This window comes from Microbacterium faecale (genome assembly GCF_014640975.1).
GTDB classification, from domain to species: Bacteria; Actinomycetota; Actinomycetes; order Actinomycetales; family Microbacteriaceae; genus Microbacterium; species Microbacterium faecale.
This window is the reverse complement of the sequence record NZ_BMHO01000001.1, coordinates 1,112,459-1,332,236: the sequence shown is the minus strand read 5'-3', so window position 1 is coordinate 1,332,236 and position 219,778 is coordinate 1,112,459. Positions and strand designations below refer to the sequence as shown.

253 protein-coding genes, 7 tRNA genes, 1 pseudogene and 2 riboswitches (2 of these 263 cut by a window edge) are annotated in these 219,778 nt (G+C 67.5%); of the genes and pseudogenes, 108 read left to right on the top strand and 153 right to left on the bottom strand.

Annotation, left to right across the window (positions count from 1 at the left end; translation table 11 throughout):
• Positions 1-911 carry the 3' portion of an FAD-binding oxidoreductase gene (locus IEW87_RS06305; protein ID WP_188711418.1) on the top strand. 418 nt of this gene lie to the left of the window's left edge, so the window shows 911 of its 1,329 coding nt (coding positions 419-1,329); the start codon falls outside the window, past its left edge; its stop codon occupies positions 909-911.
• A gap of 22 nt (positions 912-933) precedes the next feature.
• Here IEW87_RS06305 and IEW87_RS06300 read toward each other — a convergent pair whose 3' ends face one another.
• On the bottom strand, positions 934-1,599 hold the full coding sequence (locus tag IEW87_RS06300) for a response regulator (protein WP_188711417.1): 666 nt from the start codon (positions 1,597-1,599) through the stop codon (positions 934-936).
• On the bottom strand, positions 1,596-2,741 hold the full coding sequence (locus IEW87_RS06295; protein WP_188711416.1) for a sensor histidine kinase: 1,146 nt from the start codon (positions 2,739-2,741) through the stop codon (positions 1,596-1,598). The genes IEW87_RS06300 and IEW87_RS06295 overlap by 4 nt, the downstream gene beginning before the upstream one ends.
• Positions 2,742-2,852: 111 nt before the next feature.
• Here IEW87_RS06295 and IEW87_RS06290 point away from each other — a divergent pair, with 111 nt between their 5' ends.
• Entirely contained in the window at positions 2,853-3,587 is a 735-nt protein-coding gene (locus IEW87_RS06290; protein WP_188711415.1) for an ABC transporter ATP-binding protein, read from the top strand.
• Positions 3,584-4,372 carry an ABC transporter permease gene (locus IEW87_RS06285; RefSeq protein WP_188711414.1) on the top strand — a complete coding sequence of 263 codons (789 nt, stop codon included), beginning with the start codon at positions 3,584-3,586 and terminating at the stop codon, positions 4,370-4,372. The genes IEW87_RS06290 and IEW87_RS06285 overlap by 4 nt, the downstream gene beginning before the upstream one ends.
• A 37-nt stretch (positions 4,373-4,409) precedes the next feature.
• Here the strand turns inward: IEW87_RS06285 and IEW87_RS06280 are convergent, their stop codons facing one another.
• The 3 genes from IEW87_RS06280 to IEW87_RS06270 all read right to left on the bottom strand — a co-directional run bounded on the left by IEW87_RS06280 (position 4,410) and on the right by IEW87_RS06270 (position 7,415).
• Entirely contained in the window at positions 4,410-4,967 is a 558-nt protein-coding gene (locus IEW87_RS06280; RefSeq protein WP_188711413.1) for a TetR/AcrR family transcriptional regulator, read from the bottom strand.
• A 1-nt stretch (position 4,968) separates the two neighbouring features.
• Positions 4,969-6,450: an MFS transporter gene (locus tag IEW87_RS06275; protein ID WP_188711412.1), complete on the bottom strand. Its 1,482-nt coding sequence runs from the start codon at positions 6,448-6,450 to the stop codon at positions 4,969-4,971.
• Between the two features lie 83 nt (positions 6,451-6,533).
• Positions 6,534-7,415: a LysR family transcriptional regulator gene (locus IEW87_RS06270; protein ID WP_188711411.1), complete on the bottom strand. Its 882-nt coding sequence runs from the start codon at positions 7,413-7,415 to the stop codon at positions 6,534-6,536.
• Positions 7,416-7,507: 92 nt separating this feature from the next.
• Here IEW87_RS06270 and IEW87_RS06265 point away from each other — a divergent pair, with 92 nt between their 5' ends.
• The gene (locus tag IEW87_RS06265) at positions 7,508-8,233 is read left to right on the top strand and encodes an SDR family oxidoreductase (RefSeq protein ID WP_229730984.1); all 726 of its coding nucleotides are present in this window, start codon (positions 7,508-7,510) and stop codon (positions 8,231-8,233) included.
• A 39-nt stretch (positions 8,234-8,272) separates the two neighbouring features.
• Here the strand turns inward: IEW87_RS06265 and IEW87_RS06260 are convergent, their stop codons facing one another.
• The 3 genes from IEW87_RS06260 to IEW87_RS06250 all read right to left on the bottom strand — a co-directional run bounded on the left by IEW87_RS06260 (position 8,273) and on the right by IEW87_RS06250 (position 10,319).
• Positions 8,273-8,971 carry a hypothetical protein gene (locus IEW87_RS06260; protein WP_188711409.1) on the bottom strand — a complete coding sequence of 233 codons (699 nt, stop codon included), beginning with the start codon at positions 8,969-8,971 and terminating at the stop codon, positions 8,273-8,275.
• Positions 8,959-9,369 (bottom strand): DoxX family protein, encoded by a 411-nt coding sequence (locus IEW87_RS06255; protein WP_188711408.1) that lies wholly within the window; start codon positions 9,367-9,369, stop codon positions 8,959-8,961. Before IEW87_RS06255 ends, IEW87_RS06260 begins: the two co-directional genes overlap by 13 nt.
• A 122-nt stretch (positions 9,370-9,491) precedes the next feature.
• The gene (locus IEW87_RS06250) at positions 9,492-10,319 is read right to left on the bottom strand and encodes a helix-turn-helix transcriptional regulator (protein WP_188711407.1); all 828 of its coding nucleotides are present in this window, start codon (positions 10,317-10,319) and stop codon (positions 9,492-9,494) included.
• A 153-nt stretch (positions 10,320-10,472) separates the two neighbouring features.
• Here IEW87_RS06250 and IEW87_RS06245 point away from each other — a divergent pair, with 153 nt between their 5' ends.
• Positions 10,473-11,222 (top strand): SDR family oxidoreductase, encoded by a 750-nt coding sequence (locus IEW87_RS06245; protein ID WP_188711406.1) that lies wholly within the window; start codon positions 10,473-10,475, stop codon positions 11,220-11,222.
• A 54-nt stretch (positions 11,223-11,276) separates the two neighbouring features.
• On the opposite strand, the gene IEW87_RS06240 is transcribed toward IEW87_RS06245, so the two are convergent.
• The 6 genes from IEW87_RS06240 to IEW87_RS06215 form a co-directional block, all read right to left on the bottom strand.
• Positions 11,277-12,542, bottom strand: a complete 1,266-nt coding sequence (locus tag IEW87_RS06240) for a glutaminase (protein WP_188711405.1) — start codon at positions 12,540-12,542, stop codon at positions 11,277-11,279.
• A 58-nt stretch (positions 12,543-12,600) separates the two neighbouring features.
• On the bottom strand, positions 12,601-13,275 hold the full coding sequence (locus IEW87_RS06235) for a response regulator (RefSeq protein ID WP_188711404.1): 675 nt from the start codon (positions 13,273-13,275) through the stop codon (positions 12,601-12,603).
• Positions 13,268-14,413 carry a sensor histidine kinase gene (locus tag IEW87_RS06230; protein WP_188711403.1) on the bottom strand — a complete coding sequence of 382 codons (1,146 nt, stop codon included), beginning with the start codon at positions 14,411-14,413 and terminating at the stop codon, positions 13,268-13,270. The genes IEW87_RS06235 and IEW87_RS06230 overlap by 8 nt, the downstream gene beginning before the upstream one ends.
• Positions 14,410-15,279: a CPBP family intramembrane glutamic endopeptidase gene (locus tag IEW87_RS06225; RefSeq protein ID WP_188711402.1), complete on the bottom strand. Its 870-nt coding sequence runs from the start codon at positions 15,277-15,279 to the stop codon at positions 14,410-14,412. Before IEW87_RS06225 ends, IEW87_RS06230 begins: the two co-directional genes overlap by 4 nt.
• Positions 15,280-15,418: 139 nt before the next feature.
• Positions 15,419-16,720, bottom strand: coding sequence for an MFS transporter (locus tag IEW87_RS06220; RefSeq protein ID WP_229730983.1), 1,302 nt, complete (start codon positions 16,718-16,720; stop codon positions 15,419-15,421).
• Positions 16,721-16,797: 77 nt separating this feature from the next.
• On the bottom strand, positions 16,798-17,727 hold the full coding sequence (locus tag IEW87_RS06215) for an NADP-dependent oxidoreductase (RefSeq protein ID WP_229730982.1): 930 nt from the start codon (positions 17,725-17,727) through the stop codon (positions 16,798-16,800).
• A gap of 150 nt (positions 17,728-17,877) precedes the next feature.
• Here IEW87_RS06215 and soxR point away from each other — a divergent pair, with 150 nt between their 5' ends.
• Positions 17,878-18,327, top strand: coding sequence for a redox-sensitive transcriptional activator SoxR (gene soxR, locus IEW87_RS06210; protein WP_188711400.1), 450 nt, complete (start codon positions 17,878-17,880; stop codon positions 18,325-18,327).
• Positions 18,328-18,485: 158 nt separating this feature from the next.
• Here soxR and IEW87_RS06205 read toward each other — a convergent pair.
• From IEW87_RS06205 to galU, 5 genes are all read right to left on the bottom strand, one after another.
• Positions 18,486-18,558 (bottom strand) — tRNA-Ala (locus tag IEW87_RS06205).
• 50 nt (positions 18,559-18,608) lie between these two features.
• Entirely contained in the window at positions 18,609-19,544 is a 936-nt protein-coding gene (locus tag IEW87_RS06200) for a large exoprotein (RefSeq protein ID WP_188711399.1), read from the bottom strand.
• Positions 19,545-19,595: 51 nt separating this feature from the next.
• Positions 19,596-21,311, bottom strand: coding sequence for a ubiquinone-dependent pyruvate dehydrogenase (poxB, locus tag IEW87_RS06195; RefSeq protein ID WP_188711398.1), 1,716 nt, complete (start codon positions 21,309-21,311; stop codon positions 19,596-19,598).
• Between the two features lie 95 nt (positions 21,312-21,406).
• On the bottom strand, positions 21,407-22,036 hold the full coding sequence (locus IEW87_RS06190) for a GNAT family N-acetyltransferase (RefSeq protein WP_188711397.1): 630 nt from the start codon (positions 22,034-22,036) through the stop codon (positions 21,407-21,409).
• 48 nt (positions 22,037-22,084) lie between these two features.
• Positions 22,085-22,972: a UTP--glucose-1-phosphate uridylyltransferase GalU gene (galU, locus tag IEW87_RS06185; RefSeq protein ID WP_188711396.1), complete on the bottom strand. Its 888-nt coding sequence runs from the start codon at positions 22,970-22,972 to the stop codon at positions 22,085-22,087.
• 57 nt (positions 22,973-23,029) lie between these two features.
• Here galU and IEW87_RS06180 point away from each other — a divergent pair, with 57 nt between their 5' ends.
• The 3 genes from IEW87_RS06180 to mscL are packed head-to-tail and all read left to right on the top strand — an operon-like array spanning position 23,030 to position 24,401.
• Positions 23,030-23,611 (top strand): 5-formyltetrahydrofolate cyclo-ligase, encoded by a 582-nt coding sequence (locus IEW87_RS06180; RefSeq protein WP_188711395.1) that lies wholly within the window; start codon positions 23,030-23,032, stop codon positions 23,609-23,611.
• Positions 23,612-23,656: 45 nt separating this feature from the next.
• Complete coding sequence (locus IEW87_RS06175) at positions 23,657-23,947, top strand: FmdB family zinc ribbon protein (RefSeq protein WP_188711394.1); 291 nt, start codon at positions 23,657-23,659, stop codon at positions 23,945-23,947.
• A gap of 55 nt (positions 23,948-24,002) precedes the next feature.
• Positions 24,003-24,401, top strand: coding sequence for a large conductance mechanosensitive channel protein MscL (gene mscL / locus IEW87_RS06170; RefSeq protein WP_188711393.1), 399 nt, complete (start codon positions 24,003-24,005; stop codon positions 24,399-24,401).
• Positions 24,402-24,437: 36 nt separating this feature from the next.
• Here mscL and IEW87_RS06165 read toward each other — a convergent pair whose 3' ends face one another.
• Together IEW87_RS06165 and IEW87_RS06160 are read right to left on the bottom strand one after the other, a co-directional pair.
• A complete protein-coding gene (locus IEW87_RS06165) occupies positions 24,438-24,620 on the bottom strand; it encodes a hypothetical protein (RefSeq protein ID WP_188711392.1) in 183 nt (60 codons plus the stop codon).
• 5 nt (positions 24,621-24,625) lie between these two features.
• Positions 24,626-28,270, bottom strand: a complete 3,645-nt coding sequence (locus IEW87_RS06160; RefSeq protein ID WP_229730981.1) for an AAA family ATPase — start codon at positions 28,268-28,270, stop codon at positions 24,626-24,628.
• Between the two features lie 237 nt (positions 28,271-28,507).
• On the opposite strand from IEW87_RS06160, the gene IEW87_RS06155 reads away from it, so the two are divergent.
• Complete coding sequence (locus IEW87_RS06155; protein WP_188711391.1) at positions 28,508-29,104, top strand: DNA-3-methyladenine glycosylase I; 597 nt, start codon at positions 28,508-28,510, stop codon at positions 29,102-29,104.
• Here IEW87_RS06155 and IEW87_RS06150 read toward each other — a convergent pair.
• The 3 genes from IEW87_RS06150 to IEW87_RS06140 are packed head-to-tail and all read right to left on the bottom strand — an operon-like array spanning position 29,061 to position 31,461.
• A complete protein-coding gene (locus IEW87_RS06150) occupies positions 29,061-30,527 on the bottom strand; it encodes a recombinase family protein (RefSeq protein ID WP_188711390.1) in 1,467 nt (488 codons plus the stop codon). The two genes, IEW87_RS06155 and IEW87_RS06150, sit on opposite strands and share 44 nt — an antisense overlap.
• Before the next feature lie 11 nt (positions 30,528-30,538).
• On the bottom strand, positions 30,539-30,997 hold the full coding sequence (locus IEW87_RS06145; RefSeq protein ID WP_188711389.1) for an ImmA/IrrE family metallo-endopeptidase: 459 nt from the start codon (positions 30,995-30,997) through the stop codon (positions 30,539-30,541).
• A gap of 8 nt (positions 30,998-31,005) precedes the next feature.
• Positions 31,006-31,461 (bottom strand): helix-turn-helix transcriptional regulator, encoded by a 456-nt coding sequence (locus tag IEW87_RS06140; protein WP_188711388.1) that lies wholly within the window; start codon positions 31,459-31,461, stop codon positions 31,006-31,008.
• Positions 31,462-31,590: 129 nt separating this feature from the next.
• Here IEW87_RS06140 and IEW87_RS06135 point away from each other — a divergent pair, with 129 nt between their 5' ends.
• The 21 genes from IEW87_RS06135 (at position 31,591) to IEW87_RS06045 (ending at position 43,394) form a co-directional block, all read left to right on the top strand.
• Positions 31,591-31,812: a helix-turn-helix domain-containing protein gene (locus tag IEW87_RS06135; protein ID WP_188711387.1), complete on the top strand. Its 222-nt coding sequence runs from the start codon at positions 31,591-31,593 to the stop codon at positions 31,810-31,812.
• 166 nt (positions 31,813-31,978) lie between these two features.
• Positions 31,979-32,278, top strand: coding sequence for a hypothetical protein (locus tag IEW87_RS06130; RefSeq protein ID WP_188711386.1), 300 nt, complete (start codon positions 31,979-31,981; stop codon positions 32,276-32,278).
• Positions 32,271-32,606: a hypothetical protein gene (locus IEW87_RS06125; protein WP_188711385.1), complete on the top strand. Its 336-nt coding sequence runs from the start codon at positions 32,271-32,273 to the stop codon at positions 32,604-32,606. The genes IEW87_RS06130 and IEW87_RS06125 overlap by 8 nt, the downstream gene beginning before the upstream one ends.
• Positions 32,607-32,643: 37 nt before the next feature.
• Positions 32,644-32,775, top strand: coding sequence for a hypothetical protein (locus tag IEW87_RS15140; RefSeq protein WP_268234593.1), 132 nt, complete (start codon positions 32,644-32,646; stop codon positions 32,773-32,775).
• A gap of 162 nt (positions 32,776-32,937) precedes the next feature.
• Positions 32,938-33,111 (top strand): hypothetical protein, encoded by a 174-nt coding sequence (locus IEW87_RS06120; RefSeq protein ID WP_188711384.1) that lies wholly within the window; start codon positions 32,938-32,940, stop codon positions 33,109-33,111.
• A complete protein-coding gene (locus IEW87_RS06115; RefSeq protein WP_188711383.1) occupies positions 33,108-33,953 on the top strand; it encodes a YqaJ viral recombinase family protein in 846 nt (281 codons plus the stop codon). Before IEW87_RS06120 ends, IEW87_RS06115 begins: the two co-directional genes overlap by 4 nt.
• Before the next feature lie 2 nt (positions 33,954-33,955).
• Positions 33,956-34,516 (top strand): ERF family protein, encoded by a 561-nt coding sequence (locus IEW87_RS06110; protein WP_188711382.1) that lies wholly within the window; start codon positions 33,956-33,958, stop codon positions 34,514-34,516.
• Complete coding sequence (locus IEW87_RS06105; RefSeq protein WP_188711381.1) at positions 34,513-34,881, top strand: hypothetical protein; 369 nt, start codon at positions 34,513-34,515, stop codon at positions 34,879-34,881. The genes IEW87_RS06110 and IEW87_RS06105 overlap by 4 nt, the downstream gene beginning before the upstream one ends.
• A gap of 80 nt (positions 34,882-34,961) precedes the next feature.
• Positions 34,962-35,345, top strand: a complete 384-nt coding sequence (locus IEW87_RS06100; protein WP_188711380.1) for a hypothetical protein — start codon at positions 34,962-34,964, stop codon at positions 35,343-35,345.
• Positions 35,342-37,927, top strand: coding sequence for a DNA methyltransferase (locus tag IEW87_RS06095; RefSeq protein WP_229730979.1), 2,586 nt, complete (start codon positions 35,342-35,344; stop codon positions 37,925-37,927). Before IEW87_RS06100 ends, IEW87_RS06095 begins: the two co-directional genes overlap by 4 nt.
• 130 nt (positions 37,928-38,057) lie before the next feature.
• Positions 38,058-38,504 (top strand): hypothetical protein, encoded by a 447-nt coding sequence (locus IEW87_RS06090; RefSeq protein ID WP_188711379.1) that lies wholly within the window; start codon positions 38,058-38,060, stop codon positions 38,502-38,504.
• Complete coding sequence (locus IEW87_RS06085; protein WP_188711378.1) at positions 38,504-39,271, top strand: hypothetical protein; 768 nt, start codon at positions 38,504-38,506, stop codon at positions 39,269-39,271. Before IEW87_RS06090 ends, IEW87_RS06085 begins: the two co-directional genes overlap by 1 nt.
• A complete protein-coding gene (locus IEW87_RS06080) occupies positions 39,268-39,594 on the top strand; it encodes a hypothetical protein (RefSeq protein WP_188711377.1) in 327 nt (108 codons plus the stop codon). Before IEW87_RS06085 ends, IEW87_RS06080 begins: the two co-directional genes overlap by 4 nt.
• Positions 39,591-39,923, top strand: a complete 333-nt coding sequence (locus IEW87_RS06075) for a hypothetical protein (protein ID WP_188711376.1) — start codon at positions 39,591-39,593, stop codon at positions 39,921-39,923. Before IEW87_RS06080 ends, IEW87_RS06075 begins: the two co-directional genes overlap by 4 nt.
• A 2-nt stretch (positions 39,924-39,925) precedes the next feature.
• Positions 39,926-40,438: a single-stranded DNA-binding protein gene (locus IEW87_RS06070; protein WP_188711375.1), complete on the top strand. Its 513-nt coding sequence runs from the start codon at positions 39,926-39,928 to the stop codon at positions 40,436-40,438.
• Positions 40,439-40,440: 2 nt separating this feature from the next.
• Positions 40,441-40,677, top strand: a complete 237-nt coding sequence (locus IEW87_RS06065; RefSeq protein WP_188711374.1) for a hypothetical protein — start codon at positions 40,441-40,443, stop codon at positions 40,675-40,677.
• Positions 40,674-41,471, top strand: a complete 798-nt coding sequence (locus IEW87_RS06060; RefSeq protein ID WP_188711373.1) for a hypothetical protein — start codon at positions 40,674-40,676, stop codon at positions 41,469-41,471. Before IEW87_RS06065 ends, IEW87_RS06060 begins: the two co-directional genes overlap by 4 nt.
• Positions 41,472-41,588: 117 nt before the next feature.
• The gene (locus IEW87_RS06055) at positions 41,589-42,302 is read left to right on the top strand and encodes a hypothetical protein (RefSeq protein ID WP_188711372.1); all 714 of its coding nucleotides are present in this window, start codon (positions 41,589-41,591) and stop codon (positions 42,300-42,302) included.
• Positions 42,299-42,619, top strand: coding sequence for a hypothetical protein (locus IEW87_RS06050; RefSeq protein WP_188711371.1), 321 nt, complete (start codon positions 42,299-42,301; stop codon positions 42,617-42,619). The genes IEW87_RS06055 and IEW87_RS06050 overlap by 4 nt, the downstream gene beginning before the upstream one ends.
• A complete protein-coding gene (locus IEW87_RS15210) occupies positions 42,550-42,816 on the top strand; it encodes a helix-turn-helix domain-containing protein (RefSeq protein WP_373285094.1) in 267 nt (88 codons plus the stop codon). The genes IEW87_RS06050 and IEW87_RS15210 overlap by 70 nt, the downstream gene beginning before the upstream one ends.
• A gap of 20 nt (positions 42,817-42,836) precedes the next feature.
• Positions 42,837-43,394, top strand: coding sequence for a hypothetical protein (locus IEW87_RS06045; protein ID WP_188711370.1), 558 nt, complete (start codon positions 42,837-42,839; stop codon positions 43,392-43,394).
• Between the two features lie 141 nt (positions 43,395-43,535).
• Here IEW87_RS06045 and IEW87_RS06040 read toward each other — a convergent pair whose 3' ends face one another.
• Positions 43,536-44,216: a hypothetical protein gene (locus IEW87_RS06040; RefSeq protein WP_188711369.1), complete on the bottom strand. Its 681-nt coding sequence runs from the start codon at positions 44,214-44,216 to the stop codon at positions 43,536-43,538.
• A gap of 106 nt (positions 44,217-44,322) precedes the next feature.
• On the opposite strand from IEW87_RS06040, the gene IEW87_RS06035 reads away from it, so the two are divergent.
• From IEW87_RS06035 to IEW87_RS05950, 18 genes are all read left to right on the top strand, one after another.
• Positions 44,323-44,847, top strand: coding sequence for a helix-turn-helix domain-containing protein (locus IEW87_RS06035; protein ID WP_188711368.1), 525 nt, complete (start codon positions 44,323-44,325; stop codon positions 44,845-44,847).
• Positions 44,828-46,123, top strand: coding sequence for a PBSX family phage terminase large subunit (locus tag IEW87_RS06030; RefSeq protein WP_188711367.1), 1,296 nt, complete (start codon positions 44,828-44,830; stop codon positions 46,121-46,123). The genes IEW87_RS06035 and IEW87_RS06030 overlap by 20 nt, the downstream gene beginning before the upstream one ends.
• An 18-nt stretch (positions 46,124-46,141) precedes the next feature.
• Complete coding sequence (locus IEW87_RS06025) at positions 46,142-47,671, top strand: phage portal protein (RefSeq protein WP_188711366.1); 1,530 nt, start codon at positions 46,142-46,144, stop codon at positions 47,669-47,671.
• 12 nt (positions 47,672-47,683) lie between these two features.
• On the top strand, positions 47,684-48,877 hold the full coding sequence (locus IEW87_RS06020) for a phage minor capsid protein (protein ID WP_188711365.1): 1,194 nt from the start codon (positions 47,684-47,686) through the stop codon (positions 48,875-48,877).
• Between the two features lie 178 nt (positions 48,878-49,055).
• A complete protein-coding gene (locus IEW87_RS06015; protein WP_188711364.1) occupies positions 49,056-49,715 on the top strand; it encodes a hypothetical protein in 660 nt (219 codons plus the stop codon).
• Between the two features lie 18 nt (positions 49,716-49,733).
• Positions 49,734-50,720, top strand: coding sequence for a major capsid protein (locus IEW87_RS06010; RefSeq protein WP_188711363.1), 987 nt, complete (start codon positions 49,734-49,736; stop codon positions 50,718-50,720).
• 2 nt (positions 50,721-50,722) lie between these two features.
• Entirely contained in the window at positions 50,723-51,055 is a 333-nt protein-coding gene (locus IEW87_RS06005; RefSeq protein ID WP_188711362.1) for a phage tail fiber repeat family protein, read from the top strand.
• A gap of 8 nt (positions 51,056-51,063) precedes the next feature.
• A complete protein-coding gene (locus IEW87_RS06000) occupies positions 51,064-51,372 on the top strand; it encodes a hypothetical protein (RefSeq protein ID WP_188711361.1) in 309 nt (102 codons plus the stop codon).
• A gap of 6 nt (positions 51,373-51,378) precedes the next feature.
• Positions 51,379-51,867 carry a hypothetical protein gene (locus IEW87_RS05995; RefSeq protein WP_188711360.1) on the top strand — a complete coding sequence of 163 codons (489 nt, stop codon included), beginning with the start codon at positions 51,379-51,381 and terminating at the stop codon, positions 51,865-51,867.
• Between the two features lie 8 nt (positions 51,868-51,875).
• Positions 51,876-52,220, top strand: coding sequence for a hypothetical protein (locus tag IEW87_RS05990; RefSeq protein WP_188711359.1), 345 nt, complete (start codon positions 51,876-51,878; stop codon positions 52,218-52,220).
• Positions 52,221-52,229: 9 nt separating this feature from the next.
• Complete coding sequence (locus tag IEW87_RS05985) at positions 52,230-52,595, top strand: hypothetical protein (RefSeq protein WP_188711358.1); 366 nt, start codon at positions 52,230-52,232, stop codon at positions 52,593-52,595.
• The gene (locus IEW87_RS05980) at positions 52,588-52,998 is read left to right on the top strand and encodes a hypothetical protein (RefSeq protein WP_188711357.1); all 411 of its coding nucleotides are present in this window, start codon (positions 52,588-52,590) and stop codon (positions 52,996-52,998) included. Before IEW87_RS05985 ends, IEW87_RS05980 begins: the two co-directional genes overlap by 8 nt.
• A gap of 79 nt (positions 52,999-53,077) precedes the next feature.
• Positions 53,078-53,623 carry a hypothetical protein gene (locus IEW87_RS05975; RefSeq protein ID WP_188711356.1) on the top strand — a complete coding sequence of 182 codons (546 nt, stop codon included), beginning with the start codon at positions 53,078-53,080 and terminating at the stop codon, positions 53,621-53,623.
• Positions 53,624-53,643: 20 nt separating this feature from the next.
• Positions 53,644-54,168 carry a hypothetical protein gene (locus IEW87_RS05970; protein ID WP_188711355.1) on the top strand — a complete coding sequence of 175 codons (525 nt, stop codon included), beginning with the start codon at positions 53,644-53,646 and terminating at the stop codon, positions 54,166-54,168.
• Positions 54,169-54,399: 231 nt separating this feature from the next.
• A complete protein-coding gene (locus IEW87_RS05965; RefSeq protein WP_188711354.1) occupies positions 54,400-57,330 on the top strand; it encodes a phage tail tape measure protein in 2,931 nt (976 codons plus the stop codon).
• Positions 57,327-58,094: a hypothetical protein gene (locus IEW87_RS05960; RefSeq protein ID WP_188711353.1), complete on the top strand. Its 768-nt coding sequence runs from the start codon at positions 57,327-57,329 to the stop codon at positions 58,092-58,094. The genes IEW87_RS05965 and IEW87_RS05960 overlap by 4 nt, the downstream gene beginning before the upstream one ends.
• A 9-nt stretch (positions 58,095-58,103) precedes the next feature.
• Positions 58,104-59,162: a hypothetical protein gene (locus IEW87_RS05955; RefSeq protein ID WP_188711352.1), complete on the top strand. Its 1,059-nt coding sequence runs from the start codon at positions 58,104-58,106 to the stop codon at positions 59,160-59,162.
• Positions 59,152-60,396 carry a peptidoglycan DD-metalloendopeptidase family protein gene (locus tag IEW87_RS05950; RefSeq protein ID WP_188711351.1) on the top strand — a complete coding sequence of 415 codons (1,245 nt, stop codon included), beginning with the start codon at positions 59,152-59,154 and terminating at the stop codon, positions 60,394-60,396. Before IEW87_RS05955 ends, IEW87_RS05950 begins: the two co-directional genes overlap by 11 nt.
• Here the strand turns inward: IEW87_RS05950 and IEW87_RS05945 are convergent, their stop codons facing one another.
• A complete protein-coding gene (locus IEW87_RS05945) occupies positions 60,397-60,816 on the bottom strand; it encodes a hypothetical protein (RefSeq protein ID WP_188711350.1) in 420 nt (139 codons plus the stop codon).
• 184 nt (positions 60,817-61,000) lie between these two features.
• Positions 61,001-61,594, bottom strand: a complete 594-nt coding sequence (locus IEW87_RS05940) for a hypothetical protein (protein ID WP_188711349.1) — start codon at positions 61,592-61,594, stop codon at positions 61,001-61,003.
• A 51-nt stretch (positions 61,595-61,645) separates the two neighbouring features.
• Here IEW87_RS05940 and IEW87_RS05935 point away from each other — a divergent pair, with 51 nt between their 5' ends.
• The 8 genes from IEW87_RS05935 (at position 61,646) to IEW87_RS05900 (ending at position 67,794) form a co-directional block, all read left to right on the top strand.
• Positions 61,646-62,113 (top strand): hypothetical protein, encoded by a 468-nt coding sequence (locus IEW87_RS05935; RefSeq protein WP_188711348.1) that lies wholly within the window; start codon positions 61,646-61,648, stop codon positions 62,111-62,113.
• Complete coding sequence (locus tag IEW87_RS05930; protein WP_188711347.1) at positions 62,110-64,323, top strand: hypothetical protein; 2,214 nt, start codon at positions 62,110-62,112, stop codon at positions 64,321-64,323. The genes IEW87_RS05935 and IEW87_RS05930 overlap by 4 nt, the downstream gene beginning before the upstream one ends.
• Positions 64,324-64,381: 58 nt before the next feature.
• Positions 64,382-65,101 carry a M23 family metallopeptidase gene (locus tag IEW87_RS05925; RefSeq protein WP_188711346.1) on the top strand — a complete coding sequence of 240 codons (720 nt, stop codon included), beginning with the start codon at positions 64,382-64,384 and terminating at the stop codon, positions 65,099-65,101.
• A gap of 3 nt (positions 65,102-65,104) precedes the next feature.
• The gene (locus IEW87_RS05920; protein ID WP_188711345.1) at positions 65,105-65,542 is read left to right on the top strand and encodes a hypothetical protein; all 438 of its coding nucleotides are present in this window, start codon (positions 65,105-65,107) and stop codon (positions 65,540-65,542) included.
• 3 nt (positions 65,543-65,545) lie between these two features.
• On the top strand, positions 65,546-65,845 hold the full coding sequence (locus IEW87_RS05915; protein ID WP_188711344.1) for a hypothetical protein: 300 nt from the start codon (positions 65,546-65,548) through the stop codon (positions 65,843-65,845).
• Positions 65,845-66,171: a hypothetical protein gene (locus IEW87_RS05910; RefSeq protein WP_188711343.1), complete on the top strand. Its 327-nt coding sequence runs from the start codon at positions 65,845-65,847 to the stop codon at positions 66,169-66,171. The genes IEW87_RS05915 and IEW87_RS05910 overlap by 1 nt, the downstream gene beginning before the upstream one ends.
• Positions 66,172-66,293: 122 nt before the next feature.
• A complete protein-coding gene (locus IEW87_RS05905; protein WP_229730977.1) occupies positions 66,294-66,857 on the top strand; it encodes a DUF6932 family protein in 564 nt (187 codons plus the stop codon).
• Positions 66,858-67,053: 196 nt separating this feature from the next.
• Positions 67,054-67,794 (top strand): hypothetical protein, encoded by a 741-nt coding sequence (locus IEW87_RS05900; RefSeq protein WP_188711342.1) that lies wholly within the window; start codon positions 67,054-67,056, stop codon positions 67,792-67,794.
• A gap of 109 nt (positions 67,795-67,903) precedes the next feature.
• Here the strand turns inward: IEW87_RS05900 and IEW87_RS05895 are convergent, their stop codons facing one another.
• From IEW87_RS05895 to IEW87_RS05870, 6 genes are read right to left on the bottom strand one after another with little or no spacing between them, the layout of a single operon-like run.
• A complete protein-coding gene (locus tag IEW87_RS05895; protein WP_188711341.1) occupies positions 67,904-68,611 on the bottom strand; it encodes an SOS response-associated peptidase in 708 nt (235 codons plus the stop codon).
• Between the two features lie 32 nt (positions 68,612-68,643).
• Positions 68,644-68,781, bottom strand: coding sequence for a hypothetical protein (locus IEW87_RS05890; protein WP_188711340.1), 138 nt, complete (start codon positions 68,779-68,781; stop codon positions 68,644-68,646).
• 45 nt (positions 68,782-68,826) lie between these two features.
• Entirely contained in the window at positions 68,827-69,096 is a 270-nt protein-coding gene (locus tag IEW87_RS05885; RefSeq protein ID WP_188711339.1) for a hypothetical protein, read from the bottom strand.
• 58 nt (positions 69,097-69,154) lie between these two features.
• On the bottom strand, positions 69,155-69,313 hold the full coding sequence (locus tag IEW87_RS05880; protein WP_188711338.1) for a hypothetical protein: 159 nt from the start codon (positions 69,311-69,313) through the stop codon (positions 69,155-69,157).
• A gap of 41 nt (positions 69,314-69,354) precedes the next feature.
• Positions 69,355-69,657, bottom strand: a complete 303-nt coding sequence (locus IEW87_RS05875; RefSeq protein WP_188711337.1) for a hypothetical protein — start codon at positions 69,655-69,657, stop codon at positions 69,355-69,357.
• A gap of 27 nt (positions 69,658-69,684) precedes the next feature.
• Positions 69,685-69,843, bottom strand: a complete 159-nt coding sequence (locus IEW87_RS05870) for a hypothetical protein (protein ID WP_188711336.1) — start codon at positions 69,841-69,843, stop codon at positions 69,685-69,687.
• Between the two features lie 78 nt (positions 69,844-69,921).
• Between IEW87_RS05870 and IEW87_RS05865 the strand changes: the two genes are divergently transcribed.
• Positions 69,922-70,230 carry a DUF732 domain-containing protein gene (locus IEW87_RS05865; RefSeq protein ID WP_188711335.1) on the top strand — a complete coding sequence of 103 codons (309 nt, stop codon included), beginning with the start codon at positions 69,922-69,924 and terminating at the stop codon, positions 70,228-70,230.
• Positions 70,231-70,376: 146 nt separating this feature from the next.
• Here IEW87_RS05865 and IEW87_RS05860 read toward each other — a convergent pair whose 3' ends face one another.
• Both IEW87_RS05860 and IEW87_RS05855 read right to left on the bottom strand, forming a co-directional pair.
• Complete coding sequence (locus IEW87_RS05860) at positions 70,377-72,002, bottom strand: monocarboxylic acid transporter (RefSeq protein WP_188711334.1); 1,626 nt, start codon at positions 72,000-72,002, stop codon at positions 70,377-70,379.
• On the bottom strand, positions 71,999-72,349 hold the full coding sequence (locus IEW87_RS05855; protein WP_188711333.1) for a DUF485 domain-containing protein: 351 nt from the start codon (positions 72,347-72,349) through the stop codon (positions 71,999-72,001). Before IEW87_RS05855 ends, IEW87_RS05860 begins: the two co-directional genes overlap by 4 nt.
• A gap of 166 nt (positions 72,350-72,515) precedes the next feature.
• On the opposite strand from IEW87_RS05855, the gene IEW87_RS05850 reads away from it, so the two are divergent.
• Together IEW87_RS05850 and IEW87_RS05845 are read left to right on the top strand one after the other, a co-directional pair.
• Positions 72,516-73,364: a LuxR C-terminal-related transcriptional regulator gene (locus tag IEW87_RS05850; RefSeq protein WP_188711332.1), complete on the top strand. Its 849-nt coding sequence runs from the start codon at positions 72,516-72,518 to the stop codon at positions 73,362-73,364.
• A gap of 54 nt (positions 73,365-73,418) precedes the next feature.
• Complete coding sequence (locus IEW87_RS05845) at positions 73,419-74,543, top strand: MFS transporter (protein ID WP_188711331.1); 1,125 nt, start codon at positions 73,419-73,421, stop codon at positions 74,541-74,543.
• Positions 74,544-74,570: 27 nt separating this feature from the next.
• On the opposite strand, the gene IEW87_RS05840 is transcribed toward IEW87_RS05845, so the two are convergent.
• The 12 genes and pseudogenes from IEW87_RS05840 to IEW87_RS05780 all read right to left on the bottom strand — a co-directional run bounded on the left by IEW87_RS05840 (position 74,571) and on the right by IEW87_RS05780 (position 82,809).
• Positions 74,571-75,392 (bottom strand): NAD(P)H-dependent oxidoreductase, encoded by an 822-nt coding sequence (locus IEW87_RS05840; RefSeq protein WP_188711330.1) that lies wholly within the window; start codon positions 75,390-75,392, stop codon positions 74,571-74,573.
• Positions 75,393-75,579: 187 nt separating this feature from the next.
• Positions 75,580-76,266, bottom strand: coding sequence for an HAD-IA family hydrolase (locus IEW87_RS05835; protein ID WP_188711329.1), 687 nt, complete (start codon positions 76,264-76,266; stop codon positions 75,580-75,582).
• Between the two features lie 124 nt (positions 76,267-76,390).
• Positions 76,391-76,549: pseudogene (locus IEW87_RS05830) on the bottom strand (VOC family protein); the annotation flags it as partial.
• Positions 76,550-76,579: 30 nt separating this feature from the next.
• On the bottom strand, positions 76,580-77,380 hold the full coding sequence (locus IEW87_RS05825; RefSeq protein WP_268234607.1) for an ArsR/SmtB family transcription factor: 801 nt from the start codon (positions 77,378-77,380) through the stop codon (positions 76,580-76,582).
• A 210-nt stretch (positions 77,381-77,590) separates the two neighbouring features.
• Positions 77,591-77,663: transfer RNA gene (locus IEW87_RS05815), tRNA-Arg, on the bottom strand.
• Between the two features lie 60 nt (positions 77,664-77,723).
• Complete coding sequence (locus tag IEW87_RS05810) at positions 77,724-78,065, bottom strand: histone-like nucleoid-structuring protein Lsr2 (protein ID WP_188711327.1); 342 nt, start codon at positions 78,063-78,065, stop codon at positions 77,724-77,726.
• A gap of 67 nt (positions 78,066-78,132) precedes the next feature.
• The gene (locus IEW87_RS05805) at positions 78,133-78,630 is read right to left on the bottom strand and encodes an HNH endonuclease (protein WP_188711326.1); all 498 of its coding nucleotides are present in this window, start codon (positions 78,628-78,630) and stop codon (positions 78,133-78,135) included.
• Between the two features lie 355 nt (positions 78,631-78,985).
• Complete coding sequence (locus IEW87_RS05800) at positions 78,986-79,882, bottom strand: M23 family metallopeptidase (protein WP_188711325.1); 897 nt, start codon at positions 79,880-79,882, stop codon at positions 78,986-78,988.
• 116 nt (positions 79,883-79,998) lie between these two features.
• The gene (locus IEW87_RS05795) at positions 79,999-80,697 is read right to left on the bottom strand and encodes an iron-dependent transcriptional repressor DtxR (RefSeq protein ID WP_188711324.1); all 699 of its coding nucleotides are present in this window, start codon (positions 80,695-80,697) and stop codon (positions 79,999-80,001) included.
• On the bottom strand, positions 80,694-81,812 hold the full coding sequence (gene serC, locus IEW87_RS05790) for a phosphoserine transaminase (protein WP_188711323.1): 1,119 nt from the start codon (positions 81,810-81,812) through the stop codon (positions 80,694-80,696). The genes IEW87_RS05795 and serC overlap by 4 nt, the downstream gene beginning before the upstream one ends.
• 42 nt (positions 81,813-81,854) lie before the next feature.
• Entirely contained in the window at positions 81,855-82,445 is a 591-nt protein-coding gene (locus IEW87_RS05785) for a DUF3027 domain-containing protein (protein WP_188711322.1), read from the bottom strand.
• Positions 82,429-82,809: a cold-shock protein gene (locus tag IEW87_RS05780; protein WP_188711321.1), complete on the bottom strand. Its 381-nt coding sequence runs from the start codon at positions 82,807-82,809 to the stop codon at positions 82,429-82,431. Before IEW87_RS05780 ends, IEW87_RS05785 begins: the two co-directional genes overlap by 17 nt.
• Positions 82,810-82,935: 126 nt before the next feature.
• Here IEW87_RS05780 and IEW87_RS05775 point away from each other — a divergent pair, with 126 nt between their 5' ends.
• From IEW87_RS05775 to IEW87_RS05765, 3 genes are read left to right on the top strand one after another with little or no spacing between them, the layout of a single operon-like run.
• Positions 82,936-83,196 carry a multidrug ABC transporter ATPase gene (locus tag IEW87_RS05775; RefSeq protein ID WP_188711320.1) on the top strand — a complete coding sequence of 87 codons (261 nt, stop codon included), beginning with the start codon at positions 82,936-82,938 and terminating at the stop codon, positions 83,194-83,196.
• Positions 83,193-84,881: a helicase-associated domain-containing protein gene (locus IEW87_RS05770; RefSeq protein ID WP_229730976.1), complete on the top strand. Its 1,689-nt coding sequence runs from the start codon at positions 83,193-83,195 to the stop codon at positions 84,879-84,881. Before IEW87_RS05775 ends, IEW87_RS05770 begins: the two co-directional genes overlap by 4 nt.
• A gap of 11 nt (positions 84,882-84,892) precedes the next feature.
• A complete protein-coding gene (locus IEW87_RS05765; protein ID WP_188711319.1) occupies positions 84,893-86,530 on the top strand; it encodes a DNA repair helicase XPB in 1,638 nt (545 codons plus the stop codon).
• Between the two features lie 8 nt (positions 86,531-86,538).
• Here the strand turns inward: IEW87_RS05765 and IEW87_RS05760 are convergent, their stop codons facing one another.
• A complete protein-coding gene (locus IEW87_RS05760; RefSeq protein WP_188711318.1) occupies positions 86,539-87,315 on the bottom strand; it encodes an IclR family transcriptional regulator in 777 nt (258 codons plus the stop codon).
• 107 nt (positions 87,316-87,422) lie between these two features.
• Here IEW87_RS05760 and IEW87_RS05755 point away from each other — a divergent pair, with 107 nt between their 5' ends.
• Genes IEW87_RS05755 through IEW87_RS05745 form a run of 3 tightly spaced genes read left to right on the top strand, consistent with a single transcriptional unit; the run spans position 87,423 to position 90,003 of the window.
• Positions 87,423-88,181, top strand: a complete 759-nt coding sequence (locus IEW87_RS05755) for a CoA transferase subunit A (RefSeq protein ID WP_188711317.1) — start codon at positions 87,423-87,425, stop codon at positions 88,179-88,181.
• Between the two features lie 2 nt (positions 88,182-88,183).
• Positions 88,184-88,828, top strand: a complete 645-nt coding sequence (locus IEW87_RS05750) for a 3-oxoacid CoA-transferase subunit B (protein ID WP_188711316.1) — start codon at positions 88,184-88,186, stop codon at positions 88,826-88,828.
• A complete protein-coding gene (locus tag IEW87_RS05745; protein WP_188711315.1) occupies positions 88,825-90,003 on the top strand; it encodes an acetyl-CoA C-acetyltransferase in 1,179 nt (392 codons plus the stop codon). The genes IEW87_RS05750 and IEW87_RS05745 overlap by 4 nt, the downstream gene beginning before the upstream one ends.
• Here the strand turns inward: IEW87_RS05745 and IEW87_RS05740 are convergent.
• From IEW87_RS05740 to IEW87_RS05715, 6 genes are read right to left on the bottom strand one after another with little or no spacing between them, the layout of a single operon-like run.
• Positions 89,993-90,328, bottom strand: coding sequence for an ArsR/SmtB family transcription factor (locus IEW87_RS05740; RefSeq protein WP_188711314.1), 336 nt, complete (start codon positions 90,326-90,328; stop codon positions 89,993-89,995). The two genes, IEW87_RS05745 and IEW87_RS05740, sit on opposite strands and share 11 nt — an antisense overlap.
• 20 nt (positions 90,329-90,348) lie before the next feature.
• A complete protein-coding gene (locus IEW87_RS05735) occupies positions 90,349-91,530 on the bottom strand; it encodes a thiolase family protein (RefSeq protein WP_188711313.1) in 1,182 nt (393 codons plus the stop codon).
• Positions 91,530-92,714: a bifunctional 2-methylcitrate synthase/citrate synthase gene (locus IEW87_RS05730; RefSeq protein ID WP_188711312.1), complete on the bottom strand. Its 1,185-nt coding sequence runs from the start codon at positions 92,712-92,714 to the stop codon at positions 91,530-91,532. Before IEW87_RS05730 ends, IEW87_RS05735 begins: the two co-directional genes overlap by 1 nt.
• Positions 92,715-92,716: 2 nt before the next feature.
• Positions 92,717-93,619 (bottom strand): methylisocitrate lyase, encoded by a 903-nt coding sequence (gene prpB, locus IEW87_RS05725; protein ID WP_188711311.1) that lies wholly within the window; start codon positions 93,617-93,619, stop codon positions 92,717-92,719.
• Positions 93,619-95,145, bottom strand: coding sequence for an MmgE/PrpD family protein (locus IEW87_RS05720; protein ID WP_188711310.1), 1,527 nt, complete (start codon positions 95,143-95,145; stop codon positions 93,619-93,621). The genes prpB and IEW87_RS05720 overlap by 1 nt, the downstream gene beginning before the upstream one ends.
• Positions 95,142-95,807 (bottom strand): GntR family transcriptional regulator, encoded by a 666-nt coding sequence (locus IEW87_RS05715; RefSeq protein ID WP_188711309.1) that lies wholly within the window; start codon positions 95,805-95,807, stop codon positions 95,142-95,144. Before IEW87_RS05715 ends, IEW87_RS05720 begins: the two co-directional genes overlap by 4 nt.
• Before the next feature lie 188 nt (positions 95,808-95,995).
• Between IEW87_RS05715 and IEW87_RS05710 the strand changes: the two genes are divergently transcribed.
• Both IEW87_RS05710 and IEW87_RS05705 read left to right on the top strand, forming a co-directional pair.
• A complete protein-coding gene (locus IEW87_RS05710) occupies positions 95,996-96,688 on the top strand; it encodes a response regulator transcription factor (protein WP_188711308.1) in 693 nt (230 codons plus the stop codon).
• A gap of 174 nt (positions 96,689-96,862) precedes the next feature.
• Positions 96,863-98,434, top strand: coding sequence for a sensor histidine kinase (locus tag IEW87_RS05705; protein WP_188711307.1), 1,572 nt, complete (start codon positions 96,863-96,865; stop codon positions 98,432-98,434).
• A gap of 31 nt (positions 98,435-98,465) precedes the next feature.
• On the opposite strand, the gene IEW87_RS05700 is transcribed toward IEW87_RS05705, so the two are convergent.
• From IEW87_RS05700 to IEW87_RS05690, 3 genes are read right to left on the bottom strand one after another with little or no spacing between them, the layout of a single operon-like run.
• Positions 98,466-100,040 carry a tripartite tricarboxylate transporter permease gene (locus IEW87_RS05700; protein WP_188711306.1) on the bottom strand — a complete coding sequence of 525 codons (1,575 nt, stop codon included), beginning with the start codon at positions 100,038-100,040 and terminating at the stop codon, positions 98,466-98,468.
• A complete protein-coding gene (locus IEW87_RS05695; protein ID WP_188711305.1) occupies positions 100,033-100,572 on the bottom strand; it encodes a tripartite tricarboxylate transporter TctB family protein in 540 nt (179 codons plus the stop codon). The genes IEW87_RS05700 and IEW87_RS05695 overlap by 8 nt, the downstream gene beginning before the upstream one ends.
• Entirely contained in the window at positions 100,569-101,579 is a 1,011-nt protein-coding gene (locus tag IEW87_RS05690; RefSeq protein WP_188711304.1) for a Bug family tripartite tricarboxylate transporter substrate binding protein, read from the bottom strand. Before IEW87_RS05690 ends, IEW87_RS05695 begins: the two co-directional genes overlap by 4 nt.
• A gap of 167 nt (positions 101,580-101,746) precedes the next feature.
• Between IEW87_RS05690 and IEW87_RS05685 the strand changes: the two genes are divergently transcribed.
• From IEW87_RS05685 to IEW87_RS05670, 4 genes are all read left to right on the top strand, one after another.
• Complete coding sequence (locus IEW87_RS05685) at positions 101,747-103,336, top strand: sensor histidine kinase (RefSeq protein WP_229730974.1); 1,590 nt, start codon at positions 101,747-101,749, stop codon at positions 103,334-103,336.
• Positions 103,333-104,016, top strand: coding sequence for a response regulator (locus IEW87_RS05680; protein ID WP_188711303.1), 684 nt, complete (start codon positions 103,333-103,335; stop codon positions 104,014-104,016). The genes IEW87_RS05685 and IEW87_RS05680 overlap by 4 nt, the downstream gene beginning before the upstream one ends.
• A gap of 148 nt (positions 104,017-104,164) precedes the next feature.
• The gene (locus IEW87_RS15255) at positions 104,165-105,529 is read left to right on the top strand and encodes an HNH endonuclease family protein (protein ID WP_444543205.1); all 1,365 of its coding nucleotides are present in this window, start codon (positions 104,165-104,167) and stop codon (positions 105,527-105,529) included.
• Between the two features lie 75 nt (positions 105,530-105,604).
• Positions 105,605-105,892 (top strand): WXG100 family type VII secretion target, encoded by a 288-nt coding sequence (locus IEW87_RS05670; RefSeq protein ID WP_188711302.1) that lies wholly within the window; start codon positions 105,605-105,607, stop codon positions 105,890-105,892.
• Positions 105,893-105,956: 64 nt separating this feature from the next.
• Here IEW87_RS05670 and groL read toward each other — a convergent pair whose 3' ends face one another.
• The 4 genes from groL to IEW87_RS05650 form a co-directional block, all read right to left on the bottom strand.
• Positions 105,957-107,576, bottom strand: a complete 1,620-nt coding sequence (gene groL, locus IEW87_RS05665) for a chaperonin GroEL (RefSeq protein WP_188711301.1) — start codon at positions 107,574-107,576, stop codon at positions 105,957-105,959.
• A 109-nt stretch (positions 107,577-107,685) separates the two neighbouring features.
• Positions 107,686-108,234 carry a LytR C-terminal domain-containing protein gene (locus IEW87_RS05660; protein WP_188711300.1) on the bottom strand — a complete coding sequence of 183 codons (549 nt, stop codon included), beginning with the start codon at positions 108,232-108,234 and terminating at the stop codon, positions 107,686-107,688.
• Positions 108,235-108,264: 30 nt separating this feature from the next.
• The gene (locus IEW87_RS05655; protein ID WP_188711299.1) at positions 108,265-108,537 is read right to left on the bottom strand and encodes a DUF3263 domain-containing protein; all 273 of its coding nucleotides are present in this window, start codon (positions 108,535-108,537) and stop codon (positions 108,265-108,267) included.
• Positions 108,538-108,647: 110 nt separating this feature from the next.
• Positions 108,648-109,613: a DUF2332 domain-containing protein gene (locus IEW87_RS05650; protein ID WP_188711298.1), complete on the bottom strand. Its 966-nt coding sequence runs from the start codon at positions 109,611-109,613 to the stop codon at positions 108,648-108,650.
• Between the two features lie 152 nt (positions 109,614-109,765).
• Here IEW87_RS05650 and msrB point away from each other — a divergent pair, with 152 nt between their 5' ends.
• On the top strand, positions 109,766-110,170 hold the full coding sequence (msrB, locus tag IEW87_RS05645) for a peptide-methionine (R)-S-oxide reductase MsrB (protein WP_188711297.1): 405 nt from the start codon (positions 109,766-109,768) through the stop codon (positions 110,168-110,170).
• A gap of 59 nt (positions 110,171-110,229) precedes the next feature.
• Here the strand turns inward: msrB and IEW87_RS05640 are convergent, their stop codons facing one another.
• The 7 genes from IEW87_RS05640 to IEW87_RS05610 all read right to left on the bottom strand — a co-directional run bounded on the left by IEW87_RS05640 (position 110,230) and on the right by IEW87_RS05610 (position 118,246).
• Positions 110,230-110,976 (bottom strand): phosphoadenylyl-sulfate reductase, encoded by a 747-nt coding sequence (locus IEW87_RS05640; RefSeq protein WP_188711296.1) that lies wholly within the window; start codon positions 110,974-110,976, stop codon positions 110,230-110,232.
• Positions 110,973-112,694 carry a nitrite/sulfite reductase gene (locus tag IEW87_RS05635; RefSeq protein WP_188711295.1) on the bottom strand — a complete coding sequence of 574 codons (1,722 nt, stop codon included), beginning with the start codon at positions 112,692-112,694 and terminating at the stop codon, positions 110,973-110,975. The genes IEW87_RS05640 and IEW87_RS05635 overlap by 4 nt, the downstream gene beginning before the upstream one ends.
• A 112-nt stretch (positions 112,695-112,806) precedes the next feature.
• Positions 112,807-114,258: an inositol monophosphatase family protein gene (locus IEW87_RS05630; RefSeq protein ID WP_188711294.1), complete on the bottom strand. Its 1,452-nt coding sequence runs from the start codon at positions 114,256-114,258 to the stop codon at positions 112,807-112,809.
• The gene (locus IEW87_RS05625) at positions 114,255-115,292 is read right to left on the bottom strand and encodes an ABC transporter ATP-binding protein (RefSeq protein ID WP_188711293.1); all 1,038 of its coding nucleotides are present in this window, start codon (positions 115,290-115,292) and stop codon (positions 114,255-114,257) included. The genes IEW87_RS05630 and IEW87_RS05625 overlap by 4 nt, the downstream gene beginning before the upstream one ends.
• 7 nt (positions 115,293-115,299) lie before the next feature.
• Complete coding sequence (locus tag IEW87_RS05620; protein WP_188711292.1) at positions 115,300-116,121, bottom strand: ABC transporter permease; 822 nt, start codon at positions 116,119-116,121, stop codon at positions 115,300-115,302.
• Positions 116,121-117,092 carry an ABC transporter permease gene (locus IEW87_RS05615; RefSeq protein WP_229730972.1) on the bottom strand — a complete coding sequence of 324 codons (972 nt, stop codon included), beginning with the start codon at positions 117,090-117,092 and terminating at the stop codon, positions 116,121-116,123. Before IEW87_RS05615 ends, IEW87_RS05620 begins: the two co-directional genes overlap by 1 nt.
• Positions 117,089-118,246: an extracellular solute-binding protein gene (locus tag IEW87_RS05610; RefSeq protein ID WP_188711291.1), complete on the bottom strand. Its 1,158-nt coding sequence runs from the start codon at positions 118,244-118,246 to the stop codon at positions 117,089-117,091. Before IEW87_RS05610 ends, IEW87_RS05615 begins: the two co-directional genes overlap by 4 nt.
• A 157-nt stretch (positions 118,247-118,403) precedes the next feature.
• Between IEW87_RS05610 and IEW87_RS05605 the strand changes: the two genes are divergently transcribed.
• A complete protein-coding gene (locus IEW87_RS05605) occupies positions 118,404-119,510 on the top strand; it encodes a LacI family DNA-binding transcriptional regulator (protein WP_188711290.1) in 1,107 nt (368 codons plus the stop codon).
• Positions 119,511-119,569: 59 nt separating this feature from the next.
• Here the strand turns inward: IEW87_RS05605 and IEW87_RS05600 are convergent.
• Together IEW87_RS05600 and IEW87_RS05595 are read right to left on the bottom strand one after the other, a co-directional pair.
• Positions 119,570-119,642, bottom strand: a tRNA-Thr gene (locus tag IEW87_RS05600).
• A gap of 27 nt (positions 119,643-119,669) precedes the next feature.
• Complete coding sequence (locus IEW87_RS05595) at positions 119,670-120,512, bottom strand: DsbA family protein (protein WP_188711289.1); 843 nt, start codon at positions 120,510-120,512, stop codon at positions 119,670-119,672.
• Positions 120,513-120,738: 226 nt separating this feature from the next.
• Here IEW87_RS05595 and IEW87_RS05590 point away from each other — a divergent pair, with 226 nt between their 5' ends.
• Positions 120,739-121,845, top strand: a complete 1,107-nt coding sequence (locus tag IEW87_RS05590) for an ABC transporter ATP-binding protein (protein ID WP_188711288.1) — start codon at positions 120,739-120,741, stop codon at positions 121,843-121,845.
• 147 nt (positions 121,846-121,992) lie between these two features.
• Here the strand turns inward: IEW87_RS05590 and rlmB are convergent, their stop codons facing one another.
• From rlmB to IEW87_RS05570, 4 genes are read right to left on the bottom strand one after another with little or no spacing between them, the layout of a single operon-like run.
• Positions 121,993-122,949, bottom strand: coding sequence for a 23S rRNA (guanosine(2251)-2'-O)-methyltransferase RlmB (gene rlmB / locus IEW87_RS05585; protein ID WP_188711287.1), 957 nt, complete (start codon positions 122,947-122,949; stop codon positions 121,993-121,995).
• Complete coding sequence (cysS, locus tag IEW87_RS05580; protein WP_188711286.1) at positions 122,942-124,324, bottom strand: cysteine--tRNA ligase; 1,383 nt, start codon at positions 124,322-124,324, stop codon at positions 122,942-122,944. Before cysS ends, rlmB begins: the two co-directional genes overlap by 8 nt.
• A 10-nt stretch (positions 124,325-124,334) precedes the next feature.
• Complete coding sequence (gene ispF / locus IEW87_RS05575; RefSeq protein ID WP_188711285.1) at positions 124,335-125,666, bottom strand: 2-C-methyl-D-erythritol 2,4-cyclodiphosphate synthase; 1,332 nt, start codon at positions 125,664-125,666, stop codon at positions 124,335-124,337.
• A 54-nt stretch (positions 125,667-125,720) separates the two neighbouring features.
• On the bottom strand, positions 125,721-126,206 hold the full coding sequence (locus IEW87_RS05570; RefSeq protein WP_188711284.1) for a CarD family transcriptional regulator: 486 nt from the start codon (positions 126,204-126,206) through the stop codon (positions 125,721-125,723).
• A 162-nt stretch (positions 126,207-126,368) separates the two neighbouring features.
• On the opposite strand from IEW87_RS05570, the gene IEW87_RS05565 reads away from it, so the two are divergent.
• The gene (locus IEW87_RS05565) at positions 126,369-126,890 is read left to right on the top strand and encodes a DNA modification methylase (RefSeq protein WP_188711283.1); all 522 of its coding nucleotides are present in this window, start codon (positions 126,369-126,371) and stop codon (positions 126,888-126,890) included.
• A gap of 59 nt (positions 126,891-126,949) precedes the next feature.
• On the opposite strand, the gene IEW87_RS05560 is transcribed toward IEW87_RS05565, so the two are convergent.
• Both IEW87_RS05560 and IEW87_RS05555 read right to left on the bottom strand, forming a co-directional pair.
• A complete protein-coding gene (locus tag IEW87_RS05560; RefSeq protein WP_188711282.1) occupies positions 126,950-127,633 on the bottom strand; it encodes a response regulator in 684 nt (227 codons plus the stop codon).
• The gene (locus IEW87_RS05555) at positions 127,630-128,820 is read right to left on the bottom strand and encodes a sensor histidine kinase (protein WP_188711281.1); all 1,191 of its coding nucleotides are present in this window, start codon (positions 128,818-128,820) and stop codon (positions 127,630-127,632) included. Before IEW87_RS05555 ends, IEW87_RS05560 begins: the two co-directional genes overlap by 4 nt.
• 190 nt (positions 128,821-129,010) lie before the next feature.
• Here IEW87_RS05555 and phoU point away from each other — a divergent pair, with 190 nt between their 5' ends.
• Entirely contained in the window at positions 129,011-129,682 is a 672-nt protein-coding gene (gene phoU, locus IEW87_RS05550) for a phosphate signaling complex protein PhoU (RefSeq protein ID WP_188711280.1), read from the top strand.
• 63 nt (positions 129,683-129,745) lie between these two features.
• On the opposite strand, the gene IEW87_RS05545 is transcribed toward phoU, so the two are convergent.
• The 5 genes from IEW87_RS05545 to IEW87_RS05530 form a co-directional block, all read right to left on the bottom strand.
• Entirely contained in the window at positions 129,746-130,486 is a 741-nt protein-coding gene (locus IEW87_RS05545; RefSeq protein ID WP_188711279.1) for a phosphoglyceromutase, read from the bottom strand.
• A gap of 9 nt (positions 130,487-130,495) precedes the next feature.
• Positions 130,496-131,596, bottom strand: a complete 1,101-nt coding sequence (gene ygfZ, locus IEW87_RS05540) for a CAF17-like 4Fe-4S cluster assembly/insertion protein YgfZ (RefSeq protein WP_188711278.1) — start codon at positions 131,594-131,596, stop codon at positions 130,496-130,498.
• Entirely contained in the window at positions 131,596-132,204 is a 609-nt protein-coding gene (locus IEW87_RS05535) for a heme-binding beta-barrel domain-containing protein (RefSeq protein WP_188711277.1), read from the bottom strand. Before IEW87_RS05535 ends, ygfZ begins: the two co-directional genes overlap by 1 nt.
• A gap of 66 nt (positions 132,205-132,270) precedes the next feature.
• Positions 132,271-132,405, bottom strand: coding sequence for a hypothetical protein (locus IEW87_RS15135; protein ID WP_268234592.1), 135 nt, complete (start codon positions 132,403-132,405; stop codon positions 132,271-132,273).
• Positions 132,406-132,427: 22 nt separating this feature from the next.
• Positions 132,428-132,775, bottom strand: coding sequence for a hypothetical protein (locus IEW87_RS05530; RefSeq protein WP_188711276.1), 348 nt, complete (start codon positions 132,773-132,775; stop codon positions 132,428-132,430).
• Between the two features lie 134 nt (positions 132,776-132,909).
• Between IEW87_RS05530 and IEW87_RS05525 the strand changes: the two genes are divergently transcribed.
• From IEW87_RS05525 to IEW87_RS05470, 12 genes are all read left to right on the top strand, one after another.
• Complete coding sequence (locus IEW87_RS05525) at positions 132,910-133,590, top strand: response regulator transcription factor (RefSeq protein WP_188711275.1); 681 nt, start codon at positions 132,910-132,912, stop codon at positions 133,588-133,590.
• Between the two features lie 45 nt (positions 133,591-133,635).
• Positions 133,636-135,840 carry an RNA degradosome polyphosphate kinase gene (locus IEW87_RS05520; RefSeq protein WP_188711274.1) on the top strand — a complete coding sequence of 735 codons (2,205 nt, stop codon included), beginning with the start codon at positions 133,636-133,638 and terminating at the stop codon, positions 135,838-135,840.
• A 2-nt stretch (positions 135,841-135,842) separates the two neighbouring features.
• Positions 135,843-136,772 carry an NUDIX hydrolase gene (locus IEW87_RS05515; protein WP_188711273.1) on the top strand — a complete coding sequence of 310 codons (930 nt, stop codon included), beginning with the start codon at positions 135,843-135,845 and terminating at the stop codon, positions 136,770-136,772.
• 30 nt (positions 136,773-136,802) lie between these two features.
• Positions 136,803-137,804, top strand: coding sequence for a tryptophan--tRNA ligase (gene trpS / locus IEW87_RS05510; protein ID WP_188711272.1), 1,002 nt, complete (start codon positions 136,803-136,805; stop codon positions 137,802-137,804).
• On the top strand, positions 137,797-138,363 hold the full coding sequence (locus IEW87_RS05505; RefSeq protein WP_188711271.1) for a GNAT family N-acetyltransferase: 567 nt from the start codon (positions 137,797-137,799) through the stop codon (positions 138,361-138,363). Before trpS ends, IEW87_RS05505 begins: the two co-directional genes overlap by 8 nt.
• Before the next feature lie 103 nt (positions 138,364-138,466).
• A riboswitch (FMN riboswitch) is annotated at positions 138,467-138,604 on the top strand.
• Between the two features lie 58 nt (positions 138,605-138,662).
• On the top strand, positions 138,663-139,712 hold the full coding sequence (gene ribD, locus IEW87_RS05500; protein WP_188711270.1) for a bifunctional diaminohydroxyphosphoribosylaminopyrimidine deaminase/5-amino-6-(5-phosphoribosylamino)uracil reductase RibD: 1,050 nt from the start codon (positions 138,663-138,665) through the stop codon (positions 139,710-139,712).
• Positions 139,712-140,338, top strand: coding sequence for a riboflavin synthase (locus IEW87_RS05495; protein ID WP_188711269.1), 627 nt, complete (start codon positions 139,712-139,714; stop codon positions 140,336-140,338). Before ribD ends, IEW87_RS05495 begins: the two co-directional genes overlap by 1 nt.
• Entirely contained in the window at positions 140,335-141,615 is a 1,281-nt protein-coding gene (gene ribA, locus IEW87_RS05490) for a GTP cyclohydrolase II (protein WP_188711268.1), read from the top strand. The genes IEW87_RS05495 and ribA overlap by 4 nt, the downstream gene beginning before the upstream one ends.
• Entirely contained in the window at positions 141,612-142,085 is a 474-nt protein-coding gene (gene ribH / locus IEW87_RS05485; RefSeq protein ID WP_188711267.1) for a 6,7-dimethyl-8-ribityllumazine synthase, read from the top strand. The genes ribA and ribH overlap by 4 nt, the downstream gene beginning before the upstream one ends.
• Before the next feature lie 19 nt (positions 142,086-142,104).
• The gene (locus tag IEW87_RS05480; RefSeq protein WP_188711266.1) at positions 142,105-142,452 is read left to right on the top strand and encodes a Fe-S protein; all 348 of its coding nucleotides are present in this window, start codon (positions 142,105-142,107) and stop codon (positions 142,450-142,452) included.
• 44 nt (positions 142,453-142,496) lie between these two features.
• Positions 142,497-142,700 carry an AsnC family protein gene (locus IEW87_RS05475; RefSeq protein WP_188711265.1) on the top strand — a complete coding sequence of 68 codons (204 nt, stop codon included), beginning with the start codon at positions 142,497-142,499 and terminating at the stop codon, positions 142,698-142,700.
• 8 nt (positions 142,701-142,708) lie between these two features.
• Positions 142,709-144,646 (top strand): ABC transporter ATP-binding protein, encoded by a 1,938-nt coding sequence (locus tag IEW87_RS05470; RefSeq protein ID WP_188711264.1) that lies wholly within the window; start codon positions 142,709-142,711, stop codon positions 144,644-144,646.
• 190 nt (positions 144,647-144,836) lie between these two features.
• On the opposite strand, the gene IEW87_RS05465 is transcribed toward IEW87_RS05470, so the two are convergent.
• Positions 144,837-146,690 carry a phosphoenolpyruvate carboxykinase (GTP) gene (locus IEW87_RS05465; RefSeq protein WP_188711263.1) on the bottom strand — a complete coding sequence of 618 codons (1,854 nt, stop codon included), beginning with the start codon at positions 146,688-146,690 and terminating at the stop codon, positions 144,837-144,839.
• Positions 146,691-146,818: 128 nt separating this feature from the next.
• Between IEW87_RS05465 and IEW87_RS05460 the strand changes: the two genes are divergently transcribed.
• Complete coding sequence (locus tag IEW87_RS05460; protein ID WP_188711262.1) at positions 146,819-148,282, top strand: helix-turn-helix domain-containing protein; 1,464 nt, start codon at positions 146,819-146,821, stop codon at positions 148,280-148,282.
• A 57-nt stretch (positions 148,283-148,339) separates the two neighbouring features.
• Here the strand turns inward: IEW87_RS05460 and IEW87_RS05455 are convergent, their stop codons facing one another.
• The 3 genes from IEW87_RS05455 to IEW87_RS05445 form a co-directional block, all read right to left on the bottom strand.
• On the bottom strand, positions 148,340-149,221 hold the full coding sequence (locus IEW87_RS05455) for a bifunctional methylenetetrahydrofolate dehydrogenase/methenyltetrahydrofolate cyclohydrolase (protein ID WP_188711261.1): 882 nt from the start codon (positions 149,219-149,221) through the stop codon (positions 148,340-148,342).
• A gap of 31 nt (positions 149,222-149,252) precedes the next feature.
• Positions 149,253-150,548 carry a serine hydroxymethyltransferase gene (glyA, locus tag IEW87_RS05450; protein ID WP_188711260.1) on the bottom strand — a complete coding sequence of 432 codons (1,296 nt, stop codon included), beginning with the start codon at positions 150,546-150,548 and terminating at the stop codon, positions 149,253-149,255.
• A 37-nt stretch (positions 150,549-150,585) separates the two neighbouring features.
• Positions 150,586-150,673, bottom strand: a riboswitch (ZMP/ZTP riboswitch).
• Positions 150,674-150,773: 100 nt separating this feature from the next.
• Positions 150,774-152,879, bottom strand: coding sequence for a S1 family peptidase (locus tag IEW87_RS05445; RefSeq protein WP_188711259.1), 2,106 nt, complete (start codon positions 152,877-152,879; stop codon positions 150,774-150,776).
• 185 nt (positions 152,880-153,064) lie between these two features.
• On the opposite strand from IEW87_RS05445, the gene IEW87_RS05440 reads away from it, so the two are divergent.
• Positions 153,065-153,457 carry an META domain-containing protein gene (locus IEW87_RS05440; RefSeq protein ID WP_229730970.1) on the top strand — a complete coding sequence of 131 codons (393 nt, stop codon included), beginning with the start codon at positions 153,065-153,067 and terminating at the stop codon, positions 153,455-153,457.
• Positions 153,458-153,740: 283 nt separating this feature from the next.
• Positions 153,741-156,866 carry a sigma-70 family RNA polymerase sigma factor gene (locus tag IEW87_RS05435; protein WP_188711257.1) on the top strand — a complete coding sequence of 1,042 codons (3,126 nt, stop codon included), beginning with the start codon at positions 153,741-153,743 and terminating at the stop codon, positions 156,864-156,866.
• 223 nt (positions 156,867-157,089) lie between these two features.
• Here IEW87_RS05435 and rplL read toward each other — a convergent pair whose 3' ends face one another.
• The 3 genes from rplL to IEW87_RS05420 form a co-directional block, all read right to left on the bottom strand.
• The gene (gene rplL, locus IEW87_RS05430; RefSeq protein ID WP_188711256.1) at positions 157,090-157,479 is read right to left on the bottom strand and encodes a 50S ribosomal protein L7/L12; all 390 of its coding nucleotides are present in this window, start codon (positions 157,477-157,479) and stop codon (positions 157,090-157,092) included.
• A 54-nt stretch (positions 157,480-157,533) separates the two neighbouring features.
• Positions 157,534-158,049: a 50S ribosomal protein L10 gene (rplJ, locus tag IEW87_RS05425; protein ID WP_188711255.1), complete on the bottom strand. Its 516-nt coding sequence runs from the start codon at positions 158,047-158,049 to the stop codon at positions 157,534-157,536.
• Between the two features lie 269 nt (positions 158,050-158,318).
• Positions 158,319-158,999, bottom strand: coding sequence for a YqaJ viral recombinase family protein (locus IEW87_RS05420; protein ID WP_188711254.1), 681 nt, complete (start codon positions 158,997-158,999; stop codon positions 158,319-158,321).
• A 158-nt stretch (positions 159,000-159,157) separates the two neighbouring features.
• On the opposite strand from IEW87_RS05420, the gene IEW87_RS05415 reads away from it, so the two are divergent.
• The 3 genes from IEW87_RS05415 (at position 159,158) to IEW87_RS05405 (ending at position 161,878) form a co-directional block, all read left to right on the top strand.
• Complete coding sequence (locus IEW87_RS05415; RefSeq protein ID WP_188711253.1) at positions 159,158-160,834, top strand: DHA2 family efflux MFS transporter permease subunit; 1,677 nt, start codon at positions 159,158-159,160, stop codon at positions 160,832-160,834.
• 2 nt (positions 160,835-160,836) lie between these two features.
• Positions 160,837-161,289 (top strand): MarR family winged helix-turn-helix transcriptional regulator, encoded by a 453-nt coding sequence (locus IEW87_RS05410; RefSeq protein ID WP_188711252.1) that lies wholly within the window; start codon positions 160,837-160,839, stop codon positions 161,287-161,289.
• A 310-nt stretch (positions 161,290-161,599) separates the two neighbouring features.
• Complete coding sequence (locus IEW87_RS05405) at positions 161,600-161,878, top strand: acylphosphatase (protein WP_188711251.1); 279 nt, start codon at positions 161,600-161,602, stop codon at positions 161,876-161,878.
• Between the two features lie 79 nt (positions 161,879-161,957).
• Here IEW87_RS05405 and IEW87_RS05400 read toward each other — a convergent pair whose 3' ends face one another.
• The 7 genes from IEW87_RS05400 to IEW87_RS05370 all read right to left on the bottom strand — a co-directional run bounded on the left by IEW87_RS05400 (position 161,958) and on the right by IEW87_RS05370 (position 166,747).
• Positions 161,958-162,491, bottom strand: coding sequence for a hypothetical protein (locus IEW87_RS05400; protein ID WP_188711250.1), 534 nt, complete (start codon positions 162,489-162,491; stop codon positions 161,958-161,960).
• A complete protein-coding gene (locus IEW87_RS05395) occupies positions 162,488-163,117 on the bottom strand; it encodes a hypothetical protein (protein ID WP_188711249.1) in 630 nt (209 codons plus the stop codon). Before IEW87_RS05395 ends, IEW87_RS05400 begins: the two co-directional genes overlap by 4 nt.
• A complete protein-coding gene (locus IEW87_RS05390) occupies positions 163,117-163,695 on the bottom strand; it encodes a signal peptidase I (protein ID WP_188711248.1) in 579 nt (192 codons plus the stop codon). The genes IEW87_RS05395 and IEW87_RS05390 overlap by 1 nt, the downstream gene beginning before the upstream one ends.
• Before the next feature lie 60 nt (positions 163,696-163,755).
• The gene (locus IEW87_RS05385) at positions 163,756-164,304 is read right to left on the bottom strand and encodes a SipW-dependent-type signal peptide-containing protein (RefSeq protein WP_188711247.1); all 549 of its coding nucleotides are present in this window, start codon (positions 164,302-164,304) and stop codon (positions 163,756-163,758) included.
• A 201-nt stretch (positions 164,305-164,505) separates the two neighbouring features.
• Positions 164,506-165,204, bottom strand: a complete 699-nt coding sequence (gene rplA / locus IEW87_RS05380; protein WP_188712669.1) for a 50S ribosomal protein L1 — start codon at positions 165,202-165,204, stop codon at positions 164,506-164,508.
• 11 nt (positions 165,205-165,215) lie between these two features.
• The gene (gene rplK / locus IEW87_RS05375) at positions 165,216-165,647 is read right to left on the bottom strand and encodes a 50S ribosomal protein L11 (RefSeq protein ID WP_188711246.1); all 432 of its coding nucleotides are present in this window, start codon (positions 165,645-165,647) and stop codon (positions 165,216-165,218) included.
• A gap of 128 nt (positions 165,648-165,775) precedes the next feature.
• Positions 165,776-166,747: a helix-turn-helix transcriptional regulator gene (locus IEW87_RS05370; RefSeq protein ID WP_268234606.1), complete on the bottom strand. Its 972-nt coding sequence runs from the start codon at positions 166,745-166,747 to the stop codon at positions 165,776-165,778.
• A 102-nt stretch (positions 166,748-166,849) separates the two neighbouring features.
• Between IEW87_RS05370 and IEW87_RS05365 the strand changes: the two genes are divergently transcribed.
• Positions 166,850-167,248 (top strand): VOC family protein, encoded by a 399-nt coding sequence (locus IEW87_RS05365; protein ID WP_188711244.1) that lies wholly within the window; start codon positions 166,850-166,852, stop codon positions 167,246-167,248.
• 70 nt (positions 167,249-167,318) lie between these two features.
• Here the strand turns inward: IEW87_RS05365 and nusG are convergent, their stop codons facing one another.
• From nusG to IEW87_RS05350, 3 genes are all read right to left on the bottom strand, one after another.
• Complete coding sequence (gene nusG, locus IEW87_RS05360) at positions 167,319-168,329, bottom strand: transcription termination/antitermination protein NusG (RefSeq protein ID WP_188711243.1); 1,011 nt, start codon at positions 168,327-168,329, stop codon at positions 167,319-167,321.
• 19 nt (positions 168,330-168,348) lie between these two features.
• Positions 168,349-168,612, bottom strand: coding sequence for a preprotein translocase subunit SecE (secE, locus tag IEW87_RS05355; RefSeq protein WP_188711242.1), 264 nt, complete (start codon positions 168,610-168,612; stop codon positions 168,349-168,351).
• Between the two features lie 37 nt (positions 168,613-168,649).
• Positions 168,650-168,722 (bottom strand) — tRNA-Trp (locus tag IEW87_RS05350).
• 172 nt (positions 168,723-168,894) lie between these two features.
• On the opposite strand from IEW87_RS05350, the gene IEW87_RS05345 reads away from it, so the two are divergent.
• Positions 168,895-170,094: a pyridoxal phosphate-dependent aminotransferase gene (locus IEW87_RS05345; RefSeq protein WP_188711241.1), complete on the top strand. Its 1,200-nt coding sequence runs from the start codon at positions 168,895-168,897 to the stop codon at positions 170,092-170,094.
• A gap of 295 nt (positions 170,095-170,389) precedes the next feature.
• A complete protein-coding gene (locus IEW87_RS05340) occupies positions 170,390-171,274 on the top strand; it encodes an endonuclease domain-containing protein (RefSeq protein WP_188711240.1) in 885 nt (294 codons plus the stop codon).
• A gap of 241 nt (positions 171,275-171,515) precedes the next feature.
• On the opposite strand, the gene IEW87_RS05335 is transcribed toward IEW87_RS05340, so the two are convergent.
• The 18 genes from IEW87_RS05335 to IEW87_RS05250 all read right to left on the bottom strand — a co-directional run bounded on the left by IEW87_RS05335 (position 171,516) and on the right by IEW87_RS05250 (position 188,956).
• Positions 171,516-172,682 carry a UDP-N-acetylmuramate dehydrogenase gene (locus IEW87_RS05335; RefSeq protein WP_188711239.1) on the bottom strand — a complete coding sequence of 389 codons (1,167 nt, stop codon included), beginning with the start codon at positions 172,680-172,682 and terminating at the stop codon, positions 171,516-171,518.
• 64 nt (positions 172,683-172,746) lie between these two features.
• Complete coding sequence (locus IEW87_RS05330) at positions 172,747-173,160, bottom strand: MaoC/PaaZ C-terminal domain-containing protein (RefSeq protein ID WP_188711238.1); 414 nt, start codon at positions 173,158-173,160, stop codon at positions 172,747-172,749.
• Positions 173,160-173,609 (bottom strand): FAS1-like dehydratase domain-containing protein, encoded by a 450-nt coding sequence (locus tag IEW87_RS05325; RefSeq protein ID WP_188711237.1) that lies wholly within the window; start codon positions 173,607-173,609, stop codon positions 173,160-173,162. The genes IEW87_RS05330 and IEW87_RS05325 overlap by 1 nt, the downstream gene beginning before the upstream one ends.
• 171 nt (positions 173,610-173,780) lie before the next feature.
• On the bottom strand, positions 173,781-174,569 hold the full coding sequence (locus IEW87_RS05320) for a sulfite exporter TauE/SafE family protein (protein ID WP_188711236.1): 789 nt from the start codon (positions 174,567-174,569) through the stop codon (positions 173,781-173,783).
• A 159-nt stretch (positions 174,570-174,728) separates the two neighbouring features.
• Complete coding sequence (locus IEW87_RS05315; protein WP_188711235.1) at positions 174,729-175,544, bottom strand: DUF4097 family beta strand repeat-containing protein; 816 nt, start codon at positions 175,542-175,544, stop codon at positions 174,729-174,731.
• On the bottom strand, positions 175,541-176,239 hold the full coding sequence (locus IEW87_RS05310; RefSeq protein WP_188711234.1) for a response regulator transcription factor: 699 nt from the start codon (positions 176,237-176,239) through the stop codon (positions 175,541-175,543). The genes IEW87_RS05315 and IEW87_RS05310 overlap by 4 nt, the downstream gene beginning before the upstream one ends.
• Positions 176,227-177,498, bottom strand: a complete 1,272-nt coding sequence (locus IEW87_RS05305) for a sensor histidine kinase (RefSeq protein ID WP_188711233.1) — start codon at positions 177,496-177,498, stop codon at positions 176,227-176,229. Before IEW87_RS05305 ends, IEW87_RS05310 begins: the two co-directional genes overlap by 13 nt.
• Before the next feature lie 129 nt (positions 177,499-177,627).
• On the bottom strand, positions 177,628-178,638 hold the full coding sequence (locus IEW87_RS05300) for an alcohol dehydrogenase catalytic domain-containing protein (RefSeq protein ID WP_188711232.1): 1,011 nt from the start codon (positions 178,636-178,638) through the stop codon (positions 177,628-177,630).
• Between the two features lie 35 nt (positions 178,639-178,673).
• The gene (locus IEW87_RS05295) at positions 178,674-179,324 is read right to left on the bottom strand and encodes a GntR family transcriptional regulator (protein WP_188711231.1); all 651 of its coding nucleotides are present in this window, start codon (positions 179,322-179,324) and stop codon (positions 178,674-178,676) included.
• Between the two features lie 19 nt (positions 179,325-179,343).
• Positions 179,344-180,243, bottom strand: a complete 900-nt coding sequence (locus IEW87_RS05290) for a 2-deoxy-5-keto-D-gluconate 6-phosphate aldolase domain-containing protein (protein ID WP_188711230.1) — start codon at positions 180,241-180,243, stop codon at positions 179,344-179,346.
• Positions 180,240-181,244 (bottom strand): alcohol dehydrogenase catalytic domain-containing protein, encoded by a 1,005-nt coding sequence (locus IEW87_RS05285; protein WP_188711229.1) that lies wholly within the window; start codon positions 181,242-181,244, stop codon positions 180,240-180,242. The genes IEW87_RS05290 and IEW87_RS05285 overlap by 4 nt, the downstream gene beginning before the upstream one ends.
• Entirely contained in the window at positions 181,241-182,077 is an 837-nt protein-coding gene (locus IEW87_RS05280) for a carbohydrate ABC transporter permease (RefSeq protein ID WP_188711228.1), read from the bottom strand. The genes IEW87_RS05285 and IEW87_RS05280 overlap by 4 nt, the downstream gene beginning before the upstream one ends.
• Positions 182,067-183,002, bottom strand: a complete 936-nt coding sequence (locus IEW87_RS05275) for a carbohydrate ABC transporter permease (protein WP_188711227.1) — start codon at positions 183,000-183,002, stop codon at positions 182,067-182,069. Before IEW87_RS05275 ends, IEW87_RS05280 begins: the two co-directional genes overlap by 11 nt.
• Before the next feature lie 5 nt (positions 183,003-183,007).
• Entirely contained in the window at positions 183,008-184,306 is a 1,299-nt protein-coding gene (locus IEW87_RS05270; RefSeq protein ID WP_188711226.1) for an ABC transporter substrate-binding protein, read from the bottom strand.
• Positions 184,307-184,358: 52 nt separating this feature from the next.
• The gene (locus tag IEW87_RS05265; protein WP_188711225.1) at positions 184,359-185,450 is read right to left on the bottom strand and encodes a 6-phosphofructokinase; all 1,092 of its coding nucleotides are present in this window, start codon (positions 185,448-185,450) and stop codon (positions 184,359-184,361) included.
• On the bottom strand, positions 185,447-186,889 hold the full coding sequence (locus tag IEW87_RS05260; RefSeq protein ID WP_188711224.1) for an aldehyde dehydrogenase family protein: 1,443 nt from the start codon (positions 186,887-186,889) through the stop codon (positions 185,447-185,449). The genes IEW87_RS05265 and IEW87_RS05260 overlap by 4 nt, the downstream gene beginning before the upstream one ends.
• Positions 186,890-186,894: 5 nt before the next feature.
• Positions 186,895-188,076 carry a mandelate racemase/muconate lactonizing enzyme family protein gene (locus IEW87_RS05255; RefSeq protein WP_188711223.1) on the bottom strand — a complete coding sequence of 394 codons (1,182 nt, stop codon included), beginning with the start codon at positions 188,074-188,076 and terminating at the stop codon, positions 186,895-186,897.
• Between the two features lie 52 nt (positions 188,077-188,128).
• Positions 188,129-188,956, bottom strand: coding sequence for a DeoR/GlpR family DNA-binding transcription regulator (locus IEW87_RS05250; RefSeq protein ID WP_268234591.1), 828 nt, complete (start codon positions 188,954-188,956; stop codon positions 188,129-188,131).
• A 38-nt stretch (positions 188,957-188,994) separates the two neighbouring features.
• Here IEW87_RS05250 and IEW87_RS05245 point away from each other — a divergent pair, with 38 nt between their 5' ends.
• The 3 genes from IEW87_RS05245 (at position 188,995) to IEW87_RS05235 (ending at position 191,949) form a co-directional block, all read left to right on the top strand.
• Complete coding sequence (locus tag IEW87_RS05245; protein WP_188711221.1) at positions 188,995-189,858, top strand: aldolase; 864 nt, start codon at positions 188,995-188,997, stop codon at positions 189,856-189,858.
• Positions 189,859-189,873: 15 nt separating this feature from the next.
• Entirely contained in the window at positions 189,874-190,596 is a 723-nt protein-coding gene (locus IEW87_RS05240) for a sulfite exporter TauE/SafE family protein (RefSeq protein WP_188711220.1), read from the top strand.
• A 171-nt stretch (positions 190,597-190,767) separates the two neighbouring features.
• Positions 190,768-191,949 carry an N-acetyltransferase DgcN family protein gene (locus IEW87_RS05235; protein ID WP_188711219.1) on the top strand — a complete coding sequence of 394 codons (1,182 nt, stop codon included), beginning with the start codon at positions 190,768-190,770 and terminating at the stop codon, positions 191,947-191,949.
• 22 nt (positions 191,950-191,971) lie between these two features.
• Here the strand turns inward: IEW87_RS05235 and IEW87_RS05230 are convergent.
• The 5 genes from IEW87_RS05230 to IEW87_RS05210 form a co-directional block, all read right to left on the bottom strand.
• Positions 191,972-192,045 (bottom strand) — tRNA-Met (locus tag IEW87_RS05230).
• 23 nt (positions 192,046-192,068) lie between these two features.
• A tRNA-Thr gene (locus IEW87_RS05225) sits at positions 192,069-192,140 on the bottom strand.
• 84 nt (positions 192,141-192,224) lie between these two features.
• On the bottom strand, positions 192,225-193,277 hold the full coding sequence (locus IEW87_RS05220; protein ID WP_188711218.1) for a M23 family metallopeptidase: 1,053 nt from the start codon (positions 193,275-193,277) through the stop codon (positions 192,225-192,227).
• A gap of 217 nt (positions 193,278-193,494) precedes the next feature.
• Entirely contained in the window at positions 193,495-194,292 is a 798-nt protein-coding gene (locus tag IEW87_RS05215) for an inositol monophosphatase family protein (RefSeq protein ID WP_188711217.1), read from the bottom strand.
• 79 nt (positions 194,293-194,371) lie between these two features.
• Complete coding sequence (locus IEW87_RS05210) at positions 194,372-195,433, bottom strand: hypothetical protein (RefSeq protein ID WP_188711216.1); 1,062 nt, start codon at positions 195,431-195,433, stop codon at positions 194,372-194,374.
• Positions 195,434-195,609: 176 nt separating this feature from the next.
• Here IEW87_RS05210 and IEW87_RS05205 point away from each other — a divergent pair.
• From IEW87_RS05205 to IEW87_RS05195, 3 genes are all read left to right on the top strand, one after another.
• Positions 195,610-195,694 (top strand) — tRNA-Tyr (locus IEW87_RS05205).
• A 236-nt stretch (positions 195,695-195,930) separates the two neighbouring features.
• Positions 195,931-197,241 (top strand): ISL3 family transposase, encoded by a 1,311-nt coding sequence (locus tag IEW87_RS05200; RefSeq protein WP_188711215.1) that lies wholly within the window; start codon positions 195,931-195,933, stop codon positions 197,239-197,241.
• Positions 197,242-197,348: 107 nt separating this feature from the next.
• Complete coding sequence (locus IEW87_RS05195; protein WP_188711214.1) at positions 197,349-198,323, top strand: putative endonuclease domain-containing protein; 975 nt, start codon at positions 197,349-197,351, stop codon at positions 198,321-198,323.
• Positions 198,324-198,496: 173 nt separating this feature from the next.
• On the opposite strand, the gene rplQ is transcribed toward IEW87_RS05195, so the two are convergent.
• The 30 genes from rplQ to rpsJ all read right to left on the bottom strand — a co-directional run bounded on the left by rplQ (position 198,497) and on the right by rpsJ (position 214,911).
• Positions 198,497-199,222, bottom strand: a complete 726-nt coding sequence (gene rplQ / locus IEW87_RS05190; RefSeq protein ID WP_188711213.1) for a 50S ribosomal protein L17, sunset domain variant — start codon at positions 199,220-199,222, stop codon at positions 198,497-198,499.
• A 36-nt stretch (positions 199,223-199,258) separates the two neighbouring features.
• Positions 199,259-200,251, bottom strand: coding sequence for a DNA-directed RNA polymerase subunit alpha (locus IEW87_RS05185; protein WP_188711212.1), 993 nt, complete (start codon positions 200,249-200,251; stop codon positions 199,259-199,261).
• Between the two features lie 138 nt (positions 200,252-200,389).
• A complete protein-coding gene (gene rpsK / locus IEW87_RS05180; RefSeq protein WP_188711211.1) occupies positions 200,390-200,788 on the bottom strand; it encodes a 30S ribosomal protein S11 in 399 nt (132 codons plus the stop codon).
• Positions 200,789-200,815: 27 nt separating this feature from the next.
• Positions 200,816-201,190 (bottom strand): 30S ribosomal protein S13, encoded by a 375-nt coding sequence (rpsM, locus tag IEW87_RS05175; RefSeq protein ID WP_188711210.1) that lies wholly within the window; start codon positions 201,188-201,190, stop codon positions 200,816-200,818.
• Positions 201,191-201,318: 128 nt separating this feature from the next.
• Entirely contained in the window at positions 201,319-201,435 is a 117-nt protein-coding gene (gene rpmJ, locus IEW87_RS05170; protein ID WP_188711209.1) for a 50S ribosomal protein L36, read from the bottom strand.
• A gap of 63 nt (positions 201,436-201,498) precedes the next feature.
• Positions 201,499-201,717, bottom strand: coding sequence for a translation initiation factor IF-1 (infA, locus tag IEW87_RS05165; protein WP_087054895.1), 219 nt, complete (start codon positions 201,715-201,717; stop codon positions 201,499-201,501).
• A gap of 151 nt (positions 201,718-201,868) precedes the next feature.
• Complete coding sequence (locus IEW87_RS05160) at positions 201,869-202,552, bottom strand: DsbA family protein (protein ID WP_188711208.1); 684 nt, start codon at positions 202,550-202,552, stop codon at positions 201,869-201,871.
• A 14-nt stretch (positions 202,553-202,566) separates the two neighbouring features.
• On the bottom strand, positions 202,567-203,418 hold the full coding sequence (map, locus tag IEW87_RS05155) for a type I methionyl aminopeptidase (RefSeq protein WP_188711207.1): 852 nt from the start codon (positions 203,416-203,418) through the stop codon (positions 202,567-202,569).
• A gap of 13 nt (positions 203,419-203,431) precedes the next feature.
• Entirely contained in the window at positions 203,432-204,022 is a 591-nt protein-coding gene (locus IEW87_RS05150) for an adenylate kinase (protein WP_188711206.1), read from the bottom strand.
• Positions 204,019-205,341: a preprotein translocase subunit SecY gene (gene secY, locus IEW87_RS05145; protein ID WP_188711205.1), complete on the bottom strand. Its 1,323-nt coding sequence runs from the start codon at positions 205,339-205,341 to the stop codon at positions 204,019-204,021. The genes IEW87_RS05150 and secY overlap by 4 nt, the downstream gene beginning before the upstream one ends.
• A 122-nt stretch (positions 205,342-205,463) precedes the next feature.
• The gene (rplO, locus tag IEW87_RS05140) at positions 205,464-205,925 is read right to left on the bottom strand and encodes a 50S ribosomal protein L15 (protein ID WP_373285127.1); all 462 of its coding nucleotides are present in this window, start codon (positions 205,923-205,925) and stop codon (positions 205,464-205,466) included.
• Positions 205,922-206,107: a 50S ribosomal protein L30 gene (rpmD, locus tag IEW87_RS05135; RefSeq protein WP_114118767.1), complete on the bottom strand. Its 186-nt coding sequence runs from the start codon at positions 206,105-206,107 to the stop codon at positions 205,922-205,924. Before rpmD ends, rplO begins: the two co-directional genes overlap by 4 nt.
• Positions 206,107-206,808, bottom strand: a complete 702-nt coding sequence (gene rpsE / locus IEW87_RS05130) for a 30S ribosomal protein S5 (protein ID WP_188711203.1) — start codon at positions 206,806-206,808, stop codon at positions 206,107-206,109. Before rpsE ends, rpmD begins: the two co-directional genes overlap by 1 nt.
• Positions 206,805-207,164: a 50S ribosomal protein L18 gene (rplR, locus tag IEW87_RS05125; protein ID WP_188711202.1), complete on the bottom strand. Its 360-nt coding sequence runs from the start codon at positions 207,162-207,164 to the stop codon at positions 206,805-206,807. The genes rpsE and rplR overlap by 4 nt, the downstream gene beginning before the upstream one ends.
• A gap of 2 nt (positions 207,165-207,166) precedes the next feature.
• Positions 207,167-207,703, bottom strand: a complete 537-nt coding sequence (gene rplF, locus IEW87_RS05120; RefSeq protein ID WP_188711201.1) for a 50S ribosomal protein L6 — start codon at positions 207,701-207,703, stop codon at positions 207,167-207,169.
• A gap of 6 nt (positions 207,704-207,709) precedes the next feature.
• Positions 207,710-208,108: a 30S ribosomal protein S8 gene (gene rpsH / locus IEW87_RS05115; RefSeq protein WP_188711200.1), complete on the bottom strand. Its 399-nt coding sequence runs from the start codon at positions 208,106-208,108 to the stop codon at positions 207,710-207,712.
• Positions 208,109-208,260: 152 nt separating this feature from the next.
• Positions 208,261-208,842 carry a 50S ribosomal protein L5 gene (gene rplE / locus IEW87_RS05110; protein WP_188711199.1) on the bottom strand — a complete coding sequence of 194 codons (582 nt, stop codon included), beginning with the start codon at positions 208,840-208,842 and terminating at the stop codon, positions 208,261-208,263.
• 10 nt (positions 208,843-208,852) lie between these two features.
• Positions 208,853-209,224 (bottom strand): 50S ribosomal protein L24, encoded by a 372-nt coding sequence (rplX, locus tag IEW87_RS05105; protein WP_188711198.1) that lies wholly within the window; start codon positions 209,222-209,224, stop codon positions 208,853-208,855.
• Between the two features lie 3 nt (positions 209,225-209,227).
• Positions 209,228-209,596 (bottom strand): 50S ribosomal protein L14, encoded by a 369-nt coding sequence (gene rplN / locus IEW87_RS05100; RefSeq protein ID WP_188711197.1) that lies wholly within the window; start codon positions 209,594-209,596, stop codon positions 209,228-209,230.
• 29 nt (positions 209,597-209,625) lie between these two features.
• Positions 209,626-209,910, bottom strand: coding sequence for a 30S ribosomal protein S17 (gene rpsQ, locus IEW87_RS05095; protein ID WP_188711196.1), 285 nt, complete (start codon positions 209,908-209,910; stop codon positions 209,626-209,628).
• Complete coding sequence (gene rpmC, locus IEW87_RS15025) at positions 209,910-210,215, bottom strand: 50S ribosomal protein L29 (protein ID WP_188711195.1); 306 nt, start codon at positions 210,213-210,215, stop codon at positions 209,910-209,912. The genes rpsQ and rpmC overlap by 1 nt, the downstream gene beginning before the upstream one ends.
• On the bottom strand, positions 210,215-210,634 hold the full coding sequence (gene rplP / locus IEW87_RS05085) for a 50S ribosomal protein L16 (RefSeq protein WP_188711194.1): 420 nt from the start codon (positions 210,632-210,634) through the stop codon (positions 210,215-210,217). The genes rpmC and rplP overlap by 1 nt, the downstream gene beginning before the upstream one ends.
• Positions 210,634-211,395: a 30S ribosomal protein S3 gene (gene rpsC, locus IEW87_RS05080; protein WP_188711193.1), complete on the bottom strand. Its 762-nt coding sequence runs from the start codon at positions 211,393-211,395 to the stop codon at positions 210,634-210,636. The genes rplP and rpsC overlap by 1 nt, the downstream gene beginning before the upstream one ends.
• Positions 211,395-211,790: a 50S ribosomal protein L22 gene (rplV, locus tag IEW87_RS05075; protein WP_188711192.1), complete on the bottom strand. Its 396-nt coding sequence runs from the start codon at positions 211,788-211,790 to the stop codon at positions 211,395-211,397. The genes rpsC and rplV overlap by 1 nt, the downstream gene beginning before the upstream one ends.
• 25 nt (positions 211,791-211,815) lie before the next feature.
• On the bottom strand, positions 211,816-212,097 hold the full coding sequence (gene rpsS, locus IEW87_RS05070; protein ID WP_166319892.1) for a 30S ribosomal protein S19: 282 nt from the start codon (positions 212,095-212,097) through the stop codon (positions 211,816-211,818).
• Positions 212,098-212,109: 12 nt separating this feature from the next.
• Positions 212,110-212,949 (bottom strand): 50S ribosomal protein L2, encoded by an 840-nt coding sequence (gene rplB / locus IEW87_RS05065; protein WP_188711191.1) that lies wholly within the window; start codon positions 212,947-212,949, stop codon positions 212,110-212,112.
• Between the two features lie 27 nt (positions 212,950-212,976).
• Positions 212,977-213,276 carry a 50S ribosomal protein L23 gene (rplW, locus tag IEW87_RS05060; RefSeq protein WP_188711190.1) on the bottom strand — a complete coding sequence of 100 codons (300 nt, stop codon included), beginning with the start codon at positions 213,274-213,276 and terminating at the stop codon, positions 212,977-212,979.
• Complete coding sequence (gene rplD, locus IEW87_RS05055; protein WP_188711189.1) at positions 213,273-213,929, bottom strand: 50S ribosomal protein L4; 657 nt, start codon at positions 213,927-213,929, stop codon at positions 213,273-213,275. The genes rplW and rplD overlap by 4 nt, the downstream gene beginning before the upstream one ends.
• 5 nt (positions 213,930-213,934) lie before the next feature.
• Positions 213,935-214,594 carry a 50S ribosomal protein L3 gene (rplC, locus tag IEW87_RS05050; RefSeq protein ID WP_188711188.1) on the bottom strand — a complete coding sequence of 220 codons (660 nt, stop codon included), beginning with the start codon at positions 214,592-214,594 and terminating at the stop codon, positions 213,935-213,937.
• Positions 214,595-214,602: 8 nt separating this feature from the next.
• Complete coding sequence (gene rpsJ / locus IEW87_RS05045) at positions 214,603-214,911, bottom strand: 30S ribosomal protein S10 (RefSeq protein WP_188711187.1); 309 nt, start codon at positions 214,909-214,911, stop codon at positions 214,603-214,605.
• Between the two features lie 489 nt (positions 214,912-215,400).
• On the opposite strand from rpsJ, the gene IEW87_RS05040 reads away from it, so the two are divergent.
• Genes IEW87_RS05040 through IEW87_RS05030 form a run of 3 tightly spaced genes read left to right on the top strand, consistent with a single transcriptional unit; the run spans position 215,401 to position 217,660 of the window.
• Complete coding sequence (locus IEW87_RS05040) at positions 215,401-215,892, top strand: GtrA family protein (RefSeq protein WP_188711186.1); 492 nt, start codon at positions 215,401-215,403, stop codon at positions 215,890-215,892.
• Positions 215,889-216,716, top strand: a complete 828-nt coding sequence (locus IEW87_RS05035; RefSeq protein WP_188711185.1) for a glycosyltransferase family 2 protein — start codon at positions 215,889-215,891, stop codon at positions 216,714-216,716. The genes IEW87_RS05040 and IEW87_RS05035 overlap by 4 nt, the downstream gene beginning before the upstream one ends.
• Positions 216,713-217,660, top strand: coding sequence for a glycosyltransferase family 2 protein (locus IEW87_RS05030; RefSeq protein ID WP_188711184.1), 948 nt, complete (start codon positions 216,713-216,715; stop codon positions 217,658-217,660). The genes IEW87_RS05035 and IEW87_RS05030 overlap by 4 nt, the downstream gene beginning before the upstream one ends.
• 19 nt (positions 217,661-217,679) lie before the next feature.
• Here IEW87_RS05030 and IEW87_RS05025 read toward each other — a convergent pair whose 3' ends face one another.
• Positions 217,680-218,615, bottom strand: coding sequence for a LysR family transcriptional regulator (locus IEW87_RS05025; protein WP_188711183.1), 936 nt, complete (start codon positions 218,613-218,615; stop codon positions 217,680-217,682).
• A 97-nt stretch (positions 218,616-218,712) separates the two neighbouring features.
• Between IEW87_RS05025 and IEW87_RS05020 the strand changes: the two genes are divergently transcribed.
• Positions 218,713-219,723, top strand: a complete 1,011-nt coding sequence (locus IEW87_RS05020; protein ID WP_188711182.1) for a YeiH family protein — start codon at positions 218,713-218,715, stop codon at positions 219,721-219,723.
• A 28-nt stretch (positions 219,724-219,751) separates the two neighbouring features.
• Here IEW87_RS05020 and IEW87_RS05015 read toward each other — a convergent pair whose 3' ends face one another.
• Positions 219,752-219,778: the 3' portion of an MFS transporter gene (locus IEW87_RS05015; protein WP_188711181.1), read on the bottom strand. Its footprint extends 1,137 nt past the window's final position; the window shows 27 of its 1,164 coding nt (coding positions 1,138-1,164); its start codon lies off the right edge, out of view; the stop codon is at positions 219,752-219,754.

Genomic DNA, 219,778 nt, shown 5'->3' with positions numbered 1-219,778 from the left:
CCGCTCTCGGCGGCGGCCTGAGCTGGTTCGGGCGCGCCTTCGGGTGGATCGCGGACAGCATCCTCGCCGCCGACGTCGTGATGGCCGACGGCACCGCGCGGCACGTCAGCGCGGAGTCGGATCCCGAGATGCTGTGGGCGTTGCGCGGAGGCGGAGGCGACCTCGTCATCGTGACCTCCCTCCAGCTCCGCCTTCGCCCCGCGCCGGCGCTCTTCGGTGGACGTCAGCTCTGGTCCGCGTCGCACGCCACCCAGGTCGCGCAGGCGTATCGCACGATGACGGCGACCGCTCCCGAGTCACTGACGCTCTGGCTCGAGCTGCTCCATTTCCCCGGAGGCGAACCGATGATCGCCATCGATTCGACCTATCTGGGCGACGCCGGCGAGGCCCGCGATCTCATGAGCGCGACCGACGCTCTCCCGGCACCACTCTCGGATACGCGCGCCGCCATGAGCGTGGCTGAGATCGGCACGATCACCGCGGAGCCGACCGATCCGGGGCCCGGCCAGTCGCGCGGCGAGCTGCTCACCCGCCTGGACGAGTCGGACCTCGCTGCGCTCCTCTCCGATCCGATCGCCCCGCTGATGACGGTGCAGATTCGCCATCTCGGCGGTGCGCTCGCGAGCCCGAGCGACAGCCCGCACGGGGCGCTCGGCGAGCCCTACGCCGTGTACCTGTTCGGCGTGCCAGCCACCGCGCAGCTCGTCGACCAGATCGCCGCGAAGCAGGCGAGCGTGGCCGGCGCCCTCCCCACGAGCGGTCGGAAGCCGATGACCTTCCTGAATCCCTCTGAGACACTGTCCGATGCGCTCGCACCGGGGGCCATCGGGCGGCTCGCGCGTCTCAAGGACGCCGTGGACCCCGACGGGCGGATCCGGGGGAACCTCGGGATCCGAGACGCGGCGGTGTGACTGCGCGGTCAGCAGCTCGCGGTCACGCGGATCCCTCGCCGATCAGGCCGCGCTGCAGGGCGCGCAGCACCGCCTGCGTGCGGTCGCGGGCACCGAGCTTGACCAGGAGATTCGAGACATAGTTCTTCACCGTGCCCTCGGCCAGGTGCAGCATCTCGGCGATCTCGCGATTGCTGTACCCACCGGCGACGAGGCGCAGCACGTCGGTTTCGCGCGTCGTCAAAGCAGCGCCGACCGCGGCGCCGGAATCGAACGAACTCGACGACAGCGATGACGTGGACAGGCGCGCGGTGAGCGCGGGCTGCAGCACCGTGTTTCCCGCCACGAGCGCGTGGATCCCTTGGACGAGCTCGTCCAGGGTGACATCCTTCAACAGATACCCGCGAGCTCCCGCGCGCATAGCGCCGAGCACAAGCTCAGCGTCATCGAACGTCGTCAGCACGAGGGCCGGCACATCGATGCCGCGCCTCGACATCTCCTCCAGGGTGCTGATCCCGTCGCGGCGCGGCATGCGCAGGTCGAGGAGCATCACGTCCGCGGCGCAGCTCTCGACCATCGCGAGCGCCTCGTCGCCATCGGCCGCTTCGCCGACGACCGTGACGGAACTGCTCAGCTCGAGCAGCCCGCGGATCCCCTGACGCACCAGGTTCTGGTCGTCGACGATGAGCACACGTACGGTGTCGGTCATGTCGCCGGCACCGTCATCCGCACACGGAAGCCGCCGTCTTCTCCTCGGGAGAACTCGGCGCGGCCGCCGAGCTGCTCGGCCCGCTCCCGCAGTCCCCTGAGCCCGTTCCCGAGCGCGAAGTCGCGCCGTGCCCACCCGTCGTCGTTCGCTTCGAAGGTGAGCAGGTCGTGCGCGTGGTCCCGTGACACGTCGATCCGCAGCGATCGCGCTCCGCCGGAATGCCGGATCGCGTTGGTGACGACCTCCTGCGCCGCGCGCACGATCGCCGTTCGGCGATCCGCGTCGACCACGAGATCGTCGTCGACAACGACCTCCACAGTGGGGCGGGCGATGTCTCCGATCGCACTCTGCAGGGCGTCCTGCAGGGATCCGTCGTCGTCGCGCAACTGTGAGACGGTCGCGCGCACGTCATCCAGCAGATCCTTCGCGATCGACCTCGCGCGCAACACGTGCTCTTCGGCCGCTCCCTGCGCGTGGTGGGTGGCGATCTCGAGCTCCAGCGCGAGCGCGGTCAGCTGGTGGCCGGCCACGTCGTGGAGGTCTCGCGAGATGCGCAGGCGCTCTTCGGAACGCGTCGAATGCTCGAGCAGCGCCGCCGTCGCCGCGAGTTCGATGTGCGTCTCGGCCAGCGCGCGCCGCGACCGCTCGTTCACGATCCAAGCGATGACGGTCAGGACGCTCACCGCCTGAACGCCGAGGTAGAACACCGCATTGATCGCCTGTTCCGCCAAGCCGGATGTGGTGATGATGACGACGACCGTATTGACCACCACCAGCGCGGCCGTCGCCCATCGCGGGAGCACATAGCAGCTCAGCGCGGCGCTGAACACGAGGATGATGTTGACGAAGTTCAGACCGCTGTGGATCAGCAACACGCTCGCGATCGCGAAGACGGCCTGTGCCAGGAAACAGGCCACCGTCAGTCGGGGCCGTGGGCCGTCCGTCAGCAGGGACGTCGCGAGGTACGACGCGATGTAGGCCGCGTACACCGTTGTCCACAGCCATGGCGGACCGTGGGTGACGTCGTGTCCCTGAAGGTGGAGCACAATCGCGGGCGCCCCCACCGCGATGCTGAGCAGACCGAACAGCCCGACCACGATCAGGTCCGGGTCGAAAAGCCATGGCCGCGCGCGGTCTCCCATGCGTCCACCGTAGCGACCCCGCGCCGCCTGAGAGACGTGCCAGAAGTCATGGTCCGAGGTCGTGACGGATGGCACGCGCGACGGCGCAAGCGGCTCCGTAGCGTCGATGATATGACGAATTCAGCAGTGGCGGTCACAGCTCTGACCCGCCGGTACAAGCGCAAGACCGCTCTCGACGGAGTGGATCTCGACGTCGGGGCCGGCGAGACGATCGGGATCCTCGGAGCGAACGGCGCCGGCAAGTCGACGCTCGTGGAGACGATCGCCGGGCTGCGGCGCCCATCCAGCGGATCGGTCCGAGTTCTCGGCCTGGATCCGTTGCGCGATCGGGCGCGTGTGCGCGGCGTTCTCGGCGTGCAGCTGCAGGAGGCCGAGCTGCACGACGACCTCACCGTGGCCGAGAACCTCCGCCTGTATCGCTCGTTCTACCGGGACGGCGAGGATCCGCGCGAGCTCATGACGCTCTTGGGACTCGAGGACTCGGCGAAGACGAGGGCGCAACGACTGTCCGGGGGGCAACGGCAGCGCCTGTCGGTCGCGGTCGCCCTCGTCGGTCGTCCTCGCGTCGTGATTCTCGATGAGCTCACGACCGGACTCGATCCCGAGGGGCGGCGCGAGATCTGGAGCCTCGTCGAGAAGCTTCAACAGCGCGGCGTCACGATCCTGCTCGTGAGCCATTCCATGGACGAGGTCGAACGCCTGTGCGACCGCGTCGTCATGTTGGATCACGGGCGCATCGTGACCGAGGGCACGCCCGCGGAGCTGCGAGCGGAGACGGGTGCCGAGAACCTGGATGACGCGTTCCTGCGCGTTCGGGAGCTCGCATCGGAAAGGAAGGCATCATGACCGTTTCCGGATACGACATCCCTCGGGCGGCACGGCCCGGGGCGCGCGCATGGGGCCAGTTGATCCTCGCGGAGACGAAGAGTGTGATCCGCGACACCGCGGGGCTCATCATCCCGATCGGCATGCCGAGCCTGCTGATCGTCGCTCAGGGCGCGGGCGCGTCGCAGGAGATCCTGCCCGACGCAGGAGGACGCAGCGTCTTCGAGCTCTACGTCCTTCCGCTCATGCTCGTCATGGTCGTCGCGTTGGTCGGCGTCGTCAACATGCCGTCCTTTCTCGCGACCTACCGTCGCGGCGGTCTGCTCAAGCGACTCGCCGCGACGCCCGCACACCCGTCGATGGTGCTCGTGGCGCAGGTGATCACATCGCTCGTCCAGACCCTGGTCGGCGTCGCGATCGCGCTCGGCCTCTCGGCGGCCATGTTCGGCGTCATCGGGCCAGAGAATCTCCTGGCGACCATCGGTGTCTTCGCTCTCGTGTGCGCCGCGATGTACGCGCTGGGGATGATCGTGGCCGCGATCTCGCCGACCCCGAACGCCTCCGTCGCGATCGGTCTCGTCCTCTTCTTCGGTATCGCGGCCGTGGGCGGACTGTTCGGCGGTCCGCAGAACCTCCCGGATCCGGTCGCCGAGATCGGCCGCTGGCTGCCCTACGGTGCAGGATTCGAAGCGATGCAGCACGCGTGGGTCGGGGAGACGGTGCCGTGGCAACCCCTCGTCGCCCTCAGCGCCGCGACCGTCCTCGGCACGGCGTGCGCGGTCCGGCTGTTCCGGTGGAGTCGCTGAGGGTCCCACCCGTCGACGTCACGACGGACGTGGCCTCTCAGCCGACTCGGGTCCTTTCGAGCAACTCGCTCTCGAGGGCGCGCTGATCGGCGGCGTCGAGGACCGCCCCCCAGAGCGGGGCGGACGAGACGCCGTCGGTGGCAGCGACGATGAGCCGCACGGTCGATTCGGGCAGGCCGTCGGCGGTGAGCTCGTCGCGCCAACGGCGGCCATCAGCGGCTGACATTTCTTGGACCGTCGGCTCACTCATGAGCTGCGCGGCGACGGCGATGATCTCGCGCACGCCCTCGTCGGCCACGTCAGCGAAGCTGACGCGGATGTAGGCGCGGTTGAGGCGCCCGGGCTCGCCGTCGGGTTCGCGCTGTGCCTGGTCGTAAACACGCGACCGGAAGGTCTCGAACAGGTCGCGAGCGCCAGCGCGCAGCAGGTCATCCTTGGTCGAGAAGTGATAGAGCAGGCCGCCCTTCGACACGCCCGCGGCCGCCGCAATGTCGGCGATGGACACTCCGGATCCGCGACGCGCGACCAGCGTCATCGCCGCATCGAGGATGTTCCGCTGCGTGTCGTCGGCCGCGCGCCCTGCCGTTCTGCCCATGTCAGCTCACCTTAGCGGCGGCGGCCCGATCCGACGCCCGAGCGCTCGGGATGAGGAAGAACGCCACTGCCGCTCCCGCGAGCATGACGGCGGCCGCGATGAGGGTCGTGGCCTGCATCGCGGCGACGAATGCCTCACGCGCGGCATCGAGGGCGGATCCCTCGGGCAGCGCCGAGACCGCGGTCGCGAGCGAATCGCGCGCGGTCTCGGGGGAGCCGCCGGGCAGTGCGAATCGGTAGATCGCGGTGACGACGGATCCGAGTACCGCGATGCCCATCGCGACCCCGAGTTCGTAGGCAGTCTCCGAGATCGACGAGGCGGCACCCGCTTTCTCGGCCGGCACCGCCGAGACGACGGCGTCGACGCTCAACGTCTCGGAGATGCCGATCCCGAATCCCAGCGGAACCATCGCGACGAGCACCCACACGAGGTGTTCGGATCCCTCGACGAGTCCGACGGCGAGCAGGCCCGTGGCACCGATCGCGAGGGCAAGCGCGATCGCCCTGCCGCGCCCGAGCCTCGCCAGCAGGAACCCGACGGCTGTCACGGCGATCATCGACGCGACGGCGGCGGGCAGCTGCGCGAGGCCGGCATCGAGTGCACCGAGGCCGCGCGCGAGCTGAAGGTACTGCGAGAAGAAGAACAGCACGCCGCTCATCGCGAACACAGAGATGAAGTTCACCGCAACCGCGCCCGAGAAGGAGCGGTTGCGGAAGAGATCGATGTCGATCATCGGGTCGGCGCTGCGGCGTTGGCGACGAACGAATCCGACCCCGCCCACGACGCTCAACGCGAGCGCGACGACCGTGGGGAGGCCGAAGGCTCCGCCGGCGACCTGTTTGATCGCGTAGACGACCGGGATGATCGCGAGCAGCGACAGGCCGCTCGAAACGAAATCGAGGCGGTGCAACGACGGGTTCTTCGACTCGGGCAGGACCCACCATCCGAGCGCGATGACCGCGACGATGACGGGGACGTTGACGAGGAAGACGGATCCCCACCAGAAGTGCTCGAGCAGGGTGCCGCCGACGAGCGGGCCGAGAGCGATACCGCTCGCCGCAGCCGCCGACCACACGGCGATCGCGCGAGTGCGCTCGCGCGGGTCGGTGAAGATGTTGCGGATCAGAGACAGCGTCGACGGCATGATCGTCGCGCCCGCGACCCCGAGCGCCAGGCGTGCGGCGATGAGCATCTCGGCGGTCGGCGCGAAGGCCGCAAGGATCGAGGCGATGCCGAACGCAGCCGCGCCGAGCATCAGCAGCTTCTTGCGTCCGGTGCGGTCGGCGAGGTTGCCCATCGTGACGAGCAGGCCGGCGATGGCGAACGAATAGATGTCGCCGATCCACAACACCTGTGTGGCGGTCGGGTCGAGGTCACGGGCGAGTGCCGGCACCGCGAGGTGCAGCACCGTGGCGTCGATTGTGAGCAGGAGCACTGCGCCGATGAGGACGGCGAGGCTGAGGTAGCGGCGCACCGCGGACATGTCTCGCTCCCCCCCTCCTACTTAACCGTCTGGTCGGTATAGTTTTACAGGGAGAGTTGTGCACTGCCTGGGTACGGCAGTGGTCACCGAAGGGGGCACTGACGGCGCTCATCGCCTCCGAGCTGAGCCGCGGTGCGAACGAACGCGGCGAGCTCGCGGAACCTGCTGCTCGGCGGCCACGCGAGCACGGTGGTGACCAGCGGTGCGTCGACGAGGGGAACGGCGACATGCTCAGGCCATTGCCACGCCCTACTGGACGCCGGGATCACGAGCAGAGCCTTCCCGAGAGCCACCAGCTGCGCGAGCTGCGACTGCGTGTGGACCTCCGGCCCAGGACCGGCAGGGTAGGTCCCGTCCAGGCGCGGCCAACGGGCGATCGGGAGGTCGTCGACGTTCTGAACCTCGGCGAGAGTGAGCTGGGCGCGGGCGGCGAGAGGGTGCTCCGCCGGGAAGATGGCCACCTGCCCCTCGGTCAACAGCTCCTCGGTGTCGAATCCGACGATGTCATCGAAGGGACGATGCATGAGTGCGACGTCGGCGGCACCGGAGCGGAGCAGCCCGGCCTGCTCGCCGACCTCGCACAGCAGCAGCTCGACCGGTGCCGAATCGGGGACCTTGGCGTGCGCATCAATCAGGGCGCGTAACAGCTCGTGCGACGCCCCGGCCTTCGTCGCGAGCACGAGCGAGCGTTCTGGCGCACCCGCCCGTTGCGCGCGACGCGCTGCAGCAGCGATCGCCTCAAGTGCGGGACCCGCCTCCCGTTGGAGGACCAGGCCCGCCTCAGTCACGGTGACGCCTCGACGGTTTCGCTCGAACAGCCGCACCCCGAGTCGCTGCTCCATCAGACGGATCGCACGGGACAGCGGCGGTTGCGCGATGCGGAGACGCTCAGCTGCACGCCCGAAGTTCAGTTCCTCCGCCACGGCAAGGAAATACCGAAGCTCGCGCACTTCCAGATGTTCCATCCTCCCACCGTAATCAGCTGATACCCACCGGGTATCACAGCGGACCGAAACTGTGTTGGACGATGCCTGAGGTCGCAACCCACGATGGAGGGGTGAATGACACAAATGAGATGAAGACCGCGCTCGTCACCGGCGCCAATAAGGGAATCGGATTCGCGATCGCGCAGGGACTCGGGGCCGCCGGTTTCCGTGTCGCGGTGGGCGCCCGCGACACGGCGCGACGAGAAGTCGCGGTCGCCGCCCTCCGGGAGCGGGGCCTCGAGGCGTTCGGCATCGCACTCGACGTCGCGTCCGACGAGAGCGTGACCGAGGCGGCGACGTTCCTTGAGGCCGAGGCTAGTGGCTTGGACGTGCTGGTGAACAACGCCGGTATCTCAGGACGCACCGACAACGGCGCGCAGGATCCGACCACCCTCGACCTGGGTGTGCTCCGCACGGTCTTGGACACCAACGTCTTCGGTGTCATACGTGTGACCAACGCCATGCTTCCGCTGCTGCACCGTTCGGCGTCCCCTCGGATCGTCAACATGTCCAGCGATATGGGCTCGCTGGCCCTGCAGACCGGACCGCAAATGGCGGCATATGCGCCGTCGAAGACACTGCTGAACAGCATCACGGCTCAGTACGCTCGCCGACTGACCGACACGAAGGTCATCGTGAACGCCGCGTGCCCCGGACTCGTGGCGACCGACTTCACCGGCCATATGGGAGACCGCTTGCCTGAGCAGGGGGCCGCGATCGCCGTCCGACTCGCGACGCTGCCCGACGACGGCCCTCGAGGCGGTTTCTTCAACGAAGACGGCGCGCTGCCGTGGTGAGTGGCAACGCGCATTCAGGCACCCCGGGAGGTCTGCACCTCACCGTGGATCTCGATGGTCCACTCGTCGACGCGCGTCGCCTCGGGCCCGCGCGTCTTGGTGTGCCACCGTCGCGAGCACGCTGATCAGCAGGATCAGCTCGAACATGTTCGTCACTGCGCCGCTCGGGAGGGGAAGCGGCACGGCGCTGCCGACCACCATGAGACCCGTGCCGACCACCAGCCAGGGCCACCGCTGCTTCACGACGGCGGCGATTCCGGCGACGAGGAGAACCGCGGCGACGATCAGCACCATCACCGGCGGTCCGTCGGGAGCGTTCTCGTTCGCATAGCTGAGCGCCCCGTACTCCAGCCGCGGCGACAGATCCAATGTCAGGGCGCCGACGACCAACTCGTACACGATGAGCGCGGCGGTGAGCACCACAGCGCCAACTCTCCCCGCGGCCGAGGCCGCCCAGCGCACGCCTGCGCGAACAAGCACGTTCCATCCGATGAGCACGAGAAGGGGCGTGACGAGCGCGTGCAGCCAGTACCGCGCGCCGTTGAGAGCCTCGAGGAGTGACCCCTCACCGATCACCACGCCGAGGCCGATGACGGCATTGTCGTAGACGAGCGCGGCCACGACGAGGACGGCGAGGTCCGCCGGGATCAGGCGACGCCGCCGCACCATCGCGACGATGGCCCACGTCGCGAGGACGAGGTAGGCCACGGAGAACCCGACGAAGATCACCGAGTCCATGACCGCCCTTCCCGCGTGCTCCACCACGCCGCCCACACCAGCAGGGGCTGGAAGAAGAGCCGCAGCAAGCGCTTGCGGTCGGTATCGAGTCCGAACCCGTTTCGACCCTTCCGCCATTGCTCGACATTGCCGGGGAAGACGGCGACATAGAAAGCGGCGAGCAGGGCGCCGACTCGCGAACGAGAACGCGGCAGGGCGACGAGCGCGCCGCCGAGCATGACTTCCGCAACCCCGGATCCGATGACAACCGCGTCCTTATCGATCACTTTCTCGGTCCAGTCGGGTACTTGAGCACGGAATTCTCTCCGGGCCCAGAAGAGGTGCGAGAGTCCGGCGAACACCATAGCCAGGGCGAGCAGCCAGCGCACCACCGCGCGGGGGCGTCTGCGAGTGGCCATGTGTTCAGCAGATCACGACTCGACGGAGATGTGAACCCCCGACGGCGGACGGTGAATTCCCGTGGAGACACTGACGGCGCTGGGGCGAGACCGTCGCGATACGATTTCGCGACGCCCTTCCGTCATTTCTGCCGGCCGAATCCGGCGTTGTGCAGGAGGTGGGTAAAGGTGCCCAGCAGCGCGAGGGCCTCCGCAGAGGCCGTGCCGGGTTCGGCAGCGTAGATGATGATCTGCCAGCCCGCGGTCTCCGGAACGTCGAATGCCTGGTATTCCAGGCTGAGGTCGCCTACCTGGCGGTGCCGGAATCGCTTGACCGCATGAGTCTTGCCGCGAACCCGTTGTTCGTGCCACAGACGGGCGAACTCGGCAGAAGATTCTGAGAGCTCGCGGACGAACGGATCCATCACGGCGGCCGGCGTTCGGGTCGTGTTGTGCCGCAGGGTAGCGACCACCGACTCTGCGGCCCGTTCCCAGTCAACGTAGAACGCTCTCGCGGCGGGATCGAGGAACACCATCCGGGCGAGATTGTCCTGGTGGGTCACGTCAGCGAACAGCGCCCGCGCCAGCGCATTGGGAGCCACGATATCCAGGGTGCCGGTGAGCACGAAGGCTGCCTGGTCCGACCACTGCTCCAGCAGACGAGTCAGCTCCGGACGCACCGCGTTCGGAACGACCGGGTTCGGGGGCTGGTACCCAGCCAAGCGAAACAGGTGGTCTCGCTCATCGCCGGTGAGATCGAGGCCCCGGCAGAGCGCCTCCACGATCTGCGCGGACGGGTTCTTCTCCCGCCCCTGCTCCAGCCGGGTGTAGTAGTCGACACTGACACCGGCCAGTACGGCGACCTCTTCACGACGCAGGCCTGGCACCCGGCGAACACCGGCATGCGGCAGCGACAGCGACTCCGGCGGGATCCGACCCCGGAGGCTGCGCAGATACGGCCCGATACTCATGGGCAACAACTCTAGATGTGCGACGCCGGAGCCGCCTGGTCCTGTCGCACCCAGGCTCAGCGGAACCTGGCACGACGCCGCGACACCGAGAAGTCTGGACACGAACGACTCGGGACCGTCCCGACATCAACGCGATACGCAAGGAGCACAGCCATGGGATCTGCCGCCACAGGCTCGGCACATAAGAAGAAGGTCATTCTGATCACCGGAGCATCCAGCGGGATCGGCGCGGCGACCGCCCGCCAACTGGCACAAGAAGGCCATACGGTCGTTCTCGGCGCCCGCCGGCAAGAGCGTCTGGACGAACTCGTGTCCGAGATCGAATCCGACGGAGGAACAGCTGCCGGCGTCTCCCTCGACGTCACCGCACGACACAGCGTCCAAGAAGCCGTCACGTACGCCGCCGAGACATTCGGCAGGCTCGATGTGCTGATCAACAACGCGGGGATCATGCCGCTTTCCCCGCTGGAGCAGTCCCACGTGGACGAATGGGACAGCATGATCGATGTCAACATCCGCGGGGTCCTGCACGGCATCGCCGCAGCGCAGCCGGTGATGCGGGAGCAGAAGAGCGGCCACATCGTCACGCTGGCCTCCACGGGCGCACACGAAGTGCTCCCGACAGCTGCCGTCTACTGCGCGACCAAATACGCCGCATGGGCCATCAGCGAAGGACTGCGCATCGAGTCCGAGCCTTGGTTGCGGGTCACCACCATCACCCCGGGGGTCACCGAATCAGAACTCGCCGACTCCATCTCGGACCCAGAGGCCCGCGAAGCCATGCAGGAGTATCGCTCCAATGCCCTGCCCGCCACCGAGATCGCACGCAGCATCAGCTACGCGATCAACGCGGGAGGCGATGTCAACGAGATCATCGTCCGTCCCACCACTCAGCGGCCCTGATTCAGCGGGCGGACAGGACACGGGTCGGGCCGCTGACGCCGACAGAAGGAGGGGCTACCCCACGGCCCCTTCGAGCTCGTCGACGACGACGGCGGCGCCGACGTCCGTGTGCGCGAGGATGCCCTGCGGGTCGACGAAGTACACTTCCTGGTCGCCATCGGTCAGGCGGCGGGTGATCTCGAGAAGCAGTCGGCGCGCCACGGCGTCGAGCGAATAGACGAGCGAGAGGTCGAACACGACACGCGCTTCGTCGACCTCGATCTCCTCAGCGTCCCGGATGATCCGCTCGGCTCCGGCGAAGCGGATGCCGCCCTGCAGCCGGAGCACCCGAGTGGCACCGCGCTCCCCGTCCTGCACCTGATTCGAACGCACGACGGAGCTCGCCGCCGAGGGAATCTCCATCACGTGCAGCCCCATGTCCGAGGAGAATCTCTCGAAAAGCGAGACGCCTCGAACGCTATGGCCGTGCTCGTCGAGGCGCGGCGAGAACGTGGCGATGCCGACCTGGCCGGGGAGCGCACCGATCAGCCCGCCCCCCACGCCGCTCTTCGCGGGAATACCCACCTGGGTGGCCCAGTCGCCAGCGGCGTCGTACATGCCGCATGTGAACATCACGCTCAGCACGTACCGCACGACCGCGCCGCTGACGACCTGTTCGTTCGTCAGGGGGTTGACGCCGCGATTGGCCAGCGTCGCGGCCATCATCGCGAGGTCTCGCGCGGTCACGAGCACGGCGCACTGGCGAACGTAGCCCTCAACGACCGTCCTCGGATCCTCCGTCAGGACATCCCGGCTGCGCAGCATGTGTGCGATCGCGAGATTGCGATGCGCGGTGTCCATCTCCGATGAGGACACCCGCTCGTCGATCGTCAGCTCGCGACCGGCGAACGCCGACAGCCCCTGGCGCACGCGTTCGCCGCGCTCGGCAGGCTCGGAGTTCCACGGGCCGATCAGCGACTGCACCGTGAGCGCGCCGGCATTGATCATCGGATTGAGCGGGCGCCCCGTGTCGTGCTCGAGGGAGACCTCGTTGAACGCCTCCCCTGACGGCTCGACCCCGACCTTGTCGAGCACGGTATCGAACCCCCGGTCTGCCAGAGCGAGCGCGTAGACGAACGGCTTCGAGATCGACTGAATCGTGAACTCGGCGTCGCTGTCACCCGCACCGTACACTTCACCGTCGATCGTGGCCACAACAGCCGCGAGGCGTTCGGGATCCGCTCCGGCGAGCTCGGGAATGTATTGTGCGGGTTGTCCGGAGGTGTCGGGCTCCACGCGGAACAGCGCATCGGCCAGGTAGTCGGGAATGATCGAGCGCATCTGCCCTCCTTGAGGTCGGTCTGTGGAGTGTAGCGATGTCTGGCTGCGCATGTCTTCATCACAGCGCGACGAGACCGCTGCGATACGCGAACACCACCGCCTGCACCCGATCACGCAGATCCAGTTTCGTCAGGATCCGCGACACGTACGTCTTCACGGTCTCGTGGCTGATCACGAGCGACGCGGCGATCTCGCCGTTCGACATCCCCTCCGCCAGGAGGCGCAGCACCTCGAGCTCGCGCGCGGTGAGCGGCAGGTCGTCGGGCACAGCATCATCGACGCGGATCCGGGACGCGAAGCGCCCGACGAGGGAACGCGTCACCTCGGGAGCGAGGAGAGAGGTCCCCGCGGCCACGGTGCGGATCCCGGAAAGCAGTTGGTCGGGCGGGGCGTCCTTGAGCAGGAACCCACTCGCTCCCGCACGCAGCGCCTCGTACACGTACTCATCGAGGTTGAATGTCGTCACGACCAGTACCTTCACGGGCGCCGCCACCCCGGCTCCCGCCAGCTGGCGGGTCGCCTCTATGCCATTCAGCACGGGCATCCGCACGTCCATCACGACGACGTCAGGGGCCGTGCGTCCGGCCAGCTCGACCGCGGCGCGGCCGTCGCTGCACTCTCCGACGACCTCCATGTCGGGCTGCGCGTCGATGATCGTCACGAAGCCGCTGCGGATCATCACCTGGTCATCGCACACCAGCACGCGGATCCGAGTTGCGTCCCGGCTATCCATGCAGCTGGCTCTCTCGCGATGTGATGTGCACGGGAATCTCGGCGCTCACCGCGAATCCGCCCGCGGAATCCGGCCCGGCCTCGAAGGTACCGCCGAGCGCAGCGACGCGGTCTCGGATCCCGGGGAGGCCCCGACCGCTGCCACCGGAAGAGACGCTGCTGCCCATGCCGTCCGTCGTGATCCGCAGCGCGACGCGTTTCGCGTCCCGCTCCACGCGGACGACCGTGTCGGCGCCGTGCGCGTACTTCAGCGCATTCGTGAGGGACTCCTGGACGACCCGGTACGCCACGTACTCGGTCTCGCCGCCGGTAGCCGCGCCGCCCGACTCCGTCAGGTGGACCGGCTGTCCCGCGCGACGCGTCTGGTCAACGAGCGCGTGCAGGGTCGGCACGGCGCGATCGGGGTTGAGGAGATCGAGCAGTCCGCGCAGGTCCGAGATCGCGCTGCGCCCCGTGGCACTGATCCCGTCGAGCGACGCGCTCATTCGCTCGGGATCGGTGATGTAATGCGCCGCTTCGGCCTGCACGACCATCGCGGTGACGTGGTGCGTGACGACGTCGTGCATATCGCGCGCGATCCTCGCCCGCTCCGCTTCACGGGTGCGCTCGGCGATGAGTCGTCGCCGCTCCGCGTCGATCGCGCGGGTGTAGCGCCACCATTCCCCGACGAGCCACACGCCCACGAGCGTCAGGTAGAAGGTGACAAAGTCGAGCGGCGTCTCCGTCGCGCCGAGGCCGACGAGTGTCACGACGAGGACGACGTAGCCACCGGTCAGTAGCGCGCCGACGATCCACCGGCGTCGCCCCAGTCGAGCGCCAGAACTCAGGATCGCGATCGCGAGCCCCGTGCCCGCGAGCGAGTGATATCCCTGCGCCTGGTCGATGAAGAAGCCGACAAAGACAAGGGCGACCGAGAGGATGGGCAGTCGGCGACGGATCGCGAGCGGCAACGTCTGCAGCGCCACGGCAGCGAGCGCGAGCAGATCGAACGGGCGGTGCGGGAGCCCGCCGACCATCGTGCCCACGCCGTGCGCGGCCGGGAGGAGCGAGACGGCGGCGAGCGCGCCGGCGAGCGGCACGTCGCGCACGATCACGTCGAGCCGTCGCCACCGGTCGCGCATCTCGTGCCACCTGTTCATCGGGCCAGGCTAGCGTTCCGCGCGAACCGGTCGGCGCGCGCCTGCTGGCGAACGGACCGGAAGGTGGCGAACCGACCGCGGCCGCGAGCCACGAGCAGGAGCACGGTGGTGACGACCAGGCAGCCGAGCACGGCAGGGAGCCCGGCTTCGGGACCGAACGCCCCTCCCGTGAGCAGGGTTGGCCCCGAGGTCACGCCTTCGAGCAGGCCACTGGAGGCGGTGCTGCCCGACACGACGGTGCCGAAGATGCCCGATTCGGCGATGTTCCACCCGAAGTGCAGACCGATCGGCAGCCACAGCGACCGCGTCACCACGTATGCGGCGCCGAGCATCCCGCCGGCCTCGACGGCGATGGCGAATGCGCCCCAGAGCGTCGCTTCGGGGTTGATCAGGTGCAGCGCGCCGAAGAGCGCGCTCGAACCGACCAACGCGGCCCACGTCCCGGCACGCTCCTCGATGATCCGGAAGAGGACGCCGCGAAAGGCGAGTTCTTCGGTGGTCGCGGCAACCGCCATCACCCCGACCTGCACGGCGAGCGCCGAGCCGGATCCCATGCCCACGACGTGGTACCCGCCGAACGACGCGACGATTCCGATGACGATCGCGAACAGGACGACGCCGAAGGCCACGCCGGCCACAAGCGGCGGCACGCTCCCCCGCACCGCGACCTCGGTGACCGCGCGCCGTTCCGTGATGCGAACGAGCCATGCGTACGCGAGCACGCCGGCGACGGCCGAGGCGACGCCGACCAGCATCGCGAGCGCGGGGTTCCCGCCGACGGCCACGACGCCCAGTCCAGCGGCGAGGCCGACCACCTGGACCACCACGAACTGGCCGAGCTGAATGAGCAATCTGGTGAGTCGCATCCGCGATTCCTTCCGAGCGAGTGAGGTGTCGCTGGCGGCCATCGCCGCGAGCACTCCCGACGCTACGGAGACGCCGACACGATATCGTCACCCGTCAGCGGACGAATTTCGGTAGCTCTCACGGGGGATGCCGCGGCGTTCACGGACGTTCATCGGCATCGCCGCTGACACAGGCGACAAGGATGGTTGCGCACGCCAGGCCAGTCAGGATCGCGAAGATGGTGGTGAACGTTCCGCCGCCGACGAGCACGGCCGCGGCGAGTGCGGTGACGACGCCGATGCCCATGCTTTCGCCCGTCTGCAGCGCGGAACTGTACGCGCCCCGTTCGTCGGGGCTCGCGAGAGCGAGAGTCGCGCTGGAGACTCGTGGATAAGCGATCCCCATACCGGTTCCCATCACGACGCACGCGACGACGACGATCCACAGCGGGAGGGCTGTCGCCGTGTAGGTGAGCACACCGGCGGGACCGACGGCGACGAGGAACGTCGCACACACGATGAGACGTCGATGAGATACGTGCGTGCTGGGAAAACGTCCCTGACACCAGGCCCCCAACGCCCATCCTCCGGCGGCGACGGCGATCACCAAGCCGGCTGACGCGGGCGGGAAGCCGCGTTCCGATTGCAGATAGAGAGTGAGGTAGAGATTGGCGGTGGTGACCCCCGCGCCCAGGCTCGCACGCAGCACGATGAGTTGTTGCGGCGCTCCGCGGAGCAACAACGTTCCTGCTGGCAGGATGTGGCGCGCCGTGACGACGAGTGCGAACGACGCGCAGACGACAACGGCCGCTGAGGAGGGCGCATTGACCTGCGCGCTGAGGTGAAGGACGATCAACAGTCCCGAAGCGAGCACGGCGAGCGCACCGTTTCGTCCGACGATGTGGGTCCACGCGCGCCGCCCAGACGTACGGCTCGCCACGGTTGATGCGTCGCGGGCTCCGCGGGTGGCGCGCAGCAGACTCAGCAGTGAGGCAGCAGAACCGACGAGGACGATGCCGAAGATCACCCTCCAGTTCGTGAGTTCCGTCAACAGGCCCGCCACAACGGGGCCAGCCAGCGATGGCACGAGCCACGCGGTCGTCAGCAGCCCGAACATGCGCGGCCGCGAGGCGTCGGGGATGTGCCTCGCGATGAGGACGTAGAGGATGACCGAGTCGATTCCGCCGCCAGCCCCCTGGAGGAGTCGCCCGCAGACGAAGACCGTGATGTCGACCGGGACGACGTTGAGGAGCAGGCCGAGTAGGAAGAGTGTCCCGCCGACCACGAGAGGTCTGCGTGGCCCCGATCGGTCAGCCCAATTGCCTCCGATGACCATGCCGAACAGAGTCGTCGTCATGGTGGCCGCGTACGCGAATGAGTACCAGCCCGTGTCCGCGAGGTCAGCGACCGCCACCGGCAGGATGGTGGTGACCGCGAAAGACTCGAATGCGATGAACGTCATCAGCGCCAGCACACTGGCGATGAACGGTCGTGTCCGGGGTGTCCACAGTTGATCCCGTCGATCGGATGCGTCGGCCGTCATCGTGCCTCGCCGATCCGCAGAACGACCTTGCCGCGACCGTGCCCCGTTTCCACCTCGCGATGTGCGTCGGCCACCTCACCCAGCGGGTACGTGCGGCGAACATGGACGACGAGCTCGCCGGTGTCGACTCGACCCATGAGACCAGCGAGTCGCGCTGAGGTGCGACGGCTGCGCACGATCCGACAGCCAAGCTCGGCGGCCAGCGCCATATCGACGATTGTCGCAACGCGATCGAGATTGTTCGCCAGGTCGACGACCGCGCGGAGGTTCTCATGACCGGCAGCATCGAACACGACATCGAGGTGACGGCTCTCCGCTCGGATGCGATCGGCCTGGCCAGCACCGTAGGACACCGCGGTCGCGCCGAGCGACCGCACGTAGTCGTGGTTGGACGCACTGGCTGTGCCGATGACCGTCGCGCCAGCGCGAACGGCGAGCTGGGTGAAGATGGTGCCGACCCCACCCGCTGCCCCGCAGACGAGGACGACGTCACCGGCCGCGATCTTCAGGTCCTCGAACGCGGTGTGCGCGGTCTGGCCCGATGCCGACAACGTTCCCGCCACCTCCCAGGGCACCCCTGGCGGCTTGGCGACGACGTGCGATTCCGGCACCGCCACGTACTCGGCGTAACACCCCAGAGTATTGAAGCCCGCCACCTCGTCACCGACTTCGAAGCCGTCAACGTCTGCGCCGACCTCCTCGACGATTCCGGCGAACTCGTTGCCCAGCACCTGAGGGAACTCGATCTGCGCTCCAGGTGGCGTCCACCCCGAACGGATCGCCGCGTCAGTGAGCTGGACTCCAGCCGCGATCACTCGAACCAGCACGTCGCCAGCCGCCACGGCTGGGCGGCCCATTCCCCGGACCACAAGCACCTCTGGCGGGCCGAACTCATCGATTACTGCTGCGCGCATCGAGGCGCTCATCGCGTTGCCTCCTTCGGTGCCCCAAACGCGGCAGGGTCGTCGACATCTACCGTGGCCATCTCTGCCCCTTTCATAAAGTTCACTCGATGTAGAGTCGACTACATCAAGTCCACTTCATGTCAACCTCAGCCACCGGAGAGGGCAGCCCAGATGCCGCAGATGCACGAAGGCGCGACCTGGCTCAAGCCCGGTCGGATCGCCGAGCGCGCCGGAGTCGCCGTCTCGACGCTGCACTACTACGAGTCACTGGGGCTCATCCGCAGCCGGCGGACGTCAGGAAATCGCCGAGAATACCGACGCGACACGCTGCGGGTCCTCGCCTTCATCCGCGCCTCGCAGCGCGTCGGAGTCAGCCTCGACCGAATCAAAGACGCCCTCGACCAGCTCCCCGAACAGGGTCTGCCGACGAAGAAGGACTGGGCACGAATCTCTCGTGAATGGAGGGATGATCTCGACGAGCGAATCGAGTATCTCACCGCTTTACGAGACCGTTTCTCGAACTGCATCGGGTGCGGGTGTCTCTCATTGAAGTCATGTCCGTACTCGAATCCCGACGACATCCTCGGAGCTGACGGCCAGGGCGCGCTGCGGTTCCCATGAACCCCGGCGCCGGGAAAGCGTTGTACGCGCTCGGGGTGATCGACGGACGACCCGAGCACCGATGCTGGGCAACGCGACCGTGCATTGCGAGACGCGGCGCATTCACGAACTCAGTGGCACACGAAAAGAAAACCCCCGTTTGACCGGGAGTTTTTCTGTGGAGCTAAGGGGATTCGAACCCCTGACCTTCTCATTGCGAACGAGACGCGCTACCAACTGCGCCATAGCCCCTTACAACTCGCGTTACATTACCAGAGCAGTCGGCGGCCGAAAAATCGACATCAGCTGGCCGCGCGGCGCGCGAGCAGCTCGCGCACGTGGCGTTCGATCTCCTCGTCGCCGGCATCGCGCGCGACGAACGGGACCGGCTCCTGCCGACGCGCGATCCGCTCGCGAGCCACATCTTCGCGGGCGGCCTGCGCCACGCGCTCGCGCTCGCGAGCGGCGTCGACCGCGTCCGAGGCGCGGGACCCGGCGGTCGCCGTGAGCGGCGCCGGCAGGCGGCGCGGCGTCCAGCCGCGGTCGGCGGGATCCAGGATCTGCGAACGCGACTCGACGGGCGCGGTTGCGGGCGCGGCCTCCACCGTGACGGGCGCGGGGCGCGCGGCGCGTGCCGCGACCGTCGCCATGCGCCGGTGCATCCCCAGCGCGAGAACGACAGCGGCCACGCCGACAGCAAGCAACGCCCACGTGGACATCATCGCGAACTGCCACACACCGACGGCCGACACGACCAGTCCGGTGACGGCGAGTGCGGTGGCCGCGAGGCGCACGCGACGGCGTGCGCGGGCGCGACGCAACCGCGGATCCGTCCGCAGCGCGGCAAGCTCCTGGCGGCGTTCCTCCGCGGCGATCTCGCGGGCGAACTGGCTGGCCGCAGCGTCTCGCTTCGTGCGTGCGAGCTTCGCGTCGTTCTCACGGCGACGCCGTTCCACCTCGGCCTGGTCGTACTCCTCGCGCAGGCGATCGTCCTCGGCCTCGAGTCGTTTGACGAGGCGCCACTGCTTAGCGGCCTCCTGGCGTGACAGCTCGACGCGGACCTCGCCCGGCGTCTCACTCGACTCAGCGAGCACGCGCAGCGCCTGGTTCAGCCGCACCGCGTTGCGCTCGGCCGCGTTGTACCGCATCTTCGTCTGCCAGGTCGGCAGCAAGTAGACAAGCCACAATGCAGCGACAACGAAGACGATCGCGCCGCCGCCGAGAATCTGCCCACCCATGCCGTAACGGTAAGCGACGGCTCCGGCGTCCGGCGTCTTCGGACCGCGTGTCTAGAACAACTGACGGAGATTTGTGCGCGCGAGGTCGATCAGTTCGTCCCCTCTCCCCGACAGCACGGTCCGGATGGCGTAGAGCGTGAAGCCCTTCGCCTGCTCGAAGGTGATGGTCGGTGGCATCGACAGTTCCTGCCGCTCGGTCAGCACGTTGAGCACGGCAGGACCGTCATGCGCGAAGAACTCCTCGATCGCCGCGGGCAGCTCCGCCGAGGTCTCAACGCGGATCCCCTTGATGCCGACCGCCTCCGCCACCTTCGCGAAATCCGGGTTCTCCAGCTCGGTCGCGTAGGTGACGAACCCGGCCGCCTTCATCTCGAGCTCCACGAAGTTGAGCGAGTGGTTGTCGTACACGACGGTCTTGACCGGCAGGTTGTTCTGCTGCAGTGTGATCAGTTCGCCGAGCAGCATGGCGAGCCCGCCGTCCCCGGCCAGGGCGACGACCTGCCGCGAGCGGTCCTGTGCCTGCGCGCCGATCCCCTGCGACAGCGCGTTGGCCATGGATCCGTGAGTGAAGGATCCGATCATGCGGCGCTTGCCGTTCATCGTCATGTACCGCGCCGCCCAGACGGCGGGCGAGCCCACATCGGGGATGAAGACGGCGTCGTCGGCGGCGGCCTCGTCGATGAGGCGGGTGAGGTACTGCGGATGGATGGTGCGCTTCGAGGGCGTGGCGAGATCGTCGAGATCCTTGCGCGTGCGCCGGTAGTGCTTCACGGCGGCCTTCAGGTGGCCCGGATCCTTGCCGCTGTCGAGCCGCGGCAGCAGCTCGCTGATCGTCTCGGCCACGCCCCCGACCAGCCCGATGTCGACGTGCGTGCGTCGGCCGATCTGCGCGCCCCGGATGTCGACCTGGATCACGGTCGCGTCCTCGGGGAAGAACTGCGGATACGGGAAGTCGGTGCCGAGCATGAGCAACGTCTCGCACTCGCGCATCGCGTGATAGCCGGACGAGAATCCGATCAGGCCCGTCATCCCGACGTCGAACGGATTGTCGTATTCGACGAACTCCTTGCCGCGCATCGCGTGAACCACGGGCGCCTGCAGCCGCTCAGCGATTCGGATCAGCTCGTCATGGGCGCCCGCCACCCCCGCGCCGGCGAGGATCGTGACCTTGTCACACGAGTTGAGCGCCTCTGCCGCCCGCTCGAGCTGCGACTCGGCGGGGAACACACGCGGGGCGTAGCCACGGATCTCCTCCGCTGCTGCGTCGATGTCGGCGAGCGCAATGTCCCCCGGGATCACGAGCACCGCGACCCCGCGCTTCTCGATCGCTTCGCGCATCGCAATCCGCAACAGGCGCGGCATCTGGTCCGGGGTGGACACGTGCTCCGCGTAGACGCTGCACTCGCGGAAGAGCTCTTGCGGGTGCGTCTCCTGGAAGTAGCCGGATCCGATCTCGTCGCTCGGGATGTGCGCGGCGATGGCGAGCACGGGCACCCGCGAACGCTGTGCGTCGTAGAGGCCGTTGATGAGGTGGAGGTTGCCGGGCCCGCAGCTTCCGGCACACACCGCGAGTTCGCCGGTGATCGCTGCTTCGGCGCTCGCGGCGAACGCGGCGGCCTCCTCGTGACGTACGTGCACCCACTCGATGTCGCCGTTCGTGCGCAGCGCGTCGGTGAAGCCGTTAAGCGAGTCACCGGGGATTCCGTACACGCGCCGGACGCCGCTCGCATGGAGCGTCTCGACGATGTTCTTGGCGACGGTGGGCATCTGCAGTTCCCTTCGACGATGAGGAGGTGAGGGCATCCTCCCACCTCGCTCGTCGCGACAACAGGGGTGGCGCGGGTTGCAGCGGTACCGACGGATCAGCCGAGGGTCGTCTGGTCCGTGTCCGGGATCGTGCCGGCGCCGTGCGGCACGCGACCGGTCACCCAGCGGCGGAGCACCCCCTCCGGGACGTCTTCCGTCGTGAGCGCGAACGCGTAGTGATCGCGCCAGTCGCCGTCGATATGGATGTACCGCGGGCGGAAGCCCTCGTACCGGAACCCGAGCTTCTCCACGATGCGCAGGCTCGGGGTGTTCTCGGGGCGAATGCAGATCTCCATGCGGTGCAACCGCAGGGCTTCGAAGCAGATGTCGGTGGCGAGCGCGACCGACGTCGGGGTGATGCCGCGACCGGCGAATCGTTCGGATACCCAGTAGCCGATGGTCGCCGATGACAGGGATCCGCGAGAGATGCCCCACACGTTCAGCTGACCGGCGATCTCGCCCTCATGCAGCATCACGAACGGCACGCCGCTGCCATCGCGATACTGCTGCAGCAGGCGCCTGATGGATCCGCGCATGTCGATCTCGCCGCCCCCGCCGGGGTTCGTGGCTTCCCAGGGCTGCAGCCAGGATCGGTTCGTCTGCAGCTCGTGCTGCAGCGTCCGAGCGTCGCGAGAACGGACAAGCCGGATGGACACGGCCCCGTGAGACCTATCGAGGGTGTCCATCCGGCTCTCCCGTATCGCGACGGCGAAGCGCGATCGAGCGCTTCACGATCAGAGGTTAGCGGCGAAGTCCTTGATCCAGGGGCGCAGGTCGGGCCCCAGGTCATCGCGCTCGCTCGCGAGCTGCACGATCGCCTTGATGTAGTCGAGCTTGTCGCCCGTGTCGTACCGACGGCCGCGGAAGATCACGCCGTAGACGTCGACGTTGTCGTCGTCCGCCGCGACCTCGTTGAGGGCGTCGGTGATCTGGATCTCGCCGCCCTTGCCCGGCTCGGTGCGGTCGAGAACGGGGAAGATCTCGTGCGTCAGGAGGTAGCGGCCGATGATCGCGAGGTTGCTCGGCGCATCCTCCTGGGCCGGCTTCTCCACGAGATTCAGAACCTTGACGACATCGGGGTCATCCGTCGCCTCAACAGAAGCGCAGCCGTACATGCTGATCGACTCGGGGTCGACCTCCATGAGGGCGATGACCATGGCCTTCTTCTGCTCGTTGACCTCGATCATCTTCGGCAGCAGCGGGTCGCGCTCGTCGATGAGGTCGTCCCCGAGCATCACGGCGAAGGGCGTCTCGCCCACGTGCTGCCTCGCACGACCGATCGCGTGGCCGAGCCCCTTCGGCTCGCCCTGGCGCAGGAGGTGGACATCGGCAAGGTCGCTCGACTTCGTGACGCGACCGAGCTTCGAGTCGTCACCCTTCGCTGTCAGCTTCTCCTCGAGCTCCGGCACGGAGTCGAAATGGTTCGCGATCGCGTTCTTGTTGCGGCCGATGATCATCAGTACGTCGCGGATCCCCGCGGCGACCGCTTCCTCGACCACGTACTGGATCGCCGGCTTGTCGACGACCGGGAGCATCTCCTTGGGCGTCGCCTTCGTCGCCGGCAGAAAGCGGGTCCCCAGGCCCGCAACCGGCATGACGGCTTTGATCTTCGCAGGTTCCATCCCATCACCATAAGCGACGCGTCACGGGAACTCTCACAGCGACCTACGCTGGATCCCGTGACGAACCAGACCGCGGCGGACAAGCACGCGTTGCGCGGCCAGATCCGTGCTGCGCGCGCGATCATGCCCCCGGTAGGCCGCGAGGGAGCCGCGACCGCGATCGCCCGTCGCGGATTCGAACTTCTCGCGCGCACGGGCGCGCGCACGATCGCGTGCTATCTGTCGGCGCCGACGGAGCCGCCGACACACGCGCTGATCGCGGCCGCGCGCGCCACCGGGATCCGGGTGCTGCTACCAATCAGCGGGAGCAACGGGATCCTCGACTGGTCCGACGATGACGCGGCCGAGGTCACCACGCGACTCGGTGTACCCGAGACCGCGGGCCGCCCGCTTGGGCCCGGCACGATCCGCGCGGCCGAACTGCTGTTCATTCCGGCCGCAGCCGTGGACGCGCGGGGAATGCGCATGGGCTGGGGACGGGGCTACTACGATCGCGCCCTCGCGCGCGTTGATTCACGGCGTCCTGTCTACGCGGTGCTCTATGATGCCGAGGTGGTCGATCGCGTTCCCCACGAGGCCCACGACGTGCCCGTCACAGGAGCCGTGACACCGACCCACACGCTGTCGTTCGATCGCTGACGCGCGCCGCGCACCGCGATCCTTCCGAGAGGCCAGAGAACACCCATGCCCACGTATGCCTACGCCTGCAAGGACTGCGGGCACGCCTTCGATGCTGTCCAGGCGTTCAGCGACGCCTCGCTCACCGAGTGCCCGGAGTGCCGCGGCGTTCTGCGCAAGCAGTTCGGATCCATCGGCGTCACCTTCAACGGGCCCGGGTTCTACCGCACCGACTCGCGGGCGTCCGCTTCGTCCTCGCCGGCCGCGTCCAGTAGCGGATCCTCGTCGAACCCGGCATCATCGACATCGACGGCCCCGGCACCGCAGCCGGCGTCCGCCACGTCATCGGGCGACTGACCGGTCACCCGATAAGCCAGGAGAATGGGCGGAAACGCCCAGGGGGAAGACCACTATGTTCCAGGGATTCAAACAGTTCATCCTGCGCGGGAATGTCGTCGATCTCGCCGTTGCGGTCATCATCGGTGCCGCATTCGGCGCCATCGTCACCGCGCTGGTCGACTTCATCATCAACCCGCTCATCGGCGCGTTCGTGCCGACCGGCGACCTCGCGTCGTGGTCGATCACGATCCCGGGCATCGTCGCGGACGCGGAGCTCGGAATCGGCGGCATCATCTCGGCCGTCATCAACTTCCTCGCAATCGCGCTCGTCGTCTACCTCGCGATCGTCCTTCCGATGAACAAGATCGCCGAGCGCCGTGCTGCAGGAGCGCCCGCCGAGGAGATCCCGCCGACCTCGGAGGAACTCCTCGCCGAGATCCGCGACCTGCTCGCCGAGAAGAACAGCCGCTGACGCACCGGGTACCGCCCTCCGGGGCGGTACCCGCGCTCAGTAGTGCGGCGGTTTCTCGCGCCGCAGGGGGTCGTTTCGATCGACCGGCCGCTGCTCCTCGTCGTCGTCGCGCAGCGTCGCTTCGGCGTCGGAATCGTTCAGCGTGCCTTCGACGCGCGTGAGGCGGGCGCGACGGGATCCCCGGACCTTCTCGACGCGCTGGCGCTCGTCCTCGCCCATGAGGGTCAGTCGATCGGCGCCGTCTCGGCGTCGACGCGGGAGACATCGCCCGCGACGCCGAGGACCGCAGCCACGCGCTCCGCAACGGCGCGAGGATCGCTGTAGAGGTCGAACGCGTGCACCCGCACATAGTGCCAGCCGAGACGGCGCAGCACCTGCGGACGCAGTCGCAACGACTCGCGCAGCGACTCGCCGCTTGCCTCGGGATCCGACTCGACGACGACCGCCTTGCCGTTCGCCTGGGCGACCAGGGGCAGGAGGCCGCGATAGTCGATCTCGACGGCGACGCCCATCTGCCGCAGCTCGCGAGCGAGAGCGCGCGTAAGAGGATCCGCATCGTCTTCGCGGCGCAGCCCCTTCGCACGCTCCTCGTAGGACCGCAGGATGTCCATGAGCATGGCGGCGCCATTCGCGAAGCGTCCGTCGTCGATGTCGGGTGGCCTCACGCACGAGACGATGACCATCGAGCGGCGCGCGCGGGTCATGCCGACGGTCAGCAGGCGCTCGCCGTCGTCGCTGGAGAGGTCGCCGAGCTCGCTGAGCACGCGGCCGTGACGCGTCTTGCCGTATCCGAGGGAGAAGATCACGCGGTCGCGGCTCTCCGCGACCGATTCTTCGAGCGTGAGGACGGCGAGCGGTTCTGCGCTCCGGCGCGAGACGAAATCGGCGACATCGCTGCGCCCGGCGAAGGCGGCCGTGACGGCTGCGCGGACGCGATCGGCGTGCTTACGGCTGGCGGTGACGACCATGAGGGATTCGCCGGGCCGGTTCACGGCGTGTTCGACGACGAGCGTCACGACGCGCTGCACCTCGACGTCAGGGCTTTCGACCGCCCCTGTCTCGGCGTCCGGGGTCCCGTTGCCGCCCTCGACGTAGTCGACCGACAGGCTGCCGCGGCCGAGATACGAACCGGCCCACGGCAGCGAGATGATCTCTCCCCCGTAGAACGCATCGTTGACGAGGTGCGCGAGGTCTTCGCCGCCCGCGCGATAGCTCCGCGTGAGCGTCTCGACCGGGAGGATCTCGGCGATGCGCTCGAAGGCGCTGCGGGCGTCGTGCTCGTCGTCGACGGACGGCATCTCGGCGGCCGTCGAGATCTCAAACGGTGTCGGCCGCTGGGTCACCGGGTCACCGAACGCGACCACCTGCGAGGCCCGGCGCAGCGCCGGCGCGGCCTCGGCGAGGTCGATCGCCGCGCAGTCGACGAGCATGACGCAGTCGAACCGCTCGCTGTCGGGAATTGCGGGGACGTCGTACGGTGAGGCAAGCCACACCGGCGCGAGCGTGCGCATGAGCGTCGGGGCGTCGGCGAACAGCTGAGCGGGCGTGACGTCGCCGCGGGTGAGAGCGCGACGCAGGCGGTCGGCCTCACCCGGCTCGTCGACGATCCCGATCTTCCACTGGGCCGCGAGCTGAGCTGCGAGCAACGGTCCGGACGCCGCAGCGTGTGCCTCGTCGACGAGGCGGAAGTCCTTCTCGAGGCGGTCGACGACGCTCGTCGATGCACCCAACAACGAGGAGTCCTCGTGCAGCACGTGCTCGAGCGCCGACTGCCACCACGTGAACTCGAGTTCCTCTCCGACGCGCTGCTCGTCGACGTGACGGACCGACAGCTCGGTCAGCAACGGCGCGAGGCCGAGGTCGTCGAGCTGCGTGCGCAGTTCGGCGCGCTCGACGATGTTCTCGAACACGTCGGACTCCGCCGCGAGACCCGCGAGCGTGCGGATCAGTCGCTCGACCGGCAACGCCGCGAGGCGGGTGCCGCGCGCCAGCGCCGCGTCGAGCGTCTCCAGGTCACGTTCGGCCTGGTCCCACTGCGCCTGCACGTCGGCAAGGCCGAGCGGGATCTCGGGCGCACCGACGCCGTCGACCAGGTGTTTCCACTGCGCGCGCTGGTGCTGGATCCGCGTCAGCGCGCCGTGCATGTCGGACACGTGCACGCCGGGGCGCACGAGCTCTCGTGAGAGTCGCTTCAGTCGGCGACGCTGCGCGCTCGACATGCCGACGGCATCCTTGCGCGGGGCGTGAGCCTTGATCATGTCGCTCAGCGGGCGGTCGAACGCCACCGGCTGGAACGTGTCGAGCGAGTCTCGGATCCCGTGCAGCAGCCGGAGGTACTCCCCCAGCTCGTCGAGGGTCGTGAACGCCCGCATGTGCGTCTGCGAGATGAGCTGGTAGCCATTCTCGAGCAGCTGCGGGACCGACTCCTGGTGCAGGGTACCCGCGAGCGCGTGGGCCTCGCGCGCTTCTTCCGTCGATTCGAAGGTGACGCCGTACCAGGGCGAGTCATCCGGCCCGATCCGGAATTCACCGAGGCGCGCGGCGAGCGCGAGCGTCCGGGCGGCGTTGTCGCGGCCGTTCGCGAGTCGTTTGAGCGCCGCGGGTCCGATGCGCGCGGACGAGGTGGGCGGCACGGGCAGCGAGGCCAACCGTGTCAGCTCGCGCGTGATGTCGAGGACGGAGACGCCGAGGTCGTCCCGAGGCTCGGCGAGCGCGTCGCGGTAGTCGCGCAGCACGGCGCGGAGGCGCACGAGCGCGTCGTCCACGTCGGACACCTGCGGCTGCGTGGCCTTCTCGTTGCGTGCGATGGCACGGATCAGGTCGGATCGCAGCGCCTGCGGCGTGACGGCGAGGCCGTCGAGGTGGATCCCCCGGAAGCGGTGGGCGACGCCCTCGAGCGTCGACCGGCGCGCACTGACGATGAGCACCCGTCGACCGGCGCGCACCTGCTCGCCCACGGCGTTGATGACGGTCTGTGTGCCGCCGGTTCCGGGCAGCGTGTGCACGGCGAGTGACTGTCCTGCCGCAATCCGCGCCAGCACCGCTTCCTGCTCCGCGTCGGCATCGAGCAGGAGCGTGTCTGACGCCGGCGACCGGTCGTCGGGGTCGGTCGGCAACGCGATCGGCCGAACTCCCTGCACCGCGCGCAGGTCGTCTTCATGCCCCGCGAGCGCATTCAGGATCGGGTGATCGAGGTCGTCGAGGTCGCGCGTCATCGCTCCCGCGATATCGGCGAACGTCGAGACGATGAGCCGTGCCTTGACCGAGAAGGTATCGACGTGGTTCGTCAGGTGACGCAGCCGGTCGATCACGGGCTGCGGCTGGAACAGCCCGTCGTGGTAGGCGAGCGAGGCGAGCGTCTCGCGGTCGAGATCGATGCCGAAGTGGTCGCGCGCCGCCCGCACGAGCTCGGGGTTGATGACGAAGCTCCCGCGAAGCTTGAGCTCGAAGTCGGCGTGGTGGCGGCGCAGACCGAGGGGGCGCAGCAGCACCGGCGCGGTGAACCGCTCGGTGCCGACGCGCCACGAGGCAAGCCCCACGCCCAGGCGCACGGCATCGATACCGCGCGAGGTGCGCAGCTCGACGTTCTTCGCCGCGATCCGCTCCGCCGCGAGACGAGCACGCCGCAGGGCGACCTCGTCACGGAACAGGTTCGACAGCAGCGTCGAGCGGCCGGTGATGAACTGCGGCAGACTGCCGGGGTGGGCGGTCGTGATCTCGATGAACCCCTCGGGGCCCTCGCGATACGACAGCAGTGTCGACGCCCCGCCGAGCGTCTGCGCTCGCGCGCGGACGCGTTCGCGCTCGGCCTCGGCGGCGTGCACGACGGTCACATCGGATTCGGCTACCCGCAGGTCGCTTGGTGTCACGCCGTCCTCCGTTCCCGACAGCGCTGCTGAGCCTCTGATACTGAGCCTCTGATACGCCACACATGCGCCAGGGTACGCACGCGCGGAGCGTTTGCCGCGTCGCATCGCCGCGTGGCCCGTAATCCGTCGCGATTCTCGGTCATCGACCACGTTCACAGCCGTGATCTCGCGCGAATCGTCCACAACGCCCCTTGCCGGCCCGTGCGCGGATCCGCGCGCGGGACGAGGATGGTGGGCATGAGCGAATCGACGAATGGACTCGTCATCGGATCCGACGGTCTGGCCCGCCCTGCGTGGGCGGACAAGAGCGACCTGCTGCGCGACTACTACGACACAGAGTGGGGCATGCCCGTGCGCGACGAGCACGGCGTCTTCGAGCGGCTGAGCCTCGAGGCATTCCAGTCGGGCCTGTCCTGGGCCACGGTGCTCGCCAAGCGACCCGCCTTCCGCGAGGCATTCGCGCAGTTCGATCCCGTGACGGTCGCGGGCTTCGACGAGCCGGACATCGAGCGCCTGCTCGCCGACGCGCGCATCATCCGCAATCGCGCGAAGATTCTCGCGACGATCGACAACGCGCGCGCCACGCTGGCGCTGCGCGACGACGGCACAGACCTCAGCAGCCTCGTGTGGAGCTTCCGCCCGGGGCGGACTCCGGAGCCGCGGTCGATGGCGGACGTCCCCTCGTCCAGCACGGAGTCGGTCGCGCTCTCCGTCGAACTCAAGCGGCGCGGCTTCCGGTGGGTCGGACCGACGACGATGTTCGCGCTCATGGAGGCGATCGGCATCGTCGTTACCGTTCAGCGTCCGTATCGATCCATTTGGGACGTGGGATGATTCTCTTGCGCCAGTCGCGTCGAGGGTGAGCCGTAGGCGGCGTGAGGTCGATGCGCCAGAGCAGTTTGCGAAGCACGCGGTTCTGTCCCATCGGCGGGAGGTCGCCGAATCCCTCCGCGAGGAGCGGGACGGACTGTACGTCGAATACCGACGGGGGTGCTTCTGTGAGGCGGGATTCGAGCGCGATACGTTCTTCTTCGAGCGTGGCGATGGTCGCCGCGTAGACGTCGTCGGGGATCTTGTCGTCCAGGTGCCGGATCGTGAGTGTCGTCGTGCGCTTCTTCACTCGTTCCAGCCGCTCGCGGAGCCCACGAATCTGTTTCTGGTGGTTCGCGAGGGACTTTGAGGCGCGTTCGACCTGCTCATGGATCTTGCCGATGTTGTCGGGGAGGGCGGACACCCACTCGATGATGTAGAGCTCGATGAGGTGTGCGCGGACGGAGTGGCCTCCGGTGCCTCTCGGAACGGTGCATCTGAGGACGGACACTTCGTGGTTCGTGGAATACGACATTGCGCCGTGCTCAGTGCATTTCACGAGTCGAGAGAGCATGTGGGGAGCGCGTGCAGGCGCCTCGGTAGAGCGAGCGAGCCGAAGCGACAGGTACTTGTTCCACGTGTCGTCGTCGATGATCGCCGGGTGGCGTCCCGGATGGTAAGCGTTAGTGCGCGGGTGCGGTGATCTGCGAGAACCGAGCTCAACGATGCGCCCGGCGGCGAAGCCGCTATCGAGGACGCGGCGGAGCCCTTGCACGTCCCAATAGCCTCCGGATGGGCGCATGATTCCTGATATGTTCGCCCATCGCGCGATCGCGGATGGTCCGTCACCGAGGACTGCACGTCGGTACATGTCGGCGAGAATCGGCGCCTCTGCTGGGTGAGGCGTGTACGTGTCGCCGTCGCGGGAGTACCCGTAACGGTTCCCGCCTGTGGGTGGGAGGCCCGCGCGAACGCGATGTGCTCGAACTTCCGCCCAGTTTTCGCCGATCTGCTCGGATTGGAAGGCCGCATATTCTGTCATCACTCCGCGCGCGAAGCGGCCGGAGGCGGTGCTTGTATCGATCGGTTCTGTCACGGATTCGACGCGGCCGCCGGCGAGGTCCGCGCGGTCGGCGGCCACCGCCCAATGAAGCCGGGAACGGGACAGGCGCGACCACTTCCAGATGACGATGACGTCCGCTTCGTGGCGGTCAAGCATCCCCATCGCAGCGAGGACCCCGGGCCGAGCGTCCCACTTCCTGCCGGACACGACGTCTTGCTTCACTGCGACGACGCGGTAGCCCTTCTGTGCACAGTAGTCGCGGCCGAGTTGCTCTTGGTTGGCGAGACTGATCGAGTCGTCTTTCGCTCGTGACTGTCGTACGTAGATGACGGCGCGCGGCCCGGCATGGACGTTCGGGGTCGGAGCTGGCGCAACGGTAGTCATACGAGAGGTCCTCACGCTGCTTCGGGCAGATGGATCTTGGCACGCCATTGCCCAGCGCCCAGCCCGGGTCGCAGGTACACCATGTCGCCGATGCGCTCGAGCATGGAGCGATAGGCGTCGACGGTACGTGTGATGACGTCGAGTTCGAGGGCGATGGCAGGTGCATGGCCGTTGTGGATCTCTTCGGCTCGCCGATAGTCGTCGAGACGGATGAGATGCAGGGCGGCCCATTCGTCGGCCCGTCGTTCCTGCTTCGCGTTGACGGGTCCAAACATCGTGCGTACGTCTCCGTGTATCGCGTGGGCGATCTCATGCGCGAGGACCGACCGCTTGAGGCGAATTGTCATATTCGGCTGCAGTCGGATCGTCTTTGTGCTGTGGTCGTAATCACCGTCACGGTGCAAGTGGGTGAGGTCGGTATAGACGATGGTCACACCGAGTACATGCGCGACGTCGAGCAGGTACTTCACTCGTTCTCCTAGATGCTGTCGTGGTCCTCGCCACGGTCTTCCGATCGACTGTGAGCGGCGCGGCGAAAGTCGTCTTGTTTAGGTTCACGATCCTTGCTGCCACCACTGACAGACGACAACAGTTCAGCCGTGGCGGCGTCCAGCGCCGCTTTGCCTGCGCGAGGTCGGTTTTCGGGAGGCATCGCTTCGAGGACTCCGCCGATCAATCCGAGCCACATGCGTGTGTCATCAGACTGATCGCTTCCGGGGAGATCGATTCCAAGCACGCCCATGATGCGCCGGAGGACGGCGTCTTGGGGTACGCGACTTCCGTTCTCGATGTCGGAGAGCGTCTGGCGCGACACGTTTGCGGCTTCGGCAAGTTCAGCTTGCGTCATCTCACGGTCCTGGCGAACACGTTTGACCTGACGGCTGAGCGCTGTGCGCTCCGCGGTAGTCATACGCGGCGCATCATTTTTGGACATGACGCGAGCGTAGCACGCCCAAGAATCCGGGACAATTGGGGATTCTATTAGACATAGCGCCCAACACGCGGGTCGATAATTTGGCATTCGAGGCCCAATCGTGTCCAACTCTGGGTTACGGTATTGGACATGGCACGACAAACAGAAGCACCGGGCGTAGCGCTCCGCTCGCTTCGGCAGATGTCGGGAATGACGCTCAAGGAAGTCGCATTCGCGGCTGACACGTCGATCTCTTACCTGTCGAAGGTCGAGCGTGGCGAGTTCGCCCCGTCCCAGGAGTACGTGGCGAAGGTCGCGTTCGTGATTTCTCGGAGCATGCTCCCTGCACCAGTGAAGGCGAAGGCGGCATGAGTAGCACGCCGACGTTCGACGAGGTGATGGAGGAGGCGCGGGCCGTTTACGTCGATGAATGGCTTGCCGCGCACCTCCAGCCCACGATCGCGCACGCCGCGGCCTAGAGAAGAACAGCGCCGCCCCTGCTGGCACAGGGACGGCACCGATAAGGAAGGACAAGCAAGTGTCCACCAATGATTCTACGTTTCTCGTCGCTGAGGAACGTGACGGCAAGCCCGTCATGAATGGGCGCCGGCAGGTAGTTGATGGGCTCGACACAGCCCTCGACGCGGCTGCGGCGACCGACGGTCAGGCGTATGCGCTTGAGCCGGTCGAAGCGAACGTGGTTCCCCCGAAGCCGGCGGTGACTCATGTCGCGAATGTGCTCGGCTCGAACGCGGCGAACAGTGCGTACTACGCGGCAGTCGCAGACCAGCACGGCACGGCGTTCCCGGACGCGTGGCCGGAGGACGACGATGAGTGACGTCCTGTTCGGGCTCGAGGATGCTGCAGCCGCGCGCGCTTCGGATCCTGTCACGTCGCATGAGGCGGCCGAGGCGGCGTCGGATCACGTGTGGGAGTCGCAGCAGGCGACGCTCGCGATCATCGAGGCGCATGGGAAGCCGATCACGGCGTTGCAGGTGGAGGGTGTCGCGCAGGTGCGTGAGCTTCCGTTCTCGTCGTCGCGGATGCGGTCGACGCTCCCGGAGCTCGAGAAGAAGGGCTTCGTGGTGAGGGCGGGGTTCACGTCTCCCCCGCGTGGTCGTCGCCGCACTCTATGGGCTTTGACCGGGGGGACCGATGCATCGTGAACCGCCCACAGATCAGCCCGCGCATCGTTTCGAGGATGTGGAGGACGTCGAGGCCGAGTGCGTCGACTGTGACCGCGTCTTCGAGGCCGTGCCGGACAGTTTCGAGGTCGACGGGGTCAGTGTCCTCTGCCCCGACTGCGGGGAACGGATCTTCGTCGTCTTGGAGTGACCTCTCCCCTGCCCGCCGCTCTGTCGCGGTCGGGTGCCTGGTCGCTGCGCTCCCTCTCGGGGTGGTCGCTGCGGATCTTGTCTTGAATGGCGCGGATCTCGCTGTCGCGGCCCTCATCGCAATTTTCACGGTCACAGTGTGGCCGCTCACGAAGGAAAACACATGACTGATTTGAAGATCCTCGCGAGGGATCTCGCCGCCGACTACGTGAAGTTGCCCGTCAATTTCGGTGAGGACACGCGCGAGATGCAGCTCGCCGCGTTCGACGGGTTCGAGGCGGGTTTCGAGGCTGGCGTGAAGGCGGGTCTCGCGCTCGCTGAGGGCGGCGCGTCATGATCCTCGAGACTCAGACCCGCGAGGAGTGGCTGACGGCCCGCCGCGGGTACGTCACCGCCACCGACATCGCGCGCCTCGCGAATGGTGGTCCGGTGACGTGGGCTCAGGTGCGAGCCGAGAAGGGGGCCGGGCTGCAGTCCTTCCCTGGCAACCGCTACACGGAGTACGGGCGTGAGCGCGAGCCGTTCATCGTCGATCTGCTCACATTCCTGTACGACGTGGCACCGAATGACCAGGTGCACGTTCTGGACGGCACCCAGTGGGCGGCGACACCGGATGCGATCAGTCCCACCCGGACGGGTGAGGTGAAGACGAGTGTGCGACCACTCGGTACGGATGCGGGCGAGCTGCGGGGGCTCAAGACCGCGTACTACGACCAGGTGCAGTGGGCGATGCTCGCCGCCGACCGGGGTGAGTGCGCGTTCGCGTGGGAGCTCAACGACAACTTCACGCCTGGCCCCGGTGCACAGTTTCTCATCCCCCGCGACGAGGACCGCATCGGGGAGCTCATCCCCATCGCGGATGAGTTCCTCACCTACCTCGCGGACGGCGATGCGCCGGGTGAGTGGGATGACCTCCTTGCGGAGGCGGCACAGGTGGCGGCGGAGAAGGCGGAGGTGGCGGCACGCGAAGCAGACGTGCAGGCGCGCATCCGAGAGCGGGCGGGCGATGAGGACCTGGCGGTGAAGTCCCCGCTGGGGTCCATCAGTCTCGCCTACCCGCGTCCTCGCCGGACGTTCGACCAGAAGCGCTTCCAGGCGGATCATCCCGACCTGGCGGCCGAGTACATGACGGAGACCGCGCCGACGAAGCGCACTCTGCGGATCACACCGAAGGGCTGACCATGACGGAGAAGCACGAAAGCATTGCGGCGGCACTGGCCGCGTTCCAGGCCGACCTGCCGAAGGTGGGGAAGAACAGCACCAACCCGCATTTCAAGAGCAAGTACGCGAGCCTGGAGGACATCACAGCCGCGGTGCTCCCCGCCCTCGGGAAGGTGGGGCTCGCATGGGCCGCGATCCCGATGACCACGGAGGCAGGCTTCGTCCTCCGGTGCAGGCTCATGCACACGTCGGGCGAGCTCATCGAGGGTGACTACCCGGTGGCGATGGGCCAGCCGCAACAGGTGGGGTCGGCACTCACGTACGCGCGTCGGTACGCACTGTGCGCCGTGACGGGTGTCGCACCGGATGAGGACGACGACGGCAACGCGGCACAGTCTGCTGGTGCGCCGAAGGTGAAGCCCGCACCTGAGGGGTGGCGGGCGCAGATCGCCGGTGCAGGGTCCGTGGACATGCTCACGTCGATCTACCAGGAGGCGCAGCGGGGTGGCTGGCTGTCGGATGACGTGATGCAGGCGCTCAACGCGCGCAAGACGGCGGTCATCGCGGAGCAGCCGTCGTGAGTCTCCCCACTCAGCAGCGCCTGAATCAGCACCTCGTCAGGTGGGACTCCGAGATCAAGGAGTTCGACGCGGCGATCACTGCCTACGGCGCACGGAAAGCGGATCTTGAGTATCGGCGTGCCGTGGTGATGGAGACCGCGAAGGCCGACAACGAGAAGCTCTCGCAGGCCGCGGCGGAACGGCGCGCTGACGCCGACTCCGAGGCGCACCAGTTGCACCGCGAGTTCCGTGCAGCGGAGTCGTCCGTCGAGGCGAAGAAGGCCCGCCTGCGGTGGTGTGGCGCTGTCGCGGATGCTCTCCGGTCGGAGGTTGCGACGGAACGCGCCGAGCGTCAGTTGTACGCGGATCACGGGGGCGATGCATAGCCCTGACAGACCGGGGCGGGTCCATCTAGCCCATGGACCGGCCCCTTACCCAAAAACCATCCCTAGCAGGAGAAGAGATTTTGAGCACTACCCATTCTGCCCGACGCCGTAATCGTGCGTCGGCGAAGAAAGCGGGCGCGAGCTTCGAGCGCGCGCAGGCCGATTGGCTCGCTGAGCGTCTCGATGACGACCGGATCGACCGTCGCGTGAGGAACGGCGCAAAGGACCGCGGCGATATCGCAGGAGCGCGCCTCCGCGGCGAACGCGTCGTCATCGAATGCAAGTCCACGGCCACCCTCGCGCTGCCTGCGTGGCTCCGCGAGGCCGAGACCGAGCGGGGCAATGACGACGCGCTGATCGGTGTCGTTATGCACAAGAAGCGGGGCACGACTGACCCGGCCGAGCAGTACGTGACCATGAGCGCAGAGACGTTCGCGGTGCTGTTGCAGGGCGGTGTGCGATGAGCGCTCTCATGTCGCCGGCGTTCCTCGACCACCCGGCCGTGGACTACGAGCAGTTCGTGCGCGAGAAGGTCGCGTTCGACAAGACCTTCGGCTTCCCCGTCCACGCTGACGACCTCGCACCCGTGTTGCTTCCGCATCAGCGCGACATTGTGCAGTGGGCGCTGCGAGGCGGACGGCGCGCGATCTTCGCGAAGTTCGGTCTAGGCAAGTCCGTCATGCAGTTGGAGACGCTCCGGCAAGTCATCACGCACCCGGCGTCCGAGGTCGCGGGCGGGCGGGCTCTGATCATCGCGCCGCTCGGCGTGAGAGGCGAGTTCATCCGCGACGGCCGGAACCTCCTCGGCATCGAGGTGCGTTTCGTTCGTCGGACGGAGGAGCTCGACCCGGAATGGTCCGGCATCTACGTCACGAACTACGAGTCGGTGCGTGACGGGAAACTCAACGTCTCCCGCTTCGACGCGGTGAGCCTCGATGAGGCGTCCGTGCTCAGGTCGTTCGGGTCGAAGACGTACCAGGAGTTCCTCGGCTTGTTCGATGGACTCCCGTACCGCTTCGTTGCCACGGCGACACCGTCACCGAACCGGCACAAGGAACTCATCCACTACGCCGGGTTCCTGGGGATCATGGACACCGGCCAGGCGCTCACGCGGTTCTTCCAGCGCGACAGTTCGAAGGCCGGGAACCTCCGCCTCTACCCGCACAAGGAACGCGAGTTCTGGCTGTGGCTGAACACGTGGGCGTGCTTCGTGCAGACGCCTTCCGACCTTGGCCACTCGGATGCCGGCTACGACCTGCCCGCGCTCACGATCGACTGGCACAAGGTCGAAGTCGAGGTGCAGTCCAACGACGTCGAGCGGGACGGTCAGGGCGTCCTCGTACGGGGCGGCACGATGTCGCTGCAGGGCGCGGCGCGCGAGAAGCGCGACACCCTCGACGACAGGGTCGCCGCGCTCATGGCGATCGTCTCCGACCACACCGCCGCGAATCCGGGCGATCAGATCATCCTTTGGTGCGACCTGAATGACGAGCAGGCCGCGATCGAGAAGGCACTCACCGCTGGTGGCCTGTCGTTCTCGTCGGTGCACGGTGGCCTTGACGATGTGGAAGCGGAGCGCCGGATCCAGGCGTGGCGCGACGGGGAAACGTACGCGCTGGTCGGTAAGCCGGTGATGCTCGGTCAGGGCATGAACTTGCAGCAGGCGAACACGGCCGTCTTCGTCGGCGTGACGTACAAGTTCAACGACACGATCCAGGCAGTCCACCGCATCCAGAGGTTCGGGCAGGCGCGGGCGTGCACGGTGCACCTCATTTGGGCGGAGACCGAGAGCGAGATTCGGGACACGCTGCTGGCGAAGTGGACGGAGCACGATGAGCTCACCGACACCATGTCGAACGTCATCCGTGAGTTCGGCCTCAACCCGGATGCGATCAGCGCCGCGCTCACCCGCTCGATGGGCGTGGAGCGCCGCGAGGAGTCGGGCGAGGCGTGGACGGTCGCTCACAACGATTGCGTACTCGAAACCCGTGACCACATGGCCGATGACTCTGTCGACCTGATCGTGACGTCGATCCCGTTCTCGAACCACTACGAGTACACGCCGTCGTACAACGACTTCGGCCACACGGACGGCAACGATCACTTCTGGCGACAGATGGACTACCTCACGCCGAACCTCCTCAGAGTGTTGAAGCCGGGGCGGATCTACGCGTGCCACGTGAAGGACCGGATCCAGTTCGGCAACGTCACCGGTGCGGGCATCCCCACAGTCTCTCCGTTCCATGCGGAGGCGCTCGCTCACGGGTTGAAGCACGGCTTCGACTACATGGGGATGATCACGATCACCACCGACGTCGTGCGGGAGAACAACCAGACGTATCGCCTCGGCTACACGGAGATGCGGAAGGACGGCTCGAAGATGGGCGTCGGTTCGCCCGAGTACGTCCTCTTGTTCCACAAGCCGCAGTCGGACCGCGCGAAGGGGTATGCGGACGAGCGGATCGTGAAGGAGAAGGATGACTACTCCCTCGCGCGTTGGCAGATCGACGCCGCCGCCGACTGGCGGTCCAGCGGTGACCGGCTCCTCACACCCGAAGAGATGGTCGCCCTGTCGCCTGAGATGCGGTCGCGCCTGTTCAAGCAGCAGTCGCGCGCCAACGTCTACGACTTCGACGCTCACGTAGCGACGGGTGAGGCGTTGGAATCTAAGCGGGCGCTCCCGTCGACGTTCAAGTCCCTCGATCCGGGATCGTGGCGCGGCGACGTGTGGGACGACGTCAACCGGATGCTCACCCTCAACGGTGAGCAGTCCCGGCGGGCACTCGAATTCCACATCTGCCCGCTGCAGTTCGACATCGTAGACCGGCTCATCGAGCGCTATTCGAACAAGGGCGAGCTCGTGTTCGATCCGTTCGGTGGGCTCGGCACGGTCCCGCTCCGGGCGCGGAAGTTGGGGCGTCAGGGGCGTGCGGCGGAGTTGAACCCGACGTCGTTCCGCGACGCCGTCATGTATCAGCGCGAGTTGGATGCGGAGCAGGCGACGCCGTCGCTGTTCGACCTCCTCGATACGGAGGACGCGGCATGATGTCGGCTCGCTATGTCCCTGAGACGGCCCCGCACCCGGTGGTGACGCGCTGCTCCCGCCGCTGCTGTTGGACGCCGATTACGTGCGCGAAGAACTGGCGTTGCGAATGCCACACAGAGAGGAGAGAGCCGTGACTATCAGGACGCCGGCGCGTGCGTTGCGCGCGCTTGAGGATCGGGATGGGCGCGTGTGCGTGATGACGGCCGCTGCGGGCGAGACGCTGTCGCCTCAACATCGACAGGGCGGCGCGGGCGGGCGGCGTGACAAGCATCGCCTCGCGAACCTGTTGTGGCTCGACAGCATCGCGAACGGTCTGATCGAGTCCGATCCCGAGTGGCAAGCGATCGCGAAGGCGTGGGGCGTGAAGATCAGCCTCCATGCTGACCCCGAGCTGATCCCCGTCTTCTACCGGCACCTGCACGCATGGTTCGTTCTCGAAGGTGACGAGCGTCACGAAGTGTCGGCGGCGGTCGCTCTCGACATGATGCTCGCGTTCTACGGCGAGACCTACCTCATGTGGAAGGCGATCGCTGATGGCACGGACCGGGCCTGGGCTCTCGCTGCGAGGGGCATCTGATGCCTTGGTTCAAGGTCGATGACGGCTTTTACACGTCGCGGAAGGTGCTGAGCATCCCGCGTTCGTGTCGGCTCGCTGCGGTCGGCCTGTGGACGATGGCCGGGAATTGGTCGGGTCGAGAACTCACGGACGGGCGGGTTCCGAATTACGTCCTCGCCGAGCTCGGGGCGACGTCAAGGCTTCGCCGGGCGTTGGTCGAGGCTCGGCTGTGGCTTGACCACGGCTCGGACGGTATCGAGTTCAACAAGTGGGCGGAGTACCAGCCGACGCGTAGTGAGGTCGAAGCGGATCGTGCGAAAGCCGCGGAAAGACAGCGGAAGTGGCGCGAGCGGCACAAGGGCGAGACGAGTAACGACACCGTTAGTAACGGCGTTACTGCACCCGTTACGAACGGTGTAAGTAACGATGCCCCGACCCGACCCGACCCGACCCGTACTTCTAACGAAGTACTAGAGGGGGCGCGCAAGCGCGCACACCGCATCCCGGATCCGTTCATCGTCACAGGCGAAATGCGCGAATGGGCGGCACGCGAAGTGCCCGGTCTCGACATCGACGATTCGACGTCTCGGTTCGCGGACTACTGGCGAGCCGAGTCGGGCGCGAAGGCTCGAAAGCTCGACTGGATCGCGACGTGGCGGAACTGGTTACGCCGAGACGACGACAACGCGTCACGTCGCCTCACGCCTTCGCAGAGGGCGCAGAAGACGGCAGCTGCAGGGCGACGCATCGCGGGCACGAACATCACGATGTTGGAGATCGAAGGATGAACACGGAACAGCTCACGGCGCTCCTCGCCCGTATCCAGGTGCTCGACAACCGGCAGGTGGATGAGCTCACGATTCAGGCGTGGTCGCCGCTCATGGAGTCGGTCGATTATCAGGCGGCGGTGCGGGCGGTGAATCGGCACAGCGTCGAGTCGACGGAGTATCTGAAGCCGGCGCACATTGTGCGGCTGGTGCGGGATGAGCAGCGCGCGGTAACGGGCGGCACGATGTCGCCGCGTCGTGAGGATTGCCAGGCCGCGGGCGGCGAGCACAGGTGGCTCGGGGGCACGGGCACGTGCATGTTCTGCGAGGTGAGGGCGCTATGACGCTCATCGATTTCGGCGGGTTCTTCGTGGATCGGGATCGTGCGCTCGCGGAACTGCACCCGCCGTTGAAGAAGGTCGCGAGTGAACGTCCGTCCGCTCCTCGGCAGAGGGCGTTCCGGGCGGCCTGGGAGGCAGCGCCACGTCAGGCGTTGGTGGATGCGCTGACGGCGGCGCGGTCGCAGGTTGCGGATGCGGAGGCGTTCATCGCGGAGATGCGGCGGCGTGACGTGCCGGACAAGGACGGGATCAGGCCGAGCGAGGTCGTGGTCAACGAATCAGTGGAACGACAGGTAGCTGCGTATGCGGCGCGAAAGAGGAAGGCGGCCTAGCTATGGCTGGCGAAACAGTAATCACGGTGGTTGGGAATCTGACGGCGGATCCGGAGCTTAGGTACACGCAGTCGGGTATCCCGGTCGCGAACTTCACGGTCGCGTCGACACCGAGGACGTTCGATAAGCAGTCGGGCGAGTGGAAGGACGGCGAGGCGCTGTTCATGCGCTGCAGTGCGTGGCGCGACTTCGCGGAGCACGTCGCCGGGTCCCTGACGAAGGGCATGCGCGTGATCGCGCAGGGCAACCTGCGCCAGCGGAACTACGAGACGCGCGAAGGCGAGCGACGCACGTCGATCGAGTTGGACGTGCAGGAGATCGGCCCGTCACTCCGGTACGCGACGGCGCAGGTCACACGCGCGCAAAGCGGACAGAGAATAGGGCAGGCGGCAACTCCCGCACCGGAACCGTCCGCATGGGAAGGGAACAAGTGGGACCCGCAGAACGCCCCGCAGGCGCCCGCTGAGCAGTGGGCGGCGCAGCCGATCCCCGACGCCGACGAGACCCCTTTCTGATCATGGACGGGATCTTCGAGAAGCCGGGACGACCGGCAGAAGCACAGCTGTCGACGGCGCGGATGTTGTTGGCGCAGTTCATCACGCAGATCGATGAGTTCGAGGACATGAATCGCCAGCAGCGTCGGACGCCACGCGGTCGGGATCTCGCGTCTCGCATTTACGGGCTCCGTGAGGGGCGCGCGAAGTGGCAGGCGCGCGTTGTCGAGCTCGAAGCTCAGATCGAGGAGGCGTCATGACGCTGCTCTGTGCCGCTGCTCTGGGCGAGATTCCCGGTGTTCGTCCGTGCGCTGAGTGGGGCGAGCATCGCGTCACGTGCCAGGACCACGATGGCTACACGCGACGCCCCGGCGGTTGCTTGGGATGCCTGCCGAAGTCCGCTGACCGCGGGATGTTGTGCCAGGCGCACTACGAGGATGTTGAGGCGGCGGTGATCGAGTGGCCGCGCTGGTTGCGGCTCATCGAGGCTGCCGGCGGGCGTACGGTCTCACCGTCGGGTGACTCGGCAGGGCAGCCGCTTGGATACACGACACTCCCCCTCGCATATCTCGAGGTGGACGCCTGCACGCGTTTCCTGAAATCGCAGGGCGATCAGCCGCTCGACGTGTGGATCTCGAGCGAGGAGGGGGCGAGGGATGCGGTCCAGTTCGCTCTGGCCGCGAAGCGTGCCTTCCACGCGCTCGAGGTGGAGGAGCGGCCGACGAAGTTCGAGCGGGTCCGGTGCCCCGAATGCGGGCTCTTGTCGCTGCATGAGAACCCGACGCGGGAACTGCGTGGCTCCACCGTCGTGATGTGTCAGCACTGCGGGCACCAGCTCGCGACGGTCAAGACGCCGGACCCGCGTTGGGTCGGATCGGATCTCTGCAACGTCGGCAGGCATGGGGATTGCGACCGGGTCACGTGCGAGTGCGGATGCCACTCCACAGACCTGTTTGACGCGGACAGGGCGACGCTCGGCTGGACCCGCCGCGACGCATGGACAGTCGACATCGACCACGGGACGTTCCACGAGGCCACGAGGGCAGCCGCATGACTCCCTGGTGGTTGACGGTGATCATCCCCGCCGCGATCCACATCGGGATCTCTTGCGGGTTCCTATTCGGCGTCCTCTGGGCAGAGGCACGCATCACGACAGAAAGTGAGATCGACGATGACTGAGCAGACCAGCGCCGACCGGGAGCCTACGCCGATCAACGGCAAGTGGGTGTGCGGGAAGTGCGCTCGCGAGGTCACCATCGGCTACGACGACGGGCAGATTCCCGAGCACCATCGGACATGCCCGAAGCGGGCCGACCGGGAGCCGAGCGACGCGCTGGAACCCGCCGTGCAGCGAGCTCTACTTGCGCCGGGCTGCGTTTCGGATCATGCCGAAGATGATCGTCCCCGCGAACAAGATGATCCCGATGATCGCAAGCCAGATGAGGCCCTTGATCGCGAATCCGACCACGGACAGAACAGCCCAGATGACGAGAAGGATGATCAGCACGGTCCACATGTTGGTAACCGTACAGCGGTGCGGGCTGGAACGGAACAGTCGAAGATGCGGGAGCAGGCGAAGCGGCTGCGGCGTGGGGCACCTGATAGTGACCAGCTCGCGGGTGCTGACACTCTCGACCGCCTGGCCGAGGTGATCGACCTGCACTGCCCCGACGACACGCAAGCGATCACAGGCGACTGCGCCGAGGAGCGCTGCGACCACGAGACGTGCCCGACGCAGACCTTCCAGGTGTGTGCCGAGTGCTGGCGCTTGGCTGAGGAGTCCGACCCGTACTTCGGGGAGCGAGGCATCGCGCCGGTGCTCTGGCCGTGCGAAACAGCCCGCATCGCCCGCGGGGACACCACCAACGAGAAGGAGAAGCCATGAGCGAGTGGGAGATCGTGCCGGAGTTGCCGCATCTCGTGGTCCCCGCGCCTCAGTGCGGGCACTGCGGCGATGACGTGCAGATGGACGGGGACAGCGCATGGTGCGAGAAGTGCCGCGTGGCATGGGATCGCATCTTCGACGGCGACACGAGCGAGCCAGACCCCGACTGCGAGGAGAGCACGGAAGTTCGATGCGAGATCGTCGACAAGCCGACCGCTGGGCCGGGGATGACACTCGTGTTCGGCCCGTGCATCCTGCCGAGCGGCCACGAGGGCGAACACCTGTGCCCGATGCGCCGCGAGAGGGGAACACCGTGAAGGAATGGGTCACCGTCAAGGAAGCCGCGGCGCTAATCGGCCGACACCATTCGCGAATTTATCGGTGGATCGACGACGGCCGCCTTGCAACACGCACTGATGCCAACGGCATCACGTGTGTCCTGGCGAAAGCCGTCGTTCGCATCGAACCCACCGTCAAACGCGGAAGACCGCGCGGGTCTGTCTCGAAACGTTGAAATGTGGAACCCTCATCACCATGACCGAAACTGTGATCGTCGCACTGATCGGCGTTGGCGGTACGTTACTCGGGGCATTCGGCGGAGGCCATCTTGCAAACCGGCACGCGAACAAACAGCTCGATGCCAGACGCCAATTCGAAGTTCACGATGCCGCACGTTCGATCGTTGTTACGACACTGGTCGCTGCTCGCGCATGGCGGGCCGCCGCCTCAGGCGCGTCTATGGTCGTCGCCGCCGGTGAGGACCGATCAGTCATTGACAAGTACATGCGGGACGACTTCTTCGACTCGTACAGCGGGCAGCAAATTCGCGAACACGGTGCCGCGTTCGACCGAGCAGTGACCGAAGCAAAGCTCCTCATCTCGAACGCTCCGTTGCGCGAAGAGATCGACTCGCTCCAGCAACTTCAAACTGGCTGGTGGGGACAGGTGCTCGACCCGTCGTTCGAGCTCCGCAAAGAGGGAGCCGACAAGGTCGAGCGCCTTCGGCCATGGATCAGATTCAATGCAAGGTTCGATCGAGCGCTGGCACAAGTCGAAGCGACCGCATCTCGTTCGATCGCGTCCCAGCTCTGAATCAGTCCCAGCGGCGTGTCGCTCCCGCACTCACGTGCATTAATTCGCGAAACCCGCGACGATAGATTGTAGATGGTGGAGAAGTCCGCCCAGCGAGAAGCCCCGGTACCCGACAGAGGACGCCGGGGCTTCTGCGCTCTCCTAGATGAAAAGCTGCCCAATCAGCCCAGATGCAAGCGCGCCCGCCGTGCTGTTAGCAACAGCGGTCAGTACGCCACGGAGAACCGGCAAGTTCCTCCTGATGGCCCCTTCGTCCGGCGTCGCTTTCGAAGCCTCCTCGAGGAGAGTCTTCGCGGCCGTGCGGGCCACAGCGATCTCATCAGCTTGGACTTCCTTGCAGCTCTCGATTAGCGCGAGAGCTTGCCCAACTGCGTCACTCAGCTGCTCGTACCCGCCCGCCACACTAATCTGCTGTGAGATACGACTTCCGTCAACGGCTACGTTTACGTGACTTCCGCTCACGACGATCGTGTGTCCCCCACCAATGGCGGGATGCGGTTCATCCGACGGCGGCACCTTGCTGAATGTCACGTTGATGTGAGAGAGCTCCGACGCCATGTGACCGCCGGCGTCCGAGACATCGACCTTCGACGCCCAGACGGTCGTTTCACCTCCCCGTGGATCAGCCCATGTCAGCTCGTCCCCCTCATACACAGGGGTGTCAACGTTGAATCCCACGGTCTTCGTTTGAACGACGCCTTCGAACTCGGCAACCTCACGCTCCGGCTTCTCCGGACCCGGGACTACCCGAACAGTCTTAGTCCCGAAAGTGCCACCAAACACCTCAATGAACGACCGGCCGCCTCCAAAATTGAATGCCATCCGTTGCTCCTTCCAGATCGCTTCTACGACTGATCACAGCATCCCAGACAGCGCCGACAAGAGCGCATCCCGCATAGGGCAAGAGGCCCGAACGAGGTGAACCACCATGGCTCGAGGTCGACCGGTCGATGACGAAACACGCGAACGTGTACGCGAGGCCATCCGTGCTGGTGATCCTCGGAACACGATTGCCCGCAAGTTCGGCCTGTCGGGTTCGACGGTGTCGAGCATCGCGAAGCGCGCGGGGCTCTCGTTCGATCGTTCCGCGGTGGCGGCTGCGACGAAGGCCCGTTCAGTGGATCTCGCTGCCGGCCGTACGCGCCTGGCGGAGAAGATGCTCGCTGCGTCGGAGGACATGCTCGATCGGATCGATGACCCGTATCTGGTGTTCAGCTTCGGCGGCAAGGAGAACGCCTACAACGAGCACACGCTCGCGTCGGCTCCGGTGGACGTGCGTCGGAACGTCATCACGACCGCCGGGATCGTGTTCGACAAGCTGACTCGGATCGTGGAGAAGGACAACGGCGGCCTCGAACAGGCGGTCGGTGTGCTGGATCAGATCGCTGACGGCTTCAAGGCTGCTGCTGAGAAGTACCGTTCGGAGACTGTCGATGAACCTGTCGGAGATTGAACGGCTCGTCTCGAAGGCTCAGATCCTCTCCCTCGTGGACGCGACCAAGCGGAAGCTCGCGCTCTGGTACGGGTCCGTGTCGGCGGGGAAGACGATCATCAGCCTGTGGGCGTTCATCCTCGCCGTGAGGGTCGCGCCACGTAACGGCCTGATCCTCATCGTCGGACGCAGCCTGCAGACGATCTACCAGAACATTTTCGTGCCGTTCCAGGACGTGAACATCTTCGGGTCGCGGATCTCGAACCAGATCCACTACACACCGGGCGCGACGTCGGCGACGATCCTCGGCCGTGAAGTGCTCCTCGTCGGAGCTTCCGATGCGAAGGCTGTCGGCAGGATCCAGGGCGCGACGGTCGGGCTCGCGTACGTCGATGAGGCGGCGCTGATGCCGGAAGAGTTCTGGAACATGCTCGTGTCCCGTCTCCGCGTCGAGGGCGCGAGGCTCTTGGCGACGATGAACCCCGCGTCGATGAATCACTGGATCCGGAAGAAGTGGATCCTGCAGGCCGACGCGAAGAACCTCGTGAGCTTCCACTTCACGATGGAGGACAACCCGACCCTGTCGGAGGAGTACAAGCGCGACATGCGCGCCTCCTACTCGGGTGTGTTCTTCGACCGAATGATCCGCGGCGAGTGGACGAACGCCGCCGGCGCTGTCTACCCCATGTGGGACCCAGCCCGTCACGTCATCCCGTGGGACGCGATGCCGCCCCTACAGGACGTATACGGCATCGGAATGGACTACGGCACGACGAACGCCACCACGGGCCTGCTGCTCGGCCTCACGGACGAGTACAAGGACGGGAAGCCGAAGCCGCGTCTGATCCTCATGGACGAGTGGGGTTACGACTCGAAAGAGTCCGGCATCCGCCTCACCGACGCCGAGCTCTCGAAACGGTTCCGGACGTGGCTACCGAAGGAACACACACCGTTCCCGACGATGCTCAAGCCCCGGTTCATCTTCCTCGACCCCGCCGCCGCATCGTTCCGCACACAACTGCACAACGACCTCCGCGGCACGGGCCTCTCACCGTGGCCCGCCGACAACAGCGTCCTCGCCGGGATCGCGACGATCGGCAACGCACTCGACAACGACCAGTTCATCGTCACCGACCGGTGCAAAGGCTGGCAGTCCGAAGTCACCGAATACCGGTGGGACGAGAAAGCCACCGAGCACGGCGACGACGCAGTGATCAAGGAAGACGACCACTACCTCGACGGCGGCCGGTACGTCACACATTCGACGAAACCGTACTGGCAACCGATCTTGACCTGACCCTCGGAAGGGGAACACATGCCGATCCCCTCACCGAACACGAGTTGGCCGCCCGCACCGTGGGACGTCGCGTACCGGCAGTACGAGATCAACGACGCGTGGCTGACCGGTGACACCGATTCCCTCGCGAAGATCTACGGACGCGGCGAGCGCGGCACGCACACCCGCCGTGGGCAGGAGATGCGGGGCGGGCTCGTTGGTGCCGCATCACGCATGTTCTGGGGCCGGCCTGTTCCTGCTGCCGAGAATCGTGCTCGTCTTCACGTGCCGGCGCCCGCGGATCTTGCGACGCTCGCATCCGATCAGGTGTTCTCGGAAGGCATGGAGGTCGGAGCGGACGGTGCTCCTGAGAAGACGAAGGCTCGTCTCGATCTGATTGCGAACAGTGATGAGGCACTCGAGACGTTCTCCACCATGGGTGAACTCAAGTCCGCATTCGGCGCGACAGCGCTCGTGTCCCGTTGGGACGAAGCCGTCGCCGATCACGTGTGGCTGGAAGCATCCGCCGCGGACGTCACGATCCCCACATTCCGGTCCGGGCGTCTCGTGGAACTCACCCTCTGGACCGAGTACCGCGACCTGAACATCGTGTGGCGGCACCTCGAGCATCACGGGATCGGCTACATCGAGCACGCCCTGTTCCAGGGCACGGACGACAATCTCGGGCGTCGCGTCCCGCTCGAGGATCGGCCCGAGACGGCCGTCTATGCGGATCTCGTGAACGCGGATTCGATCATCGAGACCGGCATCGATCGCCTCACCGCGTCGTGGAACCCGAACCTCACCGCGCAACAGTGGCGGAAGGCTGGCGTCCTCGCACACGCGGGCCGGTCCGACTTCCACCAACTGCTCCCTCTGTTCGATGCGCTCGATGAGACGTTCTCGTCGTGGATCCGTGACCTGCGTCTCGGCGCGGGCCGCATCCTCGTCCCCGAAGCGGCCCTCGACACGATGGGCCCGGGGCAGGGTGGCGCGTTCGACATGGGCCGTGAAGTGTTCGCAGGCCTGAACATGCCTGGTGACCCGTCGAAGGTCGCATTTGATCAGGTGCAGTTCGCGATCCGTGTGGAAGAGCACGAGAAGACGATGCTCGCGATCTACAAGGAGATCCTCCGCAAGGCCGGGTTCGCTCCGTCCGCGTGGGGCGACTACTCGGGTGGCGCGCAGATGACCGCCACGGAGGTGCAGGATCGCAAGTCGGCCTCGGAGCGGACGCGGGACAAGAAGATCCTCCGCGACCGGGCAGCGATCGCCCAGCAGTCGGCGGTCGCTCTCGAGCTCGACGGGATCCTCTTCCCCGGCAAGGGTGGCGAACGGCTCGATGCTCTCCCTGTGGTGACGTTCCCGGACGTGTCGCAGGAGGATCCGCTGCAACTCGCGCAGACGCTCTCCTACCTGGATACGGCGGGCGCGATCTCGACGGAGCAGAAGGTGCGCCGCGCGAACCCCGAATGGGATGACCAGCAGGTGAAGGACGAGGTCACCGCGATCCGTAGCGAACGTGCTGTCGCGGATCCGGCGATGTTCACGGGCCTCGGCGAGGAGTAACAGGGGGTCGTCGTGGCCGTCTTCGTTCCGAACCCTGAGCGTGAGTCCGTCGAGGAGCTCATCGAGGCTCTATCGCGTGAGCTCGCGACCCGGTATCGGGATGTGGAGGATGAGCTGATCCGTGAGGTCGCGAAGCGCGCCCAGCGTGACTTCCGCCTCGCGGCTCAGATCACGGCGGACCCGTCTGATCTGACTCTGCGGGGTCGTCGCCGGCAGAACGAGATCCTCGCTCGTCTCGCGATCCAACGTGCCGAATCGGTACGGGAATTGCAGGCACGCGCGGTCGCGCTCGTTGACCGTCTCCGGAACGAGGACCTCGCTCGGCAGGTGCTCGAGCTCGCAGCGACGGAGGGTGAAGCGGCCGCCGCTGCACGGCTCCGGTTCGCTGGACCGCAGCCGGTGGTCACGGGCACCGCGTCGCAGGCCGTCGCGTCTGTCGTCCTGTCGCTCGAGTCCCAGCTCGAGATCCTGAACCAGCGACTCACCCGTTACCCGCAGGACGCGTACCAGCGGGTCGTGTCGCTCTACACCCCCGGCACGCTCCTGGGCGAGTCGACAGCGCGGGTGCAGCAGGCACGCACGGTGCAACGGTTCCTCGCAGACGGCGTGACCGGGTTCACGGATCGTGGCGGGCGACGCTGGACCGTCGGCGCATACGCGGAGATGGCCGGCCGTACGACAGTGAACCGCGCGTTCAACGACGCGGGCATCTGGCGGATGTCGCAGTCGGGCATCCACCTGGTGACGGTCGTGCGCGGTCTCGACTCGTGCGAAGCATGCGCGGCGTGGGCGGGAGCGATCCTCTCCACGGACGGGACGCCGGCGGGCCCGATGATCCTCCCGCACGCTACCCAGCAGGGTGGCGTGGCGGTGCAGGTCGCGGGCACGGTGGACGACGCCCGCAACGCCGGCTGGAATCATCCGAATTGTCGCTGTCGTCTGGTGGCGTATATGCCGGGTCTCACGGTCCCGCAGGGCGATACGACGTACGACGAGGCCGCGGAGAAGGAACGTGCTCGCCAGCGGTTGCTCGAGCGCAGGATCCGCGCGGCGAAGCGCCGCGAGGTGTCGTCGATGACGGACACGGACTATGCGCGGGCTCGTGATGATGTGCGTGAAGTGCAGGGCGACATGCGGGACTTCATCCGCGAGACCGGTCGACGCCGCGACTCGTACCGCGAACAGCTCGGATTCTCGGGCACCTGATCTTCCCGGCGGGGTTAACGCGGTGCGGACATCCTGCGAAGGCTGCTCACGACGCGCGCTCCAACCTTTCCGCGCGAGGCAGACCTGCCCCGCCGGGACCCCGACCCCGTGCCGTCGTTGGCCCTGCACGACGGCGGCACGGCCTGATCTTCCCCGTACGCAGGGTGCGGGGTATCCGATGAGCAGGAGGCTCACCATGTACAAGCAGCACCACTACGGGCCGCGCGCACTCAGCCGGTTTGACTACCTCGGTATCCGCTTCGTTGAGGGCGAGGACGGCGCGAACCCGACGACGGGCCAAGGCGGCGAGCAGCCACCCGCGAATCCGCCGGCTCAGCCCGCACCGACGCCTCAGCCGCCAGCGCAACAGACTCCCCCGGCACAGCCCGCTCCCCCGACTCAGCCGCCCGCGCAGCCGATCCAGTACAAGGGCAACCCGGACGAGTATGTGCGCGAGCTCCGCGAGGAAGCGAAGACACATCGGCTCGCCGCGGAGAAGGCAACATCCGACTTCGAAGCAGCGCAGAAGGAGCGCGACGCGCTCACCGCGGAGCGCGATTCCCTCGCCCGTGAGCGTGCACTGCTGCTCAACGCGCCGAAGCACGGCGCCCGCGCCGATTTGCTGCTCGACTCCTCGAGCTTCATGAAAACCTTCGCCGACGTCGATCTCACCGATGAGGAAGCGGTCAAGACGGCGATCACGAACGCGGTCGAGAAGAACTCGACCTTCCGTGCCAAGTCCCTCCCTGCCACGAGTGGCGGCGGACACCAGGGCGGCGGCACACCCAAGACGAACATTTCCCTCGAGGGCGCGGTCAAGTCGCGTCTCGGCGGGTAACAACCACAAGGAGGCATCATGCCTGTTTCCCTCGCAGAAGCGAAGAACAACGTTCAGGAGGATCTGGACGTCGCAGTCATCGACGAGTTCCGCAAGGAGTCGGCGATCCTCGACACCCTGATCTTCGATGACGCCGTCAACCCCAGCGGTGGCGGCGCGACTCTCGACTACGGATACCGTCGTCTCGTCACGCAGGCGGACGCGGACTTCCGTGCGATCAACAGCGAGTACGCGCCCGCTGAGGTCGAGTCGCAGAAGTACTCGGTGACGCTCGCGCCGCTCGGTGGCTCGTTCCGCGTCGACCGTGTCCTCGCGAAGCTCGGCCCCGCAGCGTCGGGCGCGGTGACGCTGAACCTTCAGCAGAAGATCAAGGCGACCCGCACTCGCTTCCAGGACGAGGTCATCAACGGTGACACGGCTGTCGACGCGGACGGATTCGACGGGCTCGACAAGGCCCTCACCGGGTCCGACACGGAGATGGACGCGGCCGCGGCGGGCGACTGGCTCGACCTCGACACCGACGACCGCGCCAGCTTCAAGGCGCTCGACCTCGTGGACGAGTTCCTGGCGCTGCTCGACGGCACCCCGACGGTGCTCGTCGCGAACAAGAAGGCTCTCGCGCGTGTGCGTGCGATCGTGCGCCGTTCGGGTATGTACGTGCGCGACGCCGTCGAGGGCCTGGTCGGCGCGAACGGCCGCCCGATCAACCGCGAGTCGTACGGCGGCATCACGCTCGTCGACGCGGGCGAGAAGGCCGGCTCGAACGACGCGATCATCCCCATCGCGGAGGACGGCACCACGTCGATCTACGCGTACCGCGTGGGCCTCGACGGCTTCCACGGCGTCTCCACGGCGGGCGGGCAGCTCGTTCAGACCTGGATGCCGGACTTCACCACCTCCGGTGCTGTGAAGACCGGTGAGGTCGAGCTCGGGCCGGTCGGCATCGCCCTCAAGGCGACGAAGGCCGCCGCGGTGCTCCGTGGCGTCAAGGTCGCAGCGGGATAACTGTGAACGACACCGAGGGCAGCGAGTGGGAGTCGAAGATTCCCGCGTCCGCGGTGTACGTCACCCAGGACGGTGAGAGTCGCCGCCTGTCGGAGGTCCTCGCGGATCTCGACGGCGGCGACGTCACCGTCGCCTGGGGCGACATCAGCGGAGTGCCGGCCTCGTTCACGCCGGCCGACCACACGCACGCCACGAGCGATGTCGAGGGTCTCGATGCCGAGCTCGCTGGCAAGGCCGCTACCGGCCACACTCACACGGTCGCCCAGGTCGCTGACCTGCAGGGGATCATCAATGATTTCGAGACGCGGATCGCCGCGCTCGAGGCACCAGCGTAGGAGGCATCATGCCGAAGATCACTACCCCCGTGAAGGGGTTCACCGGAAAGGTCGCGGGCGTCTCGTTCGTCGACGGTAAGGGCGAGACCACCGACAAGGCCGCGCTCGCGTACTTCCGTCGTCACGGGTACGGCGTCGACGCGGCCGAGAAGGCTGTCGAGATCCCTGAGGGGGAACCGACTGCTGACTGGACGGCCGCCCAGCTGAAGGCGTACGCCGAGAAGCACGAAGTCGACCTCGGCCAGGCGAAGACGAAGCCGGAGATCGTCGAGGCGATCGAGAAGGCCGCGACCCCGCCCGCGGATGACGACAAGTAGTAGACCGTGACCGATCCCGGCGCGACGTGGCGAGACTCCGTCGCGCCGGGATCACCACGAAGGGACATCATGCGCACGTACGCGACAGCCGCTGACTACTACGTCTTCACCGGCGGCGAGCAGCCCGTCAACGAGAACGACGAGCCCGTCACGGACAGGGAACTCAACGCCCTGCTGCGGCGCGCGTCGATTCAGGTCGAATCATATGTGCGCCTCGCCCGCTACGACACCGACGATGACGGTTACCCGGTCGATCCAGACGTGTCCGAAGCGATGACAGAAGCGACGTGCGCTCAGGTCACGTGGTGGGACGAGACCGGGGATGTGACGGGTGCTGACGCGATCAGTGGCGTCACGAAGATCCTGTCCGTCTCGCTCGGAAGTGGCAATACCGCGGGCGGGCAGCGGTCCCCTGCTGAGGCGCGTGCTTCCGCTGAGGCGATCACGATCCTCGAGAACGCCGGCCTCATCACCGCGTTCGTCGCACATACGTAGGGGGCGTCATGGTGAGGCTCAGGAAGCGGCACCTCCCGCAGCGCGTCACGATCCGTCGCTTGCTCGGTGAGGGTGCCGAGGGTGACATCTGGGGCGACCCAGTCACGAACGTTCCGGCGTACGTGGAGCAGTCCGCGCGGCTCGTCGTCGACCGTCGTTCGAGTTCTCCAACGTCGGGGCAGGAAGTCACCTCGTCGACAACGGTGGTCGTGCTCCCACAGGATGACGCACTCCCCCGGTCTCGCGTGACCGTGTGGGCGGGGACGTCACGGGAACGAACGTCTGAGGTCATCACGTCCGACTACGCCGAATACAAGGGCACCCCGAGTCACGCGGAGCTGCACCTCGAGTAGGAGGTCATCATGGCGATCAAGGCAACCGTCAGCATGACGAACAACCTCGGCCGCGCCGGTGGCCAGGCGCTCTCGGATCTCGTCGACGGCATGAACCTCGCCGCCGAACGGGGCATGGCGCTAGCCGTCGACCGGTCCCCGTGGGATCAGGGCACGCTCGCCGGGTCACACACGGTGGAGCGCGCGCAATCGCCCGAGGATGGTGCCGCGATCGTGGCAGACACTCCGTACGCGGCGCGGCTGCACGAGCATCCGGAGTACAACTTCTCGACGGACTCGAACCCGCAGGCGCAAGGCAAGTGGGTTGAGAACGCGGTCGTCGAGAATCGTGCGGAGCTCGGCGACATCATCAGGAAGCGGGTGCGTCGTGGCTGACGCTCCCGAGGTCGTCCTTAACCGTGCGCTCGCGCAGCTCCTCCACGATCATGACCTCGCGGTCTACAAGACGACGGGCGCGATCCCGGAGCGCGGAATCCGACTCGACGGCGTCATGCCGACCACGATCGACGAGTTCACGCTCCTCACTCCCCTACGTCCTGTCGCCGACGGTCGAGCGAACATGACCTACCGGACGCAGGTCTACACGCGCCGCCTCGGTTCCCCGCTCGTTGCCCGCACTTGGGCCGCGGACCTCCGGTCGATCCTCGACCAGACGGAGTACACGCCACGGGCGCTCGGCATTTCGTGGACGTGGGAGTTCTCGTCGATGGATTTCGATCCCGATTCGCAGGGCCGCTCAGCGGTCGCCTGCACGTACCACTTCAGCGGCCGCCGATAGGTCGCTCCTTCTACCGCCCCTCCACCGCGAGGGGTCGTCGGCGTGCGCCGACATCCCCACCAACGCAAGGAGAAGAACCATGGTTGCAGATCGCACCATCTACGACGACACGAAGCCCTCCGTCGGCTCGCTCGCTCTCGCTCACCAGAAGCTGCTCTACGTGGAGCAGGACACGGCGTTCGAGAACGTCACGGGCGACATCAACAACCTGAACACGAACCCCACGCCGATCACGGTCCAGCGTGAGGTGTACGGCACGAAGGGCCGCACGTCGCAGGACATCATCGGCTACAACTTCGCGCCCACGTTCGACGTCGAAGTCATCCGCGACCCGGAGACCGGCCAGATCGTCGCCGCCCAGGCGTGGCTCATCGACCTGATGGATGCCGCGTACAGCGAGGGCGAAGCGAACAAGCGGAACTTCCGCATCGTGGAGGACGCCCTCGACGAGCGCATGCCCGCGTTCGAGGGGAAGTTCTCCGTCGCGGTCGCCCCGGCGAACACCGGCTACGCGGACAAGAACGTCCTCACGTTCACCCTCGCGAACGACGGCGTCGTGGAGCGCATGCCCATCTCCCCGATCGACGAGACGTTCACCGAGGACACCACCGGCGGCGGCGAGTAAGGCACGGGAGGCAGGGTCCCATGGCACTCAAAGCACAACAGGTAGACCGCGACCTGCATCTGACCGTGGAGGGGGCGGCGACGTTCGTGATCCGTCCTCTCCCCGGCCGGGTCGGGAAGCAGATCACCGACACGTACCTCGACGGCGCAGCCGGACACACGGACGGCACAGACGTGGAGCTCGCCCTCATGATGGCCGTCGACGGCGCCCAGTGGGACGACGAGACGGGCCGTTACGTGCCGCTCCCCGAAGAGCAGCGCACCGTCTACAACCGCGTCTCCGACGAGCTCCGCCTTGGCGAGGCCGAGAGCATTCTCCTGCCGGCGTTCTTCTGGCAGACGATCCTCGGCATCACCGGTGTCAACGCCTACATCGAGGGCGGTGAAGGCATCGCCGGCGGGGTAAAAGCACTGTGGGCGCTCGTCGCCCGTTTGGGAGTCTCACCGTTGCAGACATCGCCCAGTTCGGCGTTGGAGAGCCTAATTCGTCTGGCGTCTACTCCGACTACGACATCCCCGACTGGTGGCGTGAAGAGCGACGGTTAGCGGCAGCAGAGGAACCGGCGAAGTCGAAGGGTGACGGTCTCGCGGCCTCGCACCTGTGGAAGCTCGTGCGGCCGGAGTTCTTCGGGCAGGTCGAACTAGACCTCGCCCAGCACGGGCTCGTTGCTGACCTCGACCGGGCTCTCGACGAGCGCCCCTGGCATTTCATTCGCGCCGCGATCGAGCGGCTATCTCACATCGAGGGCTCCTGGCTCAGGAATGAGGTGGTCGCGGATGTTCGACGCCGGCGCACTGATCTTCCGGATCCAGGCCCAGGGGGCTCAGGTCTTCCGACGGGACCTCGCGGAGGCTGACAAGGCGGCTGACGGTCTCGGGAAGTCCACGGAGCGGGCCGCGAAGGGCACGTCCGCGTTCGGGGCCGCGGCAGACAAGTCGCGACGTAACGCGCAGGGATTCCGCAAGGAACTGTCTGGCCTCTCGGACGAGGGCCAGCGAGCAGCGCGTGACGTCGGCGGCGCACTGACGGGCATCGGCGTGGCGCTCGTCGCGACGTCGGGCCTCGCCGCGAAGGCCGCGATCGATTGGGAGTCCGCGTGGGCGGGCGTCCTGAAGACGGTCGACGGCACCCCTGAACAGCTCACGAACGTGCAGCGGGGCCTCCGCGGAATGACCGGGGAACTCCCGGCTGCGCACGAGGAGATCGCCGCGGTCGCAGAGGCCGCCGGTCAGCTCGGTGTCGAGACCGACTCTGTCGTCGCGTTCACGCGCACGATGATCGACCTCGGCGAGACGACGAACCTCTCGTCCGACCAGGCCGCGACTGCCCTCGCCCGGTTCATGAACATCATGGGCACCGCGCAGGCCGATGTCGACCGACTCGGTTCCGCCGTCGTCGGGCTCGGCAACAACTACGCCACGACTGAGGCCGAGATCGTCGAGATGTCGATGCGCCTCGCCGGTGCTGGCAAGCAGGTCGGCCTCTCCGAGGGTGAAGTGCTCGGCCTCGCAACAGCACTGTCGTCGGTCGGCATCCAAGCGGAGGCGGGCGGCTCTGCCGTCTCCAAGGTCATGATCGACATGGCCGCGTCCGTGGAGGAAGGCGGCGACCGTCTCGGCAGTTTCGCGAGCATCGCGGGCGTTTCCGCGGACCGGTTCGCGAAGAAGTGGCGAACAGCACCGGCTGAAGCCCTCTCGATGTTCGTCAAGGGTCTCGGTAACGCTGAAGCACAGGGAGAGTCCACGCTCGGCATTCTCGCGGACCTCGAGATCACTGAGGTTCGGATGCGTGACGCATTGCTGCGCGCGTCGGCCGCGGGTGACCTGTTCACCGAGGCGATGTCTCGGGGTAACAGCGAGTTCGAGGAGAATGTCGCTCTCCAGGACGAGGCGGAGAAGCGTTACGAGACGACCGCCGCGCAACTGTCCATGATGCGCAACAACATCGTGGACATCGCGATCGACATGGGCGCCGTGTTCCTCCCCGCACTCAAGGGCATCTCCGATGCTGTGGCGAACGTGACCGGCTACCTGTCGGAAATGTCGCCCGAGATGCAGGGCGTCGTGAGCGTCCTCGGTCTCGGCGCGGGCGCTGTCGCGCTGTTCGGTGGCGCATTCCTCCTCGCGATCCCGAAGATCGCAGAGTTCCGGGCCGCACAACGCACGCTGCAAACGGAACTGCCCCGCACGACGGCCGCAATGCGCGGCGTCACCGGGTTCCTCATGGGGCCGTGGGGCATCGCGATCGGTGTCGGCATCGCCGCACTCGCATCGTTTGGTGCAGCGAAGGCTGAGGACGAGGCCCGCGTCGAGTCGTACGCGAGCACCCTCTCCGAAGCGACGAACGAGATCACCAAGTCAACTCGTGAGATGGTCGCGGCGAACCTTGTCGCGCAGGACAAGGGCTGGTGGTGGGACAAGAAGTCCGTCGCCGATGAGGCTGAGAAGCTCGGCCTGTCGATGGAACTCATCACCGACGCCGCACTCGGCAACGCTGACGCCCTGCAAGAGGTGCAGGATCGCATCATCGTCACGTCCGACAACATGGACGTCCTCCGGGACATCTCTGCTGAGACCGGCCTATCGATGGGTGAGGTCACGGCGGCGGCGAAGACCGTCGAGGCGGCCATTCGTGGTGAAAGCGAATCGATCGACGAGGCGATCCGTATGGCGGAGCAGAAGGATGCCGCCAACAAGGATGTCGCCGACTCGAACGAGGACGTCGCGGATTCCGCGTCCACCGCGGCCGATAAGTACCTCGAGGAAGCCGACGCAGCGAACGAGCTCTCGAATACCCTCTCGACCCTGATCGACAAGCTGAACGAGGCGAACGGCGTCAACCAGGACGCGATCACCGCGAACAGCGACTACCAGGCGACCCTCGCCGAGGTGCGTGAGCAGCTCGAAGCGATCGCCGCCGGCGAGGAAGGCTACGCGCGCGGACTCGACCTCGCCACCGAAGCAGGGCGAGAGAACCTCGCGCTCCTGCAGGACCAGGCGAAGGATGCGCAAGAAGCCGCCGGCGCCCAGTACGCACTCGATTCGAACACTGCCGACTACATCCAACGGTTGAAGGACGGCCGTGACCAGTTCATCCAGAACGCACGCGACTTCGGTGCCACGAAGGAGGAAGCGAAGGCGCTCGCGGACCAGATCTTCCAGATCCCGTCGGAGAAGGAGATCGAGATCCTTGCGGAGACCACCTCGGCCGAAGAGGCCATGCAGCGTCTCCAGGACTGGATGAGCAAGAACCCGATGGTGCGGAAGGTGCGCCTCGACTCGTACGAGCTCGAAGGCGGCCGGACGGTCACTGACGGGATCTGGAACGCGCACGGCAATGTCATCGAGTCGTACGCGAACGGTGGCGTCCGTGAGCAGCACGTCGCGCAGATGGCTCGCGCGGGCGCGTACCGGGTGTGGGCGGAGCCGGAGACGGGTGGCGAGTCGTACATCCCGCACGCGCCAGCTAAGCGGGCACGGTCTGAGGCTCTCATGGCGCAGACCGCGCAGATCCTCGGCGGCACCTATATCCCGTCGGGGGCGTCGCAGCATGCGGCGGGCTCCGTTTCACCAGCATCGTCTGGCCGGGCGGGGGCTCTCCGTCTCGAGCTCGTCAACCGGACGGGCATGAACATCCTCGATTACGTCGACATCCGCATCGCGGACTCGAAACAGGGCGACGACGATTATCTCGGAGGTCTGGGATGAGTGGTGCGATCGTCACGATCGGGTCTCTGCGGTTCTACGGCGACCGGTATCGAGGGAAGGACCAGTTCCACATCGGTCCGAACGCGAGCGACTTCACGGGGTTCCTCGACGGAGTCACTGCCGAGTGGGATGAGTACCCGCGGGACCGTGTCGGAGTGTACGACTCTCCGGCACGGTTCCCCGCACGTCTTCCGCATATGTCGGGCTTCATCTCTGCTCACACGCACAGCACGCTCGAGTCGCACCGGCGGCACCTGCTCGGCCTGTACGCGGGCGAGAAGCGCCAGGCGCGAGTCAACGTAGGGCACGACTGGTTCAACCTCGACATCGAGGTCCGCAACATCGCGTTTGACACGGTCGGGTTCGCTCCTGAAGCGACCTGGTCTGTCGATCTGCGGTGCGCGGACCCTCGGAAGCGGGGCGAGCTGCGCCGCTACACCGGGTCGAGCGTGAACGTCTTCCATCGGGGACGATTCGACGCCTACCCGACGGTCACGGTAAAGGCATCTTCTGCGATGAGCGGTTACACGATCTCCGGTCCGGGCGGGCGCGGCTTCATCGTCACTAGGTCACTACCGGCTGGTTCCACGGACCGGATCGACTTCGAGACCGGCTGGGTGTACCGCAACGGGAACCTGCTGGAGAAGGCGACAACGCGTCGAGAGACGTGGCCTGTCCCACCTGGCACCGGAATCACGATGGATTTCTCCCCCGCGTCGGGGAACGGACAGATGACTGTCGCTGTGCACGACACCGACCTGTAGGGGGTGCTCATGATCGTCAGCGTCTGCGAGACGAAGACGGGCGACCATGTCCTCGACATCCCGGTCACGTCGATGTCGTGGCCGTCGCGCCTGAACGGGAACGGCCGCGGTCGCTTCACGATCCCACTTCGAGAGATCTCGACGGACCCGGCATTCACGAGCGCACTGTTCCAGAAGCGGGCTCGCATGATCGTCGTCCACGACGGCGAGACCGTCGGCCATGCCGGCGTCATCATGACCGACGACTGGAGCGAACGCACCGGGCTCTTGTCGCTCTCGACCTACGAGATCCGCAACTACTGGCTCTGGCGCATGACCGCCGGCGTAAACAACATCCAGTACGAGGGCGACTTGAAAGCCTCTGGGCTGTCGGCGTTGGGCGCGGTGCGTCGCGTTGTGCAACGGTCGATGCAGTGGGACGGCTGGGAAATGCCCATCGACCCGCCGATGGACGGCTCGGGGTCGATCGATCTCGATGTCGACTGGTTCGAGTTCCGCTACCTGGAAGACATCATTCAGGACATCGAGCGCCACGGCTACGAGGTATGGCTCGAACCGCGCCTCACGTCGAATGGAGTGCGGTTCACGACGCGCGTCGGCCGGGCGATCACGAACGGCGACTTCGACCTCCCCGTCTCAACGATGAAGTCCGCTGTCGCGGATCTGGCCGTGAAGGGCGACGCCACCCGGCAAGTGACCGGCGTTCTCGGGCTCGGCAACGGTTCCGGGACGGACAGTCTCATCGCCTGGTCGGGCTTACCGTTCGCGGAGGGTATCCCCGTTGCGGATGTCGTTCGCAACGAACCCGACGTGAAGCGAGCGGATGCGCTGCAGGCGATCACGAACGACGAGTTCACGGAGAACCGGACACCGGTCGAACAGTGGTCGTTCCCTGTCGTCCTCGATGACGTCCTCACGTTGGACAAAATCCGTATCGGCCGCGTCCTCCACATGGACGTGCGCGACTCGATCCGGATCCCCGACGGCCAATACACGCGCCGCGTGATCGCGATCAGCGGCGACCGCTCGAATCGAGTGACGGTGGAGGTGCATCCGTATGGTGCGTGACCTCTCGGACCCGTACGAGATGCGGCGGGGTCAGCAGCGGTCGGTACGCCGACTGCAGGCATCGACGGCGATCCAGAACACGGCGGTCGACCGGGGCGCGCTGCGTGTGAAGTCTCCTGAGGGGCTGCACGTCGGCACGGTCGAGGATCCGACGGGTTCGCAGGTCGTGTACGGCATCCTCCGTATCGTCGGGCAGCTCGTCGGCAACGGGACGATCAACTGGTCCGGGCCGTGGGTGCTCTCCGGACAAGGAAGCATCACCGGCAACGTCACGGCGACTGGCAGATGGACGCAGAACGGCGACTGGGAGTTCAACGGCGACGGCGAGATCACCGGCGATGTTGATATCTCAGGAGACCTGGATCTGACGGGTTCGCTCGAGGTGCTCGGTGGCGGACGGATCAAGGTCGGCAACGTCATCATCGACCCGCAGAACGGCGGCCGCGTCGTCGTGCAGCAGGGTGGACGGTTCGTCGCCCGCTCCGACGAAACGGGCAAGCCTGACGTCCTGATCCGCAACGGTGACATCGAGTTCGGTGATGCACAGATTCGTGGCACGGGCGGGATCCTCACGATGGAAGGCCGACCACTCGCCGGTGGCGCAGGTGCCGCCACCGTCAACGTGTTCCAGGGCGCCGCGAACATGCGCATGACCGGCGGCGGTGAAGTCCGTGTCGACGCGGACGGCGTTTCCGTGCAAGGCGTCGAAATGCTGCCGACCGGCGAGCCGTTCGAGATGATCGTTCGATCTACCAACGACGGCAGGCTCTATCGGTACGCAGGTGGCACGGGCGGCGGACCCGGTGACGGAATATTCGCCTACCCGTATCCACTCGATCAAGTCACGGACGAGTTCCGCCCGCCGCACCGCCCAACGCACGACGGCATGGACTTCGGTATCGGCCCATCGAACATCGAAGGCACCCCGATCCCATCAGCAGGCAATGGTGTCGTCGAGACTGTCGGCGCGCCGAGCTCGGGGCACGGTTGGGGCTACTACGTTCTCGTGAACCACGGCACGGACCCGCTGTATGGGAACGCGACGATTCAGACACGCTACGCGCACATGTACCAAGCGCCGCCGGTAAGCGTTGGTGACCCCGTACTTCTCGGCATGACACTTGGCGGCATCGGGAATACGGGCAACAGCTTCGGCAACCACCTGCACTGGGAAGTGCTCGTCGACGGTGTTCCCGTCAATCCGCGTACGTTCATGGCCGCGCACGGCGGGTGATCAGTCGGTCGGGCACCACATGGCAGTGGCATCCGTGCGGAAGTCGTTGTTCGTGGTGAACGTGCCATCCGGGAATGCGACCACGTCTTCGTATGCCGCGCCGTCGGCGAGGGCCGCACACGTTTCATCGAGACGCGTGATGACGTCCTCTTCCGAGATCTGCCCACGGTCGATCCAGTAGGAAACGACCTGCGATTGCGCTCCGGTCAGGTCTGCTTCCGGTGTCGGCTCAACGGTCGGCGCGCTGGTCGGTTCGACGGTCGGCGTCGCTTCTTCTCTCGGCTCCGAGGTCGGCCCGGGCGTCTCGATCGCAGTCGCGGTCGCTTCGTCACTCACGGGGAGTGTGACGGCTGCCCATGCTCCTCCGCCGAGGATGACGCCTCCGGCGGCGGCGATAGCGGCGATACCCGACTTCTTCATGCCGGAATTCTACCGGCCAAGGGTGACAAAGGAGATAACGATGCTGGTTCTTCAGGTGCCGTGGTTCAGTCTGATTGCCGTTGCATTTGCGGTGTTCAGCTTCCTCACGTGGCGAGCCCAACACCGACAGGAACCACGGCGCAAGTACGGCTGGGTTGGCCTACTTCCGTCGATCATCCTTCCGTTACTTGTGGGGATTAGGCTCGCGATCGATTCGTTCGTCGTCGACTTCGCTGACGCCACGCTCGTCCGGTCCGTCGCTTTCATCCTGTACTGACGTCTGCTGCTCGTTGATCTGGTGCACGGTCTGTTCGATGACGTGCTGGAGCTGATCTTCGGTGAATCCGGAGTTATCGCCGCCCGTGATCCATTGCAGCAGGATCAGTAGGACAGCGACCCACCCGGAACGGTTGCTGTTGAACTCTGCCCTCGCCTTGTCGATGATCGTCTTCGCTTCTGGGGCTTGCTCGGCGAGTTTCTGCTCGACAACGCGGGCTATGTGCTCGTCCATTGCCTCGTCGACGCCGATGCGCTTCTGCGCCCATCTCTGAATTTGTTTCAGTTGGCCAACCTGCTTGGGCGTGAGCGTGATCGTCGCGTCCCATTCGGGGCCTTTGCCGCTGACGTATTCGCCGTCGATGAACGGTGACTGAGACCCGCATACCCCACAGGGCGCACTGCCGCCAGTGATCGTGAGTGTTGAATCCGTCATCTGAAAGAACGGCGCGGTCTCTACCGGGCCGTGCGTACTACAGAACACCAGCGGCGACCGAACCATTTCTGAACCCTAGTGCGCTCGTAAGCGCAATAGCAATGAGAGGGGCGCGCTATGCCATTGGTGCCTGTAAATGGGAATCTGTTCGATTTCGGGCAGGTCGTCGTGCCGCCTGCGTTGGAGCCGCGGCTGTGGTTTGTCGCGAATCAGAGTTGGCTCGCCGCGACTGGGGGCGCGTTCTTCAACGCTGAGGTGCGGGCCACGTGGCGGCAGGAGACCGGCGGGTTTCATGCCGATCTGTGGTCGGAGCCGAACGATCCGCGCCTCTGGTACACGATGCGCCTCGACTATCTCGAGCCTGGCCAGGAACAAGAGCAACCGGGAAACAGGGCGCGTGGATTCTTCGAGTGGCACTACAAGATCTTCCCCGGCGAGGGCGGAAATCTCGGCGACATCATCGGCCAGCAGGTCGGCCTGGCGCTCGTGTACGCGGCACCGAACGCGCCGTCAATGCCGCGTTGGAATCAAATTCATTGGAACACCAGCACGGGCTGGGTGTATGAGCGGGAGTGGACTCCATGAGCGTACGTTTTATCCCTCTGGCGAACATCAACGGCAAGGACGGGGCGCAGGGCCCGCAGGGGCCGGCTGGCACGTTCACGTCGGCGTCGGGGCACACGCTTCCGGCTGGGTCGCAGGCGACGGTGGAGACCAGTGGTTCACCGACGGCGAAGCATCTCGAGATTGGTGTGCCGCGTGGACTTCCGGGGTTGAATGCTGTCCCCACGGATGAGGCGATGGCCGTGCTGGTTGGTGCGATGGACACGCTCACTGGCAATGCGCTTGAGAACCGTTTCGTGCCGAAGAATTCGCTCGTGTTCAATGCGGCGGATCATGGCGTGGTCGGTGATGGCACCGCAGATGACACGGCGACGATGCAGGCGCTGATCGATCAGGTGCCGGACGGGTCTACGATCGTGGCTCCTCCTGGCGCTGTGTACCGTTCGGCGGGATGGTCGGTGAAGGGCCGCACGTTGGACATTGACCTATCGAACGCGCACCTGGTCAAGACCGACCCTGACAACGAAATCTTCCGCGCAGAGGGGTCGTTCGATGCACCGGTGAGCGTCGGTGGCGTCATCACGAACCAGCGTTATTCGCGGCTTGTGGTCGCGGACACGGACGGTTTCAACGCGGGCGATATCGTGAAGGTGTTCTCGAACGACGAGATTCGCGACTCGCGGCCCCGCAACGAAACCGAGAAGTCCTGGCAGGGCGAGTTCGCTGTGGTGGCGAACATTGATGGCACGGAAGTGCACGTGTCGCCGCCGCTACTGGACACTTACAGCACGAACATTCGCGTCGCCCGCATCCAGAATCACCGAGTGTCGTTCCGTTTCGGGACGGCCGACTATGACGGCAACCCGGGTACCGAGTTCACGCGACGCATGTTCCGCTACTCGGCGCTGAATGGCTCGTACATTGCAGGGCACGTGGTGCGTGGCCCGGGAACCGCATTCAGTGACCACTCGTGCGTCTATACCGTCGCGGATCTCCGTGTGGAGAACCTACCCGCAGCGGACGGGTACGGCGTCACCTGTGGCGGGTCGTCGTGGGGTGACTACCGGATCGTCGCGAACCGACTGAGGCACGCGTTCACGGACGATACTGCCGGTCGTGCGGCGACCGGGCAGACGGACCCGGCAGTGTTCGGGCGGGCCATGTACTGCAAGATCACGGGCTCGTCGGCTCGCGCGACGGCGGTCCCGTGGGATACGCACCATGGCGGGTACGGGCATCACTTCTACGACATCACTGCGACCGGGACGGACGCGCGTTGGCTGTTCCGCATCCGTGGCCGTGCTCACACGCTGTCGGATTGCATCGCTATTGGCGCTGAGTCTGGCTTCGGTGTGATGGCAGAAGCTGGGCTGGGTGGTCAGGGTACGTCGTATCAGCATCGTTTCGTGAACTGCGCCACGTATCGCGTCGGGCAGCCGTTCAACGTCGCGAAGGACACGTTGGATGATCCCGCGTTCGATTCGGTCGTCATCGAGGGCGGCTATTTCGAGTTTTTCCGGCAGGGTCCCGTCATCGAGTACGGGTACGTTCGCATGGTCGATCCGGTGCTCGTGTTCACTGAGGGTCCGTACGAGTACGACGGCATCGCGTTCTTCAACATCGTCAACGGGCGGTTGCGGGGATCGTGCACGCTGGATGCGACGAAGCTGGGGCCGGATGAGGCACCGAACTTCGTTTTCCGTGGGTCCACCGGCCCGGCCGGCACGAACCAGATCGACGTGGATGTGAAGCTCAACCTGTCGGACTCTGCGCGTCACCAGATGCAGGCGGTCGTGCAGTGGAACTCGATGGATGGACAGGTGCGGGCGCACCTGCTGGGCAATCACAGCATGCTGCCGTGGTGGAACCTGACGCGTGACGCGTCTCGGCAGTCGGTGATCCTCACCAATTCGCTCGGGCCTGGAACGGCACCGACGACTGCGTTTCGTAGCATCACGGCATCAGGCGGCAGCATGATCCAGATGCGTTCCGGGGATGCGGTCGTGACGTGCCGTCTCAACAGTTCCGGGTCGGTGACGACGGCGGGCATCGAACCGGGCGCGTTCTCGGGCCAGAGGCTCGACCTGTATGCGGTCGGCGGGTCGGTGACGATCCCGAGCGGTGGCGCGGCGAACACCTCCCTCCGGGGCGGGGACGTGACGCTACAGGCCCGCGAGTCGATGAGTCTCGTCTGGGATTCCGTTTCGGCTATCTGGCTGCAACTGTCCTGACCCCCGGTCAACCATTCACCCTCGCTACGGCGGGGGTTTTCCCATGAGAGGGGACCGCATGACGATTCTTTGGCCCAACGGCTCTACTTCTCGTCCACCGATCTCGTCCGGCTTCGGCCCCCGGAACCTGGATAACCCGCTCGCGTCGAAGTATCACCGCGGCGTCGACATGTACGACTTCGACACGGTGCACGCGATCGCTGACGGCACGGTCGTGTACGTCGGGTTGTCCTCCGGGGTCGGCTGGTCGGCGGTCGCGGGCTTCATGGTGTGGGTGCAGCACGACGGGTTCTTCTCGCGTGCGCTCCACAATGACGCGAGCACGGTCCGGGTTCGGAAGGGCGACCGCGTGCGAGCGGGCGACCCGCTCGTCGGCATGGGCTGGTCCGGCCTCCAAGGACCGTGGGCGACGCACGTGCACCTCGAGGTCACGCCCGGACAGTGGCACACGGCGAATACCGGCCAGGTGGATCCTGTGCCGTTCATCGAAGCCCGGATCGGGCAAACCACGGGCGGCGGTGGCGTCGCCAACCAGAAGGGAACAGACATGGAAGCGTACGTCACGGCGCCCAACGGAACCGTCGCGCATCTGCGACCGAGCAGCAAGATCAACTTCAAGGACCCAGCCCACTACAAGCGTCACCGGAACGCGATCCGCAAGCTGCGCCGCAAGAAGGCGACCGACCTCATGCTCCCGCCGACGCTCGGCTCCGTGCCGAAGGTGAGCTGGACAGAGTTCGAGACGATCGCGGACGCCATCGGCGCACCGAAGGGGTAAGCCGTGACTATCCGCATGCGTGTGCGGCGACTCTGGGAGTCGATCACGGAGCCGCGCCACCTGAAGGTGGCGTACTTCGTGATCTATCTCCTCACGATCGGTGTCGGCGTGGTCACAGCCACGAACCCGCCGCAGTCGATCGAGGGGCCGCTCGGTCCCATCCTCACGGCGATCTGGTCGGGCCTGTTCATCGTCGGTGGAGTGGTAGGGGCGATCACGGTCTTGCCGGGATGGTGGTGGGTCGAGCGATTGCTCGGTCTTGCGCCGATCCTGATGGGGCTGGCGATCTACCTGTCGGTCGCCGCGACGTTGCACTGGCACAACATCGACACGGGCTCGTCGCGCCTGACGCAGATTGGCATCATCCTGCTCGCTTCCGCACCGTTCACCCTGCGGGGGCTGCTGATCCGGGACTACAGCTACGAACCACGCCGGGGGTGACCGATGGATGCAGCAGCTATCGCATCCCTCATCGGTGCCGCCGGCGGTGGTGCGATCCTCCTCGAGCTCACCAAGCGTGGCCTCGACAAGATCTCGAACCGGGGGGCGAAGCGGCGCGACGAGGTGGACCGGGCGTGGCGACGCGTAGACCGGGAGGCGTCGAAGCGTCGCCGCATGGAGGAGCACGCCTCGCACCTGACCCGGCTGCTGTTCGCAGCCCCGTGTGTGGAGCCGGCGGACATCCCGAGCTTCCCGGCCTACACCGATTCCGATTCTCGTTCGAACGACACGAAGGACTCCTGATGGACATCACTCTGCCCTCGATCCCTGCAGGGATCCTCACGCTGCTGTCGCTGTTCGCGCCGTACGCGATCGCCCTCATCAACCGGCCGGAATGGTCGGCGACGGTGAAGAAGGTCGTCGCGATCATCGTCGCCGTCGTCCTCGCGGGTCTCGTGATGGCGTTCTATTACGTGTACACGGGTGAGCCGGTCCCGGAGTGGCCGGTGCTCGTACTGCTCGCGATCGTCGTGGCGCAGGCGTCCTACGCCCTCGTGACGCGCTCGAGCGCGAAGACCGTAGAACAGAAGACGCCCCGCAGACTCGGAGGCAGTGACGCCGGCGACTGATACCTCCTGAACGACTGCGCCCCGCCTGGGTGAGCTACTGACACCTTCGGGTGGCAGGCTCCCCGGGAGGAGCGATTTCGTCGTTATCGGCCTGTGATCGCGACCCGCTACTGTGCGGAGATATGTCCATTCCTGCGCTCAATACTGACGGCGTGCTCCCCCTCGGCCGACACCACGTGACGCTGGCCGATGTCGAGGCTCGTTACGTCCGCGACCCGCAGTTCGCGCAGTCGAGCAGCCGTGTTGAGATCTGGGATCACTTCAAGACAGTCACCAGCGAGCTCCAGAAGATCGTCCCTGTCGCGTACGTCTGGGTCTCTGGCTCGTACATTTCGAACAAGCAGGACCCGGACGACATCGACGTCGTCTACTGGTGCGAAGATCGTCATGTCAGCGCCATTGCCGATCCAAGGGATCGTATGATACTTCAGATGTTCGCAACCCGCGCAGTCCGATCGACGACTGGGCTGCGCGTGGATGCGGGCATGGCGCAGTGGCATGTCTACCCAGAAGCAGCATCGGGTCCATCGAATGAACATCTGAGCTATATCCAGATGAGGGGGTTCTGGGATGACTTCTGGCTTCGACGTCGCTCCGGCCCGAAGGGCGCACCGCCTGTGCGCGAAGATGCGCTCCCACGAGCTGGCTACCTCGAGATGATGTTGGACGGTATCCATGTCGTTTGATTGGGAGGCCTACCGCGAGAGCGTCGATCCCGCCGATGTCCAGTGGACCGATGCGGCCGATCTCGCGCGTATGAGCGTGCATGCATTCATGGCGGAGAATTCTCCCGTTCGTCGTGTGGCCTCTGCCGGCCGCCTCCGACTCACGGGCCCGGGGGTCTCGATTCATAGTGCTCCCGTCGAGGCCGTCGCGAAGGTGATGACCGGGTTCCAGAAGCTCGTCCTAGCCACCGGGCTTGCAAACACCGGGTGGCGGATGCTTCGCGGGCGTATCCCCGCCGAAGTCGAGTCGCGAACCCGCTTGATGCTGAACGGCTCTGCACTTCCGGGATCCCTGGTTCTCAACATGGTTCCTGCGACGTCGCCCGCTGATGAGATCCTCCCTGACGGTCAGGGAGAGTTCTTCCGTGACGCCGATGACCAGGATGTCGACAAGGCCATCGACCGTGCACTTTCGATTCTAAATCGCGGAAAGGTCCTCGGCCCGGACTCTGACGACAGCGGATTTGCGGCGGCGCTCAATACGGCGGGTCCGCGCGTGGCGTCGGCCTTACGCACGTTCTCGACTTCTCTATTTTCCGGCGGGTTCGAGCCTGACATCGTGTGGCATCAGCCGCGCGTCCCGGTGCGTCGCGCAAGGCTGGGCCTGTCGCACCTTGAGCACATCAACAGATTCATCACCACGCGGAGACTCGTCCGCGAGCCGATCGCGCTCGAGGGCGTACTCAGGACGGTCAGTGACAAGAAGCCAATGCTCGAGCTGGAGACTGCTCCAGACGAGTTCGAACGTGTCGACGCGAAGGACATCGCCGCTGAAGTCATGTCTGCGCTACATGTAGGTGTCCGGTTGAGGATCCACGCAGAAGCGGTTGAGAACGTGTCCCCGGGCGGGGACACCTCATTCACGTACAAAGCGACGGGCGTGGAGGTCCTGTCCTAGGTGGTCAGGCGGTACGGCGATAGCAGCGATCGGACAGATGAGCCGCAGATACGTAACGTCGCGAATCGGTGCCCCTCCTGCTTCGGCAGGAGGGGCACTTTCGTTGTGACTACGTGGGCACCGTCATCTGTGGCCCGTCGTCGGTAGCTTTGAACGGCATGACGCGGTGGTAGTCGAGTGCTGTCATTTCGCCCCGCGAGGCGTTCACGGCTTCGTCGACTAGGTCCTGGCCGCCGGTGATGCTCGGGTCCATCCACTGCTCCCAGAAAGTTGCGGGCAGTGCGACGGGGTTGCGGTCGTGGATGCTGGCGAGGTGGTCGACGGTGGGCATGGTGAGCATCGTCGCGGTGAGCGTCCATTTCGCGGGGTCGTCATCCGTGACGCTCTTGTCTTGCCACCACGCGTACAGGCCAGCGAACCCGAGGATCCCGCTCTCCGGGTGGATCCACCACGGCGTCTTGGATCCCTTCTCGCCGGTCCATTCGTAGTAACCCGACGCAGGGATGATGCACCTGCGGGACTTGAGCGGGCTCTTCCACGTGGCTTTCGACGTGATGCCCTCGGTGCGGGCGTTGAATGTCGGAAACTTCGTCTTGAGGCTGTCAGACCAGGGCGGGACGAGGGACCAGTGCGCCGACTCGACTCGCAGCTGCTCAGTCTTCGCGGAGTCGAGGATGACGGCGATCTGCTGGGTGGGTTTGATGTTCCACCGGTTCGCCCAATCGGGCGTCCACTCGTTGTGACTCCGGCCCGTGCCCACCACGAAGTCAGTGATCGAGGCGTTGACCTTGTCGTCGAGGGCGAATCGTCCGCACATTCCGACAGCGTATGTCGCGCGACCCGGCACCGCTAGAGGTCCACGGGCGCGTTCGGTAACGGCGGATCCGCCCGGTACTCCTCGAGCACGCCGATCAACTCTGTGACGTTGTTGCACTCTGCGATGTCGAGGAGGTCGCGCACTTCCGACCACACGAGCCGGAGGGGCACTTTCGTCGCGTCAGCACAGAGGCAGCTCGTCGTGGCCAGGGATAGTCACTCGTTGCGCTGTTCGTCCTCGGCGGCCTCGCCGTCGGATTCGTGATCGCGTGTCCACTTGTCGGCTCGCTGCTGCGTCTCCGACGTGGACTTCGCGCCGTGCCAGTGTTCGATCCGGGCGGCGTCCCACGCTCGCTCTCTGCGGGTGCGAGGCGGATCCTCGGGTGCTTGCGCGTCAGATGCTCCGCCTTCTGAGTCCCATCTCTCGTTGGCTTTCTCGTCGGCGTCTTGGTTCTGGTGCTTTTCTGAGGATTGTTGATCTGTCATGGTCATGTCTTTCCGATGGGGTCTGCTTGCCTCTTCCTCCCGGTGGCGTGCGGAAGGCTTACTTCTTCCGTCGGTGGTTTCGGATGAATCCGAACACGACCGTCGCGATGAATAAGATGAGCCCGATCATGGCCAGCCAGAACAGGCCCTCGATCGCGAATCCGACGACGGTGAGCACGGCCCACGCAGCCAACAGGATTAACAGTACGGTCCACATACTCTTGACCGTACGCTTGTGGGTGTCGGATAGATACGGGTCTAGTGAGATGCGGGCCAGGGTGTCGGTCGTGTCTTGCCGGCGCGGCTGCGGCCGAGTTCGATCCACTGTGTCGCGCCGGGGATCTCCCGGAGGGGGTCGACGGTCGTGCGCACGTGCGGGTCGTCCTCATAGAATCCGGCCCACGTGCCGGCGACGCGCGCGAGGATGTCGTTCCGACCGTCGGCCAGCGCCTGCAACTCCTGAATCGCAGCGTCCGGGGTGGCGTCGTATCGGTGTCGGCCGATCGCGGCGGAGAGGGCGATGTCGAGACGAGTGTCGTCGTCGAGGTGGTCACGTGTCACAGTGCAGGAATATAGGCGCGAGGTCCGTCAGAGGTCGATGATCCCTTCGCCGTCGCCCGGATGCTGCACGCCGGGCCACTCGATCCGATACCCGCACTCGCGACACTCATCCCCACCATCCTCGGGGTGCATGATGACGCCGCATGCGGGGCAGATTGGCTGCGCGGCAGAGTCGAGATCATCCATGCGACGAGACTACGCGGAGTGTGCAGCGAACCGCAGACCCCACGAGACGCCGCGTATGCGACCGCTATCGTGGCGAACATGAAACCCGTTCGCGCCATCTTCGCTCTCGCCCTGGGAACCGTTGCCCTGGCGGGATGCTCCCCATCGCCGGAGGACGCGTTCATTCAGTCGATCAAGGACGATACGCCGCAAGTTTTCGACCGCGGGTCGGAAACCGAGGCGATCGAGCTTGGTCGAGCCCTGTGCACCAACATGGACGATGGATCCTCGGCGCACGACGCCGCAGGCATGCTTGAGGGTCTCGGCTGGTCGATTGCCGAGGCAGGCACTGTCGTGATCGCAGCAGTCGACAACTTCTGCCCGGAGCACGAGGACCTGGTTCGGTAGCACCCGGGAATCTTATGAGCGTTCATCGTTCGCGCCGATCGGCATCGTCGACACCCACCTGGTCGGCAGCCACCGGAGAGGAAGCAGCGGCGTCTGGTGAGCTGATCACCAGACGCCGCTGCGTCATCCGAGGAACGGCACGTGACTCAGTGCTCGACCTCCTTCTCTGCGCCGTGTCCCGTGAGCGCGCGCACCTCCATCTCGGCGGCGATCCGCGGATCTTCCTTGCGGCGTCCGAGGACGGATCCGAGGAACCCGAGCAGGAAGCCGAGCGGGATCGAGATGATGCCGGGATTCGACAGCGGGAAGACCGCGATGTCGATGTCCGCGAAGACGCTCGTCTCCGTGCCAGAGAAAACCGGCGAGAGCACGATGAGCAGCAGGGCCGAGCCGAGGCCGCCGTACATGCTCATCACGGCGCCCGTCGTGGTGAACCCACGCCAGAACAGCGAGTACAGGATCGTCGGCAGGTTCGCCGAGGCCGCGACAGCGAAGGCGAGCGCGACGAGGAACGCTACGTTCTGGTTCTGCACGCCGATGCCGCCGACGATCGCCAGGGCGCCGATGACAAGCGTCGTCATCCGCGCGACGCGGACTTCACCCTTGCCGGAGACCTTGCCCTTCTTGATCACGTTCGCGTAGATGTCGTGCGCGAACGACGCCGATGCGGTGATCGTGAGGCCCGCGACGACGGCGAGGATCGTGGCGAATGCGACCGCCGAGATGAAGCCCATCAGCACTGGTCCGCCGAGCGCCTCCGCGAGCAGAGGCGCTGCCGAGTTCACGCCGCCGGGCGCACCGAGGATCCGCTCTGGGCCGACCATGGCGCCTGCACCGTAGCCGAGCACGAGGCTCAGCAGGTAGAACAGGCCGATCAGCCAGATCGCCCAGACAACGGAGCGACGGGCTTCCTTCGCCGTGGGCACCGTGTAGAAGCGCATGAGCACGTGCGGGAGCCCCGCGGTGCCAAGCACGAGGGCGAGCGCGAGCGACAGGAAGTCGAGCGGGTTGGAGTACTGCAGACCCGGCCCGAGGATCTTGTCGCCGTGCTCGGACGCCGCGACCGCGGACTCCAGAAGCGTGTTGATACTGAAGCCGTGCATCGCGAGCACCCAGATCGTCATCACCAACGCGCCGCCGATGAGGAGGAACGCCTTGATGATCTGCACCCAGGTCGTGCCCTTCATGCCGCCCACGAGCACGTACAGCACCATGACCACGCCGACCACCGCGATCACGACCGACTGGCCAACGGCCCCGTCGATGCCCATCAGCAGCGACACGAGCGCGCCCGCACCGGCCATCTGCGCCAGCAGGTAGAAAAAGCACACGGCAAGCGTCGTGAGCGCCGCCGCCATGCGCACGGGCCGCTGCTTGAGGCGGAACGACAGAACGTCGGCCATCGTGAACTTGCCCGTGTTTCGCATCAGCTCGGCGACGAGCAGCAGCGCGACGAGCCACGCGACGAGGAATCCGATGGAGTAGAGGAACCCGTCATAGCCGTTGACGGCGATCGCGCCGACGATGCCGAGGAACGACGCGGCCGACAGGTAGTCGCCCGAGATCGCGAAGCCGTTCTGTGGCCCCGTGAAGGAGCGTCCGCCCGCGTAGTAGTCGGCGGCCGAGCGATTGTTGCGGCTCGCGCGGACGACGATGAACATCGTCACGGCGACGAACGCCGCGAAGATCGACATGTTGAGGATCGGGTTCGATTCGATCTCGACGACGGCCGCCGAGATCGACGAGCCGACGGTGGTCAGCCACTCGTTCATGCGCCTGCCTCCTGCTTCTCGAGGTCCTCGCGGATCGTCGTGGCGACCGGGTCGAGCTTGCGGTTCGCGAACGCGACGTACGCCATCGTGATCGCGAAGGTCGTCACGAACTGGCCGAGCCCGAACAGCAGGCCGACCGTGATGTCGCCGAACACGCGCTGCGCGATGAATTCCGGCGCCCAGCCCGCGAGGAGCACGTAGACGAAGTACCAGACGAGAAAGAGCACGGCCATCGGAAAGACGAACGACCGATGCGCCTTCTTGAGCCCTTGGAATCTCGGTGATTCCTCGACCTCGATGTAGTCCACCGCGCTCCGATCGGGAGCTCCGATATCGTTGTCGGTCATGTGGCCTCCTTGCCGCATATCGTGACGTCGTGCCCGACATCGTGCTCGACGGGCCGACGGCCGCCCGCACGGGCGGCCAGTGGTAACTTCGACGCTACGGATCGAGTACTGACGACCGGCACCCCCGAAAGTCAGTACCGAAATCGGCATCGCAAAGGAGCGAATCATGGAGGAGACCCGCCTGTTGGCGCGCGCTGTGAACGAGTTCGCGCGCCACACGCGATTCCCCGTCGCGTTCGGCGGGATCCGAGATGAGAACGGCACGACGCGCGTGACAGCGATGGTCGGCAATCGCACGAACGCCCTCAACGGACTCGCCGTCGCCCCGGAACGCGGGCTCGGCGGACGCGCGGTCCTCGAGCGGCGCCCGCGGATGACGGGCGACTACGCATCCGCGCGCCAGATCACGCACGACTACGACACCTACGTCCTCGGCGAGGGGCTCGGAACGCTCCTCGCGGTCCCGGTCGTCGTGGGCGGCACGCCGCGCGGGATCCTGTACGGCGGCGCGTGGGGAGCGTGGAGCGTCGGCGGGGTCGCCGCGGCACCCGCCGTCAGCGTCGCCCAGCGGCTCGCCAGCGACCTCGCTGAGCGAGACGCCGCACAGCGCAGCATTGACGCCGAGGTCGCGCGGGCGACCGCCGCCACCGCGGAGCCGTCGTTCTCAGCAACCCAGCGCGAAGAGATCCGCGAGACCTACACCGAGCTTCGGCAGATCACCGCCGTGCTCGACGACGATCCGCTCCGCGAGCGGCTGCGCCTCATCGAGCAGAAACTCGTCGCGCTCTCCGACGGATCCGCACCGGCACCCCACACCGATGTCCACCTTTCACCCCGCGAGACCGACGTGCTCGCGTGCGCCGCGATCGGCGCGACGAACGCACAGATCGCGGAGCAACTCGGGCTGCGCGAGGGCACGGTCAAGGCCTATCTCGGATCCGCGATGTCGAAGCTCGACACCTCCACGCGCCACGCCGCCGTCGCGACGGCTCGTCGGCTCGGACTGCTGCCGTGACGCCGTGAATCCCGCGCTGTGTCTCAGGTGAGGCTGTCACGCAGTGGCGGCAGGGTGTCGTCGCTCGCGCTGGGAACGTTCGCCGTGGGCACCGACGCCTTCGTCGTCGCCGGGTTCCTCCCGACGATGTCCACCGATCTCGACGTCTCGGTCGCGGTCGCCGGACAGTCCGTCACGGTGTTCGCTGTGGCCTACGCGGTGCTCTCTCCCGTGCTCGCGTCCCTGACGGCGACGATTCCCCGGCGGCGGCTGCTCGTGCTGGCGCTGAGCGTGCTCGCACTGGCGAACCTCGGATCCGCCCTCGCGCCGACCTTCGCCGTCCTGATGGCGACACGGATCGTCGCCGCCGCCGGAGCGGCCGCTTACACGCCGAATGCTGGGGCCACGGCTGCGGCTCTCGTTCCGCTGGAGAAGCGTGGCCGCGCGCTCGCCCTCGTCGTGAGCGGACTCACCATCGCGACCGCGCTGGGCGTGCCCCTGGGGACCGTTGCGGCGCGGGTGCTGGGCTGGCGCCTGGCACTCGCCGCCGTCGCACTGCTGTGCGCCGCGATCGCCGTGCTGCTGCTCATCCTCTTGCCGCGTCTCGACGGCGGCGCCCCCGTACCGCTGCGCGCGCGTTTCGCGGTGCTTCGCAATCCGACCGTCCGGACGCTCCTGCCCGTGACGATCCTCGGGATGACCGCGGCGTACACCGCCTACGCGTACGCCGTTCCCGCCTTCGCGTCAGTCGGCATCCCCGCGGACGGCAGTCCGTGGATCCTGTTCGCCTATGGCGTCGGCGCCGTGATCGGCGCGCAGACCTCGGGGCGTCTCGCCGACCGCTATGGCGGCACGCGAATCCTCATCGCCGGCTACGCCGTCATGGCCTGCGGCCTGGCGGCTTTCGGCGCCCTCTCCGCGTCCTCGCTCGTCGTTCCGGCGCTCGTCGCGGTCCTTGCGCTCGTCTGGGGCGCGAGCAGCTGGTGTCAGAGCCCTCCGTTGCAGCTTCGCCTCATCAACGCCGCCCCCGAGCAGGCGTCGCTCGTGATCGCCTTCAACGCCTCGTCGATCTACATCGGCATCGGCACCGGTACGGCCATCGGCGGACTCGCTGGCGCGGCCAACGTCCCGGCGATGTTCTTCACCGGAGCTGCCATCGCGGTGGTGACCGGCGCCTGGGTGCTGGCGACCCGCGACTGAGAACCGCGCCGTGTTCAGGCCGGAGCACTACTCGCGAACGTGCACGGAGAGGCCTGCCTCGCCGGGGACCACGTGCGGTTCGAGTTCCCATTCGTCCGTGTAATCTCCCGTGAACTGCTCGCGATACGCGATCGGTTCTTCTGAGAACATTCCCTCGAGCCGAGCGACCAAAGAATCGCGTGCCCGCGCGTAGTCGCCCCCGCTCTCCGTGAAGTCCGCGCTCGGGAGCGCCCACGGCCGCAGCGCGTCCATGCCGGTGTACGCAAACGTGCCGTGCAGGAGGCCGAACAGCAGCTCCGTCAGCTCGCCGCTCTTGCCGCGCGGTCCGATCGACGCCTCGCGGTCACCCAGCGTCACCACCGCGAGCGCGCGGGTGCCGCGGAACGGTCCCTGTTCGAAGCGGAGGCGTCGGCCCGTACCCGGATCCTTTCCGAAGGCGAAGCCACTGACGAACACCCGGTCGAACCACCCCTTGAGGAGGGCGGGCATTGAGTACCACCACAGCGGGAACTGCACGACGACCGCATCCGATCGGCGAATCTTCTCCTGCTCGGCGGCCACATCGTCGGGGACGTTTCCCGTCACCTGAGCCTCGCGGCCGTGGCGCGTCACCTCGAGCCGCCCCTCGATCCGCTCGCTGCTCAGGTTGTTGCGCCGCACGACCGGATCCCACCCCATGGCGTACAGATCGGATTCGATCACCGTGTGCCCCATCGACCTGAGCGCGGCGATGCCGTCACGCCGAAGACTGCCATTGAGCGAGCGCGGTTCGGGATGGGCGCTGATCCACAGCACGGTCCGGGCGTCAGCGCGCACGGTCGCGTCGCGGAGGGATCTCGAGTTCACCATGCACACCAGTATCGACCGTGGCAGACGGAGGGGTGCGGAGAATGTGGCGGATCGTCGATGCGGTGACGTGTGAGGGGCATCACTGGACTGCTCACGTCGGCTCGGACTGCTGCCGTGAGGCAACGAATCGCGTGCTACGCCTGCCGGCATGCGGTCAGACGGAGGTCCGCGCCACTCTCGCCGTCTCTCAGCCAAAGAGCTTCCGGTGCAGGTCGCCGAGGTTCTCCGCGGAAACATCGAACGAGTCGTCCGGCATGGGAGGGTCGCCGTTCGGCCGCGGTACGTACGCCGTGCGCATCCCCGCCTCGGCCGCGGCACGCAGATCCCACGCATGCGCCGCGACGAGGTACGGCGGGACATCTTCGTCCGGAACTGCCGCGATCGCGGCACGGTAGATCCGCGGATCCGGTTTGTACGTCGTCGCGTCTTCTCCCGACAGGAACTGATGCCAACGCAGTCCCGCGTGCACGCTCAAGCCAGTCAGCACTCGGCGGCTTGCATTCGATAGCCCCATGACCGTCGCCTCAGCCGCGAACTGGTGGAGCGCGTCGATCGTGTCGGGCCACGGGTCCAGACGGAGGGAAGCATCGGCGAGGGGCTCCAGAGCGCGGGCGGGCAGCACACCGGCAGCCGTCATTCGCTCTAAAGCCTCAGCATCGAGGACATCGCTCGGGACAAACGTCGAGCGACCCGACACGATGGCGCGTTCCCGTTCGGCGACATAACCGAGCCACTCCGCGACGATGCGCGCCACGCCAGCATCGTCGTATCCAGTGGCTTCGCGAACGTGACGGTGCAGACTCCCCGCTTGGTCCACGAGCGTTCCCAGTACATCGAAGATGATCACGGGGCCGTCGGACGCGCTGGTGCTCATGGCTTCCTCAACGGGATCGATTGTGACGTTATTCCGCTTCACCGCGGCCCAGGCTGAGGTGCGCGCGTCGTCGCCCTCGCTCTCCGTGAAGTGGGCATCGCAGCAGATCTGTGGGGCACGTGCTTCAGCGCGCGCCGCGTCGGACGGAGGCGATCTGGATGAGATTTCCGCAGGTGTCATCGAACACCGCAGTCGCCGCGGCGCCCATCTCGGTCGGTCCCTGGGTGAACGTCACGTCGAGGTCACACAGCCGGTCGCACTCGGCCTGCACGTCGTCGACGCGAAGACGCTGGTGATCGCGATCCTCATGTCGTCAGGCTCCACTGACAGGAAGGTTCTGTGCCGCCCACCGGCGCCCCGGCTCCGGGTCGACGCCGAGACGCTCGGCGTAGAGTTCGTGGATCTCCGGCCAAGGCCCGTGCGCCTCCTCCTCGGAGAGGTGTCCGCCTGCGAGATGGGGTTCGAGCCGGGAAAGGTAGATTTCCCATCCGGTCGCGGTCTGGGCGGCGGGGAGGTCGTCGATGATGTGAGTGAAGACCAATCGGCACCCGTCCCCCTCCGGCGTCAGCTCGAAGCTCTGCGGCTGACCGGCAAAGATCCAGGTCAACAGATGCGGTGCCTCGACCTGCGTTACCTCCACGGACATACCGCCAGCGTCGATGATCTCGCCTGCGACGGGTGTCCAGTCCGCGGCACCCGGAAAGAAGCGTTCCAATTCGGACGGCGTGCTGACCGCCTGCCACACGCGCTCAATCGGATAGCCGAGCGAGCGCTCGAAACGCAGCGCGGGCCGACCGTCGATGGTCTCCAAAGTTCCATACGCCTTGGGTTCGGACATGGGCGTTCCTGCTTTCTCTCGATACGGCCAACGGACGGTGATCGCGCGCAGCGGGGCAGTGTCGATGGAGTGGAACTTGTACCGACCCTCCTTGACCGCGATCACCAGTCCGGCCGCCTGCAACACCTCGAGGTGCTGTGAGACGGCTTGACGGGAGGAGGTGAGTCCGTGCCTCGTCGCCAGTCGGCCGCACAGTTCGAACAGGGTCTGCCGGTCCCGCTCAAGGAGTTCGTCGAGGATGGTTCGCCGAGTCCCATCGGCCAGCGCTTTGTACACGTCGCTCACGCCCCGAGGTTAGGCAAGCCCCCACTTGCCTGTCAACGGCGTCCGCTATTCCAGCGAGCGCAGGGACCCGCCACCGCATGAATGAATTCCGGTACTGAAAGGCCGCGTGAACGCTCAGTGAGTGCTGGGCGGCTCGACACAATACGCCTGACCACACATGCTGTCTGTGCGACGCGGTTGTACGCTCGACCAGAACTTCAGCGCCCCCAGCAGGATTCGAACCTGCGACACCCGCTTTAGGAGAGCGGTGCTCTATCCCCTGAGCTATGGGGGCTCACGCGCAAATGCGCCCGCCCCATCTTACTGGGCAGGCGCATCGCTGACGACGCGGACGTCAGTTCGCGGCGTCGTACGCCTCGAGGATCGTGGCCGGCACGCGACCACGGTCGCTCACCTGGTGGCCGTTCGCGCGCGCCCAGGAACGCACAGCGGTCAGGTCGCGGCCGCCACCCGACGGCGCGGATCCGCGCACGCGGCTCTTTGCGGAGCTCGCCGTGCGACGACCAGCAGAGATGTAGGGGGCGAAAGCCTCGCGCAGTTTCGCGGCATTGCCCTCCGTGAGGTCGATTTCGTATACCTTGCCGTCGAGAGAGAACGTCACGCTCTCTCCCTCGCCGGGATCGAGAACGGTTCCATCGATATCATCGACGAGCTGGTGAATAATCTTCCGTGCCATATTCGACACGATAATCTATTTCGCCCGAATACGCACAACGGATGACCGTGAATTCGTTATGCGTGAATTACGCAGCCATTTCCAAATACGGTTCCCAAGAGGGTTCGGCGCGATCGGATCCGCGAACAGTCCACGCACTTCCGCGCGGAGTCCCGGGCCGAACGCGCAGCTCCCATCCCATTTCCTGCGGAGTGCGGTTGCTTTTCACGTTATTGCACTTCACGCAGGCCGCGACGAGATTCTCCCAGGAGTCGATGCCGCCACGCGAGCGCGGTTGCACGTGATCGACCGTCGCCGCCGGGCGTCCGCAGTATGCGCAGCGATAGGCGTCGCGGCGGAGCACCCCGCGGCGGGTGACCGGCACGCGGCGGTGGTGCGGGATGCGCACGTATCTCGTCAGGACGATGACCGCGGGTCTGTCGAACACGTCGGCGGCGCTCCACACGGGAGAATTCTCATCGCTGGCGATGATATTCGCCTTCTGATTCATCACGAGCACGAGTGCGCGTTTGAACGACACGATGGCAAGCGGTTCATATCCTGCATTGAGCACGAGTGTGCGCATGGCGGCAGCCTTTCTTCACGCCCCGGATGGCTCCCGGGATCAGCCAGACGATGCCCCGCATCTTGTCGGAGAGACGAAAAAGGCGCTGTCCAATGGACAGCGCCAGCGGGCGAGGCGCAATGATCTCGCGACCCGATTGACCCAGATGCCGAAGAACGTAACGACCGAGCGCATCCGTGGTTCGGATGCCAGGGCGCATGTTCATGGCGAATTCCTCTCTGAGAGCAGATGCGGCGACGCGAACAGAGTAGCGCATGCGACACACCCGAGCGGCGACACGCAGGTGAATTCTCTCCCGGATACGCAGAATGCCCGCCTCAGTTAAGGCGGGCATTCTGCGTATCGGGTTCGAGCGTCAGATGGGCATGTACGCCATCGGGTCCACGATCGCGCCGTTGACCGTCAGCTCGATGTGGAGGTGGTTCGCGGTGGAGCGGCCCGTCGACCCGACGTAGCCGATGACCTGGCCCGCCGAGACGGACTGCCCGGCACCGACCTGGCGCGTGCCGTTGGTCATGTGCCCGTACAGCGTCTGCGTGCCATCGCCGTGGTCGATCGCAACCGTGACGCCCCAGCCATAGTGCGCTTCACTCGAGACTGTGACGACGCCGCCCTTCGCGGCGTAGATCGGCGTCATCGCCGGGGCGACCATGTCGGTGCCGGCGTGGCCGGAGCTCACGGAACGGCTGACGTAGTACGAGCCAGGGGGAAGCGGGTTCACCCAGGAGCCGACCGGCTCCGGCGCGGGCGGCGCGTCCTCGGGAACACCCGCGGGCGCTCCGTCACCGCCGGGATCGGGGGCCGGTTGCTGCTCATTCTGGCGCTGCTGCTCGGCGTCGCGAGCACGCTCGAGCGCCTGCTCCTCGGCACGCACCTGCGAGATCTCGTCGGCCGTGCGTGCCGAATAGGTCGTCGCGGTCAGGTCGACGGATCCGGCATCGAGGCTCGCGGCGAACGACTGGGCATCGCCGGCCGCTTCGTCGCGCTCGCTGGCCGTCGCGGTCGCGGTTTCGTGCTGGCTCGCCGCATACGCGGGGATCGCAACACCCGCGACGAGCGCACAGAGAGCAGCCATCGTGCCGACAGCGCGCGCGGGGCTGAAGCGGCGTGAGCCGAACTTCTTCGCGGACTTCTCGGAGTGGCGGACCTGCTTGCGAGCCGCGGAGACGATCTGACGGGTGGTGAGGGGTCGTTCGACAGAGGCATTTGCGTCGGGCGGCGCGACCTCAGTCGTCGGCTCGTTCTCGGCCAAAATCGGGTTCCTTCGTTACATACAGGGCAGCCTCCACGGTAACGAAAGATAACGAATTTGTCACGTCGAGGTCGCGGATCCGTCTCGATTCGGTCACGAACCCCGTGTTCGGAGGGTCATTCGGCGACGAGAAAAACGTGCGAGGCGAGCTCCACGGGCAGTTCAAGCGCTTCGTCCGCGCCGTCCATCTGCACGAGCACATATCCCTCGTTGTATCGGAACTGTCCCCGCGCACCCGGCATGACGCCCGCGGAACGCAGCTGCTGCAGCAGCTCCGGGTCGACCTGCATCGGCTCAGCGAGGCGGCGCACCGTCCCCTCGATCGGGCCATCGGCGGTGTCGAGCTTCTTGACCACTCCGATGACACCCTCGTCGAAGGCCCCCTTCGCGTCGATCTCCCCGATCTCGCTGAGGCCCGGAATGGGGTTTCCGTACGGCGATTCGTCCGGGTGGCCGAGCAGCTCGACGAGTCGTCGTTCCACGAGCTCGCTCATCACGTGCTCCCAGCGGCAGGCCTCCTCGTGAACGTATGCCCAGTCGAGGCCGATGACGTCACTCAGGAGGCGCTCGGCGAGCCGGTGCTTCCGCATGACCTCGATGGCGCGACGACGGCCGAGCGTCGTGAGCTCGAGGCGGCGGTCCTCGGCGACGCGAATGAGTCCGTCGCGGTCCATGCGTCCGACGGTCTGAGACACGGTCGGCCCAGAGTGTCCGAGCCGCTCCGAGATGCGCGCGCGAAGCGGGACGATGCCCTCCTCCTCGAGCTCGAGCACAGTGCGGAGGTACATCTCGGTCGTATCGATCAGATCGGTCATGATGATTCCTTCGCCTCGAGGATGTAGTCGATGCTCTTCGCCAGTCGGCGCACGTCGTCCGGCTCAATCGACACGAACGTCGCGACGCGAAGCTGGTTGCGACCGAGCTTCCGGTACGGCTCGGTGTCGACGACGCCGTTGTGCCGCAGGATCTTCGCAATGTCGGCCGCGTCGACCGCGTCGTCGAAGTCGATCGTGACGACCACGGGCGAACGGTGCGCCGGCTCCGCGATGAACGGGGTCGAGACGGGGTTCGCCTCCGCCCAGTCGTAGAGCGCCGATGACGATTCACGCGTACGCGCCGCCGCCCACGTCAGGCCGCCGTTGTCGAGGATCCAGCCGAGCTGACTGTCGAGCAGGTGCAGCGTGGCGAGCGCGGGGGTGTTGTATGTCTGGTTCTTGCGCGAATTGTCGAGGGCCGTCGCGAGGTTCAGCGACTCGGGGATGTAGCGTCCCGACGACGCGATGCGCTCGATGCGCGCGATGGCGGCTGGCGACACTGCGGCGATCCACAATCCGCCATCCGAGCCGAGGTTTTTCTGCGGCGCGAAGTAGTACACGTCGGTCTCGGCGATGTCGACGTCGATGCCGCCCGCTGCGCTCGTCGCGTCGATGACGGTGAGCGCTCCCTCGTCGCCGGCGACGCGCGCGACGGGGGCGGCCGCGCCCGTCGACGTCTCGTTGTGCGGCCAGGCGTAGACGTCGACGCCGGCAACGGCCTGGGGCGTCGCGATCGTGCCGGGCTCGGCGGAGCGGACGTCGGGGGCCTCCAGCCAGGGAGCGGCAGCCGCCTTGGCGAACTTTCCGCCGAACTCACCAAACGACAGATTCTGGCTGCGGCGCTCGATGAGGCCGAACGCGGCAGCATCCCAGAACGCCGTCGAGCCGCCCCCGCCGAGGATGATCTCGTATCCGTCGGGCAGCCGCAGCAGCTGGCCGAGCCGCTCGCGTACGCTGCCAACGAGGTTCTTCACGGGCGCCTGGCGGTGTGAGGTGCCGAGGAGCGACGACCCCACCCCGGCGAGCGCAGACACCTGCGCGTCTCTCACCTTCGATGGACCGCATCCGAAGCGTCCGTCGGCGGGCAGCAGGTCGGCCGGAATCTGGATCGTCATACGGCCAGTTTAGAGGGCACGCAGGCCCTTCGCTCCGCCAGGTCAGGCGTCGTCATCCGGCTCCGCGTCGCCGTCCGCATCGTCGTCGTATCCGTCGTCATACGCGTCGTCGGAATCGTCGTCGTGATCATCGTCATCATCATTGAGCTCGTCGATGTCGACCCCGTCCACGTCGCCGGAGTGCAGATACGCCGAGCCATCGTGGTGATCATCATCGTCGTCGTGATCGTCGTGATCGTCGTGATCATCGTGATCATCGTCGTCATCGCCGGCGCCGCCGGACTCCTCCTCGGAGACCTTCCGCTCGGCCTCCGCCGCGGCCTGCTGTGCCTTGTACTCCTCGAGCCGCTGCGACCACGGCACCCAGTCGGGCGCGAGGAGGGCATCGTCGCCCGGGAGCAGCTCCGCCTCGAGCACCGTCGGATCCTGTCCCTCGACCGCGGCGAGCGCGACCGTCCAGAACCAGCCACGATATGCGCTCTGCGTCATCTCGAACCGCAGCGTCACGACGCCGTCGTCCGCGACGGCGCGGTCCACGAGGGCGCCGACCGTCGATGTCGGGGTGATCTCCCCCAGCGCGGCGCGCGCGAGCGGCTCCGCGACGTCGGTCGAGATGTCAGATGTCGATGTCATCGGCTACCTTCCGAAGCACGCTAGCGATCTTGCGCGCGTGCGAGTTCGAGGGGTATCGGCCGCGCCGCAGATCGCCGCCCATCTCATCGAGCAGACCCACGAGGTCCTCGATGATCACCACCATGTCGTCGGGGTTCTTCCGCTGCGCCTTCACCGCACTCCGCGGGGCATCGAGGACGCGCACCGAGAGCGCCGAAGGACCGCGGCGACCGTCGGCGATGCCGAAGTCGAGCCGCGTGCCCTTGCGCAGCGACACCCCATCGGGGACGGCACTGGCGTGCAAGAAGACATCCTGGCCGTCATCGGACGAGATGAAGCCGAAACCCTTGTCCTCGTCGTAGAACCTGACCTTGCCGGTGGGCATGATGACCTCGCTGAGAAGAACCGTGAACGAAACGATGAGGGACCGAATGATCCCTCCCCTCCAGATTACCGCCTGCCTCCCTCTCCCCGGCCGCGTGGGTGCGGCGCAGCGACTAAAGTTGGAGGGATGAGCAACAAACCCGACAGCACCCCTCCCGTGCGGCGCGTCGACCGGATCCTCGCGTTCACGTCGATCGGGGTCCTCGCGGTCTCGATCGGGTGCTTCGTCGCCGTGATCGTGGCGGGAGCGGTCGGTGTCGACGACTACGGCGGGGTGTGGCCGGCCGTATTCGCCGTGCAGATGTACGGCCCCATTCTGGCGTTCATCCTCCTGCTCATCGTGCTCATCTCGAGCTTCGTGCGTCGGGGCAGGGCGAACCGGCAGTGACGCGCGTCAACAGCTCTCTCGCGCGCCTCGTCGCCGAGCGCCTCATGGCGGCCGACGATGACGCACTCGCAGAGCTGTTCCGCCATCGGCGCCTCTCTCCCCACGCCGCACCCGCGTCGAGCTGGAACGACTTCTTCGACGTCGCCGAATCACTGCTGCGACCGGATGCCATCGCCGCCGCGCTGTCGTCGCTGCCGCGCGAGGAGCTCGCCGCCCTCGCCGTCGGCAAGCCGCGCGAGACGCTCACACTCACGGACGCCGACGGGCAGGCGCTGCCGGGGGTCATCGAGACGCTCGGCGACGTCTCACCGTTACCCGCCTCGACCCCGATGCCCGCGGATCCGGCCGACGCCGGCCATGCCGCCGAGCGCGCGTTCACGACCCTCACCGCGCTCGCCGACCTGATCCTCGTGGCCCTGCGCTCGCCGCTCGCGCGCGTCGCGACGGGGTCGCTCGGCGTCGCGGAGCGACGCCGACTCGCCGAACACGATGTCGTCGGGTCCGCCGACGAGGCCGACGTCCTCGCGCGCCTTGCGTCCGCGACCGGACTCATGCGCGGCCACGATCGCCATCTGTTTGCGACGCCGGCCGGAGCCGAATGGGTGCAGCAATCGACGCCGCGGCGCTGGGTCGACCTCGCCGAGCGTCTGCGCGACGCGCTCCCCGCGGGACTGCGCACGTCCGACGGCGGCTGGATCGACCCGGCGCAATGGGACCTGGCCTATCCGCTCGACGAGGCGTGGCCGCGCAAGTCGCGCGGCTGGATGGCGTTCGCGCGACTCGCCGGACTCGTCGCGGGCGCGGATCCGACCGAACCGGCCTGGGCGCGACCGCTGCGCGAGGGGCGCGCGGCGGCCCCGGAAGCACTCGTCGCTCTCCTGCCGCAGGAGGTCGACCGCGTGTACCTGCAGAACGACCTCACGGCGATCAGCCCCGGCACGCTCGCGCCGACGATCGACGCCCGCCTGCGACAGATGGCGGTGCGCGAGTCGCAGGCTCAGGCGTCGAGCTACCGCTTCACCGAGGCGACGATCGCCCGTGCGTTGAGCGCGGGCGAGACGGCCCACAGCATGCATTCTTTCCTCGCCGAGGTGTCGCTCACCGGCGTCCCGCAGCCGCTCGACTACCTCATCCAACGCTCCGCCGAGCGTCACGGGCGCGTGCGCGTCTCGCGTGAGCTCGGATCCGACCGCACGATCGTGTCGAGCCCGGATCACGACCTGCTCCGCACGATCGCGGTCGACCAGTCGCTCGCGCCCCTGGGCCTGACTCCCCACGGCGCGCTGCTCGCGAGCCGCGCGGGACGCGATGCGACATTCTGGGCGCTCGCCGACGCGCGCTATCCCGTCGTGGCGATCGAGGCCGACGGCAGCATCGCGGCGCCGGATCGACACCGACTTGCTCCCGAGGACAGCGAGGGCGACGACTTCCTTCCCCTCATCGCGCGCCTCCGCGAGCGCCAGGGAGCCGATGTGGATCGCGCCTGGCTGCGCCGCGAGCTCGAAGGGGCGATTCGTGACCGCGCGACGCTCGTGGTCGTGGTGAACATGCCGGACGGATCCGCTCGCGAACTCACGCTCGATCCGACCGGCCTCGGCGGCGGCCGCCTGCGGGGCCGTGATTCGCGCGCAGACGTCGAGCGCACTCTGCCGGTCTCGCTGATCCAGTCCGCAAAACGGGCGTAGACTGATTGGTCATGTCCGGCCCGCTGATCGTCCAGAGCGACCGCACCGTATTGCTTGAGGTCGCCCACGCCGACGCCGAGACGGCGCGGCACGATCTCGCTGTCTTCGCGGAGCTCGAACGCGCCCCTGAGCACATTCACACGTACCGCATCACACGCCTCGGTCTCTGGAACGCGCGCGCCGCGGGCCACACCGCGGACGAGATGCTCGCGACGCTCGAGAAGTACTCGCGGTTCCCGGTTCCCCCGTCGGTGTCGACCGACCTGCGCGAGACGGTCGGCCGTTACGGCCGCCTGACGATCGAACGCGACGACGAGGGCCGCCTCGTGCTGACGACGACCGACCGCGCCGTCATCGCGGAGGTCGCGCGCAATAAGCGCATCCAGAACCTGCTCATCGGGCACCCGGATCCGGACACCTTCGTCATCGACGCGTGGGCGCGCGGGCAGATCAAGCAGGAGCTGCTGAAGATCGGCTGGCCCGCCGAGGACCTCGCCGGCTACACGCCGGGCACGCCGCACGAGATCGTGCTGGACGAGACCGACTGGCACCTGCGCCCGTACCAGCAGCAGGCCGTCGACACCTTCGCCGAAGACGGGTCCGGCGTCGTTGTCCTCCCCTGCGGCGCCGGCAAGACGCTCGTGGGCGCCGGAGCGATGGCGCAGACCAAGACGACGACCCTGATCCTCGTCACGAACACCGTCTCGGCCCGGCAGTGGCGCGACGAGCTGCTGCGCCGCACGATGCTGACCGAGGACGAGATCGGCGAGTACTCGGGACAGGTCAAGGAGATCAAACCGGTCACGATCGCGACCTACCAGATCCTCACCGCGAAGCGGAAGGGAGAGTACGCCCACCTCGACGTGCTCGACGCGCTCGACTGGGGTCTCATCATCTACGACGAGGTGCACCTGCTGCCGGCGCCCGTGTTCAAGCTCACCGCCGATCTGCAGGCGCGTCGGCGCCTCGGACTCACCGCAACGCTCGTGCGCGAAGACGGCCGTGAGGGCGACGTGTTCAGCCTCATCGGCCCGAAGCGCTACGACGCCCCGTGGCGCGAGATCGAGCAGCAGGGATACATCTCCCCCGCCGCCTGTTACGAGGTGCGCGTCGACCTGCCGGCCTCCGACCGGCTCGAGTACGCCGCGGCCGCCGACGACCAGCGGTACCGCCTCGCCGCGACGGCGCCGGCCAAGATCGACGCCGTGCGCGAAATCGTCGAGCGGCACAGCGGCGAACAGATCCTCGTCATCGGGCAGTACCTCGACCAGCTCCAGGCGCTGAGCGATGCGCTCGACGCGCCCCAGATCACCGGTTCCACGCCCGTCGACGAGCGCGAGCAGCTCTTCCAGGCGTTCCGCGAGGGATCCCTCAAGCTCATCGTCGTCTCGAAGGTCGCGAATTTCTCCGTCGACCTCCCGGAGGCATCGGTCGCGATCCAGGTCTCCGGATCCTTCGGCTCACGCCAGGAGGAGGCCCAGCGTCTCGGCCGGTTGCTGCGCCCGAAGGAGTCGAACCACACGGCCAGCTTCTACACCCTCATCGCACGCGACACGGTCGATCAGGACTTCGCGCAGAACCGCCAGCGCTTCCTGGCGGAGCAGGGCTACAGCTACACGATCCTCGATACGAGCGACGTCGCCGCGTAGGACGTGTCTCACCGCATGCGGCGGGAGAGCTCGTGGGCGTGCGCCAGCAGCGCGCGCCCCAGTTCGGCGCGGCGCGCGGCATCGAATCGGAACTCGACGCCCGTGATGCTGAGCGCCCAGTCCGGTCGGCCCGACTTCGACAGCACCGCGGCGCCCATCCCCCAGCTGCCCTCGACGATGAGCCCGGGGTTGACCGAATAGCCGCGGTCGCGCGTCTCGGCGATCCGGGTACGCAACGGTGCGGATCCGTGCGCCTGTCCCCAGCGCCCCGCGAGAGAGTCGCCCGTGCGCGCGAGGTACGCATCGCTCTCCGCGGCTGGCAGCAGCGCCAGGATCACCAGGCCAGCGGAGGCAACGCCCAGCGGGAAGCGCACGCCTTCGCTCAGCACGTGCGAGCGGATCGGGAACGCGCCGTCCTCATGCACGAGGCACACCGTCTCGTCGCCGCGCCGCATCGAGAAGAACGCGCTCTCCTCCGTCTCGAGCGCGAGGGCGTGCACGATGTCGCGCGAGCGCTCCGCGACGTCGTATCGCTCCGCCGCGACCGTCCCCATGAGGAAGAGTTCCGGCCCCGGGAACCAGCGCCCGGTTACCGGGTCCTGGTCGACGAGCGCCTCCGCCTTCAACGCCGTCAGCAGCCGGTGCGCGGTCGGCCGCGTCAGGCCAGATTCGGCGACGAGGTACGTCATGCGCGCGCCGCCGCGCTCGCCCTGCGCCGTGACGAGCCGCATCAGGAGGGCGGCGCGCGCGACCGACTGCGTGCCGCGCGGAGATCCAGTATCCATATAGTGGACACTACCGTCCACTCGTTCCGCATGGCGAGCGATTCTGGACCTTGCGTCCCGCGGGGCGCAGAGTGGGTCGGAGGACCGACCCACGAAGGAGTGACCAGGTGATCGACAAACAGATCGCGACAGCCGCCGAGGCGGTCTCCGACATTTCCGACGGCGCGAGCCTCGCCGTCGGCGGCTTCGGACTGTCCGGAAACCCGATGACGCTCATCGAAGCGCTGCTGGAGCAGGGGACGACGGATCTGTCCATCGCCTCGAACAACTGCGGCACCGACGACTGGGGGCTCGGACTGCTGCTGAACGCGAAGCGGATCCGGAAGATGACCTCGTCGTATGTCGGCGAGAACCGCGAGTTCGAGCGGCAGTTCCTGTCCGGCGAGCTGGAGCTCGAGCTGACGCCGCAGGGCACGCTCGCCGAGAAGCTCCGCGCGGGCGGATCCGGGATCGCCGCGTTCTACACGCGCACCGGGGTCGGCACACAGGTGGCCGAGGGCGGGCTGCCGCAGAGGTACGCCGCCGACGGATCCGTCGCGCAGCCCTCGCCGCAGAAGGAGGTGCGGCTGTTCGACGGCAAGGAGTTCGTCCTCGAGGACGCGATCGCGACCGACTTCGCGCTCGTGCACGCCGCCAAGGGCGACCGCCACGGCAACCTCGTCTTCCGCAAGGCGACGCGCGCGTTCAGCCCGCTGTGCGCGATGGCGGGCCGTATCTGCATCGCGCAGGTCGAGGAACTCGTCGAGCCCGGCGAGATCGATCCGGATGACGTGCACCTGCCCGGTGTCTACGTGCACCGCGTCGTCGAGGTGGGAACAGACATCGATAAGCGCATCGAGAAGCGCACCGTTCGAGAGGAGGCGTGACGATGGCCCTCACGCGCACCGAGATGGCGGCCCGCGCCGCCCAGGAGCTGGCCGACGGCTCCTACGTGAACCTCGGCATCGGACTGCCGACACTCGTGCCGAACTACGTGCCCGCGGGCACCGGCCTCGTGCTCCAGAGCGAGAACGGGATCCTCGGAGTGGGCCCGTACCCCGCCGACGCGGACGTGGATCCGGACCTCATCAACGCCGGGAAGGAGACCGTCACGACCCTGCCGGGTGCGGCGTTCTTCGATTCCGCGCTGAGCTTCGGGATGATCCGTGCCGGCAAGATCGACGCCGCGATCCTCGGCGCGATGCAGGTCTCGGCGACCGGTGACCTCGCGAACTGGATGATCCCGGGCAAGATGGTCAAGGGTCCCGGCGGCGGCATGGACCTCGTCTATGGCGCCGAGCGCGTCATCATCCTCATGACGCACGTCGCCAAGGACGGATCCGCGAAGATCGTGAACGACTGCTCGCTGCCGCTCACCGGCCGTGGGGTCGTCAACCGGATCATCACCGACCTCGCCGTCATCGACGTGACGGACGACGGCCTCGTGCTGCGCGAGACCGCGCCCGGCGTGAGCGTCGACGAGGTCGTCTCGGCCACCGAGCCTCCGCTGCGAGTCGACCTGGAGACACTATGAACGACATCGTCATCGTTGCCGCGGCGCGGACGCCGCAGGGGCGGCTGAAGGGCGCGCTGTCGTCGTTCTCCGCGCCGAAGCTCGGCTCGTTCGCGATCGCAGGCACGCTGAAGCGGGGCGGCATCCCGGCCTCCGCCGTCGACGCCGTGATCATGGGGCAGGTGCTGTCCGCCGGATCCGGTCAGAACCCCGCGCGCCAGGCTGCGCTCGGTGCGGGGATCGGCTGGGACGTACCCGCGAGCTCCGTCAACAAGGTCTGCCTGTCGGGGCTCACGGCCGTCATCGACGCCTCGCGCATGATCGCCACGGGGGACGCCGAGGTCGTCGTCGCCGGCGGCATGGAGTCGATGTCGCAGGCGCCCCACCTGCTGACGGGATCGCGCGCCGGATGGTCGTACGGATCCGTCGAGGTGCTCGACCACATGGACCACGACGGGCTCACCGACGCGTACGACGCCGAGAGCATGGGGGCGTCGACCGAGCGACACAACCCGCGCTTCGAGGTCACCCGCGACGGCCAGGATCAGGTCGCGACCCTGTCGCATCAGCGCGCGGCCAAGGCGGCCGCCTCCGGCGTGTTCGATAACGAGATCGTTCCCGTCGAGGTGCCGCAGCGCCGCGGGGATCCCCTCATCGTCTCGGCCGACGAGGGCGTGCGCCCCGACACGACGACCGAGACGCTCGCCAAGCTGCGCCCGGCGTTCGCCGAAGGCGGCAGCATCACGGCGGGGAACGCGTCGCAGATCTCGGATGGCGCGTCGGCCGTCGTCGTGACGACGCGCGCCCGCGCCGAGGCCGAGGGGTGGCGCGTGCTCGCCGCCATCGGAGCATCCGGCCAGACCGCCGGACCCGACAACTCGCTGCAGGCGCAGCCGGCCGACGCGATCCGCCGCGCGCTCACCAAGCAGGGCCTCGCCTCGAGCGAGCTCGATCTCGTCGAGATCAACGAGGCGTTCGGCGCCGTCGTCGCGCACTCGCAGCGCGAGCTGGGCATCTCGAGCGACATCGTGAACATCCATGGCGGTGGTATCGCGCTCGGCCACCCGATCGGCGCGTCCGGAGCCCGGCTCGTCGCGCACGTGGCGCACGAGCTCGCGCGCCGAGGATCAGGCACCGCCGCCGTCGGCCTCTGCGGGGGTGGCGGTCAGGGCGAGGCCCTCATCCTCACGCGGTAGTCGCGAGCGCGTCGACGACCCCTCCGACCCAATCATCGATGATCCGGAGGGGTTCGTCGACGAGGTGCACCAGCACGCGATTTCCGACCTTCCGCGTCACGACGAGGCCGACCTGTCGCAGCACCTGGACGTGCCGCGACGCGCTGAAGCGTGAGACGCCGATGGCGAAGGCCAGCTCGCCAATCGTCGCCTCGTGAGCAGTCGTCCCCGATGCGAGGTGCCGAATGAGCTCGCGGCGATCGCCGTCCGAGAGCACGGCCAACCAGCGGTCGAGGGCAGAGCCCGAGGCGATCGCCTCCGTGAGCGCGACGTCTCGTTCGGCCATGATGCCTCCCCGGGTTCCGCTCACCCTCGCTTGAGCAGTGCGGCAAGGGCCTGACCGCCGCCGATGCACATGGTGACGACCGCGTACTCCTCGCCCGTGCGCTGCAGCGTGAGCGCCGCGCGCACCGTGAGGATCGCACCGGTCGCGCCGACCGGGTGTCCGAGCGCGATCGCCCCGCCGTACGGGTTGGTTCGGGCCGGATCGAGGCCGGCGTCGCGGACGACGGCGAGCACCTGCGAGGCGAACGCCTCGTTGAGCTCGACGGTCGCCACGTCATCGGGCGTGAGGCCGGTCTGGGCGAAGAGCTTCTTCAGCGCGAGCGTCGGCGCGTACCCCATGATCTCCGGCTCGAGCGCCGCAGTCGTGACGGCCTCGATCGTCGCGAGCACCGGAGCACCCTCGGCACGCGCGTCGGCCTCGCGCATGAGCACGGTCGCGGCGGCGCCGTCGTTGATGCCGGAGGCGTTGCCCGCGGTCACCGTGCCGTCCGTCACGAACGCGGAGCGGAGCCCCGCGAGCGACTCCACGGTCGTGTCCGGCCGCGGGTGCTCGTCCGTCGTCACCTCGACAGACCGACGCCCCGACGTCGTGACGGCGACGATCTCCTCGGCGAACGCGCGCTGCGACTCGGCCGTCGCCGCCCGTCGCTGCGACTCGGCCGCGAACGCGTCCTGCTCCTGCCGCGTGATGCCGAACCGCTCGGCCACGTTCTCGGCCGTCACGCCCATGTGTCGGCCGCTGAACGGATCCGTGAGCATCGCGATCGTGCCGTCGAGCAGGCGCCGGTCGCCCAGCCGGTCGTTGAAGCGGGAGTCGAAGTCGTAGAACGGCATCCGCGTCATGTTCTCGGCGCCGCCCGCGACGACGACGTCGGTGCTCCCCCACAGCAGTTCCTGCGCACCCGACCAGATCGCCTGCAGACCGGATCCGCACAGCCGGTTCACCGTGAAGGCGGGCGTGTTCACGTCGAGGCCCGCGGCGAGCGCGACGCGTCGCGCGATGTATGCGTCGGACGCGACCTGCCCGATCGTGCCGAGGACGACCTCCCCGACCCGGTCAGGCGCGACGCCCGAGCGGCGCAGCGCCGCGGTGGCCGCGGCCGCGCCCAGCTCGTAGGCCTCGGTGTCGCGGAAGGCTCCGCCGAACCGTCCGACGGGCGTGCGCGCACCGGCGACGATTGCGACCTTCTGCTGCTCGGCCATCAGCCCGCCGCCTCCTCAGGGCGCTCCTGCGCCTCGACCTCCGCGGTGTCCGGGACATAGCCCGGGATGTGTCGCTCGTCGGCGCCGCTGTACGCGGACAAGGGGCGGATCAGCGCGTTCGAGGCCTGCTGCTCCATGATGTGCGCCGTCCAGCCGGTCACGCGTGCAGCGATGAACAGTGGGGTGAAGATCTCGGTGTCGAAGCCGATGAGGTGGTACGCCGGCCCCGATGGGTAGTCGAGGTTGGGGTAAATGCCCTTGCGCTCCACGAACTCGCTCTCCAACGCGTCGTAGAGATCGGCGATGTCCTGCCGATCGTAGTGAGCGACGAGCGTGTCGAGGGCGCCCTTCATCGTCGGCACGCGCGAGTCGCCCCGCTTGTAGACGCGGTGTCCGAAGCCCATGATCTTCCGCTTCTCGGCCAGCGCCGCGTCGAGCCACCCCTTCACGCGCGACGCGTCGCCGATCTCGTCGAAGAGGTACATCACGGCCTCGTTCGCGCCGCCGTGCAACGGCCCCTTGAGCGCGCCGATCGCGCCCGTGACCGCCGAGTAGAGGTCTGCCGTGGTGGACGCGATGACCCGTGCCGTGAAGGTCGATGCGTTGAACGAGTGCTCCGCGTAGAGGATCATCGACCGGTTGAACGCGTCGACGACGACCGGATCCGGCTCCTCGCCGAACGTCATCCACAGGAAGTTGCGCGCGTAGTCGAGGTCATCGCGCGGCGAAATCGGATCGAGGCCGCGACGACGCCGCTGGACGGCGGCCACGACGGTGGGCAGCTGCGCGAACAGGTAGACGGATCGACCGGTGTCGAGCTCGGGGTCGGTCCACCCGCCCGCGCGGTGCAGCGTGTCGTCGAACGTGCCGAGTTGGCTCACGACCGTGCGGACGATGTCCATCGGGTGCGCCTGGGTGGGCATCGTGTCGAGCAGCGCGAGCGTGCGGTCGTCGAGCGGCCGAAGGGAGCGCTCGAGCCGTTCGAACTCCGCGAGCTGATCCTCCGTCGGCAGCTCGCCGTGCCACAGGAGGTATGCGACAGCCTCGAACGACTGCGTGGCCGCCAGCTCCTGCACGGGATACCCCCGGTACAGCAGGCTGTTGGTGTCGGGATTGACCTTGCTGACGGCCGTCTCGTCGGCGACGACGCCTGCCAGGCCCTTCTTGATCTCAGTGTCCGCCATGGTCACTCCTTCGTGATGTGGAAGTTGTAGATACCCGAATCGAACTGGTTGTACGTCTCGTAGTCCAGCAGGTCGTAGAGATCCGCGCGATGCTGCATGCTGTCGAGCTGCCCCGAGAGGTTGCCATCCGCGATGAGCGTGTCGAGCGCGCGCTCGGCCGCGCCCATCGCCATCCGCAGCAGCGAGACGGGCCAGATCACCATGCGGATCCCCGCCTCGCGCAGCTCGTCGACCGTGAACAGATCGCTCTTGCCGAACTCGGTCATGTTCGCCAGGACCGGCACGTCCACCGCACGGACGACCGCGCGGAACTCGTCGAGGTTCCGCATCGCCTCCGGGAAGACCGCGTCGGCGCCCGCGTCGACGAGCCTCTGGATCCGCTCGATCGCCGCATCGAGGCCCGCGACGGCGCGAATGTCGGTGCGCGCCATGATGAGGAAGTTCTCGTCGCGCCGCGCGTCACGGGCCGCCCGGATCCGCTTCAGGGCCGTCTCCTCGTCGACGACCTCCTTGCCGTCGAGGTGGCCGCAGCGCTTCGGGTTGACCTGGTCTTCGATGTGACAGCCGGCGAGCCCGGCGTCCTCGAGGATCTGGATCGTGCGCGCGACGTTCATCGTCTCGCCGAAGCCCGTGTCCGCGTCGACGATCGCCGGCAGCTCGGTCGTGCGGGCGATCTGGGCCGCCCGCCCGGCGACCTCGGTCAGTGTCGTCAGGCCGATATCCGGCAGGCCGAGGTCGGCCGACAGCACGGCACCGGAGATGTAGACACCGTCGAAGCCCTTGCGCTCGATGAGCCGCGCCGACAGGGGGTTGAACGCCCCCGGGAACCGCAGCAGTTCGCCGGATTCCAACCGCTCCCGGAACTGCTGACGCTTGACGTGCGCGGGCGTTGTGGCGTGCAGCATCAGAACAGCCCCCGCGGGCTCGGCGCCGCATCGAGGACGCCGGGATTCGCGACGATCGAGAGTTCACGCACCTCCGCCGCGGTGAGCTCCGGCAGACGCGCGGCCAGACCGAGGAAGCGGTCGATCTCCTCGGCCGACAGCACGTCTGCGGCCAGCGTGCGGAACTTGTGCTCGTAGTTCTCGCGGACGAATGGCCGCGCACCGAGCGGGTGTGCGTCGGCCACCGCGATCTCGGCCGTGACGACGGATCCGTCGGTCAGCGTGATCTCCGCGCGCCCGCCGAAGGCCTTCTCGTCGGGATCCTCCGAGTGGTATCGGCGAGTCCACTCCTCGTCGAGCGCGGTGGTGACCTTGTGCCACAGCTCGACGGTGTCGGCGCGGCCGGCGCGCTCCGGCGTGTAGGAGTCGACGTGATGCCAGCCGCCGTCCTGCAGGGCGACGGCGAAGATGTACGGAATCGAGTGGTCGAGCGTCTCGCGCGACGCGGTCGGGTCGTACTTCTGCGGATCGCCGGATCCAGATCCGATGACGACGTGCGTGTGGTGGCTGGTGTGCAGCACGATGCGGTCGATGTTCGCCGGATCGCGCAGCTCGGGGCGCTCGGTGCCGAGCGCGCGGGCGAGGTCGATCCAGGCCTGCGCCTGGTACTCGGCCGAGTGCTCCTTCGTGTACGAGTCGAGGATCGCGCGCTTCGCCTCGCCCGGCGCCGGCAGCGGCACCTCGTAGCGGCCGTCGGGTCCGTCAAGCAGCCAGGCGATCACGCCGTCCTCGCCCTCGTAGATCGGCGAGGGCGACGTCTGGCCGCGCATGGCGCGATCCACGGCTTCGACCGCCATCTTCCCGGCGAACGCGGGCGCGTGCGCCTTCCAGGTCGAGATCTCGCCCTTGCGCGACTGGCGCGTGGCGGTCGTCGTGTGGAGCGCCTGCCCGACGGCCTGGAAGATGACCTCCTGGTCGAGGCCGAGCAGCGTGCCGATTCCGGCGGCCGCCGACGGGCCGAGGTGGGCGACGTGGTCGATCTTGTGCTTGTGCAAGCTGATGGCGCGAACGAGGTCCATCTGGATCTCGTACCCCGTCGCGATGCCCGCCACGAGTGCGCGCCCGTCGGATCCGGCGTGCTGGGCCACCGCGAGGATCGGCGGGATGTTGTCGGCGGGGTGCGAGTACTCCGCAGCCAGGAAGGTGTCGTGGTAGTCGAGCTCGCGCACGGCGACGCCGTTGGTCCACGCCGCCCACTCGGGGCTCGTGACGGTTCCGAGGGGCAGGCCGAAGACCGTCGCGCCGACGCCGCCGCGCGAGACAGGATGGTCGAGCGCCTGCGCGCGGGCGGAGCAGATCGGCGCGCGCGTCAGCGACGCGGCTGCGACCGCGGCGTTGTCGATCACGCGGTTGATGATCATCTCGTCGACGTCGCGATCGACCTCGACGGGATCCGCGGCAACGGCGGCGATCTTCCAGCCCAGCTGCTCTTCGCGCGGCAGGTTCTCGTCGCTGCGGTATGTGCGGACGGGGTGCGAGACAGTCATGCGGATCCTTCGTTCTCGAGGTTCGCGAGGATGCTCGCGAGGGCATTGTGGAGGTGCACGTGCGTGGCATGCGCGGCGAGGTCGCCGTCGCGGGCGGCGAGCGCGCGAGCGATCAGAAGGTGCTCGGCGACGGAAGCCGTGAGTCGTTCGGGACGGTCGCGGGCCATGCGGCGCACGCGCACGAGGTGCGCGCGCACGGTGCGCAGGGCCGAGGCGATGTAGTCGTTGGCGACGGCCCGATCGAGCTCGACGTCGAAACGGGAGATGAGGTCGTAGTACGCGTCGCGCCCGGTCTCCCCGTCGAGGCGGGCGGCGGTGAGCTCGTCGGCAAGCGCGGCGAAACGCGCGGCGTCGCCGCGCTCCGCTGCGATGCGCGCCGCGGACTCCTCGAGCGCGCGGCGCATCTCGAAGAGCGCCCGGATGTCGTGGGCGTCGATCGGGGCCACGACGGTGACGCGCGGCGATTGCTGCACGACGAGACCGTCGGCCACGAGGCGGCGCAGCGCTTCACGCAGGGGCGTGCGGCTGACGTGCAGGCGCGCGGCCTGTTCCATCTCGGCAAGGACGGTTCCGGCGGGCAGCGCGCCGGACTGGATCTCGTCCAGCAATTGCGCATAGGCGCGTTCGCCCGCCTTCGGCTGTGACTGCTCGAGGGTCACCATACGGTCAGTGTATACATAAATACCCCAGCGCGCGGGCTAATCTCACAAACCGACCCCTTACGTACACATTCAGGTCCAGCACCGGCCACCGGCGCGTCGCACCTGCGCAGAGGCGCACACGAGGCCCGATTCGGCCGATCGGGCCTGAAAACCCCACATCCGGTCCATTCATCGCCATAATGGGGGGCATGACCGCAGCGCGAATTCTCGTAGTCGACGACGAGCCCAACATCCGAGACCTGCTCTCGCAGAGCCTCCGCTTCGCGGGTTTCCAGGTCAGGACCGTCATCAACGGCGCACAGACGATCTCAGCTGTGCTCGAGGAAGAACCGGATCTCATCGTCCTCGACGTCATGCTCCCGGACATGAACGGCTTCAGCGTGACCAAGCGCCTCCGCGACGCGGGTTACACCGCGCCGATCATCTTCCTCACCGCCAAGGACGAGACCGACGACAAGATCAAGGGTCTCAACGTCGGCGGCGACGACTATGTGACCAAGCCATTCAGCCTCGACGAGATCGTCGCGCGGATCCAGGCCGTGCTGCGCCGCACGATGCAGTCGGAGGACGAGGAGTCCGTCATCCGCAGCGGCGAGCTGACGATGGACCAGGACACGCACGACGTCTACGTCGGCGACACGCCGATCGACCTCAGCCCGACCGAGTTCAAGCTGCTGCGCTACCTCATGCTCAATCCGAACCGCGTGCTGTCGAAGGCGCAGATCCTCGACCACGTATGGGAGTACGACTTCAATGGCGATGCCGGCATCGTCGAGAGCTACATCTCGTATCTGCGCCGCAAGATCGACCCGCACACGTCGGAATCGCTGATCCAGACCAAGCGCGGCTTCGGCTACATGCTCAAGGTCGACAAGCTCTGAGGGCCTGCCCTGGCCACGCGCTCTGATCCGTTCACCCGGTGGTGGCGGCGCACGAGCCTCCGCGCGAAGATCACCGGGGTCACGGTCGGTGTCCTCGCCGCCGGTCTCCTGGCCGCTGGCTTCGGCGCACTGCCCGTCCTTCAGTCGCTGCTGCGCGGCAACGTCGACTCCGCGGTGACGCAGCTGGCGGGAACCGATGTGTACGAGACCGTCTTCGACGTGACCGAGGTTCCGGAGTCCGGAACGATGGCGTTCACGCCGAAGGCTCCCGAGCCACGATTCGACTACATCGTCGCGATCTATGACGACGAGGGGCGTCTGAAGTCCGTCGCCGGCGGCAATGAAGGACCCGCACGCGACCCGATCTTCCCGACCGAGCTGACGGTGCAGGACGCGTTTCTGAACCAGGATCGCCCGTTCACACTCGAGACGATCTCCGGATCCGAATACCGCGCTGCGATCGCACCGATCCAGCTCGACGGGGTCGAATCGAGCACGCTCCACGCACAGCTCGTCGCTCTGCCGCTCGACGACACCGACGACTTCGTTGGCACGTACATCGGCGTGTTCACGACGATGTCGATCATCACGCTGCTTGTCGGCGCGCTCGGCACACGCTGGCTCGTCACCCTCGCGTTCCGTCGATTGGGCCAGGTCGAGCGGACGGCGATGAGCATCACCGAGGGCAACCTCGACCAGCGCATGACCGACGTCGAGCCGGCCACCGAGGTCGGCCGCCTCAATCTCGCCATCAATGCGATGCTCGACCGGCTCGACGAGTCGTTCTCGGAGCGCGACGCGACCGTCGAGAAGATGCGACGCTTCATCGGCGACGCGAGCCACGAACTGCGCACCCCGCTCGTGAGTGTGCGCGGCTACGCGGAGCTGTACCGGATGGGCGCGATGCAGTCTCCGGAAGATGTCGCGCGCGCAATGGAGCGGATCGAGAAGGAGGCGCGGCGGATGGGCTCGCTCGTCGAAGACCTGCTCTCCCTCGCGCGCCTTGACGAGCGCCGCGCGATCGAGATCGCTGACGTCGACCTGCGGCAGATCGCCCGCGACGCCGCACTCGACGTCACTGCGGCGGATCCGGCGCGCCAGGTGAACGTGAACGACACGACGTTCGAGGCGCTCACCGGGCCGATCACGATCCTCTCCGAAAGCGCGCGCGGACAGCTCGACCCGCCGCCTCCCTCCCCCGCCCCAGCGGAGCCTGACGCGACGCGGCCGACGACAGGGCTGCTCGGCGCGATCAGTGCAGGGTCCGCGGCGCTGTCGCGCGCGCAGCAGCAGACGCGCTCGTTCCTGCGGCGGCGGACGCGTGATGACCGACCGCAGATCGACTTCTCGACGCCCGAGGAGGGAAAGCCGGTCGAGGTGCCCCCGATCGTGCGCGGCGCCGAGGAGCCGATCCAGCAGGTCATCTCGAACCTCCTCGGAAACGCGCGCCGTTACAGCGCCCCGGATTCTCCGATCGAGCTCGAGGTCGGCGTCGACGTCGACACAGACATGGGCTGGATCTCGGTGATCGACCACGGCGAGGGCATCCCGTCCGAGATCCGCGAGAAGATCTTCGAGCGCTTCTGGCGCGCCGACACGTCACGCACGCGAGAGACGGGCGGCAGCGGGCTCGGGCTCGCGATCGTCGCGTCCATCGTCAAGCGACTCGGCGGCGCCGTCGCGGTATTCGAGACGCCGGGTGGGGGCGCGACGTTCCAGGTCGCCTTCCCCCTGGCGCGCGACTGAGGCGACGTCGGGCCGCCCCAGCCGCGCCCGTTCACCGCCGGGTCTCCCGCTCGATGTCGTCCTCGATCTGGCGGATCGCGGTCGTGTCGATGTCGGGAAGCCGCTCCTCGTAGATCCGCTGCCGTCGCTTGAGCCACAGCGCGAGGACGAGCAGCACCGCCATCGCGCCGTAGATGACCATCGACGGAACCCCCTGGATGAGGATCATCGGGTCGCCCTGGCTGATCGCCATCGCCTTACGCAGCTGTTCCTCGGCCATCGGACCGAGGATCGCCCCGACCACCATCGGCGCAACCGGGTAGCCGTGCCGGCGCATCAGGAAGCCGATCACGCCCAGCACGAGGAGGATGCCGATGTCGAACACCGTGAAGTTCGCGGCGTACGCGCCGAGGCCGGCGAACACGAGGATCCCCGCGTACAGGTACGGACGCGGGATCTGCAACACCTTCGCCCACATGCCAACGAGCGGCAGGTTCAGGATCACGAGCACGAGGTTGCCGATGTAGAGACTCGCCACGAGCGCCCAGACGAGCGCCGGCTGCGAGTCGAACAGCAGCGGCCCCGGCCGGATCCCGTAGGTCTGGAAGGCCGAGATGATGATCGCGGCCGTCGCCGTCGTCGGCAGCCCGAGCGTCAGCAGCGGCACGAGCACACCGGCCGCCGCCGCGTTGTTCGCGGCCTCCGGTCCGGCAACGCCCTCGATCGCGCCCTTTCCGAACTGCTTGCGGTACGGCTTCTTCGCGAGCCGCCGCTCGGTCGCATAGGACAGGAAGGTGGCGACGTCCGCCCCACCCGCGGGGATCGAACCAATCGGGAACCCGATCGCCGTCCCGCGGAGCCACGGCCGCCACGACCTCTTCCAGTCGCTGCGCGTCATCCACGTGCGCCACTTGCCGGACACGGGGATGATCGGCAGCTCGCCATGCCGCATGCGCGATCCGACGTAGAGCGCCTCTCCGACGGCGAAGAGTCCGACCGCCACGATGACGACGTCGATGCCGTCGCCGAGGTTGGCGATTCCGAAGGTGAACCGCGCCTGTCCCGTGAGGGTGTCGGTGCCGACGAGGCCGATGAACAGTCCGAGCCCCAGCGACACGAGGCCGCGCACGGCGCTACCGCCGAGCAGGGCGCCCACGGTGAGGAAGGCGACGATCATGAGCGCGAAGTAGTCGGCCGGCCCGAGCGTCACCGCGAAGTCGGCGATCACGGGGGCGGCGACGGTCAGCAGCACCGTGGCGATCGTGCCGGCGATGAAGGATCCCACCGCGGCGGTCGCGAGCGCGGCGGTGGCGCGTCCAGCGCGCGCCATCTTGTTTCCTTCGAGCGCCGTCACGATCGACGCCGATTCGCCCGGCGTGTTCAACAGGATCGAGGTCGTCGATCCGCCGTACATGCCGCCGTAGTAGATGCCGGCGAACATGATGATCGCGCTCGTCACGTCGAGCGTGTACGTGAGCGGCAACAGCAGCGCCACCGTCATGGCCGGGCCGATGCCGGGCAGCACGCCGACGGCGGTACCGAGGATCGCGCCGAGGAAAGCGAAGGCGAGATACTGGGGCTGGATCGCCGTCGCAAAGCCGTCGAGGAGCAGCTGCAGGCTATCCACGGAAGACCTCCGGGAGGTATTCGCCGAAGGCCGGCAGCGAGAGCCCGAGAAGGATCCCGAACAGCACCTGGGTCAGGATCCCGAGTCCCGCGCCGATAAGGAGCGCGCGCCACCAGCTCTTTGCGCCGAGCGCGAGAGCGGACCCGGTGAAGAGAACCATGACGGCAACGGGCCAGCCGGCGACCGGGATCACGACCATCAGCGACGCGAACGCGATCACGAGCAGCGCGACCGTGCGCCACGACGTGCCGACGGATTCATCGACGTCCTCCCCCTCCTCGGGAGTCCCCACGCGTCCCCGCAACGTCGCGATGAACGCGGCGAGCGCGGTCAGGCACATGAATGCCGTCACGATGTACGGCAGGACGCGCGCACCGAGCACATTCGAGGATCCGACCGGCTCGCGGATCGCGCCGCTCAGCAAGACGCCGAGCGCGGCGAACGCGAGGATCGCGCCGACGAAGATCAGCTCCCCGACGCGCGCCCGCCAGGGGGCCGAGGCCCCCTGGCGGGCGGCAGTCTCGCTGCTCATTCCAACAGCCCGATCGTCGCGAGCGTCTCCTTGGTCGTGGCGATGTCGTCGGCGAGGAAGGTGTCGAACTCGTCCCCCACGAGGAAGGCGTCGGTCCAGCCGTTCGTCTCGAGCGTCTCGGCCCAGGCGTCGCTGTCGTGAGCGTTCTGTACGACGTCCTCCAGGGCCGTCCTGTCCTCGTCCGAGATGTCGCCCGGCGCGATCAGGCCGCGCCAGTTCGTCAGCGTGACGTCAATGCCCTCATCGACGAAGGTCGGCACCTCGGGCAGCAGTTCCGCAGGCTCGCCGGAAGACACCGCGAGCGCACGCAGGTCGCCCGATGCGACCTGCTCGGAGAACTCGGCGACACCGGAGATCCCGGCGTCGACCTGCCCGCCCAGCAGCAGGGTCACTGCCTCGCCGCCACCCGAGTTCGCGATGTAGTTGAGTGAGTCCGGAACTTCCGTGGCCGTCAGACCGCCTTCGAGCAGCAGCAGCCCGGCAAGGATGTGGTCGATCCCGCCGGCGGAGCCGCCGGTGATCGCCATGCCCGAGCCCTCGTCGATCCATGCGTCGACGAAATCTCCGACGTTCTCGTACGGGCTGTCGGCCGGGACGACGAGCACGAGCGGCTCCTCCGTCAGCCGCGCGATCGGCGTCATGTCTTCGATGCGGTCCTCGGACGCGTTCGTCTCGACGGCGCCGACCATCACGCTTCCCGTGATCATGAGGGTGTGCGGGTTCGATTCGGTGGCGAGCGACGCGAGCCCGACCGTCCCACCGGCGCCGCCGATGTTGGTCACGGGAGCGGACGACACGATCCCCTCGTCGTTCGCGGCCTGCGCGAAGCTCCGCGCGGTCTGGTCCCAGCCGCCACCGGGGTCCGCCGGCGCGACGACCGCGAGGCTGTCGACCGCACCCTCGGCTCCGCCTCCACCGCCGCCCGCGCAAGCCGTCATCAGCGCGGTCGCCGCGGCGACGGCTCCGAGTGCGAGGATGCGTCGTCGTGCTGTGGTGTGCTGTGTCATGGGCTCCTCCTTGAGTCCTTCGGTGCCGCGGGACCATCCCCACGGCCGCTGCCGAGCGTACGGAGCCGTCGCGGCGGCGACGAGGTTTCGGTCACGCCCGAAGACTTTCGGTCATTGCGGTCCCGTTCTCCGCGCGAGGGGCGGCTCTAACGGCATACGATGACGGCGTGGTGAAGGCGATGACGCTCCGCACGCAACTCGTCGTGTTGCAGGCGATCATCGTGCTCGCCGTCGTGGTCACTGCCGGCGTGGTGTCCCTCGCGGCGCAGAATGCGCAGATCCGCGAAGCGTCCCAGGCGCGGATGACGGCGGTTGCCCAATCCGTCGCGACGCTGCCGACGATCCTCGATGCCTACGGGACAGAGCGCCCCGAACAGGTCATCCAGCCGATCGCAGAGCTCATTCGGGACGCCTCGAACGTCACCTATATCGTCGTGACGGACGAGCACGGCATCCGCTACTCGCACCCGAGCCCGGAGCGCATCGGCGAGATGGTGTCGACGGATCCGAGCGTGGCGCTCTCGGGCAAGACGTACTCGGGAACGCAGACGGGCACGCTGGGCGAATCGTGGCGCGTGAAGGTTCCCGTTCATGGCTCGGACGGCGCGATCCTCGGACAGGTCTCCGTCGGCATTCTCGAGTCGACGCTGCGCGAAGACTTCCTGAGCGATGCGTCCTGGTTCGCCCTCGTGCTCGGCGGCGCCGCGGTCGTGGGCGTCCTCGCCGCTGCCGGCGTCGCGCGCGTCGTCCGGCGACGGATCTTCGATCTCGAGCCCGAGGAGATCCGTTCGCTGCTCGAGACCCGGGAGGCGACGCTGCATGGGATCCGCGAGGGGCTCGTGGCGTTCGACGAGGAGGGCCGGGTCACGATCTGCAACGATGCGGCCGTCAGACTGCTCGGCCTCGCTGCTCCGGAGCACCTCGTCGGCAGTCGAGGCGAAGACGCCTTCGGCGACGATCTGATGGAGTTCGTCGCGATCGCCCGCAACCATGAGGCCGACCCACAGCGCCTCATCCTCGCCGGTGAGCGCGTGCTCTTTGCCCGGGCGACGCCCGTCCAGCTGCGCGGGCGTCGGGTCGGCACCGCGGTGATCCTCATGGATCGCACCGAGGTCGACGACGCGCTGCGTCGTCTGGCCGGCGCGCAGAGCCTCGCCGAAGGACTGCGCGCCCAACAGCACGAGTTCGCCAACACCCTGCACACGATCGGTGGCCTCATCGATCTCGGGGAGGCCGACGCCGCCCGTCGCGTGGTCGATCGCGCCGCGAGTGGGGGTGCGATCACGTCCGTCGACGCCCACGCCGGGATCCGGGACGTGGAGCTGTCGGCCCTGCTGCTCGCGAAGCGGGCGCAGGCACGCGAGCGCGGCCTCGACTTCGAGGTGACCCCGGAATCGGCGATCGCCGAAGGCGCCGTGGCGGGGGCGGATCTCGTGACCGTCGTCGGGAATCTCATCGACAACTCGTTCGATGCGTCGCCGCACGGCGGGCGCATCGAACTCGACATCCGAGCGTCGGACGAGACCGTCCGGATCACGATCGACGATGCCGGCCCCGGCGTGGACGCCAGCGAGGCGGAGCGGATCTTCGATCTCGGGTACTCGACGAAGGACGGGCAGCGCACGCGCGGCTACGGACTGACCCTCGTCTGGCGGGTGTGCGCGCGCCTCGGCGGGTCCTCCCACGTCGAGGAGAGCCCGCTCGGCGGGGCGCGGTTCGTCGTCTCGCTTCCCGTCAGAGAACGGAGCCGCACGTGAACAAGCTCGGCGTGCTGATCGTGGAGGATGACTTCGCCGTCGCCCAGGTGACGCGCGGTTTCGTCGCGCGCAATCCGCGCTTCGAGACCATCGGCGTCGCCGTGACGGGCGGCGAGGCACTGCGGGCGATGAGCGACGCTGTTCCGGAGGTCATCATCCTCGACATCTTCCTTCCGGACATGCCCGGAACCACGGTTCTCGCACGCGCTCGGGCGGCGGGGATCCGCGCGGAGGTGATCGCCGTGACGGCGGCACGCGACCTCGACACGGTGCGCTTCGCTCGCGCGCACGGCGTGCACCACTACCTCGTCAAGCCGTTTCCCATGCAGGCCCTTCACGATCGGCTCGACGACGTCTGGAACGCGCACCAGCGCGACGCGCAGTTCACGGGCCATCTCGAACAGGCCGACGTCGACGCGCTGATGCGGCGTGACGCCGTCGTCGCCGCGGGACAGCGCAAGGGCGTCTCACCCCTCACGCTCGAACGCGTCGCCGAGACGTTGGGGGCCGCGGAAGACCCGCTCTCGGCGACGGAGGTCGCGGAACGCCTCGGCATGGCCCGGGTGAGCGCACGACGCTACCTGGAGCGCCTGGTCGAGTCCGGGCTCGCCCGACGCAGCCCGCGCTACGGTGCCACCGGCAGACCAGAACTGCTGTACTCCATGCGGTCCACCGCCTGAGGCCCGCGGATCACAGACGCGGCGGGAACGGCGCGGTGAGACGGCCGGAGGGGTGTGCTACACGTGTGGGCTACATCGCGCGTTGAGCGATATACTTGTCTCACCCGAGTGACCCGCGCGTGAGCGCTTCAGACCCAGTGGAGTGCCCGTGCCGAATCCCTCTGCCCCTTCGGCGCCAGCGGCGCGACCGGCGTCTGCCGGGCGACGTCCGTTCCTCCCCAGCTGGCCATGGCTCGTCGTGATCGCGACCGTCGTGATCGCCTTCACGATCGTCGAAGGACTCGCAGGCCTCCTGATCGGCGTCATGCTGTGTGCGCTCGGCGCCGCGGTCTACACGCTCGTGACCAACAAGCCGGGCATGATGAACCTGCCCTCGCGTGCCTGGGCAGGCGCCGTGCTGGCCGCCGCGCTTGCGTTGAGCTTGCCGGCGTCGATGCTCACGGACCCGCCCGACCAGGCACCGGCCGCCGCGCCGACGGCGTCGCCGACGCCCGCGGCCGTTGATCCCGAACCGGACGAGGCGGAAGCTCCGGACGAGCGCGAAGCGAAGCCGACGAGCACGGCGGAGCCGGAGACCGAGGACGCCGCGCCAGACCCGGAGGCGCCGTCCCCGTCCGTGCCGAACGATCCCGACGGTCGTACCGCGCTGGGCTTGCTCGAGACGATTCCGGTGAAGGGCCCGGCTGCAGCGACGGGTTATGACCGCGTCGTGCAGTTCGGGGAGTCGTGGCCGGACACCGACGGGAACGGGTGCGACACGCGAAACGACATCCTGGTGCGCGATCTGCAGGACGTCGACCGCGACGGCTCGTGCAGGGTCATCTCCGGCACACTGGTCGGACCGTACACGGGCAAGCAGATCGCGTTCCAGCGCGGTCAGGACACGTCCCACCTGGTGCAGATCGACCACGTCGTCGCGTTGCAGAACGCGTGGATCACGGGAGCGCAGCAGACGACGTACGAGGTGCGCGTCGCGTTCGCGAACGATCCGTTGAACCTGCTGGCCGTCGACGGTCCGACGAACTCTTCGAAGGGCAGTTCGAATGCGGCGTCATGGCTGCCGCCGAACAAGGCGTTCCGATGCGATTACGTCGCGCGCCAGATCTCCGTCAAGGCGGCATACGGCCTCTGGGTGGTGCCGCCCGAGAAGGAGGCCATGCAGCGCGTCCTGTCGGCCTGCCCGGACCAGCCCGCCTACGCGTCCGGCTACGACGCGGCCCCGAACGTGGAGCCGCGGGCCGAGCCGGAACCGCCCGTGGAGGAGCCCGCCCCCGCGCCGGCCCCCGCTCCGCAGGAAGAGCAGCCCCCGCCGGCGCCGGAGCACGTGCACTTCGAGAACTGCACCGCGGCACGCGACGCGGGAGCCGCCCCCCGTGCATCGCGGCGATCCGGGATACGCGCGCCATCTCGACCGCGACGGGGACGGCGTCGGCTGCGAGTAGAACTCGGCGGGTCCCCTCCGCGGGGGCCGCGACGGCTCGCCCACAGGCGACGGATCTCGAACGTTATCTGAGGATCCGTCACTTCGCGTCCCTGCGCCCGGTCGCGCCCCTCCTACCGTGAGACGACCCTCACGAAAGGAGCCACCATGGCACAGTTCACCGTCGACAGCGAGTCTCTGCTCGCCACCCGCGCCGAGGTCTCGGCCGGATCCGATCGCCTGCGCGGCGAGGTCGCGTTCATCATGGGCCGCGTGCAGCAGCTCGAAGCGGCCTGGCAGGGAAGCGCCGCCCAGGCGTTTCAGGGGCTGGCCGCGGAGTGGCAGGCGCTGCACCTGCAGGTCGAGGAGGCGCTCGACAATCTGGCGCGCCGTCTGGAGCTCGCCGGCACCGGCTACCAGCAGGTTGAGGCCGACGTGGCCAGCATGTTCCGCTGAGACGAAACGAGGCTGCCCCTCCTCCCGAGTGGGGGAAGGGGCAGCCTCGTGAGAGGGGGCTGGATCAGAAGTCCATGCCACCCGCGTCGGGGCCGGCAGCCGGGCCAACAGGCTCGGGCTTGTCGGCGACGACGACCTCGGTCGTGAGGAAGAGGCCAGCGATCGATGCGGCGTTCTGCAGCGCCGAACGCGTGACCTTCGCCGGGTCGATGATGCCCGCCTCGAGCATGTCGACGTACTCACCGGTCGCGGCGTTGAGGCCTTCACCCGAGGGCAGCTCGCGCACCTTCGCGGCCACGACGCCCGGCTCGAGGCCGGCGTTGAGGGCGATCTGCTTGAGCGGCGCCTCGAGGGCCACCTGCACGAGGCGTGCGCCCGTGGACGCGTCGCCATCGAGCTCCAGCTTGTCGAACGCCGTCGCAGCAGCCTGGATCAGCGCCACGCCACCACCGGGGACGATGCCCTCATCGACGGCAGCCTTCGCGTTGCGAACGGCGTCCTCGATGCGGTGCTTGCGCTCCTTGAGCTCCACCTCGGTCGCGGCACCGGCCTTGATGACGGCCACGCCGCCCGCGAGCTTCGCCAGACGCTCCTGGAGCTTCTCGCGGTCGTAGTCGCTGTCGGTGGCGTCGATCTCGCGGCGGATCTGGGTCACGCGACCCTCGATCTGCGCCTGCTCGCCCGCACCCTCGACGATCGTCGTCTCGTCCTTCGTGACGATGACCTTGCGGGCACGGCCGAGGAGGTCGAGCTCCGTGTTCTCGAGCTTGAGGCCCACCTCTTCGGTGATGACCTGGCCGCCCGTGAGGATGGCGATGTCCTGCAGCTGCGCCTTGCGACGGTCACCGAAGCCCGGCGCCTTGACGGCGACGGCCTTGAAGATGCCACGGATCTTGTTGAGCACGAGCGTTGCGAGCGCCTCGCCCTCGACGTCCTCGGCGATGATGACGAGCTCCTTGCCCGCCTGCATGACCTTCTCGACGACGGGCAGGAGATCCTTGATGTTCGAGATCTTCTGGTTCGCGAGCAGGATGTACGGCTCCTCGAAGACCGCTTCCTGACGGTCAGCGTCCGTCACGAAGTACGGGTTGAGGTAGCCCTTGTCGAAGCGCATACCCTCGGTGAGCTCGAGCTCCGTACCGAAGGCCTGAGCCTCCTCGACGGTGACGACGCCTTCCTTGCCGACCTTGTCGATCGCCTCGGCGATGAGCGCGCCGATCTCGGGGTCGGAAGCGGAGATCGATGCCGTCGCAGCGATCTGCTCCTTCGTCTCGACCTCCTTGGCGCTTGCGAGCAGCTCGGCCGTGACGGCCGCAACGGCCTTCTCGATGCCGCGCTTGAGGCCGACGGGGTCGGCACCGGCTGCAACGTTGCGCAGGCCCTCACGGACGAGCGCCTGGGCGAGGACGGTGGCCGTCGTCGTGCCGTCGCCGGCGACGTCGTCGGTCTTCTTCGCGACCTCCTTGACGAGCTCGGCACCGATCTTCTCGTACGGGTCCTCGAGCTCGATCTCCTTGGCGATCGACACACCGTCGTTCGTGATGGTGGGAGCGCCCCACTTCTTCTCAAGCACGACGTTACGGCCGCGCGGGCCGAGCGTCACCTTGACGGCGTCGGCCAGCTGGTTGAGGCCGCGCTCGAGGCCACGACGGGCCTCCTCGTCGAAAGCGATCATCTTTGCCATGTGTTTCGTCCCTCCCGGACGTAGGCGGTGGTCATTAGCACTCCTAGGGACGGAGTGCTAATAGCATTCTGGCACTCGACCCCCTCGAGTGCAAACCCCTCCCCCGGGATCAGTCTCCGGGCAGGCGATCGAGCCCGACGACGACGGTCAATCCACCCTCGCTCTGCTCGTCGAAGTCCGCGCTCTGCGCGATCGCCTCGACGCCGAGTTCCTCTGCCAGCCCGCGGGCGGCGGCTTCATCTTCCGTGTCGACATAGAAGACGGTGGTCGTCTCGAAGTCGGTCACATCTGCGGGCAGGTCCGCGACCGTATCCTCGCTCCACCCTGCGCCGAGGACCGTCTCACGCACCGCATCGGCTGCCTCGACCTCCGGGGTGCCGTTGACCACGAGAACGAAGTAGTCGGTGTCGAGGACACCCTCGACCTCCTCCGTCTGCTCCGCCGTCGGCGGCGGCTCGGGAAGATCGATCGCCTGCGTGTTCGACAGCGCGAGGAACGCGAAGATGCCAGCCACCGTCAGCACGACGACCGCAAGCACCCACCACAGGAGGATGACCAGCCACCGCAGACGCGGCGGAGGCGCACGGTGGGCGCCGACGCGTGCGGAATCGCGCGGGACGTCGTCGAAGCGATCACGCGGGAAGGTGGAGGTCGGCATCCCGCTCATCATAGAGAATCGCGTCAGCGATCACCTGAGGAGGCGAGCACGACGCGCGGCGCGGGCCTCGCGCAGGCGGCGCAGGCGGCCGACGAGCATCGGGGCGTGCGCCTGGGCGAGCGGATCATCGACGAGGCGGCCGAGGAGCTGGTAATACCGCGCCGGCTCGAGCCCGAGTCGCTCGCGCACCGCCTCTTCCTTGTCGGCGGTGTGCTTCGGCCACTCGGCCTCGAAGGCGAGAAGTGCCCGCGAGCGTTCATCGAGCGTGCCCTGACGCTGATGATCGAGCTGAGCGTTCGACATATCTTGACGGTAACGCGCGCGGCAGGCGCTGCGGCTGAGGCGCGCCTGGGAAGCGACGGATGGGGCCGGCCACGTCACGCCGCGAGCGGGCGCATCGCGTCCGGCGAGACCTACGCGTCGCGGATCCAGGCTCCGAGCGGGTCGGTCTGCGCGATCGCGCGGCCGTCCATCGCGAGCACGAAGCCGTCCCAGCTCTCCGCGTCGATCGGCGGGTCCCACGCGTCGTACAGCGCGGGTGGATCGATCGTGATCCACCGCGCAGGGAGGCCGGCGATCTCCTCGTGCAGGCGCGTACGCGCCGCGTGCGGAAGGTGCGGCAGCACGCCCGGCGTCGTGATGACGAGCGTCGCGTCCTGCGGCGCACCGGCGGCGAGATCGGCAAGCGCGGTCCCGGCCGACGCGTCGCCGGCGACGACGAGTGGCGGATCCGCCCGCGCGACGTCGAGAGCGCCGTCGACGCGCTCCTGACGCGCCGCCTCCCCCGGCCAGACGAGTCCCGAGATCCAGGCGCGGTCGGCGTCGTCGCGCGGGTCGCGCGGGTGCAGATCAATACCCGCGCGCCAGACGATGTCGGGCAAGCGCCGCGGCGCGCGGAGGCCGCCGCGCAATTCGCTCACGATCTCCACGGAGCCGTCGCCGAGGGCGGTCTCAGATCCGTCCTCATCACGGAACCGGTAGGCGTACCGATCCGGCAGCAGGCAGAGCCCGGCTGACGCGCCGACCTCCAGGAGGGCGATCGGGCCGCGCACGCGAGAGAGGGCGACGAGGAGCGGGGCGCACCGCAGCGGATCGTTCGTCTGCGTCGTCCGCTGCGCGCACTCGGCGACGATGCGCTCGGCGTTCGCGAGGAAGAACTCTGCCCACTCGGCGTACCCGCCGAGGCCGACCCCCAGCAAGCGCGTCACAGCGAAGACGAGCGGTGGTTGGCGGCGCGGCGCGGGCAGGTCGGCGAGGATCCCCGCGATGCGTTCGTCGCCCGCGACCCCCTCCGCCCATTCCGCGTATCGGTCGCTTCGGCCGGGAGCCTCCTGCCGCGCGAAGCGCTCGTAGCGCTCGCGCACCTCGTTCGCGTCCATTCCGCCAGTCTCTCGCACCAACCGCCGCACGGCGAGGAGGTCACGCTCCGCAACCGCGGATCCGCGGAGACGCTGCGCTCGGCTGTTACGGCGGATGTCCGCGGCACCGGGGCAACGGATCCCGCGCCGACATGCGGGCGTATCCTGAGGACATGGCTTACGAGATCCAGAAAAGCGACGAGGAGTGGCGCGCCGAACTGTCCGCCGAACAGTACGCGGTGCTCCGCGAGCAGGGCACGGAGCGCGCATGGACGGGCGAGCTCCTCGACGAGGAACGCGCCGGCCTCTACACCTGTGCCGCGTGCGGTGCCGAGCTGTTCAAGAGCGGCACGAAGTTCGACTCGAACTGCGGCTGGCCGAGCTTCTACGAGTCGATCCGGCCCGAATCCGTGCAGCTTCTGGATGACAGCAGCCACGGCATGCAACGCACCGAGGTGCGGTGCGCACGCTGCGGCGGCCACCTCGGCCACGTCTTCCCCGACGGCTTCGGCACGCCCACCGGCGACCGCTACTGCATGAACTCGCTCTCGCTGAACTTCACGCCCGACGCGGGCTGAACATGACACGAATGCACCTTCCCCGCCGGGGGAAGGTGCATTCGTGTCATGTGGGGTGTTCAGATGACGTGGATACCGCACTCGACCTTCGTCGATCCCGCCCAGCGACCGGACCGCGGATCCGCGCCGTCGGCCACGGGCTTCGTGCACGGCTCGCAGCCGATCGACGGGTAGCCGTTGTCCAGAAGCAGATTCATCGGGACGCCGTGGCGATCGGCGTACGCGGAGAGCTCGTCGCTCGTCCACCCCACCAGCGGATTCACCTTGACGAGGCCGTTCTTGTGATCGAACGTGACGAGCGGGGCGAACGCGCGCGTCGACGACTCCTCGCGGCGCACGCCCGAGATCCACACCTCGTAGCCGCGCAGTGAGTCGCGCAGCGGCTCGACCTTGCGCATCGCGCAGCAGTACTCGGCATTGGTCGCGAACAGGTCGGATCCGTAGGCGGCATCCTGCTCGCCCGGCGTCAGGTCGGGCGTGACGTCGACGACGCGGATGTCGAGTTGCCGCTGGGCCTCGTCGCGCGTCGCGATCGTCTCCACGAAGTGATAGCCAGTGTCGAGGAAGAGCACGTCGACGCCGGGGATCGACTGCGAGACGAGGTGCGGCAGCACGGTGTTCGCCATCGACGAAGCAACGGCGACGGCTCCCGGGTCGAACGTCTCGGCGACCCAGGCGAGCGCCGCACGGGCGTCGGCTTCCTGATCCATTCCGCTCCGGAGCGCCGCGATGCCGTCACGGGCGACCCGCTCGAGATCGTCCGCCGTGCGGCGTCCGCGCGTGCGCGGGGCGAGGCTCGTCGTCATTGCAGTGCCTCCTCATCGGCGCGGTGTGCCCATTGCGCGAACGTCTCCTCGCCCTCGCGATCGGCGTCGTACCGGCGCGCGACTCGTTCGACGTAGTCGGCGATGTCGTCCGCGGCGACCTTGAGGCCGCGCACGGTGCGCCCGAGCCCGGCTTCGTCGCGATCCTGCGATGCGAGACCGCCGCCGAGGTGCACCTGGAAGCCCGGAACCTTGTTGCCGTCGTCGTCCGTGATCAGCTGGCCCTTGAGGCCGACGTCGGCGGTCTGCACCCGAGCGCAGGAGTTGGGGCAGCCGTTGACGTGCAGGCTCAGCGGCGCCGGCAGGTCGGTGCCGGCGAAGCGCTCCTCGATCTCCTCGACCGCACGCGCCGCAGTGTCCTTCGTCTCGACGATCGCGAGCTTGCAGTATTCGATGCCGGTGCAGGCGATCGTGCCGCGGCGGATGAGGCTCGGTCGCGCGCTGAAGCCGAGCTCGTCGAGCCCCTGGATCAGCGACTCGACGCGCTCCTCGTCGATGTCGAGCACCAGGAGCTTCTGGTGCGGCGTCGTGCGCACGCGCGTCGACCCGTGACGTTCGGCGAGATCGGCGAGCTTCGTCAGCCGCTCCCCCGACAGGCGACCGACGAGCGGCGCCGCTCCCACGAAGAATCGGCCGTCCTTCTGGCGGTGGACACCGATGTGGTCGCCCGGCCCCGTCGGCCGCGTCGGCGCCGGACCGTCAGCGAGCGCGTAGCCGAGGTACTCGGTCTCCAGCACCTCACGGAACTTTTCGGGCCCCCAGTCGGCGAGGAGGAACTTCAGCCGCGCCTTGTTACGCAGGCGCCGGTAACCGTAGTCGCGGAAGATGCTCGTGACGCCGCTCCACACTTCGGCCACCTGGTCGGGTCGTGCCCAGGCGCCGAGCCGCTCCCCGAGGCGGGGAACGGCGGCGAGCGCGCCGCCGACCCAGACGTCGTATCCGATGCCGTGTTCCGGATGGTCGATCGCCACGAACGAGATGTCGTTGATCTCGTGGACGACGTCCTGGCTCGGGTGACCCGTGATCGCGGTCTTGTACTTGCGCGGCAGGTTCGCGAAGGCAGGATCCCCGATGTAGCGCTCGGAGATCTCGCGAATCTGCGGCGTCGGATCGATCAGCTCGTCGGCCGCGACGCCTGCCACGGGGGATCCCAGAATCACGCGCGGCACGTCGCCGCACGCCTCGGTCGTATGCAGTCCGACCGCCTCGAGTCGCCGCCAGATCTCGGGAACGCTCTCGATCTCGATCCAGTGCAGCTGCACGTTCTGCCGGTCGGTGAGGTCAGCGGAGCCGCGAGCGAAGTCCGTCGAGATCTCGCCGATCACGCGCAGCTGTTCGGTCGTCAGCTGGCCGCCGTCGATGCGCACCCGCAGCATGAAGTACTCGTCCTCGAGCTCGTGCGGCTCGAGCGTCGCGGTCTTGCCGCCGTCGATTCCCGGCTTGCGCTGCGTGTACAGACCCCACCAGCGGAATCGGCCGTGCAGGTCGGTCGAATCGATCGACGCGAACCCGCCCTTCGCGTAGACGTTCTCGATGCGTTCGCGGACGTTCAGTCCGCCGTCTTCGCGCTTGAACTCCTCGTTCGCGTTGAGCGGCTCGGTGCCGTCGATCTTCCACTGGCCGTGCGGCTTCTTCGCGCCGCGCGCGGCGCGGGTCCGTGCCCCCCGGTTGGCCGTGTTCGGCGTGGTGTCCGTGCTCATCGCTGCCCTCCGTGGATCGCCCTCGAGACGACACTAGGGAGTGAACGCAACCGCGGCATCTGTGTGACGACTCATGGCGTCACGAGGGGTAATGCTGTCTCCCACGGGATGGTCAGACCAGCAGGTCTTCGAGCGCCGCGGCCGCGGCGGCGTGAGCCGCCGTGAGCGCGATGCCGGAGGGGAGAACGCGGGCAACCCCGCCCGATTCGCGGACGATGACGAGGCTCGCGGCGTGGTCGATCGCGCTGTAGCGGTGCACGAGCGCCGCCATGCCTCGACCGAGCGCGGGTCCCGCGAGCGTTGCCGTGCCCGAACCGAGGATCCGCAGCGTGCAGTGGCTCGCGGCGAGACGCTCGATCAACGGCAGCAGACCCGCCCACGGCGCCGCGCCGGCGAGTTCGGTTGCGACCATGCGACCGACGAGCGGTTCCGGGGCCGCGATCGCGGGCGCGACGATCCGCACCCCCTCACGCCAGGCTCCTCGGCCACGCGCGGCGACGATCGGCACGCTCTCATGCGGGTCGAGGATGGCGCCCACGACCGGCTCACCGCCCTCGACAAGGGCAAGCGAGAAGCTCGTCCACGGCATGCCGTTCGCGAGGTTCGCCGTGCCGTCGACCGGGTCCAGGTACCAACACGGCACGGCCCCGTCGGTCTCTCCGCCGTACTCTTCGCCGACGATGTCGTGTTCAGGGAACTGCGCACCGAGGACAGCGCGCACCCGGCGCTCGACCGCGCGGTCGACTTCGGTGACATGATCAGCGGGGTTCCGCTTCGTCTCGATCGCGCCGACGCCCTGCCTGAGCGCTGCGCGTACGGCGCAGGCGGCCTCCCTCGCGAGTTCGCCCACGATCGCGAGCCGACGAGCGACCTCATCGGGGAGGGCCCCGCGCGCCGCGTCGAGGTCGTCGGTCGTGATCGAATCGACGCCCAGGCGCGCGAGATGCGCGGCCTGGGCGGCGTGGTTGACGGTCCAGCACGCCACACGCGCGCCGAGCGCGTGCACGGCATCGACGAACGCGCCGCCGACCAGCAGGTGTTGCGCGTTGACGAACGCCGGACGCAGCTCGGCGAGATCGTCGTCGGTCGGCGCTTCCGCGGACGACCACGGCTGGTGAATCACGGCGTCAGGTAGCTGCGCACGGACCACCCGCATGGCTTCGAACGCACCGCACCACTCCGTGAGCTCCTCGGCACCGGCGCCGCGGACGACGTCTGCGGCGGGGCCGGCCGGATCCGGGATCTCCATGTCGATGAGCAGGCGCACGCCCGCGTCGCGCACGAGAGCGATCGCGGCGGCGAGCGTGGGGATCCGGTGTTCACCACCGCCGACCGCCGACACGTCGTCGAGCGTCATCTGGTCGATGCGGCGCGGGTCACCCCACAGTCGCTCCAGCGTCGCGTCGTGCAGCAGCACCACGGCGCCGTCCATCGTCAGGCGGACGTCGATCTCGACGACGTCCGCGCCCCACGCGATCGCGTCGCGGATCGCAGCGAGGGTGTTCTCGCGCGCTGCTCCGGATCGGTGTCGGCCGCGATGCGCCACAAGCCGCGGCCCGGTCACGCCGCCAGCTCCGTCTCGACGGGGGCATCGTCCTCGGCGAGGATCCCATCGACGTAGCGGAGCGCGTGTGCGAAACGGATCCGCACGTGGTCCCCGACCGCCGGTGCCTCTCCGCTGACGAAGGCCCGGAGGTCGTGGCCGCGCGCGGCGAGGGCGACCTCGACGAAGTGCCCGTGCGGCAGCACGCGCGTCACGCGAGCCGGGATCCCGTCATCCACGAGGGCGACGTGCTCGGGACGCACCATGTACTGCACGCTGTCCTCGCCCTCGCCGAGGTCGAGCGCCGGCACCCAGTTGCTCCTCCCGATGAACCTCGCGACGAACTCCGTCGCCGGCGCGCGATAGAGGTCTGCGGGATCCGAGACCTGCTCGATCCGGCCGCCGTTCATCACGGCGACGCGGTCGGAGACGGCCATCGCCTCTTCCTGGTCGTGCGTGACGAGCACCGTCGTGATTCCGAGTCGCTGCTGGATGTCGCGGATCTCCTCGCGGACGCGGACGCGCAGTTTGGCGTCGAGGTTCGACAGCGGCTCATCGAGCAGCAGCAGCTTCGGACGCTGCACGAGGGCCCGCGCGAGCGATGCGCGCTGTTGCTCCCCGCCGGAGATCCGTGCAGGACGACTGCGCGCGTGGTGGGTGAGACCGACGAGCTCGAGCACCTCGGCGACGCGCTCGTCGGCCTCACGGCGAGGCGTCCTCGCCACACGCAGGGGGTAGCCGACGTTCTTCGCGACCGTCATGTGCGGCCACAGGGCGTAGTTCTGAAACACCATGGCGCTGGGTCGTTTGTCCGGTCCCAACGGCGTGACGTCGCGCCCCGCGACCTCGACGCCGCCGCGATCGGGCGCGAGGAAGCCCGCGATCATGCGGAGAGTGGTCGTCTTTCCGCAGCCGGACGGTCCGAGAAGCGCGACGAGCTCTCCCGGTGCGATGGTGAGCGAGAGGTCGTCGACGATCGTGCGACCGCCGAGCGTCTTCGTCAGGCTCGCGAGGCGCAGGCCGGGGACGTGGGAAGAGGGTGTCGTGTCGAGCACGGTGCTCCTAGCGGATCTGGAAGCCTTCGGCGAGCTGTCCGCCCATGATGTATCGGCGGGTCAGCAGCAGGAGGACGACGGAGGGAATGGTCAGCAGAAGCGCGAAGACGGCGGCGACCTGCTTGGGATGGTTGAGGACGAGCGAGTACATCTCGGTGGGCATCGTCATGAACGACGGCGCTCCGATGAGGTAGGTGCCCTGCGCCTCGTCGAACGAGGCGAGGTACGACATCACGGCGGCGACAAGGATCCCCGGAAGCGCCATCGGGAGCGTCACGGTGAGGAACACGCGCAGCTTTCCGGCGCCGGCGTCACGTGCCGCCTCCTCGAGTGAGCGCGGCACGGCCGAGAACGCGGCGGCCGGGATCCAGGTCATGAACACGACGGTGCCGATGACATGGACGATGATGATGCCGAGCGCCGTCTCCATCAGCCGCAGGCCGTAGAACACGGTCGCCATCGCGACGAACAGCCCCATTTTCGGGAAGGCGTTCGTCGCGAACAGACCCACGAGGAAGATGCGGCGGCCGGGGAAGTTGAATCGCGAGAAGGCGTACGCGGCGGGCAAGCACACGAGCGCGGAGACGGCGACGGTGATCGGGGCGAAGAACAGGGAGTTCTGGATCGCCGAGAACAGACCGGGGTCCGCAAGGACCACGCTCCACCAGTCGAGGGTGAGACCGGCGGGAAGCAGTGATGGATACGTCCACTCGGTTGCGAATGCATGAGCCGTGAGCCACACGAGCGGCCCGAGGATGAACCCGGCGATCGCGACCACGAGTGCGGCGAAGAGCACGCGGCCTCCCGCGCGCCGCAGGAGCGACGACATCACACCCTCCCTTCCTGTTTGGCGCTGCGGAAATTCGCCCACACGTACAACGCGGCCACGCCGGAGGCGATGACGAAGACGACGACCGCGATCGCTGCGGCCTGCTGGGGCTGATTGAACGACTGGAAGTACTTGCTGATGTCGACACCGAGCTGCTGCGGCGCGTTGGGACCGGTGAAGTACGGCACCGTGAACTGCCCGAGCACGCCGATCGCCGTAAACGTCGCGGCGATGACGAGAGGGATCCCCGCCATCGGCACCAGCACACTCCGGATGATCGCGAGCGTCGAGGCCCCGGCATCGCGGGCCGCGTCGATGAGCGCGTCAGGAACAGCCTGCATGCCGGACGTCGACATGAGGAGCGCGAACGGCAGGTTGACCCATACCGATGCGATGACGACGCCGGTGATGGTGAACCCGAACACGGGCGCGTCGAGCCCGAACTGCGCGAACACACTGCGCACGAAGCCGTCTCCCGAATAGAAGGTCAGGATCGCCCACGAGGCGATGACCACCGGGATGAACAGCGGCACGATTCCGATTCCCGAGAGCACGGCGCCCGTCCAGCCGCCGCGCAGGCGCAGGATGACGGCGATGCCGATCGCGAGCGCGAGGGTGACCACCGTGGTCACGAGGGTGACGAACACGGTGGCACCGAGGTCGCGTCCGAAGCGGACGTCTGCGAACAGTTGCGCGTAGGCGTCGAGCGTCACGAGCCCATCGGCCTCATAGACGTTCTGTCCGATGGCGGCAGCGGTGCTGTTGAGTCCGCCGGTCATACCGAAGCTGAAGCCGATCGACAGCAGCACCGGCAGGCCGACGAACAGAGCGATGAGCACGACCGGCGGCAGCGCCATCGAGAAGCCGACGACGCGGTGGCGCGCCGCGGCGCGCTCGCTGGCCGAACGGGCGGGGCGCTCACGCAACGCCGTGCGTACCCCGCCCGTCGCCGTCAGAGTCTCCGCGCTCACGGAACGCGCTTGTCCCACTCGTTCGCCATGTCGGCGGAGATCTCGCTGTAATAGCCCGGGCGGAGCGCATCAGGATCCGCGTCGGCGAACCGGTCGGCCACCTCGCCGGGAAGCGCGTCGAGAGCGACCACCGGATATCCGGAGATCTGGTCGGCGATGATCTGCTGGCCGTCCGAGCTGAGCACGAAGTTGACGAGATCGATCGCGGCCTCGTGCTGCTCGCTCGTTCTCGGGATCCCGAGGTACGACGCGCTCCCCGTGAAGCTCGGGTCGCTGATCTGCGCGTAGGCCACCGTGTCCGGGATGAGCCCCGTCTCCTGGCCCGTGATGAACTGGTCGCTCCACACGGGCGCCATCGAGATCTCACCACCGGCGAGCAGCTCCAGCACCTGGTTGTTGCCGTTCGGATACACGCCGCCCTGGTAAACGAACTCCCCGAGCTGGCTGAGACGCTCGAATCCGGCGTCCCACCCGGCTTCGAGCTCCTTCGCGTAACCGGTGCGCATCGCCTCCTGGTCGTCAGCAGAGAGATAGCTGTCGAGCACGGTCGTGACGAAGGCGCCGCCCGAGCCGCCGGTCGACGGCGAGTTGTAGGCGAACTCGCCCGGGTTGTCCTCGATCCAGGTCAGCAGCTCGTCGAGGGTGCGCGGTGGCGCGTCCACGGTCGTCGTGTCGTAGGCGAGCAGAACGGACGATGCGCGATAGGGAATGCCCACGCCCTTGCCGGCGTCGATTGTGCCCTCTGGCACGGTCTCGAGACCGGCGACGGTGCTCTGGTCGATCTCGAGCAGGGTGTCCGCCTCAGCGGCGCTCGAGATGACGAACCCGGCATCGACGAGATCGAACCCCGGGGCGTCCCCGGCCTGCGTCGCCGTCGTCAGCTTCGCCACGGTCTGCTGATCGTGCTCGCCATGCAGGTCGATCGCGGTGTTCACCGTGACGTCGGGGTTCTGCTCCTCGTAGGCGGGAATGATGCCCTGCTCCCACAGGTCCTGCACGTTGGTGTCGCCGGAGATGAAGACGGTGAGGCTCGATCCGTCGACGGTCGTGGTATCCGCCGCTGTTCCACTCGCCGCGATGGGCCCGCAGGCTGTCAGTGCGCCGACGGCGCACAGCGCAGCCGCGGCAGTCGTGAGTGTTCGCTTGGTGATCACGGGCACGTTTCCTTCTGTCGGGGGAATCTGCGCGACGGTCATCGCACCGTTTCGATCGTTGGCCCCGGAGGTGGCCGCACGGTGAATAACGGGAGACGGATTGTCGGTGTCGAGACGAACGAATCGAAACGTTGCGATCGAGCGTTACTGTGGCGGTGTGGCAACCGGAACATCAGGAGCGTCGCCCGCGCCGAGCGGGCGCAAGGGACGGGCCACGATCGCCGACGTTGCGGCGCGTGCCGGGGTGTCGACGTCCACGGCATCGCTCGCGTTTCGCGGATCGGAGCGCGTCCGTGACGCGACGCGGGATCGCGTCTTCACCGCTGCGACGGCGCTTGACTATCGGGGGCCGCATCCCGTCGCCAGTTCGCTGCGGAGGGGCCGCACGGGGATCGTGGGGATCGTCATCGCCGAGCGCGTCGGCCTGGCATTCCAGAACCCCGTCGCTCTCGCGACGATGGACGGGTTGTCGGAAAGCCTCGAAAGCGTCGGATACGGGCAGCTGCTGCTGCCCGGCCGCGCGACGATCCGCGAACGGCCAGAACCATTCGGATCCCTACCCGTCGATGCGATCGTCTTCGCCACGCGCGGCGAGGAGTTCGACGGCCTCCTCCCGACCGTCCGAGCCCGCGGCGTTCCGATGGTGGGCATCGAGGGTCCGCACGCCGATGACGTCACGCTCGTCGAGGTCGACGACCGGGGAGGCATGCGTCGACTGGCAGAACAGGTCGCCGCGCTCGGGCACAGGGACGTCGGCGTCATCATGCGCACCACCGAGCTCGGCCACTCGCGAGGCCCGGGACCGATCGAACCGATCACCGCGGGGATGACGACGATCGCGAACCGCACGATCCACGGCCGCCTCGACGCAGTCGCGCGGGTGTTCCCCCACGCGCTGCGCGTCGAGGCGGGCGGACGCGACGCGGCGGCGGGTGCCGAAGCCGCTCGTGTGCTCCTGACGCGGCCGCGCCGACCGACCGCGATCCTCGCGCAGAACGACATCCTCGCGGCCGGTGCGATCGCGGCCGCTGACGCCCTCGGGATCCGCGTGCCCGAGGAACTTTCGGTGACGGGCTTCGACGGAGTCGAGATCCCCTGGCTCGATCGTCAGCTGACCACCGTGCGGCAGCCGCTGCGCGGACGGGGGCGCGCAGCGGGGCGCCTCGTGGGCGAGCTTCTCGAGGGCGGCACCCCCGACGGTGTGATGCTGCCGGTCGAACTCGTCCCCGGCACAACGACCGCTCGTCCCCCGCGTGGGCGCTGACGCAGCCATGCACGCACGGTGTTCCGGTGCTCTCGTGGGATGCGCGGTCAGGTGAACGGTGCCGGCTGAGGGGCTCGAACCCACGACCCCCGCTTTACAAGAGCGGTGCTCTACCAACTGAGCTAAGCCGGCGTGACCCGCGAACGGGCCGGATACAGCCTAGTCGGATTTGGGATCCGTCTCGCCGTAGGTGCGCTCACTCTCGAGCGTGAAGAGGAACTGGCTGAACTCCGCGGCGTCGTCGATCGCGCCGTCGTAGACGTTGCCGTCGACGATGACGACCGGCGCAGACAGGCCGACGCCGTCGGTACCGGGAATCGATCGCTCGAGCGCGCGGTCGGTGGCCTCGCTGACCCAGGGTGCGTAAGTGCGATCCGTGATGCAGTCAGCCACGCCCTCCGCGCCCGAGTCCGCAGCGATGTCCGCGAGCTCCGCGTCGGTGTGGCCCTCGGTCGACACCTCGGGCTGGTCGGTCAGCAGTGCCGTGTTGAAGGCGCTGAATGCGCGCGGCGACTCGGAGACGACGCACATCACGGCCCCCGCCGCCCGGGTGGAGTACTGCGTTCCGTTGGACTCCCCCGCGCGCAGCGAGACGGGGTGGTACGTGAGGTTGATGACGCCCTCGTCGACCCACTCGTACATCTCCGGGCCCAGTTCGGATTCGATCGTGCCGGCGTCGGGGTCGAGGTAGTCGACGTACACGTCGATGTCGAAGGGCTCGTCGACCTGCTCAGGGCGCTCGTCCTCGGGCAGGAGGCTCGTGACGTCGATGCCGTCGCCTGAGATGTTCTTCGGCAGCACGACGGGGCGGTCCAGCTCGGGGGCGACGGAGCGCCACACCCACCAGCCGGCCGCGACGACGGCCGCGATGATGACCACCGCGATGGCCACGCGGCGTGCGATCGTGCGTCGCTGGATCCGCGCGTTGACGCGCTTGGCCTTCTCGCGCACGGCATCGCGACGTTCGTTCGTCAGCGTCTCGTCGCTGTCATCATTCGTCATCTGGCTGCCCCCTCCTTGGTCCGTCGGGTACGGACGGCAACCCGCCGATCATAATGACGTGCCCTGAGAATCGCCCCGTCACCGGCTCCGTGCGGCATCCATCAGGGCAGCCGAGGACGTGTGCCATACTGAATCCGCGTCCGATGACGGGCGTGCGGCGCGCGCGAGTGCATCGCTCATTCACAACGGATCGTCCGGCACGTACCTGCCGGTGAAGGAGAAACTCATGGCAACAGTGACGTTCGACAACGCCACCCGTGTTTACCCCGGAGGCACTCGCCCCGCGGTTGACAAGCTCAACCTCGAGATCGGCGACGGAGAGTTCCTCGTCCTCGTCGGCCCCTCCGGTTGCGGAAAGTCCACCTCGCTCCGCATGCTCGCAGGCCTCGAAGAGGTCAACGACGGCGCCATCCGCATCGGTGACCGCGACGTCACCGACGTGCCGCCGAAGGACCGCGACATCGCGATGGTCTTCCAGAACTACGCGCTCTACCCCCACATGACCGTCGCCGACAACATGGGCTTCGCCCTGAAGATCGCCGGCGTCAACAAGGAGGAGCGTCGCAAGAAGATCGAGGAGGCCGCCGATCTACTCGACCTGCGCCCCTACCTCGACCGCAAGCCGAAGGCGCTCTCCGGTGGTCAGCGCCAGCGCGTCGCGATGGGTCGCGCGATCGTCCGCGAGCCGCAGGTGTTCCTCATGGACGAGCCGCTGTCGAACCTCGACGCGAAGCTCCGTGTGCAGACCCGTACGCAGATCGCGTCGCTGCAGCGCCGCCTCGGCGTCACGACGGTGTACGTCACGCACGACCAGACCGAGGCCCTGACCATGGGTGACCGCATCGCGGTGCTCAAGGACGGCGTCCTGCAGCAGGTCGGCACCCCGCGTGACCTGTACGAGCGCCCGCAGAACGACTTCGTGGCCGGCTTCATCGGCTCGCCCGCGATGAACCTCTTTCCGGCCGACCTCGTCGAGGGCGGCGTGCAGGTCGGCACGAAGGTCGTTCCGATCGAGCGCCAGGTCATCGACCGTGCGCACGGTTCGAAGGTCACCGTGGGCATCCGCCCCGAGGACTTCACGGTGGTGCCCGCGAGCGAGGGCGGCATCGAGGTGAAGGTCGACCTCGTCGAGGAGCTCGGCGCCGACGGCTACCTGTACGGCAGCGCCGAGATCGAGGGCACCGCGCAGGAGTTCGTCGTCCGCGTCGACGGCCGCAGCCACCCGATCGCCGGCGACGTCGTCACGCTCGCGCCGACGCCCGATCACATCCACGTCTTCGACGCCGAGACTGGCGAGCGCCTCATCGACAAGGCGATCGCCACGTCGATCTAATACCGCACAACGACAGGCGCCCGTCCCCGCGAGGGGGCGGGCGCCTGTCGTTGGTGACGCGCTCCACCTTCCAAAAATGCACCCAAACGGCGGGTTTTGAAGCCATTTGTGGAAGGTGGGCGGAAGGCGCCCGGCGGTGTGGTCGTCTCAGCCGCGGAGAGTGGAGATCTGGTAAAGCGCGACCGACGCTGCGATGCCGGCATTGAGCGACTCGGTCGCGTCCGAGATCGGGATCGAGACGATCTGGTCGCAGTTCTCGCTGACGAGGCGCGACAGCCCGTCGCCCTCGCTGCCGATGACGATCACGAGCGGGCGGTCGGCGAGCTCGATGTCGGGCATGCGCACGTCGCCGCCGCCGTCGAGGCCGAGCACGAACACGCCCTGCTTCTTGAGGTCCTTGAGCGTCTGCGTGAGGTTCGACGCCATCGCCACGGGGATCCGTGCGGCCGCGCCGGCACTCGTCTTCCAGGCCGCCGAGTTCACGCCGGCCGACCGGCGCTGCGGCACGATGAGGCCCTGGCCCCCGAACGCGGCCGTCGAGCGGATGATCGCACCGAGGTTGCGGGGATCGGTCACGCCGTCGAGCGCGACGAGAAGCGGCGTGAGGCCCTTGTCGACGATGTTCTCGAGCAGGTCCTGCGGGTGCGCGTACTCGTACGGCGGCACCTTGAGGGCGACGCCCTGGTGCACGCCGTCGAAACCGGCCATCCGGTCGAGTTCGGGCCGCGTGACCTCGAGGACCGGCAGCTCGCGCTTGTGAGCGAGCGAGAGCATCTCCTTCACGCGATCGTCCATTTCAACGCGCTGCGCAACGTACAGCGTCGTCGCGGGGATCCGCGTGCGCAGCGCCTCGAGCACGCTGTTGCGTCCCGTGACGTATTCGTTTTCGTCGTTCGGCCGGCGACGCGGCGCCGAACGCTGCTGCGGTCGCTTCGACGAACTCCGGTCGGCGAGCTGTTTGTTGCGGTGCGCCTTGTGATAGACCCGGTCCTCAGCCTTCGGCGTCGGTCCGCGACCGGCGAGCTTCGCCTTGCCCTTGCCGCCCGACCCCTTGGTCGCGCCCTTTTTGCCCTTGCTCGCGCCGGGCCGCCCTGGCTTAGCCATCGATGCTCCAAACCGTTCCATCACGGGTGTCTTCGAGAACGACGCCGATGTCCGCGAATAGGTCGCGGATCCGGTCGGCTGTCGCCCAGTCTTTGTTTTCGCGCGCCTCGGCACGCTGTTCGATCATCGCTCGGACGAGGGCATCCAGAGCGGAAGCCGCCTTGTCGTCGACGTCGCCTGATTCGAGCGGATCGATGGCGAGGATCGTCGTCATCGCCTTCACCTGATGATAGGCGATCTCGGCTGTGACCTCGTCGCCGCCGTCGAGAGCGCTGTTGCCGCTCCGCACCGTCTCGTGCAGCACGGCGAGCGCCTGGGGCACCGACAGGTCGTCGTCCATCGCGTGCGAGAACGCCTCCGGCAATGTGGCAGGCCGATCCGCCACCGCCACGACGCGTTCGGCGCGCACGAGGAAGGTTCGGATTCGCTCCAGCGCCGACGCCGCCTCCGCCCACGACGACTCCGTCAGGTCGAGGCTTGAGCGGTAGTGCGCGGCCGCGAGCGCGTAGCGCACGACGCGGGCGGACCGCTGGGAGAGCACGTCGCGCACGAGCGTGACGTTGCCGATCGACTTCGACATCTTCTGCCCGCCGGCGGTCACGAGACCGTTGTGCACCCAGTAGCGGGCGAACGGATCCCCCGCCGCCTCCGACTGCGCGAGCTCGTTCTCGTGGTGCGGGAACCGCAGATCGAGGCCGCCCCCGTGGATGTCGAATTCCGCGCCGACGTAGCGCAGTGACATGGCGGAGCATTCGATGTGCCATCCGGGGCGGCCCGCGCCCCATGGCGAGGGCCAGGAGGCATCGGCGGGCTCGTCCGGCTTCGTCCCCTTCCAGAGGGCGAAGTCGTGGGCATCGCGCTTGCCGCGCAGGTCGGTCTCGTCGCTGACCATGGCGTCGATGTCTTGGCGCGTCAGTGCTCCATAGCTCGGCCAGGAGCTCACATCAAAGTAGACATCGCCATCAGCCGCATAGGCATGACCGCGATCGATCAGCCGCTGGATGAAGTCCTGCATCTGCGGGATCGACGCAGTGGCGCGCGGCTCGTAGGTGGGCGGGAGGATGTCGATGGCGTCGTACGCGGCGGTGAACTCCCGCTCCATCCGGTACGCGAGCGCCCACCACGGTTCGTCGGCAGTGGCGTTCTGCAGCACCTTGTCGTCGATGTCGGTGACGTTGCGCACGTATGTGACGCGGCCGTACCTGTGCTCGAGCCAGCGGCGGAGCAGGTCGAAGGACAACGCCGCGCGCAGGTGACCGACGTGCGGCCCCGACTGCACGGTCGGTCCGCAGACGTACATCGTCACGTTGTTCTCGTCGAGCGGGAGGAACTCGCGAAGCGCCTGCACGCGCGTGTCGTAGAGCCGGAGGGTCACGGATCCCAGCCTAACTGCGCGGTACGACGAGGGCCGTCGCGATGACGTGCACCCCTTCGCCACGTCCCGTGAAGCCGAGCCGATCGGTTGTCGTGGCCGAGACCGTCACGGGGGCCCCGAGCGCGTCGCTGAGGGCGCGCTCGGCCTCCGCGCGACGCGGCGAGAACACCGGACGGTTCGCCTGCAGCTGCACCGCAACGTTGCCGATCTGCCAGCCCGCGTCGGCGAGGATCCGTGCGGTCTCCGCGAGGAACGCCTCGGCATGCGCGCCGGCGAACTCGGGACGGTTCGTGCCGAAGTGGGTGCCGATGTCGCCGAGGCCGGCGGCATTCAGCACGGCATCGACGATCGCGTGGCCGACCGCATCGCCGTCGGAGTGGCCCGACAGTGCCGGTTCGCCAGGCCACTCGAGACCCGCGAGCCATAGGGATCCGTCTCCGCCGTAACCGTGCACGTCCGTGCCAACGCCGACGCGCGGCAGGTGAGGTCGCCGAGCTTCGGGAAATTCGGCGAGCGTCTCGAGATTCTCCCGCTCATCGCCGAGCGCCGACGAATTCCGAGACGCTCGACGCACGAGATCGCGCGCGCGGGTGAGGTCGGCGGCGGTCGTGATCTTGAACGCGAGCGCGGATCCCTCCACGCGCAGCACGTCGTGACCCGCGTCGGCGACGAGCGCCGCATCGTCCGTGAATTCCTCGGTCGCGCGCTCGTAGGCGGTGTCCAGGACATCGCGGCGGAACCCCTGCGGCGTCTGCGCCGTCGCGAGCTCCGATCGGTCGACGGCGGCGGCGATCCGGGATCCGTCGACCCGCTTGATCGTGTCGATGACGTCGACGGCCGCAATGACGCCGTGCCCGGTCTCCCGCACGCGCTCGGCCACGCGGTCGATGACCTCCGGCGGCGTCAGCGCCCGCGCCGCGTCGTGCACCAGGACGAGGTCGACGTCCGGCCACACGCGCGCGAGCCCCGCAGCGACCGAGGACTGTCTGGTAGCGCCCCCGGCGACGACCGTCACGAGATCGCGACGTTGCTCACTCACGACAGCGGCCGGACCCGCATGCTGCGGGGACGGGGCGACGTCTCGCGGATCCGCGGCCCGCCGGTCCGCGTCATCCGCGGCCGCATGCGCGATCGACAGCGCTTCGCCGAGATACTCCTCCGGCGCGACGACGATCACCTGTGCCGGGGCGGCGGCGAAGACACCGTCGAGACAGTGCCGCAGGATCGGACTCTCGTCGATGCCGACGAACGCCTTGGGCGCTCCGGCGCCGAGGCGCGCGCCGCTGCCAGCGGCGACGATGACGATCGCGGTGTCGATTCGGGCGATGCTCACGGTACACAAACCTAGTCGCCCCGCACCTTTGGGTGCGGGGCGACGACAAACGGTGCGGTGCGCTTACTCGCTTGCGAGGGCCTCGTCGAGGATGCGCGCGGCTTCCTCCTCGTCGACCTTCTTCGCGAGCGCGACCTCAGACTCGAGCACCTGGCGCGCCTTGGCGAGCATGCGCTTCTCGCCCGCGGACAGTCCGCGGTCCTGATCGCGGCGCCACAAGTCGCGAACGACCTCACTGACCTTGATGACGTCACCGGAGGCGAGCTTCTCGAGGTTCGCCTTGTAGCGACGCGACCAGTTGGTCGGCTCCTCGGTGAAGGGCGCCTTCAGTACGTCGAAGACCTCCTTGAGGCCACTCTCATCGATGACGTCGCGAACGCCGACGAGGTCGACGTTGTCGGCGGGAACCTCGATCACGAGGTCGCCCTGTGTGACGTTGAGCTTGAGGTAGGTCTTCTCCTCACCCTTGATGACTCGGGTCTTCACTTCGGTGATGGTTGCGGCCCCATGATGGGGGTAAACGACAGTCTCGCCAACCTCAAAAAGCATATGAATTACGTCCTTCCCAGCCTTATCTACTTTACCACAGCGCAGGTTGTACTAGGATTCCGCTCCGACCGTCGAGTCGCGTCGTCAGAACGCGCGGCGACAGCGTCTAAGATGGAAGGTGGCCCCGCGTCATGTGTGGCGCTCGCACCACCAGGAGGATCCGTGAAATCGCGCTTCATCGCGTCTCTCGCCGCCGTCGGCTTCGTGCTCGTGACCGCGACCGGCTGCAACATGGTTACGACTCAGGCGACGACCTTCGAGTACACGGCCTCCGACGGCGTGAACCTCCCGGCGGCGGAGACCGACGGCCTTGACGTCCGCAACGCGTTCGTGGTCGCCGACTACGACGGCGCCGCCGGCAACTTCATCGCGGTCCTGGTCAACACCACCGACGAGGCGCAGACCCTCACGATCGACTGGGGCGACGGCGACGCGTCGATCGACGTTCCCGCCGACGAGACGGTGAGCCTCGGCGCGAACGCCGAGCCGGAGCTGATTGAGGACTTCGGGATCATGCCGGGCGCGACGGTCAGCATGTACATCCAGCCGGGCCTCGGCGAAGGCGTCGAGATCGAGGTTCCCGTCCTCAACAACTGCCTGACCGAGTACTCCGACCTCGCACCCAACGACGAGTACGACGCCGAGTTCTGCGCGCCGGTGCTCGAGGTCGACACCGAGCACTGATCCTCTCGGATCAACGAGTGAGGGCCCCGCGAATCGCGGGGCCCTCACTCGTTGGATGCCTATCCCTCGAAACGGTAGCCGAGACCGCGCACGGTCACGAGCATCTGCGGCTTCGACGGCGTCACTTCGATGCGCGACCGGATCCGCTTGATGTGCACGTCGAGCGTCTTCGTGTCGCCGAAATAGTCGGAGCCCCACACGCGGTCGATGAGCTGACCGCGCGTGAGCACGCGCCCTGTGTTGCGCATCAGCAGCTCGAGCAGTTCGAACTCCTTCAACGGCATCGCGATCTGCTCGCCGTCGACCGAGACGGTGTGACGGTCGATGTCGAGCGTCACCCGCCCGGCCTCCAGCACATGCTCGTCGAGGTCGTCCTCTGACGCCATCGAGCGACGCAGGACGGCCCGCATGCGGGCGAGAAGCTCCCGCGACGAGTACGGCTTGGTCACGTAGTCGTCGGCACCGAGCTCCAACCCGACGACGATGTCGACCTCGCTGTCCTTCGCGGTCAGCATCACGATCGGTACGGAACTCGTCGTGCGGATCTGACGACACACCTCCGTTCCCGGCATTCCCGGGAGCATGAGGTCGAGCAGGATGACATCCGCGCCGCCCTCCCGGTACCGGCGGAGGGCCTTCTCTCCGTCGTCCGCGATCTCCACCTCGAAGCCCTCACGCTGCAGCAGATACGCGAGCGGATCCGCGAGGTCGGGTTCGTCTTCCACGAGCAGAACGCGCGTCATGCCTTCTCTTCCTTCCGTTGCGCGGCGAGCTTCGCCGCGCGCTTGGCGTGTCTCTTCCCGGACGCGGATTCTTCCGTGTCGACCGCGGGAAGGCAGATGGTGAACGTCGATCCGTGGCCCTCGCGCGACCACAGCCGCACTTCGCCCCCGTGACGCTGGATCGCGTGCTTGACGATCGAGAGGCCGAGCCCGGTTCCGCCGGTGTGACGTGAGCGCGCCTGGTCGGCGCGGTAGAACCGTTCGAAGATCCGCTTCTGGTCGTCTTCCGTGATGCCGATGCCCTGGTCGGTCACCGCGATCTCGACGATGCCGTCCTCGACCCGCACGCCGATGCCCACGCGCGAGCCCGCCGGCGAGTACGCGACGGCGTTGGAGACGAGGTTGCTGAGCGCCTCGACGAGCACGCGAGCGTCCCCGCGGACGTGATGGCCCCGCTCTCCGCCGGTGACGAGTTCGACCTCGGCGCCCGCTGCGGTGATCTGATGCGCCTCGACGGCGCGTATGACGACCTCGTCGACCGCGATCGTCGACACGTCGATCACCTCGCCCGTCGCCTGCAGTCGCGACAGGTTCATGATCCGTCCGGTCAGCTGTCCCAGCCGATCGGCCTCGGCCGAGACGCGCCCCGAGAAGCGTCGCACCTGATCGGGGTCGTCCGCGGCCATCTCGAGGGCCTCAGCGAGCAGCGAGATCGCACCCACCGGCGTTTTGAGCTCGTGGCTCGTGTTTTGGATGAAGTCCTGCCGCATCTGCTGCACGCGCTCCTGCTCGGAGATATCGCGGACGAACACGGCGACGAAACCGGGATCGATCTGCGCCGCGCGGGCGACGACGAGTCGCGGCTCGCGGTCGAGGCGGCCGGCGCGGATCCGCATCGTCTGCGACTCGCTGAGTCCCGTTTCGCGCGCCTCCTTCATCAGCTCGCGTAGCTCCTCCTGGTCGAGGCGCGTGCCGGCCACGGCACCGAGCCACGTCGACGATGGCGATGTCGCGACGACGATGCCCGAGGAGTTCGTGATGACGGCCGCATCGTCCAGCGCATCGAGCATCGCGGTGACGGCGGACGGCACCGTGGGGTGCGCGCTCTCCTCTGCGCGGCGGCGCGCGCGGAGCGCCGCCAGCACCATGAGAGTCACGCCGACGCCGATGGCGACTCCGACGAGGAGCGCGATCAGAGATGCGGGCATGCCTCCAGAGTAGGGTGGACGTGAAGGTCGCCGTGCATCCGGTCGCGAGAATCCCGGCACGGCCCGGCGAGAGTTCATGAGGACTCCACCCGCCGTTAACCTTCGCTCGGCACACTCGCGGTTGCCGTGCGCGACGCCCGTTGCACGTTGCGACGCGGGAACCACCATCAGCGGAAGGGCGCGAGACGATATGCGCGAAGTTTTCCACGACACCCTCGAAGACATCCAGGGGCGGCTCGCCGAGATCTCCGAGCTCGTGACCGAAGCCATCGAGAAGGCGACGGCGGCGTTCGCGTCGGGCGACGTGTCGCTCGCCGAAGACGTCATCGCAAACGACGACCGAATCGATGCGCTCGTCCTCAGCACCGACGAGATCGCGATCGAGACGCTGGCCATGCAGCAGCCGGTCGCGCAGGACCTGCGCGTGATCGTGACGGCGCTGCGCGTGAGCGCCTCGCTCGAGCGGATGGGCGACCTCGCCGAGCACATCGCGCAGCTCGTGCGCTCGCGATACCCCGAGCGCGCGATCCCGAAGGGCCTCAAGAAGACCTTCACGAAGATGGGCGAGCTCGACGTGCAGGTCGCGCGTACCCTCACGAAGCTGCTCAAGACCCAGGATCTCCAGTACGCGACGCTGATCCGCGATACCGACGACGACATCGACGAGCTGCACGCCTCGGTCTACGAGCGCGTGCTCGCCGACACGTTCACGGGTGAGATCCCGCACGCGATCGACGCGACGCTCGCGAGCCGATACCACGAGCGCTTCGCCGACCACGCCGTCTCGGTGGCGAAGAAGGTCGTGTACCTCGCCACGGGCGACTGGGCGGGGTCCGACGACGAGGACAGCCTCGGCGCCTGACCGACGCATCGAAGAGGAGGGGCCAGGAGGATCGATCCTCCTGGCCCCTCCTTCGTCGGTGGGCTACTTCTTGCCCTGCGAGGCGACGGCGGCGGCTCCGGCCGCGGCGGCCTCGGGGTCGAGATAGCGCGCCGCCTTCACGGGGCGCATCTCGTCGTCGAGTTCGTAGACCAGCGGGATCCCCGTGGGGATGTTGAGGCCCGCGATGTCCTCGTCGCTGATGCCGTCGAGGTGCTTCACGAGCGCGCGCAGCGAGTTGCCGTGCGCCGCGACGATGACCGTCTTGCCCGCGGAGAGGTCAGGGACGATCTCGCCCTCCCAGTACGGCAGCATGCGGTCGATGACGAGCTTCAGCGACTCCGTGGCCGGCATGTCGTCGAGACCGGCGTAACGCGGGTCGTTCGTCTGCGCGAACTCGTCGTCCGCGTCGATCGCGGGCGGCGGCGCGTCGAACGAGCGGCGCCAGGTCGTGAACTGCTCCTCGCCGAACTCCTCGAGGGTTTGCGCCTTGTCCTTGCCCTGCAGCGCGCCGTAGTGGCGCTCGTTGAGGCGCCACGATCGCTTCGTGGGGATCCACAGACGGTCGGCGGCGTCGAGGGCGATGTTGGCCGTCTGGATCGCGCGGCTCAGCAGCGAGGTGTGCAGCACATCGGGCAGCACCCCCTGCTCGGCGAGCAGTTCGCCGCCGCGCTTCGCCTCCGCGCGGCCCTGCTCGGTGAGCCGGACATCGACCCACCCGGTGAAGAGGTTCTTCTGGTTCCAGTCGCTCTGCCCGTGACGGAGCAGGATCAGCGTGTGCGTCATGCCACCAGCCTACTGCGGCGGGTCGACCGCCTTCCGACGAGACAGCCTGGTCAGCCGCGGCACCTCCGCCGTGCGGCCAGCGTCGGCGGGGACGATGATCTCCTGCGACGCCGCGACGCGGGTCCCTTCGGTCTCGACCTCGAGCGCGGCCTCACCCGGCGTGCGCCGCGTGAGGATCGCGAGCGCGATCGGCCCGAATTCGTGGTGGAGCGCGCTGGACGTGATCTGCCCGGCCTCGCGTTCGCCGTCGAAGACCGTGTCGCCGCGCGCCGGGAGAACCGAATCGGATCCGTCGAGGTGCAGCATCGCGAGCCGGCGCGGCGGGTGGCCGAGATTGTGCACCTTCGCGACCGTCTCCTGGCCGCGGTAGCAGCCCTTGTCGAGATGGACCGCCGTGCGGAGCCAGTCGGATTCGTGCGGGATGGAGCGCTCATCGACCTCGTTTGCCCAGCGCGGGCGCCAGGCCGCGATCCGCAGCGCCTCCGCTGCGAGCGCGCCCGCAACCGGCAGGTCCGCGAGGGGCGCGAGATCGGCGACGACCGCCTCCGCCCACGCGTAATCGGATCCGGGATGCTCCGCCACCGACGCGTACTGCCATCCCCCGGGCGTGACGCCCGTCCACGGATCGTGCCAGACGGCGGGCGCGTCACCCTCGCGCACCGCGGCCTCGACGACCCGCTCGTACGCGGATCCGTTGCGCATCACGCCGACGACGTGCAGGTCGTCGCGCACCACGATCTCGGCCTGCGCACGGAAGCGCATCATCGTGAGCCACTTCGCGAGCGGCGCGGCATCCGCCGCGTCTGCGATCAGCCACAGTGTCGTGCCGTCTTCGACGACGGCGGCGGCATGCTCGACCCGGCCCTGCGGATCCAGCACCAGCAGCTCGGTCGATTCCCCCGCGCGCAGGCGCGCGACGGCCTGCGAGGTGATCGAATCGAGCCAGCTGCGGCGTTCTTCGCCCGTGATCGAGATGACGGCGCGGTCGTCGCGCGACACGATCGCGGATCCGTTGTCGAGCGAACGCTGCTCGCGGACAGGGTTGCCCGCGTGCTGGATGACGCCGTCGTCAGCGACGACGCCGTCTCTCGTGAGGAAGGGGTTCGTCATCAGGACACCTTTGCCAATCGCGCCGATGCGTGGGACGCGAGTTCGCGACCGAGCGCCGCGATGTCCCACGCCCACAGCAGATGACCGTCGACGAGCCCGTACAACCGGGTCGCGGCGGCATAGGGCTTCGTGCTGGCCGAGCGGACGACGGCATCCGTGCCGAGATCGACCCGCGCGGCGTTCACCTCTCCGACGTAGAGCTCCTGCACGCCGTCGGAGTGGCTCAGCATGACCTCGACGGGGAAGCCGCCGTCGGGCGCGGTGCGCAGCCGCTCCACGTCCTCGGCCGTGCGCGCCGGCTCCGCGGCGAGCGCGGGAAGCAGGCCCGGTCCTGGCACCTGATCGGTCGCCTCGCGCGCCAGGCGCCAGAAGCCGGTTTCGGACACGAGCTGCTGGCGTGGCCGGTCGCCTGCCGGGAGCAGGGTGGCGGTCGCGGAGTAGTTGAGGAACGGCCCGCCGTCGTGGCTGAAGCTCACCCGGTGGGAGAACTCGCCCGAGTAGTGCACGTCGCCGACGTGGTAATCGATGACGCCCGTTCCCTCCCATACGCCGATCAGCCAGTACAGCGGCACGATGTCCGCGGGGGCGTCAGAGGGGATCTCGATCATGGTCTTCCCAGCGTATCCGCGCGCACGACAGGCAGGGCCGGGTGCCGTGCACCCGCAGGCCCGGCGCTACTTCTGGCCGCGGAAGAGGTTCAGGAGGACCGCGCCCGACACGAACGCAATCGCGACGCTCGCGAGCCCGAGCAGGCCCAGGAAGAACATCTCGAGTGCGAAGACGTCGACGCCGGCGAGGAATTCCAACATGACTACATCCTATCTCGCGCGCTCAGAGCGACGCGAACTCCGCGGGGAACAGCGTCAGGCCCGTAGCCACGGCGGTGAACAGCGCGACGACGAGAGACACGATGCCGACGATGACGACGGATCCGAGGGCGGCCGTCGCCGTGCGCAGGATGAACCCGTCGGCGCGGCCGATGATGAGCTGCACGGCGAAGGCGACGATGATGCTGATTCCCGCCACCGCCGAGAACCACTCCCAGCGCTGCAGGCTCGGCCCGAAAAATGCGGTCGCGAGCGCGAGGACGAGAGCGATGCTCCACGGCAGGATCAGGCCCTGGCTGCGGGCGATGCGCCCGACGATGCCGCCCGGGCGGCGCGCCTCGGCGTCCGTCATGCCGCTCCCCTCTCGTCTGCGTTCCGTGGATCCCATTCTGCCCGATGCGACACGGCCACCGTGACGCGGCGTCCCCGGTCTGACATAAAATACTTCCACGCCAGGCCCGTCTACGGGCCGAGAGGAAGTGTCCCGTGGCCCATCTGCTCGTGCTGAGCTCCGCACCGGAGATCGATCCGCCCCTGCCCGCACTGGAGCTGCTGGGGCACCACGTTCAGCAGATTTCCGCCTCACCCGCGCAGCTCGTGGGCGCGCCCAGCACGGACGTCCTCATCGTCGATGCGCGCGGCGACCTCGTCAGCGCCAAATCGCTGTGCCGGATCCTCCACACGACGGGCATCGATTCACCGCTGCTGCTCGTCACGACGGAGGGCGGACTGACCGCGGTCTCCCCCGACTGGGGCGTCGACGACATCGTGCTGACGGGGGCTGGCCCCGCCGAGATCGACGCGCGGATCCGTCTCGCGCTGGGGCGCCAAGAGGCCGACCCCGCGACGACGCGCGTACAGACGTCGGGGATCACGATCGACGAGGCCTCGTACTCCGCGAAGGTGCGCGGCAAGCCGCTCGACCTCACGTTCAAGGAGTTCCAGCTGCTGCACTTCCTCGCGACGCACCCGTCGCGGGTGTTCACGCGCGAGCAGCTGCTGAGCGAGGTGTGGGGCTACGACTACTTCGGCGGCACGCGCACGGTCGACGTGCACGTGCGGCGCCTGCGGGCGAAACTCGGTGACCTCGATCAGCTCATCGGCACGGTGCGCAACGTCGGGTATCGCTTCCAGGTGAGCGACGAGCAGCCGCATGATGTCCGCTGACGAGAATTCACCCTGGATTTCCCTCCCGGTGTCAGGATGGAACGCATGACCGACTCCACGATCGTCGACACCGGGCTGGGCGACTCGGAGGATGACGACTTCGATGAGCTGATCGAGGCCGCCGGATCCGACCTGCCCGATCACCGCTACTTCGACCGCGAGCTGAGCTGGCTCGCGTTCAACCAGCGCGTGCTCGAGCTCGCGGAGGATCCCACCGTGCCCCTGCTGGAGCGGGCGAACTTCCTCGCGATCTTCGCGAGCAACCTCGACGAGTTCTTCATGGTGCGCGTCGCTGGCCTCAAGCGCCGCATCGTCACCGGCCTCGCGGTGCCCACGAACATCGGCACGACGCCGCAGAAGGTGCTCGAGTGGATCAGCAACATGGCGCACGACCTGCAGGAGCGGCACGCGCGCGTCTGGAGCGAGGACGTGCGCCCCGCGCTCGCGGCGGAGAAGATCGAGTTCGTCGAATGGGATCACCTCACCGAGCGCGAGCGGACCCTCCTGTACGAGTACTTCGAAGAGTACGTCTACCCGGTCCTCATGCCGCTCGCCGTGGACCCGGCCCACCCCTTTCCCTACATCTCGGGGCTGTCGCTCAACCTCGCGGTGCGGATCCGTCATTCGCGGACCGGCCGCGAGGAGTTCGCGCGCATCAAGGTGCCACCCATGCTGCCGCGCGCCATCCGCGTGCCGAGCGAGGCCGACGGCGCGGACGATCCCGACAGCCCGCGCGACCGATTCCTGCCGCTCGAGATGCTGATCGCCCAGCACCTCGACGAGCTGTTCCCCGGCATGGAGCTGATCGAGCACCACGCCTTCCGCCTCACGCGGAACGAAGACATGGTGATCGAGGAGGACGAGTCGGAGAACCTCATCCAGGCGCTCGAGGAGGAGCTGCTGCGGCGCCGGTTCGGGCCGCCGATCCGCCTCGAGATCACCGAGGACATGGATGACGTGACTCTCGAACTGCTGCTCGACGAGCTCGACATCACTCACCAGGAGGTGTACCGCCTCCCCGCTCCGCTCGACCTGCGCGCCCTCTTCCAGCTGAACAAGGTCGATCGCCCCGACCTGCGCTACAACAAGCACGTCCCGGTGACGGCGCTGGCGTTCCAGCCCGTCGACTCCGATTCGAAGCACGCCAAGGCCGACGTCTTCGCGCAGATCCGCAAGGGCGACGTGCTCGTGCACCACCCCTACGAGTCGTTCGCCACCAGCGTGCAGACGTTCCTCGAGCAGGCCGCGCGGGATCCGCAGGTGCTCGCGATCAAACAGACGCTGTACCGCACCTCGGGCGACAGCCCGATCGTGCAGGCCCTCATCGACGCCGCCGAGAACGGCAAGCAGGTGCTCGCGCTGGTCGAGGTGAAGGCGCGCTTCGACGAGGCCAACAACATCGAATGGGCGCGGATCCTCGAGAAGTCCGGCGTGCACGTCGTCTACGGTCTCGTGGGGCTCAAGACCCACTGCAAGATCGCGTCGGTGCTGCGCGAGGAGCACGGCAAGCTCCGCCACTACACGCACGTGGGCACCGGAAACTACAACCCCAAGACAAGCCGCCTGTACGAGGACATCGGCCTGTTCACGTGCGATCCGGTGGTCGGCCGCGACGTCACGCGTCTGTTCAACGAGCTGAGCGGCTACGCGATCGAGAAGAAGTTCAAGCGCCTGCTGACCGCGCCGCTCCACCTGCGCAAGGGACTCCTGAAGCGCATCGATCGCGAGACGCGCCGGGCTGCGGAGGGCAAACCCGCGTACGTGCGCATCAAGGTCAACTCGATGGTGGACGAACAGATCATCGACGCGCTCTACCGGGCCTCGATGGCCGGCGTGAGAGTCGACGTCTGGGTGCGCGGCATCTGCAGCCTGCGCGTGGATCTGCCGGGCGTGAGCGACAACATCCGCGTGCGCAGCGTGCTCGGACGCTACCTCGAGCACTCGCGCATCTTCGCGTTCGGCGAGGGAGAGGATGCGACGGTCTACATCGGCAGCGCCGACATGATGCACCGCAACCTCGACCGACGCGTCGAAGCGCTGGTGCAGGTCACGGATCCGCGCCACATGCAGGACCTCATCAACTACGTCGACCTCGCGATGAACGAGGGATCCGCGACCTGGCATCTCGGCGAGAACGGCTCGTGGACGCGGCACCACCTCAGCGCCGACGGCGAGCCGCTCGCCGACGTGCAGGACACGACGATGTCCCTGATCCAGCGGCGCCGGCGCTCCCGGCAGACGAGGCGCTGAGGGTGGGCCGGCGCGTCCTCGCGGCCGGCGGCGTCGTCTGGCGCCGGGTCGACGACCGCATCCAGGTGCTGCTCGTGTACCGGAAGAAGTTCCGCGACCTGTCGTTCGCGAAGGGCAAGCTCGATCCGGGCGAGACCTTCCCGGAGACCGCGGTGCGGGAGATCGCCGAGGAGACGGGGATCCGCGGAGAACTCGGGCCGCCGCTCGGGTGCGTCGAGTATCACCTGCCGTCGGGGCGCGAGAAGCTCGTGCACTACTGGGCGGTGGAGGCGACGCCCGAGGCGATCGAGGCCTCGGATTTCACGCCGAACAAGGAGATCGCCGCGCTCGAGTGGCTGTCACTCAAGAAAGCGCGGAAGAAGGTCAGCTACCCCGTCGACCGCGAAGTGCTCACGCGGTTCGAGGAGCTCATCGCCGCCGACGGGCTCGACACCTTTCCGATCGTCCTGTTGCGGCACGGCACCGCCGGATCCGCCCCCGTCGACAGCGAGCGGCCCCTCGCGCCGCGCGGCGAGAAGCAGGCGAAGGCCGCAGTGCGTCCGCTGAAGGCGTTCGGCGTGCGGCGCATCATCGCCTCGTCAGCGCTGCGCTGCCAGCAGACTGTGGCGCCGCTGTCGAAGAAGCTCGGGCGCCGCGTGCACGTCAGCGACGCGATCAGCCAGGACGCGTGGGCCGCGCAGGACGGCGACGTCGCGTCGATCGTCGCCAAACGGATCCGCAAGCAGAAGGGAGCCGTGCTGTGCTCCCACGGCCCCGTACTGCCCGAGATCATGGAGGCGATCGCGAGCGAGACCGGAACGCCGCCGTCGACCGAACTGCGTCGCGCCGCCGCGCTCGAGACGGGATCCTTCACCGTGGTGCACGTGCGCCGCGGCGGCGAGGTCGCCGCGATCGAGACGCACGCGCCGCTATCAGATCGCCGGCCGACATGAGCGCCGAGCGGTGCGCCGTAGACTGATCGGGTGACGAAACCACGCCTCTTCTCCGGTATGCAGCCGTCCGCCGATTCGCTTCAGATCGGCAACTACATCGGCGCCCTCATGCAGTGGCGCGGCATGCAGGACGACTTCGACGCGTTCTTCACCGTCGTCGACCTGCACGCGATCACGGTGCCGCAGGATCCGAAGGAGCTGCGCGAGAAGACCCGGCGCACCGCCGCGCAGTACATTGCGGCGGGCATCGAGCCCGACAAGTCGACGCTGTACGTGCAGTCGCAGGTCCCCGCGCACGCCGAGCTGGCGTGGATCCTGTCGACGATCACCGGCTTCGGCGAGGCCGGCCGGATGACGCAGTTCAAGGACAAGTCGCAGCGCTATGGATCCGACCAGGCGAGCGTCGGCCTCTTCACGTATCCCGTGCTGATGGCGGCCGACATCCTGCTGTTCCAGGCGGAGGCCGTTCCCGTCGGAGACGACCAGAAGCAGCACGTGGAGCTCACGCGCAACCTCGCCGAGCGGTTCAACGCGCGCTTCGGCGAGACGTTCACCGTGCCGGAGCCCGTGATCCCCCGCGAAACCGCGCGCATCTACGACCTGCAGGAGCCGACGTCGAAGATGTCGAAGTCGGCCGAGTCGCAGGCCGGCGTGCTGTACCTGCTCGACGACGTGAACGTCACCGCGAAGAAGATCATGCGCGCGGTGACTGACTCCGAGGGCATCGTGCGCTACGACCGCGACGAGAAGCCCGGGGTCTCGAACCTGCTGGCGATCTACTCGGCGCTGACCGGATCCTCGGTGGCGGCGATCGAGGACGAGTACGCCGGACGCGGGTACGGCGACTTCAAAAAGGGGCTGCGCGACGTCGTCGTGGCGGAGTTCGAGCCGGTGCGAGCACGTGCGCTCGAACTGCTGGACGATCCGGCGGAGCTCGACCGCGTGCTGTCGGCCAACGCGACGCGCGCCGCCGAGGCCGCGGAACACACGCTCACCGCGGTCTACGAGCGCGTCGGGCTCCTTCGTGGGTGACCCGGTCCCCCTGACGACGACACGACTGCGCCTCACCGCGCCGGGGACCTCTGACGTCGACGCGATCTACGAGGCGTGTCAGGATCCGGATATCCAGTACTACACGACGGTGCCGTCGCCGTACACGCGGCAGGACGCGGAGACGTTCGTCGGACTCGTCGCCGAGTGGTGGCAGGCGGGCACCGAACACGTGTGGGCGATCCGGCCGGGCGACGAGCTCGTCGGTGTCGTCGGCCTGCACCACATCAGCGAGGGCGGGGCGGAACTGGGCTTCTGGATGGCCCCGTCCGGCCGCGGCCACGGCTATATGGCGGAGGCGGCAAGCGCCGTCATCGATTTCGCGTTCGGTCCGATGCGCCTGGAGCGCATCCAGTGGCAGGCGGTCGTCGGCAACGCGGGCTCGGCCGGCGTGGCGCAGCGACTGGGTTTCCAGCTGGAGGGCGTCCGCCGCAGGTCTCTCCCCCGTCACGGCACCAGCGGGGCGCACGGCCGCGCCGACGGCTGGGTCGCGGGCCTGCTCTCCACCGACCCCCGCACGCCCCAGCACTGGGGCCTGTAAGCACTGCTTCGCTCCCCGCGCGAGCCGATCCCCGCGGAGGTGACTGCGTTTCGCGCCTGCCCGCGGGAATACATTCTGACGGGGCACGTTATGCTTGCTGGAGAACGTGCTCCGGGGTCGGTGTGAATCCGAACCGGCGGTAAAGTCCGCGATCCCCACTGACGTGGGGGTGATCCGGTGTAATTCCGGAACCGACGGTGATGCAGGGTGACCTGCTAGTCCGGATGGGAGGCAGCACGACGAGCCTGTATGGGCCCGTTCCGTGAACCCCGGTGTCGACAGACCGAAGGGATCCGGACATGGCCACCGACGCCGAGATCGCCGCGATGCGTCGCGCGCTTGAACTCGCCGCACGCGGTCGCCGCACCCGCAATCCCCAGGTCGGCGCGCTCCTCCTCTCCCCCAGTGGCGAGACGCTCGCCGAGGGCTGGCACCACGGGGCTGGCACCGCACACGCGGAGGTCGACGCCCTCAGCCACCTCGGCAGCGCGGCGGGCGCGACGGCGATCGTCACGCTCGAGCCCTGCAATCACACCGGACGTACCGGCCCGTGCGCCGAGGCGCTCATCGCGGCGGGCGTCGCGCGCGTCGTCTACGCCCTTCCGGATCCGGGCACGAAAGAGGGCGGCGGGGCCGAACGCCTGCGCGCTGCCGGCATCGACGTCGAAGCCGGCGTGCTCGGCGATGAGGCGCGCGCGTTCCTGGATCCATGGCTCACGGCACGCGAACTCGACCGCCCGCACGTGACGGTCAAGTGGGCACAGAGCCTCGACGGCCGCGCGGCCGCGGCCGACGGGACGAGCCAGTGGATCACCGGGCCCGTGGCCCGCGCGGATGTGCACCGCCGCCGCGCGGAGGCGGACGCGATCGTCGTCGGCACGGGCACCGTCGTCGCTGATGATCCGGCGCTCACGGCGAGGGATTCCGAGACATCGGCCCTCTTCCAGGCGCAGCCGGTTCCCGTCGTCATCGGCACGCGCGCGGTGCCGCCGTCGGCTCGGATCCACGCGCACCCCCGCACGCCGATCGTGCATGCGACGCACGACCTCGCCGCAGTTCTCGACGATCTCTTCGATCGCGGCCTGTACCGCGTCTTCGTCGAAGGCGGCCCCACACTCGCGAGCGCGTTCCTCGCCAGCGGCTTCGCCGACGAGGTGCTGACGTACATCGCGCCGACCCTCATCGGCGGCCCGCGGGCGGCGCTCACCGACATCGGTGTCACGACGATCTCCGAGCAGCGACGCTTCACCATCACGTCTGTCGACACTCTCGGCGATGACCTGCTGCTGGTCGCTCGCCCGGCGAGCGGCGCCCCCAGTCCCTCAGCCACAGAAGGAGAGATGAGCTGATGTTCACCGGAATCATCGAGGAGGTCGGTCGCATCGCCGCGGTCGATCCCTCCGGCGACGGCGTGCGCCTGACGATCCATGCGCCGACGGTCGTCGACGGCGTGCGACACGGCGAGTCGATCGCCGTCAGCGGCGTGTGCCTCACCGTCGTGGACTGGACGCTCGACGCCTTCACCGCCGATGTCATGAAGCAGACGCTCGACATGTCGACCCTCGAGGGCGTCGCCCCGGGCCGACGCGTGAACGTCGAGCGCGCCCTCGCCGTCGATGCCCGACTGGGGGGCCACATCGTCCAGGGGCACGTCGATGGCACCGGCACCGTCGTGTCCGTGACGCCCGGCGAACAGTGGCAGGTGATTCGCATCGGGATCTCCGCCGAGCTCGCACCGCTCGTCGTCGACAAGGGATCCATCACGCTCGACGGCACATCACTGACGGTGAGCGACGTGAGCGCGCCCGACGCGGATCAGCACTGGCTCGAAGTCTCGCTGATCCCGGAGACCCTGCGCGCGACAACCTTCGGTGAGCTCCGCGCGGGCGACCGCGTCAACGTCGAAACCGACATCCTGGCCCGCCACGTGCAGCGACTCGCGGCGTTCTCGACCCTCAGGGAGAAGACACGATGACCGACCGTCAGCTGTCGTCGATCGACGACGCGATCGCCGCGCTGCGCGAGGGGCGTCCCGTCCTCGTCGCCGACGATGAGGACCGTGAGAACGAGGGAGACGTGATCCTCTCCGCCGAGCTCGCCACGCCGGCGGCAATCGCGTGGATGGTGCACCGCACCTCCGGATACCTGTGTGCTCCGATGCCGGAGGAATGGGCCGACCGCCTCGACCTCCCGCCCATGGTGGCGCGCAACGAAGACATGCGCGGAACCGCATACACGGTGTCCGTCGACGCCGCAGAGGGCATCACCACGGGAATCAGCGCGAGTGACCGCTCCCGCACGCTCAACGTGCTCGCGAACCCGGATGCCACCTCCGCCAACGTCATCCGCCCCGGGCACATCCTGCCGCTCCGAGCGCGCCCCGGCGGCGTGCGCGAGCGCGCTGGCCACACCGAGGCCGCCGTCGACCTGATGCGCCTCGCTGGCCTCTCGCCCGTGGCGGTCATCGGTGAGGTCATCGCCGACGACGGCGAGATGATGCGCCTGCCGGAGCTGCTCGAACTCGGTCGCGAGTCGGACGTCCCGGTGATCACGATCGAGGAGCTCGCCGCGCACCTCGACGCCGTGGATCCGCGCAGCGGCGACCCCGTCGCCACGCGCACGGTGAGTCTGCGGGCCGACACCGTGATCCCGACCGAGCACGGTGATATGCGTTTCCTGGCATATAGGGATCGCGCGACCGGAACCGACCACCTCGCGATCGTGTCGGGCGACCTCACGACGACGGCGCCGCTCGTGCGCGTGCACTCCGAGTGCCTCACGGGAGAGGCGCTCGGATCCCTCAAGTGCGAGTGCGGTCCGCAGCTCGACGCGGCGCTGGCGAGCATCGCATCCGAGGGCGGCGTCGTGATCTACATGCGCGGGCACGAGGGCCGCGGCATCGGCCTCATCAACAAGCTGCGCGCCTACGCGCTGCAGGAGCGCGGGTTCGACACTCTCGACGCGAACATCGAGCTGGGGCTCCCGGCCGACGCCCGCGACTACGCCGCCGCGGCATCGATCCTCGCCGACCTCGGCATCGGGCGCCTCCGCCTGCTGACGAACAACACCGACAAGGTCGAGCAGCTGCGCTCGTTCGGAATCGACGTCGACGAACAGGTGCCGCTCATCGTGGGCGTGGGCCCGAACAATCATCAGTATCTCGAGACCAAGCGCGACCGCATGGGCCACATCATCGGCGAGGACGCGCTGCACGAAGCCGTCGCGCGCATGCACGAAGGGACAGACCAGTGAGCGGCACCGGACAGCCTCAGCAGGGTGGGGTCGACGCGACCGGAATGAGGATCGTCGTCGTCGCCGGAGCCTGGCACCAGACGCTCTCGGACGCGCTCGTCGCGGGTGCGGAGCGCATGCTCGAGCAGGCGAATGCCGACTATCGCGTGGTCCGTGTCGCCGGCGCATTCGAACTGCCCGTCGTGTCGAAGGCCGCCCTCCAGCAGGGCGCGGACGCGGTGGTGGCGCTCGGCGTGATCATCCGCGGTGGCACCCCCCACTTCGAGTACATCTCGGCCTCGGCGACCGACGGCCTGACGCGGGTGGCCCTCGACACTGGCAAGCCGGTGGGATTCGGCGTGCTGACGGTCGACGATGAGCAGCAGGGTCTCGATCGCTCGGGGCTTCCCGGATCCCGGGAGGACAAGGGCTTCGAGGCCGCCGACGCCGCGGTGCGCGCGGTGATCGCGCTGCGTGGCCTTTCCGCATAATTCTACGTAAGGTAGAAGCATGGATATCTTGCGCGACGTCGTCATCATCGTCCACCTCATCGGGTTCGCGGTACTCTTCGGTGGCTGGATCGTCGAGCTCTTCGGCAAGCGAGGTGTCTCGAAGGTCATGCAATGGGGTCTCGTGATCGCCCTCGTCGCAGGCCTCGCACTCGCCGCGCCGTGGGGACTCGACGGCGACATGAACTACATGAAGATCGGCGTGAAGCTCATCGTCGTCGTCGTGGTCGGCGCACTGCTCGGCATCGGCGGGGCGCGCCAGAAGCGCACCGGATCCGTTCCCGCGGCGATCTTCTGGCTGATCGGACTGCTGACGCTCGCCAACGCGTCCATCGCGATCCTCTGGTAGGTCGCCCGCTGGACGACATGCGCAACGTCAACTATAGTTGACGCATGGCCGTCAGGACCATTTCGGGTGGTGCCCCGAGAGAGCCCCTTGCCGCGCTCGCGCAGGTCGCCGAGGCGCGGCGTGCGCTGAACCGCGAAGAGGAAGCCCTCGTCCGCCGCGCTCGCGCGGGCGGGTACTCCTGGGAGGCGATCGCGCACGCCCTCGGAATCACGAAGCAGGCCGCACACAAGAAGTACGGAAAGAAGTGACGCCGCCCATGGCTGAAACGCGCCGGCGATCCCCGTTCTCCCGCCCGAAGAAGGGGGACGGGCCGCGGGCCTCCTTCCGGCAGCTCGTGCCGTACATCCTCGAGCAGCGGAGAGCGATCGTCGTGGTCGCGATCCTGTCGGTCATCGCGGCGGTGTTCACACTCGTGCAGCCGGTGATGATCGGTGAGGTCATCCGCCACGTCGAAACGCAGGAGCCGCTCGGATGGCTGCTGTACGGGCTCGTGGCGTTCGTCGTCGTGGAGTCGGGCGTGAGCGCCTACCAGCACTACTTGCTGCAGAAGGCGGGCACCGCGGTCGTCCTCTCGAGCCGTCGGCAGTTGATCCGCCGGATCCTGCACCTGCCCATCAGCGAGTTCGATGCGCGCCGAACGGGCGACCTCGTCAGCCGCGTCGGAACCGACACGACCCTCCTCTACGCCGTTCTCACGCAGGGACTCGCCGACAGTGTCGGCAACGCGCTGATCTTCATCGGCGCGCTCGTGGCGATGCTCATCATCGACCCGATCCTGCTGGCGACGATCGTCGGCGTGCTCCTCGTCGCCGTCATCTCCGTCGTCGCGCTGTCGGGTCGGATCCGCTCGGCCACCGAGCGACAGCAGGAGCGCGTCGGCGACCTGTCGAACGGAATCGAGCGTGCCATCGGGTCGATCCGCACGATCCGCGCGGCCGGCGCGACGCGTCGCGAGCTCGACGCGGTCAGCGGATCCGCTCAGCGCGCCTACCGCGCCGGTCTCGACGTCGCGCGCGCGTCGGCGTTCGTCGTGCCCGTCGCCGGCCTGGCGATGAACGTCTCGCTGCTCGTCGTGCTCGGTGTGGGCGGCCTCCGTGTCGCGACCGGAGCCGTCTCGGTCGCCTCGCTCGTGACGTTCGCGATGTTCCTGTTCCTCATGATCATGCCGCTCGCGTCGGCGTTCGGCGCGATCACGAGCGTCGGCCAGGCGCTCGGCGCGCTGGGGCGGATCCAGGAGGTGCTCGACCTGCCCGAGGAGGATACCGACGACGCGGCGAGCACAACGACGGCATCGTCTACCGAGTCGCGTCCCGAAGCGTCGGAATCCGCCCGATCCGTGCAGGATCTGCCGCCCTCCTGCGAGAATGCAGCCGCGGACGTCGCCGTCGCGTTCGAAGACGTGCGCTTCCGCTACCCACGCGACGTCGTCGAAGCGCGACGTCAGGCCGCGACGGAGATCGGAACGAGCGCCGGCGACGCCCACCTGCAGCAGGAGATCGTCGCCCCGGCCGATGGCGAGGTCCTGCGGGGAGTCAGCTTCGACGTGCCGCGCGGATCCCGTGTGGCTCTCGTCGGCCCGTCCGGCGCCGGCAAGTCGACGATCCTCTCGCTCATCGAGCGCTTCTACGACGTGACGGGCGGCGCGATCCGCGTCGACGGCCACGATGTGCGCGACCTGCCGCGCGAAGCACTGCGGGCCCGCTTCGGCTACGTCGAGCAGGATGCGCCGACACTCGCCGGGTCTCTCGCCGACAACCTGCGCCTCGCCTCCCCCGCCGCCACAGACGAGGCGTGCGACCGTGCACTGCGGGCTGTGAATCTCGGCCATGTGGTCGACCGCGACGAACGCGGTATCGATACGCCGGTCGGCGAGGACGGCGTGATGCTCTCCGGCGGCGAGCGCCAGCGCCTCGCGATCGCCCGCGCCCTGCTGTCGGCTCCGCCGGTGCTGCTGCTGGACGAGTCGACCTCGTCGCTCGACGGCCTCAACGAGCGCCGCATGCGCGAGGCGATCGACGCCGTCGCCGAGGGCCGCACGCTCATCCTCATCGCCCACCGTCTCTCGACGGTCGTCGACAGCGACAAGATCGTCGTGATCGACGAGGGCGCCGTCGTCGGCCAGGGCACGCACGACGAGCTGATCGAGTCGACCCCGCTCTACCGGGACCTCGCCCGCCACCAGCTGCTGGCGTAGTACTCCCCGCGCCTGACATGACGCAAGTGGCTCGAAAAAGGCATGTTTTCGAGCCATTTGCGTCATATAGAGCGGGGGGGGGAAGCGTGAGGCGGCCCGTTCCCCGGATCGGGAGGGGGAACGGGCCGCTGATGCGGGGCTCGGCGTGCGGTCCGAGGAGATCCCCGCGAGCGAAGGGTGCCGAGTGCGGTCAGCCCCTCTTCGCGGTCTGGAGACGATCTCGCAGGCCGGCGAGCTGGCTACGCAGCTCCTCCGGCACACGGTCGCCGAATGTGTCGAAGAATTCCGACGTCAGGTCGGCCTCAGCAAGCCAGCCGTCGGGATCGATCTCGAACAGGGCCGAGAGGTCGGCGTCCGGGAGGTCGAGGCCCTCGGTGTTGAGCTCCGCTGGCACGCGGCCGATCGGCGTGTCGACGGCGTCCGCGGATCCCTCGATGCGGCGGATGATCCACTCGATGACACGCGAGTTCTCCGCGAACCCAGGCCAGAGGAACCGGCCGTCGTCACCCTTGCGGAACCAGTTGACCTGGTACACGTTCGGCAGCTTCTCGGCGAGGCTCGCCATCTCGACCCAGTGTCCGAAGTAGTCGGCCATGTTGTAGCCGCAGAACGGCATCATGGCGAAGGGATCGCGGCGCAACTCGCCAACCGTCCCCTCGGCGGCCGCCGTGCGCTCGGACGAGATCGTGGATCCCATGAACACGCCGTGGTTCCAGTCGAACGCCTCCGTGACGAGCGGCACGTTGCTCGCGCGGCGTCCGCCGAAAAGGATCGCGTCGAGCGGGACCGCCTCTTCCCAGTCGTCGGAGATCGATGGCGCCTGCGCGGCCGAGACCGTGAAGCGCGAGTTCGGGTGCGCGGCGGGGCGGTCGGCCGCGGGCGTCCAGTCGTTGCCCTGCCAGTCGATCAGATGCTCCGGGGCGTCGTCGGTGAGCCCCTCCCACCACACATCGCCGTCGTCGGTCAGCGCGACGTTCGTGAAGATGACGTTCTCGCGCAGCGCCTCGACGGCCGTCACGTTCGTCGACTCGCCTGTGCCGGGCGCAACGCCGAAGAAGCCGGCCTCGGGGTTGATGGCGTAGAGGCGGCCGTCCTCACCCGGGCGGATCCACGCGATGTCATCCCCGAGCGTCTCGACCTTCCAGCCAGGAATCGTCGGGCGCAGCATCGCGAGGTTCGTCTTGCCGCACGCGGACGGGAACGCCGCGGCGACGTGGTACTTGCGCCCCTCGGGCGAGACGACGCGGATGAGGAGCATGTGCTCCGCGAGCCACCCCTGGTCGCGACCGAGCACCGATGCGATTCGCAGGGCGTAGCACTTCTTCGCGAGGATCGCGTTGCCGCCGTAGCCGGATCCGTAGCTGAAGACCTCGAGGGTGTCCGGGAAGTGCACGATGTACTTCTCATCGTTCGAGGGCCATGCGACGTCGCGGTCGCCGGATTCGAGCGGCGCGCCGACCGAGTGGACCGTGCGCACCCAGGGGCTGCCCTCGGCGATGAGCTCCGTCACCGCGGATCCGACGCGCGTCATCACGCCGATCGACGCGACCGCGTAGGGGCTGTCGGTGATCTGCACGCCGAGCTGCGAGATCGGGCCGCCGACCTTGCCCATGGAGAACGGCACCACGAACATCGTGCGTCCGCGCATGGATCCGTCGAACAGCTCCGTGAGCGTTGCGCGCATCACGGACGGTTCGGTCCAGTTGTTCGTCGGCCCCGCGTCCTCCTCGCGCTCCGAGGCGATGAAGGTGCGCGATTCGAGGCGCGCGACGTCTCCCGCGTCACTGCGGGCGAGGTAGCTGCCGGGACGCAGCTTCGGGTTCAGCTTGATCAGCATGCCCTGGTCGACCATCGCGTCGAGCAGAGCTTGGCGCTCCTCAGCGGTTCCGTCAACCCAGTGGATCCGCTCGGGCTTGGTCAGTGCGGCAACGCTCTTCACCCAGGAAAGGAGCTCCTCGAACGCGCGCGAGTCATACTCGGGACGCGTTCCGTACTCGGACAGGCGCGAGTTACGGGCGAAGGTGATCGGTTCCGCAATGGCCATCGAGCGCTCCTTATCGTCGTCGAGAGGACGACTCGAGTTCGTCCTCTCCTCAAGAATCGGTCATGGATGGGGATCCTTGGCACCATTTCGGATCATAATTTCCTGCATTCTTTCGATACAATCAAGGAATGAGCCCTGCAGCCCCCTCGACGACCCCGAACCCCCGTATCGAGCTCAAGACGCTCGGGCACCGGATCCGCCACCATCGCGTCGCGAAGGACCTCACCCTTGACGAGCTGGGCGCGCTCGTCGGCGTGGCGGGAAGCCAGCTCAGCCTCATCGAGAACGGCAAGCGCGAGCCGAAGCTGACGCTCCTGCAGTCGATCGCGGAAGCAACCGATGTCTCGGTCGGCGACCTCATCTCGTCCGAGCCGCCGAACCGCCGCGCGGCGCTCGAGATCGCGCTCGAGCACGCCCAGCAGACGTACTCGTTCCTGCAGCTCGGGATCCCGCCGCTGAAGGTCACGAAGGGCGTCACGGACGAGGCCCTCGAGACGGTCCTCGGGCTGCACCAGGAACTGCAACGTCGCGACCGGGAGGCCAACGCCACGCCGGAGGAGGCCCGTCGCGCGAACACCGAGCTCCGGCTGCGCATGCGCGACCGCAACAACTACCTGCCCGAGATCGAGACGCTCGCCGAGGAGCAGCTCGCCGCCGCGGGTCACAAGCGCGGCGCCCTGACCCACCGCACCGTGAGCCTCATGGCCGAGCGGCTCGGATTCGAGCTCATCTACGTCAACGACCTGCCGGCATCGACGCGTTCGATCACGGATCTCGCGAACGGGCGCATCTACCTGCCGCCGGCCTCGATTCCGGGCGGTCACGGCCTGCGCTCGATGGCCCTGCAGGCCATGGCGCATCGGCTGCTCGGTCACAAGCCGCCGACCTCGTACGCCGACTTCCTCGCGCAGCGTCTCGAGATCAACTACTACGCCGCATGTTGCCTCATCCCGGAGACCGCGGGCGTCGACTTCCTGAAGCAGGCGAAGAAGGATCGCAACCTCGCGGTCGAGGACTTCCGCGACGCCTTCGGGGTGACGCACGAGGCGGCCAGCATGCGCATGACGAACCTCATGACGCAGCACCTCGACATGCGGCTGCACTTCCTGCGCGCGGGGAGCGAGGGGCAGATCGAGCGCGTGTACGTCAACGACGGACTCCCGGTGCCGGAGGACGTCACGGGCGCGGTCGAGGGGCAGATCCTCTGTCGGAACTTCTCGGCACGCCGCGCGTTCGAACGCCAGAACCGCACGACCGAGCACTACCAGTACACCGACACTCCGGGCGGGACGTTCTGGTGCGCCACCCAGACCGGTACGCGCGACCACGGCGAGTACTCGATCACGGTCGGCGTCCCGTTCGACGACGCGCGCTTCTGGCGCGGACGTGAGACGACCAAGCGTGAGGCGTCGAACTGCCCCGATGAGTCGTGCTGCCGCAAGCCTTCCCCCGACGTGTCGGCACGGTGGTCTCAGAAGGCCTGGCCGAGCGCTCGCGTGCACACCCATATCTTCAGCCCGCTCCCCCGCGGGAACTTCCCCGGTGTGAGCGAACGCGACGTGTTCGACTTCCTCGAACGCCACAACGACTGAACGCGCTGCGCCCCGTCTCCATCATCACTGACGGAGACGGGGCGCAGTCACCTACCGTCAGGCGAGCGAGCGCTCGGCAGCTTCCACGACGTTGGTCATCAGCAGTGCGACCGTCATCGGGCCGACGCCGCCCGGGTTCGGCGAGAGGTAACCCGCAACCTCCCCCACGTCCGGGTGCACGTCGCCGTAGATCTTCGGCTTGCCGGTCTCCGGGTCCTCCTCGCGCGTCACGCCGACGTCGAGCACCGCAGCGCCCGGTTTCACATCGGCTGCCGTGACGAGGTGCTTCACGCCTGCCGAGGCGACGATGACGTCGGCTTCGCGCAGGTGCGCCGACATGTCGACCGTGCCGGTGTGCGTCAGGGTGACCGTGGCGTTGTACTCGCGCCGGGTCAGCAGCAGCCCCACCGAACGTCCGATCGTCACGCCGCGGCCGACGACCACGACGTGCTTGCCGTTGAGGTCGTAGCCGTTGCGCACGAGCAGCTCGATGACGCCGCGCGGCGTGCACGGCAACGGTGTCGTGATCTCGCTGTTGACGTTGAGCACGAGCCGTCCGAGGTTCGTCGGGTGCAGGCCGTCCGCGTCCTTGGCCGGGTCGATCCGCTCGAGCACGCGGTCGGTGTCGATGTGCTTCGGCAACGGCAGCTGCACGATGTAGCCGTGACACGTCGGATCCGCGTTCAGCTCGTCGAGGAGCGCCTCGACGTCTTCCTGCGTCGCGTCGGCCGGCAGCTCCCGCTGGATCGAGTTCATCCCGATCGCAACGGACTGCTTGTGCTTCATTCCGACGTACAGCTGCGAAGCTGGATCCGCCCCGACCAGAACGGTCGCGATACCCGGCGTCACGCCGCGCTCCTTGAGCGAGGCGATTCGCTCGGCGAGCTCGCTCTTAATTGCCGCGGACGCGGCCTTGCCGTCGAGGACCTGTGCGGTCATGTGTGCTCCTTCATCATCGAAAGCGTCGGGGTCAGCCCGCGTAGCCCTGGCCAGCGCTCTCGACCCCGTCGTAGAGGGGGTGGGCGTCAGCGAGGGCCGTCACGCGCGCACGCAGCGCCGCGACGTCGGGGTTCGGCAGGAGCGCGCGGGCGATGATGTCGGCCACCTCGGTGAACTCCTCATCGCCGAAGCCGCGCGTCGCGAGCGCGGGCGTGCCGATGCGGAGCCCGGAGGTCACCATCGGCGGCCGCGGGTCGTTCGGCACCGAGTTGCGGTTGACCGTGATGCGGATCTCGTGCAGGAGATCCTCGGCCTGCTTGCCGTCGATCGATGCACCGCGCAGATCGACGAGCACCAGGTGCACGTCGGTGCCGTTCGAGCGCAGCGTGATGCCGGCCTCGGCGACGTCGGGCTGCGTGAGGCGTTCTGCGAGGATCTGCGCGCCGCGCACGGTGCGCTTCTGACGGTCGACGAACGCATCGGTCGCCGCGAGCTTGAACGCCGTGGCCTTCGCGGCGATAACGTGCATCAGCGGTCCACCCTGCTGGCCGGGGAAGACTGCGGAGTTGATCTTCTTCGCGATGTCGGCGTCGTTGGTGAGGATGAAGCCCGAGCGCGGGCCGCCGATCGTCTTGTGCACCGTCGATGAGACGACGTGCGCGTGGGGCACGGGGTTCGGGTGGACGCCGGCGGCCACGAGGCCGGCGAAGTGCGCCATGTCGACCCACAGATACGCGCCGACCTCGTCGGCGATCTCGCGGAAGGCGGCGAAGTCGAGCTTGCGTGGGTACGCCGACCAGCCGGCGATGATGACCTTCGGCTTGTGCTCGCGCGCGAGCTGGCGCACCTCGTCCATGTCGACGAGCGACGTCTCGGGGTCGACGCCGTACGCGACGATGTCGTAGAGCCGGCCCGAGAAGTTGAGCTTCATGCCGTGCGTGAGGTGGCCGCCGTGGTCGAGCGACAGGCCGAGCACGGTGTCGCCCTGCCGCGCGATCGCGTGCAGCACGGCCGCGTTCGCCGACGCACCGGAGTGCGGCTGCACGTTCGCATACGCGGATCCGAACAGCGACTTCGCGCGCTCGATGGCGAGGTTCTCGGCGATGTCGACCTCTTCGCAACCACCGTAATAGCGCCGCCCGGGGTAGCCTTCCGCGTACTTGTTCGTCAGCACGGATCCCTGCGACTGCATGACCGACAGCGGAACGAAGTTCTCGGATGCGATCATCTCGAGGAAGCCGCGCTGTCGATCGAGTTCGCGCTGCAGGACCGCCGCGATCTCAGGGTCGACGTCGGCCAGGGGGGCGTTGAACAGCGAATCAGTCATGAATGCTCCAGAACGGACTCAGCGGGCGTGGGGTGTTCGCTTCGACCCAGGCGCGCGGTCGAATGCCGTTCGGTGTGCCGCTTCCCGGTGGTGACCCACCTCGGACGCCAGTCGCGACATGGTGATCATACCCTGTCGATCAGTGGCGAACATCACACCAAAACGCCGCGAGGCGGGGCGAGCATTCGCTCACCCCGCCTCGACGGGTAATTCAGGCAGTGTGCCTTATGCGCGGGTCACGCGGCGCACCACGAGGAGCGTCGCACCAGCGAGAAGGATCACCGCGGCGCCACCGGCAAGCGGGAGCACCGTCGTGGCGCTGTCGGCGCCGGTCGGAGCGAGGTCGTTGTCATCGCCCTCGTCGCCCTCGCCGCCCTGGTCGCCTTCGTCGCCCTGGTCACCCTCGTCGCCGCCGCCGGAGCCGGCTGCAACGACCTCGAAGGTCACGGAGGTCGCGTCGCTCGTCACACCGTCAACCGACTGCGTGGCAGCGATCGTGTAGGTGCCGGGAGCGAGCTGCTCCTGGAGCTCGACGGACCACACGCCGCCGACAACCTCGGCACCGCCCGCGTCGCGGACTGCCTCGATCGTCGCCTGCGCGGCCTCGGGGCCCTCGATGTCGAGGGAGACCGTGGCGCCGTTGATGGGCGACTCACCGGTGATGGCCGGGATCATTCCCTCTTCGTAGCTGCCGCCGTCCTCGGGCGTCACGATGCTCGGGGCACCGGGAACGACCTGGAAGGAGACCCAGCGCGCGTCGGAGGTCGAGTCAGCGAGCGACTGCGTCGCGCCGACCGTGTAGGCGCCGAAGCCGAGCTCAACGTCGACGGACCACGTGCCGTCGTCGCCGACCGTCGCGGTGCCCTCGGCGTCGCCCTGCAGCGTCACCTCGGCGCCGGGCTGGCCCGTGCCGGTGACGGCCGTGACGGCCTCGGTCGACTTCGACTCGTTCTCCGGGCCGGTGATGACCGGCGCGTCGAGCTGGAGCTTCGTCGTCTTGACGGTCGCGTTGACCGTCTCCGAGACGTTGTAGCCCTGCTTCGCCTGCAGCGTGATGTCGAAGCTGCCCGTGTCGTTCGGGGCGGCGAAGGAGAAGTTGCCGTTCTCGTCGGCCGTGGCCGTGGCCTCGATGTCGCCACCGATGGTCACCTCGGAGTTCGCGGGCGCGGCGCCCTCGAACTGCGTGCCCTGCTGAGCGGAGGCCTTCGTGACCTCGGGCTCCGCGATGTCAAGCGCGACCTGGTACTCGCCACCGTTCGCGTGCAGCTGCTCCATCGCGTCGGGGAGGTCAGCGAACCACAGGTCGGTGAAGCCCGTCTCCGGGTTCTGGCCAGCGCCGCTCGTGATGCCGACGGCCGTGTTGCCGATGACGACCGAACCGCCGGAGTCACCCGGAACGGCGAGGTCGTAGTCGCCGGTGGACGTTGCGTTGTAGCCGTAGACCGGGTGGTAGCCGATCTGCGGGTCACCGACGAGGGTGTAGCCCTCTTCGTTGACGACGCCGACCTTCGAACCGGTCGTGCGGCCCGAGCGGCGAATCTCATCGCCGATCGAGGCCGAGCCAACGGCCGTGACCGACGTCGCCGACTTGGCGAGGTCGTCCTCGCCTGCCGTCGTCCAGTCGGTGACCGACGGCAGCAGGTTCAGCTCGGGGTTGATGTCGTCGATGACGGCGATGTCGGTGCCGTTCTCGAGCTCTTCAGGCTGGACGTCGTAGGGGTTCTCAACGGAGGTGTTGCCCGGGCCGCCGAACTGGGTGTAGCCCCAGGTGCCGAGCTCAGCCATGATGGTGTAACCCTCGCCGCCGACAGCGGGCTCCTGCGACGGCTGCGACGTGAAGAGGTTCGGCATGCCGTCGTCAGTGCCGTTGCAGTGACCGGCGGTGATGATGGCCGGGTCGCCGTTCGGCGACCACGCCGAGAAGCCGACCGAGCAGGCGCCCGCGCTGGTCATCCCATCGTCCGTGGTCATGTAGCCCGCGCCACCCACCACGTCGTTCGTCGCGACGGGCGTGAAGGCCTGTCCTTCGACGACCTGGACGTTGCCGAACTGGCTCGCGAGGTCGTTGACGCTCTGCTCGTTGCTCGCCGACATGGGCGCAATGCCACCCTCGCCCGACTCGCCGAGCACCTTGATGAAGATGCTCTGGTTGTCGGTCGTGACGCCGACGACGCCGGGAATCCCGAACGCCTGAGCGGCGATCTGGTCCAGGTTCGCAGCCGGGGCCGCTTCTTCGGCGGCCGCCGGTGCGACCATCAGGCCACCCGCAGCGAGCGCTGCAGCGGCGCCGATGGCGCTCAGACGCGCGCCTCGTTTGAATGTGGAGCTCAAGGAGGTCCCCCATGGTTTCGTGGCGACATGTCGCCGATTCACTGTGGTCTGTGCCAGCCCGCCTGCAGAACTCAGCGCATCCCCAGCGCAGACATAGCACCGCCACATTACTAGAGCTCAGGGTAAAATGGGAACCCGCGGTATTTTTCCGCCTCACCGGCGGTCTCGACATTGGGAGGCACATCATGAGGACACGACGTCTCGTTCCCGCGCTGTTCATTGGCGCAGCGGCGTTCGCGTTCGCCGGTTGCGCAACGACCGCTGGCTCCGAGGGAGGCACGATGGAACCCGCAGATTACGTTGGTGCGACCTTCGCAAGCTCGGAGGCGGGCGACCCGTTCATTTCGTTCTCAGACGACGGCACGTTCGAGGGAAACGATGGGTGTAATGGCTTCGGCGGCACGTACGAGGTCGAAGATGACCGCATCGTCCTGGACCGTGTGGGCGTGGCAACCCTGAAGGGCTGCATGAACGTCGACGACTGGCTCCGCGGCGCTGATTCCCTTCAGATCGCCGACGAAACGATGACGGTGTTCAACTCCAGCGGTGACGAGATCGGCACACTCGCGAAGAGCTGACGCAACCAGTGAGGCGGCCCATGATCAATCGAACATGGGCCGCCTCTTTCCGTGGGCTCCCGCCCGCGGTGGCTCGGTCTTACTCCCCCCGGATGCCGAGCTGCGCCTCTCTCACCCATGAGACGCGGCGGATGCCGTTTTATGACGCGACTTCGCCAAGATTTGTTGAACGCGTACAGAAAACCGTGATCAGCTCCTAAATCTCCCGAGAGGTTCATGGATCCAGTGGCAATGACGGCACGGACGAGGCAGAATCGTCGTGGCCGAAATCAGCAGGAGAGTCATGCCCGAAACGCACGAGAGCGACGTCGCGCACGTTTCGGATGCCGATCTCGTCCTCCGCTCCCGATCAGGCGATACTGCCGCTTTCGGTGAGCTCTGGGCCCGCCACTACCGCTCCGGCGTCGTCGCCGCGCGGAGCATCTCGGAAAGCATCGACGCCGACGACCTCGTGCAGGAGGCGTACGCCAAGATCTTTCAGACCGTGCGCCGAGGCGGCGGGCCGACGGCTTCGTTCCGTGCTTATCTCTTCACGGCGATCCGCAACACGGCAGCCAGCTGGGGGCGCTCGCGCGTCGACGTCTCGCTCGACGACGCGGATGACGTCGAGGATCCGGAGAGCACGGAGCGCGCCGCCGAGGCCGCCCTCGATCGCGGCACGACCCACACCGCCTTCCGGAGCCTCCCGACTCGGTGGCAGGAGGTCCTCTGGTACACGGAGGTCGAGTGCCTCAAGCCTCGCGAAACCGCTCCCCTCCTCGGGATCAAGCCGGCGGCGGTCTCCCAGCTCGCGGCGCGCGCTCGCGAAGGCCTGCGCGAAGCCTGGATCCAGGCGCACCTCGCGACGCTCGAAGACGGATCCGACCATCAGTGGACCATCGAGCGACTCGGCGCGCACACCCGCGACAATCTCGGATCCCGTGACCGCGCAAAGCTCCAGAAGCACCTCGATGCCTGCGCGCGGTGTTCGCTCGTCGCCTCAGAGGCCAAGGACGTCGGCAGCCGCCTGGCGATGATCCTGCTGCCCCTCGCGGTCGGCATCCCGGCGTCCACCGCCTACCTCGCCGCCGTGCAGCGGGGGAGCGAGGCCGTCGTCGCCCTGGCCGCGATGCCACCAGCCGTCATTGAGGGCGGAACCGCCGCGGGCGCGGCATTCGTCGTCGGCGGATCGGCAGCGGCAGGCGGATCCGCAGCGACGACCGGCGGATCCGCGGGAGGCGGAAGCTCGAGCGCGAGCTCGGCGGGAGCGGCCTGGACCATCGGCGGGCTCGTCACTGCCGGAATCGCAGCGGCCACTGTGGCTGTCGTCATCGCGGTAGGCGCGGTGACGACGAACCCGTCGGTCCCCGCAGCAGCCGGTGATGCGTTCGGCGGCGGCGCCCCCGGGGAGGCATCGATCGAGGCATCCGACGATCTTGCCGAGACGTCCGAGCCCGAGGCGCAGGACGCCGACGACGAGGACGATGCCACGACACCTGTCGCGGTCGACGGTGCGGATATCGTCGACGTGAACGCGCGCACCATCGCCGTGCATGTCAGCGGTGAGCCAGGACGCACCGTCACGGTGCGCGCTCCCGGCTCGACGGATCCTGTCGGCGCCGGCGGCGGATCCGACCGCCCGGCAACGTCACCGCTGCGATCCGTCGCGGGTGGCGCCCTCGACACGGCGACGTTCGGGGACGACGGTTCCGCGACCTTCACCATCGCGCTCACGGCGGATCAGGTGCGGAACGACGTGCGCCTGGCATGCGGGTATGAGGGATCCGCCGGCAGCCCCGTGAACGTCACGCTCTCGTCGCTCGGCGTGCGCGACGAACTCCTCCGGGCTCTCGAGTCCGAGGATCCGCCCGAGCCGTCACCGCAGCCCTCGCCGGAACCGCAGCCCTCACCCGAGCCGGATCCCGAGCCGGATCCCGAGCCTTTGCCGGACCCGCGGCCGGAGCCTGAGCCACGGCCGGAGCCGGAGCCTCAGCCCTCGCCTGAGCCGACTCCCGAACCGGATCCCGAGCCCTCGCCGGACCCGCGACCGGAACCCGAGCCTTCGCCGGAACCGCAGCCTTCCCCGGATCCACGGCCGGAACCCGAACCGACACCGACGCCAGAACCGACACCGACGCCCGAGCCAGAACCGACACCGGATCCGACACCCTCACCGGACCCGACGCCGTCGCCCGAGCCGACGCCTTCACCGGACCCGAAGCCGTCACCGGACCCCAAGCCGTCGCCCGAGCCCAAGCCAGACCCGACGCCCTCACCAGAGCCGACACCGTCGCCGGACCCGACACCCGAGCCGGATCCCGGGCCGACGCAGGTCGCTCCCGACGCCCCTGAAGAGCTCGAAGCGTCCTTCGCCGACGGCGATGTCCTAATCGAGTGGGCGGAGGTTGACGACGCCGAGGCGTATCGCGTTCTGGTCGGCACCGGCAAGCACGTCAGCGACGCAGAGGAGATCGACAGCACGGAGTCGTGGTCGTCCCGCATCACGCTGGCCACGGGCGATTACTACGTCTTCGTCATCGCTGTCAACGAAGCCGGTGAGAGCGATGCGTCCTCCACGACCGTGCAGGTGCCCGACACCGAGGCTCCGACTTCGCCCACCGATGTCACCGGATCCGAGACGGGTGACGGCTCCTATGCGCTGGAGTGGACACCGTCGACCGACAACGTCGGCGTGACGGAGTACCTGATCCACCGCGACGGTGAGGTGGTCGGCCGCGTGGAGGCCAATGATCGCGTGCATGCCCATGCGTTCACCGACAGGAACGCTAACGAGCTACCGGATTACACGTACGAGATCACGGCGCTCGACGCCGCGGGCAATGCCAGTGAGCTCAGTGAGCCACTCATTTACGACCGCGAAGCACCAACGGCACCCACGGACGTCGTCGCGGCCGCTGACGGCACGGTGACGTGGACTGAAGCAACGGACAACGTTGGCGTTGAGAACTACGTCGTGTATCGCGATGGTGTCGAGCTCGAAACGGTCGCAGCGAATGCGACCGCCTATTCGGATCCGACGCCTGCCCCGGACCTCCTCCCGGGCACGTACCGTTACACGGTCGCCGCCATCGATGGTGCCGGACACAAGACTGTGAGCTCGCCCGCGGGCCGACCCGTCATCACGCTCGCCAAGGGGTCGACGTGGTCAGCCGATGACAGCTCACTCTCCGTGAGGTTCGTCGGTCCCGCGAACCAGGACGTCGCGATCAGAGTCGAGGTGCGCGGGCTGAGCGGACCGATGTCGCTCTCGTACACTCTCAAGTTCGATGATGACGGCGAGGCTGCTGCGGACCTCTCCTTCCCGGTCTTCGACGGAAACCTCGCACCGAGTGTGGTGATCGAGATTCGCGCCGCGGACGAGAACAGCGAGGCCGTCGGCGGTGTCCTCATCCGCGCCACGCTGCGCTGACGATCAGACCGAGAGTTCTTCGCCGTGCGGACGCGATCGACACTGTCAACCGCGGCGTCAGATAGCTACGCGTGCGCATGATGGAGCGGCTGCGGCCGCCAGGCTGGGTGCAGACGACTCCAACCGCCGCCAGTTCGATGCATTCGTGGAAGGTGGAGCGGGTGGGGAACGACGAAGCCCGCGGATCCGAAAGGATCCGCGGGCTTCGTGAAGGAAACGCTGGTTACTTGACGGTAACCGAGGCGCCAGCCTCCTCGAGCTTCGCCTTGGCGTCCTCGGCGGCGTCCTTCGCGACACCCTCGAGGACCGGCTTCGGTGCACCGTCGACGAGACCCTTGGCGTCGCCGAGGCCGAGCGAGGTGAGCTCGCGGACAGCCTTGATGACCTGGATCTTCTTGTCGCCAGCAGCCTCGAGGATGACGTCGAACTCCGTCTGCTCCTCGGCCTCGTCGGCGTCGCCGCCACCAGCGGGCGCGCCGGCAACCGCAACAGCGGCCGGGGCCGCAGCGGTGACGTCGAACTTCTCCTCGAACGCCTTCACGAACTCGCTGAGCTCGATGAGCGTGAGCTCCTCGAACGCGCTGAGCAGCTCTTCAGTGCTGAGCTTCGCCATGTTGTATCTCCTGTGTTGTGTGAGCTAGGTCGGTGGATGTGTCGAACGTGGGCGTCAGCCCGCGTTCTCCTGCTTCTCGCGCAGCGCCTCAACCGTGCGGACCGTCTTCGACGGAAGCGCCTGGAAGACGGCGGCGGCCTTCGACATGGAAGCCTTCATCATGCCGGCGACCTTCGACAGCAGAACCTCACGGCTCTCAAGGTCGGCGAGCTTGTTGACTTCCTCGGCAGAGAGCGGGGCACCGTCGAAGTACCCGCTCTTGATCACGAGAAGAGGGTGTGCCTTGGCGAAGGTACGCAGGCCCTTGGCAACGGCGACCGGGTCACCGTGCACGAAGGCGATCGCCGACGGACCCTGAAGGTCGTCGTTGAGCCCCTCGACCCCTGCCTTCTCAGCAGCGATCTTGGTCAGCGTGTTCTTCACCACGGCGTATTCCGCATCCTGACGAATGCTGTTGCGGAGCTCCTTGAGCTCCTCAACCGTCAGGCCGCGGTACTCGGTGAGCAGAACGGCAGTCGAGCTCTCGAACTTCTCGGCGAGCTCGGCGACCGATGCTTCCTTCTGCGCCATGGCCACTCCTTGTTACGTGCGAGGCACCCCACGGAGGTGAGGGGCCGGCCGCGTCCCACCCTGCACACATGACAAAAGCTCCGGCGCAAGCGCACGGAGCTTTTCGGATCCTGAACTCAGGAGGCCTTCTCAGTACACCTGCGCGGGCCCCTGCTTCTGCAGTGCTTCGGTCGGAAACTGACGTTCCCGGCGACCGGCGGTCTTCGGCTTCCCCCAGCATACGCGGCTCCCGCGCGCGACGCCAACTCGGCGAGACTGGGGATCCGCCGTCAATCGATGAGCGCGAGCGCGCGGTATGCGTCCTGCGTCGCGGCACGGAGCATGGCCTGTTCGCGCGGGCTCGTGGATCCTGCCCGAATGTTCTGCCCCGTCGTGAGCTGGTAGAGCTCGTCGATCAGCGCCGTCGCGAGCGTCACGAGCTTGTCGATCTCGGCTTCGTCGCGGTCGATCCACAGGCACTTCGGCTCGTCGTGCACGGGGCGGAAGTCTCGATGTTCCTCCCACGTGAACAGCGTGCGCTCGGCCCCGAGCACGTGCTGCTGCCACCACACCTGTCGCAGGTATGCGCGCGGGATCGTGCGCCACGGCTTGTTCGTGGTCTTGATCTCGGCGAGGACGACGCGACCGCCGTCGTCGACACCGACGCCGTCGGGGGTGGCGAGGTGCCGCTTCTCGACGTCCGCGCGGAACAGCGCGGTCGAGGGGAGGATGCCGTGCTCACTCTCGACCCACATGGCGATCTCGGGCTCGCGACGGCGGCCGTGATCCGTGTAAGCGTTGCCGGAGAACCCAGACGGCCGCAGCTTCTGACGGGCCGCGCGCAGCACCGAGGCGGGCGTCGACAGATTCGCCACGTCGGTGGCGGTGATGCCCTGCGACCGCGCCCGCAGCCAAGCGACACGGTCACGAGAATCCGCGACGACTCGCTCTTGCAGTTCGGGGGGCAACATCTCCTCGACCCTAGCCGAGCGGATCCGCCCTTCCCGGCAAAGACACAGCGTGATTGGTTGTCGTGAGTCAACCATTATCGTATAGTTGACGACGATCAACTTGTTTTCGCGCCGACGCCGCCGTGAACTCTTCCCGTTCTCCACAGAAAAGGATGCCGATGCCTCCTTCCACGACGACGGTCTCGACGACCATGTCGCGGCGCCAGGTACTCGAAGCCCTGTCTGGGCTGCTGCTGGCGATGTTCTGCTCGATGATGACGATGACGGTCGTCGGCACGTCGCTGCCGATCATCGTCCCCGACCTGGGCGGCACGCAGACCGCGTACACCTGGGTCATCACGATGACGCTGCTCACGACGGCGATCTCGACACCTATCTGGGGCAAGCTTGCCGATCTGCTCAACCGCAAGGTGCTGATCCTGATCGCGCTGACGATCTTCGTCCTCGCGAGCGCCGGCGCCGGCCTCTCGCAGAACGTCGAGACACTCATCATCTTCCGCGCGCTGCAGGGCATCGGCGGCGGCGGCCTGCAGTCGATGTCGCAGATCTTGATGGCCGACATCATCAGCCCGCGCGAGCGCGGCCGGTACATGGGGCTGATGGCGGGGGTCATGGCCGTTGGCATGGTCGGCGGACCGCTTCTCGGCGGCCTCCTGACCGACACGATCGGTTGGCGCTGGAACTTCTACGTCGGGGTGCCGCTCGGCATCATCGCCTTCATCGTGCTGATGAAGACGCTGCGGATCTCGCAGATGCACGAGGGCAAGGTGCGAATCGACTACCTCGGCATCGTGCTGCTCTCGGTGGCGGCCGGGTTCCTGCTCGTGTGGGTCTCGAACGTCAGCGACTACGGCTGGGTGAGCTGGGAGACGCTCTACATGGTCGGCATCGCGATCGTCGCGACGATCATGTTCATCATCGTCGAGCGCAAGGTGTCCGAGCCGCTGATCCCTCTGCCGATGTTCCGCAACCGCACCTTCACGCTCGCCGTGCTGGCCTCCGTATCGATCGGCGTGGCGATGTTCGGCACCTCGGTCTATCTCGCGCAGTACATGCAGATCGCGCGCGGGTTCGGGCCGACGGTGGCCGGACTGCTCACGGTTCCGATGGCGGCGGGCATGCTCGGAGCGTCAACGGTGATCGGACAGATCGTGTCGCGCACCGGCATCTGGAAACGCTACCTCGTGCTCGGCGGCGTGCTCCTGGTCGCCGGATCGAGTCTGCTCTCGACCCTCACCATGAGCACTCCCCTCTGGCTCGTCGGGGTTTACATGTTCCTCCTCGGCGCCGGCACCGGCATGACGATGCAGAACCTCGTGCTCGTCGTCCAGAACTCCGCGAACCCGTCGCAGATGGGCGTCGCCTCGTCTGGCGTGAACTTCTTCCGCTCCGTGGGCGGCACGACCGGCGTCGCGGTGATGGGATCCGTGCTCGCCGCGAGCATGACGCACCAGATGCAGAGCCGAACGGCCGAGATCGGGCGGGCCATCGCCGATCTCGGTGCCGAGGGGCGCGCGATCGCGAAGCAGCTCGCCGCGGGCACGCTCCCGACGACGCGCGACATGCCCGGATCCATCGCCGTCATCGTCGAGGACGTCGCCGCGAACGCGATCTCGCACGCGTTCCTCGTCGGCGTGCCCCTCGCCGTGATGAGTCTCGTCGCGATCTGCTTCCTGCCCAACATCCCGCTCACGACGTTGACGACGATCGATCGCCTCCGCGAGAAGCGCGCCGTGCGGGACCACGCCGGATCCGATCAGGCGACCGACACCGCGCTCGCGTCATCCGGGTCGACCGCTAGTGTGGACCCGGAAGCCCCCGACCGGAGAGCGTGACGATGTCTGACGATGAGACGGTGGACGCGATCCGCTCCGTCGAGATCGGCCTCAGCGAGGTCTTCACGCAGCATCGCCGAACAATGAAACGCAACGCGGAGCGACTGCAGCCGGGAATGCTGCCGATGACCTACAAGGTCTTCGCCGTCATCGCGCGCCGCGCTCCGATCACCGCGTCCGAGCTCGCGGAGTGGCTCGAGATGGACAAGGGGCAGATCAGCCGCACCGTCACCTACCTCGAGTCGATCGACCTCGTGACGCGTCGTCCGGATGAGGCCGACCGCCGCTCGTTCGTGATCGAGCCGACGGAGTCCGGGGTCGAGCGCCTCGAGGCCGCGCGCACGCCGCACGAGGAGACCCTGCGTGCGCGCCTCGGCCATTGGGATCCCGCCGACGCGCGCCGGCTTGGGGAACTGCTGCTCGCGCTCGCGGGACGCGCCGAGAACGGACACTGAGCGGATCCGCGACGTCGGGCCGCTGAGGTACGGTGGCCGCGCGTCCGTCAGCGGGCGCTAGGGTGCGTTACTAAATCTGGTGCCGTCGCGAGCATGGCCGAGGTGCGTCGGCTCGCAAGGCCGAGGAGTGAGGCGATGCCTTAGCATCGTCGATCGACGAGAACGCCGCGAGTGGGCCCACGCGGCCGGAGGCTCTGCGTGGCGCGCCAGCGGCATGCAGAGAGGCCGTGGGGAGGCGCGCGTCGGCCAACGCAGTAGGTGCCAGGTTTAGCAACGTGCCCTAGAGGCGACTCACGAGAGAGGATCCGCGATGAAGCGCGTGCACATCATCGTCACCGGGACCGTGCAGGGCGTCGGCTTCCGCTACGCCACGAAGGCGGAGGCGGAACGACTCGGTGTGACCGGGTGGGTACGGAACGTCGGATCGGATCGCGTCGAGGCGGAGGTGCAGGGCGACGACGACCGCGTGGACGAGATGCAGCGCTGGCTACAGCACGGGCCGCCGTATGCGGCAGTCGAGCGGATCAACGTCGGTGACGCCGCGATCGTGGACGGCGAAGAGAGGTTTCGGATTCTTCGAACTGAGTGAGTGGGCACGAGCACGAGCGGCGTCAACAATAATAGCTCTACGTCCGCACGGTCGTGACCCGGCTTACATGCGATGCCGCCTATGGCGACGTGCTGATGTCGCACGATGGAGCGAGCCCTAGAGGTCCCCAGTTGGCGGTCGCCACAAGCCACGGTGACGTCCAGCCGCTATCGCTGATTCGCATCCCGATCACCTTGTCGCCTCCGAGGAGATTCTGCAACGCAAGGCTGGTGATCACCGTCGTGTAGGCATCCGGCGTTCCCGTCGTCGTGATGGAGTTCAGTAACTCGAGGTCGATGATCGGCGTGAGAAGGCCGTTGTTGAGCTGGCCGAACTCGACGTCGTCGATGGTGTAGGCCGTGCCGTCGGGGACATGCCAGGTGATCTCGACACGCGGCGCGATCCCGAGCAGGCCGCTCGCGACGCATCCATCTCCGGTTGCGACGAGCGGATCCAGCGCGGTCCCCGCCGTGAACTCCGCTGCGCCGGCTTCCGCGTCCGTCCACGCGGCGTCGGTCTGCTCGGCCGTCGGCGCAAGGGCGATGCCGCCGAGCAGCGCGAGGCCGGCGAGGCCCGCGAGGATCCGGCGTCCGAGGCTGCGTCGCGCGGTCATGATGCACCTCCACCCGTCCGCCTGCGGGCGCGCACGGCGAGCAGCACGGCGGCGCCGACGAGCAGCAGCGCGCCGCCCGCGAGCAACCACGGCTCGCTCGACCAGCCTCCCGTGGGCGGGAGGTCCGGGCCCGTGTCGAGCTCGTCGCCCGCGCCATTCGCGTGGACGCGCATCTCGGTGACGCCGCTGGCGGATCCGGACCCGACGCCGACCTGCAGCCGCAGGTGCGCGACCTGTTCGGCGTCGACCTCGCGGAGCGGGACCTGCGCGCCATCGCGGGGCACCTCCCAGTCGGACAGGAGGGTCTCCGCGTCGCTCGGACATTCGTCGCCGCGCCACGCGTCGAGGCAGAGCGCGGCATCGACGACGAGCGGGGTGCCGCCGGTCGCGCTCACGGCGATCTCGATCATGCCGGGCTCGGGGGCATCTGCGCTGATCTCGACGTCCCAGCGCATCGTTTCGCCCGGCGCGAGATCGGCTGCCCGCTCCCAGTCGGCGACGGAGACGAGCTGGACGTAGCGACCCTCGATGATCTCAGTAGTGGGCGCCGCCCAGGCAGGAGGAGCGATCGCGAGCGCACCGAGCACCCCGCACACGGCGGTTGCGGCGGCGACGCGTCTCATCATCACTCCGCTTCCTTCTTGTCTCGCGGCCAGAATGCCCAGACCACCAGCAACGCCGCGGCGATCGTGATCCCGCCGAGAACGAACGGGTTACTCATCGCCACGATCACCGGTGCCATGCCCGGGATCGAGAACAGCACCGTGCGCACGGTGGTCACGTCGTACGGGTGCGGGTCCTCGACCTCGTTCGCGTCACCGCGCATCGTGATCACGCGCTCGTCCGCCGATGCGCCATCCTCGATCGAGGTGACGCGGTGCGTGACGGGGAGCTCGCCTGGGCGATCCACCGTCACCACGTCGCCCACTGAGATCTCCGCGGCGCCGACCTCCTGCACGATCGCGACGGAGCCCGCGGGGATCGTCGGTTCCATGGATCCGGTGCGGAACATGATGAGCGAGATGTTCGCCGTGATCGCGAGGATCACGAGGACGATGCAGACCAGTCCCGCGCCCGCCGCGACCCAGAGGATCACCTCGCCGACGACGCCTCCGACGCGCGAGCGACGGCGCCCCGGCGTGGTCGCCGGAACGTCGTCGCTCGTGCGTTCGCGGAGTTCGCGCCGCGTGGTCGGGGCCGTCATTCGCGGTCCGCGTGGTGCGATCCCCGGATCGACGGGGTCACGAGAAGCGAGGAGACGTCGTTACTCGACCGACTCCGCGTTCCACTGCCACATCACGGTGCCGGTCTCGCCCTGAGTGAGCGAGTCGGTCGCCGTGACCTGCAGGCAGAGGTTGACCGGCGTGTCCGGAGCGATCGTCGTCGGAACTGTGGCACCACCCGTGAACGAGGCTTCGTCGCACCCGAAGGTATCCGTCGCGACCGCAGCGAAGGTGAGGTCTCCATCGGCGACGAGCGTGCCCGTCGCGTCGACCGGAGCGACCGCTTCGAGCGTCGCGTTGTACGAGGATCCTTCGGTGCTCAGAGCGTACCCCGCGTAGACGACGTCGCCCGGAGCAAGGTTGTCGGCGCCCACTTCGAATGCGAGCTCGGCAGCGCCATCGCTCGACGGGTGCTCCTCGTACGTCGTTCCGTCGGTGGATCCCTGGAACACGAACTCGCCGGCTGCGAAGTCGCCACCTGCGAACTCCGGGTCGTTCCATGCGGCGAGCGTTACTGCTGCACCGACGCCGAGCACGAGCCCGCCCGCCAGAACCGCCAGAACCTTGCGCCTGTCTGCTGCCTTCGCCATGAGATGCTCCTTCGGCACTCGAGAAGCGCACGGCGGAACCGCCAACCCCTCCGGTCGCGTTGCCGGCGCTTCAATATATCCTCTCCCGCCGGGAGCTATTCCTCAATGCCGCGACGCTGAGAGGTACCCCCGGTATAGCCGTGAGAACGACGAAACGGCCCCCGCGCCGATTCGGAGCGGGGGCCGTTGTCGCGGGCGTTGTTACGCGACAGCGATCGAGTTCACGTCCAGCGGGATGCCGGGACCGAACGTCGTCGACACCGCACCCTTCTGGATGTAGCGACCCTTCGCGCTCGACGGCTTGAGGCGCACGACCTCGTCGAGGGCGGCCTGGATGTTCTCGTTCAGCTGCTCAGCGCCGAACGAGGCCTTGCCGACCACGAAGTGGAGGTTGGAGTGCTTGTCGACGCGGAAGTCGATCTTGCCGCCCTTGATGTCTTCGACAGCTTTCGCCGGGTTCGGCGTGACCGTGCCCGTCTTCGGGTTCGGCATCAGGCCACGGGGACCCAGCACCTTACCGAGACGACCGACCTGGCCCATGAGCTCCGGCACGGCGACGGCCGCATCGAAGTCGGTCCAGCCATCAGCGACGCGCTGGATGAGCTCGGCGCCGCCGACCTCATCAGCGCCCGCGGCGATGGCGGCCTCAGCCGCGTCGCCGTTCGCGAAGACGATGACCTTGGCGGTCTTACCCGTGCCGTGCGGCAGCATGACCGTGCCACGCACCATCTGGTCGGCCTTGCGCGGGTCAACCGCGAGCTTCAACGCAACCTCGATGGTCGAGTCGAACTTCTTCGATCCGGTCTCCTTCGCCAGCGCAACCGCGTCGGCGGGCGAGTAGAACCGGCCCTCTTCGATCTTCGCGGCTGCGGCGGCGTAAACCTTGGACTTTGCCATTATCGTTCTCCCCCTCAGCCTTCGACCGTGATGCCCATGGAACGAGCGGTGCCGGCGACGATCTTCGCCGCGGCTTCCATGTCGTTCGCGTTGAGGTCGGGCTGCTTGACAGCCGCGATCTCGTCGACCTGAGCCTTGGTGATCTTGCCGACCTTCGTCGTGTGCGGCGTGCCGGATCCGCTCTTCACGCCAGCCGCCTTCTTGATGAGCTCGGCTGCCGGGGGCGTCTTGAGGATGAACGAGAAGCTGCGGTCCTCGTAGACGGTGATCTCCACGGGGACGACGTTGCCGCGCTGCTGCTCAGTCGCGGCGTTGTACGCCTTGCAGAACTCCATGATGTTGACGCCGTGCTGGCCCAGTGCGGGGCCAACGGGCGGCGCCGGGTTCGCCTGGCCGGCGGCGATCTGGAGCTTGATCAGCCCCGAGACCTTCTTCTTCGGTGCCATTGCTATTCCTTTCATCGAGCACACACCGAGTGCGTGCGCTCTCCCACATCCGATCCGGGTGTGGTGGCTGCCTGCGCGCCATGACGCGCAAACTATGGAAGTCTACCGGATCCGGCGGGTCGCGGTTCTCAGGATTCGGCGGGCGCGTACGTGTCGACGATCCGCTGCCCCAGCGCGCGCAGCGCGTCGCGCACCTCGGGCGGCTCGATGACCTCCGCAACCGTCGCCCAGGCCGCGATCTGCTCCGCGAGGGCATCCGCGCGGTGAGCGCTCACCTCGACCGTCGACCGCGGGTCGGATCCGCTCTCGGGCCCGGGAGCCTGCAGCCGCGCCTGTGCGCCGAAGCGGTCGAGCAGCGCCTTCACGGCCCACGGTTCGACGCGCAGCCTCGCGCGTACGGATCCGCGCAGGCTCTCGACCCGCGCGACCATGCGGTCCCATTCCGCCGTCGGCTCGAAGTCGGCGGGCGCGACCCCGCGCTCGGCGAGCGTCTCGAGCCCGCGGATCCGGTCGACGCGGTAGGTGCGCAGGCGGTCGCGGTCGGCGACGCCCTCGTCCGTCGCCGCGGGCGCCGCGAGCAGGTACCAGCGCGCCCCGCGGCTGCCGACGATGAGCGGCACGAGCTCGACATCGACGTCGCCTCGCGAACCCGCGTACGCGATCCGGATCCGTCGTTCGCGCGCGATCGCGCGCTGCAGTTCGGCGACCGCGGGCGGATCCGTGTCGTCGCCCGTGGCGCCCCACGGCGCGTCGCGCACGGTGGCCGCAGCAACGCGCTCGGCGCCCGCGCGGAACGGCTCCGGCATCGCGCGAACGAGCTTGCGGACCGCGGCGGCGCGTTCAGGATCCGTCGCGCGACTCTGCGTGAGTCCGATCAGCAGCGACGTGACCTCGACCTCGGTCAGGCCGGTGAGATCCGTGCGGGCACCGCCGATGAGGCGCCAGCCGCCGCCGCGTCCGCGCGTGGGATAGATCGGGACGCCCGACATCGCGAGCGCCTCGAGGTCGCGACGCGCCGTCGGGACGGAGACCTCGAGCTCGGTCGCAAGCTCCGCAGCCGTAATCATCGGGCGCCCCTGGAGGAACAGGAGCGCCTGGATCAGACGATCAGCACGAATTTCTCGACCTCTTTTCTGAAGTGATCAGAAGGTGATCACTTTGAGGTCGAGCATAGAACACATACCGACAACGAAGGAGACACCATGTTCCGTGGTCTTGCCAACCTGAACCTCGTCGCCGAGGACATGCCCGCCGCGATCGAGTGGTACACGACCGTGTTCGAGGAGCCACCGTACTTCGTCCGCCCCGAGACCGGGCCGGCGCAGTACGCTGAGTGGCGCTTCGGGGATGACGACGACGAGTTCGCTCTGATGGACGCGCGGTTTCGTGCCGTACTCCCCCGGCCAGGCGGGGCGCTCGTCAGCATGCACGTCGACGACATCCGTTCTTCCGTCGACCGGCTGCTCTCGCTCGGTGCGCGAGCGGAGGATCCCATCACCCAGCGCGGCGAGGGATGGTGGTCGGCGTCGGTCAGCGACCCGTTCGGGAACCTGGTCGGCCTGATCCGGAGCCCCCACTGGGCGGGGCAGCACGCCGCGTGACGCCGGAGAACGGACGACGCCCCGCCTCTCGAAGAGGCGGGGCGTCGTCTCGCGAAGCCGACGGGCTCGATCAGGTCATCTTGGTGACCTGGTCGAACGACAGCTCGACCGGAGTCTCGCGCTCGAAGAGCGACACGAGAACCGTGAGCTTGCCGCTGGCGGCGTTGATCTCGCTGATGGTTCCGGGCAGGCCGGCGAACGAGCCGTCCTTGATGGTGATCGTCTCGCTGACCTCGAAGTCGATCTCGGCCGGGATCGAACGCTGGGCGTTCGTCTCCTTCGCCTTCGGGTCGCCCGCGGCGGCCTTCTCGGCCTCCTTGAGCTCGGCGAGCGGCTTGAGCATGTTGAACGCCTCGTCGAAGCGCAGCGGCGCGGGGTTGTGCGCGTTGCCGACGAAGCCCGTCACGCCCGGCGTGTGTCGCACGACCGACCAGGTGTCCTCGTTGAGCTCCATACGCACGAGCACGTAGCCCGGCACACGCACGCGCGTGACCATCTTGCGCTGGCCGTTCTTGATCTCGACGACATCTTCCATCGGCACTTCGACCTGGTAGATGTCTTCCTCGACCTCGAGCGTCGACTTACGCTGCTCGATGTTGGCCTTCACCTTGCGCTCGAACCCGGCGTAGGAGTGGATGACGTACCACTTGCCCTCGAGCGTGCGCAGCTCGGCCTTGAACTCGGCGTAGGGGTCGACCTCTTCTTCGGCCTCAGCCTCTTCTTCGGAGCCTGCGGCATCCTCGGGCGCCTCGGCGTCGGCGGCCGTCGTGTCCTCGGCGGCCGTCGTCTCGCCGTGCTCGGCGGAGTCGTCGCTCAGCACCTCAGCAGCTGCCTCGGCCTCCGAGGTCTCATCAATTTCGAGTGCGTCGTTCACGATCGCGTCTGCCTCCGGATCTGCGATGGAGATGCCCTCGTCGGCGGTGTCGTTACCCTCGCCGTCGATGTGCATCGCCCTGTGTTCGGCGGCGTCGCTCGCCTTCTCGTTGCCAGCGAGCACGTTGCCTGTCTGGGCTTCGTCTTCCTCGCTCGACTGCTCGGCCGCGGGGGCCCAATCGGCGTCGTCGAGATGCTTCTCGGACACTGGTTCAGCCTCTTTCGATCTAGTTCGGCACGCCGAAGACGACGTCCACCACCAGCTGGAAGACCGTGTCCAGACCGAAGATGACCGCCATCATGACGACGACGAATCCGAGCACGACGCTCGTAAATTTGAGGAGCTCCTTGCGGGTCGGTGTGACGACCTTGCGGAGTTCCGCGATGACCTCACGGAAGAAGATCACGATGCGCGCGAAGAAATTCGGCCTCTTCGCGGCGTTCGGCCCTCCTGCGGCGGCGGGCACCCCGCCAGCTGCATCCTGAGACATTCATCACCTTTCGTGGATCAGCGAATCTGCTGATTCGCAGGGCGGACAGGAATCGAACCTGCAACCTGCGGTTTTGGAGACCGCTGCTCTGCCAATTGAGCTACCGCCCTAGAGTCTCCTCAGCATCGTTCTCCGCATTGCGGCACGGCGAATGATGCAGCGAAGAACTGCACGCTCGATCATACGGCATGCGGAGAGGGGGTGCGAACCGACGCCAGTCCGCGCGCGGCGTGTTCCATCGCCACGCCCCACAGTCATCGCTGTGGTCGATACGCTGGTCGCGTGACTGAACGAGCTGCGCTGTCGAACAAGATCTCCGCCATCGCCGAGTCGGCCACCCTGAAGGTGGACGCGAAGGCGAAGGCCCTCAAAGCCGACGGACGCCCCGTCATTTCCTACGCCGCAGGCGAACCGGACTTCTCGACGCCATCGTCCGTCGTAACCGCGGCGCACGAGGCCCTCGAGGATCCGTCGAACTTCCGCTACTCCCCTGCGGCCGGTCTCCCTGCACTGAAGGAGGCGATCGCCCGCAAGACCGCGCGCGACTCGGGCCTCGAGATCACGCCGAACCAGGTGGTCGTCACCAACGGCGGCAAGCAGGCCGTCTATGAGGCGTTCCAGGTGATCCTGAACCCGGGCGACGAAGTGCTGCTGCCCTCGCCGTACTGGACGACGTACCCCGAGGCGATCAAGCTGGCCGACGGATCCACGGTGCCGGTCTTCGCGGGCGCCGACCAGGGCTACAAGGTGACGGTCGCGCAGCTCGAGGCCGCGCGCACGCCGAAGACGAAGGCCGTCGTGTTCGTCTCACCGTCGAACCCGACCGGTGCCGTCTACTCCCGAGACGAGACCGCCGCGATCGCGCGCTGGGCGCTCGAGCACGGCGTGTGGATCCTCACGGACGAGATCTACCAGAACCTCACCTACGACGGCGTGCGCGCCGTGTCGGTCGTCGAGGCGGTGCCGGAGGTCGCTCACCAGACGATCCTCCTCAACGGCGTCGCGAAGACGTACGCGATGACCGGCTGGCGCGTCGGCTGGATGGTTGGCCCAGAGCGCGCGGTCAAGCTCGCCGCAAACCTGCAGTCGCACCTGACGAGCAACGTCAACAACATCGCTCAGCGTGCCGCCGTCGCGGCGCTCGAGGGACCGCAGACCGATGCGGAGCAGTTCCGCCAGGCGTTCGATCGCCGCCGCCGCGTGATGGTCGAGGAGCTGTCGAAGATCGAGGGCGTGTCCGTGCCGACGCCCGAGGGAGCCTTCTACGTCTACCCCGATGTCCGAGGCCTGCTCGGACGCGAGTGGAGGGGACGCCGCGTCGATACGACGCTCGAACTCGCCGACCTGATCCTCGACGAGGCCGAGGTGGCTGTCGTTCCGGGCGAGGCGTTCGGCCCGAGCGGATACCTGCGACTGAGCTACGCGCTCGGCGACGACCAGCTGCGCGAGGGCATCGAACGCCTCCAGGCGCTGTTCGCCTGAGCGTCGCCACACTTTGCAGCCACGCGCGTTCGTGCGCTGCAAACTCTGGCGACCCATCGTGTGCCCCCCGTGATGGGTCGCCACAGTTTGCAACTGAGCCGGGCATAAACCTGCAATGTTTGGCGACCCAGTGCGGCTGACCGGCATGGGTCGCCAGAGTTTGCAGGTGAGCGGGCTCGCGGGGCGCAAAGTGTGGCGACCCAGCGGGGGTGGCGCGCGTCCACAGGGGACGTTCGCGCACGCGGTCGGTGGATAACCGAGACTGAACGTGCCGTGCGTGCGCATGATCGACGCCATGTCGAACAACCTGCTCCCGAAGGATCTCGCCGAGGCGTTCACCGTTCCCGATGCGATCGCACACGGGGTTTCCCGATCGCGTCTCCGCCACCGGGACCTCACCGCCCCCTTCTACGGCACGCGCGCACGTGGCGACATCGACGATCTCCCGTCGCGCCTGCGGCTACTCCTTGACGCGCTGCCGGCCCATGCGTTCATCGCCGGACCGACGGCAGCTCTGGCATGGGCACTCCCGCTGCCGCTCCCCGTCGAACGCATGGCGCGAGAGGTTGTCTGCATCGGCGTTCCCGCCCGGCAAAACCGGATCCGGCGCCCCGGTGTGCGCGGCCGTGCCCTCCAGTTGGATCCTGAGGACGTCACTCTGCGGCACGGCCTTCGCGTCACGACGCCCGAACGTACCTGGGTGGACCTTTCCGAAGAGTTGTCGCTGCCGCGCCTCGTCGCCGTAACGGATCGCCTGCTGCGGGAATACGTCACACGCCACGACCTCGACCGGGCGCACGAACGAGCAGGACGCCGTAAGCCAGGGCGACTCCGCCGCGAACGCGCCCTCGGCCTCGGCGACGCGCGCAGTGAATCGCCGAAGGAGTCCGAACTGCGCGTGATCTTCCACGAGGCGCACCTGCCGCGTCCCGACCTCAACGTCGACATCACCGATCGCGGACGCTTCGTCGCTCGCGTCGACATGCTCTTTCGCGAAGCGCGGCTCGTCGTGGAATACCAGGGTGACTACCACCGGGATCCCGAGCAGTGGCGGCGCGACGAGATGCGGCGCGCGGAACTCGAGTCACTCGGTTATCGCGTCACGTACGTCACCGCCGCAGATCTGTTGGATCCCGAGCAGCTCGTGTCACGGATCCGTCGACTTCTCGCCCTCGCGTGACCCCACCCCGTGATGGGTCGCCATACTTTGCAACATCTGTGCCCGCAGATCTGCAAAGTGTGGCGACCCATATTCGGCGCGCCCAATGGGTCGCCAAGGAATGCAACTTCAGCGTCCACAAACCTGCAAAGTGTGGCGACCCATCTGCGCGGAGCACCAGCGTGCCACGTGACGTGACGCGACCCGAGGTGACGCGAGGGGACGCGAGGAGACGTGACGGGGCGCGCGGGGGCGCCGTACCCTATAGCTCGACGCCGACGAAGACCGGCTCGGGGTTCAGCTCGATGCCGTACTCCGACGCGACGCGTGTCCGGACGTAGCGCGCCAGCGTCGCGACGTCCTCGGCCGACGCCTCGCCGCGGTTCGTCAACGCGAGCGTGTGCTTCGTCGACAGCGTGGCGCGGGATCCGGGCAGCCCGAAGCCCTTTGCGAGCCCCGCGTTCTCGATCAGCCACGCCGCACTCACCTTCACGAGCGACGGCTGGCGCGCGGTCGGTGCGACCTGACCGTCCCACGTGGCGAGGTCGAAGACCCGGTCCAGCTCGGGAACGGGGTCGATCGGCCAGCGCGGGCACTCGGCCGGAAGGCGCCGCGAGATCTGCTCCGTCACGATCGGATTGTTGAAGAAGCTGCCGGCGCTGCGCGTATCTGCGTCGGACGGATCCAGCACCATGCCCTTCGTCGCGCGGATGGCAAGCACCGTGTCGCGGATCCACGCAAGCGACGCGTTCCCGGATCCGTCCTCACCCTCCGAGCGCACACCGTCGAGCCCGAGAGCCTGGCGGATCCGCTCGTCCTCGACGGGGCGCGGATCCGTGCCGACGACCGCGAGATCGAGCACGATTCCGACCACGACCGCCGAGCGCTCGGGAACGGAATCATAGTGACGCTTCAGCGCGGAGGTGCGGGGGCCGAGCCCGAGCTCGCTTGCCGGCACCGTCTCGATCGACGAGGCTCCCTCGTCGATGAGGTCGACGGAGACGAGCGTCTGGATGATCTCCTGCCCGTACGCGCCGACGTTCTGGATCGGCGCGGCGCCCGCGGTTCCGGGGATCCCGCTCATTGCCTCGACACCGGCCAGTCCGGCCCCGACGGTCCACGCGACGAACTCGTCCCAGTTCTGTCCGGCCTCGATCGCGACGCGTTGGTAGCCCTCCGGAGCGCCGTCGATGCGCTCGTAGCCGGTGGTGAGGATCCGGATAACGGTGCCGTCGAACGGTTCGTCGCTGGCCAGCAGATTGGATCCGCCGCCGAGGACGAACCAGTCCTCGCTCCACGCATCGTGCAGCGCAGCGACGAGCTCCTCACGTGTGCGGACGTCGACCATCCGGGCGGGGGCCGCGCCCACGCCGATCGTCGTGAGCTCGGCCAGCGGCACCGGGTCGCGCCGCGCTTCGATCGCGCTCATGCGCCCACCGCCAGGAACGTCAACGCGCCGCGGATCTCCCCTGCGGTAAACCTCACCGAGGCCGTCATGTCGGCATCACCACCGCCTGCGCCTTCCCGAACACCTTCTCCTCCTCGAACGTGACGGCGAGATCGATGCGCACGGATCCGTCGTCCTTCACCTGGCCGACGGTCGCGACGTAGGTCACGTTGGCGCCGCGTTCCGGATCCACGACGACGGGCTTCGTGAAGCGCACGACGTACGACGCGAGGCGGCTCGTCTCGCCCAGCCACTCGGTGAGCACCGAGGCGCCGATGCCCATCGTGAGCATGCCGTGAGCGAGCACCCCCGGAAGCCCGACGCGCTCGGCGACGTCGTCGCGGTAGTGGATCGGGTTGAAGTCACCGGACGCGCCCGCGTAGCGCACGAGGGCGTCGCGGGTCAGGTGCATGGTCTTCGAGGCGACGACGTCGCCCTTCTCCAGCGTCGACAGATCCATCAGGCGTCCTCCGATCCGATCAGCAGCGTCGAACTGGCCGTGACGACGTGCGCGCCGGAGGCGTCCGTGATCTCGGTCTGGCTCGCGACCATCGCGCCGGACCCCATCGCGCGCACGCGGGTGACCCGCAGCTGGCCGGTGAGTTCATCGCCCGCGACGATCGGACGCGAGTAGGTGAACTGCTGGTCCGTGTGCAGCGCGCGCTCGAGCACGACGCCGGTCGACGGATCCGCGAGCAGCTGCTGCAGCGTGCGGTCGGCGATCACCATGGCGAACGTCGGCGGCGCGACGACGTCTTCGTGTCCCGCGGCGCGCGCGGCGTCGACGTCGAGGTGCTCGGGTGCAGTCGCGAACACGGCGCGCGCGAACTCGCGCACCTTCTCACGTCCGACGAGATACGGGGGCGTCGGGGGGAAGTCGCGCTCGGCGAGATCCGGATCCACAGCCATGTCAGTCCTCCTGGGTGCGTTGCGAAACTTGGCGGCATCGCGAGCATGGTCGAGGTGCGTCGGCTCGCAACGCCGAGGAGTGAGGCGATGCTGTCGCATCGTCGATCGACGAGAAAGCCGCGAAACGGCGTTCATCGGCCAGCGCAGTAGGTGCCAAGTTTAGCAACGCACCTAACGGCGTCCGGCGCGGAATGCCCTGATCGCCATCTGGGTGCCGATCACGACGAGGAACGCCGCGAACAGCATGTTCGCGACGAACGGATCCACGGCCGCGGCGACGAGCGCGCCGAGCGGCGTCGTGATGACGGTGGCCGCCGCGACGACGGCCGCCGCCACGAGATCCACGTTGCGGTTGCGGGTGTTGCGCCATGCTCCGGCAATCGTGGTCGGGATCATCATCAACAGGGCGGTGCCCTTCGCGACGAGGTCGCTCGCGCCGAAGAGCAGGATCAGCGCGGGCACGACGATGATGCCACCGCCGACACCGATCATCCCCGACAACACGCCAGTGACGAGGCCGACGCCGACGAGCGCGGCGCCGAGCCAGAGGTTCATGGGCACGCCCGCGTCGCGATCGGGGATCACGAAGAAGAGGGTCACGACGACGACGGCGAGAAACCCGACGAAGAACCAGCGCAGCTTCGTCTCACTGAGACGGTGCAGCAGGTGCGCGCCGAGTGGGGCGCCCACGACGCCGCCGGCCGCGAGCAGCACGGCGGCGAGCCAGTCGACCTGACCGTGCGCGGCGTAGCTGACGACGCCCACCGCCGCGGTGACGATGATGGACGCACCCGATGTGCCGGACGCGAGCTTCTGTGAGAAGGCTGCGGCGGTGACGAGCATCGGAACGATGACGGTGCCGCCGCCGACGCCGAACAGGCCCGACATGAAGCCGGAGACGAGGCCGATCGCGATGAACGTGATGATCACCCTCGAGCCACGGGCGCGCAGGGCGTTCATGAACGGATCACCCGCTTGAGTCTACGCCGCCGCAGGTGCACAACGACGGTAGCTCAGGCGCCGAGCCTCCCTCTGTGAGGGATAACCGGGCGTCCTGCCGTACTTGTGCACGCGAGTGTCGCCCCGGACTACTGCCCGGGGCGACACAGCGCGTATGGGTCAACCGGCGTACAGCGCGACGTCGCCCGCCATGATGCGCACGTCGATGCGCCGGTCAGACGCGGTGCTCTCCTCGAGCGACGAGACGAAGTCGCCGGCGGCGCGGTTCGTCCGCACGTCGTACGGCACGTCGGGCAGCTGCAGCTCGACGGATCCGGCGGACACTCCGATCCGCACGTCGGAGGGAGGCTCGCCGGTCAGATGCGCGTTGATGTCACCGGCCGCGACGTCGAAGCGCGCCGTCTGCACATCGGCGAGTTCGACGACGCTGGCACCCGCCGATACGTCGCCGGCGATCGCGTCCGCGGATCCCTCGAGCTCCACCATGCCGGCGCTCAGTTCATACGTGACGTCGCCGAAGATGCCGGCCGCATCGATCTCGCCGGCCGCAAGATCGAGCTCGAGGTCGACACCCTCCAGCTCGTCGGGAAGCGTCAACCGCGCCGACTGATCGCGGCGCCAGTCAAAGAGGCTGAACCTCGCGTCCGGGCTGGAGACAACCAGGGTGTCGCCCTGACGCTCGAAGATCCAGGCGCCGGAATGGGAGCTGTAGTCGAGAGTGGCCTCGGATCCGCTGCCGAAGGCGACGCTCGCGGACCCGGCGTCGACGTCGAGCTTCACGCGTTCGATCCCGGCTACCGGCAGCGACACCGCACCATCTTCGACCTGGCCGGAGCGCACGGTGTCACTGACGGCGGCGACGGCCGTCGCGCCTCCCCCGAGGATGAGGATGCATCCGCCGAGCACGCTGAACGTGACGGCGAGCGCGCGCGTTCCACTACGGGCCGTGGGGCTCTGTCGGGGCGTTTCGGTCATCGGTTCGATCCGTTCTGCTGTGAGCCGGGGACGATCGGTCCCTGCGGCGACGTGGCGTCTATGTGGGCGAGGACGGCGAGCACGCGGCGGTTGCCGATGTCGTCCTGTTCAAGGCCGAGCTTCGAGAAGATCGACGTGATGTGCTTCTCCACGGCTCCGGCGCTGACGAACAGCAGCCGTGAGATCGCACCGTTGCTCTTGCCCTCGGCGATGAGCGACAGGACGGCCCGTTCGCGGTCCGTGAGGCGCATGAGCTTCTCGTCGCGCGAGCGGCGGGTCAGCAGCTGCGCGACGACCTCCGGATCGAGGACGGTGGCGCCCTCGCGGATCCGGTCGATCGACTCGAGGAACTCGGTGACGTCGGTGACGCGATCCTTCAGGAGATAGCCGATCGCCCCGCCCGGCTGGGCGATGAGGTCCGACGCGTACCGCTCCTCGACATACTGCGAGAGCACGAGGACCGCGAGCTTCGAGTCCTGCTGGCGCAGCGCGAGAGCCGCGTGGATCCCCTCGTCGGTAAAGGTCGGAGGGAGGCGGACGTCGACGATGGCGAGGTCCGGATCCGTGTCTTCGACTTCCTGGAGCGCGCGCGAGGCATCGGGTAGTGCGCCGACGATCTCGTGACCGGCGTCGGAAAGGAGCCGTGAGAGCCCCTCGCGGAGGAGGACGGAGTCTTCGACGATCAGGATGCGCATGGCACGCTCACTTCCAGGGAGGTCGGGCCGCCCGCGGGGCTGTCGAGGCGAGCGGTGCCGCCGAGGGCGGTGATCCGATTGTGGATGCCGTCGAGGCCGCCACCGGCGATGAGTCGCGCCCCGCCCACGCCGTCGTCCTCGACGCGCGCCCAGAGGATCCCCTCTTCTGGACGATTGCGCACGGTCACGCGGCAGGTGGAGGCACGGGAGTGCTTGGCGGCGTTCGTGAGGCTCTCCGCGATGGCGAAGTACACGGCTGCTTCGGCGTCGCGTCCGGCGCGCTCGGTCATCCGCACGTCAAGGTGCACGGGGATGTGCGAGCGGCTCGCGACGGCGCTCAGGGCCGCGTCGAGACCGCGGTCGTCGAGCACCGAGGCGTGGATGCCGCGCGCGAGCTGGCGCAGTTCGGTGATGGCCGCCTTCGTGGACGTGTGGGCCTCGGAGACGAGTTCCTTGGCGTTGTCGGGATCCGTGTCGATCTTCTGGTGCGCGAGCCCGAGGGTCATGCCGACGGACACGAGCCGAGGCTGGACGCCGTCGTGAAGGTCGCGCTCGATGCGGGCACGCTCAACGTCACCGGCGCGGATCGCGTCCTGCCGCTGCACGGTCGCGTCGCGGGCCTGGGCGGCGAGCTGCGCCTCGCGGATCGGGGCGATGAGGACGCGGGCGAGCACGCCGTGGAGAAGGGCGACGGCGATGATCGCGACGAGCGCGACGACCGCACCGATCGCCCCCGTCCACGCCGCCCACTCGGCCCGGACGAAAAAGCCGAACACGTGAGTGTCGACGCCGGGCGCATACAGCGGCGCGAACGCCAGCGCGATGCCCCGAACCGCTGCCGTCGCGAGGGAGAGCACGGCCAGTCCGAGCACTGTGGTGAGGGCGAGGTGGGCGATCGCACGCCACATCGCGCCGTCGATGAACTGCAGCCAGACGGTGTGCAGGAAGCCGACGAACCCGCGCTTCGGTGATCGGCGTGCCGAGAGCATCGGCATACCGAATCCGTAGAGGCCCTCGACGCGGGCGGTCTCGAGGAAAGCTGCGCCGTAGAGGCCGTAGACGAAGGCGAGGAGAAGGAGGGCGCCGGTGCCGAGCAGCGCGAGGCCGGGGATGCCGACACTCACGAGAACCAGAAGAATCGTGAAGACGGCGGTGCCGTAGAGGCCGATGAATGCCAGGTGCGCGATCGCGCCGGCTAGCTTCAGCGGGCTGTGCACGCGTGGAAGTGGCGCTTCGAACGGCGCAGTAGTCGATGTCATGCTTTAACGCTACGGTTCCGCGCTCGCTCGCACAGCGGGGAGGACCTCCAAGGTGCGCGGGGGTTATCCCCCGTCTATGCGCAACCGATGCGGCGGAGCCCCAGGGGCCGAGTGGGGCGCGGCGCGGTACTACGCGGCCTGCGGTGCGAGTGCGCGTTCGAAGAGCTGCGGATTCGGGGTGATGTAGATCTTCTCGCGCCCCTCCCCCTGGGCACGGAATGCCTCCGCGTACTCGTCGAGCGGGAAGACCCGCGTGGGGAGCGCAGCGAGCGGCAACGTGGGTGCCAGCGCAACCGCGCGTTCGTGCGTGTAGGGATTGATGATGGACCCGACGATCGTGAGTTCCCGGTCGTAGATCTCCCGCGGCGTCAGTGCCATGGTGTCGCTCGGGTCGGCCACACCGAAGACGAGGAAAGTACCGCCCTTGCGGATCCGGTCGAGGAGATCGCGGCTGATTGCCGCGCTTCCGACCGCGTCGATCACCGAGTGGAACCCGTGTTCACCGACGAGCGCTCCCACCTCGGGCGAATCCAGGTCGTCCGGATGCACGGCGAGCTCGGCTCCCATCGCCCGGGCAAGCTCCCGCCGTTCTGGCGACGGCTCGGACACGACGATCGGTGTCAGCCCACGCGCTTTCGACAGCGCGACGAGCATCGCGCCCGCGGGCCCGCAACCGGCGATCAGCACGGAGGTGCCGGAGGCCGGATCGAGGCGATCCATCGAGTGGATGCAGCACGCGAGCGGCTCGGTCATCGCACCGGTGAACGGAGAAGTCGCCGGATCAAGCCGGTACAGGATGCGCGCGGGCGCGGTCATCGTGGTCGTCATACCGCCATCGAGCTTGACGCCGTACCCCTTTTTGTCGGCGCAGAGGTGCTCGTCGCCGGAGCGGCAGTAGCTGCAGGACGTGCAGTACCAATGCGGTTCGACGGTCACGAGATCTCCTGGCCGCAGACCGGAGACATCGTCCGCGACGTCACGGACGATGCCGCAGACCTCGTGGCCCATGATGACGCCGTCGGCGGAGGGGAACGTGCCGGCGATGATGTGGGCATCGGTTCCGCAGAGCCCCACGACGAGGACGTCGAGCGATGCTTCGCCCGCGGCGAGGGCGGGCACCGGCTCGTCAACGAGCGTCAATCCATCAGCTCGGTGGTGCCGAAGCGCTGTGCGATTCATGTTCCTGTCCCATCGGGGTCTCGGAGGATTCCCGTGAGCCGGGAGATGTGCGCGCGAGCGGCACGCTCGGACGCGTCCGGATCGTGCCGCGCCAACGCCTCGAAGATCGCTCGATGATCTGATGCGGCTCCGCGCACCCCCACCGTGACGTTCGTCGACCGCATGGCCACGATCACCTGCCCCTGAATCTCCTCGAGCATGCGCAGGAGAACGGGACTCGCGGCGGCGTCGCGGATCAGCCGGTGGAACCGGGCGTCGAGTTCGATGTGCCGCGAGAAGTCATCCGGGTCGACGGCTTCGTGTTCGCGCAGCACCGCATCGAGCTGGTCGAGTGCGCTCGTGGTGATCGCGGCAGCCGCAAGCCGCGCGGCCATCCCTTCGAGCGCTTCGCGCGCGTGGTAGAGGCTGACGAGCGCGGCGCGCGGCGGCGTGTGGACGACGGCGCCCCGGTTGAACTCTTCCACTGCGAGGCCCTCACGCACCAGCTGCAGCACGGCGTCGCGGACGGGGCTGCGGCTGACCCCAAGCTCCTTCGCGATGGCCGGGATCGCGAGACGCGATCCCGGCTCGAGCTCGCCTGTGAGGATCTTCGCGCGCAGGAGTTCGTGGACGCTCGTCCCCACCCGCACCGGGGCTTCCCATTCCACTCTGTCAACCTGCCTTCGCTTACTGCGCGCGGGTGAAGGCCGAGACGAACTCCGCGTACGTATCCGCGATCGCGTCGAGCGAGCGCGCCCGAACGTCGTCGTCCGTCGGCGCAGCCGCGAGCTGCTGCACTGCGTCCCACCAGATACTACGACCGATGGCGAAGCCGATGAAGCCCGCCTGCGCGGCCGTCTCGAGCCAGCCGTTGACCTTCTGAGGTGTGCCACCCGCGCCGAGGAGGATGCATTCTCCGCCGTGCTGCCGCGCGAGTTCCACCGTTTGGCGTGACGAATCGAGGTCGCCCTGGTGCTCGAGCTTCCAGATGTCGACGGGAACGTCCTCGAGGATCTCGCGCATCGCTTCGCGAGTCAGCGCGGGCCGCATCTCCCAGGCGAAACGCTCCTCGGATCCGTCGGCCTCGGCCAATTGCTCAGCCGTCGGCGGAACGAGCAGCTCGAAGAGAAACGGCGTCCCGGATTGCCGCGAGGCCGCCGATGCCTCGGCGAGACGCTGGCGCTGAAGGGCGCGTTCCTCGGCCGGATCGGCCGGGTTGTAGCGCACGAGCACCTTCGCATATCCGGGTCCGAAGGACTCCAGGTACGCGCGCGTGTCCTCGGGCTCCGTCTCGTACACGCGCAGCCCCGCGCGCTCGATCGGCAGGGCCAACGGGATCCCGTGGGCGACGAGACGTTCGGGCACGCCCGGACCGAGCTCGGGATCCACGAGCATCGCGGCGCCGGTGATGCCGTTCGGCTCGAGATACTCACGGATCGCCTTGCGCAGGCCGTCGAAGATCAGGTGCTTCGCCTCCGCGGTGAACGCACGCTCTTTCGCCGTCGCGACACCGGTGTGACCGAAGAGGGCATTCGTCAGCCACGGCCGCTGGTCAGCGGCCAGGATCAGCAGGTTATCGCGGGTCATCGGGTCTCCTCGTGCGTGATGTAGGGCTTGACGTACTCGCCGTCGACGAACCGTGTGAAGGTGTCTTCGAGGTCGCTCAACCTCGTCGGCGTCATGATCGTGTCGCGCAGTCGGGCGCCCTGCGACCGCAGCAGCTCCCAGTTGTCATCGACCTCCGTCGGCGGGAAGTAGAACGAGCGCACCGTGAAGCAGTCGGTTCGCCGCCACCGGGGCGTCGCCGGCATGAGGTACGGCTCGTTCGACTCCCCGAGTGCGAGGATCGCTCCGCCCGGTTCCACCAGGTCCTGCGCGGAGGCTCTGGCGGATGCCGCGCCGCTCACTTCAGCGACGACCTGGTGTCGGTTCGTGCCCTCGAGGTCCGGTGCTGCGTCCGCGCCGAGGGCCTCCGCCAGCGCGAGGCGGGAACCGTTGGGATCCCACGCCTGCACCTTCGGAATGCCCATCGCCAGAGCCACTGCGACGACGCCGAGGCCGAGCGGACCACAGCCGATCACGAGGAGATCCTCGATCCCGCTGGGCTGCGTGCGCGCACCGAGGCGCAGCGCGTGCGCCGCCGTCCCGAACGTGTCGAGAGCGAGCACGGCGACGTCCGACGGGATGTCATCGGGCACGGGAATGAGGCACTGCGGCGGAACGTCCATGTACTCCGCGAAGCCGCCGTCGAACTGCCACCCCATGAGGCCACGGAGCTCGTAACAGCGGTTGTTCTGCTGCCGGCGGCAGGCGGCGCATTGACCGCAGCTCACGGGGATGAAGACGACGACGCGCGTACCGGCCGCCGGGGCGCCTGCAGCGGACTCGATGACGGTGCCGACCACCTCGTGGCCGGGAACCACATCGGCACCACTCGCGAGCAGTCGCTTGTCGGAACCGCAGAGCGCGCAGACGTCCACACGGATCCGCGCAAGGCCAGTCGCTGGGGCATCGAGAGCTGCCGTCGTGAACGAGACGACGCCGTCGCCCTCGAAGCGTGCGCTGGTGTTCGTGATCGCCTCGCTCATTTGACGGCACCTCCTGTCAGCCCGCGCACGAGCCACCGCTGGGCCACGATCGTGAGCACGATCGCGGGGACCGAGATCAGCGTGCTCGCGGCCATGAGGCCGCCGTAGTCACTGGATCCCTGGCCGATGAAGTTGAAGGCGATCACCGGCAATGGCATGGTGTTCGAACTCGCCAGCGCGAGCGCGAAGAGGAAGTAGTTCCACGAGAAGATGAAGCTCAGAGTGATCGCCACCGAGATGCCCGGCGTCACGAGTGGGAGCACGACCTGCATGAAGCGCTGCCTCGGAGTGCAGCCATCGATCAGCGCCGCCTCTTCCAGGCTGCGGGGGATCTCCTCGTAGAAGGGCACGAGCAGCCAGATGCACAGGGGCAGGGTGATGATGAGGTGCGCGCAGATGAGGAGTGCGAAGTTCAACACGTCGTTCGAGGCCGCCCCGATCTTCATCGACAGGATGAAGAAGGGCACCACGAACAGCACGCCCGGCGCCATGCGCGCGAGAAGCGTCATGAAGCCGATCGCGGGGATCCGTCGGCGCACGATCACGTACGCGGCGGGGACCCCGAAGATCAGCGCGAGGATCGTCGACCCACCCGCGATGATGAAGCTGTTGCGGATGTAGTAGATGAAGTCGAACCGCTCGAACAGCGTTCGGAAGTTCTCGAGCGTCAACGGGGACGTGATGTTGAAGATGCTTCCGGTGATGTCGATGTTGTTGCGGAACGCTGACCAGAGCATAAACAGCACGGGCACGAAGAAGATGAGTGCGGCGACGACGTACCCCGCGTACGTGAGCGCGTACGAACGCCGACGCGCCGTGGTGCTACGCGACATTTGAGGTCCTCTTTCGCACGTAGGTGAAGATGGCGGCGATCAGGATGACGAGCACGAACAGGCTCAGCTGAAGAGCGGCGGCGTAGCTCGGTTCCTGATCGATGAAGGCGGCGCGATAGCCGTACACGTTGAGGGTGTTCGTGGCATTGACCGGTCCGCCCTGAGTCATGATGTAGATCGTGTCGAAGAAGCGGATCAGGTCGACCGTGCGCAGGAGCATGGCGACGAGAATGACCGAGCGCAGAAGCGGCAGCCCGACGAACAGGGCCTTCTTGATCGGGCCGGCACCGTCGATCGATGCCGCCTCGAAAGGCTCGCTCGGGAGCGACCGAATGCCCGCAGAGATGATCAGCGCCATGAACGGCGTCCACTGCCAGATGTCGACGATCGCGATCGACCAGGGCGCCATTGTCCGACTGCCGAGCCAGACGACGGGGTCGAGGCCGAGCGCGGTCAGGATCTGATTCGCGGCGCCGAGGGTCGGGTCGAAGATCAGCATCCAGACAAGCGCGACCGCCACCGACGCGGTAATCGCCGGGATGAGCATGACGCCCTGGAAGATGGCGCGACCGGGCACGTCACGACTGAGCAGGTAGCCAAGTCCGAGGCCCAGGATGGTCTGGACGACGAGGCAGACCGTGAACAGCATCAGCGTCACCCCGAGCGAGTTCCAGAACTCACTGCTCTGGAACATCTCGATGTAGTGCTCGAAGCCGACGAAGCCGGTGTTGTTGCCCGCGATGTCCTGGTCGGTGACCGAGAGCCACACGGTGTACAGCACGGGGATCAGCACCAGCGCCACAGTGACAACCAGCGCGGGGATGATGAACGGGAGCGTCCCCCGCGCCACGGGGTCGAACTGAGTCCGACCCCGTGACGCCTGGCGGCGACCCGGTGATGTGATGAGGGTCCGCGTCGTAGACATGTGGCCTATTTCTCGTCGAGCAGTTCGTTCAGTCCGGACTGGATCTCCGCGGCGGCCTCTTCAGCAGTGGCCTCACCGAGGATCACCTTTCCGATCGCGTCGCCGATGGTCTCGCGCATGCTCGGGGCCTTCGAGCCCACTGGGCCCACTTCGGTGTGTCCGTTCTCCTGGATGTCGGCGACGGCGGTGAGCCACTGTTCCTGAGTGGGCGTCTGGAAGTTCTCGAGGTAGCTCGGGTCCTTCGCGACGCTGTCGCGCGGCGGAGCGATCTCGGACTTCGTCAGCTCGAGCTGCGTCTCCGGCGACGTCGCCCACTGGATGAACTCCCACGCCTCGTCCTTCTTCTCAGAGAACGCAGACATCGCGATCCCCCATGACAGCGCGGTCGGAGCTGCCTGTTCAGAGCCGCCGGGCATCTTCGCGACACCGACGTGCTCACTGACAGTGCTCGCCTCCTCGTCAAATACCGAGTTCAACTCGTTGCTCGACTCGAGCGACATCGCGACCTGGCCCTGCGCGAAGAGGTTCGACGACTCAGTGAAGCTGTAGTTGATCACGCCGTCGGGTCCGTACTCGCGGGCGAGAGTCGCGTACTGCTCGATCGCCGTGATGGCTCCGGGCTGGTCGAAGTTCGCCGTGCCTTCCTCATTCGTCCACTCGACGCCCTCACCATGAATGAAGGGGCCGAAGGTGAACGGGATTGCCGCCGACGCACCGCGCAGCGTGATCGGCGTGATGTCGCCCTCTTCCTTGATGGTCTTGGCCGCGGCCAAGACATCATCGAAGGTCTCAGGAACGTCGATGCCGAGGTCGTCGAAGACGTCGGTGCGGTAGTAGAGCACCGGGCCCTCGATGTTGATCGGCGCCGCGATGATGGTGCCGTCCGCGTCCTTCATGCCGTCGATCGCCGACGGTGAGAAGTCGTCCATCTCGTACGAGTCGGGCGCGCTCGCCATGTAGTCGTCGAGCGGCGCGTAGTAACCGGCGTCAGCGAACTGGGGGCCTTCACGCGAGGGCAACGACATGTACACGTCCATTGCCGTGCTCTTCGACTGCAGGTTGAGCAGGATGCGGTCGCGCGCCTGCTGCTCCGCGAAGGTCTGGACGTTGACCGCGATGCCACTCTCCTCCTCGAACTGTTCGATGAGCGGCTCGAGACCGCGCTGCCAGGGGTGATTGGACAACACCACGTTGATGGCACCGCCTTCTGAAGATCCCTCTCCTGGGGATCCGCACGCAGCAGTGGCTCCGACGACGACGACAGTCGCCGCAACAGCGCCTGCGCGCCAAGCGAACTTGGACATCGTTCCTCCTTGATCGATTCCTTGGTGTATTCGGGGTGGGGAAGTCGCCGCGCTAGACCAGCGCGACGAGGGGGGAGAGCCAGCTGTGAAACGACTTCAGCAGGCTCGGGTCGTTGGTCTGCCATTCCTGGGGGACGTAGCGCACGTGTCCCCCAACATCGGAGAGTGCGACGGGAGCGACCTCACCGTCGCGGTCGAGCCCGACCATGACGTTCGTCAGGCCTTCCGGGTCGCGAAGCCAGGCGCCGGCTTCCTCTCCGACGCGACGGGCCTCACGTGCATCGACCGGACTGACGAGGGCCGAATTGCATCGTTGGGCCGTGCCGATGACTTCTCCGCGGGCAGAGATGTTGAGAGCAGCGGATGCGTCCTCGGCGAGGATCCGCGCGATCCCGCCCTGAATGAGCTGTGTGTGGTTTCTCGCCTTGACTGGCTGACGCGTGAGCTCCGGTGCGACACCCTCGCTCACGACGACGAGTGCACGACGTCGCTCGCGCACGATGCGGTCGATGTCGGCGAGGAAGTCGTCTCGGTCGAATGCGTGCTCGGGGGTGAGCACGAGGTCGGGCGCGTAGTCCTCGTCGTGTTCGTGATAGCACGCGGCGAGCGCGAGCCATCCCGTGTCGCGGCCCATCACCTCGACGATGCGCAGGGTCTCGACGCCGGCCATCGCCTCGTGATCACGCGCCATGTCCGTCACCGTGGTCGCGAGGTAGCGCGCCGCTGAGGCGAAGCCCGGCGTGTGGTCGACGCGGACGATGTCGTTGTCGATCGTCTTGGGGATGCCGACGACGCGCAGGCCGTTCCCTCGCTGCGATGCGCGCTGGCCAATCGCCGAGAGGAACGCCATCGTGCCGTTGCCGCCGATGAGGCCGAGCCCTGTCACGCCTCGCGCGGCGAGAGTATCGACGATCGTGTCGAGATCATCGTCGGTGATGGACCGGCGGCCGCCGCGCAGCCAGGATCCGGTGCGGACGAGCTCGCGGCCATCCGGCGGGACGTCCGTGATCCGCCCCTCGACGAGAGCGTCGGGGCCACCGTGTGCGAACAGTAGCTCGGCGTCACCAACGCCCTCGATGAAGCCGGCGAGACTGCGGTTCACGACGGGCGTCGGTGCCCCGGTCTGCGCGATCAGGAGGGTCACGGCGAATCCGAGCGGGTCGCGATCGTGCGGAAGTGCTGATGGGCCTCGAGTCCCTGCCGCCCGCCTTCGTAACCGACTCCGGACAGACCGAGCCCACCGAACGGCGCACCCGGGTAGTTCGGCGTCGCGGTGTTGATGCCAATGATCCCGGCTCGGAACCGCGCGGCGACCGCGTCGGCTCGAGCCGCGTCGTTCGTGCAGACGTAACTCGCGAGGCCGTATCCGGTGCCACGCTGGAGCGTCAGCGCTTCATCGAGGTCGTCGTACACGACGATCCCCGCTGCGGGGCCGAAGACTTCGTCCGCCACGAGTTCCGAAGAGGCGGGCGCGCCCATCACGAACTGCGGGGATGCGTAGTGTCCCTGACCGGGCACCTCGATCTGCGGGAGCAATGCCTCGCCGCCGCCGGCAACCGCATCATCGACCAGCGCCGCGACGCGCGAGGGGTCGCCCGCCGGCGCGAGCGGACCGAGACTCGTCGCCGCTTCCCGCGGATCCCCGATGACCAGCTGCGATGCAGCCTCGACGAGGGCGTCGCGGAAGTCGCCCGCGAGCGCACGCGGGATGAGGATATTGTTCGCGCCGATGCACGACTGCCCGTTGTTGCGGAACTTCGCGATCATCAGCGTCTCGACCGCGGAGCCGACGTCGGCGTCATCGAGCACCACGAACGACGCATTTCCGCCGAGCTCCATGACGGCCGGGAGGAAGCGGGGAGCGATCTGCTCGTTGAGGAGACGCCCGACGCGGGTCGATCCGGTGAACGAGACGCCGTCGACGCGAGCGAGCCAGGTGTCGACGACGTCGGCCGGGGAGCCGAGCACCGTGTTCACAACGCCCGCCGGGACGAAGCGGTCGAGGAGGGCCGACAGGCGAAGGGACGACAGTGCGGCGAGCGCCGCCGCGCGGAACACCACAGTGCATCCGGCCGCCAGAGCCGCAGCGATCTTGCGCGCGGGAATGGAGACCGGGAAGTTCCACGGCGTGATGACGGCGAAGACGCCGATCGGCTGCGGTTGCACACGGTGAGTGATGCCCGGGATCACGTCGAAGTGCTCGTCGCGCTGCTTCTCAAGAAGATCGGCGAACGCGTCGAAGTACACGGCCGAGAAGGTGATCTCGCCCTGTGCCTCCGCGAGACGTTTCCCGGTCTCCGTGCTGAGGAGCCAGGCCCAGCTCGTTTCGTCGTCGGCCTGCGCTTCCTCACGCAGTGCGCCAGCAATGGCACGGAGGACGCGAACGCGCTCGTCGACCGGGGTCTGCGACCACGCGCCGAGCTTGTCCTGTGCGACGTCGACGGCCTGCGCCGCGTCAGCTGAGGTGCCCTGGAGCACCTCGCCGATCACGCCGCCATCGATCGGGCTGATGGCTTCGACGCGGCGGCGCCCGTCTGTGCTGGAGATGACGTCGCCGCTGATGCGGATTCCACTTTCGGACAACGGGTTCACTGTGCCTCCTCAGGGAGAGTGACGAGATGGGGGGCGAGGTGCTGAAGATCAATGTCGAGGCCGATTCCCGGCCCCTGCGGAACCGCAACGGTTCCTGCCGCGGTCAGCAGGTGGTCGACCGGCACGCGCACGGCGTTCTCGCGGATGTCCCACTCCAGCCAGGGCGTGGTGGGCGACGCGGCCGCGAGTTGGATCGAAACCGCCGTCTGGTACGCGCCGTTGTACAGATGCGGCGCGATCAGCGTGTCGGTCGTGCGCGCCATTTCGACGACGCGCTGGTAGTCGGTGATGCCACCGACCTTGCCGACGTCGGGCTGCATGATCGCTACCCCCGCCGTGTCGACGTAGGGTCCGAAGGCGTCGGCACCGTAGAGGTTCTCGCCGGTCGCGATCGCGAGACCGGTCTCGTCGTGGAGGCGCCGGAGGTCAACCGGGGCATCGCCAGCGATCGGTTCCTCGATCCATTCGACGTCGTATTCGCGCAGCATCGGCGCCATCGCGATCGCTTCGTCGGCGGTCCATGCCTGATTGGCGTCGCCGAACAGCCGCATGGTCTCGCCGAGCACACTTCGGGCGGTGGCGAGGCTGCGCTCGTCCTGCTCAGCGCCGAAGCCGAGCTTGACCTTGGCCGCGGTGAGTCCGAGCTCGAGGCACCGTTCCGCCGATTCCGCCACGCCCGACGGCCCGAGACTCGACCCGTAAGCAGGGATCTCGGTCAGCGGAGCGTCGCCGAGAAGCGACGCAAGCGATACCTGGCTGTGCTCTGCCGCGCGGATCCAGAATGCCTGGTCGACGGCGCTGATCGCCTGGTAGACGGGACCGAGCGCACCCCACTGACGCGCTACTCCCGTGAGTGACGTCCGCAGGTGTTCGTGCACTTCAGAAGTGTCGGCGAAGGATCTCCCGACGAGGAGCGGGGCGATGCCCTCGGAGACCGTCGCGATTCGCTCGCGCCATCCCCAGGAGGGGTAGTTCACCCAGGTCTCCCCCGTGGCGACCGTGCCGTCGTCGAAGCCGACATCGACGAGGAACATCGTTCGGTGTCCGATCGCGCCGAAGGACATCGCGACGCCGGTGGTGTTCGGCGCGCGGTATACGCGGCAGCGCACGGACTCCACGACACTTTCCGGCACGGCAACGTGCGGAAGCGCTCGGCGGGAATGATCGAATTCACACATTGCATGCAGTCTGCCACGACGAAACGGCGCCGTCAACCCGAGGCCGGTCAGCTCAGGCGAAGACGAACGACACGTCAGCGTCGGAGATGCTGTCCGCCACAGCGCTCGGCCAGGCGTGGTCCGTGACGATGCGCGAGATCGGCCCGAGGCCGCACACGCGCACCGCACCGCTCGCGTCCGCCTTTGTGGCGTCTGCGGCGACGAGGACTTCGCCCGCCGCGTCGATCATCGCCCGCTTGGTCGCCAACTCGACGGAGCTGTGCACGTAGATCCCGTCGGCGTTCACCGCGCTTGCACCGAGGACGAGCACGTCGATCCGCAGGTCCCGCAGGGCCGAAACGGCCGACGGTCCAACCATGGCCTGGTTTTCGTGGAGCAGGTCACCCCCGACGCCGATCACCCGGATGTCCGGCCACTCCAGCATGCTGGCGAGCACCGGCACAGAGTGCGAGATGATGCACCCGGTGAAGTCTCGAGCGAGCTCGATCGCGCATGCATGAGCCGTCGTTCCGGCGTCGATGCCGAGGACGCCATCTTTCGGAACAAGACCTGCGACTGCCGCTGCCACACGCTGTTTCGCCACGGAGTTGCTGCGCGTACGGTGCAGGAAGCCCGCCGGCGGCTGGCGACCAGCCAAGAGACGGGCGCCGCCATGCACGAGTTCGAGCTCCCCCGCGTCGGCAAGCTGCTTGAGGTCGCGCCGGATGGTCATCTCAGCGACGGAGAACTCTTGACTCAAGGCAGGGACACTGACGTGTCCGTCACGGAAAAGCCGCTCGAGGATAAGGATTCGGCGACGTTCGGCCCCGCCATGCCTGAGCGATTCTCCCCGGTTGTTCACGCCCCGAATGCTAGCAACCCTCTGATACAGTGCGAACATAATGTTTGATTTCGCACATTTATCTGCGGAGGAATTCCATGTCTGATCCCACTCTCCTCGCACGGCCGTCCGGCGGGTTCGCGATGCTCGCCGTCGACCAGCGCGAGGCGCTGCGCGACATGATGGCTCGTGCGCGCTCGACCGACATCAGCGATGCCGACATGACAGAGTTCAAGGTCTCCGCGGCTCGCACGCTCACGCCGTACGCGTCCGCCGTCCTGATCGACACCGATTTCGGATGGGACGCCGCAGTCGAGCAGGGAGCGGTCGACCCGTCCTGCGCGCTCATTGCGGCAGCCGACCGGTTCGTCGCCGGCAACGGCGAGTTCGTGCGCGAGGCAACGTTCGACACGTCGCTCGATTACGAGCGCATGAAGAGCCAGGGGGCGAAAGCACTCAAGCTGCTCGTGCTGTGGCGCGAGGACCAGGATCCGCAGCAGCGTATCGACGAGGTTCGACGCTTCGTCGCCGCCTGCCGCGAGCTCGACCTCGTCTCCATCATCGAACCGGTCTCGCGTGGACGCTGGGATGGCGCCCCGACCGACGTCGAGGCGGGCGTGCTCGCCGCCGCGAAGGAACTCGGCGACCTGGGAGCCGATATCTACAAGGCGGAAGTGCCGTTCAAGGGCGCCGAGAGCGACGAGCGGGTGCACGACGCGTGCCGCGAGCTGACCGACAGCATCAACGGCCCCTGGGTCGTCCTCTCGTCGGGCGTTGACGCGGACCGCTTCCCAGAGGCTGTGGGCATCGCTTGCCGCGCGGGAGCATCCGGCTTCCTCTCCGGGCGTGCGGTGTGGGCATCGGTGCTCGGCGCAGAGTCCGTCGATGATGAGCTGCGCACCACGTCGATTCCACGACTCGAGCGCCTCGGGCACATCGTCGACGACAACATCGGCCGCTGAGCCGACGCCCCGATCGTGACCTGGATCCTCGCGCTCTGCGCCGTCACGATCGGGGCCGCACTGCAGCGTGTCACCGGACTCGGCTTCACGCTCGTGTCCGGGCCGCTGCTCGTGCTCGTGCTGAATCCGTTCGACGGGATCGTTCTGGCGAACATCCTGTCGGCGTTGATCGCATTGCTCGTCCTCGTCCGCACGTTCCGCCTCGTGCGGTGGCGAGCGGTGCTGTGGCTGGCGATCGGCATCCTCGCGGGGGTGCCGATCGGCGCTGTCGTCGTCCATACGCTCGACAGCGACATGCTCCTCGTCGTCGTCGGCGCCCTCACGGCCGTCGCCGTCGTGCTCGCCCTAACACGCCGTCCGATGCGCGTCTTCCGGGGGACGGGCGGCGCGATCTTCGCGGGATCCGTCTCGGGCTTCAGCAACGTCACGGCAGGCGTCGGCGGCCCCGCGCTCGCGATGTACGGCGTCGCGACGAAGATGCCGATGAGCGCGTTCGTGCCGACGGTGCAGGCGGTGGGCTTCGTCACCAACGTGCTGTCGGTGGCCGCCAAACCGCAGATGTCGCTGCCCCTCCCGCTCGTCGGCGCGGCCGTGGGGTGCATCCTTCTCGGATTGCTCGTCGGAACCGTCCTGCATCGCTTCGTGAGCCCGTCGCGCGCCCAGACACTCGCGCTCGCCCTCGCCCTCGCCGGCGCCCTTGCGGCAACCGCGCGAGGCGTCGTCGCGCTCGTTGGGTGAGGGCGCGGGGCGGGCGCGATCCCCGTCTGTGAGCGCTGGCATGTCCTCCTGTTATGCTCAGCGAGCCGGGACTCGACCGGTAATCAGAGAAGACTTCTCGTCTGCCGATTGGCCCGTGGGCTCTCCGTACTCCGTCGCCTCCTCTGTGTGATCTTGAGGAGAACGATAACCGTGCATTCGCATACCCCCACCACCCCACAGCATCCGGAGACAGTCCCGAACCGCGATGTCGCGCTTCCGATCGGATCCACGGCGATCGTCTACTGCGAGGGCCAGTTCGGTGAGCAGGACGGCAAGACGGCCAACGGCCTCGTACGCCACTCCGAGAAGTACTCGATCCTCAGCGTGATCGACAGTCGCCACGCTGGTCTCGACGCCGGCGAATACCTCGACGGGGTTGCCAATGGGGTTCCGATCCTGGCCAGTCTCGATGAGGCCATCGCGCACGCCCATCGCGTTCCCGACTATCTGATCTGCGGCGTCGCGCCCGCCGACGGTCTGCTCTCGTCAGAGCAGCGCATCGTGCTGCTCGACGGCATCGCCCGCGGCATGCACATCATCAACGGCCTGCACGAGTTCCTCGAAGACGACGTGGAGTTTGCGGCCGCGAGCATCCTCGCCGGTGTCACGATCACCGACATCAGACGTCCGCGCGAGAAGAAGGACCTCCACCTCTTCTCGGGGCGGATCTTCGATGTCACGTGTCCGCGCATCGCCGTACTCGGCACGGACGGCGCCATCGGCAAGCGCACGACGTCGACCCTGCTGGTGCAGGCGCTGAACGATCGCGGCATCCGGGCGGTCATGGTCGGTACCGGGCAGACGACGCTCATCCAGGGAGGACGATACGGAGTGGCGCTCGATGCGCTCGTACCCCAGTTCTGCTCCGGTGAGGTCGAGAACCAGGTCGTCGCCGCGTTCGAGGGCGAGGATCCGGACGTCATCATCGTGGAGGGTCAGGGCGCTCTGAGCCATCCCGCGTACCTGACGTCGGCCCACATCCTGCGCGGTAGTCGGCCTGTCGGCGTGGTGGTTCAGCACGCGCCGGGCAGACGCGTGCTCGGGGACTTCCCCATGGTGACGATGCCCACGCTGACCAGCGAGATCGCGCTGATCGAGGCATTCGCGGACACGCGGGTGATCGGCGTCACCGTCAACCACGAGCACATGACCGACTCCGAGCTCGGCCTGGCGATCGATGAGATCGAGCTTGAGCACGGCATCCCCGCGACGGATCCGCTCACGCGGCCGCTCGATCACCTGGTCGACATGGTGCTGGGCGCGTTCCCGGAGATCGGGAACAGGCCCGCGGTCGGAGACGACAGAAGCCACCGGGAACCCCTCATCAGATAAGGGGTCACGAAGTGGCTTCCTGTAGCAGGAGCGGGGCTTGAACCCGCGACCTCACGATTATGAGTCGTGCGCTCTCACCAACTGAGCTACCCTGCCGCGAAACACCTTTCGATGCAACGAGCCCCGAGTCAGGATTGAACTGACGACCCCTTCCTTACCATGGAAGTGCTCTACCACTGAGCTATCGGGGCGTGCTACCCACATGTGGGCAACCAGAAAATCATAACAAAGCGCGTACCGATCCTCGAATCAGCAGACGCCGGGCGTTGCGGACGTCACTCCGCTGCGCCCTGCCCGAGCATGTCGGTCTCGAGGCCCGCGACCGCGGCCTTCTCATCATCCGAATAGTGGCGGTTCGCGTGCTCGCGAAGCCACGGCAGCGGATCAATCGCCGTGTCGTTGTAACGAATCTCGAAGTGCAGGTGCGAGCCGTAGGAACGACCCGTGTTGCCGGTCTTTCCGAGGGTGTCGCCGACTTCGACGCGCTGCCCGCTGACGACCTCGAGGGATCCGTACTGCATGTGCGCGTAGTGGCTCGTGACGAGCTCGCCGTCGATCACGTGGTCGATGTAGACGTTCACGCCGTAGGCACCGCCCGCTTCGGACGCGGTGCGCACGACGCCGTCAGCGATCGCCTGGATGGGCGCTCCGTCACCGGGCGTGAAGTCGACGCCCTCGTGGAGACGGCCCCAGCGGTACCCGAACGGCGAGCTCATGCTCGTGCCGACGGCGAACGGCCACTGGATGTCTGCGGTCGGGTCGTTGTCGAAGAAGGCGCCGGAGGTGCTGATGCCACTGACGGCCGCGATGTCCGAGAAGGTCGACGCCTCGTAGCCCTCGACGCGCTCGAGCGGAGCGGTCTCGATGTCGTCGCCAGCCACGTAGCCCTGCAACTCGGCCTCGGCGGGGTCTGCCGCGACGGGCGTCTTGGCGACGCCGCCAGCTGCGTCTGCGACGACGGCGGGAACCGCCGACGGAGCAGCGAGCGGAAGCGAGACACCGACGGCGAGGAGGGCGATCGCGCCGACGGCGGCAATGGATCCGGTCGCGGCTGCGAACTTGCGGAACGGAGTGTTGAGCGTGCGCTGCGGCGTCGACACGCGCCGGGCCTCTTGGCGCGACGACGCGTGGGGAGTCTCGGATTCGGGCTCCGCGTGGGCCTTCGCGCGCTCCCCCGTGAAGTTGAGGGCCGCGGCGGCCGCGGCGAAATCATCGGCGGCCGCGGTCGCGGACTTCGGTGCCCTCGGCACGGACGCGGTCGTGGCGGCGGACTCGTTCGTGACGGCGGCGGACTCCTGCTCGCGCATCCGGCGCTCACGTCGCGTCATCGGGCGTGCGGAGTCGCTGGACACCCCTGCCGTTGCGGCGGCTCGGCGCGAGCGGCGTGTAGACGCGGCGTCGGGCGCGGGGCGTTCAGCGGTCAAACGGGCACACTTTCGTTCTGCACTCCAGGGCGGAGTGACGAATTCGGGTGATGTTGACCTCGCGGGGGAGCAAGGTAACGAACAGGTAACTACCTTACGCGAACTTTTCTGAAGATTCCAATCAGGCACGCACGCGCGTCGCGATCCGTTCGACGAGTTGCGCGTCACCCGCTACGAGCATCTGCCGACCGAAGTCGTCGGCGGGCAACAGCTGCACGGATCCGCCCGCTTCTTCGATGAGCAGCGCACCGGCCGCAAGGTCCCACGGCTTCAGGCCGCGCTCGAAAAAACCGTCCATACGCCCGGCCGAAACGTACGCGAGATCGAGGGCGGCGGATCCGATGCGACGCACGTCGCGCGCCACCGGCATCACCCGTTGGATCGTCTCGATGTCGCCCGCGTGCGTGCGCGGGTCGTAACCGAAGCCGGTCGCCAGCAACGCGCCCGCCGGGAAATCGCGCGAGATGGCGAGCCGCACGGATCCGGTCTCTTGCTCGAGGAAGGAGCCGCCACCGTGGGAGGCGACGAACCGCTCCCCCAGCGCGGGTCCATACACGACTGCGGCGAGCGCCTGCCAGCCGGGGAACTCGGATCCGCCCTGCACGGCCGCGATGCTCACCGAGTAGCTCGGGATGCCGGCGGCGTAGTTGACGGTGCCGTCGATCGGATCCACGACCCACGTCACGTCCGTGGTGCCGGCCTCGTGGCCGGACTCCTCGCCGAGGAAGCCGTCGCCCGGGCGCTCCGCCGCCAGGCGAGCGCGGATCAGGTCCTCGACCTCGCGGTCAGCCTCGGTCACGATGTCGGCGAGCGTCGATTTCGTCGCGGCGAGCCGCACCCCCTCCGCGCGACGGCGGCGGGCGAGATCCCCGGCCTCCGTGGCGATGTCGCGGGCGAGGTCACGCAGTTGTTCGCTCATACCCCCACCGTACGCTGGCGCGGACGGCCGGGCGGCCCGTGTGGGGTGGTCGACACGCTCGTCGCGGCGCCGGCCGATTCTACTGCGGCGGAGCCGGGCGGCGCGGCGGCTCGGGCGGCACGGGCGGGTACGGCTGCTGGGCGTCCGAGTACGGCTGCGTGGGCGGATTCTGCTGCGGCGCTGCCCGCTGTTGCGCGGTCTGTTGCTGATCGCCGGGGTACGGCTGTTGCGCGGCCGGGTACTGCTGCGCGCCCCGGTACTGCTGTTGCATCGGATCCTGCTGCGGAGCCGGAGCGTACGGCTGCGCAGGGGCGACGTTCGGATACGCGGCGGCCGGGTTCGGCGTGTGTTGCGGCGGCGGTCCGAACGACTGGGAGCCTGGAGACGGGACCCCGGTCTGCTGCGCCGCGAAGTCGGGCTGACCGTTCGAGAGCATCGGCAACGGCGTGCGACCATCCGCGTAGGTGGGCCACGGCAGCTGGCCCGACGCAGGGCGCTGCTTCTTCGGACCGAACATCGCCGTGATCAGCGGGATCAGCGCCGTGCCGACCGCGCCCAGGATCGCGAGCGCGACCATGATCCGGCCGTACAGATCCGGGAAGTCGATGAGGTCCATGGCCGTCAGCGGCACCAGCGCCATTCCGAGCAGCGCGAGGACGCAGACGGTCGTCACGATCGCCAGCGTGCGAGTGAACCCGGTGACGTACCGCTTGTGAGCGCGCCAGAACAGCCGCTGGTGCAGCACGACGAGCTGCAGGAATCCGACGATGAGGATGAAGTTCCACACCTTGAACGGCGCGAAATAGTCCTCATTCGGCAACCAGACCAGCGTCAGGCCGCACAGCAGCGCGACGACCCACGCGGCCATGCTCGCCGGGACGACCCAGCCGGCGCGTCCGGAGGCAAGATGTGCGTCGAGGAGTGCGACGCCTGCGAACCCCGCCAGGAGGAGGATCGTCAGGAACGCCTTAGGAATGACATCCCCCTCTGGGGAGAGCAAGACCCAGATGACGCACAGCACCGCGGCCGCGATGAGTGCGCAGATCGCGACCCACATCGCGCCCCGCAGCAGCGGCGGCATCCCCTCGTTGCGATCTTCGGATGCGACGGGCTGCCCCGGATACGGATTCGATGCCGACATGAGATCCCCTCCCTGTTGTGGCCATTCTTGCACCGACCCCCGTCTGCCGGAGTCACGCGCCGCTCCTGTGGACAATGGGGCACGCCCGGACGGAAGGATTTTCATCAGCGGGCGACAGCGCGTAAGATAATTGCTTGCGCCTCCGGTCGGCTGTACAAGTCGGGCGGGCGCGCTTCGGCGAGTTGCCCGAGCGGCCAAAGGGAGCTGACTGTAAATCAGCCGCGGAATGCTTCAGAAGTTCGAATCTTCTACTCGCCACCAGCGGGCCCGGATCCTTGGATCCGGGCCCTTTGCGTTGCCCTCACCTGACGCAAATGGCTCGAAACGCTCGTGTAGGGGCATGTGGTGCGGCCGCCGGCGCGAACATGACACATATGGCTCCAAACGGGCTCTTCGCAGTTGAGAGTGTAGGTCGGGGCCGCGCGGCGATCGCCGGATAGGTGTCGAGGTCTTCCAGGATGGAAGTTCCTAAGCTGTCCATCTGAAAGACCTCGACGTTGTTCAACGCTACCTTCGCCGCACCGTGCCTGACCACTTTCTGCCGCCTCGACGAACTCGGCCTTCAAGCCGTCGGCCAACGACTCGAGCCTGAGCGCGCGGTGATCGAGTGCCGCGTCGCCGAGCCGGACCCGTGGTGCCGGAAATGCGGTGCCGAAGGGGTGGTCCGGGACACGGTCGTCCGGCGGCTCGCGCACGCGCCGTTCGGCCACCGGCCCACGACGCTCCTGCTCCGGGTGCGCCGGTTCCGGTGTGATCACTGCCGGCGGACTTGGCGGGAAGACACCACGAGGGCTGCGCCGTCTCGGGCGAAGATCTCCCGCGGTGGACTGGGATGGGCTCTCGCCGGGATCGTCGTCGACCATCTCACCGTGACCCGCGTCGCGGCAGGGCTGGGGGTGTCTTGGCACACCGCGAACAGCGCGGTCCTCGCCGAGGGCCGCCGACGCCTGATCAACAACTCCCACCGGTTCGACGGGGTCCGGGTGATCGGTGTCGACGAGCATGTCTGGCGGCACACAAGGTTCGGCGACAAATACGTCACCGTGATCATCGACCTCACCCCGAACCGCGACAAGATCGGCCCCGCACGCTTGTTGGACATGGTTGAGGGGCGATCGAAGGCCGTGTTCGAGGACTGGCTCGCGGGACGCCCGAAGTCGTGGCGGGACGGGATCGAGGTCGTCGCGATGGACGGGTTCACCGGATTCAAGACCGCCGCCGCCGAAGAGCTCCCGAAAGCGGTCGCGGTGATGGACCCGTTCCATGTCGTCCGCCTCGCCGGCGACGCGCTCGACGTCTGCCGGCGGCGCGTCCAGCAGGACCTCCACGGCAGGCGCGGGATGAAGAACGACCCGCTCTACAAAGCCCGCCGCACCCTGCACACCGGTGATGCCCTCCTCACCGAGAAGCAGGTCACGCGAATCCAGGTGCTGTTCGCCGACGAGCAGCATGTCGAGGTCGAAGCGACCTGGGGCATCTACCAGCGCATGATCGCCGCTTACCGGGAACCCGACAAGAAGCTCGGGAAGCAGGCCATGCAGGCGGTCATCGACGCCGTCGCCACCGGCGTCCCGGCCCGCTTGGTCGAACTCCGCAAGCTCGGCCGGACACTGAAGAAGCGGGCCGCCGACATCCTCGCGTTCTTCGACCGCCCCGGGACCAGCAACGGACCGACCGAGGCCATCAACGGCCGCCTCGAACACCTCCGCGGATCCGCCCTCGGCTTCCGCAACCTCACGAACTACATCGCCAGATCGCTGCTCGAGTCCGGAGGATTCAGACCCCACCTACACTCTGGAATGCGATGAGCCTCCAAACGGCGACGTTTGGGTGCATTTGTGTCATGTGGGCGCGGGGCCAGCTCGGCCTGTGGATAACTTCCGCGCGCTCCTCGAGAATCTGCGAATGTGGGGCCGTGCCCCGACGGATCCTTCTCCCCGACGACATCGGCGATCGCTTTGCGGTCACCGATGCGTACGCCGCGGGAGTCGGGCGCGGGCGACTGCGCAGCGCGGATCTCGCGCGTCCCTTTCACGGCGTGCGCGCGCGGGCGGATCCGGATCCGCTTCCGGAGGATCCGTACGAACGCGCCACGGCCGAAACGCTGAGTCTCTCGCGCGCCTACGCGACACGCATGCGCGCGGGCGAGTTCTTCGCGTACGCCACGGCGGCGCAACTGTACGGCGCGCCGATCCCGACGTCTCTCGGTCGCGAGGTGCGCCCGCTCGATGTCGGCGTCTTCGGATCCGCGTCACTGCCGCGGTGCGACGGCGTGCGCGGACGGCGCCTCGCGCCCGAGATGACGAACGTCGTCACGCATGACGGATTCCGCCTCGCCTCCCCCGCCTCGACCTGGGCGATGCTCGGATCGTGGAGCCTGATCGACCTCGTCGCCCTGGGTGATTACTTCTGCCGCGAGTGGCGTGACGGGGTTGGCCGGCGAGACGTGGGGCGGGCGCCGCTCGCCACCCGGGAGCAACTCGCGGCTGCGCTGGGCGCCGGACGGCGGCGCGGCGCACCTCGACTGCGCCAGGCGTTGAGTCTGATCCGCGAAGACGCGTGGTCGCCGCGCGAATCCGCCTGCCGCGTGCGGCTCGTGCTGGGCGGCTTCCCCGAGCCGGAGCTGAACGCCGACGTCTTCGACGGCGCGGGTTCCTTCCTCGGATGCTTCGACATGGTGCTTCGCCGGTGGCGCGTCGCTGTCGAATACCAGGGGCGGGTGCATGGTGAGTCGTACTCGCACGACGTGGAGCGCGTCGAGCGTGCGCGGCACGCGGGCTGGAGCGTCGTGCAGGTGACGTCGACGCTGCACGCGGATCCGCCGCGCCTGCTCGGACGTGTCGGCTCGGCGCTCCGCAGCCGCGGGTGGACTCCCGGCCTCGCCACATGACGCAAATGCACCCAAAACCCGGGTTTTGGGTGCATTTGCGGAAGGTAGAGGGGGTGGGGCGGCGCGAGATGACACAAATGCACCTAAACCGGCGGGTTTAGGTGCATTTGTGGAAGGTGGCGACGCAGGAGGGCCCGCACACGTTTCGTGTGCGGGCCCTCCTGCAGAGCGGGTTACTTGGCGAAGCCGTCGGCCTCCGCCGCAGCAGCATCGCGGAAGTACACGTCCGCCTTGACCTGCGCGTAGCCAGCGTCGCCCGGCTCGTAGAACTTCTTGGTCGCCGCCTTGCCCTTGACCTCGAAGCCCTCCGGCGCGGAGCCGTCCTCGAGCGGGTCGGCCTTGCCGTCTGCAGCGTCGGCCTCGTCGGTCGAGTCAGCAGCAGAGTCCTCAGCCGCGTCAGCAGCGTCAGCCTCAACAGCCTCCACCGAGTCCTCAGCCGCAGCGTCCGACGCAACCTCAGCCGACTCCTCGGCGGGGGTCTCGACGGGCTCCTCGACCGGGGCGGCGTCAGCCTTCGGCGTGGCCTTGACCTTGGGGGTGACCGGCTCGAGCACGAGCTCGATCACGGCCATGGGGGCGTTGTCACCCTTACGGGGACCGATCTTGACGATGCGCGTGTAGCCACCCTCGCGGTCAGCCACCTGCGGCGCGATCTCGGTGAAGAGAACGTGCACGGCTTCCTTGTTGCGGAGGAGCGACAGCGCGCGACGGCGCGAGGCGAGGTCGCCGCGCTTCGCGAACGTCACGAGACGCTCGGCCACGGGACGCAGGCGCTTAGCCTTCGTCTCGGTCGTCTTGATCGACGTGTTGGTGAAGAGCGCCGACGCGAGGTTCGCGAGGATCAGACGCTCATGTGCGGCACCGCCACCGAGGCGGGCACCCTTCGTGGGCTTAGGCATTTCTCAGTACTCCAGTATCGAAAGAGTCGGAAAGGATCAGAGCGTCTCGTCGTTCTCGTAGCCGCTGTAGAAGTTCGAGCCCTCGAAACCGGGGACTGAGTCCTTCAGCGACAGACCGAGCGAAGTGAGCTTGTCGCGCACCTCGTCCACCGACTTCTGTCCGAAATTGCGGATGTTCATGAGCTGCGTCTCCGAGAGGGAAACCAGCTCGCTGACCGTGTTGATCCCCTCACGCTTGAGGCAGTTGTACGAGCGAACCGACAGGTCGAGGTCCTCGATCGGCATCGACAGCTCGTCCGACAGGACCTCGGCGACCGGCGCCGGGCCGATCTCGATGCCCTCGGCCTCTTCGTTCAGCTCACGTGCGAGACCGAACAGCTCGACGAGCGTGCGTCCGGCCGATGCGACGGCGTCGCGCGGGAGGATCGACGGCTTCGTCTCGACGTCGAAGACCAGCTTGTCGAAGTCAGTGCGCTCACCGGCACGCGTCGCGTCGACGCGGTAGGAGACCTTCAGCACCGGCGAGTAGATCGAGTCGATCGGGATCTGACCGGCCTCGGCGTACTCGTTGCGGTTCTGACCCGACGAGACGTAGCCACGGCCACGCTCGATCGTGATCTCGAGCTCGAACTTCGCCTCGTCGTTGAGCGTGGCGATGACGAGCTCGGGGTTGTGCACCTCGACGCCAGCGGGAGCGGAGATGTCCGCTGCCGTGACCTCACCGGCACCCGTCTTGCGCAGGTAGGCGGTGATGGGCTCGTCGCGCTCGCTCGAGACGACGAGCTGCTTGACGTTGAGGATGATCTGCGTGACGTCCTCGACGACACCCGGGATCGTGCTGAACTCGTGCAGAACGCCGTCGATGCGAATGCTGGTGACGGCGGCGCCGGGGATCGAGGACAGCAGGCTGCGACGCAGCGAGTTGCCGATCGTGTAACCGAATCCGGGCTCGAGCGGCTCGATGATGAACCGGCTGCGGAACTCGGAGATCTTCTCCTCGGTAAGGGTGGGACGCTGTGCGATGAGCACTATGTGTTCCTTTCGATCAAGTGTCCGCTATATGACACTTGGTGAATGAGGTCTTGAATTGTGACTCCTGCGCCAGATGCGCAGTTGGAACGACGTGGTGCCCGGAGCGCGCGAGGCGCGCTCCGGGCGAGCAGATACTCAGACGCGGCGACGCTTCGGCGGACGGCAGCCGTTGTGCGCCTGGGGCGTCACGTCCTGGATCGAACCGACCTCGAGGCCAGCGGCCTGCAGCGAGCGGATCGCCGTCTCGCGACCCGAGCCCGGGCCCTTCACGAAGACGTCGACCTTCTTCACGCCGTGGTCCTGCGCCTGACGAGCAGCTGACTCGGCAGCCATGCCGGCGGCGTACGGCGTCGACTTGCGCGAGCCCTTGAAGCCCACGCCACCCGACGACGCCCAGCTGAGCACGGCGCCCGAGGGGTCGGTGATCGCGACGATCGTGTTGTTGAACGTCGACTTGATGTGGGCCTGGCCCAGCGCGACGTTCTTCTTTTCCTTGCGACGCGGCTTGCGCGCTGCGGTGTTTGGTGTAGCCATGGTGTTCTCCTAAACCCCTTACGCGCCTTAGCGAGCCTTCTTCTTACCGGCGACCGTGCGCTTCGGGCCCTTACGGCTACGCGCGTTGGTCTTGGTCCGCTGGCCACGCACGGGGAGGCCACGACGGTGGCGGATTCCCTGGTACGAACCGATCTCGACCTTGCGGCGGATGTCGGCGGCCACCTCGCGGCGAAGGTCACCCTCCACCTGGTAGTTGCCGTCGATCTCATCGCGCAGGCTGATGAGCTGGTCGTCGGTGAGGTCCTTGACGCGGACGCTCTCGTCGATCCCCGTCGCCGCCAGGATCTGGCTGGAGCGGGTACGGCCGATGCCGTAGATGTATGTCAGTGCGACCACCGCGCGCTTTTCGCGCGGGATGTCGACGCCGGCAAGACGTGCCATGCGATTCTCCTGTTGATTGTGAGAGGTATGGAGCAGTATCGGTGCCCGGGCCTCCACCCCGAGGTGTCCCCCGCAATGCGGGATCTGAAACTGCCGTTCTTATGGAATTGTGCGGGTCGAGCGGGCCCTCAGCCTTGCCGCTGCTTGTGTCGCGGGTTGGACTTGCAGATGACCATGACGACGCCGTGACGGCGGATCGTCTTGCAGCTGTCGCAAATGCGCTTGACGCTGGGCTGAACCTTCATGATTTTCCTAATCGCTGTCTTCGTACCCGCGAAGCGCGGGCCGTTACTTCTCGGCCGAGGAACTCAGCGGTAGCGGTAGACGATGCGCCCGCGCGTGAGGTCGTAGGGGCTCAGCTCTACGACCACGCGGTCCTCCGGGATGATGCGGATGTAGTTCTGTCGCATCTTTCCGGAGATCGTGGCGAGCACCTTGTGCCCGTTCGACAGCTCGACGCGGAACATCGCGTTGGGCAGCGACTCGGACACCGTGCCTTCGATCTCGATGACACCGTCTTTAGCCATAAACTCGCTTACCTTCTGAGCAGACCGGCCGGTCTGCGGTGAATGAGTGGATCGGCGTTCGGCCGCGCGCGAGCGCAGGCACAAGACGCCAACGATCTATGTTATATGACACGCCCAAGCCGATCAACATGGGCGTGTCGCGCGCGTGGTATCAGTTCAGGTTCGCGCGGATGTCGACGTCGGGATCCATCGTCGGCGGGACGACCTCCCCGTTGACCACGACCGTCGGAGTCGACACGTTCGTCTGGCCAGGTGCGAGCGGCACCTCCTGCGTGCGCTCGGCCACGAAGTCGCCGTACTCACGGTTCGTAATGCAGTCGGCCGCGCCGCCGGCTCCGACCTGCTCCGCATAGCCGATCAGCTCGTCGTCATCGAGCCCCGGCGACCCCTGCGAGGGCTGGTTGCGGAACAGCAGGTCGACGTACGAGTAGGCCGCGTCGCCGTCCTCCTCGGCCACGCAGTAGACGGAGTTCGCGGCGCGCGTCGAGTACTCGGTACCCTGCGATGAACGGTCGAGGATCGAGATCGGGTGGATGTTGAACGTGATCGTTCCGTCCTCGACGAGTTCGGCAGTGGTGTCGCCATAGGCGTCCCATGCGTCCCCGCAGTGGGGGCACATGAAGTCGATGTACTCGTCGACGCTCTGATCGCCTTCGCCGATCGCGATCGCGCCGGTCTCCTCGTTGACGACGCCTGCGGCGGGGGCCTGTGCGGGCTCCGAGGCGGTGCGGTTCATGAAGTACACGAGCACGGCGACCGCGACGACCGCCACGACGACGACGACCGAGATGATGATCGGGAAGGGGTTTCGGCTCTTCGCGGCTGCTGCTGCCATGGGTTTCTCCGGTGTCAGGGGATGGGGGTCGGCTTCACGCCGTATGGAGCCAGGCCCGCTGCTCCCCCATCGGGAGAGGTCAGAACCCAGATGCCTCCAGAATGCACGGCAACACTATGTTCCCAATGTGCGCCTGAAGATCCGTCGGAGGTCGAGATCGTCCAGTCGTCGTCGCCGACGAACACGTCCTCTCCCCCGGCCGTCATCATCGGCTCGACGCAGATGCACAGCCCCGGCTTGATCTCGGCGCCGCGCGCAGGCGTCGCGTAGTGGAACAGCGTCGGCGCCTCGTGCATCGAGCGTCCGATGCCGTGGCCGACGTAGTCACGCAGGATCCCCGCTGGCTGTCCCGTCGACGGCAGCGGGTTGTCCTCGATGTGCTGCTGGATCGTCGCGCCCACCTCGCCGAGGTGCGCACTCGTCGCGAGCGCGGCGATGCCGGCCCACATGGATCCGCGGGTCACGTCAGAAAGCTCGTTGCGCTGCGCGACGAGCTCCGGATCCGCGGGCTCGCCCGGCACGATGAACGTGCGCGCGGAGTCGCCGTTCCAGCCCGCGGGCGTCTCAGCCCCGCAGTCGATCGAAACGATGTCGCCCGGCTCAAGCACGCGCGAGCCAGGGATCCCGTGCACGACCTCGTCGTTCACCGACGCGCAGACCGTGTGGGAGTATCCCGGGACGAGCTGGAAGTTCGAGTGCGCCCCGCGCGCGCGGATCGCCTCGTCGGCGATCCGGTCGAGCTCGAGCGTCGTGATGCCGGGCCGGATCGCGGCCTCAACGGCATCGAGCGCAGCGGCCGTGATGAGGCCCGGCTCGATCATCTCGCGCAGCTGCGCAGGCTTCTTGTAGAGCGAACGGCGGAACACGGCCTGGCTCGGGTCAGGCGCGCGCCAGGCCGCGGGCGTCGAGGGCGGCGAAGATGCGCTCGGTGATCTCGTCGAGGGACCCGACGCCGTTGATGCGATCGACGATGCCGCGCGCGGCGTAGGTGTCGATGATCGGCGCCGTCTCCCGCTCGAAGATGTCGAGGCGGTGGGCGACGGCCTCTTCGGTGTCGTCGCTGCGTCCCTCGATCTTCGCGCGCTCACTGATGCGGGCGATCGATTCGTCGCGCGGCACGTCGAGGACGATGACGGCGTCGAGCGCCGCGTCCGACTTGCCGAGGAACGCGTCGAGGTACGTGACCTGAGCGGCATTGCGCGGGTAGCCGTCGAGCAGGAAGCCGCGCGTCGCCGCGTCGTCCTGCGAGAGCCGGTCGCTGACGACCTCACCCGTCACATCGTCGGGAACGAGGTTGCCGGCGTCGGTGATGGCCTTGACCTTCTTGCCGAGCTCGGTGGAGTTCTTGATGTTCGCGCGGAAGATGTCGCCTGTCGCGACGACGGGGATCCCGTATGCCTCGGCCACGCGCACGCCCTGCGTGCCCTTGCCCGAACCCTGCGGTCCGACGATCAGGAGGCGTGTCGTCATCGAAGAAGCCCTTCGTAGTGGCGCTGCTGCAGCTGCGCGTCGATCTGCTTGACGGTCTCAAGACCCACACCGACGATGATGAGGATCGACGCACCGCCGAACGGGAAGTTCTGGTTCGCCTGCACGGTCGACAGGGCGATGAGCGGGATCAGCGCGACGATGCCGAGGTAGATCGAGCCCGGGAACGTGATGCGCGTGAGCACGAAGTCGAGGTACTCGGCCGTCGGCCGCCCGGCGCGAACGCCCGGCACGAAGCCGCCGTACTTCTTCATGTTGTCCGCGACGTCGACCGGGTTGAACGTGATCGACACGTAGAAGTAGGTGAACCCGACGATCAGGAGGAAGTAGATCGCCATGTAGAGCGGGTGGTCGCCCGTCACGAGGTACTCGTTGATCCACACGACCCAGACGGGCGGGGTGGATCCGTCGGCCGGCATGTTGAACTGCGCGATCAGCGTCGGCAGGTACAGCAGCGACGAGGCGAAAATCACGGGGATCACGCCGGCCATGTTGACCTTGATGGGGATGTACGTGTTCGTGCCGCCGTAAGTGCGGCGACCGACCATCCGCTTCGCGTACTGCACGGGGATCCGTCGCTGCGACTGCTCGACGAAGACGACGAGACCGATGATCACGATGCCGATGGCGAGGACGAGGAGGAAGACCTCGAAGCCGTTCGCGGCCCAGATGGCGCCGAGCGCGCCGGGGAACGTCGCGGCGATCGAGGTGAAGATCAGGAGCGACATGCCGTTGCCGACGCCGCGCTCGGTGACGAGCTCCGCCATCCACATCACGAGGCCGGTGCCGGCCGTGAGCGTGATGACGATCATCATCTGGGTGATCCAGCTCGTGTTGGTGAGGAGGTTGTTGCACTCCGCGATGCCGGTGTTACCGAACAGCTGACCGGTGCGGGCGACCGTCACGAGAGTCGTCGACTGCAGCAGCGCAAGCGCGATCGTGAGGTAGCGGGTGTACTGGGTGAGCTTGCCCTGGCCCTGCTGACCCTCCTTGTGGAGGGTCTCGAAGTGCGGGATCACGACGCGGAGGAGCTGCGTGATGATCGTCGCGGTGATGTACGGCATCACGCCGAGGGCGAAGATCGACAGCTGCAACAGCGCGCCACCGGAGAAGAGGTTGACGATGGACATCAGTCCGCCGCCGCCTGACGTCTCCGCGATACACACCTGGACGTTGGGATAGCTCACGGCGGGCGCCGGAATGTGCGCGCCGAAGCGGTAGATGGCGATGATGCCGAGCGTGAAGCCGATCTTCCGACGAAGGTCGGGTGTGCGGAAGATCCGCGCGATAGCGCTAAACAAGAAACTGCCTCCCAGGAATGGATGGTGACCGCTGGGGAGCGCACACCATCCACCAGACTAACGGAAAGAGGCCGGGAGCTCCTCGCTCCCGGCCTCCCCGGTATACGACGTCCGCAGACGTCTTACTTGATCGAACCGCCGGCGGCTTCGATCTTGGCCTTGGCCGAGGCCGACACCTTGTCGACGTCGACGTTCAGCGCGACGGAGATGTCTCCGTCGCCGAGGACCTTCACCAGCGAGTTCTTGCGCACGAGACCCTTGTCCACGAGGTCGGCCGACGTGATGTCGCCACCCTCGGGGAACGCCTCCGCGATCTTGTCCAGGTTCACGACCTGGTACTCGGTGCGGAACGGGTTCTTGAAGCCGCGCAGCTTGGGCGTGCGCATGTGCAGCGGCATCTGGCCACCCTCGAAGCCGGGACGCACGGTGTTGCGTGCGCGCGTGCCCTTCGTGCCTCGACCCGCCGTCTTACCCTTCGAGCCCTCACCGCGACCCTTGCGGGTCTTCGCGGTGTTGGCGCCGGGAACCGGACGGAGGTGGTGAGCCTTGAGCACGCCGGGGCGCTCGTTGTTCTCAGCCATCAGTCGATCTCCTCAACCTTCACGAGGTGAGCGACGGCACGCACGTAACCGCGCGTCTGGGCGTCATCGGGGCGGACAACCGCGTCACCGATCCGCTTCAGACCGAGGCTGCGCAGCGTGTCGCGCTGGTTCTGCTTCTCGCTCACCTTGGACTTGATCTGCGTCACCTTCAGACGAGCAGCCATCAGGCACCTGCCTTCGTGCTCGCGGCGGCCTTCTCGGCCTCCGCACGGACGATACGCGCCGGTGCGACCTGGTCGAAGTCGAGACCACGACGCGCGGCAACCGCGCGGGGCTCCTCGAGCTGCTTCAGGGCGGTCACGGTCGCGTGCACGATGTTCAGCGTGTTCGACGAACCGAGCGACTTCGACAGCACGTCGTGGATGCCCGCGCACTCGAGGACGGCGCGAACCGGGCCACCGGCGATCACACCGGTACCGGCCGACGCCGGACGCAGCATGACGACGCCAGCGGCGTCCTCACCCTGCACCGGGTGCGGGATGGACAGTCCGACGCGAGGCACGCGGAAGAAGTTCCGCTTCGCCTCTTCGACGCCCTTCGAAATCGCGAGGGGGACCTCACGGGCCTTGCCGTAGCCGACGCCCACGAGTCCGTCACCGTCACCGACGACCACGAGAGCGGTGAAGCTGAAGCGACGACCACCCTTCACGACCTTCGACACACGGTTGATGGTGACGACGCGCTCGAGGAACTGGCTGTCGCCACCCCGACCACGGTCGTTGCCACGACGCTCGCCACCGCGTCCGCCACGACCGCCACCACGGCGGTCCTGACGCTGCTCCTGGCGCGGCTCGGCCTGCGCCGCGGCGGGCGCGGCCTGACCGGCTGCTTCGGTGGTCACTTCGGTCTCCTTGTTGTCACTCACAGGCTCAGCCCTCCCTCGCGTGCGCCATCGGCGATGGCCGCGACGCGACCGGCGTAGCGGTTTCCACCGCGGTCGAACACGACGGACTCGACGCCAGCGGCCTTCGCGCGCTCGGCGACGAGCTCGCCGACCTTGCGTGCCTTGGCGGTCTTGTCATCCTCCGACGAGCGCAGGTCGGTCTCGAGGGTCGACGCCGAGGCCACGGTGTGGCCCTTCGCGTCGTCGATGACCTGCACAAAGACGTGGCGCGACGAACGCGACACGACCAGGCGGGGCCGCTCGGCGGATCCCAAGACCTTCTTGCGAAGGCGAGCGTGGCGGCGCGAGCGCGCAGCGGACTTCGACTTCACAGCCATGATTACTTACCAGCCTTTCCGGCCTTGCGGCGGACCTGCTCGCCGGCGTAACGCACACCCTTGCCCTTGTAGGGCTCGGGCTTGCGAATCTTACGGATGGTGGCGGCGCACTCACCCACGGCCTGCTTCGAGATGCCGGAGATGGTGATCTTGTTGTTGCCCTCGACCTCGAAGGAGATCCCTGCCGGCGGCTCGACCGTGACCGGGTGCGAGAAGCCGAGAGCCAGCTCGAGGCTCTGGCCCTTCTTCTGCACGCGGTAGCCGGTGCCGACGATCTCGAGAGCCTTCGAGTAGCCCTGGCTCACGCCGATGATGTCGTTGTTGATGAGGGTGCGGGTCAGTCCGTGCAGCGAACGCGACTCACGCTCCTCGTCGGGGCGGGTGACGAGAACCTGGTTCTCCTCGACCTTGACCTCGATGGGCTCTGCGACGTTGAACGTCAACTCGCCCTTCGAGCCCGACACCGTGACCTTGCGGCCATCGACGTCGACCTTCACGCCCACGGGAATGTCAATGGGAAGCTTTCCAATACGCGACATTGTCAATCACCACACGTAGGCGAGAACTTCTCCGCCCACGCCCTTCTGCTCGGCCTGACGGTCCGTGAGAAGACCGCTGGAGGTGGACAGGATGGCGATACCGAGGCCGCCGAGCACCTTGGGGAGCTCGTTCGACTTCGCGTAGACACGAAGGCCGGGCTTCGATACGCGCTTGATGCCGGAGATGGAACGCTCGCGGTTCAGGCCGTACTTCAGCGTCAGGGTGAGGGACTTGCCGACGCGCGCGTCGGTCTCCTCGTACCCCGTGATGTAGCCCTCCTGCTGGAGCATCGCCGCGATGTTCTTCTTGAGCTTGCTCGACGGCAACGACACCTGGTCGTGGTGCGCCGAGTTCGCATTGCGCAGACGGGTCAGCAGATCTGCGACCGGGTCTGTCATGGTCATAATGACTGTCCTTTGTTCATGAGGTTTCGGCTGCCGTTACACGACAGACGACCTTCCACGATTCAGTAGCGATATTCGATTGTTCGCCGTGATGCCGGGTCCAGCGAACCGAACCCGGCATCTCAGCGTGGTTCCTGTGCGGAGGGATCCGATCAGGAGGTCTTGATGAACGGGAAGCCGAGGTGCGTCAGCAGCGCACGGCCCTCGTCATCGCTCTTCGCGGTCGTGACGACCGTGATGTCGAAGCCGCGGACGCGATCGATCTTGTCCTGGTCGATCTCGTGGAAGATCGACTGCTCCGTCACACCGAACGTGTAGTTGCCGTTGCCGTCGAACTGCTTCGGCGAGAGGCCGCGGAAGTCGCGGATACGCGGGAGCGCAAGCGACACGAGGCGGTCCAGGAACTCCCAGGCGCGGTCACCGCGGAGGGTGACGTGAGCGCCGATGGGCTGGCCGTCGCGCAGCTTGAACTGCGCGATCGACTTCTTGGCCTTCGTGACGACGGGCTTCTGGCCCGTGATCGCGGTGAGGTCTGCGACCGCACCCTCGATCACCTTGCTGTCGCGGGCGGCCTCGCCGACGCCGGTGTTGACGACGACCTTGACCAGGCCCGGAACCTGCATGACGTTCGGGTATCCGAACTCTTCCTGCAGCTTCGCCCGGATCTCGTTCCGGTAGGCCTGCTTCAGGCGCGGCTGGATTTTGCCAGTCTGCGCGGCAGTGTCCGTGCTCATCTGTTAACCCTTACTTTCCCTTGGGGTCGGGAATGTCGGTTCCCGAGCCCTTGGCGACGCGCACGCGCACGGTCTTCTTGACGCCGTCCTTGACCTGCTCCTCCACGCGGTATCCCACGCGGGTCGGCTTCTTGGTCTCGGGGTCGACGACCGCGACGTTCGACACGTGGATCGGAGCCTCGAAGGTCTCGATACCACCGGTCTTGGTGCCGCGCTGGGTCTGACCGATGCGGGTGTGCTTGGTGATGTAGTTGACGCCCTCGACGATCAGGCGGTTCCCGAGAACCTCGAGCACCTTGCCCTGCTTGCCGCGGTCGCCGCCGCGCTCCTGAGTGGCGCCGGTGATGACCTGCACGAGGTCACCCTTCTTGATCTTCGCCATGAGTTACAGCACCTCCGGAGCGAGCGAGACGATCTTCATGAACTTACGGTCGCGAAGCTCGCGGCCGACCGGCCCGAAGATACGCGTACCGCGGGGCTCGCCGTTGTTGGCGAGGATGACGGCAGCGTTCTCGTCGAACTTGATGTATGAGCCGTCGTCGCGGCGCGTCTGCTTCACGGTGCGGACGACAACCGCCTTGACGATGTCGCCCTTCTTCACGTTGCCGCCCGGGATCGCATCCTTGACCGTCGCGACGATGGTGTCACCCACGCCCGCGTAACGGCGGGCAGAGCCACCGAGAACGCGGATCGTGAGCAGCTCCTTCGCGCCGGAGTTGTCGGCGACCTTGAGGCGAGATTCGTTCTGAATCACTGGTTACTCCTTCAAGTGAGCCCGCAGGCTTACTTGGCCTTTTCGACGATCTCGACCAGGCGCCAGCGCTTGGTGGCGCTGTACGGACGGGTCTCGTTGATGACGACGACGTCGCCGATGCCGGCGCTGTTCTGCTCGTCGTGCGCCTTGAGCTTCTTCGTACGGCGCAGGATCTTGCCGTAGAGCGGGTGCTTCATACGGTCCTCGACCTCGACGACAATCGTCTTGTCCATCTTGTCGCTGACGACGTAGCCGCGCTCCGACTTGCGGTAGCCGCGCTCGACAGCCTGCTCGGCCTTCTTCTCGCTAGCCATCACTCAGTCTCTCCCTCGGCGGCAGCCTCATCGGCCTTCTTCGCCTTGCTCTTCTTGGCCTTCTTGGGGGCCGCGGGGTCCGGGGTCGCGCGGATCCCGAGCTCGCGCTCGCGGATCACCGTGTAGAGCCGCGCGATGTCGCGCTTGACGGCGCGGATGCGGCCGTGGCTCTCCAGCTGACCGGTCGCCGACTGGAAGCGCAGGTTGAACAGCTCTTCCTTGGACTTCCGCAGCTCCTCGAGGAGGCGCTGGTCTTCGAACGTGTCGAGCTCGCTCGGGGCGAGCTCCTTGGTGCCGATCGCCATTACGCGTCGCCCTCCTCGCGCTTGATGATGCGTGCCTTGAGCGGCAGCTTGTGCATTGCCCGGCTCAACGCGCCCTTGGCGAGCTCTTCGCTCACACCCGCGACCTCGAAGAGGACGCGGCCCGGCTTGACGTTGGCAACCCAGAACTCCGGGGATCCCTTACCGGAACCCATGCGGACTTCAGCAGGCTTCTTGGTGAGCGGGCGGTCAGGGAAGATGTTGATCCAGACCTTTCCACCTCGCTTGATGTGACGGGTCATGGCGATACGCGCGGCTTCGATCTGACGGTTCGTCACATAGGCCGGCGTGAGCGCCTGGATCCCGTACTCACCGAACGTGACGCGCGTGCCACCAGTTGCCTGGCCGCGGCGGTCGGGACGGTGCTGCTTACGGAATTTCACCTTGCGGGGGATAAGCATTACGCCGATGCTCCTTCCGGGGCCCTCTTGTCGGCGCCGGCGTCGTTGCGACGCGGTCCACGACGGCCGCCACGGTCGCCGCGTGCAGGCTTCTTCGAAGCCTCCTCGCGAGCGAGCTCCTTGTTCGTGAGGTCACCCTTGTAGACCCAGACCTTCACGCCGATGCGGCCGAAGGTGGTCTTCGCCTCGTAGAAGCCGTAGTCGATGTTCGCGCGCAGCGTGTGCAGCGGCACACGACCCTCGCGGTAGAACTCGGTGCGGCTCATGTCGGCGCCGCCGAGGCGACCGGAGACCTGGATCCGAACGCCCTTGGCGCCCGCGCGCATCGCGCCCTGCAGCCCCTTGCGCATCGCGCGGCGGAAGGCCACGCGCGCGGCGAGCTGCTCGGCGACGCCCTGCGCCACGAGCTGAGCGTCGGCCTCGGGGTTCTTGACCTCGAGGATGTTCAGCTGGATCTGCTTGCTCGTCAGCTTCTCGAGCTCGCCACGGATGCGCTCGGCCTCCGCACCACGACGCCCGATGACGATGCCCGGGCGGGCGGTGTGGATGTCGACGCGCACGCGGTCCTTGGTGCGCTCGAGGTCGATGCGGCTCACACCGGCACGGTCGAGGTTCTTCTGCAGAAGCTCGCGGATCCGGATGTCCTCAGCAACGTAGTCAGCGTAGCGCTGACCCGGCTTCGTCGAGTCAGCGAACCACCGCGACGTGTGGTCCGTCGTGATGCCGAGACGGAAGCCGTAAGGGTTGATCTTCTGTCCCATTACTTGCTCGCCTTCTTGTTGCTGCCCGCTGCCACGTTGGCGGCCTCGGGCGTCGAGAGCACGACCGTGATGTGGCTCGTGCGCTTCTTGATCTGGTCGGCGCGACCCTGGGCACGGGGGCGGAAACGCTTCAGCGTAATCCCCTCGTCCACGAAGGCGTTCTTGACGAACAGATCTTCTTCATTCAGCGACTCGCCTGCTGCGTCAGCCTTCACCACGGCGTTCGCCTTGGCCGACTCGACGAGCTTGTAGATCGGGTCGGATGCGCTCTGCGCGGCGAACTTCAGGATCGCGAGGGCCTCATCGGCCTGCTTTCCCTTGATGAGCTGGGCGACACGACGAGCCTTCTGAGGGGTCACGCGGATGTGTCGCACGCGTGCGATGGACTCCACCATTTCTTACTCCTCTTGCGTCGCCGCGTCAGCGGCGACGGCCCTTCTTGTCGTCCTTCACGTGGCCGCGGAAGGTACGGGTGGGCGCGAACTCGCCCAGCTTGTGGCCGACCATGGACTCGGACACGAACACGGGGATGTGCTTGCGTCCGTCGTGCACGGCGATCGTGTGACCCAGCATTGCCGGGACGATCATCGAGCGACGCGACCAGGTCTTGATGACGTTCTTCGACCCCGCCTCGTTCTGCGAGACAACCTTGCGAAGCAGGTGCTCGTCGACGAAGGGGCCCTTCTTCAGACTGCGTGGCATCTTCTTGAACTCCTACTTGCGGTTCTTGCCGGACGGGCGACGACGCACGATGTACTTGTCGCTTTCCTTGTTGGGACGACGGGTGCGGCCCTCGACCTGGCCCCACGGCGACACCGGGTGGCGTCCACCGGAGGTGCGACCTTCACCACCACCGTGCGGGTGGTCGATCGGGTTCATCACGACACCGCGGACGGTCGGGCGAACGCCCTTCCAGCGCTTGCGGCCTGCCTTGCCCCAGTTGATGTTCGACTGCTCGGCGTTGCCGACCTCGCCGATCGTGGCGCGGCAGCGCGCGTCGATGTTGCGGACCTCACCCGACGGCAGACGGAGCTGCGCGTAGGGACCGTCCTTTGCGACGAGGCGCACCGAGGCTCCCGCCGAGCGCGCGAGCTTCGCACCGCCGCCGGGCCGGAGCTCGACGTTGTGGAGCACGGTACCCGTGGGGATGTTGCGCATCGGGAGGTTGTTGCCCGGCTTGATGTCCGCGCCAACACCCGACTCGACGATGTCGCCCTGCTTCAGCTTCGCCGGAGCGAGGATGTAGCGCTTGGTGCCGTCGACGTAGTGCAGGAGCGCGATGCGCGCCGTGCGGTTCGGGTCGTACTCGATGTGCGCGACCTTCGCGTTCACGCCGTCCTTGTCGGCGCGACGGAAGTCGATCACACGGTACTGGCGCTTGTGGCCACCACCGATGTGACGCGTCGTGATGCGGCCCTGGTTGTTGCGGCCACCAGACTTCGACAGCGGACGCAGCAGCGACTTCTCGGGCGTCGAGCGTGTGATCTCGGCGAAGTCAGCCACCGACGAGCCGCGGCGACCGGGGGTCGTGGGCTTGTAGTTGCGAATAGCCATATTCGTTCCTTTGATCCTTCCCAGCTATCAGGCGACAGCCGTGAAGATGTCGATGGTGCCCGACGAGAGCGTCACAATGGCGCGCTTGACGTCCTTGCGCTTGCCGGTGCCGAATCGGGTGCGACGGGTCTTGCCCTGGCGGTTCTGAGTGTTCACCGAGGCGACCTTCACGCCAAAGATCTTCTCGATCGCGAGCTTGATCTCGGTCTTGTTCGCGCGGGGGTCCACGATGAACGTGTACTTGCCCTCGTCGATCATGCCGTAGCTCTTCTCGGAGACCACCGGAGCGAGGATGATGTCGCGCGGGTCCTTGTTGATCGCGGTCATGCCGAGACCTCCTTCGAGCCGGCCTTCTGCGCGATGAACGCGTCGATGGCGGCCTTGGTGAAGACGATGTCGTCGCTGCGGACGATGTCGTAGGCGTTGAGCTGGTCGGCCACGAGCACGTGCACGTTGCCGAGGTTGCGGACGCTGAGGTAGCCGTTCTCGTCCTCGCGGTCGAGGACGACGAGCGTCTTCTGCTCAGCCGTGAACGTCTTCAGGAAGCCCGACGCGGCCTTCGTCGACGGTGCGTCGACGCCGAACGAGTCGACCACGTGGATGCGCTCGCCGCGCAGACGGTCGCTGAGCAGGCCAGCAAGGGCCGCCGCGATCATCTTCTTGGGCGTGCGCTGCGAGTAGTCGCGCGGCTTGGGTCCGTGGACGATGCCGCCGCCGCGGTGCTCGGGCTGACGGATCGAACCCTGACGGGCGCGGCCGGTGCCCTTCTGCTTGAACGGCTTGGCGCCGGTACCGGAGACCTCACCGCGACGCTTCGTCGAGTGGGTGCCCTGGCGCGCCGCAGCAAGCTGTGCGGTGACGACCTGGTGGATCAGCGGAATGTTCGTCTTGACGTCGAACACGCTGGCGGGCAGGTCGACCGTGCCGGTCTTCTTCCCGTCGGTGCCGAGGACGTCGAGAGCGAGACTCGAGTTAGCCATCTAACTCAGGCCCCCTTCACTGCGTTGCGGACGTACACGACGCGGCCGCGCGCACCGGGGACGGCGCCCTTGACGAGCAGCAGTCCCTTCTCGGCGTCGACGGCGTGCACCGTGAGGTTGAGGACGGTCACGCGCTCGCCGCCCATGCGGCCGGCCATGCGCGTGCCCTTGAAGACGCGGCTCGGCGTCGCGGACGCGCCGATCGAACCGGGCTTGCGGTGGTTGCGGTGCTGACCGTGGGACGCACCGACACCGGCGAAGTTGTGACGCTTCATCACACCGGCGAAGCCCTTGCCCTTGCTCGTGCCGACAACGTCGACGAGCTGGCCGGCCTCGAACGTGGCGTCGACCGTGATCTCCTGGCCGGCCGAGTACTCGGCGGCGTCGGCCGTGCGGATCTCGGTGACCTTGCGACGCGGCGTCACGCCGGCAGCCTCGAAGTGGCCCGAAGCCGGCTTCGTGACCTTGCGCGGGTCGATGTCGCCGGCCGCGATCTGAACGGCGTTGTAGCCGTCCTTCTCAGTCGAGCGGATCTGCGTGACGACGTTCGGCGCGAGCTCGAGCACCGTGACGGGAACGAGCTTGCCGCTCTCGTTCCACACCTGGGTCATGCCGAGCTTCTTGCCGAGCATGCCCTTCGAAATCTTGTTGTTGATGTCAGCCATGTCGAACCTCAGAGCTTGATCTCGATGTTGACGTCGGCCGGGAGGTCCAGACGCATGAGCGAGTCGACCGCCTTCGGGGTGGGGTCAACGATGTCGATGAGGCGCTTGTGGGTGCGCTTCTCGAAGTGCTCGCGGCTGTCCTTGTACTTGTGGGGCGAACGGATAACCGCCACGACGTTCTTCTCCGTCGGGAGGGGCACCGGGCCCACGACCTGCGCGCCGGCGCGGGTCACGGTGTCGACGATCTTGCGTGCCGACGAGTCGATGACCTCATGGTCGTACGACTTCAGGCGAATGCGGATCTTCTGTCCCGCCATTTGTCTGCTCACTCTCATTCAGCGTCGTACCTCTCGGGCATTGGACGCACGTGCCCTCCGGACACCCTTTGGGCGGACACCGACGCCTCTGGCGAGGCCCCGTGCCAACTGTTCACGTTTCAAATCCGCACGCGCGCAGGAAAACCTGCGTTCTGTGGGATGTGAGGTATTCCTCTGCCCGCGGCCCAGGACTGTGCGCGTCTCGCGCCGCCTGTGCACTGCCAGTGCAGTGATTCAGCGCCTTCGCGTAATGCGCGCGCCGAAATGTGGAACTGAACTATTCTGCCAGCCGAACACCCCTCAGAGCAACCCGGGCGTGTCGCGCCGCGATCCGCGTGCTGGTGCGGATCCGCCCACCCGCCTCGGCGAGCTCTCAGCAACGCCCACTGCGCGCGTTCACACACCTCGCAGCCGGGGACACACCCTAGTCTGGCATCGGCGGCGGCGCAGCGGAATGCGCGAACCGCGGATCTTCGACCGAGGACGCACGTGACCAACGAGCAGCAGGGCGGCGACGACGACGAAACCGTCGCCGGGATGACGGGGCCGGACGGCCCCCTCCTGAAGCTCTTCAAGAATCGCGCCTTCGCGTTCCTCGTCGTCGGCGGCATCAACACGGGCGTCGGCTTCGTGTGGTTCGTGTTGCTCTCGGCGCTCTTCGACGCCGTGGCGCCCGGCGCGGACTGGGCCGATTTCGCCGTGATCGCGTGCGCTCAGGTGGTCTCGTCGATCAGCGCGTTCTTCCTCTACCGCCACATCGTGTTCCGCGTGAAGGGTCACTTCTGGCTGGATCTCATGCGGTTCCAGCTCGTCTACGTCGTGATCTTCCCGCTCAACCTCATCGTCGTCCCTGCGCTGACCATCGGGCTCGGCTGGAACCGCATCGTCGCGCAGCTGCTCTTCACGGTGGCGTACGTGATCCTCAGCTGGTTTGGACACAGCCAGTTCTCGTTCCGCCGCAGCGCAAAGGACAAGCAATGAAGCCGGATCTCTCCGTCGTGATCCCCGCGTATCAGCAGTCGGACAGTCTCGCGGACTCGATCCGCTCGGTGCTCGACCAGGCGGAGGTCGACCTCGAGCTGATCATCTCCGATCACGCGTCGACCGACGGCACCGAGGAGATCGCCCGCAAGTTCGAGAGTGATCCTCGGGTACGCATCATGCGGATCGGTGCGGGCGGCGGCGCCGCCGCGAACTGGACGGCCGTGACCGACGAGGCGCGCGGTGAGTTCCTCAAGCTGCTGCCGGGTGACGACACCGTGACCCCCGGATCCCTCGCCCGCCAGCTCGCATTACTGCGCGCGCACCCGGACGCAGCGCTCGTCGGAGGTCGGCGGCGGATCATCGACGCCACGGGCCGAACCATCTCGAAGCGTCGCGGCCTGCAGGGCCTCGAGGCCGAGATGACGGGCGGATCCGCGGTGCGCGCCTCGGTGCGCAGCGGCACGAACCCGTTCGGCGAGCCGGGCGCCGTGATGATGCGTCGCGGTGCGTTCACCGCGGCGGGCGGCTGGCAGGGCGATTGGTCGTACGCGATCGACGTCGCGACGTACTACGCGGTGCTGCAGCACGGATCCTTCGTGCGCGATGACGACGTCGCCTCGACGTTCCGCATCTCGGGCGGGCAGTGGTCGGTCGCGCTCGTCGACCAGCAGGCCGACGAGATGAGCCGGCTCTTCGCCGAAGCGGGCCGCATGTTCCGCGAGGTCTCGCCCGACGATGTCGCCCGCGGGGTGCGCCGCGCTCGCGCTCTCGCCCGTCAGCGCCGTATCGTCTATCGCGTGCTGGGGATGGTGAAGCGATGAGAACTCTCGCGTTCGTGCTGCCGATCTACAACGAGCAGGACAACATTCCCGTGCTCTACGAGCGGCTCAGCGCGGTCGCCGCGAGCCTTGCCGACCGCTTCACGTGCGAATTCGTGTTCGTCGACGACGGATCCCGTGACCGCTCCCTGCCCGCGATCCGGGCGCTGCGCGAGCGCGACGAACGCGTCTCTGTCTACGCGCTGTCCCGTAACAAGGGCCACCAGGTCGCTGTCACGGCGGGCCTCGACGTGGCGGACGCCGACGCGGTCATCGTCATGGACAGCGATCTGCAGGATCCGCCCGAGGTCGCCGTGGCGCTGATCGAGGCGTGGGAGGACGGCGCCGACGTCGCCTACGCCAAGCGCCGCACGCGCAACGACGGGTTCTTCAAGCGCATGACGGCGGGCGGTTTCTACTGGATCCTGTCGAAGCTCGCGCGCATCGACATCCCGCGCAACACGGGCGACTTCCGGCTCATGGACCGCCGCGTCGTCGAGGAGCTGCGCCGGTACCCCGAGCGCAACCGCTTCCTGCGCGGCATGGTCGCCGAGATCGGCTTCGACCAGCGCGCCGTCGACTTCGACCGCGACGCGCGGCACGCGGGCGAAACCGGGTATCCGCTCGGCAAGATGCTGAAGCTCGCGGCCGACGGGATCCTCGGGTTCAGCTCGTTCCCCCTGCGGGTGATCAGCGCGCTGGGCATGATCCTCGCCGTCGGGGCGGGCGTGTGGACGGTGTACCTCGCGATCTCGCGGATGGTGAACCCGGAGTCGGTCGTCGAGGGCTGGACGTTCCTCGCGGCGGGGATGTTCCTGCTCGGCGGGATCCAGATGCTCATGCTCGGCGTGCTCGGGCAGTACATCGGCCGCATCTACGAAGAGGTGCAGGCGCGCCCGCTCTACGCCTTCGCGATCGCCGAGTCCGGCCCCCGCGATCCTCACTGACACGCTCTGGCCCGTAGGGCTACGACATGCCGCGCATACCCGCCGGCGCGCCCCACACCTTCGCAACGTTCGTCACGAGCTCAACGGCGTCGGCCCGCTGAAGCGCGCCCGCGCGCCACACTGCGCTCAGGTTTCGGACGAACGTGACATCCGCCACATCAAGCACCACCAGCGCGCCCGAGCCGACCTCATCTTCGACCGCAAGCCAGGAGGCCACTGCGACGGCATCGCCATGTCGCACCGCGGTGAGGATAGCAGCGGTCGAGCCGAAGCTCGGGTGGTGCCGAGGCAGTGCCACGCCCGCCTGTGCGAACGCGTCCTGAATGACCTCACGGGTGCCGGATCCAGGTTCACGTAGCACCAGCCCGGAGCGGGCGAGGTCAGCTGCCGCGATGCGCGGTCGTTGCGAGAACCACGGATGTGCGGGTCCGACCACCGCGACCAGTTCGTCGCTCCCAATCGGCGTATGCGTCACCCCCTCGCGAAATCGATTGCCTTCGACGAATCCGATATCCGCATCATCGCCTTCGACCCAGCTCATGACCGCATCGGAGTTACCGACTTTGAGCGTCGCCTGCCCGGGGTCGATGTGATTCGAAATGCGCGAATCCGCCAGCCAACGTGGAACGAGCTGCTCGGCGATGGTCAGGCTGGCGGCAATCCTCAGGGGCGTCGTCGTCAGCTGCGGAAGCTCCTCGATCGTCCGAGCAAGATCGTCGGCGGCGGCGATCACCGCGCGCGCTGCCGACACCGCCACGGCGCCTTCGCATGTCAGCGTGCTGCCCGTTGTCCCGCGAAGTAGCAGCGGGATCCCCATCACCTCCTCGAGCCGCGCGAGATTCGACGAAACCGTGGGCTGGCTGACCCCGAGATGACGAGCGACCGCGCTGAGCGAGCCGTGCTTGTCGAGCGCCACGAGTTGGCGCAACCCGGCGAGCGTGATGCGCGGGTCCAACGCGGCGTCGTCACTTCCCTCACCCATAGACAGATCCTATGGCCGCCCACTGGAATTCGGCGTTCCGGTCGGGTTGCGACCGCGTGAATGTGGACTCATGACCATTCGTACACTCAGCAGCTCGAGGCGTCGCGCCAGCGTGGCCGCAATCCTGCTGATAATTGGGCTCGGCGCAATACTGCTCGCCGCGATCGTCCCGGCGCTCTCGGCGCTCTTGCTCGCGATCGTGATCGGTGCGATCGCCGGCAACCTGCGGATCGTACCGGCCTCGACAGTCAGCAGCATCTCGTGGGCGGCAAAGAAGTATTTGCGTCTGGGAATCGTCCTCCTCCGTTTCAAGCTCTCCATCGTCAGCCTCGGGACGATCGGGCTCCGGGGCGTCGCGGTGCTCCTCATCACGGTCGCGGTGACGTTCGTGGGCACCATCGCGATCGGACGTCTGATGCACGTGCCGCGGGTCACGCGCATGCTCGTGGCCACCGGCTTCTCGATCTGCGGCGCCTCTGCCGTCGCAGCGATGAGCAGCATCGTCGATCCGAGAGGAAAGCACGAGGAGGACACGGCGCAGGCCATAGCGCTGGTGACCATCTTCGGGACCATCGCGATGTTCGCGCTTCCCCTCCTCACCGGACCGCTCGGGCTGAGCGACCTCCAGGCGGGGGTGTGGGCGGGCGCGAGCATCCACGAGGTCGCACAGGTCGTGGCTGCGGGAGGCATGATCTCGACCGCGGCGCTCGCCCTCGCGACAGTGGCAAAGCTCGGTCGAGTCGTTCTCCTCGCTCCGCTGATCATGCTCATCAACATCATCGAGCACCGCACATCTGACAACCAGACGAGCGGCAAGCGCCCTCCCCTGCTCCCCTTGTTCGTCGCGGGCTTCCTCGTCGCCGTGGGGATTCGCACCTTCGTGCCGCTCTCCGCAGAGGTCCTCGGCGTCTTGGAGTTCGGAGCAAATCTCCTCCTCGCCGCAGCGATGCTCGGATTGGGGTTCTCCGTCGACGTCCGAAAGCTGATCGCCACGGGATGGCGACCACTTGCCCTCGGCGCCATCTCCACAATTCTCGCGGCCGCAGTCGCCCTCGCATCGATCCTCCTGCTGGGTCTCTGAACGCACGGAGTTCGGGCGAATCTGTGCCTCAGCGACGACCAGCCCACGCAAGGCC

Excerpts from the sequence above, each read along its gene's own strand:
- IEW87_RS06300 (WP_188711417.1), bottom strand. The coding sequence starts at position 1,599 with ATGACCGACACCGTACGTGTGCTCATCGTCGACGACCAGAACCTGGTG.
- IEW87_RS06295 (WP_188711416.1), bottom strand. The coding sequence starts at position 2,741 with ATGGGAGACCGCGCGCGGCCATGGCTTTTCGACCCGGACCTGATCGTG.
- IEW87_RS06290 (WP_188711415.1), top strand. The coding sequence starts at position 2,853 with ATGACGAATTCAGCAGTGGCGGTCACAGCTCTGACCCGCCGGTACAAG.
- IEW87_RS06285 (WP_188711414.1), top strand. The coding sequence starts at position 3,584 with ATGACCGTTTCCGGATACGACATCCCTCGGGCGGCACGGCCCGGGGCG.
- IEW87_RS06280 (WP_188711413.1), bottom strand. The coding sequence starts at position 4,967 with ATGGGCAGAACGGCAGGGCGCGCGGCCGACGACACGCAGCGGAACATC.
- IEW87_RS06275 (WP_188711412.1), bottom strand. The coding sequence starts at position 6,450 with ATGTCCGCGGTGCGCCGCTACCTCAGCCTCGCCGTCCTCATCGGCGCA.
- IEW87_RS06270 (WP_188711411.1), bottom strand. The coding sequence starts at position 7,415 with ATGGAACATCTGGAAGTGCGCGAGCTTCGGTATTTCCTTGCCGTGGCG.
- IEW87_RS06260 (WP_188711409.1), bottom strand. The coding sequence starts at position 8,971 with ATGGACTCGGTGATCTTCGTCGGGTTCTCCGTGGCCTACCTCGTCCTC.
- IEW87_RS06255 (WP_188711408.1), bottom strand. The coding sequence starts at position 9,369 with ATGGCCACTCGCAGACGCCCCCGCGCGGTGGTGCGCTGGCTGCTCGCC.
- IEW87_RS06250 (WP_188711407.1), bottom strand. The coding sequence starts at position 10,319 with ATGAGTATCGGGCCGTATCTGCGCAGCCTCCGGGGTCGGATCCCGCCG.
- IEW87_RS06245 (WP_188711406.1), top strand. The coding sequence starts at position 10,473 with ATGGGATCTGCCGCCACAGGCTCGGCACATAAGAAGAAGGTCATTCTG.
- IEW87_RS06240 (WP_188711405.1), bottom strand. The coding sequence starts at position 12,542 with ATGCGCTCGATCATTCCCGACTACCTGGCCGATGCGCTGTTCCGCGTG.
- IEW87_RS06235 (WP_188711404.1), bottom strand. The coding sequence starts at position 13,275 with ATGGATAGCCGGGACGCAACTCGGATCCGCGTGCTGGTGTGCGATGAC.
- IEW87_RS06230 (WP_188711403.1), bottom strand. The coding sequence starts at position 14,413 with ATGAACAGGTGGCACGAGATGCGCGACCGGTGGCGACGGCTCGACGTG.
- IEW87_RS06225 (WP_188711402.1), bottom strand. The coding sequence starts at position 15,279 with ATGCGACTCACCAGATTGCTCATTCAGCTCGGCCAGTTCGTGGTGGTC.
- IEW87_RS06220 (WP_229730983.1), bottom strand. The coding sequence starts at position 16,720 with ATGACGTTCATCGCATTCGAGTCTTTCGCGGTCACCACCATCCTGCCG.
- IEW87_RS06215 (WP_229730982.1), bottom strand. The coding sequence starts at position 17,727 with ATGAGCGCCTCGATGCGCGCAGCAGTAATCGATGAGTTCGGCCCGCCA.
- soxR (WP_188711400.1), top strand. The coding sequence starts at position 17,878 with ATGCCGCAGATGCACGAAGGCGCGACCTGGCTCAAGCCCGGTCGGATC.
- IEW87_RS06200 (WP_188711399.1), bottom strand. The coding sequence starts at position 19,544 with ATGGGTGGGCAGATTCTCGGCGGCGGCGCGATCGTCTTCGTTGTCGCT.
- poxB (WP_188711398.1), bottom strand. The coding sequence starts at position 21,311 with ATGCCCACCGTCGCCAAGAACATCGTCGAGACGCTCCATGCGAGCGGC.
- IEW87_RS06190 (WP_188711397.1), bottom strand. The coding sequence starts at position 22,036 with ATGGACACCCTCGATAGGTCTCACGGGGCCGTGTCCATCCGGCTTGTC.
- galU (WP_188711396.1), bottom strand. The coding sequence starts at position 22,972 with ATGGAACCTGCGAAGATCAAAGCCGTCATGCCGGTTGCGGGCCTGGGG.
- IEW87_RS06175 (WP_188711394.1), top strand. The coding sequence starts at position 23,657 with ATGCCCACGTATGCCTACGCCTGCAAGGACTGCGGGCACGCCTTCGAT.
- mscL (WP_188711393.1), top strand. The coding sequence starts at position 24,003 with ATGTTCCAGGGATTCAAACAGTTCATCCTGCGCGGGAATGTCGTCGAT.
- IEW87_RS06165 (WP_188711392.1), bottom strand. The coding sequence starts at position 24,620 with ATGGGCGAGGACGAGCGCCAGCGCGTCGAGAAGGTCCGGGGATCCCGT.
- IEW87_RS06155 (WP_188711391.1), top strand. The coding sequence starts at position 28,508 with ATGAGCGAATCGACGAATGGACTCGTCATCGGATCCGACGGTCTGGCC.
- IEW87_RS06150 (WP_188711390.1), bottom strand. The coding sequence starts at position 30,527 with ATGACTACCGTTGCGCCAGCTCCGACCCCGAACGTCCATGCCGGGCCG.
- IEW87_RS06140 (WP_188711388.1), bottom strand. The coding sequence starts at position 31,461 with ATGTCCAAAAATGATGCGCCGCGTATGACTACCGCGGAGCGCACAGCG.
- IEW87_RS06135 (WP_188711387.1), top strand. The coding sequence starts at position 31,591 with ATGGCACGACAAACAGAAGCACCGGGCGTAGCGCTCCGCTCGCTTCGG.
- IEW87_RS06125 (WP_188711385.1), top strand. The coding sequence starts at position 32,271 with ATGAGTGACGTCCTGTTCGGGCTCGAGGATGCTGCAGCCGCGCGCGCT.
- IEW87_RS06120 (WP_188711384.1), top strand. The coding sequence starts at position 32,938 with ATGACTGATTTGAAGATCCTCGCGAGGGATCTCGCCGCCGACTACGTG.
- IEW87_RS06115 (WP_188711383.1), top strand. The coding sequence starts at position 33,108 with ATGATCCTCGAGACTCAGACCCGCGAGGAGTGGCTGACGGCCCGCCGC.
- IEW87_RS06110 (WP_188711382.1), top strand. The coding sequence starts at position 33,956 with ATGACGGAGAAGCACGAAAGCATTGCGGCGGCACTGGCCGCGTTCCAG.
- IEW87_RS06095 (WP_229730979.1), top strand. The coding sequence starts at position 35,342 with ATGAGCGCTCTCATGTCGCCGGCGTTCCTCGACCACCCGGCCGTGGAC.
- IEW87_RS06085 (WP_188711378.1), top strand. The coding sequence starts at position 38,504 with ATGCCTTGGTTCAAGGTCGATGACGGCTTTTACACGTCGCGGAAGGTG.
- IEW87_RS06080 (WP_188711377.1), top strand. The coding sequence starts at position 39,268 with ATGAACACGGAACAGCTCACGGCGCTCCTCGCCCGTATCCAGGTGCTC.
- IEW87_RS06075 (WP_188711376.1), top strand. The coding sequence starts at position 39,591 with ATGACGCTCATCGATTTCGGCGGGTTCTTCGTGGATCGGGATCGTGCG.
- IEW87_RS06070 (WP_188711375.1), top strand. The coding sequence starts at position 39,926 with ATGGCTGGCGAAACAGTAATCACGGTGGTTGGGAATCTGACGGCGGAT.
- IEW87_RS06065 (WP_188711374.1), top strand. The coding sequence starts at position 40,441 with ATGGACGGGATCTTCGAGAAGCCGGGACGACCGGCAGAAGCACAGCTG.
- IEW87_RS06060 (WP_188711373.1), top strand. The coding sequence starts at position 40,674 with ATGACGCTGCTCTGTGCCGCTGCTCTGGGCGAGATTCCCGGTGTTCGT.
- IEW87_RS06055 (WP_188711372.1), top strand. The coding sequence starts at position 41,589 with ATGACTGAGCAGACCAGCGCCGACCGGGAGCCTACGCCGATCAACGGC.
- IEW87_RS06050 (WP_188711371.1), top strand. The coding sequence starts at position 42,299 with ATGAGCGAGTGGGAGATCGTGCCGGAGTTGCCGCATCTCGTGGTCCCC.
- IEW87_RS06045 (WP_188711370.1), top strand. The coding sequence starts at position 42,837 with ATGACCGAAACTGTGATCGTCGCACTGATCGGCGTTGGCGGTACGTTA.
- IEW87_RS06040 (WP_188711369.1), bottom strand. The coding sequence starts at position 44,216 with ATGGCATTCAATTTTGGAGGCGGCCGGTCGTTCATTGAGGTGTTTGGT.
- IEW87_RS06035 (WP_188711368.1), top strand. The coding sequence starts at position 44,323 with ATGGCTCGAGGTCGACCGGTCGATGACGAAACACGCGAACGTGTACGC.
- IEW87_RS06030 (WP_188711367.1), top strand. The coding sequence starts at position 44,828 with ATGAACCTGTCGGAGATTGAACGGCTCGTCTCGAAGGCTCAGATCCTC.
- IEW87_RS06025 (WP_188711366.1), top strand. The coding sequence starts at position 46,142 with ATGCCGATCCCCTCACCGAACACGAGTTGGCCGCCCGCACCGTGGGAC.
- IEW87_RS06015 (WP_188711364.1), top strand. The coding sequence starts at position 49,056 with ATGAGCAGGAGGCTCACCATGTACAAGCAGCACCACTACGGGCCGCGC.
- IEW87_RS06010 (WP_188711363.1), top strand. The coding sequence starts at position 49,734 with ATGCCTGTTTCCCTCGCAGAAGCGAAGAACAACGTTCAGGAGGATCTG.
- IEW87_RS06000 (WP_188711361.1), top strand. The coding sequence starts at position 51,064 with ATGCCGAAGATCACTACCCCCGTGAAGGGGTTCACCGGAAAGGTCGCG.
- IEW87_RS05990 (WP_188711359.1), top strand. The coding sequence starts at position 51,876 with ATGGTGAGGCTCAGGAAGCGGCACCTCCCGCAGCGCGTCACGATCCGT.
- IEW87_RS05985 (WP_188711358.1), top strand. The coding sequence starts at position 52,230 with ATGGCGATCAAGGCAACCGTCAGCATGACGAACAACCTCGGCCGCGCC.
- IEW87_RS05975 (WP_188711356.1), top strand. The coding sequence starts at position 53,078 with ATGGTTGCAGATCGCACCATCTACGACGACACGAAGCCCTCCGTCGGC.
- IEW87_RS05970 (WP_188711355.1), top strand. The coding sequence starts at position 53,644 with ATGGCACTCAAAGCACAACAGGTAGACCGCGACCTGCATCTGACCGTG.
- IEW87_RS05965 (WP_188711354.1), top strand. The coding sequence starts at position 54,400 with ATGTTCGACGCCGGCGCACTGATCTTCCGGATCCAGGCCCAGGGGGCT.
- IEW87_RS05960 (WP_188711353.1), top strand. The coding sequence starts at position 57,327 with ATGAGTGGTGCGATCGTCACGATCGGGTCTCTGCGGTTCTACGGCGAC.
- IEW87_RS05955 (WP_188711352.1), top strand. The coding sequence starts at position 58,104 with ATGATCGTCAGCGTCTGCGAGACGAAGACGGGCGACCATGTCCTCGAC.
- IEW87_RS05950 (WP_188711351.1), top strand. The coding sequence starts at position 59,152 with ATGGTGCGTGACCTCTCGGACCCGTACGAGATGCGGCGGGGTCAGCAG.
- IEW87_RS05945 (WP_188711350.1), bottom strand. The coding sequence starts at position 60,816 with ATGAAGAAGTCGGGTATCGCCGCTATCGCCGCCGCCGGAGGCGTCATC.
- IEW87_RS05940 (WP_188711349.1), bottom strand. The coding sequence starts at position 61,594 with ATGGTTCGGTCGCCGCTGGTGTTCTGTAGTACGCACGGCCCGGTAGAG.
- IEW87_RS05935 (WP_188711348.1), top strand. The coding sequence starts at position 61,646 with ATGCCATTGGTGCCTGTAAATGGGAATCTGTTCGATTTCGGGCAGGTC.
- IEW87_RS05930 (WP_188711347.1), top strand. The coding sequence starts at position 62,110 with ATGAGCGTACGTTTTATCCCTCTGGCGAACATCAACGGCAAGGACGGG.
- IEW87_RS05925 (WP_188711346.1), top strand. The coding sequence starts at position 64,382 with ATGACGATTCTTTGGCCCAACGGCTCTACTTCTCGTCCACCGATCTCG.
- IEW87_RS05915 (WP_188711344.1), top strand. The coding sequence starts at position 65,546 with ATGGATGCAGCAGCTATCGCATCCCTCATCGGTGCCGCCGGCGGTGGT.
- IEW87_RS05910 (WP_188711343.1), top strand. The coding sequence starts at position 65,845 with ATGGACATCACTCTGCCCTCGATCCCTGCAGGGATCCTCACGCTGCTG.
- IEW87_RS05905 (WP_229730977.1), top strand. The coding sequence starts at position 66,294 with ATGTCCATTCCTGCGCTCAATACTGACGGCGTGCTCCCCCTCGGCCGA.
- IEW87_RS05900 (WP_188711342.1), top strand. The coding sequence starts at position 67,054 with ATGACCGGGTTCCAGAAGCTCGTCCTAGCCACCGGGCTTGCAAACACC.
- IEW87_RS05895 (WP_188711341.1), bottom strand. The coding sequence starts at position 68,611 with ATGTGCGGACGATTCGCCCTCGACGACAAGGTCAACGCCTCGATCACT.
- IEW87_RS05885 (WP_188711339.1), bottom strand. The coding sequence starts at position 69,096 with ATGACAGATCAACAATCCTCAGAAAAGCACCAGAACCAAGACGCCGAC.
- IEW87_RS05880 (WP_188711338.1), bottom strand. The coding sequence starts at position 69,313 with ATGTGGACCGTACTGTTAATCCTGTTGGCTGCGTGGGCCGTGCTCACC.
- IEW87_RS05870 (WP_188711336.1), bottom strand. The coding sequence starts at position 69,843 with ATGGATGATCTCGACTCTGCCGCGCAGCCAATCTGCCCCGCATGCGGC.
- IEW87_RS05865 (WP_188711335.1), top strand. The coding sequence starts at position 69,922 with ATGAAACCCGTTCGCGCCATCTTCGCTCTCGCCCTGGGAACCGTTGCC.
- IEW87_RS05860 (WP_188711334.1), bottom strand. The coding sequence starts at position 72,002 with ATGAACGAGTGGCTGACCACCGTCGGCTCGTCGATCTCGGCGGCCGTC.
- IEW87_RS05855 (WP_188711333.1), bottom strand. The coding sequence starts at position 72,349 with ATGACCGACAACGATATCGGAGCTCCCGATCGGAGCGCGGTGGACTAC.
- IEW87_RS05850 (WP_188711332.1), top strand. The coding sequence starts at position 72,516 with ATGGAGGAGACCCGCCTGTTGGCGCGCGCTGTGAACGAGTTCGCGCGC.
- IEW87_RS05840 (WP_188711330.1), bottom strand. The coding sequence starts at position 75,392 with ATGGTGAACTCGAGATCCCTCCGCGACGCGACCGTGCGCGCTGACGCC.
- IEW87_RS05835 (WP_188711329.1), bottom strand. The coding sequence starts at position 76,266 with ATGAGCACCAGCGCGTCCGACGGCCCCGTGATCATCTTCGATGTACTG.
- IEW87_RS05810 (WP_188711327.1), bottom strand. The coding sequence starts at position 78,065 with ATGGCACGGAAGATTATTCACCAGCTCGTCGATGATATCGATGGAACC.
- IEW87_RS05805 (WP_188711326.1), bottom strand. The coding sequence starts at position 78,630 with ATGCGCACACTCGTGCTCAATGCAGGATATGAACCGCTTGCCATCGTG.
- IEW87_RS05795 (WP_188711324.1), bottom strand. The coding sequence starts at position 80,697 with ATGACCGATCTGATCGATACGACCGAGATGTACCTCCGCACTGTGCTC.
- serC (WP_188711323.1), bottom strand. The coding sequence starts at position 81,812 with ATGACGATCCAGATTCCGGCCGACCTGCTGCCCGCCGACGGACGCTTC.
- IEW87_RS05785 (WP_188711322.1), bottom strand. The coding sequence starts at position 82,445 with ATGACATCGACATCTGACATCTCGACCGACGTCGCGGAGCCGCTCGCG.
- IEW87_RS05780 (WP_188711321.1), bottom strand. The coding sequence starts at position 82,809 with ATGCCCACCGGCAAGGTCAGGTTCTACGACGAGGACAAGGGTTTCGGC.
- IEW87_RS05775 (WP_188711320.1), top strand. The coding sequence starts at position 82,936 with ATGAGCAACAAACCCGACAGCACCCCTCCCGTGCGGCGCGTCGACCGG.
- IEW87_RS05765 (WP_188711319.1), top strand. The coding sequence starts at position 84,893 with ATGTCCGGCCCGCTGATCGTCCAGAGCGACCGCACCGTATTGCTTGAG.
- IEW87_RS05760 (WP_188711318.1), bottom strand. The coding sequence starts at position 87,315 with ATGGATACTGGATCTCCGCGCGGCACGCAGTCGGTCGCGCGCGCCGCC.
- IEW87_RS05750 (WP_188711316.1), top strand. The coding sequence starts at position 88,184 with ATGGCCCTCACGCGCACCGAGATGGCGGCCCGCGCCGCCCAGGAGCTG.
- IEW87_RS05745 (WP_188711315.1), top strand. The coding sequence starts at position 88,825 with ATGAACGACATCGTCATCGTTGCCGCGGCGCGGACGCCGCAGGGGCGG.
- IEW87_RS05740 (WP_188711314.1), bottom strand. The coding sequence starts at position 90,328 with ATGGCCGAACGAGACGTCGCGCTCACGGAGGCGATCGCCTCGGGCTCT.
- IEW87_RS05735 (WP_188711313.1), bottom strand. The coding sequence starts at position 91,530 with ATGGCCGAGCAGCAGAAGGTCGCAATCGTCGCCGGTGCGCGCACGCCC.
- IEW87_RS05730 (WP_188711312.1), bottom strand. The coding sequence starts at position 92,714 with ATGGCGGACACTGAGATCAAGAAGGGCCTGGCAGGCGTCGTCGCCGAC.
- prpB (WP_188711311.1), bottom strand. The coding sequence starts at position 93,619 with ATGCTGCACGCCACAACGCCCGCGCACGTCAAGCGTCAGCAGTTCCGG.
- IEW87_RS05720 (WP_188711310.1), bottom strand. The coding sequence starts at position 95,145 with ATGACTGTCTCGCACCCCGTCCGCACATACCGCAGCGACGAGAACCTG.
- IEW87_RS05715 (WP_188711309.1), bottom strand. The coding sequence starts at position 95,807 with ATGGTGACCCTCGAGCAGTCACAGCCGAAGGCGGGCGAACGCGCCTAT.
- IEW87_RS05710 (WP_188711308.1), top strand. The coding sequence starts at position 95,996 with ATGACCGCAGCGCGAATTCTCGTAGTCGACGACGAGCCCAACATCCGA.
- IEW87_RS05695 (WP_188711305.1), bottom strand. The coding sequence starts at position 100,572 with ATGAGCAGCGAGACTGCCGCCCGCCAGGGGGCCTCGGCCCCCTGGCGG.
- IEW87_RS05690 (WP_188711304.1), bottom strand. The coding sequence starts at position 101,579 with ATGACACAGCACACCACAGCACGACGACGCATCCTCGCACTCGGAGCC.
- IEW87_RS05670 (WP_188711302.1), top strand. The coding sequence starts at position 105,605 with ATGGCACAGTTCACCGTCGACAGCGAGTCTCTGCTCGCCACCCGCGCC.
- groL (WP_188711301.1), bottom strand. The coding sequence starts at position 107,576 with ATGGCAAAGATGATCGCTTTCGACGAGGAGGCCCGTCGTGGCCTCGAG.
- IEW87_RS05660 (WP_188711300.1), bottom strand. The coding sequence starts at position 108,234 with ATGCCGACCTCCACCTTCCCGCGTGATCGCTTCGACGACGTCCCGCGC.
- IEW87_RS05655 (WP_188711299.1), bottom strand. The coding sequence starts at position 108,537 with ATGTCGAACGCTCAGCTCGATCATCAGCGTCAGGGCACGCTCGATGAA.
- IEW87_RS05650 (WP_188711298.1), bottom strand. The coding sequence starts at position 109,613 with ATGGACGCGAACGAGGTGCGCGAGCGCTACGAGCGCTTCGCGCGGCAG.
- msrB (WP_188711297.1), top strand. The coding sequence starts at position 109,766 with ATGGCTTACGAGATCCAGAAAAGCGACGAGGAGTGGCGCGCCGAACTG.
- IEW87_RS05640 (WP_188711296.1), bottom strand. The coding sequence starts at position 110,976 with ATGACGACGAGCCTCGCCCCGCGCACGCGCGGACGCCGCACGGCGGAC.
- IEW87_RS05635 (WP_188711295.1), bottom strand. The coding sequence starts at position 112,694 with ATGAGCACGGACACCACGCCGAACACGGCCAACCGGGGGGCACGGACC.
- IEW87_RS05620 (WP_188711292.1), bottom strand. The coding sequence starts at position 116,121 with ATGTCGTCGCTCCTGCGGCGCGCGGGAGGCCGCGTGCTCTTCGCCGCA.
- IEW87_RS05595 (WP_188711289.1), bottom strand. The coding sequence starts at position 120,512 with ATGACGAATGATGACAGCGACGAGACGCTGACGAACGAACGTCGCGAT.
- IEW87_RS05590 (WP_188711288.1), top strand. The coding sequence starts at position 120,739 with ATGGCAACAGTGACGTTCGACAACGCCACCCGTGTTTACCCCGGAGGC.
- rlmB (WP_188711287.1), bottom strand. The coding sequence starts at position 122,949 with ATGGCTAAGCCAGGGCGGCCCGGCGCGAGCAAGGGCAAAAAGGGCGCG.
- IEW87_RS05570 (WP_188711284.1), bottom strand. The coding sequence starts at position 126,206 with ATGCTTTTTGAGGTTGGCGAGACTGTCGTTTACCCCCATCATGGGGCC.
- IEW87_RS05560 (WP_188711282.1), bottom strand. The coding sequence starts at position 127,633 with ATGACGCGCGTTCTGCTCGTGGAAGACGAACCCGACCTCGCGGATCCG.
- IEW87_RS05555 (WP_188711281.1), bottom strand. The coding sequence starts at position 128,820 with ATGCCCGCATCTCTGATCGCGCTCCTCGTCGGAGTCGCCATCGGCGTC.
- phoU (WP_188711280.1), top strand. The coding sequence starts at position 129,011 with ATGCGCGAAGTTTTCCACGACACCCTCGAAGACATCCAGGGGCGGCTC.
- IEW87_RS05545 (WP_188711279.1), bottom strand. The coding sequence starts at position 130,486 with ATGACGCACACGCTGATCCTGCTCCGTCACGGGCAGAGCGACTGGAAC.
- ygfZ (WP_188711278.1), bottom strand. The coding sequence starts at position 131,596 with ATGACGAACCCCTTCCTCACGAGAGACGGCGTCGTCGCTGACGACGGC.
- IEW87_RS05535 (WP_188711277.1), bottom strand. The coding sequence starts at position 132,204 with ATGATCGAGATCCCCTCTGACGCCCCCGCGGACATCGTGCCGCTGTAC.
- IEW87_RS15135 (WP_268234592.1), bottom strand. The coding sequence starts at position 132,405 with ATGTTGGAATTCCTCGCCGGCGTCGACGTCTTCGCACTCGAGATGTTC.
- IEW87_RS05530 (WP_188711276.1), bottom strand. The coding sequence starts at position 132,775 with ATGACGGACGCCGAGGCGCGCCGCCCGGGCGGCATCGTCGGGCGCATC.
- IEW87_RS05520 (WP_188711274.1), top strand. The coding sequence starts at position 133,636 with ATGACCGACTCCACGATCGTCGACACCGGGCTGGGCGACTCGGAGGAT.
- ribD (WP_188711270.1), top strand. The coding sequence starts at position 138,663 with ATGGCCACCGACGCCGAGATCGCCGCGATGCGTCGCGCGCTTGAACTC.
- IEW87_RS05495 (WP_188711269.1), top strand. The coding sequence starts at position 139,712 with ATGTTCACCGGAATCATCGAGGAGGTCGGTCGCATCGCCGCGGTCGAT.
- ribA (WP_188711268.1), top strand. The coding sequence starts at position 140,335 with ATGACCGACCGTCAGCTGTCGTCGATCGACGACGCGATCGCCGCGCTG.
- IEW87_RS05480 (WP_188711266.1), top strand. The coding sequence starts at position 142,105 with ATGGATATCTTGCGCGACGTCGTCATCATCGTCCACCTCATCGGGTTC.
- IEW87_RS05475 (WP_188711265.1), top strand. The coding sequence starts at position 142,497 with ATGGCCGTCAGGACCATTTCGGGTGGTGCCCCGAGAGAGCCCCTTGCC.
- IEW87_RS05470 (WP_188711264.1), top strand. The coding sequence starts at position 142,709 with ATGGCTGAAACGCGCCGGCGATCCCCGTTCTCCCGCCCGAAGAAGGGG.
- IEW87_RS05465 (WP_188711263.1), bottom strand. The coding sequence starts at position 146,690 with ATGGCCATTGCGGAACCGATCACCTTCGCCCGTAACTCGCGCCTGTCC.
- IEW87_RS05460 (WP_188711262.1), top strand. The coding sequence starts at position 146,819 with ATGAGCCCTGCAGCCCCCTCGACGACCCCGAACCCCCGTATCGAGCTC.
- IEW87_RS05455 (WP_188711261.1), bottom strand. The coding sequence starts at position 149,221 with ATGACCGCACAGGTCCTCGACGGCAAGGCCGCGTCCGCGGCAATTAAG.
- glyA (WP_188711260.1), bottom strand. The coding sequence starts at position 150,548 with ATGACTGATTCGCTGTTCAACGCCCCCCTGGCCGACGTCGACCCTGAG.
- IEW87_RS05440 (WP_229730970.1), top strand. The coding sequence starts at position 153,065 with ATGAGGACACGACGTCTCGTTCCCGCGCTGTTCATTGGCGCAGCGGCG.
- IEW87_RS05435 (WP_188711257.1), top strand. The coding sequence starts at position 153,741 with ATGCCCGAAACGCACGAGAGCGACGTCGCGCACGTTTCGGATGCCGAT.
- rplL (WP_188711256.1), bottom strand. The coding sequence starts at position 157,479 with ATGGCGAAGCTCAGCACTGAAGAGCTGCTCAGCGCGTTCGAGGAGCTC.
- rplJ (WP_188711255.1), bottom strand. The coding sequence starts at position 158,049 with ATGGCGCAGAAGGAAGCATCGGTCGCCGAGCTCGCCGAGAAGTTCGAG.
- IEW87_RS05420 (WP_188711254.1), bottom strand. The coding sequence starts at position 158,999 with ATGTTGCCCCCCGAACTGCAAGAGCGAGTCGTCGCGGATTCTCGTGAC.
- IEW87_RS05415 (WP_188711253.1), top strand. The coding sequence starts at position 159,158 with ATGCCTCCTTCCACGACGACGGTCTCGACGACCATGTCGCGGCGCCAG.
- IEW87_RS05410 (WP_188711252.1), top strand. The coding sequence starts at position 160,837 with ATGTCTGACGATGAGACGGTGGACGCGATCCGCTCCGTCGAGATCGGC.
- IEW87_RS05405 (WP_188711251.1), top strand. The coding sequence starts at position 161,600 with ATGAAGCGCGTGCACATCATCGTCACCGGGACCGTGCAGGGCGTCGGC.
- IEW87_RS05400 (WP_188711250.1), bottom strand. The coding sequence starts at position 162,491 with ATGACCGCGCGACGCAGCCTCGGACGCCGGATCCTCGCGGGCCTCGCC.
- IEW87_RS05395 (WP_188711249.1), bottom strand. The coding sequence starts at position 163,117 with ATGATGAGACGCGTCGCCGCCGCAACCGCCGTGTGCGGGGTGCTCGGT.
- IEW87_RS05390 (WP_188711248.1), bottom strand. The coding sequence starts at position 163,695 with ATGACGGCCCCGACCACGCGGCGCGAACTCCGCGAACGCACGAGCGAC.
- IEW87_RS05385 (WP_188711247.1), bottom strand. The coding sequence starts at position 164,304 with ATGGCGAAGGCAGCAGACAGGCGCAAGGTTCTGGCGGTTCTGGCGGGC.
- rplK (WP_188711246.1), bottom strand. The coding sequence starts at position 165,647 with ATGGCACCGAAGAAGAAGGTCTCGGGGCTGATCAAGCTCCAGATCGCC.
- IEW87_RS05365 (WP_188711244.1), top strand. The coding sequence starts at position 166,850 with ATGTTCCGTGGTCTTGCCAACCTGAACCTCGTCGCCGAGGACATGCCC.
- secE (WP_188711242.1), bottom strand. The coding sequence starts at position 168,612 with ATGTCTCAGGATGCAGCTGGCGGGGTGCCCGCCGCCGCAGGAGGGCCG.
- IEW87_RS05340 (WP_188711240.1), top strand. The coding sequence starts at position 170,390 with ATGTCGAACAACCTGCTCCCGAAGGATCTCGCCGAGGCGTTCACCGTT.
- IEW87_RS05335 (WP_188711239.1), bottom strand. The coding sequence starts at position 172,682 with ATGAGCGCGATCGAAGCGCGGCGCGACCCGGTGCCGCTGGCCGAGCTC.
- IEW87_RS05330 (WP_188711238.1), bottom strand. The coding sequence starts at position 173,160 with ATGGATCTGTCGACGCTGGAGAAGGGCGACGTCGTCGCCTCGAAGACC.
- IEW87_RS05325 (WP_188711237.1), bottom strand. The coding sequence starts at position 173,609 with ATGGCTGTGGATCCGGATCTCGCCGAGCGCGACTTCCCCCCGACGCCC.
- IEW87_RS05320 (WP_188711236.1), bottom strand. The coding sequence starts at position 174,569 with ATGAACGCCCTGCGCGCCCGTGGCTCGAGGGTGATCATCACGTTCATC.
- IEW87_RS05315 (WP_188711235.1), bottom strand. The coding sequence starts at position 175,544 with ATGACCGAAACGCCCCGACAGAGCCCCACGGCCCGTAGTGGAACGCGC.
- IEW87_RS05310 (WP_188711234.1), bottom strand. The coding sequence starts at position 176,239 with ATGCGCATCCTGATCGTCGAAGACTCCGTCCTCCTCCGCGAGGGGCTC.
- IEW87_RS05305 (WP_188711233.1), bottom strand. The coding sequence starts at position 177,498 with ATGACATCGACTACTGCGCCGTTCGAAGCGCCACTTCCACGCGTGCAC.
- IEW87_RS05290 (WP_188711230.1), bottom strand. The coding sequence starts at position 180,243 with ATGACCCGCGATAACCTGCTGATCCTGGCCGCTGACCAGCGGCCGTGG.
- IEW87_RS05285 (WP_188711229.1), bottom strand. The coding sequence starts at position 181,244 with ATGAGCGAGGCGATCACGAACACCAGCGCACGCTTCGAGGGCGACGGC.
- IEW87_RS05280 (WP_188711228.1), bottom strand. The coding sequence starts at position 182,077 with ATGTCGCGTAGCACCACGGCGCGTCGGCGTTCGTACGCGCTCACGTAC.
- IEW87_RS05275 (WP_188711227.1), bottom strand. The coding sequence starts at position 183,002 with ATGTCTACGACGCGGACCCTCATCACATCACCGGGTCGCCGCCAGGCG.
- IEW87_RS05270 (WP_188711226.1), bottom strand. The coding sequence starts at position 184,306 with ATGTCCAAGTTCGCTTGGCGCGCAGGCGCTGTTGCGGCGACTGTCGTC.
- IEW87_RS05255 (WP_188711223.1), bottom strand. The coding sequence starts at position 188,076 with ATGTGTGAATTCGATCATTCCCGCCGAGCGCTTCCGCACGTTGCCGTG.
- IEW87_RS05250 (WP_268234591.1), bottom strand. The coding sequence starts at position 188,956 with ATGTTCGCACTGTATCAGAGGGTTGCTAGCATTCGGGGCGTGAACAAC.
- IEW87_RS05245 (WP_188711221.1), top strand. The coding sequence starts at position 188,995 with ATGTCTGATCCCACTCTCCTCGCACGGCCGTCCGGCGGGTTCGCGATG.
- IEW87_RS05220 (WP_188711218.1), bottom strand. The coding sequence starts at position 193,277 with ATGACGCGACGTGAGCGCCGGATGCGCGAGCAGGAGTCCGCCGCCGTC.
- IEW87_RS05215 (WP_188711217.1), bottom strand. The coding sequence starts at position 194,292 with ATGAGCGAACAACTGCGTGACCTCGCCCGCGACATCGCCACGGAGGCC.
- IEW87_RS05210 (WP_188711216.1), bottom strand. The coding sequence starts at position 195,433 with ATGTCGGCATCGAATCCGTATCCGGGGCAGCCCGTCGCATCCGAAGAT.
- rplQ (WP_188711213.1), bottom strand. The coding sequence starts at position 199,222 with ATGCCTAAGCCCACGAAGGGTGCCCGCCTCGGTGGCGGTGCCGCACAT.
- rpsK (WP_188711211.1), bottom strand. The coding sequence starts at position 200,788 with ATGGCTACACCAAACACCGCAGCGCGCAAGCCGCGTCGCAAGGAAAAG.
- rpsM (WP_188711210.1), bottom strand. The coding sequence starts at position 201,190 with ATGGCACGTCTTGCCGGCGTCGACATCCCGCGCGAAAAGCGCGCGGTG.
- rpmJ (WP_188711209.1), bottom strand. The coding sequence starts at position 201,435 with ATGAAGGTTCAGCCCAGCGTCAAGCGCATTTGCGACAGCTGCAAGACG.
- infA (WP_087054895.1), bottom strand. The coding sequence starts at position 201,717 with ATGGCTAAAGACGGTGTCATCGAGATCGAAGGCACGGTGTCCGAGTCG.
- IEW87_RS05160 (WP_188711208.1), bottom strand. The coding sequence starts at position 202,552 with ATGGCAGCAGCAGCCGCGAAGAGCCGAAACCCCTTCCCGATCATCATC.
- IEW87_RS05150 (WP_188711206.1), bottom strand. The coding sequence starts at position 204,022 with ATGACGACACGCCTCCTGATCGTCGGACCGCAGGGTTCGGGCAAGGGC.
- rpmD (WP_114118767.1), bottom strand. The coding sequence starts at position 206,107 with ATGGCTGCTCGTCTGAAGGTGACGCAGATCAAGTCCAAGGTGAGCGAG.
- rplR (WP_188711202.1), bottom strand. The coding sequence starts at position 207,164 with ATGGCTGTGAAGTCGAAGTCCGCTGCGCGCTCGCGCCGCCACGCTCGC.
- rplF (WP_188711201.1), bottom strand. The coding sequence starts at position 207,703 with ATGTCGCGTATTGGAAAGCTTCCCATTGACATTCCCGTGGGCGTGAAG.
- rpsH (WP_188711200.1), bottom strand. The coding sequence starts at position 208,108 with ATGACCATGACAGACCCGGTCGCAGATCTGCTGACCCGTCTGCGCAAT.
- rplE (WP_188711199.1), bottom strand. The coding sequence starts at position 208,842 with ATGAGCACGGACACTGCCGCGCAGACTGGCAAAATCCAGCCGCGCCTG.
- rplX (WP_188711198.1), bottom strand. The coding sequence starts at position 209,224 with ATGGCGAAGATCAAGAAGGGTGACCTCGTGCAGGTCATCACCGGCGCC.
- rpsQ (WP_188711196.1), bottom strand. The coding sequence starts at position 209,910 with ATGGCTAGCGAGAAGAAGGCCGAGCAGGCTGTCGAGCGCGGCTACCGC.
- rpmC (WP_188711195.1), bottom strand. The coding sequence starts at position 210,215 with ATGGCGATCGGCACCAAGGAGCTCGCCCCGAGCGAGCTCGACACGTTC.
- rplP (WP_188711194.1), bottom strand. The coding sequence starts at position 210,634 with ATGCTTATCCCCCGCAAGGTGAAATTCCGTAAGCAGCACCGTCCCGAC.
- rpsC (WP_188711193.1), bottom strand. The coding sequence starts at position 211,395 with ATGGGACAGAAGATCAACCCTTACGGCTTCCGTCTCGGCATCACGACG.
- rplV (WP_188711192.1), bottom strand. The coding sequence starts at position 211,790 with ATGGTGGAGTCCATCGCACGCGTGCGACACATCCGCGTGACCCCTCAG.
- rpsS (WP_166319892.1), bottom strand. The coding sequence starts at position 212,097 with ATGCCACGCAGTCTGAAGAAGGGCCCCTTCGTCGACGAGCACCTGCTT.
- rplB (WP_188711191.1), bottom strand. The coding sequence starts at position 212,949 with ATGGCTATTCGCAACTACAAGCCCACGACCCCCGGTCGCCGCGGCTCG.
- rplW (WP_188711190.1), bottom strand. The coding sequence starts at position 213,276 with ATGACCGCGATCAACAAGGACCCGCGCGACATCATCCTCGCTCCGGTG.
- rplD (WP_188711189.1), bottom strand. The coding sequence starts at position 213,929 with ATGGCTAACTCGAGTCTCGCTCTCGACGTCCTCGGCACCGACGGGAAG.
- rplC (WP_188711188.1), bottom strand. The coding sequence starts at position 214,594 with ATGGCTGACATCAACAACAAGATTTCGAAGGGCATGCTCGGCAAGAAG.
- rpsJ (WP_188711187.1), bottom strand. The coding sequence starts at position 214,911 with ATGGCGGGACAGAAGATCCGCATTCGCCTGAAGTCGTACGACCATGAG.
- IEW87_RS05035 (WP_188711185.1), top strand. The coding sequence starts at position 215,889 with ATGAAGCCGGATCTCTCCGTCGTGATCCCCGCGTATCAGCAGTCGGAC.
- IEW87_RS05030 (WP_188711184.1), top strand. The coding sequence starts at position 216,713 with ATGAGAACTCTCGCGTTCGTGCTGCCGATCTACAACGAGCAGGACAAC.
- IEW87_RS05020 (WP_188711182.1), top strand. The coding sequence starts at position 218,713 with ATGACCATTCGTACACTCAGCAGCTCGAGGCGTCGCGCCAGCGTGGCC.